We start from the raw sequence: 226,017 nt of genomic DNA on the forward strand, positions 1-226,017 counted from the left end.
CGCGACGCAGGGCCTCGAGCGCGGGCTGGATGATGTCGATTTCCTCGCGCCCCAGGTGGCCGCTTTCTCCGGCATGGGGGTTCAGCCCCAGCACCAGGATGCGCGGCGCGTGGATGGCAAAGCGCTGCTGCAGGTCGTGGTGCAGGATGCGCAGGGTGGTGGTCAGTTCGGCGCCGCTGATGGCATCGGCCACCTGACGCAGGGGCAGGTGGGTGGTGGCCAGCGCCACGCGCAAGGTGCCTGCGGCCAGCATCATCACCACGCGGGGCGTATTGCTGCGTGCGGCCAGGTACTCGGTATGCCCGGTGAAGGCAGGGTCGGCACCGTCGCAGATCACGGATTTGGCCAGTGGCGCGGTCACCATGGCGGCATAGGTGCCGTCCAGGCAACCGTCGATAGCGCGATCCAGCAAGGTCAGGGTGCCGATGGCGGTGCGCGGATCGGCATGGCCGGGGCGCACATGGACGCCGGCCGGGCAGTCGCACACTGCCAGGCCTTCGTCAGGCAGCGGCTGCCCGGGGAGCCATGGCACCAGCCTGACCGCCAGGCCAAGCTGCTGTCGGCGTGCTGCAAGCACCTGAAGGTCGCCCAGGGCCACCAGTGGCGCCCCGGGCAGATGGGCGGGCAGGCTCAGGACCAGGTCGGGGCCGATACCGGCAGGGTCGCCGCAGCTGATGGCAATCGGCGCCTGGGCCATATCAGATGCGGACGTCCACGTAGGCTTCTGCGCGGGATTCCCGCAGCCACTGCTGCAGTTCTTCCTCGAAGCGACGCTGGTGCAGGGCCTGACGAGCCCGCAAGCGGCGGAATTCATCGCTCATGTCGGCGGTGCGAACGTCATCCACGCGCAGGAAGTGCCAGCCGAATTCGGTCTGGAAGATCGGCGACAGTTCGCCCTGCGGGGTGTTGCGGAAGGTCTGTTCGAACTGCCCCACCATCTCGCCCGGAGAGACCCAGCCCAGGTCACCGCCATTACGCGCGCTGCCGGGGTCATCGGAAAACTCCCGTGCCAGCGCCGAGAAGCTTTCGCCGTTCTCGATGCGCTGATGCAGCTGCACGATCAGCCGCTCGGCCTGGGCCTGGCTGCGTACGGCCGTGCTGCGGATCAGGATATGCCGCACCCGGTGCTGCTCGACGATCTGGGTGGCGCCACCGCGGCGGTCGATCATCAGCAGGATGTGGAAGCCGTTACCGGCGCGGATCGGCTCTGACACCTGCCCGGCCTGCATGTCGACGGCCTGCTCGGAAAACAGCGACGGCAATTGTGCGGCTTCGCGCCAGCCCAGGTCGCCGCCCTCCAGCGCCTGTGGGCCATCGGAGTAGCTCACTGCCATTTCATGGAAGCTGGCGCCCGCGCGGATGCGCGCCACCAGGTCCTGGGCGCGGGCCAGGGCTTCATCCACCTGGTCGGGATTGGCGCCGTCGGGCAGGCCGACCAGGATATGCCCGAGGCGGAACTCGGCCTCGAACAGCTGGCGGCCCATCTCCGACTCCAGAAAGCGGTCCACTTCGCGGTCGGTGATGCGCACACGGCGCCCCACCTGGCGCTGATGCAGCTGGTTGATCACCATCTCGTTGCGGATCTGTTCGCGAAAATCGGCCCAGTTGTAGCCGTCTTCGCGCAGGGCCGCCACGAACTCGTCCAGGGTCATGCCGTTTTGCCGGGCCACCCCGGACAGGGTCTGGTTCAGGGAGCTGTCATCGACGCGGATACCGGCACGTTCCGCCTGGTCCAGCTGCAGGCGCTCGACGATCATGCGCTCAAGCACCTGCGGGCGCAGGATATTGCGCGGCGGCAACTGCTGGCCATCGGCCATGAACTGCCGCGCCAGGTCGTCCACGCGCTGGTCCAGCTCGCTTTCCATGATGACGCTGTCGTTGACCACGGCCGCAATGCGATCCAGCACCTGAAGGGCCTGGGACACACCCGGGATCATCAGGGCCGCCAGCATGGCGGCGCCAAGGGTGCGTTTAATAGTTGGTACCATATTGTCTCCCGTAACCCGGAATGGTGCGTTCCAGCAGGCTTTCCACGCGGCCGCTGAATCCACCCAGTCCGAGCATCTGAATCTGCATCATGTAACGCTGATCCGCTTCCAGCAGGCCGTCGCCGGTGCGGTCGGTAAGCTCACGCAGGCCGATCAGGCGCAATTGCCAGCAGCAATCACGGTATTCCACCCCGACCAGGTTCTCCAGCGAGCGGTTGTCCTCGACATCATAGAGCCAGCGTCCGATCAGACTCCAGTTGCGATGGACCGGCCAGATGGCTGCCAGTTCCGTCTGCTTGATGTCGTCGCGGTCCCGATAGCGGTAGCCCAGGTGCGCCACACGTCGCTCGCCGTCGGCATAACCGATGCGCAGGCTGTTCTGTTCGCGGCGGTCATTCTCCCTGTCCCACTGGGTTTCGGCAAACAGCTGCCAGTAGCGGTTCAGGTACCAGGTGGTGTCGGCCACCACCGGTGACCAGGTGCGATCATCGATCGGGTCGCCGTCCAGCTGCACCTCGCGGTCACTGAAGAAGTAGGCCTGGCCCAGGCGCATCCGCAATGCTTCGCGGCCGGTAGCGTCGTCGAGGAAGCGTGAGGTCAGGCCAACGGCCAGTTTTTCTTCGTCGCCGATGCGGTCATAGCCGGTGAAGCGGTTTTCGCGGAACAGGCTGCTGTAGCCGAAGGTCAACTGGCCAGCATCGAAATTGGGCAGATCGTCCTGGTCCTCGAATTCGATGCGGCTGTAGAACAGACGGGGTTCCAGGGTCTGCTGCCAGGCCCGCTCGTTCAGCTCGAACGGGCGCTCCAGGAACAACCCGCTGTCCACGCTGATCCCCCACAGGTCGCGCTCCGGGCTGCTGCTCTGGCCGGGGGCCGTGCCCTCGAGGTCGTACCGGGTGTAATAAAGCCGTGCGCGCGGCTCGACATAGCCCCAGGCGCGGGTCAGCGGCAAGGACAGGGCGGGCTGCAGGTGCAGCCGATCGCCGGTGACATTCTGCGGAGCGAGGTCGGCGGTGCGATCAAAGCGGGTAAAGTCGCTGACCCACAGGCCATAGAGCGGGCCCGCGAGCTGCGGGCGGCCGCTGAGGGCGAACTGCGGCAGGCGCCGATAGGGCAGGTCTTCAGGCAGCAGGGTCGGGTCGATGGTCTGCCATGCCTGCACCCGGGTCAGGAACTGCCAGGTGCGCCCCCGGTAGAGTGCTTCCGCCTGGCGCGGCAGGTTGGTCTGGGAGCGTGCATCCAGGCCGGTATCCAGGTCCTTGAAATAGAAGTCATCAGAGACGTAGTTGACGTCGGAACTCAGGGTCCAGTCACCGACCTGGCCACGGTGTTGCCAGGTCGCCAGGACACGATCTTCGCCGTCAAAGCGTCGGTCGTTGCTGATCAGTCCGTAATTCAGCACGCCCTGGCCGAAGGTGGTGAGATAACGCCCCTGGCTGTCAAACCCGGTGCCGCGATTCTGGATGTGCCGGGGCGCCAGCATGGCATCGAACTGCGGGTGCAGGTTGAAGTAGATGGGCTGGGCGAAATCGACCCCGCCGTCATCGGTCAGGCTCAGGTTCGGAAACAGCAGGCCGGTCTTGCGCCGGTCATCAATCGGAAACGTCATCCAGGGCAGATACAGGGTGGGCACATCGCGCACCCGTAACACGATATGCCGGGCCGAGCCCCAGCCGGCCTCACGGTCCAGTTCGATACGACGGGCGTGAATGGCCCAGCCGCGCTGGTCCGGGGGGCAGGTGGTGTAGCTGCCATCCTCGATGAAGATGCGCTGGTCACGTTGCTCGACACGCTCGGCCCCACCCCGCGCATGGATATCGAACAGGGCATAGCGGACGCCGCTCAGGGTGGCTTCCTCGCGCCGTGTATTGCCGGTCATGCTGTCGGCACGGAAGCTGAACAGTCCGGAGTCAGCGTGGACGCTGCCTTCGAGGGAAAAGTCTCCACTGTCCTGATTCATGCGGGCACTGTCGGCACGCAGCTTCCGACCGGGCTGTTCGATCTGCACATCGCCCAGCAGCTCGGCCAGGCCGTCGGGGGTCAGACGCGAGCGGTCCGCCGTGATGACTGTGTCGGCACGCGGGTCTGGCTCTCCCAGGCCGGGGTTCAGGTAGGTGCCGTGGCACCAGGCCACCACCGGGCGCTGCTGGTCCGGGGGCAGGGCGGCGATCTCGTCACGGGTCATCCAGCCGAGCTGTTCAGCGCCCACCAGCGAAGGTGCCATCGCAGCGGCCAGTAACCAGGGGTAAAAACGCAGGCGCAGTGGCATTCGTTATCCGGAACAGGTAAAAAGCGCTGCAACAGTCAGGCACGGCCGTCGGGCAAGGCCTGCTGATCGCCGAAAGGCGCAAGGTTACCGTCCGGCGGCGCTGCTGTCAGTCCGGATATTGTGTAAGAAAATGTCACCGCCGCCGAGGCGGTGGGGCGCGGGAGGCACCGACGACATGACGGCAACGGGGCAGGGCGAGGCAGATACACGTTTTCAGGCGCTGTGCGCGTGGGCCGGCGCCGCGCTGGGCGAGCCGGTGGCGCCGGTGCCGGCGTCGGCCGATGCCAGCTTCCGCCGCTATTTCCGCTGTCAGGTCGCTGGCCGCAGTGTGATTCTGATGGATGCGCCACCCGCGCAGGAGGATTCGGCGCCCTTTGTGGATATCGCCGGGCGCCTGACGCGGGCCGGGGTGCCGGTACCGGAGATTCTGGCGCTGGACCTGTCCCGCGGTTTCATGGCGCTGAGTGATCTGGGGCGCGAGACCTGGCTGACCGCGCTGACGCCCGAAAACGCCGATGCCTGGTTCAGCCAGGCGCTGGATACCCTGATTACCCTGCAGCAGGCCGATACCGGGGGGCTGCCGGTTTACGACGATGCGCTGTTGCGCCGTGAACTGGCGCTGTTCCCCGACTGGTACCTGGGGCGTCATCTGCACGCGGCTGACGATCCCCGGCTGATGTCTGTGCTGACCACGTTGAATGATCAGTTGGTGGAGGCGGCGCTGGCTCAGCGGCAGGTGTTCGTGCACCGCGACTACATGCCCCGCAACCTGATGGTCAGCACGCCCAATCCCGGCGTGCTGGATTTCCAGGATGCGGTGCGCGGGCCGGTCAGCTATGACCCCGTATGCCTGTTCCGGGATGCCTTTATCAGTTGGCCCGAGTCCCGCGTGCTGGGCTGGCTGGCGGATTACCACGGGCGCGCCCTGTCGGCCGGGCTGCCGGTGCCGGCCGAACGGGACGCCTTTCTGCGCGATGCTGACCTGATGGGCGCCCAGCGCCATCTGAAAGTCATCGGCATCTTTGCCCGCATCCGCTATCGCGATGGCAAGCCGCGCTATCTGGACGATGCGCCGCGCTTTTTCGCCTACCTGCAGGCCGTCGCCACGCGCCACCCGGAGCTTGAGGCTCTGCGCCGGTTGTTGGCGTTGCTGGCCGAGCGGGAGGGCTGATGAAGGCGATGATTCTGGCGGCCGGTCTGGGTACACGCATGCGCCCGCTGACCGAGCACACGCCCAAGCCGTTGCTGCAGGTAGGCGGCAAGACGCTGATTGAGTACCACATTGCTGCTCTGGCGCGGGCGGGCATCCGCGATCTGGTCATCAACACGGCCTGGCTGGGTGAGCAGATCGAGGCCGCGCTGGGCGCCGGCGAGGGGCACGGTGTGCGCATTCAGTGGTCGCGGGAAGGGCAGCCGCTGGACACGGCGGGCGGCATTCGTCGTGCCCTGCCGTTACTGGGCGATGCGCCTTTTGTGGTGGTGAACGGGGATGTCTGGACCGATTTTGATTTTTCCACGCTGCCTCGGGCGCCGCGTGCCGAAGCGCATGTGCTGCTGGTAGATAACCCGCCGCAGCATCCGCAGGGCGATTTCTGGCTCGCGCCTGATGGTCGGGTGCAGGATGCCGCCCCGGACGCCGCCGCACGGCGCCTTACATTCTCGGGTATCGGCGTCTATCATCCGGCGCTGTTTGCCCGATGCCCCGGCGAAGCGCGTCTGGCGCCACTGTTGCGTGATGCCATGGCACACGATGCGGTCAGTGGCTCCGTGCATGATGGGCGCTGGTATGATATCGGCACCCCGGCGCGGCTGGCTGCGCTGGATCAGCAACTCAAGGAGACCCCATGACTGCATCCGAGAACCGTTACCTGATCGCGCCCTCCATTCTGGCGGCGGATTTTGCCCGCCTGGGAGAAGAGGCCGAGGCCGTGCTGGCTGCCGGGGCGGATGTCATCCATTTTGACGTCATGGACAACCACTACGTGCCCAACCTCACCATCGGCCCGATGGTGTGTGAGGCGCTGCGCAAGTACGGCATCACGGCACCGATTGATGTGCACCTGATGGTATCGCCGGTGGATGACCTGATCGGCAGCTTCGCCGATGCGGGCGCGAGCATGATCACCTTCCACCCTGAGGCCAGCCGTCACGTGGATCGCTCCCTGCAGCTGATCCGTGACCGGGGCTGCAAGGCGGGGCTGGTGCTGAATCCGGCCACCGGGCCCGACTGCCTGGAGTACGTCATGGACAAGCTGGACATGATCCTGCTGATGTCCGTGAACCCCGGCTTCGGCGGCCAGAAATTCATTCCCGGTACCTTGCGCAAGATCGAGCAGGTGCGGCGGTTGATCGACGACAGTGGTCTGGATATCCGTCTTGAGGTGGATGGCGGGATCAGCGAGAACAACATTGCCGAGGTGGCGGCGGCGGGCGCGGACATGTTCGTGGCCGGTTCTGCGATTTACGGCAAGTCCGATTATCGGGCGGTGATTGATGCCATGCGGCATCAGCTGGCGGCGCTCTGACCGAGCGCCGTCAATCGTCCCAACCCGCGCGCCGGAGGATCCCGGTGCCAGACTGGAGAAAGGCAAATGATCAGAAAGAACCCCAGTGGTGACCTGCCGGTAGTGGCGGAGTCGGCGTTTGTTGACCCCACCGCCATCATCTGCGGCAAGGTGTTTGTCGGCGAAAATGTATTCATCGGCCCCTACGCTGTGATTCGAGCCGACGAAGTGGATGCCGAGGGCGGCATGGAGCCGATCATCATTGGCGACAACTCGAACATCCAGGACGGTGTGGTCATTCACTCCAAGTCCGGGGCGCGGGTAGAGGTGGGGGCGCATACCTCGATTGCGCATCGCTCGATCGTGCATGGCCCCTGCAAGGTGGGTGCCCACGTCTTTATCGGCTTCAATTCCGTGCTGTTCAACTGTGAGGTCGGCGAGAGATCGGTGGTGCGGCATAACTCGGTGGTGGAAGGCGTGGTGGTCCCCGAAAACTTCCATATTCCCTCGACCAGTAATATCCGCAAGGAAAGCGACCTGGCCAACATCGAGCCGGTACCGGCGGACGCCTCCTCCTTCTCTGAGGACGTGGCGCAGACCAATGTGCGTCTGGTGCAAGGCTACAAGAAAATCCAGAACGAGTTGTAAGCAAGTCCTTGCACAGGCTGCCTTGCAGGCAAGGCAGCCTTTCCCGGTTCGGCGATAGCATTGTGCCACTATTTACAGCCGCCCCGGTTTGCACGAATGTTCCCCTTTTGGGTTGTCGAGTCCGACACTGTTTCTGGGGGGAAACCGTGAACCAAGCATCCTTGGCGGTGGAAACACCGCTTCATATCGCCCGTGACTGGGACGCCGAACAGGATGGTCGTCCTGATACGCTGCAAGTCTGTGACGAGGCCACCCTGCGCCGGGCGCTGGACGGCCCGCTGCTGACCCGCCCGTTGCCCGGGCATCTCGAGTCTGCATTTCGCCAGCATACCCGTGAGCGGGCGGCGCGCCTGCTGCGTTTGTCGGTGTACGGCATGATTGCCGTGTACACCGTGGTCTCCGGCGCCGCCGCCTTGTTCACGGATGAGCCGGGGTTGAATACCTGGTTGCTGGTGGCCGTCTTGCCAGTGGGCATTGTGCTGGCGCTGATCTGGCTGGCCACGCGACTCAATGACATGGAGTCCATCGTCGAACCCTTGCTGGTGGGCGGTGTGTTTGTCTCCATTCTCGGTTGTGGTGCGGCGGCGCTGTACCTGCGTGATGATCTGTTTGCACAGATTGCCGCCTACGAAACCATCTACGTGTTGATTATCGCCTTCTCGATCCTGCGCCTGCCGTTGATTCGGGTGGCGTTGGCGTCGTTGCTGGCGTTTGTCCTGGCGGCCGTCACCATGGTGGCGATGGACCACCCGGTGTTGTGGCTTGATAGCCTGCTCTATTTCCTGGTGCCCTGGACCCTGTGTGTGGTGGTCGGGGCGATGCTGGAGCATGCCGAGCGCAAGGAGTTCTTGCAGAATGAGTTGCTGACGCTGGAGTCGCTGCGCCTGCGGGACATGAACCAGCAGGCTGAGCAGGCGCTGGCACGGCGCACCCTGCAAGCGGACTACCTGTCACTGATTGCCGGTAACCCCGATGCGCAAGTGCTGTTCCAGCGCACGCTGGGGTTTCTGATCGAGCGCACCGGGGCGCAGGTGGGCGTCGCCTACCGCTGTGGTGAGGATGGCCTGCTGCACCCCATGGCCACCTGGGGCGCCAGCCTGGGGCGTGCCGTCCGCGAAGAGCCTCTGGACCCTGAGGGGACGCTGCTGCAGCCGGTTATTGCGCAACGCACGGCACGCCAGGTGCGCGATCTGCCGCCGGGTTACCTGCCCATCGTGACCGCCTCACAGCGGATGACACCGGGCGCCATTCTGGTGGTGCCGGTCTGCCAGGGGGATGACGTGGTGGCGGTGGTTGAACTGGGGCGGCTGTCTGCATTCAGCGCAGAGCAGGAAGCGGTAGCCGGGCTGGTGGTGACGCATTTTGCCTATGCGGTGCAGGCGGCCCTGCTGCGCCAGCAGCAACGGCGCCGCAAGGAGGCCACGCAAAGCGTCAGCTGATCACCAGCAGGAACAGGCCCAGCATGACCACCGCGCCGATGATGATGAAGCTGAAGGCGCGGTGGCTCACCTCGCCATTGAAGTCTGCCTCCAGGACATCAATGTCCTCCACCGGCAGCGGGTCGCGCACGGGGTGATCGGGATCATCCAGCAGGGCCAGTGCATCTTCGTATTGATGGTCCAGCACCACCCACAGACCGACATAGAACGCACCGGAAAAGATGGGCGCCGCCCGATAGGATTCCTTGCCGGCGATATGGGTGGCAATGCCGCGACTGCGCAGGTTCATGGCGACCTGCTGGGCGTCGAGCAATGAGTTGTACTTGCGCAGCAATTGCATCGGTATCCCTCCGCTGCGGGTAAAGGGTCACTCTACCGACTGGCGGTGCGGTATGTCATCGGGATGTTCAACCATGACCTGATGCAGGCGCAGCGGCTGCCCGTCGGCATCGAGCACTTCCACGGGGCGCACCGGGCGGCCGGTGCTGCGATCACGCATGGCCAGCGGCGGTTGATCCGTGAGCACCCACTTGTCGCCCCACTGGCGCAGGGCGGTCAGCACCACGAACAGATCACGGCCTTTCTCTGTCAGCCGGTATTCATGCCGCCGTCCCTGTTCTCCCACATCGACCTTGCGCAGTACCCCGGCTTCCACCAGGCGGCGCAGCCGGTCCACCAGGATATTGCGGGCGATGCCCAGCGCCTGCTGAAAATCGGTAAAGCGGCGCGTGCCTTGCATGGCCTCACGCACAATCAACAGCGACCACCAGTCACCGATCTGGCTCAGGGCACGGGTGATGGCGCAGCACTGTTCGTTGGCGGACAAGTCCTGTCGTGGGCTCATGGCTGCTCGCTTCGTGGGCTCATGGGGGCAGCTTACGCAAAGTGGTTGCAAATTGAAACCATTGAAATTAGGGTGTCGAAACAAGTTTTCAAATGAAACCATTTCTGGAGCGCTGCATGTCCACCCCTTCCCTTGAGCCGTTGCTGCGGCCGTTCGAGTGCAAGTCCCTGCGCCTGCGCAATCGTGTCGCCATGGCGCCCATGACGCGGACCTTCTCACCGGGGTATGTGCCCAACGACGAGGTGGTTGGCTACTACCGCCGTCGCGCTGAAGCGGGGGTCGGCCTGATCATTACCGAGGGCACCACGGTTGGCCACAAGGCGGCCAACGGTTATGAGCGGGTGCCGGCCTTCCACGGTGAGGCGGCCCTGGCTGGCTGGAAGAGGGTGGTGGATGCCGTCCATGAGGCGGGGGGCCAGATCATTCCCCAGTTGTGGCATGTCGGCGCGGTGCGCAAGCCGGGTATCGGGCCGGACCCGGACGTCCCGGGACACAGCCCGTCCGGGCTGTTCCGGCCAGGCAAGGAAAATGGCCATGCCATGACCCGCGAAGATATCGCCGAGGTGGTGGCGGCGTTTGCCGACGCAGCGGTGCAGGCACAGATGCTGGGGTTTGATGGCGTCGAGATCCACGGCGCCCACGGTTACCTGATCGACCAGTTTTTCTGGGAAGGGACCAACCAGCGTGATGATGAGTATGGCGGCTCGATGGCCAATCGTGGGCGCTTTGCCGAGGAAATCATTCGCGCCGTGCGTGAGGCCGTGGGCGAAGACTTCACCATTGTCCTGCGCTATTCGCAGTGGAAGCAGCAGGATTATGAAGCCCGGCTGGCACAGACGCCTGAAGAGCTGGCGGCATTTCTGGCCCCGCTGTCCGAGGCCGGTGTGGATATCTTCCACGCCAGCACCCGCCGCTTCTGGACGCCGGAGTTTGAAGGCTCTGACCTGAATCTGGCGGGCTGGACCCGCAAGCTGACCGGCAAACCGGCCATGACCGTCGGCAGTGTCGGCCTGGACGATGATTTTCTCAATGGCGGCAAGATGGGCATGGGCGGCGATGCCAGCCCTCAGGGCATTGATGAGCTGGTGCGGCGTATGGCCGCTGACGAGTTCGACCTGGTGGCGGTGGGTCGTGCGCTGCTGGTCGACCCGCAGTGGTTGCAGAAGCTGGTGGATGGCCGCAGCGACGAGATTCAGCCCTTTACCAAGGCGGCCCTGATGTCCCTGAGCTGACCCGCCCGGCGTTCACCCGGCGTATCATGGCCCTCTCACGCCTGACCAGGCGGGCCATGAGGGCGTTCAGATGACACAAGTGAAATACCGGGGCAAGGCGGCACTGGCGGTGTTGGTGGTGGCGGTGGCGGTCCTCACGGGTTGTATTCCCATGACGGCACGGCAGACGGATTCGCCGCCCGTGGCGGGCGAGGTGTTGAGGGCGTCCAGTGGCGTGCCCCTGGCGGCAGCGACCGTGAGCGCCATGCCCCGCGATCTGGCGCCGGGGCCGCATACCGTGACGGATGCGATGGGCCGCTTTGAGCTGCCGGAGCGCGACCGGCGCCGGGTCTTCCTGGCGATGCCAGGGATGGCGCTGGATCGTGTGCCGGTGCGTGCCCGCCACGATGCCGACACGTTGCAGGGTTATGGCCTGGCCGGGAAATGGCTGAGACAGCCGGCGCCCGCGCCACAGGTCGAGATGGTGATCCTGATGTTGCCGCGCGTCGATACCGTGTCGCTGAGCGATACGTGCCAGCTCGAAGGCATTCACGCCTACGCCGCGCAGTTGCTGACGGCGTTACCCTCCTTGCAGGAAGCGCCCTGGTTCCGGGCGCGTTTTCTTGATGATCGAGAATTCGCGCTGCGCTGGTATCAGGACCTGGACTGGTTCGCCGCCCTGGCGCGCCGCGCCTGCGGCGATGCGGAGGCCTTTGCGCCGCTGGAGGCCGCTCTGGACGCGTTCGCCAGCGTGGTGCTGGCGTCGCCGGATACAGTTCTGGTCGATTGAGGCGCCGTTACGGGTTGAGCGGTCGCTGATGCCATTCCCCGGCGCGATATTCGTACAACTGTCGTTCGTGGGGGCTGGCCGCCAGATCAAGGTAGTCCACCCGGAAGGGCTGTAAAACAAGCAGCCCGAAGCAGTCCGGCGGCGCTGTGGGGGCCGGGTGGGTGAAGGCGCTGGCCTGGCCCAGGCTGTGCCCGGGTGCCGGGCGGGTAAAGGTCTGCCTGCTGGCCTCTGACAGCCGCTCCCAGAGTTCGTCGCGCAGTGACGCGCTGCGCCCCGGTCCTTTCAATGTCACCTCGCCACGTAACCGGAACTGCTGCTGTCGCGCAGGCAGGTACCAGCAGGCCTCCGCCTGGCGGTGATGCTTCAGTCCCTTGACCTTGGTGCTGCGCAGGTCTGTGGTCATGACCAGGCTGGCGGTGGCGTCCAGCAGCGCTCGGCACACCAGGGTGCGGCAGGTCACCGCGCCGCTGTCATCCAGACTGGCCAGTTGCAGATACCGGGCCGACGGCTGCGGATTGGCGTGCAGGGCGTGTTGCAACAGTGGGAACCAGGCTGGCAGGACAGTCGACACGGCAACTCCGGCAGGGCAGGGGTGGGCGCTTCAGTGTGCCATCAGTGAGGCGCCGATCCTATCCATGGCGTAAGCCACCAGCGCTTCGGAACTGGCGGCATCCGGGACCTGATGCCCGGCCTCCTGGCGCGTCAGCATGATGATGCCGTGCAGGGTGCCGCGCAGGTACAGGGCAGTCTGGAACGGGTCGCGCACATGACGCGGGTCGAGGCTGCCGTCCTGGATGCCGCGCTTGAGGGTGTCGGCCATGATCTGCATGACCTCCCCGGAACAGGCTTCCATAGCGTCATCCTGCTCCGGTTCGCCAGTCTGGGGCCGGTCGCTGGCGGCCAGCGTCAGCAGGTCGAAATAGTCCGGCTCTTCCCGGGAGAACAGATAGTAAGCCTGACCCATCGCCTGGATCTGCTCGGCGCCGGTCAGTGGCCTGTCGGCTACTTCGCGAAAGCGGCTGCGCAGACATTCGCCCGCACGCAGGATCACGGCACCGAGAATGGCCGACTTGTCGCGGAAATAGACATACAGCAGGCCGCGGCTGAGCTGCGCGGCACGGGCAATATCGTCCATGGTGCTGCGCTCGAAGCCTTTGTCGAAGAATACCGTCTCGGCGGCATCCAGGATGGATGTCCGGCGCAGTTCCTTTTCCTGTGCGCGACGGGCGCGAACGCTCATGGGGCCACCCTTTCTGTTGCGATGTTGTATCGGCTGGTGATGGCATTTCGCCATCTTATTGACAAAATGTCAATTAGTGACAATATGTCAGCATCAATGATTTCAAGCAACCGGGTACTGTCGCTGAGGGGATGCCATGCGCAGCGTAGTGAGAGGAAAGTGGGGTTGGGCCGTGCTGCTGGCGGTGCCTGTCATATTGGTCGTGGCCTGCCGCGGGCCGGAGGTGGACAGCACCCCGGGGCCGGTCACCGTCCGTGTGGCGCCGGTGCTGGCGGGCGAGGATCAGGCACCGTTGCGGTTTGCCGGTGTGGTGCGCTCCCGACAGCGCGCCGAGTTGACCTTCCAGGTCAGCGGGACACTCCAGGAGCGCCCTGCAGAACTGGGGCAGGCGGTGCAGCCGGGTGATCTGCTGGCACGCCTGCAGAACCCGCAGCTGGTGCCGGCCCGCGATTCGGCACGCGCCCGCGTGCGCGAAACGGACGCCCAGTTGCGTCAGGCGGATCAGGAGTACCAGCGTGCCCAGACTCTGCGTGAGCGCGGTGTGCTGTCGGAACAGGATCTGGAACAACTGCAGGCCCGCCGTGACGCCCTCGAGGCGGCTCGCGGCACGGCCCGGGCGGCACTGGCTGAGGCGGAGCAGTTGCTGCGCGAGGGCGAACTGCGGGCGCCCTTTGTCGGTACGGTAGAGGCCGTGTTGGCCGAGCCGGGCGAGTTTGTTGCGGCCGGCCAGCCGGTACTGCGGGTGTCCTCGCCTCAAGGGCTGGAGGTGGAAGTGCGTATCCCCGAGAGCCTGCGCACGAGCCTGTCGCCGGGCGACGAGGTGCCGGTCTGGCGGGTCATGGAACGCAACAGTGAGTCGCTGACCGGGGTGGTAACGGAAGTCGGCCGGGGTTCGCGTCGCGGCGAGCTGTATCCGCTGGTGGTGAGCCTGTCCGAGTCGCCCTCGCTGGCGCCAGGGGTGTCTGTCGAGATCGGGGTGCGACGGGCGCGTTCGGATGCTCTCGCCGTGCCGGTGCTGGCGGTGCTCCGGTCCGCCGAGGGGCCTGCGGTGTTGCGCGTGCGCGATGGCGTGGCCCAGCGGGTGCCGGTGCTGGTGCAGCAGCTGGCGGGTGAGCAGGTGCTGGTCTATGCCGATGATCTGGAAGCCGGGGATCAGGTGGTCTACGCCGGTCTGAGCCGTGTGTTGTCAGGTGATCGCGTCGAGGTGCTGCCGTGATCGAGATCCTGATGCGCCGCAGGCGCCTGCTCGGCCTGGTGGTGGTGATGATGACCCTGGTGGGCATCGCCGCGTATTTCAACATGGCGCGACAGGAGGATCCGAGCTTTCCCTACCGTGCCGGGCTGATTACCGTTCAATACCCGGGGGCCACGGCGGAAACCGTAGAGCGGCTGATTATCCGACCGCTGGAAGATGAGCTGTTGCAGCTGGAAGAAATCAATTTCGTGGCCAGCACGTCGCGCTCCGGTGTCGGCCTGGTGAACATCATGCTGCGCGACCGGATCTATGCCACCACGGCGGCGTGGGACCGGGTTCGGCAGGCGATGGAGCGGGCCCGTGTCGAGTTTCCGGAAGGCGTCGGCCAGATGGCACTGGAGGACCGTCTGATCGACACCCCGGTGGTGGTGCTCGCGCTGAGCGGGTCGGCATCGATAGGTGAGTTGTCGCGCCGGGCAGAAGATCTCAAGGATGCTCTGATCGGCCTGCCTGCACTGTCCCGGATCGAGATCGAGGGTCAGGCGGATGAGCAGATCACCATTGCGGTAGATGACGCGGAACTGCACCGTGTCGGCCTGACACCGCAACAGCTGGCCGGGCTGATCGGTCAGCGCAATCAGGTGGTGCCGGGCGGTTTTGTGGTCGCTGGCGGCAAACGCCTCACCGTGTTGGCCAACAGCGAATTCGTTAGTCTGGATGACCTTCGCACCACGCAAATCCCTCTGCCGGATGGCAGTTTCGTGCCCCTGGCGGGTCTGGCCGATATCTGGCGTGGCCCGCGCGAGCCGCTGCAATCGGAAACCTGGCGCGACGGTGAACGGGTGGTGCTGCTCAATGTGCTGGCACAGCGTGGTCAGGTGGATGCTCTGGCCTTCGGCAAGGCCCTGCGTGAGCGCGTCGCCGAGGTCGCGCCGGAGTTTGCGCCGCTGCAGATTGATGAAATGTTCTTTCAGCCCGAGAAGGTGGCCGAGCGACTGGAAGAGCTGGAAGGCAGTCTCCTGATGGCGGTGCTGATCATTGTCGGCGTCGTGTTTGTGGGCATGGGATTGCGTATGGGGTTGCTGGTGGCGATCACCTTGCCGGTGGTGGCACTGATCAGCCTGGGCCTCTACAACCTCGGCGGTGGCGTACTGCACCAGATTGCCGTGATCGCGCTGGTCATTTCTCTGGGTATCCTGATCGACAACGCCATTGTCATGGTGGAAAACGTGCAGACGCGATTGTCCGAGGGGGCTGATCGGGTCATGGCCGTCACCGGCGCGGTGCGCGAACTGGCGGCCCCGCTGGGCGCTTCGACGGCAACGACGCTGGCGGCCTTTACGCCCCTGTTGCTGTCGCGCGGTGGGACGGCAGATTTTACCCGGGCCATCCCGATCATGATCATGCTCACCCTGTCGGTCAGCTATCTGCTGGCGGTGACCGTGGCGCCGATGATCGCGGCGCGTTTTCTCAGCCGCGAAACCGCCCCGCGCAGTGGCTGGGTGCTCAAGCTGGGTGAGCGGCTTGCCACCCTGAGCACCGGGCGTCCGAAGCTGGTGCTGGGGGTGGGCGCGCTGATGGTGGTGTTCAGTTTTCTGATTACGCCCTTGATGGCATTGCAGTTCTTCCCCAATGCGGATCGCCCGAAAGTCATTCTTGATCTGCATTTGCCCGAGGGCACCGACCAGTCCTATACCGCCATGGTGGCCGAGCGGATCGAACGTGAGGTGCGGCGTCACGAGACGGCGCACAGCGTGCATCGTTTTGTCGGCACCACCGGGCCGACGTTCTACTACAATCTGGTGCGTTTCCCGGAGGCGCCGAACCGTGCCCGGCTGGTCGTTACGGCCAGTGACCTGGACGCGACCCGGCAACTGATGCAGGACATGCGCGCCTTCGTGCGGGACACCCTGCCGGAGGTCGAGTTGAGTGCGTTCCAACTGGGTCAGGGGCCCCCGCGCGACTCGCCTGTTGAAGTGCGCGTGTTCCATCCGAATGACACCCAGCGCATGGTGGCGGCGGAGCAGATCTATGCCCACCTGCGGGCGGTGCGTGGCTCTGTGGACGTGCGCCATGATCTGGATTTCGGCACACCGGCTGTGCGTGTCGATGTGGATGATGCGGTGGCCCAGCGTTCCGGGCTGAATCGCGCGGATGTGGCCCGCACCCTGTTTGGCCAGAGCTATGGTCTGACGGCCGAACAGTATCGCCAGGAGCGTGATGCCATGCCCCTGGTGGTGCGTTCGGTCGAGGGTACGGCGCTGCCGCTGACGCGTCTGCTGTCGGTGAACGTCTATCCGGAGAACGGCGAGCCGGTACCGGTGATGCAGGTGGCGCGTGTGTATGCCGACTGGGAACCGGCGGGCATCAAGCGCCGCAATGGCGAACGTGTTTTCCGCATCAATGCGAATCTGGAAGACGGCTACAGCTTCAGCCAGGTGCTGGCGGCACTGGAACAGCGCCTGGCCGAGCAGCCGTTACCCCGGGGCACGCGCATCGAGTACGGCGGTGACAGCGAGGGCAGTGGCGACGCCAACCAGGCACTGGCGACGTCAGCCCCCATCGGCGTTCTGTTGCTGCTGTTTTTCCTGGTGTGGCAGTTCAACTCGTTCCGCCGCGTTGCCATTGTGCTGTTGACGGTCCCTATGGCCGCGGTGGGCATTATCCCGGGTCTGGTGATTTCCGGTGCGCCCTTCGGCTTCATGTCGATGCTCGGGGTGGTGGCGCTGGTCGGCATCGTGGTCAACAACGCCATTGTGCTGATCGATGTGATTGACCAGCGGCTGGCGGAAGGGTTTGCCGTGCGCGACGCCGTGTTCCAGGCCGTAGCCCGGCGCACGCGGCCGATCCTGCTGACCACGGCGACCACCGTGGCGGGCCTGTTGCCGCTGGCCTTTACCCAGTCCACGCTGTGGCCACCGATGGCCTGGGCGATTATCTCCGGCCTGCTGGCCTCCACCATGCTGACGCTGCTGGTGGTGCCGGCCCTGTGCCTGCTGACCTTCCGGGCGCCCGAGGCCACCCGCGCGGCCTGACGGCGTCTGTCGTCATTCACTGACACACCATGACCGTGATCACCGACAGTCCTTCGGGGCTGTCGGTGGCATGCTGTGGGTGACATCATTGACTTATTAAAACTTATGAAATACCGTGTCGACTGGTTGTTGAGGGCGGTCAAACAGGCCGCCCATCTGCCTGCCCGGGAGCGCGCTCGCATGGTCGAGGCCGTGGACCGGTTGGCGGGCTGGCCGCTGCCGGTGGCGGACATCAGACCGATTCGCGGCCAACCGGATCGTTATCGGCTTCGAGTGGGTCGGTACCGCGTATTGTTTGAGGTGGCCACAGCCATACAGGTCATCCGTGTGGAAGAGGTGAAAAAGCGTGATGAACGCACATATCAGCGCCGTTGAGACGGATATCGAGTACGAGGTGCGCGAAGAGCAGGGGCGCCATCTGGCCGTGCTGCCTCTCGGACAGTTCCTGAGCCTGGTGGAGCGCGCGGGCCAACTGGATGCCCTGACCCTGCCCCATGAGGTGGCCAGTCGCTACCTGCGTGATGGCGTGCCCCTGCCTCGTGGTTGGCGCGAGTATCTGGGCCTGACCCAGGCCGCCGTGGCGGAACGGCTCGGTGTGTCCCAGGCGCAGGTGGCGCAGTGGGAACATCCGGATGCGCGGCCGCGACGCACCAGCCTGAACAAGCTGGCGCGGGCGCTGGGCATCCATCCGGCCCAGTTGTCGCTGCGGGATTGATGGATGTGCCGGTTGATGTGCCGGGTACTCGCAGCGCGGCCCGTTGCCCGCTACAATCGGGGTTCGCGCGCTGGCCTGGCCAGCGCTGACTCGACACGATAAAAGGATCAATCCGGTGCGCCGGACAACTGACACCTTCGTTTCTGCCTGCCTGTTCGCGCCCGCCTGTTGGCGATGGTGATGCTCGTGTGCGCCTGACCGGTCTGCTGACGGGTCGGCCACGCTGATCCGGCAACGCCGAAGCCGGGTCTTGTCAGCACCCTCGGCATCACCTGATTGAAGCAAGACCAAGGACAGTGCATGTCACCGGAACAGTTTGATACCTATGCCCGCGCCGGCTATACCCGCATTCCTGTTGTACGCGAAGTGCTGGCGGACCTGGATACCCCCCTTTCTGCCTACCGCAAGCTGGCCGCGGCGCCTTATAGCTGCCTGTTCGAGTCGGTGCAGGGGGGCGAGCGCTGGGGCCGCTACTCGATTATCGGCCTGCCCGCGCGCGAGGTGCTGCGTATCCACGGTGACACCGTGCTGATCAGCGCCCCGGGGGAGCCGACACGCAGCGAGCAGGTGGCCGACCCGATTGCCTGGATCGATGCCTACCGGCAGCAGTATCGTGCACCGGAAGTGCCTGGCCTGCCGCGTTTCAATGGTGGCCTGGTGGGCTATTTCGGCTATGACAGCGTGCGGTACTTTGAGCCGCGCCTGGGCCCGGCCCGGGGCGAGGACACGCTCGGGGTGCCGGATATCCTGCTGATGCGCACCGAGGAAGTCGTGGTCTTCGATAATTTGCGCGGCAGCCTTTTTCTGGTGGTGCTGGCGGACCCGGCCGACGCTGATGCGCTGGCCCGCGCCCGCGCGCGCCTGGATGCCTTGCAGTTGCAGTTGCGGGCGCCCTTGCCGGAACCGGAGGATCGCCCGCATGGTGCGGCGCTGGACGAAAGCGACTTCGTTTCCGAGTATCCGCAGGCAGATTTCGAAGCAGGTGTCGAACGTATCCGTGAATATATCCTGGCCGGCGATGTCATGCAGGTGGTGCCGTCGCAGCGCATGTCGGTGCCGTTTGCGGCGCCGCCGCTGGATCTGTACCGGGCGCTGCGTTACCTGAACCCGTCGCCCTACATGTTCTATCTGGATCTCGAGGATTTCCATATCGCCGGCAGCTCGCCGGAGATCCTCACCCGGGTGGAGCAGGGGGTGGTCACGGTGCGGCCAATTGCCGGCACCCGCCGTCGAGGTGCCACCGAGGCCGAGGATCAGGCGCTGGAAGCCGATCTGCTGGCCGACCCGAAGGAGCTGGCCGAGCACCTGATGCTGATCGACCTGGGCCGTAACGATGTGGGCCGGATTGCCGAGGCGGGCAGCGTGCGGTTGACGGAAAAAATGGTGGTGGAGCGCTACTCGCATGTCATGCACATCGTCTCCAACGTGGACGGCAGTCTGCGCGAAGGCTGCGGGCCTCTGGACGTGCTGCGCGCCACCTTCCCGGCGGGCACGCTGAGTGGCGCGCCGAAAATCCGGGCGATGGAAATCATTGATGAACTGGAGCCGGTGAAGCGTGGCGTCTACGGCGGCGCTGTAGGCTACATCGGTTTCAACGGCGAGATGGATACGGCCATTGCGATCCGCACGGCGGTGATTCGCGACGGCCGTCTTTATATTCAGGCAGGCGCGGGCGTGGTGGCAGACTCGGTGCCACGTCTCGAATGGGAGGAAACCATGAACAAGGGCAGGGCGGTATTTACCGCCGTGAATATGGCCCTGGGCGGTTTGTCCCTGCATTCGGCACAGGAGGACGCAGAATGACTCGTGTGCTGATGATTGATAACTACGACAGTTTTACCTGGAATCTGGTGCAGTACCTGCAGGAACTGGGTGCTGAAGTGCTGGTACATCGCAATGACCAGATCAGCCTGGCACAGATGGAAGCGCTGGCGCCTGATCGGCTGATGATCTCGCCCGGGCCCTGCACGCCGAACGAGGCGGGGATCTCCATGGAGGCCATCCGGCATTTTGCGGGCAAGCTGCCGATTCTGGGTGTGTGCCTGGGGCATCAGAGCATCGGCCAGGTGTTCGGCGGTGAAGTGGTGCGTGCCCGCGAGGTGATGCACGGCAAGACCTCGCCGATCTACCACACCGGGCAAGGCGTGTTTCGCAACCTGCCTTCGCCCTACACGGCCACGCGTTATCACTCGCTGGTGGTGCGCCGCGAGAGCCTGCCGGAGTGTCTGGAGATCACGGCCTGGACCCGGCATGACGATGGCCGCATGGACGAGATCATGGGCATGCGCCATCGTGAGCTGGACATTGAAGGGGTGCAGTATCACCCGGAGTCGATTCTGACCGAGCACGGGCATGCCCTGCTGAAGAACTTTCTGGAGCGCTGAGATGGATATTCGTGAGGCCCTGGCCCAAGTGGTGGAACACATTGATCTGGACTTCGAGGCCATGCGGGCGGTGATGAACCAGATCATGACGGGGGGGGCCACCGATGCACAGATCGGCGCTTTCCTCGTGGCTCTGCGCATGAAAAGTGAATCTCTGGACGAGATCACGGCGGCAGCGCAGGTCATGCGTGAACTGGCGACGCCGGTGGATATCGGTGATCTGCGCTATGTGGTGGACATCGTCGGGACCGGCGGCGACGGTGCCAACCTGTTCAATGTGTCGTCGGCCTCATCGTTCGTGGCCGCCGCGGCAGGGTGCCACGTGGCAAAACACGGCAATCGTTCCGTCAGCTCGAAGAGCGGCGCGGCGGACTTGCTGGAGGCAGCGGGCGTGCGCCTGGATCTGAGCCCGGAAGAGGTGGCGCGGTGTATCCGTGAGGTGCGTGTCGGCTTCATGTTTGCACCGGCGCATCACGGTGCCATGAAGCATGCGATCGGTCCGCGTCGTGAGTTGGGTCTGCGCACCCTGTTCAATATTCTGGGCCCCATGACCAACCCGGCCGGTGTGCGTCGCCAGGTAGTGGGGGTGTTCTCCGACAAGCTGTGCCGGCCGATGGCTGAAGTGCTCGGTCGTCTGGGTGCCGAGCATGTCATGGTGGTGCATGGCCTCGACGGCCTGGATGAAATCAGCCTGGCAAGCAAGACCCATGTGGCCGAATTCCGGGATGGTGAGGTGCGTGAGTACGTGATTACGCCGGAAGCAGTGGGCATCAGTTCGGCCTCCCTGGTGGGGCTGGATGTCACCGATCCGGCGGCGTCGTTGGCCTTGATTCGTGACGCGTTCGGCAAACGCCAGGGCGAGCATGCTGGCAAGGCGGCCGATATGATTGCGTTGAATGCCGGTGCCGCCATTTATGTGGCGGGTGTCACCAGCTCGTTGAAGGACGGTGTGCGCATGGCGGACGATCTGATACACAACGGCGAAGCGGCGGAGCGCCTGCGCGAGCTGGCCCGGTTCACCGAAATGCTCAAGGGTGCCGAGGCATGAGTATCCAGAAAACCGGTACGGTGCTGGATCGCATCCTGGACCGCAAGCAGGAAGAAGTGGCAGCACTGCGTGCGCAGAGACCGCTTGCCGAGGTTCGTGCCCGGGCGCAAGAGGCGTCGCCGGTGCGTGGCTTTCGTGCCGCGTTGCAGCGGCGTATCGATGCCGGTCAGGACGCCGTGATTGCGGAGATCAAGAAGGCGTCACCCTCCAAAGGCGTGATCCGCGAAGACTTTGATCCGCAAGCCATTGCGCGCAGCTATGCGTCGGGTGGCGCAGCCTGCCTGTCGGTGTTGACGGATCGCGATTTCTTTCAGGGGGCTGACCTGTATCTGCAACAGGCCCGTGCGGCCTGCAGCCTGCCGGTCCTGCGCAAGGACTTCACGATTGATCCTTACCAGATATGGGAAGCGCGGGCGCTGGGCGCGGATTGTATTCTGCTGATCGCGGCGGCACTGGATGATGCATTGATGGCCTCTTTGAACGACACGGCCGTCGAAGCAGGGCTGGATGTATTGCTGGAAGTGCATACCCGCGAAGAGCTGGAGCGTGCGCTGGCGCTGGACGTTGCTCTGGTAGGTATCAACAATCGCGACTTGCACAGTTTCGAGGTGTCACTGGAGACCACGATAGCCCTGCGTGATGCGGTGCCGGATGACCGGCTGCTGGTGACAGAGAGTGGCATTGTGGCGGTGCAAGACGTGGAACGCATGCGCGCGAATGGCGTGCATGCGTTCCTGGTGGGCGAGACCTTCATGCGTGCCCCGTCTCCGGGGGATGCGCTGGCCAGCCTGTTCCGCGTCCAGCCTGTTGCGGATGGTGTGACAAGTGCCGGGGCGGCGTCAGGGGGCGCGTCGTCCGGTGATCAGTGAGATCACCAGCAGTATCAGAAAGATAAAGAAAAGAATCTGAGCGATACCGGTGGCTGCGCCAGCGATGCCGGTGAAGCCGGCGACACCCGCAATAATGGCAACAATGAAAAAAAGCAGTGCCCAACTCAACATGATGTGTTCCTCCTTGTTTGGCGTCGCTTTCACCATTGCGCGTTGCAGGCAGCGGGTCCATGAAAAAAGCGTAAAAGTCCGTTGAGTGCCTGTCTTAATCGCGCTCCACGCGGGTGACCTCGCCGGTGTCGTCCGCGATGTAAAGCCCCAGGTCGCGGCCCTCACGGTCTTCGCCTTCCACCTCAATGCGTCCGCGGCGATCAACCTTGATGTCTTCGAAGGTGACCATGCCCTGTGCTTCGGCGGTGTCGATGGCCGCATGCACCTGATCCAGGGTCATCCCCCAGCTCCCGCCTTCGTGGCGACTGCGCTCTTCCCGGCGGCGGTCACCGCTGGTGGACAGCTTGATCTCGGCACGCCAGGTTTCATCAAGCCAACCTTCGATCTCGATGTTGCGCTCATCATGATCCGCGTCGATTTCGATGTACCGGATAAAACCGTAGTCATCGGCGTGACTCAGGGCGTCGCGAATATCGTCGGCCGGAAGTCCGCCAGACAGGGCAGGGCTGGCCGCAGCGCAGAGCAGTGCAGCGATAAGGGTGTGCAGGGCGCGGATACGCATGATCGTTATCCTCTATCGATGGTCTTTCGATCTTCCGCCTGCGCCTGACGATGCGCAATCCGACCAGCGCAAAAATATGTAAAGCGTCGAGTCAGTTCTCTTCCAGATCGCGTTCGGATGCATGCTCAAGTACCCAGGCGCCGGAACCCTCGCTGGCCAGTTCATCCCAGGGGTTGCGTAGCGGGCAGCTTTCCACCGACAGGCAGCCGCAACCGATGCAGTCGCTCAGGTAATCGCGAAGCCGCTGCAGACGCAGGATGCGGTCATCCAGTGACTGGTGCCATTTGCGCGACAGGCGTTCCCAGTCGCGGGTATTGGGGGTGCGCCCCTCCGGCAAGGTCGCCAGTGCCTTGCCGATTTCGGCCAGGGGTATGCCGGTGCGCTGGGCGACCTTGATGATGGCGACGCGCCGCAGCACATCACGGCTGTAGCGGCGCTGGTTGCCATTGCTGCGCGAACTGCGAATAAGGCCTTTTTTCTCGTAGAAATGAATGGCGGAAACCGCTACGCCGCTGCGTTGGGCTACTTCGCCCACCGACAAGGCGCGTTCGAAGGCGGCTTTCCTGTCTATCGATGCCATAGCATTTTCCTCTCTGTTGTGCGCTTTACCTTAAGTAATGTTGAGGTTTTACACTGCCTTTCATGTCAGGGCAACCCCGCCGCAAGCGGACAAACAGGACAGCAAACAGGAGACATGCACATGAAACAGGCACATCGTATAGCAGTGATCTATGGCAGCACTCGCGAGGGGCGTCTGGCGGATCGGGTCGGCGCCTGGGTGCGGGGCCAGTTAGGTGAGCACGCAGGGCTTGAGATTGATGTCATTGATCCTCTGTCTGAAGCATTACCGGCGCATCATGAAGCGCAGGACAGCCCGGCCTTGCAGCGTGTACAGGCACGTCTTGCAGCGGCCGATGCTTTTCTGGTGTTGACGCCGGAGTACAATCACAGCTTTCCGGCAGCACTGAAGTTCCTGATTGATTCGGTCTACGATGCCTGGCAGGCCAAGCCGGTGGGCTTCGTGTCCTACGGCGGCCAGTCCGGCGGCTTGCGGGCCGTGGAGCAGCTGCGTCAGGTGTTTGCCGAGCTGCATGCCATGACCGTGCGCGACGCAGTAGCCTTCGTAAACGTCTGGGAGCAGTTTGCGGACGGGGGTGCCCTGTATGCGCCTGCGCGCAGCGCCCGTGCCTTCCATCGCATGCTGGATCAGCTGCTGTGGTGGAGCAAGGCCCTGAAAGACGCGCGAAATGACGACGATTACGCGCGGGTCGCCTGAGTGGGCGTGTCGAATTGCACTCGCGCGGCGCGATCAGAATCGTTACCGCAAGCAGCATTCTGCTGACACCGTGTGTCAGCAGAATGTTCCACACTAGCGCACCGTATCGCCTCTGGAGGGAATGTGACTGCCATTATCGAGATAAGTGGCCTGACCAAGACGTATGCGTCCGGGTTTCGGGCACTCAAGGGCGTCGATCTGACGATCCGGGAGGGGGAGATCTTCGCGTTGCTCGGACCCAACGGCGCAGGCAAGACGACCCTGATCAGCATTGTCTGCGCGCTGGTGCGTGCCTCGTCGGGTAACGTGAGGGTCGCCGGGCACGACATCGTGGAGGACTACCGTGCCGCCCGGAGCCTGATCGGGCTGGTGCCGCAGGAGCTGACCAATGACATGTTCGAGACGGTCTGGGCAACGGTATCCCTGAGTCGCGGCCTGTTCGGCAAGCCGCCCAACGATGCACTGCTGGAACGCATCCTTCGCGACCTGTCGCTGTGGGACAAGCGCCATGACAAGATCATGGCGCTCTCCGGCGGCATGAAGCGTCGGGTGCTGATTGCCAAGGCACTGGCCCATGAGCCGCGTGTCCTGTTCCTGGATGAGCCGACCGCCGGTGTCGATGTGTCGCTGCGGCGTGACATGTGGGCCATGGTGCGACGGCTGCGCGATGAGGGCGTCACGATCATCCTGACGACCCACTATATCGAGGAAGCCGAGGAGATGGCCGACCGCGTCGGTGTGATCAATCACGGTGAGATCATTCTGGTGGAAGACACCGCATCGCTGATGCGCAAGCTGGGTTCCCGGCAGCTGTCGGTGCACCTGACCCAACCGCTTTCGATACTGCCGCCGGGTCTGTCAGATCTGCCGCTGACTCTGGTGGATGACGGGCATACCTTGTCCTACACCTTCGATGCGCAGGATGAGCGCGGCGGCGTGGTGCCCTTGTTGCGCGCCCTGGAAAAGGAGGGGATCGAGTACCGGGATCTGCACTCCAGCCAGAGTTCACTGGAGGATATCTTCGTCGGGCTGGTGGAGGCCAGGACATGAACACCTACGCAATCCGTTCCATATACCGTTTTGAAATGGCGCGCATGTGGCGCACGCTGATGCAGAGCATTGCCTCGCCGGTGATATCCACCTCGCTTTACTTTGTTGTCTTCGGGGCGGCCATCGGGTCGCGCATGATGGAGATCGACGGAGTCAGTTATGGTGCTTTCATCATTCCTGGCCTGATCATGCTGATGCTGCTTAACGAAAGTATTTCCAATGCCTCGTTCGGCATCTATATGCCGCGCTTCACCGGAACCATTTATGAACTGCTGTCGGCGCCGGTGTCGCCGCTGGAGATCGTGATCGGCTATGTCGGCGCGGCAGCGACCAAGTCGGTGATCCTCGGGTTGCTGATCCTGGCGACCGCGCGACTGTTCGTGGATTATCAGGTCATGCACCCGGTCTGGATGATTGGCTTTCTGGTGCTCACGGCGGTGACGTTCAGCCTGTTCGGCTTCATCATCGGTATCTGGGCGGATGGCTTCGAGAAGCTGCAGATCATTCCGATGATGATCGTTACGCCGCTGACCTTCCTCGGAGGCAGCTTCTACTCCATCACCATGTTGCCGCCGGTCTGGCAGACCATCACCCTGTTCAATCCGGTGGTGTACCTGATCAGCGGCTTTCGCTGGAGTTTCTACGGCACCGCAGATGTGCATATCGCCGTGAGTGTGGGCATGACGCTGCTGTTCCTGTTGGCCTGTCTGGGCATCATTGCCTGGATGTTCCGTACCGGGTATCGCCTCAAACCCTGAGACTGTTTATGTTGCGCTGGTTCGAAAGACGTCTTGATCCCTTTCCGCCTGCGGAGCCGGATCAACCACCGGATTCGCTGGTGGCCTTCTGTCTGCATTACACCCGTGGTGCCTGGCCGTGGCTGCTGCTGACCACCTCGCTGATGGCCGCCATTGCGCTGATCGAGGTCTGGTTGTTCAGCTTTCTCGGCAGCATCGTCGACTGGCTGTCGGAGCAGGATCGCAGTACCTTCCTTGCTGACCAGGGTGGCCTGCTCACGGGTATGGCGCTGGTGGCCGTGGTGTTGTTGCCGCTGATGGTGATTCTGCATTCCACCATCAATCACCAGGTATTGATGGGCAATTTTCCCATGCGCATCCGCTGGCTGGCGCATCGCTATTTGCTGCGCCAGTCCCTGGCCTATTACCAGGACGAGTTTGCCGGTCGTATTGCCACCAAGGTCATGCAGACGGCGCTGGCCGTGCGCGAATGCGTGATCAAGCTGCTCGATGTGCTCAACTATGTGGTGGTGTATTTCATCGGCACCGTGCTGATCGTCGGGCTGGCCGATATTCGTCTGGCCTTGCCGTTGCTCGCGTGGCTGGTCTGTTATCTGTTGATGTTGCGCTACTTTGTGCCACGCATGGCGCGGGTGTCTCGCGAACAGGCCGATGCGCGCTCGATGATGACCGGCCGCATTGTGGACAGCTATACCAATATCCAGACGGTAAAGCTGTTTTCCCATGCCCGCCGCGAGTCCGATTATGCCCGCGATGCCATGCAGGGCTTCATGACCTCGGTGCACCGGCAGATGCGTCTGGTCACCGGCCTGAACGCCACCCTCTACCTGCTCAATGCAGGCTTGCTGTTTGCCACGGCGGCACTGGCGCTCTCGCTCTGGGTGAATGCGCTGATCTCGGTGGGGGCTGTCGCCATGGCGCTGGCACTGGTGCTGCGCCTGTCGGGCATGTCGCAATGGATCATGTGGGAAGTGGCCGCACTGTTCGAGAATATCGGTACCGTGCAGGACGGCATGGCGGCGATCTCGCAGCCACAGGTGGTCACCGATGCGCCGGACGCGCGCCCCCTGAACGTCTCTCGGGGGCGTATCGAGTTCGAGCGGGTGCGGTTTCATTACGGCAAGGGCAGTGGTGTCATCGAGGACCTGTCGCTGTCGATCCAGCCGGGTGAAAAAGTCGGCCTGGTCGGCCGCTCCGGTGCGGGCAAATCCACCCTGACGCATCTGCTGCTGCGTTTCCACGATCTGGAAGGTGGCCGCATTCTCATAGACGGTCAGGATATCGCCCGGGTCACCCAGGAATCGCTGCGTGCGAATATCGGCATGGTGACCCAGGACACCTCACTGCTGCATCGCAGCGTGCGCGACAACATTCTCTATGGGCGGCCCGCTGCCAGCGAAGCGGCACTGCAGCGTGCGGCGGGTCGGGCGGAGGCGCTGACCTTCATCGACGGCTTGCAGGACGCCCGCGGTCGCACCGGCCTTGATGCCCACGTCGGTGAGCGCGGGGTCAAACTCTCCGGCGGTCAGCGCCAGCGCATTGCCATTGCCCGGGTCATGCTCAAGGACGCGCCCATCCTGATTCTGGATGAGGCCACCTCGGCGCTGGATTCCGAGGTCGAAGCCGCCATTCAGGAAAACCTGTACCGGCTGATGGCGGGCAAGACGGTGATCGCCATCGCCCACCGCCTGTCCACCATCGCAGCCATGGATCGTCTGGTGGTCATGGATGAGGGGCAGATCGTCGAACAGGGCACCCATGACGAGCTGCTGGCACAGGAGGGCATCTATGCGCGCCTGTGGGCACGCCAGTCGGGTGGTTTTCTGGATCCGGGTGATACACTGGAGGCTGCCCGTTCCAATGCCTGAGGAGAGTCTCCTGCATGCAGCCGGTTCACCAGATTATGTTACTGGGTCGCAGTGTCGGCCAATGGTTGCGCCATCGACTGTTGCGCCCGCTGCGGCGCGACAGCGTGGAAGGTATCTACAATTATCTGCCGCTCGGGCCGGACCTGCTGACCAGCGGGCAACCCACGGAAGCGCAACTGGCGCGTCTGCGCGACAGCGGCGTACGCCGTGTCATCAATCTGGCGCCGGTGACGGCAGATAACGCGCTGGCGGATGAGGCGGGCACGGTGGCGACGCTGGGCATGGAGTACACGCATATTCCGGTGGACTTCAAGGCGCCCACCGAAGCGGACTTTCAGCGCTTCTGCGAGGCCATGGCCGCGCGTGAGGGCGAAAAAACGCTGGTGCATTGCGCCGCCAATATGCGTGTTTCCGCCTTCATCTACCGCTATCGCTGTGAGGTGCTGGGGGAGGTGCCGGCACGGGCGCAACGAGATCTGCACCGCATCTGGCACCCCCAGGGGGTGTGGCGCGATTTCGTGCGCCGGTCCTGAGCGCAGCCGGGCTGGCCGGCGGGTGTCCTAGCGGGTGCCGTAGACCACCATGGTCTTGCCCTTTACTGACACAAGTCCTTGATCTTCAAGGTTTTTCAGTACCCGGCCGACCATCTCGCGGGAGCAGCCGACGATGCGGCCGATTTCCTGGCGGGTGACCTTGATCTGCATGCCGTCCGGGTGGGTCATGGCGTCCGGCTGTTTGCACAGATCGAGCAGGGTGCCCGCCACACGTCCGGTAACGTCCAGGAACGCCAGATCGCCCACCTTGCGGGTGGTGGCGCGCAAACGCCCGGCGATCTGGGCGGACACGGTAAACAGGATGTCTGCGTCCTCGCGCGCCAGCTGCCTGAACTTGGCATAGCTGATCTCGGCCACTTCGCACTCGGTTTTCGCCTTGACCCAGGCGGAGCGGCTGGGCTCCTGTTCGAACAGGCCCATTTCGCCGAAGAAATCCCCCTCATTGAGGTAGGCCATGATCATTTCGCGGCCGTCGTCGTCCTCGATCATCACCGTGACCGAACCCTTCAGAATGTAATAAAGGGCATCGGACTCGTCGCCAGCGTAGATGATGGTGCTCTTGGCCGGGTACTTGCGGCGGTGACAATGGGCCAGGAAATTGTCCAGGTTGGGAATAATCTTGTTGCTGGAATCCGTCATGGCCTGCTGTTCATCGTTGTGTATAGGTAAAAAAGGTGACAAAACGGTCTGATATTGCCCTTTTTTGGCGGCGCTGCCAAGGCGACATTACAGCGTATGCGCACTGCTTGGCAGTGAGGGCTGACTTTCCTGCCTGATGGCATTCTGCCATGCCTCTCATCCCCGGGGCCGGCCGTTGCGGCATCCTTCACGTTGCCGGGGAGCATGGGCGCTTGCGGGCGACGTGTCAATTTCCGACAGGCGTGCCCCGGGCTGACAGACCGTGCTCTGGCGTAAAAAAACTCGCTGACAGCCCCCCGGCATACTGTGTCCGGGCCGACGGTATGATAATCTGCGCGCCCCCTGTCGATGCTGCGGTCATCGGGCGGGTGAGCGGCCACGGGTCATGCAACGGGCAACGGAAGACGGTAATGAAGGCAGTGATACGCTGGCAGGGCGCGGCCTGCTTCGAGGGTGAATCCGGCACCGGACATCGCGTGCTGATGGACGGCCCTGAGGACCATGGCGGTGAAAACCGCGGTCCGCGGCCCATGGAAACCCTGTTGCTGGGTCTGGGCGGCTGCTCGTCGTTCGATGTGGTGCATATCCTGCGCAAGGCTCGCCAGGACGTCACCGACTGCCGTTGCGAGATGGAGGCAGAAAGGGCAGAAGACGAAGTCCCTGCTGTTTTCACCCGCATCCACCTGCATTTCGTGGTCAGCGGCAATAACCTGAAGGAGAATCAGGTGCGTCGGGCGGTCGAACTGTCGGCGGAGAAATACTGCTCCGCGTCCATCATGCTGGCGCGCGGCGGGGTGGACATCAGCCACAGTTACGAGATTGACATGCAGGTGTAATGGCCCCGGTGGTACCACTGGCGGGGTTTAACAGACTGGCGCAGCGGGGTATGGTGTTCTCCAGACCTGCCGGCAGCGCCGGTTTCCGGTAATGACAGACTGCGTCACGCAGAGGAAAGGTAGACCGAGGTGAAAGATCCCAACCCGAAAATCCGGCTGCACGGCTTCAATAATCTGACCAAGTCGCTGAGCTTCAATATCTTCGATATCAGCTATGCGAAGACCGAGCAGCACCGCAAGGAGTACATCGAGTATATCGATGAGCTCTACAACGCCGAGCGTCTGACCGAAATCCTCACCAACGTCACCAAGATCGTTGGTGCCAACGTCCTGAATGTTGCTCGCGAAGACTATGAGCCGCAGGGCGCCAGTGTGACCATGCTGATCGCCGAGCATGAAAGCCCACCGACGGATCCCGACTTCGATGAAGAGGCACCGGGTCCGTTGCCGGATACCATCGTGGCGCACCTGGACAAGAGTCATGTGACGGTGCATACCTATCCGGAGTCGCATCCGGATAATGGTATTTCCACTTTCCGTGTGGATGTGGACGTCTCGACCTGTGGTGTGATTTCACCGCTGCGGGCGCTGAACTATCTGATTCACAGCTTCGACTCGGATATCGTCACGATCGATTACCGGGTGCGGGGCATGACCCGTGATGTGGATGGCACCAAGCACTATATCGATCACGATATCAATTCGATCCAGAACTTCCTGACGGAAGATACGCAGAATGCGTACCAGATGATTGATGTGAACGTGTATCAGGAGAATATCTTCCATACGAAGATGCTGCTGAAGGACTTTGATATCGAGAACTATCTGTTTGGTGCAGGCTCGGATGAGTTCAATGCTGATGAGCTGGAAGATATCAAGGCGCGGTTGCGCAAGGAAATGCTGGAGATTTTCTACAGCCGCAATATGGAATAATGGCCGTTGCGAGCTGGCTGTTCTTGAGAAAACCACCCGAAAGGGTGGTTTTTTCGTTACGGGTTTGGTGATCGTGCCCTCCGAGGGCCGTCACGTGCAGCCCGGTTAAAGGCTCCCTGCCAGCTTCCGGAGCAGCACGATATTGGTCGCGGGGAGCATTACGTCATAGCCATGTGTCTGGGCCCACCACTGGAAGGTCGCCGGTTTGTAGAAGCAGACGTGGGTCGGGTCGCGGCGGTAATGCCAGTGCGCGAAGGTGGCGTCGTTCATCAGCCAGCTGGTCATGATGCCCAGCACGCCGCCGGGGCGCAGCAGGCGATCCAGCAGGGCGAAGCTGTCCCCCGGGGTGTGGAAATGCTCGACGACTTCCGTGCAGGTAATGAAGTCGTACTGGCGCGTCAGTCGCGCCGGGTCGGGGGCATACAGGGGGTCGTAGTGGGCACAGGGAAAGCCGCGCTCTGTCAGCATCAGTGACAGGGTAGGGCCGGGCCCGCTGCCGAAATCCAGGCCCTCGGCACCGGCGGGTAATTCCGCCTGCATGGGGCCCGCCAGGCGATCCAGGAAAGTCCGGTAGCCGCTGTCGGCGGGATCGTTGCGGTGCAGGTCGTATTGCTCGCGCTCGGTGGCGAGGTCGGGCAGGGCGTCAGGGGTGAGGAAGGTGAGGCGGCAGCCGGGGCAGCGCAGGTAGTCGACCTGGCGCCCCATCAGTTCGGCCCTGGCGAAATGCGCCGGGGCCGGATGCTGACAGAGCGGGCAGGCCGTGGCCATCGCGGCTCAGCGGCGCAGGGCGTCGGTCAGGTGGGGCTGGAGCTTCTGTAGCAGCGCCTTGAATATCTTGGGATTGCCACCGACGATATGGCCGCTTTTCAGGTGCTTGTGGCCGCCGGTGAGATCACCCACCAGGCCGCCCGCCTCGGTAATCAGGAGGCTGCCAGCGGCCATGTCCCACTCCTGCAAACCGATTTCCCAGAAGCCGTCCATGCGCCCGGCGGCGACCCAGGCCAGATCCAGTGCGGCGGAGCCGGCGCGGCGCAGGCCGGCGGTATGACTCATGATGTCCTGGAGCATCTTCATATAGGCCTCGACGTGCTGGGCCTGGTCCTTGCGGAACGGGAAGCCGGTGCCGATCAGGGCGCCGTCCAGGGTGGCGCGTGGGGCGACACGCAGGCGGCGACCGTTTACGGCCGCGCCGCGGCCGCGGCTGGCGGTAAATTCTTCTTCGCGCAGGGGGTCATAGATCACGCCATGCTCGATCTTGCCGTCGCAGGCGAGGGCAATGGACACCGCGAACTGCGGGAAACCGTGCAGGAAGTTGGTGGTGCCGTCCAGCGGGTCGATGATCCACTGCCAGCGGGCGTCTTCGCCTTGGCCGGCGATCTCACCGCTTTCTTCGGCCAGGATGCCGTAGCGGGGGTAGGCCTTCTGCAACACGTCGATGATGCGCGCTTCGGCGGCGCGGTCCACCTCGCTGACATAGTCATTGAGGCCTTTTTTCTCCACCTTCAGGTGCTGGACATCTTCAGCAGCGCGGCGGATCAACTGGCCGGCCTGGCGGGCGGCGCGCAGGGCAATATTCACGTGCGGGGCGAGCATAGGCGTTGTGCATCTTTTAAAGAACGTGGGAGGTGCGCAGTGTAACAGAAGGCACCCGGCCATGGGCAGTGGCACGCGCAACGACTAGACTATGCGGCCTTCTGACCTGAACTGACTGATGGACCCACACGATCATGCCCGACTCGCTGCTCGACAAGATTCGTATCGTCATGGTGGAGACGACCCACCCCGGCAACATCGGGGCGGCGGCCCGGGCGATGCATACCATGGGGCTCAGTGATCTGCGCCTGATTCGGCCGCAGCAGTTTCCCCACGTGGAGGCCACGGCACGAGCCAGTGGCGCCGGCCATATTCTGGCCGGGGCGCAGGTCTGCCAGGACCTGGACGAGGCGTTGGCGGGCGCGACCCTGGTGGTGGGCACCAGCGCCCGGCAGCGGCGTATTCCCTGGCCGTGCCTGTCACCGCGCCCGTTTGCCGAACTGGTGGCGGCGCGGGCCGATGTGGAGCAGGTGGCGATCCTGTTCGGTCGCGAAGATCGGGGGCTGACCAACGAGGAGTTGCAGCGCTGCCACTACCATGTGGCGATTCCGGCCAACCCTGACTATGGTGTGTTGAATGTGGCCTCGGCGGTGCAGCTGTTGTGCTATGAACTGCGCTTGGCCCTGGAGGGGGATCCGGACACCGACCAGCCGGTGCGGCGGGCGCGTCGCCATCAACTGGAGCTGCCGCCGCTGGACTGGGATGCGCCGCCGGCGGACAGCGCCGAGCTGGAGCATTTTTTCGGGCACCTGGAGCGCATGATCATTGAAAGCGGCTTCCTGGACCCTGATAACCCGGCTCAGGTCATGACGCGATTGCGGCGGCTGTTCCTGCGTGCGCGGCCGGACAAGATGGAAATCAGCACCCTGCGTGGTGTGCTGGTGAGCCTGGAAAAGAAGCGAGATTGATATGTTCGACAGCATACGGGAAGACATCCGCTCGGTGTTCGATCGTGATCCGGCGGCCCGCAACAGCCTGGAGGTGCTGCTCACCTATCCCGGCCTGCATGCACTGCTGCTGCACCGGCTGGCGCACTGGTGCTGGCGTCGCGGCATGAAGCTGTTGGCACGACTGATATCGACCTTCAGCCGATGGGCCACGGGTATCGAGATTCATCCGGGGGCGCGTATCGGCCGGCGGTTCTTCATCGATCACGGCATGGGCGTGGTCATTGGTGAGACGGCAGAGGTGGGCGATGACGTGACGCTCTATCACAGTGTGACCCTGGGCGGCACCAGCTGGAACAAGGGCAAGCGCCACCCGACGCTGGAGGATGGCGTGGTGGTGGGTGCTGGCGCCAAGGTGCTGGGGCCGATCCGTGTCGGCAAGGGCGCTCGCATCGGCTCCAACTCGGTGGTGACCAAGGAGGTGCCTGCCGGGGCCACGGTCGTGGGTATTCCGGGCCGGGTGATTGCCAAGGCGAACACGGAAGAGGAGAAAAACCGGGAAGAAATGGCGCGCAAGATCGGCTTCGAGGCCTACGGCGTGACCAACGACATGCCCGACCCGGTGGCGCAGGCGATCCGCAGCCTGCTGGATCACATGCACGCTGTGGATACCAAGATCGACCGTATGTGCAGTGCGCTGCGCGAGCAGGGCATCCGGGGTTGCGACGAGAAGCTGCCAGAGCTGAACGATGCCGATTTCGACGCGGTGGATGGTGCGGATGCGGGGCCGGACATGGCGCACCCGCCGCGCCGGGACGGCACAGACAGTAATACTTGACCAAAATACTCGGGATTAGTAACCTCCCAAGGCTTGAGGTGATTGAGGTGCGGTGATGCGACTCACTACCAAGGGCCGTTATGCGGTCACGGCGATGCTGGATCTGGCACTGCATGCCCGTAGCGGGCCGGTTTCCCTGGCGGATATTTCAGAGCGCCAGGGCATTTCCATTTCCTATCTGGAGCAGCTGTTTGCCAAGCTGCGGCGGCGCAAACTGGTGTCCAGTGTGCGCGGGCCGGGTGGTGGCTATCAGTTGAGCGCCGAAAGCGCCTCCATCAGTGTGGCCAGTGTGATCGACGCGGTGGACGAGTCCGTGGACGCCACCCGTTGCGCGGGTCTGGGGGATTGTCAGGACGGCGAGACCTGCCTGACCCACTACCTGTGGTGTGATCTGTCCGATCAGCTGCACAGCTTCCTCAACGGCATTTCACTGGGGGACCTGGTGGACCGCGCCGATGTGCGCCAGGTGGCGGAGCGTCAGAAACGCCGCCAACGCCAGCATGAGCAGGAACGCGTGCCGCTTAGCGTTATTAACTGAACAAGCCATTGCTGAAGCCCGCATGAAACCTGTCTATCTGGATTATGCCGCCACCACCCCGGTGGACCCGGCCGTGATTGAAGTCATGGCCGGTTGCCTGGGTCAGGATGGTCTGTTCGCCAATCCAGCGTCCCGTTCCCATCTGTACGGCTGGCAGGCCGAGGACGCGGTCGAGAGGGCGCGCCGCCAGGTGGCTGATCTGATTCACGCTGACCCCCGCGAAATCGTCTGGACCAGTGGCGCCACCGAAGCCAACAACCTGGCCTTGAAAGGTGCGATGCAGGCACGCAGCAAACTGGGGCGGCATATCGTGTCGGTGGCCACCGAGCACAAGGCGGTGCTGGACACCCTCGCCTGGCTGGCGCGTCAGGGGTTCGAGGTGACCTTGCTCACGCCGTCGGCCGATGGACGGCTGGAACCTGCTGCATTGCGGGGTGCCCTGCGGGAGGACACCACGCTGGTGTCGTTCATGCATGCCAACAATGAAACCGGGGTGATCCATGATATCGCCGCCCTCGGCCAGATCTGCCGCGAGGCCAGTGCGGCGCGGGCGCGGGGTGAGGGCATCCTGGTGCATGTGGATGCCGCCCAGACCCTGGGCAAACTGCCGATAGATCTGTCGCAGCTGCCCGTCGACCTGATGTCCTTCTCCGCTCATAAACTGTATGGCCCCAAAGGTGTTGGCGCGCTCTATGTGCGCCGCGCGCCGGGCGTGGTGCTGGAAGCCCAGATACACGGCGGCGGGCACGAACGCGGCATGCGCTCCGGCACCCTGGCCACGCATCAGTTGGCGGGATTTGGCGCTGCCTGCGCCGTTGCCAGCGAGAAGATGGACAGCGACAACATCCGTATTCGTGCGTTGCGTGATCGACTTTGGGAGGGCCTGCAGGCGTTGGGCGGCGTGCACCTTAACGGCCATCCCGAGGCCCGGCTGCCGGGTCACCTCAACGTGGCGTTCGAAGGGCTGGATGGCGAGTTGCTGTTGACGGCCCTGTCCGAGATTGCCGTGTCGACCGGATCGGCCTGCACCTCGGCCTCCCTCGAGCCGTCTTATGTCCTCAAGGCCATGGGCGTCAGCGATGCCCTGGCCCACGCCTCGCTGCGTTTCTCCGTGGGGCGCTATACCTCCGAGGCGCAGATCAGCAGCGCCCTTGCCCACCTCACAGAAACCCTCGCCAGATTGCGGGGCTGATGTCCCTCTGGCCTTCACGACCGCCGGGCGCTTTCACCTTGACGGCCATGCCGGGAGAGGAAAATGATAGCGCTGTCACGTCCGTGACGGCGATGACGGCTGCGGGGCCGTGCTCTTCCGCAGGGTTTGGCAGCCTGTCAATGCAAATAACCTGATCAAACTTTCTGGGGTGGGGAAATGTCTATCGTAAAGCGGCCCAACGTGGCTGCCCTTCTTGTAGTGTTCATCAGTTTATCCCTGAGCGCCTGCGGCGGCTCTTCTTCGGCGAAGTCATCTGACCTCATCATTGCTGACGGGGCGACCTTGCGGGCATTGACGATCGAGGGGAGTGGTGAGAATACCACGCTTTCCCAGGTGCGTTCAGCGTCGGTGCCGGGTAATGATGGTTTTCCTGTGTCAGGTTTTCTTCCCGAGCACACGATCTTTGCAATGATTCCGCATCCCTCCAGGCCGTGGGTCTATGTCACATCGTTCAACGATTGTGGTGTGGCGGAACTGGGCTGCTGGGGCAACGCTCGCGTTGACTTGTTTGAAATCCAGCCGAAGCGCCTGCGTCATATCTCGCGGGTATTCACCTTTGACGAGTCGCAGCTGGACATCAGCTGTGCGCAGAATGATGTAGGGATCGAAGGGCAGCACGGCGCCTGTGCCATTGTCAGTGGTGTGATATCCCCGGACGGCTCCCGCCTTTACCTGCAGGATGATGACTTTGATCTGCTCATGATATTTGCCATTAATCCCCTCACCGGTGCGCTGACTTTCCTTTCCGAGGGGGACCAGAGTGACGTGCGGCTGCATGGTCTGGCAATGCATCCGCAGGCGGCGCTGGTGTACAACGGCAGCAACGTTCTTGATGTCAGCGACGACATTATCAGCTTTGAATTCAATGGTGCAGGTGGAAACGGGACCCAGGTGCTTGCCGGTGGTGAAGGCGCATCGGACCTGCTGCTGACGACGGAAGAAAACCGCCACGTTCGAATCTTCCATCTGGATGAGCCATTGGCGCCGGTGCTGGTGGATGGTTATGACGCAGGACAGCGAGGTGCGCGGGATGTTGCTATCAACAATGCACGGAACAGGCTGGTTGTAGTAGGTCGTAACCGTGTGACGACCCTGTCTTTTGACGGTAACGATATCACTGAGCTTGATGTATTCGATATGCAGGACCCGGATGGGCGTGATATCGAGTATCGCTCGGTTGTGCTGACCCGTCAGGGCGAGCAGCTGCAGGCCGCTGTGTCATGGTTTGTGAACGACGACAGCAATGATAGCGGCTTCTCCGGTGGTGTATCGCTGTTCGATGTGGATGCAGATGGCGTGATCACGCCAGCGGCAACGCGCCTGACGAGCCGTGCATCACGTACGTTGATGCGTCCGTGATACTCGACAGCAGCCCCTTGGTCACAAGGGGCTGCTGTGCTCAGGGCAATACATGATTGAACAGCGGCACGGTAATCAGTGACAGCACAATACCGATGCCGACAATGCGGCTGGCCAGTCCCGGCGCCAGCCCGTGCTGCTGGGCCAGGATGCCCGCGGTGATCATGGGGGCCATGGCACCCTGCAGTACAGCGATGGACAGCGCATCCCCGGTCACATTCAGACTTGTCGCCAGACCCCAGATCAGCAACGGGGCCAACAGCAGCTTCCAGCCCAGCCCCCAGGCCATGGGCTCGGCCTCATTGCCCGGCATGGTCAGTTTCAGCTGCATGCCCACCGAAAATAACGCCAAAGGCGTCAGTGTGGAGCCCAGGCGTGCAGCGACCTCAGCCAGGGGGGCCGGCAAGCCGCCCAGGCCGCGTAGTGCAAAAGCCGCCATCAGGGCGATAAAGGCCGGAAACAGCAGCACGCGTTTGGCCAGTTGCCGGGGAGCAATATGCTGGCCCGCATACAGCGCGGCGACCATCACGCCCAGCGAGGACAACACCAGAAACGAGCCGAGCTGATCGGCGATCACGGCGGTGCCCAGACTGTCTGTGCCGCGCAGGGCTTCCACTAGCGGGTAGCCGACAAAGGCGGTGTTGCCCAGGCCGCAGGTCAGCACCAGCGCGCCGATCTGGCCGCGCGTCCAGCCGCGCCAGCGGCCCACCAGCGCGATCAGCGCCCAGGCGCCGAGGAAGACCCCCCACATGGCGGCTGCCGGGAACAGCATGCTCGGTGACCAGGCCAGACGGGTGATCTGGTCCAGCACCAGTGCGGGCAGGGCGATATACAGCATCCACCAGTTGAGCGACAGCGACAGCCCTTCGGGATGCCTGAGCCGTGCGACGACAACGCCGGCGCCCAGGCAGATCAGAACCAGCCAGAGTGCGCTCATGCGTGGTCACGCAGAGGTGGGTGCCAGGTGTTGCGATGCGGGCCGGGCATGAAAGAGATTCCTTGCGGTGTCAATAAACGGGTAATGGCAAAACGCCATTATAGAGCGTCATGGCCGCCGTTAGAAATGGACTTTGGTCGCCAATGCGGGCGGCCTGAATATGATATCAGGCTGATATCACTTTTATTTTTTTGTTGAAAGAAAAAATATCCTCTGACACTGTCGGCATATTCCGGAAATGTGAAGCCGGAATAATACCTTTCAAAAAATGGATAATAATCATGACATGGGGGTCTCCAATGCCTGTTACCTTTTCGCGTCTCCGCGACGCTGCCTTGTGTGTTGCCGCTGCTCTGGCGCTGGCAGCCTGCACGGACGGCGCCGATAGCGACAAGCAAACCGTCTCTGAAAAACAGCCGCTGGCGCAACAGGCCAGCCTGTCGTTGCCGCCAGGTTCATGGCAGCTTTCCTGTAACAATGCCTCCCTCAGTAATGACGTGCTGACAGCGTCCTGCAAGACGCTTTCGGGCAACACGACCCAGGCATCCCTGTACGGTGTCAGCAACTGTCTTGGTCGTATTGTTCAGGGTGGTGATATCGGCAATATCGATGGCAGTCTGATCTGCATTCCTGATCTGCCGCGCGTCGATGCCTCGTTTGTGTTTCCTCAATCCGAGCGCACCATCAACAACTGGGTCTATGGCGGTGATGATGAGGCCATGTATCGGCATGGCTGGGGTATCTGGGCCGGGCTGACGCAGCAAGCCGGTGTGGTGGACGGTCAGCCGGTGCGCGCGTTCCAGACCTGGGCGACGCCCTCCAACATGAAGTACCGGATGAAGAACGAAACGGCGCCGCCGCAGCGCCATCTGGATCTGGAGCCTGCTCGCCAGTTCCGCAACAAGGCGCATCTGGCGAGCCAGGCGCAAGCACAGGGGGATGGCGACACGCATATTGCGGTATCCGTGGCCTATAACCCGCCAGCGGCCAATCATGCGATTCGCAATCGCCTGTTCCTGCAAAGCACGCTGGAGACTTTTCTCAAGGAAGGCTATGAGGAAATTCCCAACTTCCCCAGTAACGCCATTACCATCAAGCCGGTGTACAAGGTGATCAATGCCAGCAACACGCAAGATGGCATTTACACTATGCCGGGCTGGCCTGGCACACCCTCGCCGGCCAGAACTTTCGGCGAAGACACCTGGAATGCCTGCGTCTACATTGACGTCAACGGCAGCGGCAGCGGTGGCAGCGAGATAGATCAGGGCTGCTCGGGCCGTAACGCCAGCAACACCTTCTACCTGAGCAATTTCATCCATCATCCGGTCACGGCGGCCGATGCGGAATATCTGGCGGCACAGTTGAGCGTCAAGGTCAGCGAAGGGGATTACGTCATTCTGGTCGGCATGCACGTCGGCACGCGTGAGGTGAAGCGCTGGGCCTGGCAGACCTTCTGGTGGTCGGCCAATGCGGATCAGCCTGAGTTGCCCAGCAGTGAAAGGATCGCCAGCTTGCGGCCTGCAGTGCTGGATGAGGCGGCCCGTCACTATGCGATGAGCGTGGGTTATGCCATGGTCTCACCGGCACAGCCGATCATCGGCGGCAAGAATGAAGGTGAGCCGGTGATCTCCTATAACCCGCACCTGGAAGCCGGTTTCGATCCGGGTGTGTTCCAGATCAAGCGTCCGATCAACGGTGATCAGTTGATGGAGTATGGCGTGCAGACCAACTGCATGACGTGCCATGGGCTGGCGTTCTACGACCCGAAGGTGGATTACAGCGCGGATGGCGGTGCGAATCGGGAAAAGCCCTATGCCGCGGATTTCTACATGTCGCTGGACGACGCTGTGTTTGAAGGCAAGCTGAAACTGGATTTCGCCTGGTCCATTCTCGGTGTGCTGGAGCTGGACGCCGAGTAACGGAAACGCGACCTGACCGATCAGCCCGCGCCGTGTTACAGGCGGCGGCGGGCTTCTTCCTGAATGCGACTGACCATGGCGCGGACGCCGTTACCGCGTGTGGGGCTCAGATGCTTGAGCAGATCAATCGCGGTGAAGTAGGTGTTCATGTCGTAGTCGACAATCTGCTGCGGGGTCTTGTGGTTCAGGGCGGCCAGTACAATGGCGGCCAGCCCGCGCACGATCAGGGCGTCGCTGTCTACCGCCATATGCATGCGGTTCTCGCTGCTGTCGTGCTGGATTTCCAGCCATACCTGACTCTGGCAACCGCGAATGAAACGGTCATCCGTTTTCAGGGCATCAGGCAGGGGGGGCAACTGTTTGCCCAGATCGATGATGTAGCCGTAGCGCTCTTCCCAATCGTCAAAGAACGACAGGTTGTCCACCACGTCTTCGGCGGTGATGTCCTGGCCCAGTGCCAGCTGTTCCAGCGGTTGCAACGACTCATTCATCAAGGCTTACTCGTCAGAAGATACCCAGTTCGACCTGGGCCTCCTCGCTGATCATGTCGCGGCTCCAGGGCGGATCGAATACCAGCGCGACTTCTACTGCGTCCACATTCGGAACGCGCGCAAGACGATATTCCACGTCACTGACCAGTACCGGCCCCATGCCGCAGGTCGGGGCGGTGAGGGTCATGCGCACCTGCACGATGTTCTTGCCATCGCGCTGGATGACGTCCACACCATATACCAGACCCAGTGACTGGATGCTGACCGGGATTTCCGGATCGAAAATGGTATCGAGGGTGCGCTCCACATCGCTCATGCGCACACTGCCGTCGGTCTCGGCAGGTTCGAAGGTCAGTTCAAGGGGCTGTTGGCCGATGGCGTCGGCGTCGGTGCCGTCAATGCGCAGCATGTTGCCGTTCCAGGTGACGGTAAAGGTGCCACCCAGTGCCTGGCGCAGATTGACGAAACTGTTTTTCGGTATGGTCACCGGCGTGCCGGCGGGCACGCGGCGAGCCGCTACGTCGCGGTTGACGACGACGGTGCGCTGTTCCTGTTGGCTCATGGCGATCAGACGCTCACAGAGAAGCTTTCACCGCAGCCGCACTCGCCTTCGGCGTTCGGGTTGCGGAACTTGAAAAAGCGGTTCACGCCTTCGGTGACGTAGTCGATTTCGGTGCCGTTGACCAGTGGCAGACTCTTGTCGTCCACATAGACGCGCACGTCATCGGTGATGGTCACCTCATGATCGCCCGGCGCAGGGGCATGCACATACTCCAGCACATATTTGTAGCCGGAGCACCCGGACGGTTTGACACCCAGGCGCAGCCCGCGCGCTTTTTCGCGCAGCAGTTCACGACGGGCCTGCTGTTCGGCGCTGCTCGTCATGGCGATTCGGGGCGATCCGGGTACATAGGTCTGTACGGAAGTCATAGCCTGCTCTCTGTCACGCCTGCCTGGTTCATAGGAAGCGCCGGACTTTTTCCAGCGCCGCGAAAAGCTGATCTACCTCTGCGCGGGTGTTGTAGGGCGCAAAGGCCGCTCGCACCGTGCCGGGGATGCCCAGAGCGTTCATCAGCGGCATGGTGCAGTGGTGGCCGGTGCGCACGGCAACGCCCTGCTGGTCGAGCAGCGTGCCGACGTCATTCGGATGGCTGCCCTCCAGAAGAAAGGATAACACTGCTATCTTGGTCGGGGCGTCCCCGATGATTTTCAAGCCCGGAAAGGCGCGCGCCTGCTCGGTCGCATAGTGCAGCAGGTCCGCCTCGTGGGCCGCCATGGCAGCGCGGTCCTGCTGGTTGAGCCAGTCAATGGCCGCACCAAAGGCGATTACGCCACCAATATGCGGTGTGCCGGCCTCGAACTTGTAGGGCAACTGGTTCCAGGTGCTGGCCTCGAAGGTCACCGTCTCGATCATCTCGCCGCCGGTCTGCCACGGCGGCATGGCTTCCAGCAGGGCCTTGCGGCCGTAGAGCACGCCGACCCCGGTGGGGCCGAACAGCTTGTGTGCAGAGAAGGCATAAAAGTCACAGTCCAGCGCCTGCACATCTACCGGGAAATGCGATATCGCCTGCGCGCCGTCGAGCAGCACTTTTGCCCCCACCGCACGGGCCCGGGCAATCAGTGCCGCCACCGGATTGATGACGCCCAGCGCATTGGAGACCTGCACCAGCGCCAGTATGCGGGTGCGCTCGGTAATGATGTCCTCGAGACGGGACAGGTCGAGCTCACCGTTGTGCGAAGGATGCAGGGGAATGACTTTCAGCGTGGCGCCGGTGCGTGCACACACTTGCTGCCAGGGCACGATATTGGCGTGATGCTCCAGACTGGAGATAACCACCTCATCGCCTGGCTTGAGCGTGTCGCCACCATAGCTGTGCGCCACAAGATTGATAGCTTCCGTGGTGCCACGGGTCCAGATGACTTCCTCGCGGCTGGCATTGATCAGTGACGCGACTTTCTCACGCGCGTCCTCGAAAGCGGCCGTGGCGCGCTCCGCCAGGCAGTGCGCGCCACGATGCACGTTGCTGTTGTCGTGCTCATAGTAGGCGGCCAGCGCGTCGATGACGGCGCGCGGCTTCTGCGTGGTCGCAGCGTTGTCCAGATACACCAGCGGCTTGCCATACGGCCGCTCGGCCAGGATCGGGAACTCGGCGCGCAGGGTGGCCAGATCCAGAGTGCCTGTCATCCGAGTGCCTGTCATGGCTTCTCCGTGACCGTCAGCGCGCCTTCCAGCCAGGGGCGGGCCCACTCGGCCACGGCGGCGTCAGGCAGGGCGCTGAGCAATTCGTTGACAAAGCCGAAGGCCAGCATGCGTTTCGCTTCGTCACCAGGTATGCCGCGAGAGCGCAGATAGAACAGCGCCTGGGCATCCAGTTGCCCGCAGGTGGAGCCATGGCTGCACTTGACGTCGTCGTTGTAAATTTCCAGTTCCGGCTTGGTGTTGATTTCGGCGCCGTCGGTCAATAGCAGGTTCTTGTTGCTCAACTCGGCACGGGTGCCGCGCGCACCTTCGAAGATATGGATGCGGCCGTTGAAGACCAGCTTCGCCTGGTCGCCTGCCATCCCCTTGAACACCTGCTCGCTGCTGGCGTGGGGAGTACGGTGTTCGACGCAGATCTGGTTGTCGGTATGGGTCTTGCCCTGGCCGACAAAGATGCCATTCAGACCGACATGGGCGCCGCTGCCATCCAGCAGCACACGCACGTCATTGCGGCGCAATGCGCTGCCCTGCATCAGCTGGAAACTGTGGGCGCGGCTGTCGCGCCCCGGATTGATGACCAGCGTGCCGATATGCAGTGCCTCGGGGGCTTCAGCCTGCAGACGGTAATGCACCAGATCACCGCCGATACCGCTGAACAGCTCGGTGACGGCATTGGTAAGCACGGCGCCAGTACCGATATAGCGCTCGATCAGGGTGGCGCGACTGCCAGCGCCGACATGCAGGCGCAACCGGGGATGGCATACCGAGGGCGTATCGCCGCAGCTGACCAGCAGCACTTCGATGGGGGCATCCAGGGTAACGCCGTCGGGCACCGTGAGTACCAGGCCATCTTCCAGTGCGGCGCTGTTGAGCCAGGCAAAGGGTGTGCGCAGGCTGTCGTCGATGACGGTCAGAGGGGCATTTTCGCTGCCGTCCAGGCGGGTCAGGCGAAGGCCTTCCGCTGGCGGGTTGGACAGCCCGGGCTGGTAGCGCCCGTTTATCAGCACCAGACGATGGGGCGCCAGCGGCGCCGGCAGGTCAAACGGCAGATCCTTTTCGCTGGCCGCCGCTGCGCTGTGGGCCAGATGGCCGTTGTCCAGGGCGGTCAGACGCGTGTACTTCCACTGCTCGGTGCGCTTGTCCGGGAACACGTTATCGGCAAGCTGCTTGCGCGCCTGCTCGCGCCATGCCGCCAGCGCGTCGTCGCGCGCTGCCGCGTTGGCCAGCGCAATGGCCTGGGCTGCCAGGGTAACGGCGAGCGGTTCAGCGAGGGGCGCGGAGCGGGTTGCGGAAGCGCTCATGCGGTGGCGTCCTCCTGCTCTCCGGTGATCCAGCCGTAGCCTTTCTTTTCCAGCTCCAGCGCCAGCTCCTTGCCGCCGGATTTGACGATGCGGCCACCGGCCAGCACATGCACATGATCCGGCACGATATAGTCCAGCAGGCGCTGATAGTGGGTCACCAGCACGATGGCGCGTTCCGGACTGCGCAGGGAATTGACGCCGCGCGCCACCACCTGCAGGGCGTCGATATCCAGGCCGGAGTCGGTTTCGTCCAGCAGGGCGAGCTTGGGCTCCAGCAGCAGCATCTGCATGATTTCGTTGCGCTTCTTTTCGCCGCCGGAGAAGCCCTCGTTGACACCCCGCTTGAGGAATTGCGGGTCCAGATCCACCTGCTTGCTGACCTCGCGGGCTTTCTTCAACAGGGTCACGGCATCCCAGGGCTCCTTGCCCTGTGCCTTGCGGGTGGCCTCCAGCGAGGCCTTGAGGAATTCGAGGTTGCTGACGCCGGGAATTTCCACCGGGTACTGGAACGCCAGAAACAGGCCGGCATGGGCGCGCGCTTCCGGGTCCAGCTCGCTGATGTCGCGGCCGTCGACCAGCGCCTGGCCGCCGGTGATTTCATAGCCGTCACGGCCAGCCAGGACATTGGTCAGGGTGCTCTTGCCGGAGCCGTTGGGGCCCATGATGGCATGCACTTCGCCAGCCTTGACCGTCAGGTTGAGGCCCTTGAGGATGTCTTTGCCCGCCACACTGGCGTGCAGGTCCTTGATTTCCAGCATCAATATCTACGCCTTTCGGTTGGTAGGGGTTACCCGACAGCCCCTTCGAGACTGACTTCCAGCAGCTTGCCGGCTTCCACCGCAAACTCCATGGGCAATTCCTTGAACACTTCCTTGCAGAAGCCGTTGACGATCATCGATACCGCCTTCTCCGGGTCGATGCCCCGGTTGCGGCAGAGGAACAGCTGATCGTCGGACACCTTGGAGGTGGTGGCCTCGTGCTCGATGGTCGCCGAGCGGTTGCGGCTCTCTATATAAGGAAACGTGTGGGCGCCGCAGGCGTCGCCCAGCAGCAGGGAGTCACACTGGGTGAAGTTGCGGGCGTTTTCCGCGCGCGGGCTGATGCGCACCAGGCCACGGTAGCTGTTGCTGCTGCGACCGGCGGAAATGCCCTTGGAGATGATGGTGCTCTTCGTGTTCTTGCCCAGGTGGATCATCTTGGTGCCGGTGTCCGCCTGCTGCATGTGGCGGGTCAGGGCCACGGAATAGAATTCGCCGATGCTGTTGTCGCCGCGCAGGATCACGCTGGGGTACTTCCAGGTGATCGCGGAACCGGTCTCCACCTGGGTCCAGGAGATCTTGCTGTTCTCGTGGGCCACGCCGCGCTTGGTGACGAAGTTGTAGATGCCGCCCTTGCCGTTCTCGTCGCCGGGGTACCAGTTCTGCACCGTGGAGTACTTGATCTGGGCACCGGGCAGGGCCACCAGCTCGACCACCGCAGCATGCAGCTGGTTCTCGTCGCGCATCGGCGCCGTGCAGCCTTCCAGGTAGCTGACGTAGCTGCCTTCGTCGGCGACGATCAGGGTGCGCTCGAACTGGCCGGTCTTGGCTTCGTTGATACGGAAGTAGGTGGACAGCTCCATCGGGCAGCGCACGCCCTTGGGGATATAGACAAAAGAACCGTCGGAGAACACCGCCGAGTTGAGGGCGGCATAGAAGTTGTCGCCCTGGGGCACGACGCTGCCCAGATACTGCTTGATCAGCTCCGGGTACTCATGCACCGCCTCGGAGATGGAGCAGAAAATGACCCCGGCCTCCATCAGCTTGGCCCGGAAGGTGGTGCCCACGGATACCGAGTCGAATACGGCATCGACTGCCACGCCGGCGAGCATTTCCTGCTCGTGCAGGGGAATGCCCAGCTTCTCGTAGGTGCGCAGCAGCTCCGGGTCGACCTCGTCCAGGCTCTTGGGACGGTCTTCCATGCTCTTGGGGGCGGAATAGTAGGAGACCTCGTCGAAGTCCAGCGGCGGATGCTTCAGGTGTGCCCAGGTAGGCAGCGGCATGTTCAGCCACTTTTGGTAGGCCTGCAGGCGCCACTCCAGCAGCCATGCCGGCTCGCCTTTCTTGCCGGAGATGAAACGGATCACGTCCTCGCTCAACCCCGGGGGCAGCGTGTCCGATTCGATCGCGGAGACAAAACCTGCCGCGTAGTCGCTGCGGATCAGCTTGTCGAGTTCGGCTTGGCTCGTCATAGGCGTGACCTTTGCTGATGACCTGTGCTGGGGCGGCGGCGTGTGCCACCATGAATACCAGAGTAAAACGGTCGGGTATTATATGCCATCGCCGGAACGATTGAAAATCCCGATGGTCTCCACTGGGGTGGGGGTGGCGTGCTCCATGCTGGCTCCATGTGAGCGCCCGCTAACACCCTGTCGGGCGGCCCCGGTGGCGGCGCGGGCGAACGGTATCATATTTCGCCCCGCATGCGTATAATCCTGCGCCTCACGAACCACCCCGAAATCATGTGGAGTTAAGAGTCCGATGGCTGTTGAGCGTACCCTTTCCATCATCAAACCCGATGCCGTGGCCAAGAATGTGATTGGTCAGATCGAGTCCCGCTTCGAGAACGCCGGCCTGCGTCTGGTTGCCCTGAAAATGGTGCAACTGAGCCAGGAGCAGGCGGAAGGCTTCTACGCCGAGCACAAGGAGCGTCCCTTCTTTGGCGACCTGGTGGCCTTCATGACCAGTGGTCCGGTGGTGGTGCAGGTACTGGAAGGTGAAGACGCGATCAGCAAGAATCGTGAACTGATGGGCGCCACCAACCCGAAAGAAGCGGCGGCAGGCACTATTCGTGCCGACTTCGCTGTGAGCATTGACGAGAATGCCGTGCACGGTTCCGACTCGGCCGCTTCCGCCGAGCGCGAGATCGGCTATTTCTTCAAGCCGGAAGAAATCTGCGCGCGCATTCGCTGAGCAGACAGGGGTTTCCCTCATGAGCACTGAACAGAAGGTCAATCTGCTGGGTTATTCCTGGCCGGAAATGGAGGCGTTCTGCCTCGATATCGGCGAGAAGAAGTTCCGTGCCCAGCAGCTTCTGAAGTGGATTCATCACCACCAGGTCGATGATTTCGAGCAGATGACCGATCTGGGCAAGGCGTTGCGTGCGAAGCTGGCGGCCATCGCCGAGATTCGCGCGCCGGAAGTGCTCCATGAGGGGATTTCCCGTGACGGGACCCGCAAATGGGTGTTCAAGGTGGACGGCGGCGGTGCGGTGGAAACCGTGTTTATCCCCGACGGTCGCCGCGGCACCCTGTGTGTCTCGTCCCAGGTCGGCTGCGCCGTGGATTGCAGTTTCTGCTCCACCGGCAAGCAGGGCTTCCAGCGCGACCTGTCCAGTGCCGAGATCATCGGTCAGGTGTGGCTGGCCAGCCGCACCTTTGGCCCGCGCCGCAACCTGGGTGAGCACCCGGTCACCAATGTGGTGATGATGGGCATGGGCGAGCCGCTGCTGAACTATGACAATGTGGTGCGCGCCATGCGCATCATGAAGGACGATCTGGGATACGGCATCTCCAAGCGCCGTATTACCCTGTCCACCTCCGGCGTGGTGCCGATGATCGACCAGCTCGGCCAGGATATGGACGTGTCGCTGGCGATCTCGCTGCATGCACCCAATGATGAATTGCGTAACGTACTGGTGCCGCTGAACCGCAAGTACCCGCTGGACAAGCTGCTGGACGCCTGCCAGCGCTACAGCGAGGGCATCGAGCACCGGCACAAGTCGATCACCATGGAATACGTGATGCTCAAGGGGGTCAACGACCAGCCCGAGCATGCCCGGCAGCTGGTGAAGCTGCTGCGCAACCGTTTCCCGGTCAAGATCAACCTGATTCCGTTCAACCCGTTTCCGCATTCAGGGTATGAGCGCCCGGCCAAGCCGGACGTGCTGGCTTTCCATAAGTACCTGAATGACAATGGCCTGATGACGACCATTCGCACCACGCGCGGCGATGATATCGATGCCGCCTGCGGGCAGCTGGTCGGTGAGGTCATGGACCGTACGCGGCGCAGCGAGCGTTGGCAGCAGACGGTCTTTCTGCGCAGCCATCCACAAGGGCATGCACAAAGCGACGAGGCGACCCCGGCGCAATGATAATGATATCAAGGCACTCCATCTTGCTGGTCCCGATCGTGCTGGCCACGATTCTTTTTCTGGCGGGCTGTGTTACATCGGGCACTGGCGGCCACGAAGTCCGGATCGGCGAGGCGGTGCAGAACCGTATCGCAGCGGGTATGGAATACCTGCAGATGGGCAAGCCGAATGAGGCTCGCCAGCATTTTTCCCGTGCCCTGGAGCTGGAACCGCGCAGCCCGCAGGCGCACAACGCCATGGCGCTGATGTATCGCTACGAGGGTGACAGCGAGCGCGAGGAATTTCATTACCGTCGCGCCCTGCGTGCGGACAGGAATTTCTCCGTAGCGCGCAACAACTACGGCATCCTGTTGCACCAGCGCGGTGACTATCGTCAGGCGTTGCGCCAGTTCGAACGTGCCGCCAACGACCCCGGTTACAATTCCCGCGGGCTGGCTTTCGAGAACATGGCACGCAGTCACATGGCGCTGGGGCAGCGGGATGAGGGCATCGCCGCCTACAACCGCGCCCTGCGCCTGAACCCCAACGCCAGCAGTATCCTGCTGGATCTGGGCAATATTCATCTTGAGGATGGTGATGTGCGCATGGCGCGCCGTTACCTCGACCAGTACTACCGCGTGATCGAGCGTCCTCGCGCCGCCGCTGTCTGGCTGGACATCCGCCTCGCGGCGGCGGAGGGGGATACCAACCGCCAGATGGAGCTGGAGCGTCAACTCACGGAAGACTTCCCTAACGCCGCCGAGACGCGCGCCTGGCGCAGCTGGCGGGATGACATGGCCCGGGGGACTGCCGGATGAGTGATGAACTGAATCTGCCAGGTCAGCGCTTGCGGGCCGAACGTACCCGCCAGGGCTTGTCGGAGCAGGATGTCGCGGCACGCCTGCACCTGTCCATGAGCTACCTGCGCGCGCTGGAGGCCGACGATTACGATCGCCTGCCGGAAGCCGCGTTTGTGAAGGGCTATGTGCGCAACTATGCGCGCATGCTGGGGCTGCCGGGAGAAGAGCTGGTGGCCCAGTTCAAGGCACTGGTGCGTGAGGATCAACGCGATCAACTGGTCTCGCCGGTGCACACCATGGCACCGCCGCGCCGGGTTGTCTGGCTGGCGCCGCTGCTGGCCTTGCTGGTGGTACTGATTGTGGCGATGGGCTGGTGGCTGGTGGGTGCCGACCACGATGCAGGCACAGACGCCCGGCAGCCGGTTGCCCAGGAGCGCGAAGTGATCCCGCCCGATGAAGAGCCGGAAGTGCTCGCCGGAGGACAGGGTGATCTGCCCGAGGCGCAGGACAATCCTGCACCTGAACTGGCGCCAGGTACACCAGTGGGGGAGCCGGAACCGGTGGGCGAGCCACCGGAGGTCGTCAGCCCCAGTGAACCGGTTATCGACCAGCTTGCCATTTCATTTTCCCAGGAGTGCTGGGTGGAAGTCAGCGACGCCGCTGGCGAGCGCCTGTTCCAGGGGCAGCGCAACGCCGGCCAGAACCTGTCCCTGCGCGGCGAAGCGCCGTTCCGGGTGACGCTGGGCAACGCCGCTGCCGTCACCCGGATGCAATTCAACGGTGAGACGATGCCGCTGCCGCAGGGAAATCCCGGGCGGGTAGTGCGCATCTCTGTGCCGTAAACCGTTACAGGCCTGATCATGAACATGGAGCCGGAAATCCGCATCACGCGCCGCCCGACGCGGCAGATCATGGTGGGCAAGGTCCCCGTGGGGGGCGATGCGCCGATCGCGGTGCAGAGCATGACCAACACCGAGACCTGCGACGTTGACGCCACCGTGGCACAGATCCGGCGACTTGAAGATGCCGGTGCGGATATCGTGCGCGTATCGGTGCCGAGCATGGACGCCGCAGATGCCTTTGGCCGTATTCGGCAGCAGGTCAATGTGCCGCTGGTGGCGGACATCCATTACGACTACAAGATCGCCCTGCGTGTCGCCGAGCTGGGTGTGGATTGCCTGCGTATCAATCCGGGCAATATTGGCCGCGAGGACCGCATCAGGGCCGTGATCCAGGCGGCCCGTGATCACGGCATCCCGATCCGCATCGGCGTCAACGCCGGTTCGCTGGAGAAGGAGCTGCAACGCAAGTACGGCGAGCCCTGCAGCGATGCCCTGGTGGAGTCGGCCTTGCGCCACGTCGAGATTCTCGACCGTCACGACTTCCAGGACTTCAAGGTCAGTGTCAAGGCCTCCAACGTATTCATGACCGTACAGGCCTACCGCAAACTGTCGGCGCAGATCGAGCAGCCGCTGCATCTCGGCGTCACCGAGGCCGGCGTGTTCCGCTCTGGCACCGTCAAGTCATCGGTGGCCATGGGCATGCTGCTGATGGAAGGCATCGGTGACACCATCCGTGTATCGCTGGCGGCGGATCCGGTGGAAGAGGTGCGGGTGGGCTTCGACATTCTCAAGAGCCTCAACTTGCGCAAGAAAGGCGTCAACATCATCGCCTGCCCGAGCTGTTCGCGGCAGAATTTCGACGTGATCGCGACGGTCAATGCGCTGGAAGCCCGGCTTGAAGATATCAACGAATCGGTGGACCTGGCGGTGATCGGCTGCCTGGTCAACGGCCCGGGCGAAGCCCGGGAGGTGGATGTCGGCCTGACAGGCGGCACCCCGAATAACCTGTCCTACGTGGATGGCGAGAAAAGCCATCATATCCGCGCCGAGGAACTGGTGGACGAGCTTGAGCGCATGGTGCGTGACAAGGTCAAGCGCATGCGTGACGACGAGCAGGCCGGGGTGATCCTGCGCAGTCAGGATTAAGTCCGGTCCCGGTGTATCCCAGGAGTTTCAATTGAGCAGGAAAGTCGCCTCCATTCGGGGCATGAACGATATTCTGCCGACGCAGACGCCGCTGTGGCAGTGGCTGGAAGCGCGCGTGACCGACGTGCTGGCGGGCTATGGCTACAGCGAAATCCGCATGCCGATCGTGGAGCCGACGGAGCTGTTCAAGCGCTCCATCGGGGAAGTCACGGATATCGTTGAAAAGGAAATGTACACCTTCGACGACCGAAACGGCGATTCGATCACCCTGCGCCCTGAGGGCACGGCAGGTTGCGTACGCGCCTGCGAGCAGCACGGGCTGCTGTATAACCAGGTTCAGCGGCTCTGGTATCGCGGACCGATGTTCCGCTACGAGCGCCCGCAAGCGGGCCGTTATCGCCAGTTCCATCAGATTGGCGTGGAATCCTTTGGCATGTCCGGCCCGGATATCGATGCCGAAATGATTCTGATGACGGCGCGCCTCTGGCGCCAGCTGGGTCTGGCCGACAAGGTGCGTCTGGAACTGAACACGTTGGGACTGGCCGAAGACCGTGCGGCCTATCGGGACGCCCTGGTGGCCTGGCTGCGCGCCCGCGAAGAGCGGCTGGACGACGACAGCCGCCGTCGCCTGGAGCGCAACCCGCTGCGTATTCTGGACAGCAAGCACCCGGACACGCGGGCCTTGCTGGCGGATGCGCCCGCCCTGGCGGATTACCTGGGCGATGAAGCCCGCAGCCATTTCGAGGGCTTGCGCGCGCTGCTGGATGCCGCCGGGATTCCCTACGTGATCAATCCCTCGCTGGTGCGCGGGCTGGATTACTACGGCAAGACGGTATTCGAGTGGGTGACCGATGCGTTGGGCGCCCAGGGCACTGTCTGTGCCGGCGGCCGCTACGATGGCCTGGTGACGCAGCTGGGCGGCAAGCCGACGCCGGCGGTGGGCTTTGCCATGGGCGTGGAGCGGCTGATCCTGCTGCTGGAACAGCAGCCTCCGGAACTGCGTCCGGATGCGGAACTCTATATCGTCTCCAGCGATGCAGGCGCGGCCCTGCGGCTGGCGGAGGCATTGCGTGATACCCTGCCGGGTCAACGCATCCGCTGCCACTGTGGCGGCGGCAGTTTCAAGAGTCAGATGAAGAAGGCAGACCAGAGCGGGGCGCGTTATGCCCTGATTCTGGGCGAGACAGAGCTTGCCGAGGGGCTGGTCACAGTGAAGCCGCTGCGGCAGGATGGCGAACAGCAACAGGTAAGGCAGGCTGAGGTCGGCGCTTATCTGGCAACGTTGGATCACGATACACAGATCGGGTGAGGAGACGCAGGTGCGCAGCGAAGAAGAACAGGCAGAACTGCTGAGGGAGTGGTGGGAAAAGAACGGCCGGGTCCTGATTGTCGCCATTGTGGTGAGCGTCGTGGGTCTGCTGGGCTGGCGCCAGTGGAGCGCGACCCAGGACGCACGCGCCGAGAGCGCCTCCACGGTGTACAGCGCCCTGAGCCGCGCGCTGGAGCAGACCGGCGCGGGTGAGGATCAGAGCGCCATGGCGGCGGTGCGCGAGCACGCGGATCGGCTGCTGGAGGAATACCCGCGCACCACCTACGCTGCCCAGGCCCGTCTGGCCCTGGCGCGTCTTGCTGTGATGGACGAAGACTACGAAGAAGCCGCGTCACAGTTGCGTGCCGTGGTGGACCGCAGCCCGACCCGAGCCATCGAGCAGATGGCACGCCTGCGCCTGGCGCGGGTGCTGTTGCAGCAGGGTGATGCAGACGGCGCGCTGGCGCTGGTGCGCCATGACTACCCCGAAGCCTGGCGTGGCCAGGCCCTGGAGATCCGCGGCGACGCGCTGCGTGCCCAGGATCGCCGTGACGATGCCCGGGCCGCCTACAGCGCGGCCCTGGAGGCCATGGCCTCCGGTGAGCCGATCCGCGACCGGGTGCAAATGAAACTTGACGACATGACGCCTGCCTCGTGAAAAAACTTCTGGTCCTCGCCTGCAGCCTGCTGTTCATCGCCGGCTGCAGCAGCAATCCGCACGCTATCGAGCCCAATCCGCTGCCCGACTTTGATGCCCAGTATCAGGTCAAGTGCGATTGGTCACGCAATGCCGGCAAGGGTATCCACAAGGCGTATCTGCATCTTGCGCCGGCGGCCACCCACCGTGCTGTGTATGCGGCGGACCTGGAGGGCCGAGTCACGGCCTATAGCCACGACCGTGGCCGTCGTCAGTGGCGCGTCAACAACGACGATCGTATCAGCGGTGGCCTCTATGCCGGTTACGGCGTCGTCATGTACGGCACCCGCGAAGGCGATGCGGTGGCACTGTCGGAAGAGGATGGCAGTGAGCGGTGGCGGGTGCGCCTGAGCAGCGAAATTCTGGCGGCTCCGGCGGCCAATGCCGACGCCGCCGTCTTCAAGACACTGGACGGGCAGGTGATCGCCCTGGATATGGAGTCGGGTGACGAACTGTGGCGCTTTGATGATCCGGTGCCGATTCTGGTGCTGCGTGGTGCGGCGCGACCGACCATTGCGGGCGATCGTGTCTATGTCGGTTTCGCCAATGGCAAGGTGATTGCGCTGGATGTGCGCAATGGTGTGCCGGTATGGGAGCGCCGGGTAGCCGAACCGACCGGGCGTTCCGAACTGGAGCGGCTGGTGGATCTGGCCAACAACCTGATCGTGGAAGGGGGTGGCGTTTTCGCTGGCAGCTTCCAGGGGCGGGTGGCGGTGCTGGACCAGGACAACGGCCGCCCCTACTGGGGCAAGGACCTGTCCACCTACGGCATGATGGCCTCGCGCCTGGGGGTGCTGTTCGTCGCCGACAGCACCGGTCATGTCTCCGCCATCGATCAGCGTACCGGCAATGCCCTGTGGAAGCAGGACCTGCTGTACGGGCGCGGCTTGACCGGTGTGGCGGTGCAGGATGACCAGATCGTTGTCGGTGACAGTGAGGGCTATCTGCACTGGATGGATGCGTCAACGGGCCATATCACGGCGCGTCGCCGACACCATCGCAAGGGCTTTGCCGCCGCGCCGGTGGCCCATGATGACGTGATTTATGTACTCGGCCGTCGTGGCCGTCTGTCGGCGTACAGCATCACGCCACGTAACTGAGAAACGCTTCCATGAAACCCGTTCTGGCACTGGTGGGCCGCCCCAATGTGGGCAAGTCCACCCTGTTCAATCGCCTGACCCGCACGCGTGATGCGCTGGTGGCGGATTTCCCCGGGCTGACCCGTGACCGCAAGTACGGTATGGGTCAGGTGGGGGAGCGGCCCTATGTGGTGATTGATACCGGCGGCATCGGCGAAGGACTGGAAGGCGTTGAAGCCCCCATGACCGAACAGGCCAGCGCAGCATTGCAGGAAGCGGATGCGGTGCTGTTTCTGGTGGATGGCCGGGCCGGCCTGACAGCGGCGGATGAACAACTGGCACGCGATATGCGGGCGTTGAACAAGCCGGTGCATCTGGTGGTGAACAAGACCGATGGCCTGGACGAAGACACGGCCAGCGCCGAGTTCTACGCCCTGGGGCTGACCCAGGTGCATGCCATTGCGGCCGTGCACGGTCGTGGCGTGCGCCGCATGATGGACCAGATCCTGGCTGAATTTCCGGAAGCGCCGGAAGAGACTGACCGGGATGATGCCGAGAGCGGCATCAAGGTGGCCATTCTGGGCCGCCCGAATGTCGGCAAATCCACCCTGGTGAACCGCCTGCTGGGCGAGGAACGTGTGGTGGTGTATGACATGGCCGGCACGACCCGCGACACCATCTCCATTCCTTTCGAGCGTCAGGGGCGCCGTTACACCCTGATCGACACCGCCGGCATTCGCCGCCGCGGCAAGGTTTTTGAAGCGGTGGAAAAATTTTCTGCCATCAAGGCCATGCAGGCGGTTGACGATGCCCATGTGGTGTTGCTGGTGATTGATGCCCGCGAAGGGCTGACCGAGCAGGATCTGCATCTGCTGGGTTACATCATCGAGGCTGGCCGTTCGGTGGTGATGGCGGTGAACAAGTGGGATGGCCTGAGTGTGGACCACCGCGAACAGGTCAAGGCCGAGCTGGGTCGACGGTTGCAGTTTGCCCCCTGGATCCGCACGCATACCATCTCGGCCCTGCATGGCACCGGGGTGGGTGATCTGTACCCCTATATTCATCGCGCCTGGGACTCGGCTTATCCGAAGGTCAGCACGGCCCAGCTCACCCGCATGATGGAGGAAATAGTAGCCCGGCATCAGCCCCCCGTGGTGGGCCGCAACCGCATCAAGCTGCGCTATGCGCACATTGGTGGCGGCAACCCGCCGCGTATCATCATCCACGGCAGCAAGGCGGATGCGGTGCCAGCGGGTTACCGGCGCTATCTGGAAAATCGCTTCCGTGAGTTGCTCAAGCTCGAAGGCACGCCGGTGCGGGTCGAGTTCAAGAGCAGTGCCAACCCTTACGAGGGCAAGAAGAACGAGCTGTCCGAACGGCAGATTCGACGAAAGAAGCGCCTGATGAAGCACGTCAAACGCTGATATGCTTGCCTGAACGCAAGTTCGGGGCAAGACATGACATACCGGGGATGGGCCGTTCTGGGGCTGTTGCTGCTGAGCACGCCGCTGCGCGCGGATGAGCTGATCTGGCGTCCGGAGGGCGCCGCCGACATCCCCACTGTGCTGACCCCGGCGCGCCTGCGCCAGCCCCAGTCTGAAGTGCCCGCCAGTGTCACCGTGATCGACCGTACCCTGATTGACGCCAGTGGTGCCCGCGAGTTGTACCAGGTGCTGCGCCTGGTGCCGGGCATGGTGGCCGTCAAGGCCGACGGTAATGTGCCCACCGTGGCTTACCACGGCACCCTGGCCCGCGACACCCGGCGCATGCTGGTGCTGGTCGATGGCCGTTCGGTCTATCAGCCCGGCTTTTCCCGCGTCCTCTGGAACGATATTCCCGTTGATCTGAATGATGTCGAGCGCATTGAAGTGACGCGCGGCCCCAACGCGGCCGCCTATGGTGCCAACGCCTTCACCGGCATCGTCAACATCATCACCCGGCATCCCCAGGACATGCCCGGCGGCAGTGTCATGCTGCGTGGCGGCAACAACGGCGTGCGTGACGCCCGGCTGACAGATGTGCAGCACTGGGCGGGTGGTGGTGTGCGCACGACGGTCGCGCGCCGGGCGGATGACGGCTACGACAAGCCGTTTCGGGGCCGCGAGATACGTGACGGGAAAGTGGTGGAGACCCTGGACGTGCGGTTGTCCCATGACCTGAACCGGCGCGACAGCGTGGACGTCATGCTGGGCGGCGCTCGTTCGGACCTGGCGCGCCTGGAGGAAGGGGCGTTGCTGGATTTTGCCGAGGTCTATGGTGCGCCGGACGAAACCTCGCAAAGTGTGTTTGCCCAGGCCCGCTGGCAGCGCGTGTTTTCGCCGGACCATGCGCTGCGGCTACAGGTTTATGGCCAGCATACCGATGGCAACCAGCGTACCGAGTTGTGCCCGCGGGATATTCGTACGGGCGCCGTGGGACCTGGCGGGGCCTTGCTGTACAGCCGCGAGATGCGCGATCTGTTCGAGGCTACCGGCCGCGATACCCTGGCCACGGTGGTGGCCGCCGCGACGCCCGGGACGGATGCGGCCATCGATCAGCGTTACGCCGCCCTGGTCAACAGTGGTGCCGGTCCCTTCTGCCATCGCTTGCAGCAGGATGTCACGGAACGGCGGGTGGACATCGAGATCGAGGACACCGTGCGTTTGCATGAGCGGGTCCGCCTGGTGACCGGCGGCTCCCTGCGGCGCGACGAGGCGCGTTCGGATGCCTTGCTGGATGGCTCCGTCAGCAACCAGACCCGCGCCCTGTTCGGCAACCTGGAACTGATTCCCCTGAACAGCGTGCATGTGAATCTCGGCGGCTACTGGCAGTGGGACCAGATCAACAGCGGGCGCCTGAGCCCCCGGGCTGCCGTGATCTGGCGTCCGGCGCCGGGGCATGGCGTCAGGCTGGTCTATTCCGAAGCCGTGCGCAACGTGGATATCTATGAAGAGCGGGCCAACACCGCCCTGCGCCCGGCCTTGCTGCCAGCCACCTATGCCGCCGATACGGTCGGTCTGCTGGGCTGGGCAGACCCGCAGCTGTTCGTCACCCAGACCTCCCCCGGTGACTTGAAGCCGGAGCGTATCCGCTCGCGGGAGATCGGCTATTTTGGCCGTGCCGGGCAATTCGAGCTGGATGTGCGGGTGTTCGACGAAGCCTTGCGCGACCTGATCAGCCAGCCCACCAACCCGTTCCGGTTCGAGGCCAACAACGACACCCAGGTCACGCAGCGCGGCTGGGAGTCGCAACTCGCCTGGCGCCCTCATCCACGGCATCTGTTGCGCGGCACCTATGCGCGGCGTCACGGGGACGCCCCGATCGTCGCGGAAACCCGCTTGTTTGCGCGGCACATGAGTAGCATGCTCTGGCGGTACGATTTCAGGGACGGCTGGATGTTCTCCAGCAGCTATTACCTGGCGCGCCGATACGACGACTTCACCTATGAACAGCTGAGCGCCCAGTTGATGCGACGTCAGCGCCTGGGCCGCCACGAGTTGTCCCTGGCCGGGACGGTGGAACACAACGTTTCCGGTGACAGCATCGTGTTCCGGCGCAATGATTATCTGGACCGGAGTCGCTATTGGCTCAGTGCCACGCTGCACTTCTGAATCATGGCGTCGTGACGCAGGGACGACAGGCACGTGATGATGCATAGGACAACCCCACAGGCTGGACACTCCGCGCGGCGGCGCTGCTGGCGGTGGGGCGGGCTGCTGTCATGGTTCCTGGCATGGTCCCTGGCGTGGTCCCTGGTCTTGTTATGGCCGTTGCCGGTGTTGGCCGATGGCCCACGATTGGCCCTGCTCGGTGGTGATGAGGCCTTTCAGGCACGTTTCGGTGCCGCGCTGGCCGAGCAGCTGGTGGAACGCGGAGAGGGCGAGATCGGTTGGCAGGCGCCGCGGCGCAGCGATCTGATTGTTGCCCTGGGGGACGACGCCTTCACGCGGGCCCTCAGTTACCAGCGGCCCGTGATCGGGGTTTTCGTGAGCCGTGATGTGGCCCTGGAGGCCTACTCGGCGGGTTGTGCCTGCACCGCCTTCTTTGCCGAGGCCGATCCGGTGCGTCAGCTGCGTCTGGCGCGGTTGATGTTTCCTGCGGCCCAGCGTATCGGGCTGGTGACCGGGCCTCACTCCGCCTGGGCGGCTGGCCTGTTGCAGACCGATGCCGAGAGCGCGGGTCTGATCCTGGTGCATGAAGCGGTGGCCGGGCCCGCTGATATGGCGCGTCAGCTCCCGCGCCTGCTGTCGCGTGTGGACCTGTTGATTGCGGTGGGAGACTCGGCCCTGTACGGGCCCGATACGGCCCGCACGGTGCTGTTGACCAGCTACCGCCAGGGGCGCCCGGTGATCGGACCGGACGAATTCTTCGTTCAGGCGGGCAGTGTGGCGACCACCTATACCGGCGGCGCCGACATGGTTGAGCAGGTGGCGGACACCATCAGCCGTTTCCGTCGTCGCGGTGCCGCCCGGGGGCGCCTGCCGCCACCGGATTTTGGCAGTCGCTTCTCCGTGCGCGTCAACGAACATGTGGCGCGTACCTATGATGTGCCGGAGCGGGACGCGGACGCGCTGGCGGCAGACCTGGAGGCGGGGTGGTGACCGGAACACGCTCGATCAGACAGCAGTTGCAATGGCTTGGCATCCTGCCAGCGCTGATCCTGTTGTTGCTGTTGCTCGGTCTGCTCACCTGGCAGCGTTTCGGTGATGCGGAAGCCGAGTTGGGCGCCAAGGGCCAGTTCATGGTGCGCCAGCTGGCGATCAGCGCGGAATACGGTGTGCTGTCCGGCAACCACGAAGATCTGCGCCAGCAGGCGCAACTGGCCATGCAGGACCCGGAAGTGCGCTATGTGCTGTTCGCGGATGCTGACGGCAGTACCCTGCTGTATCAAGGCGTGGGCGATGCCGTCAGCCTGGCCGGAGCGGAAGCGTCATCGCTGCGGCATTTCCGGGCCCCCATCCATCGTCAGCCGTTGATGCTGCCTCCTGCCCGTGACACTGGGCTGTCGGCACAACCCGCACAGCCGGAGGTCATCGGTGAGGTCAGTCTGGGCCTGTCCGGCGGCTCCGTGGCACGACGCCAGCGGGAAATCCTGCTGGCCAGTCTGGCGCCCGCGCTGGCGGCCGTGATCGTGGCACTGTGGACAGCCGGGCGCATGGCACGCTCCCTGTCCGGCCCCATTTCCCGCTTGTCCCGTCTGGTGCGCGTCATTCGCGGAGGCGGCTATCATGTGCGTGGCGCCAGCCCGCTGCGCGGCGAGCTGGGTGCTCTGCAACAGGACATCAACGAACTGGCCTCGGCGCTGGAGCGTGCCCGGCGCGAGCAGGAAGCGGCCATGGATGACCTGCGCGATGCGCGTCAGCGCGCCGAGGCCGCAAGCCAGGCCAAAAGCGAATTCCTGGCCATGATGAGCCATGAATTACGCACCCCCATGAACGGTGTGCTTGGCATGCTGCAGTTGCTGGAAACCACGTCGCTGAGTCGCGAGCAGCAGGAGTATTCCAGTGCGGCGGTGGAATCCACCAACCATCTGCTGGAAGTCATCAACGACATTCTCGATTTCTCCCGTATCGAGTCGGGCCGCATGGAGATCGAGCAGCTGTTTTTCTCCCCCGCCGAGCTGCTGCAGAACTGTGTCGCGAACTTTCGTTATCTGGCTGAGCAGAAGCAACTGGCGTTGCGCCTGGAAGGGGTGGAGGCGGTCTCGGGTCTGGATATCTGTTCGGACCCGACCCGGCTGCGGCAGGTGCTGAGCAATCTGATTGCCAATGCCATCAAGTTTACCGAGCAAGGCAGTGTCACGGTGCAGGTGGAATGCGAGCCGCTGGAGGGTTCCAGCCGTGTGTCGCTGGTATGCAGTGTGACCGACACCGGCATGGGGATTGCGCCGGAGAAGCTGCCAACGTTGTTCGATGCGTTCTCGCAGGTGGATTCCTCCACATCGCGCCGCTTCGGCGGCGCCGGGCTCGGGCTGGCTATCTCACGGCGCCTGTGCCGCATGCTTGGCGGTCGCCTTGAGGTCAGCAGCACCCCGGGGCAGGGCACCTGCTTTACCGCCAGCTTTGTGCTCGACAGCCGCCGCAATGTCAGCCGCGCCCCGGCCGCCGCCGTCAGCGCGCCACCGCGCCTGGCGGGCCATGTGCTGCTGGTGGAGGACAACCCGGTGAATCGCATGGTGGCGGAACACATGTTGCGCGCCAGCGGCGTCACGGTGCATGCGGCGGAGCACGGCGGCCAGGCCCTCGATATCCTTCAGCGTGAGCGTTTTGATTGTGTGCTCATGGATGTGCAAATGCCGGTGATGGATGGTCTGGAGGCCACACGGCGCTGGCGGGCACAGGAACAGGCGCAGGGCAGCACGCGCCTGCCGATCGTGGCCCTGACGGCGAATGCATTGTCCGGCGAGCGCGAGCGCTGCATGGCCGCCGGGATGGACGATTACCTGGCCAAGCCTTTCCAGCGACAGGCGCTGCTGCTGATGATGAGCCGCTACCTGCCGCGCGAGGCATGACGCGCGCGGCTCAGTCCTGATTCGTGTCCCCCGGACGAATGGCCGTGACGGTTGCCGTGATGCTGCCGTCATTCAACCGGGTGCGCAGCGTATCCCCGGGGGTCACTGCCTGCACCGAGCGCACGGCGGTATCGCCCAGGAAGGTAATGCTGTAGCCCCGGCCCAGCGTGGCCAGCGGGCTGGCGGTGTGCAGGCGCTGGCCCAGCTGAGTCAGCGCGCGCTGGCTGTCTTGCAGGGCGCGTGGCGCGGGCAGCCGCAAGCGTCGCTGCAGGCCCTGCAATTGTTGCTGACGGCGCTGCAGCAGCGCGCTCGGGCTCTGGGCGCGCAGGCGCTGGCCCAGTTGCCGCAGCTGCTGGCCGTGCAGGGCCAGTTGATGGGTCAACTGGCGGCGCAAGCGGCCATCCAGCTCGTCAAGCTGCTGGGCGTATTGCTCCAGTTGCTGGCTCGGGTGGCGCAGGCGCCGCCGCAGGGCAGTAAAGCGCTCGCCATGGCGTGCCAGTTGCTGCTGCATCTGGCGCACCAGACGGCGCCGCGCCGCACGCAGCTGCTCTGCCGCCAGGCTCAGGTCTGGCCCCACCAGCTCGGCCGCTGCCGAGGGCGTGGGGGCGCGCAGGTCAGCGGCAAAATCGGTCAGCCCGACGTCGATTTCATGGCCCACCGCCGAGACCACCGGAATCGCGCTGGCCGCCACATCCCGGGCCAGTTGCTCATCATTGAAGGCCCACAGGTCTTCCAGTGAGCCGCCGCCCCGGGTCAGGATCAGCACGTCGCATTCGTTCCGGGCATTGGCCAGCGCCAGCGCGGCGCGCAGTTGCCCCGGTGCCTCGCGGCCCTGGACGGCGCTGGGATAGATCAGCACCGGGATCTGCGGGCAACGGCGGTTCAGCACCTGGAGAATATCGCGCACGGCGGCGCCGCTGGGTGAAGTGATCAGGCCAATCTGTCGGGGCAGGGGGGGCAGGGCGCGCTTGCGCTCGGCGGCAAACAGCCCCTCGGCCTGCAGCCGGGCCTTGAGCGCCTCGAACTGCTGCCGCAGCTGGCCCTCACCGGCTTCCTCCATGTGCTCCACCACCAACTGGAAGCTGCCGCGAGGCACGTACAGCGTGATCCGCGCCCGGACCAGTACCTGCTGTCCGTTGCGCGGCGTGAAGCGCAGCCGCTGGTTGCGGGCACGGAACATGGCGGCATTGACCTGGGCCCGGTCATCCTTGAGGCTGAAATAGAGGTGCCCGGAGCCGGGCCGGGACAGGTTCGACAGCTCGCCCTCGAGCCAGACCAGCGGGAAACTGCCCTCCAGCAGGCCCTGGGCCTCCAGATTCAGGCGGCTGACGCTGTATACGTGGCGTTCACCGCCGGGAATGTCTGATTTCATGTCAGGGATACTACTGACATTTACCCGAAAGACGCCAGCGCCTATAATTGCGCGCTTAACTTTCGTACACCCCCGTCCACCAGCTACGGTGCCTTATGCTCAGAATTGTGCAAGAAGCACTGACATTCGACGACGTTCTTCTGGTACCTGCCTACTCCGAAGTGCTGCCCAAGGATGTCTCACTCAAGACGCGCCTGACCCGCGACATCAGTCTGAATATCCCGCTGGTGTCGGCGGCCATGGATACTGTGACCGAACACCGGCTGGCCATTGGCATGGCGCAGGAAGGCGGTATCGGTATCCTGCACAAGAACATGGAAGTGGAAGACCAGGCGCGCCACGTGCGCATGGTGAAGAAATACGAGAGCGGCGTGGTCAAGGATCCGATCACCGTGTCCCCGGACACCACGGTCGCGGAGCTGCTGCGCATCACCGAGGCCCACAACATTTCCGGCGTGCCGGTGGTGCAGGGTGACAACGTGGTGGGCATTGTCACCAGTCGCGATACCCGTTTCGTGACCGAGTACAACCAGCCGGTGTCTGCCGTCATGACCGGCAAGGATCGCCTGGTGACCGTGCAGGAAGGCGCCAATGCCGACGAAGTGCAGCAACTGTTGCACCGGCATCGCATCGAGAAAGTACTGGTGGTGAATGAATCCGGTGCCCTGCGCGGCCTGATCACCGTCAAGGATATCGAGAAGTCGGCCAACTACCCGAATGCCTGCAAGGATTCCCAGGGCCGCTTGCGCGTGGGTGCTGCGGTCGGCACCGGTGCCGACACCGAAAGCCGCGTCATCGCCCTGGTGGAAGCCGGTGTGGACGTGATCGTCGTCGACACCGCTCACGGCCACTCGCGTGGCGTGATCGATCGCGTCGCCTGGATCAAGAAGCACTACCCGGAAATCCAGGTCATTGGCGGCAACATCGCCACCGCCGATGCGGCCCGTGCCCTGGCGGAAGCCGGTGCCGATGCGGTGAAAGTCGGTATCGGCCCCGGCTCCATCTGCACCACCCGTATCGTTGCCGGTATCGGTGTGCCGCAGATCACCGCGATCTCCGAAGTGGCGGATGCACTGTTGAAGTACGATATCCCGCTGATTGCAGATGGCGGTGTGCGTTTCTCCGGTGACGTGGCCAAGGCGGTTGCCGCTGGCGCCAGCGCCATCATGATCGGTTCCCTGCTGGCCGGCACCGAAGAGGCGCCGGGTGATGTGGAACTGTTCCAGGGCGGCTACTACAAGGCCTACCGCGGCATGGGGTCCCTGGGCGCCATGGCAGGCAAGACCGGCTCCAGCGACCGTTACTTCCAGGATGCGGCCGCTGGCGTGGAGAAACTGGTGCCGGAAGGCATTGAAGGTCGCGTGCCCTACAAGGGGCCGATGACCAATATCATTCACCAGTTGATCGGCGGGCTGCGTGCCGCCATGGGCTACACCGGCTGCACGGACGTCAACGAAATGCGTACCAAACCGCAGTTCGTGAAAGTCACCAATGCCGGAATGAAAGAATCCCATGTGCACGACGTGGCCATCACCAAGGAAGCGCCCAATTATCCTGTCGGGTAAGCGCTTGACGTATTCATGAAGACCTCAACGGCCGGCATCCACGCCGGCCTTTGTGTTTGACCCGGCCGACAGGCCCAGCGAGCGGACAACGCCATGAAAGACATTCACTCCCAGCGCATCCTGATTCTGGATTTCGGTTCACAGTACACGCAGCTGATTGCCCGCCGCGTGCGCGAAATCGGCGTCTATTGCGAAATCCGTGCGTTCGACATGGACGATGCCGAAATCCGCGCCTTCGACCCGGCGGGTGTGATCCTCTCCGGTGGCCCGGAAACCGTGACCATGAATGAGACGCCCCGTGCACCGCAGCGGGTGTTCGAACTTGGCGTGCCGGTGCTGGGGATCTGTTACGGCATGCAGACCATGGCCTCGCAGCTGGGCGGTACCGTGATTCATGGTGAGAAGCACGAATTCGGTTATGCCCGGGTGCAGAAAGTGGGCGCCTGCCGTTTGCTGGATGACATCGTGGACCACGAGGAAGACGGCCACAATTTCCTGGACGTCTGGATGAGCCACGGTGACCGTGTGGACACCGCGCCGGAAGGCTTTGTGGTCAGCGCCGCCACCGGCTCCTGCCCGGTGGCCGGCATGGCCGACGACGCGCGCCGCTTCTATGGCGTGCAGTTCCACCCCGAAGTCACCCACACGCTTCAGGGCGGCCGCCTGCTGGAGCGCTTCGTGCGCGATATCTGCGCCTGCGAAAAACTCTGGACCCCTGACAACATCATTGAAGATGCCATTGAGCAGATCCGTGAGCAGGTGCGCGACGAAGAAGTGATCCTCGGCCTGTCCGGCGGCGTGGATTCGTCGGTGGTCGCCGCCCTGCTGCACAAGGCTATCGGCGACCAACTGACCTGCGTGTTCGTGGACAACGGCCTGTTGCGCCATCGCGAAGGCGATCAGGTGATGGAGATGTTTGCCGAAAACATGGGCGTGAAAGTCATTCGCGTGGACGCGGAAGACAACTTCCTGGGCAAGCTGGCCGGTGTGGAAGACCCTGAGCAGAAGCGCAAGATCATCGGCAACACCTTTATCGAGATCTTCGATGCCGAAGCCGCAAAACTGAGAAATGCCAACTGGCTGGCCCAGGGCACCATCTATCCGGACGTGATTGAATCTGCTGCCAGCAAGACCGGCAAGGCCCACGTGATCAAGTCGCACCACAATGTGGGTGGCCTGCCGGAGCACATGAAGCTGAAACTCGTAGAGCCCCTGCGCGAACTGTTCAAGGATGAAGTGCGCAAGATCGGCCTGGAGCTGGGCCTGCCCTACGACATGGTCTACCGCCACCCCTTCCCGGGCCCCGGCCTGGGCGTGCGCATCCTCGGCGAAGTGAAAAAGGAATACGCCGATACCCTGCGCCTGGCGGATGACATCTTTATCACCGAACTGCGCGCTGCGGGTCTGTATCACAAGACCAGCCAGGCCTTCACCGTCTTCCTGCCGGTCAAGTCCGTGGGCGTGGTCGGCGACGCCCGCCGCTACGAATACGTGGTGGCCCTGCGCGCCGTGGAAACCATCGACTTCATGACCGCCCGCTGGGCGCACCTGCCGTATGACTTCCTGGAGCATGTTTCCGGCCGCATCATCAACGAAATCCCGGGCATCAGCCGGGTGACCTACGACATCTCGTCGAAGCCGCCGGCGACGATTGAGTGGGAGTGAACCGCATTCCGGATGCCGCCACCCATGCCCGGGTGGCGGGGAACGGCGGTGGCCAGGATGACGCGTTCAAGCGCCAGGAAGTAATCAAACGCCGGGCACTTGCGCCCGACCACGAATGAGTGATCTGCCTCGTCCTCTTCCGCAAGACGCACGATCAGCGCAGGAATGCCCTGGCGTGCGGCGAGCGTCGTGATCTGCTGCCCGAAGGGGTCAGCAGGATCCGTGACCACGATATCGGTGTGGCTGTCCTGCCAGGGCACGATCTCAATAGCCAGGCCGTGCTCGCGGAACAACGCAGCAACCAGCACCAGCTTCTGCACTGTTGCGTCATCGCAGCCCGCATGCGCTACGGTCAGATGCCTCATGGTATGCCCCCGGAACTGCCCGCTGTATTGAACGGTCTTGTGATGGCTGTGCCGTTTGTTCAGCGTCTCGATTATTGGCAGAGCGTGTGATCGGGACAACGCCTTTTTTTACGTATTTTTCTCCTGGTTCATGTTGCGATTATGGTTATTTCTGCCTGTTCATGCGGGGGGCGTTCGCGGCTTGCCGGGGATGTCATCTGTTCATGTTTCCGTAGCCTGAATAAATGACCTGTTCAGGTCTCGTGCGTCGGCAGTCAGGCGCGCCGAAAGCTGTTGTCGCAGCAGATCGCCCAGGCGCTGGGTCAATCCGGGACGGTCGGGCAGTCGAATATCCATCATGGCTTCCAGCAGGGCGACGACAGCCTCGGCGCTGCCCAGCAGATGGCGTTCGATGCGCCCATCGGCATGGCGTCGGGTATAGCGGTCATTGTGCAGGATATGGCGCACGGTGCCGTCCACGCGGCTGGCCATCAGTTGACTGACGAAAGGTGACGATGGATGGCAGGCAGTGTACCAGTTGGCCATCTCGTAATCGGCGGGCCATGCCGTGTGCAGGGCGAAGCGGTACATGGCGCGCCATTGTCCGTGTTCCAGTGCTTCCAGCGTACAGAGGTCATTATCGGTGCGCAGGCGAAAGGTCTCATGGCGTGTCAGTTGCAGAGCGGTGTCGTGCAGTCGCAGCGGGGCCACGCCGGTGAGGGCGCCGAAGGCGGTATCGACGAGATAGTCCTCTCCGGCCAGGGTGACACAGAGAAGCAGATGCGAGGCGGCAGTCCTGGCGTCTTCAGGTTGGCCCCAGAGCACGCGGGCCAGGAGCGGCCGCACTGAAAACCCCAACTGCCGCAGCACCTGGGCAAACAACAGGGCATGTTCATGGCAGTAGCCTCCGCGCTGCTGCATCACCAGCTTTTTTTCCAGATCGCGCAGCGCCAGTGAAACGGGCTGGCCCATCAGCGGGTTCAGGTTCTCGAACGGAATCCGGTTGACGTGCTGCCAGTGCAATGCGGCGAGCGTCTCCAACGAGGCATCCAGCGGGCCGGTATAGCCGATGCGGGCAAGGTAGGCAGAGAGGTTCACGGCGGTCATGCAAGGCTCCTTCTGTTCGGGTGATCGGGAGCAGGCTAGAGGCTGGACCTTGGTTGAGGTAAATCCTGCGGGGAGAGTAATTCGCCAATCGTTGCCATAGGCGAGAGCTATGGTGCGAGGTGATGGGTTTTATATTAAACCATATGGTTGAATTATGAGTGCGCCCATGCGATGCTGTCCGGGTCATGCCAAACCGGAGACAGATCATGCCTGCTCAACCCGCATTCGAGGGCGGCCGCAACATCGCCATGAAAGTGCCGGCCCATCACTATGACGCCACGGTGCAGTTCTACCGTGAGACCCTGCGCCTGCCGGTGCTGGCGCAGTATGCGCCGAATATCGTGTTCGCCTTCGGGGTCAACCAGTTGTGGATCGACCGGGTGCCCGGTGCCGGGCAAACGGAGCTGTGGCTGGAGATGGAGACGGCAGAGCCGGAGGCCGCGGCGGACTGGCTGGCGGAGCAGGGCCTGACCCGCTGCGACGAGGCGGAGCCGCTGCCGGAGGGCTTCCGGGGGCGCTGGATCAGCAGCCCGGCCGGGGTCATTCATCTGGTCCGGGTGGCGCAGTCGTGAGAGCGGCGGCGTCGGGGCTGGACCAGGTGTTTCATGCGTTGGCCGATCCGACACGGCGGGCCATGCTGGGCAGGCTGGCCGAGGGTGACTGCCGCATCGGCGAGCTGGCCGCGCCGTTTGCCATGTCGTTGGCGGCGGCGTCCAAGCATGTGCGGGTGCTGGAGCAGGCGGGCCTGGTGCGCCGCCGTGTCGAAGGCCGGGTGCATCACTGTGGTCTGGAAGCAGGCCCGCTGCGTGATGCCCAGGCCTGGCTGGCACATTATCAACGCTTCTGGACCGCCCGGCTGGATACGCTGGAAGCGCTACTGCGTGACGACGAGACATGAACAGGGGAGATGACCATGGATAGCACTGATTGGGGACAGTCGCTGGCCGCCGACACGCTACGCTTTGAACGCACGCTGCCGGGCACGCCGGAACGGCTCTGGCCCTGGCTTGCCGATGCCGGCAAACGTGCACGCTGGCTGGCGGCGGGTGTGTTGCCAGCGCAGCCCGGGGCGGCCTTTACCCTGACCTTCGAGTATGAGGGGACGCCGGTGCAGACCCGGCACACGGTGCGCCTTTATGAGCCGCCTTCGCGCCTGTGTATCACCTGGGATGAAGGTGAGGACTGGCATTCGGAAGTGACGTTCGAGTTGAGTGCCCTGACGGCCGATCAGGTGCGGCTGTGCATCACCCACCGACGTTTGCGGCAGGCAGACCGCGTGGATGTGGCCAGCGGCTGGCATGCGCATCTGGCGCTGTTGTCGTCCTTGCTGACGGGGAGTGCCGCGCCGGACTTCATGGCCTTGCACCGCGAACTGGAACGGGCCTATCAGCAGCGGCTTGAGGTTTGAGGCTTGACAGCGTCCGGGGCAGACGCCATAAGACCGGGGCGGTTTACATTATCGATCACAAGGACATCTCCCCATGCACAACCCGGATATCGGCAAACTGATCCTGCGTCTTACCGTTGGCATTCTGATGTTGTTCCACGGCGTCTCGAAACTCACCTCCGGCATTGCCGGTATCAAGGGCATGCTGGCGGCCAACGGCTTGCCGCAGTTTTTTGCCTACGGTGTCTTTGTCGGCGAGATCATTGCGCCGCTGATGCTGATCGTCGGCTTCTACAGCCGCATCGGTGCGGCGCTGATCGTGGTGAACATGCTGTTTGCCATCGGCCTGGCGCACATGGGCGATATCTTTGCGCTCTCCGGGCACGGTGGCTGGCGTCTGGAACTGCAGGCCTTCTTCCTGTTCACCGCGCTGGCGCTGATCTTTACCGGCCCGGGTAAATACAAGTTCCGCCACTGAGGCGCGACGGATCGGAGCATGCCCATATTCCCTGATGGAATATGGGCATGCTTTTTTATTCCTTTGCAGTCCTGCAGGTCCGGGGTACCTTGCGCCCCATTGACTGTGCAGGACGCCGCGTGTGATACCCGAAGCCTTCCAGCCCCTTGTTGTCGGCCTGATTCTGATTGGCCTGTTCGCGGCCTTTGTGCGCGAGTGGTTCAAGCCGGACGTGGTGGTGATGATTGCCGTCGCCCTGTTGCTGGGCCTGGGGCTGCTCTCCAGCGGCCAGGTACTCAGCGTGTTCAGCAACAGCGCGCCGATCACCATTGCCTGCCTGTTCGTGATCAGCGCTGCCCTGGAAAAGACCGGCTGCGTGGATCGACTGGGGGACTGGCTGGGCGTCATGGCCGGGCAGAGCGAGCGGCGCCTGCTGCTGGCCTTGTTGCTGGTTGGCATCGTCGTGTCGCCGTTCATCAATAACACCCCGGTGGTCATGGTGCTGATGCCGGCGGTGATTGCCATGGCGTCGCGTTATGGCATTGCGCCGTCGCGCATGCTGATCCCGCTGTCCTACGCGACCATCCTGGGCGGCATGATCACCATGGTGGGCACCTCCACCAATATTCTGGTGGACGGTGTGGCCCGTGACATGGGTCTGGCGCCGTTCAGCATGTTCGAAATTACCGCCCCGGCGATCCTGATGGCGCTGCTGGGCGGTGCCGTGATCTTCTTCCTGGCGCCGAAGTTGCTGCCCGCACGGGAAACCCTGGCCCAGCAGTTCACCGGCAGTGGTGATCGCACCTTCATGTCGGAACTGTTCGTGCCCGAGGGTTCACGGTTGGCGGGGCAAACCTTGCAGGCCGCGCGGCTCAGCAACGGCACCATCGCGGTACTGAAGCTGTTCCGGGGCGATGACGAAATGTCGTCGCCGTCACCGCAGACCCGTCTTGAGGTGGGTGACAAACTGGTTGTGCACAGCCAGAGCGCCGACATGGTGGAGCTGCGCAGCACCGATCTGGTCAGCCTGCAGGGCGGCGCCAGCCGCGACCTGGAGACGCTGCGCAGCCGTGGCGCGGTGATTGTGGAGGCCATCGTCGGACCGACCTCTCGCTACGTGCAGCGGCCGATTCGCGATCTGGATCTGGCTGCCCGTTATGGCATCCACCTGATTGCCGTGCACCGCAAGGACGCCAGCATTGGCGAAATCGTTGATGACTTTCAATTGCAGTTCGGTGATGTGTTGCTGGTGGAAGGCACCCCGGCCCAGATCAAGCGTTTCTGCGAGAACGGTGACCTGTTTGCCATCACCGACGGCAAGGCACCAACCAATCGCCAGAACAAGGCCCCCATCGCGCTGGGCACCATTATCGGCGTGATGGTACTGGCGGCGTTCAAGGTCATGCCCATCGAAGGGTTGGCCCTGATGGGCGCGGCCATTGTGATTGCCACGGGCTGCATTCGCTCCGACGAAGCCTACAAGGCCATTGAGTGGCCCATCATCATCCTGATTTTCGGCATGCTGGCCGTTAGCATCGCCATGCGTGAATCCGGCCTGGCAGACCTGCTGGCGGGTCTGCTGGTGGGCTGGGGCGACGGGCTGTCGCCGTGGATGATGCTGGCCATCGTTATCCTGATGACCTCCATTGCCACGGAGATGATCAGCAACAACGCCGTCGCGGTGCTGTTCACCCCCATTGTCATCGGTGTGGCCCAGCAGTTGGGGGTGGACCCGCGGCCGTTCGTGGTCGGGGTGATGTTTGCCGCCAGCGCCAGTTTCGCCACGCCCATCGGCTACCAGACCAACACCCTGGTCTATGGGGCGGGCAACTACCGCTTCACCGACTTTGCCCGCCTGGGCATCCCCATGAACCTGATTATCTGGCTCAGCGCCACGCTGCTGATCCCCTTCTTCTGGCCGCTTAATCCCGTCTGATGGGTTACTATGGGCGTCCTGACATGATCAAGGAGCCCGGGGGATGAAGACGGGGATGCTTTCAGTGCTGATGCTGACGGCCCTGCTGTGCGCCAGTATGGCGCAGGCCAGCGGTATCTATCGTTGGGTGGACGAACAGGGTGTGGTGCATTTTTCCGATGAACCGGGCGGCCCGGCGGCGGAGCAGATCACGGTCAATCCCATGGTGTTGCCGATGGTACCGGAGAATGCGCGCGGGCGTACCGGGGCCACCACGGGGGCAGCGGGCGGGCAACTGGTCATGTACAGTGCCGAGTGGTGCGGTTACTGCACCCGGGCGCGCAACTACTTCCGTCGTAACAATATTCCCTTTGTGGAAAAGGATATCGAGAAATCCACCCAGGCGCGTCGCGAGCATGAAGCCGCTGGCGGTCGGGGTGTGCCGTTGCTGGTGCGGGGGGATGCCCGTATGAGCGGTTTTTCCGAAGAACGTTTTGAGAGCTGGTATCGCCGCTGATGACTGATTTTTCTGCCCTGGGTTTGCACGAGCGCCTGCTGAGAGCGCTGACTGAAGCTGGCTATGAGGCGCCGACGCCGGTGCAGGCGGCGGCCATTGCGCCGGCGCTGGCAGGCCGGGACCTGCGAGTGACGGCCCAGACCGGCAGCGGCAAGACAGCGGCCTTTGTGCTGCCCATGCTGCAACGCCTGATGGACAAGCCGGATCATCAGGTGGGCACCCGCGCGTTGATCCTGTTGCCCACGCGTGAACTGGCCCGGCAGACCCTGGCCCAGGTGGAAAAGCTGGCGCGCTATACTTTTATCCGTGCCGAGCTGGTGACGGGGGGCGAAGACTTCAAGGTGCAGGCCGCGCGCATGCGCAAGAATCCGGACATCCTGATTGGCACGCCCGGGCGTTTCATCGAGCACCTGACAGCCAATAATCTGGATTTCAGCGGACTGTTGATGCTGGTGCTGGATGAAGCCGACCGCATGCTTGATCTGGGCCTCAGTGAGGACGTGCTGCGTCTGGCGGCGTTGTCCAATCCTGACGCCCGGCAGACCCTGCTGTTCTCGGCCACGCCGGGGCCGCGCAGCATGGCGGAGCTGATCGCCTCGGTGCTGCGTGAGCCGGAGGAACTGGCGGTCAACCGGGTGCAGGAGCTGAACGAGAACACCCGCCAGCAAATCATTACCGTGGATGATGTGCAGCACCGCGAACGTCTGGTGCAGTGGCTGCTGGCCAACGAGCAATACGACAAGGCGATTGTCTTCACCAATACCCGCGAGCAGGCGGATCGCCTGGGCGGCTATCTGACCAATCCCTCGCTGAAGCTGTATGTGCTGCACGGCGAGAAAGACCAGAAATTCCGCAAGCAGGCGCTGGACCGGCTGCGCAATGGCGACATCAGCGTGCTGGTGGCCACCGATGTGGCCGCTCGTGGCCTGGATATTTCCGGCCTGGATCTGGTCATCAATTTCGACATGCCGCGCAGTGGTGATGAGTACCTGCATCGTATTGGCCGCACCGGCCGCTTCGGTAATCATGGCCTGGCCATTTCGCTGGTGGCCGCGCACGAATGGAACCTGATGGCCAGCATCGAGCGCTACCTGAAACAGGCGTTCGAGATGCGCGTGGTGGCGGCGCACCCGGGCCACTACAAGGGGCCGAAAAAACTGAAAGCCTCCGGCAAGGCGGCGGGCAGCAAGAAGAAAAAGCTGAAGAAAAAGCTGGCGCGGACAGAGGGCAAGCGCGAGGCTGGCGCGCCACGCAAAGCGGCGGCGAAGCCGAAGCGCGCCGCCCCGACCGACCTGAAAGAGGGGTTTGCGACGCCGAAGCGCAAGAAGCCGTCCTGAAGGGCGGTACTTGCCCGACGAACCTTGTCCGGGCATGGTGAGCAGGACGTAGATGGAGGAGCAGAACCATGCGTCACTGCCTGCCCTGTTTCATCGCCTGCTGTGTGCTGCTGGGGGCCTGCGCAGCGCCCGGTGGCACCGCCGCTGTTTCCGACACCGTTCCGGACTCTCTCTCAGAGACGTCCGCCGCAGAGATCCATGTCATTCGCCATCGCTGGCACACCGGCATCGTGTTGCCGGCCGCCCTGATCCCGGAATCCCCGCTGGCGTTTCTGTTGCCCCTGTCGGAGGACGCCCCCTATTACGAGATCGGCTTTGGCGACGACCGCTATTACCCCTTGCCCCGTGAAGAGACCAGCCAGACGCGCCGCTCGATGACCGCTGCGCGGGCTATCCTCTGGCCCACCGGTGGTGTCATGCAGGTGATGGCGTTACCGCGACCGCCGGATCAGATGCCGCACACGGATCTGGTCACCGTGTCCCTGACGGAAAATCAGCTGCAGGTGCTGATCGCACACATTGCCGATCACTTTGCGCTGGCTGATGTGCGCACGGCCGTGGCGGGGGATATTACCGGTCAGTGGTTCCTGCCTGCCAGGCGGGCCTTCTGGGTCGGCCATACCTGCAATACCTGGACGGCACGCGCCTTGTCGGAAGCGGAGGCCGCGCAATGGGTAATTCTGCCCCGGCGGGCAGAGCCGGTGATGCGAGGGGTGCAGCGCTGAGGCCGCAGCGGCCCGTCATGGGCCGTCATGAGTAAGCCACGGCCTACGCCATCCATCAGGGATCACTGACAGCAGCTTCATCCCTGGCTGATAGTCGGAGGTGGGCTGCCGGGCCATCATGATTCCCGTCGGCTGCGGCCCGGTCGGGCGGCTCCCCGGTGGCCTGGCAGGGCTGTAGTCGACACCCCTCCTAGCCCTGTTTCCTTTCCCGGCTTGCTCTGGCCGGGAAAGGTTTTTTTCGCTCAGATCTCGAATTTGCCTTTCAGTTTCTTCGGCACGGGCACCGCTTTCAGGCGTGCATGGACCGGCATGCCGTTGCGGAACGGCGTTTCCGCCTCGCCCTGGATCAGGGGCAGCAGATAGTCGCGGGCCGCCTCAGTGATGCCGAAGCCATCGCGGGTGATAAAACTGCGCGGCATCATTTTTTCCACGTTGGCCACCTTGGCCAGCGGCGCTTCCTGAATGCTCCAGCTGTAGCGTTTGCCTTTGCCCCGAATGATGGCCGGCATCACGGCATTCTTCCCCGCTTCCGCCATTTCCACGGCGGCGCGGCCGACGGCATAGGCTTGTTCCAGATCCGTGGCCGAAGCCAGATGGCGACCCGAGCGTTGCAGATAGTCGGGCACCGCCCAGTGGTACTTGTAGCCCAGGGCGTCTTTCACTTTCTGCGCCAGCACGGGCGCCACGCCGCCGAGCTGCTTGTGGCCAAAGGCGTCGGTGGAGCCGGCGTCTGCCAGGAAGGTGCCGTCCTGGTAACGCGCGCCTTCCGACACGGCGATGACGCAGTAGCCGTGTTTCTTGACGGTCTGCTGGACTTTCTTCAGGAATTTTTCTTCGTTGAAGGCAATTTCCGGGAACAGGATGATATGCGGCGCATCGCCGTCCTGCTCCTGGGCCAGCCCGGCGGCAGCAGCAATCCAGCCCGCATGGCGACCCATCACTTCCATCACGAACACCTTGGTGGACGTGGAGCACATGGATTGCACGTCCAGCGCGGCTTCACGGATGGAGACGGCGGTGTATTTCGCCACCGAGCCAAAGCCGGGCGAGCAGTCGGTGATCGGCAGGTCGTTGTCCACGGTCTTGGGCACATGAATCGCCTGGATCGGGTAGCCCATGGTTTCCGCCAGCTGCGATACCTTCAGGCAGGTGTCGGCGGAATCACCGCCGCCGTTATAGAAGAAGTAGCCGATGTCGTGGGCCTTGAACACCTCGATCAGACGCTCGTACTGGCGTCGCGACGTCTCCAGATCCTTGAGCTTGTAGCGGCAGGAACCGAAGGCACCGCCGGGCGTATGACGCAGGGCGGCGATGGTGGCCTTGCTTTCCTTGCTGGTGTCGATCAGGTCTTCGGTGAGGGCGCCGAGGATACCGTTGCGGCCCGCATAGACCTTGCCGATCACCTTGCTGGCCCGGGCGGCTTCAATGACCCCGGCGGCGGAGGCATTGATGACGGCGGTGACACCACCGGACTGGGCGTAGAAAGCGTTTTTGCGGGCCATGATTGTCTCCGTGAATGCGGTGCGGCGCGGTTCAGTGCGGGCGCAGGGCCCGGCGAGGGCGCCATGATAAAGAGGATTGCCGGGCGCTGCCATAGCGGCGCCCGGAGCGGTCTGCGAGAATACGCCCCATGAACTCACTCTGGTCTCTGTATTTCCGCGCCAGCACCCTGCGTAGCGGCCCTGAAGACATGCCGTATTCGCCGGCCTTGCTGCGTTTCACGCTGGGTGCCTGGTTGCTGTTGCAACTGCTCGGCGCCGTGCTGCAGACCCGTTTCAGCACGCTGGACAGCTTGCTGGCCCAGGTCTGGCTGCTGGTGATCCTGCTGGGCAGTGTCTGGTTACTGCTGCATTCCAAGGGCCTTCGCGCCCGCACCGTGCAGACCTTCATGGCCTTGCTGGCGGTGGAGCTGGTGATTGGCGTAGTGGCCCTGCCGCTGGTCATCGCCGCCCGGCCCCTGGGGGACGAGGCGCTGCCGCTGTGGATGCAGACCGCCTATCTGGTGCTGTTATGCTGGAATCTGGGCGCGCGCGGCTACATCCTGCACCGGGCACTGAATATCGGACCCTTCCTGGCCATGGCGCTGGTGATGACACTGCTGGTGATCAGTTTTGTATGGCTGGCGCTGCTGATGCCGTCGCTGGCGGCGGGGGCCTGACGCCACCCGGATTAACCTGATAACGGAATCGTTCATGCACATTCATATCCTGGGTATCTGCGGCACCTTCATGGGCAGCCTGGCGCAACTGGCGCGGGCACTGGGCCATCAGGTGACCGGCTCTGATCAGCACGTCTATCCCCCCATGAGCGATCAGCTGGCGCAGGCCGGTATCGAGGTGCGAGAAGGCTATGATCCGGCGCACCTGGACCCGGCGCCGGACCTGGTGGTGATTGGCAACGCCATGAGGCGGGGCAATCCGGCGGTCGAGCAGGTGCTGGACAAGGGGTTGCCGTATACCTCTGGCCCGCAGTGGCTGGCCGAGCATGTGCTGCAGGGCCGCTGGGTGCTGGCGGTGTCCGGCACCCACGGCAAGACCACCACCGCCAGTCTGCTCGCCTGGATTCTGGAGCATAACGGCCTGGCGCCGGGTTACCTGATTGGCGGCGTGCCGGGCAATTTCGGTGTCTCTGCCCGGCTCGGGGAGACGCCCTTCTTTGTTGTCGAGGCCGATGAGTACGACACCGCCTTTTTCGACAAGCGTTCCAAATTCGTGCATTACCGCCCGCGCACGCTGGTCATGAACAACCTGGAATTCGATCACGCGGATATCTTTGCCGACCTGGCCGCCATTGAAACCCAGTTCCACCATCTGGTGCGCACCGTGCCCGGGCAGGGGCGCATCATCCTGCCGACCGGTGAAGACGCCCTGGAGCGGGTGCTGGAGCGGGGTTGCTGGAGTGAGGTGGAGCGCTTTGGCGACGGCAGCGAGATCGAGGTGACACGTCACAGCGATGATGCCTCGTCCTTCTCCGTGGTCGAGACCGGACGAGAACCGGCGCGGGTGGACTGGGACATGACCGGCGAGCACAACCTGCGCAATGCGGTGGCCGCCATGCTGGCCGCGCGTCATGTCGGTGTGACCCTGGCCGATGGCGCCGCAGCCCTGAACGCCTTCAGCGGCGTCAAGCGACGGATGGAGCTGGTGGGCGAGGTCGGCGGGGTGCAGGTGTTCGATGATTTTGCCCACCATCCCACCGCCATCGCCCTGACGCTGGAAGGGCTGCGCAAACGGGTCGGCCCGCAGGGCCGGATCATCGCGGTGATCGAGCCGCGCTCCAATACCATGCGCATGGGCCGTCATCGGGAACAGCTGGCGGCCAGCACGGCGGCGGCCAGCGAGGTGGTCTGGTATCAGCCGCCGGGCATGGACTGGTCGCTGGCGCCGGTGGCCGACGCTGGCCCCGTGCCCGCGCGCGTGGCTGGCGATCTGGAGGCCCTGATTGCCGAGCTGGCGGGGACGCGCGGGCCGGCGCATATCGTTATCATGAGCAATGGCGGCTTTGGGGGTATCCATCGCCGACTGGTCAACGCCCTACAACAGACAGGATAAAGCCATGACCGCAGCACTGATTGCAGCCATTCACTATCTCGGCGTGATGTTGATCGCGGCCACCTTGCTGGTGGAGTTCCTGACCTTGAAGGGAGGTCTCAGTCGTCCGTTGCTGGATCGACTGGTGCGTGTGGATGTGCTGTATGGCCTGGCGGCGCTGGCGGTGCTGATTACCGGCTTCCTGCGCATTACCGTGGCCTACGGCAAGGGCCCGGCCTTCTACATGCAGAGCATGGTGTTTCACACCAAGGTCGGTCTGTTTATTGTGATGGGGCTGATTTCCATTGTGCCGACGATCCGGTTTCTGCGCTGGCGCAAGGCGGCGGCCGCAGGCCAGCCGCTGCCCACCGCGCAGTCCATCGATGGCACCCGCAAGCTGGTGCTGGTGGAACTGCATATCCTGTTCGTATTGCCCTTCCTTGCCGCGATCATGGCGCGCGGGTTGATGTAATAACGGTTTTACCGGAGGTTGCATGAGCGACACATCATCACCCTGGTCCACCCGCGTCACGCTGGCGTTCACGGGCGCATCCGGTGCCCAGTATGGCTTGCGTCTGCTGCAATGCCTGCTGGCGGCCAACGCCGAAGTGTTCGTGATCCTGTCGAAAGCCGCGCGCGTGGTGATCGGCACGGAAACGGATCTGCGCCTGCCTGCGGGCACCGGCGCTGCGGAAACCGCATTGCGGGAATACGTGCAGGTCGATCAGGGCAGGCTGGTGGTGTGTGGTCTGGAACAATGGACCGCGCCGGTAGCGTCTGGCTCCGGTGCGCCAGCGGCAATGGTGGTGTGCCCGTGTTCCACCGGCACCCTGTCGGCGATCGCCACGGGCGCCAGCAACAACCTGATCGAGCGCGCCGCCGACGTCGCCATCAAGGAAGGCCGCAAGCTGATTCTGGTGCCGCGGGAATCGCCGTTTTCCGCCATCCATCTGGAAAACATGCTCAAGCTGGCGCGTCTGGGGGTGACCATCATGCCTGCTGCGCCCGGCTTTTATCACCAGCCGCAAAGCGTGAATGATCTGGTCGATTTCATGGCCGCGCGCCTGCTCGACCATCTCGGTGTGGCGCAGACGCTGGTACCGCGCTGGGGTGAGCACGGGGGCTGACGCCCCCGTGTGATTCAGAAGCGGTAACTGCCCCCCAGTGAAAGACCGGCGGGGCTGCCGCCCGGCACGGTGGCCAGTTCACCGCCGCCGCCTGTGGTACGGCCCTGCACATAAGGCCGCAGGGTGGCCGCGTCTTCGTTATCGATCCACGCGTAGCTGAAGTAGAACAGCATATTGCGGGCCAGCGTATAGTCCACGCCGACGGCATACAGATCCGCCCGCAGGTCATCGTCGTCAGCATCCAGCCGGTAGACCTGGGTTTTCAGGGCCCAGCGTTCGTCCAGGGTATATCGCGCGCCACCACCATAGGCCTTGTCATCCGGATTGTCGGCGTACTGGTACAGGGCGGCGAGCCGCAGCGGGCCGATGTCTTGCCAACCGGCTACGCGGGTGGCCTTGCGGCGGTACTGATCGTCGGTCAACAGACCGGCGCCGGGGTCGCCTGCTGGTATTGCTGCAACGTACTGCTGTTGCTCATGCGCGACGGCGACATAGGTGCGGCTGCCCTGCCAACTGACCGAGGCGCTCCAGGCGTTGGTGTCGGAGGTCGAGGTGCCATTGCCGTCAAGGCGGGTCGCATAGTGAAGATCACCCGTGACGCCATGCCAGACGGGGGTGCGGTAGGCGATGCCGTTGCGAAAACGCTCATCCCAACCTATCGGCCCCTGGCCCTCGGGGCCTGCAATCCGGTTGCGCAACACGTTCCGTGCATCGCCGACCTGATCGGCGAAAAAGTCCACCTGGCCACGCAGGTTCTTCAGCGGGGTGTTGAACTTGCCGAAACGCACCAGTCCCCAGTCGCCGCGTGCCCCGACAAAGGTATCGCGATCAATCCACTCGCCCCCCTGGTTGTCGATGCGCAAGGTGGTTTCCGCCTGCCACAGCAAGGTCAGATCATGGGCCTCGAAATAATGATCGCCCCGGAAGCCGATCCGGCTGTTGTTGCTGGACAGGTTCAGGGCCTCACCGTTGCCATCGGTATCCAGAAAATCCACAGAGGCATTCATGCGACCATAGATTTCCACGGGCTGGGCCGTGGCCAGCGGCGGGGCAGTCAGCAGCGGGGCGATCAGCAGGGGCAGGGCAAGCCGGGGGGCGTGGCGCATGAAATTCTCCTTGCGATGTCATTCTTGTGGAGGCGGTAACCCTTGTTCAGGCGGTAACAATAGTGTCATGTAACCGAAAAATGAAAGCATATAAAACTCTTTGAATATTGTTTTTTGTTATATGACACTGTGAAGTCTCGACATGCCACCGGCCCCCGCCATGACCCCGCACAGTGATGCCCCGGTACAAGAGATTCCGCTGCGTGAAGCTTTCCGTGTATGGCTGCGCATCGGCCTGCTCAGCTTTGGCGGGCCCGCCGGGCAGATCGCGCTGATGCAGCGCATCCTGATCGACGAGAAAGGCTGGATCAGTGAAAAGCGCTTCCTGCACGCGCTGAACTACTGCATGTTGCTGCCCGGACCCGAGGCCATCCAGCTGGCGATCTATATAGGCTGGCTGCTGCACCGCACTCGCGGTGGTCTCATGGCCGGGCTGCTTTTCCTGCTGCCCGGCGTGATCGCATTGATGGCTCTGAGCCTGCTGTACGCGCTGGCGGGTAACCTGGACTGGGTCGAGGCCCTGTTCTTCGGGCTCAAGGCGGCGGTGCTGGCCATCGTGGTCAGTGCCGTGGTGCGTCTGGCCGGGCGTGCGCTGGGAACGCCAGTGCGCTACCTGATCGCGGCAGGCGCCTTCGTTGCCCTGTTCGCCCTGGGGGCGCCGTTCCCCCTGGTGGTGCTGGGCGCAGGGTTGCTCGGTCTGGTCGGTGGGCTACGTGGCTGGCAGAGTTTTCAGCCCCCCGCGCCTGCAGAAGGCGGCAGTGATGATCGCCATCTGCACAGCGCGCCGCCGTCGCGCTGGCATGTGCCGCGCACGCTCGCCATCTGGCTGCCCTTGTGGCTGTTGCCCGTGGCGTTGCTGGCGCTGACCCTGGGCGGTGACAACGTCTTTACCCGTATCGGGTTGTTCTTCAGCCAACTGGCGGTGGTGACGTTCGGTGGGGCCTACGCGGTACTCAGCTACATGGCCCAGCAGGCGGTCGAGAATTACGGCTGGCTGTCCGCTGGCGAAATGCTCGACGGTCTCGGGCTGGCGGAAACCACCCCCGGGCCCCTGATTATGATCGTGCAGTTTGTCGGTTTTCTCGGCGGCCTGCGTGACAGCGGGCTGGACCCGATTCTCGGCGGCATCCTGGGTGGTCTGCTGGCCACCTGGGTCACCTTTGTGCCGTGCTTTCTGTGGATATTCATGGGCGCGCCTTACGTGGAAGGGCTGCGCCAGCGTCCGGCCATCAGTGGCGCGCTGGCCGCCATCACCGCGGCCGTGGTCGGTGTCATTCTCAATCTGGCACTCTGGTTTGCCGTGCATGTGCTGTTTGCACAGGTGGGCGAGTGGCGCGCCGGACTTCTGGCGCTGCCCCGACCGGAATGGGCAACGCTGGAGCCCTGGGCGCTGGTGCTGGTGCTGTTCGCACTGGCCTGCCAGTTCGTGTTCCGGCTGGGGCTGTTTTCGGTGCTGGGGCTGTGTGCCTCAGCAGGCCTGTTAATCGGCCTGCTATTCGCGTGAATATTAACCCGGCAAGGTTTTATTGCCGGGTTAATGCGGCACAGGGATGTGCCGCCGCTGAGCGGTAGCTCGGCGCGAGCCCATGAAATACAAGAAGATCCACGCATCTTCGCCAGTATTTCATGGGCGACAATCAAATGGTTCAGGACGAACTATTTGATTGTCAGGTTAATAGTGCGCGGTGACGCCGCGCATGAAGGCAATCATTTCGCCGGTATGTGCTCTGAACTCGGGGTCAACGCTGGTTTTTACGATCACGACATCGGCGTTCTCGTCGATCCAGATGGTCTGCCCCCAGACGCCATTGAAAAAATATTCGCCGTCGGGATTTTCCGGTGTCCACAGGTGGTAGCCGTAACCGCGCTCGGCGTAGCCGTGCCCGGCGGCCAGCCAGGGTTCCGGGCGTCGGGTGGCGTCGAACACCCAGTTGTCGGGCAACAGCGCTTCCCCGTCCCACACGCCCTGCTGCAGGTGCAGCTGGCCCAGTTTGGCGTAGTCGCGCAGCGTCGCATTCAGGCAACAGAACCCCAGCTCATCGCCGTGCTGATCCAGATTCCATAGCGCATCGTCCTCCATACCCAGCGGCTGCCACAGGCGTCGTGTGGCGTAATCACTCAAGCGTTCGCCGGTGGCGGCTTCCAGCACCCAGGCCAGCACCTGCGTGTTCGGGCTGATGTAGTGGAAGCGCTCGCCGGGCGGCCCGGCGGCGGGGCGGTTGGCCACCACCTCGCGGGCGGAGTGGCCGAACAGGAAAACACGATAGAACAGCTGATTGATATCGGAGAAATGATCGTGATAGGTCTCGTCAAAATCGATACCGGTGGCCATGCGCAACAGATCGTGCACGGTCACATCACCGTAGGCCTTGCCGTCGAGTTCGGGCACGTACTGACGCACCGGATCATCCAGTGAGTCGATCAGGCCATCCGCCCAGGCCATGGCGATCAGGGTGCTGACCACGGTTTTCGCCATCGACCAGGAGGTCAGGCGCGATGTGGGGTCGGTGCCCTGAAAGTATTCCTCCATCTGGATTTCGCCCGCCCGCAGGATCATCAGGCCGGTGGTTTCGGTGCGTTCCAGAAATTCCTGCGTGTCGACGGTTTCGCCCTGGTAGGTAAAGGTCTCTGGCAGCGAGCCGGGCTGCGCTGCCCGGGGGAAGGGGCGTGGCGTATCGCTGGCTTTCAGCGTCGTATAGGGAAACACACGCTCCATGGCGCGGAAGTTATCCAGCCGGTATTCCGGATGAAACAGGCGCGTCATGGCACTGGGGGAATAGGGAGACCAGGGGCGGAACCACCAGAGGGTGGCGGCAACAAGCAATGCCAGCAACGCCAGCAGAACAATGCGGGTACGCATGGGTGAGGCCTTTATTGGAATCATGACCCCAGAGTCTGCCAGCGTGTGGCGCCCGGCGCCATGCCGATGCGGATCAGTTCAGGGTATAGGCCACCGGCACGGTGATGCCGCCGGCGATGCGATCGGCAATGCTGTCCGGCGGTTCCGGCAGACGCAGGCGGCGCAACATGCGTTCGGTGGACATATCCAGAATGCGGCTGCCGGAACTGTTGAGCACTTCGATATTGTCCACGCGGCCGTTGCCGTTGACCTCGAAGCGCACTTCGACCACGCCTTCCTGGCTGCGCAGCCGGGCCTGGGCCGGGTATTCCTTGTGGCGCTCGATGGCGTCGCGAATCTTGCCCAGGTACAGGTTGTAGTCGTTCTCCACCTGCCCGGCCATGTCCGCACCCTCACCGATTTCACCGGCACGGGCGCGCTCGGCGGCATCCGCCTGTGCGCTGTCAGTGGTGGCCCGTTCCTGCGGTGTGTCGCGCGGGGTGTCCACAACCTGCGTGGGGGGCGTGGTGACCACGGGCTCCGGCTCAGGCTCTGGTTCGGGCTCAGGCTCAGGCTCAGGCTCGGGTTCCGGTTCCGGCTCAGGCTCCGGTTCGGGTTCTGGCTCCGGCTGCACCGGCGCTTCGGTGTCTTCAGCCTCCGGTGCGGGGGCTTCGCTGTATTCTGCCAGTGACAAGGTCATGGCCTGTTGCTGGCCGGGGCGTCCGCCGGCCAGCGTGTCCGGTTCGCGGCTCAGCAATACCACCGCGTGTACAGCCAGTGACACCAGCACCCACAGCCACAGGCGGCTACGCCGGGGTGTCAGATCGGTGGCTGTCATGGTGCGCTCCGCGACACCAGCCGTACCTCGCGTACCCCGGCCTGTTGCAAGGCGGTCAGTACCGGGCGCATGGCGTCCAGTCGGGTGTCGGCATCGGTGAGCAGCCGCACTGGCGGCATCTTGTCTGTGCCTTCTTCAGGCTGCGGCAGCAAGGCGGGCAGGTCTGCCAGCGTCAGCGCTTCGCCCTGTTGCGACAGGTTGCCGTCGCGGTCCAGAGTCAGCAGCAGCGAATCGGCTTCTTCGGCCAGTGGCATGCGTGTTTCCGGCGGCTGCACGTCGATGCGGTTGGGCGCGACCTGGCCGGCCACCATGAAAAACACCAGCAGCAGGAAGACCACATTGATCAGCGGCAGGGCCGGTTCCAGTGCCGGGCGGCGTGGCGGTTGTTCGGTCAGCAGGCCGCGTCTCATCGCATCAGCTCCAGCCGGGCTTCGGTCAGCCCGGCGTCCTGAAGGATGTCCACCACGCGCATGATGCTCTGCACCGAGGCGCCGTCGGCGCCGGTAACGCGGGTCGCGCGTTGCGGGTCACGGCGCAGGGCCTGTTCCAGCGCCTCCAGAGAAACGGTGTCACCATCCAGATCCACCTGGCCATCCTCGCGCACCTGCACCTGACGGACCGTGTCGTCGGCAACCACGGGGGTGGTGGAAGGGCTGCTGACGCGCACCGGCAAGTCCTGCCAGGCGCCAAAGCGGGTGGCGAGCATGAAGAACACCAGCAGGATGAACACCACGTCGATCAGGGGTGTCAGGCCGATGGTCGGCGTGCGGTGACTGTGCTCATTGATATGCATGGATCAACCGATCAGTAGGCGTGGGCCGGGTCGGCTTCGGTTTCCTGATGCCCTTCTTCAGCGCTGCTCAGGCGACCGTTGAGTTGCACCCGCAGGCGCGCCAGACGGTCTTCCATGGTGTGGCGGCATTGTTCGATGGTGCGGTCGCACCAGTGAAAGGCCGCCAGAGCAGGAATCGCCACGACCAGGCCGGCCGCAGTGGTCAGCAGGGCTTCCCAGATGCCGCCGGAAAGCAGGGCAGGGTCCACCTGGGAGCCGGCCATCTCCAGCTGCTGGAAGGCGCTGATCATGCCGAATACGGTGCCGAGCAGACCGATCAGGGGCGCCAGGGTGCCGACCACTTCCAGCAGTCGCAGGCCGCCGCGCAGGGCTTCCAGCTCGGCGCGCGCCTGGCGCAGGACTTCCTCCTGCCATTGCACGGCGGTGACGCCGGGGCGGGCCAAAGACAGGGCGCTGGCGATCACGCGGTCTGCCGGGGTGGCCGGGCTCGTGAGGGCTGCTTTGGCAGCGCCGCGATCGCCACGGGCCAGTGCGCCCAGGGCATCATCGGCGGCGGGTGTGGCCAGCGGTTTGACGCGCAGGAACTGCACCACCTTGCTCAGCAGTACGGCGAGGGAGATCACCGACAGCACCGCCAGCAGCCACATGGCAGGGCCACCGGCCAGGAACCAGGCGGGCAAGGCAGAGGATTCGACGGCGGAAACGGGCATGAGGCACTCCGTGTGAGGTCGGGGCCGGGGGCAAGAATGGATTCAGGTCTGAAAGCGCGCAAAGGGTAGCGCCAGGGAAGGATAAATGCAAGTCATTATCATTTGGCGCGGCAGAATGCCGCAGCCGTCATCTCGGCGCAGGGGCCATTCCGGCCTGCTGACCCCGCAAGCGGAGCACATCGGCGCGCGGTGGCGCGCCAAACAGGCGGCTGTACTCGCGGCTGAAGTGGGACGGGCTCTCGTAGCCGACCCGATAGCTGGCCGTGGCGGCTTCAAGGCCTTCGCTGAGCATCAGCCGCCGTGCTTCATGCAGACGCAACTGCTTCTGGAACTGCAACGGCGACATGCGGGTGACCTGTTTGAAGCTGTGATAGAGCGTCGACTCGCTCATATTGACCGTATCGGCCAGCTCGCGGATACGCAGTGGCTCGCTGAAGCGGTCCTTGAGGGTGGCAATGACGCGGGAGATGCGATGCGACTGGCTGTCCACGGCGGCGAACTTGCGCATGCGCGGCCCCATGTCGCTGACCAGGGCCCGATAGATGATCTCGCGTCGGGCGAGGGGCGCCAGCACGGGAATGTCCTGCGGGGTATCCAGCAAACTCATCAGTCGGGTCAGTGATGAGAGCATGCCTTCATCCATTTGTGACAAACACAGGCCGCAATTGATATCAGGGCACTCCACGTCTTCATGATGCGCGGCCTGATGACCGTTCTGCCCGAGTTCAACCACCAGTTCACTGACTTCCTGCGGATCGACGTTCAGTTTGGCGGCCAGATAAGGGTGATCCGGGCAGGCGTCGACCACGCGACCGGTTACCGGAAGATGAACGGAGTTCGCCATGAACGTCAGTGGTGCATAAATGATTTCCCGATCACCAAGCTGAACGGTTTTCGATCCCTGAATAATGAAACACAGCGACGGTTCATACACGGTGGACGCACAGCCGGTTTCGCCATCCGAGCGTAACAGGGTCACGCCATCAATCGCGGTGTCATGCTGGCCAGGTTCTGGCGCCCAGTCAGCAGCAATACGGGCAAGCTGTTGCTGAAACAATGCAGACCGGACCTCGATCGGGGTCGGGTTATTCGACGTCATGGTGTGTCCTCCCTCCGGTGGCAGTATTGGACAACCGCCGGCCTGCCGAAAGTGACGGGGTCGCGGTTTGCAGAATAAGGCAATCACTTCGCAGAAATGTGCAAGTTGGAGTTTTTCTGCAGCCTGCCATACGAGTGTGACGGAATCTGGCAGCAGGACGCCAGCCATATTAATCGGCATTAATGCGAGCAGAATCAGGCAATGACGCTGCAGTAATCCGATACCGTCTTGCCGCTCGTGCTGCCTAAAGTGCCGCTTCGATATCAGGGCTTGACCTTAACCTTGATTGAGGATCTAGAGTCGCCCCCGAACGAGTACACACTGCGGAGTGCATGGGCATGATGGTTTCCAATAAAGCAAAAGCGAGTGGCGCTGGCTGGATAGTGGGCGCCTTGATCGGTGTAGTGGTGGCGGCGCTGTCCGGCTGTGATGCCCGTAGCGATGCCATGATGTTACCGCCGCCGCCGGAAGTGGACGTGGCTCAGGTACTGGCCGAACCGGTGACGATCTGGGACGCCCTGATTGGTCGCGTTGCGGCGCCGGAAACGGTGGACCTGCGGCCGCGTGTCAGCGGTTATATCGACGAAGTCGCGTTTACAGAAGGGGCGCTGGTACACGAAGGGGATCTGCTGTTCCGCATTGATCCACGCCCGTATCAGGCGTTGTTGCAAACGGCGCGGGCCGAGCAAAGCCGGGCGCGTAGCCAGCTTGCCCAGGCAGAAAGCGAAGCCGGTCGGGCGACGCAATTGCTGGAAAGTCGTGCCATTTCCCGCGAGGAATATGATCAGCGACGCACGGCGTTGCTGGCAGCACAGGCCCAGCTTGAAGCCGCCAATGCGGCGGTGGAACGGGCGCAGCTTGATGTGACCTACACACGCATTACTGCGCCAGTCACGGGGCGAGTCGGGCGCGCCATGGTTACGCGCGGCAATCTGGCCAGCGCCGATCAGACCCTGCTCACTACCCTGGTGTCGGTCGATCCCGTGCATGTGTATTTCGACAGTGATGAACAGGCGGCATTGCAGCGTGCTGCATTGTTGACGGATACCGGGCCGGTGCCCGTGCGGATCGGGTTGGCCGGGGAAGACGGACTGCCCCATCGCGGCGAACTGGATTTCGTCGATAACCAGGTTAATGCCGGCACGGGCACCTTGCGTTACCGCGCGGTGTTGCCGAATCCGGATGGCGTGTTCCGCCCGGGGCAGTTTGCCCGCGTACAGATGCCGCTGGCGTATCTGGATAACGCCCTGCTGGTGCATCGGCGCGCCGTCATGACCGATCAGGATCGCCGTTTCGTCTATGTCGTCGATGACGACAACCTCACCGTACGGCGTCAGGTGGTGACCGGTCGTCCCGTGGACGAACTGCTGGTCATCCAGGAAGGCCTGGAACGCGGTGATCGCGTCATCGTCAGCGGGGCCATCAAGGTTTATGGCTCCGGCATGGAAGTGGTGCCGCGCCAGGTGGCAATGCGTGACGCTGGCGTGGAAAGCGATGTGGCCCTGAACGCCGCACAGCACTGAACTGGAATATTCCCATGAATTTTTCGCGATTTTTCGTGGACCGGCCGATCTTTGCGGCGGTGCTGTCCATCATCATGTTTGCCGCCGGCCTGATTGCCATTCCGAATCTGCCGATCAGTGAATACCCGGATGTCGTGCCGCCCTCCGTGGTGGTGCGCACGGTGTATCCCGGTGCCAACCCGAAAGTGATTGCCGAAACGGTGGCGACGCCGCTGGAAGAATCGATCAACGGCGTCGAGGACATGATGTACCTCAAGTCGGTGGCGGGTTCGGATGGCGTCTTGCAGATGACCGTTACCTTCCGTCCGGGCACCGATGCAGACGATGCCACGGTGCGCGTGCAGAACCGTGTCAGCCAGGCGCTGGCACGGCTGCCGGAAGATGTGCGGCGACAGGGGGTGACGACACAGAAGCAGTCACCGACGTTCCTCATGGTGGTGCACCTGACGTCACCGGACGGTCGTTATGACACGCTGTATCTGCGTAACCATGCGCGCCTTCATGTGCGTGATCGCCTGGCACGGGTGCCGGGAGTGGGCGATGCCCAGGTCTTTGGTGGAGGTGATTACGCGTTGCGCGCCTGGCTTGACCCGGACAAGGTGGCGGCTCGCGATCTGACCGCCAGTGACGTGGTGCGCGCGATGCGCGAGCAGAACGTGCAGGTGTCGGCCGGGCAGTTGGGGGCTGAACCCATTGCCAACAGTGATTTTCTGACGCTGATCAACGCGCAGGGGCGATTGCGCACGGTGGAGGAGTTCGGTGATATCGTGCTCAAGCGCGGAGCTCGGGGCGAGATTGTACGTCTGTCGGATGTGGCACGGCTGGAACTGGGCGCGGGGGACTACACCCTGCGGTCGCAGCTGAGCGGCAAGGAGGCTGTGGCCATCGGCATCTTCCAGGCACCTGGCGCCAATGCGCTGCGCATCCGTGATCAGGTGATCGAGATCATGGACGAGCTGTCGGCGGGTTTCCCCGATGGCGTGGAATACGAGGCCGTGTATGACACCACGATTTTTGTCAGCGACTCGATCCGCTCGGTCATCAAGACGTTGCTGGAAGCGGTGTTGCTGGTGGTGCTGGTGGTCACGCTTTTCCTGCAAACCTGGCGCGCCTCGATCATTCCCTTGCTGGCCGTGCCGGTGTCCGTAGTCGGTACCTTTGCCGTGCTGCTGTTACTCGGCTATTCGATCAATACCCTGACCCTGTTCGCGCTGGTGCTGGCTATCGGCATCGTGGTGGACGATGCCATCGTGGTGGTGGAAAACGTCGAGCGTAACATCGAGGAAGGGCTGGCGCCGCTGGCGGCGGCACATCAGGCGATGCGTGAGGTGTCCGGGCCCATTATCGCCATCGGCCTGGTGTTGTGCGCCGTCTTTGTGCCGATGGCGTTCCTGTCCGGGGTTACCGGGCAGTTCTATCGCCAGTTTGCGGTGACGATTGCCATCTCTACGGTGATCTCCACCATTAATTCGCTGACCCTGTCGCCCGCGCTGGCGGCCATGTTGCTGAAACCGCATGATGCGCCGAAGGATCGATTGACGCGCTGGATTGATGCGCTGTTCGGCTGGGTGTTTCGGCCCTTCAACCGCTTCTTCAATGCCAGCTCGGAGCGCTATCAGCGCACCGTCAGCGGTTCACTCATGCGTCGTGGCATGGTGTTCGGGATCTATGCCTTGCTGCTGGTCAGCACCGGCCTGATGTTCAAGGTGGTGCCGCCGGGTTTCATTCCGACCCAGGACAAGCAGTATCTCATTGCGGGGGTCATTCTGCCGGAAGGCGCGTCGCTGTCGCGCACGGATCAGCTCTTGCAACAGGTCACGGATATCGCGCTGGACACCGAAGGCGTGGCCGATGCCGTCGCCTTCCCCGGCCTGAACGCGCTGCAGTTTACCAACACGTCGAACACGGGCGTGGTGTTTTTCCCGCTCGACCCGTTCGACCAGCGGCGTCGCAGTGCGGCGGAAATCAACGCCGAGATCAACGAGCGTATTGCTGGCCTGACGGACGGCTTTGCCTTTTCCTTCATGCCGCCGCCGATTCTCGGGCTGGGTAACGGCAATGGCTACCAGATGTTTATCGAGGACCGGGCCGGACACGGCTACGGTGCCCTGCAGGAAGCCGTGGAGGCGTTGCAGTACGCCATCGCCGGCACGCCAGGCATGGGCTACCCGATCACCAGCTATCAGGCCAATGTGCCGCAGCTGGACGCTGAAGTGGATCGCTTGCGCGCCAAGGCCCAGGGCATTCCGTTGACCGAGTTGTTCGATACCCTGCAGACCTATCTGGGTTCGACCTACGTCAACGACTTCAACCTGTTCGGCCGCACCTGGCAGGTCATCGCCCAGGCCGACGCGCCGCATCGCGCCAGCGTGACCGATATCGCCCGGTTGCGCACGCGCAATGAGCAGGGCGAAATGGTCCCCATTGGTTCGGTGGTGTCCGTGCGCGAGACCTTCGGCCCGGATCCGGTGCTGCGTTACAACGGTTTCCCGGCCGCTGATCTGGCCGGCGAAACCGATCCGCGTGTCATGTCATCGGCCCAGGCCATGCAGCAGCTCACGGCGCTGGCAGAAAGTGTCTTGCCCGAGGGCATGGGCTTTTCCTGGACCGACCTGAGTTATCAGCAGGCCACCCAGGGGAATGCGGCGCTGGTGGTGTTCCCGTTATCCATCCTGCTGGTGTTCCTGGTGCTTGCTGCCCTGTACGAGAGCTGGACCTTGCCCCTGGCCATTATTCTCATTGTGCCGATGTGCATGTTGTCGGCGTTGATCGGCGTCTGGTTCGCCGGGGGTGACAACAACATCTTTGTTCAGGTGGGGCTGGTCGTGCTGATCGGGCTGGCGTGCAAGAACGCCATCCTGATTGTCGAGTTTGCCCGGGAGCTGGAAACCCAGGGGCGCGGCGTGGTCGAGGCGGCTCTGGAAGCCTGCCGCTTGCGTCTGCGGCCGATCATCATGACCTCAATCACCTTTACGGCTGCGGTCGTCCCGCTGCTGTTCAGCAGTGGCGCCGGGGCTGAAGTGCGCCAGGCACTGGGCACGGCGGTGTTTGCCGGCATGATCGGCGTCACCCTGTTCGGTCTGTTTCTGACGCCCGTGTTCTATGTGGCCTTGCGGAAACTGGCCCAGGCGATGGAGCGTCCATCGGGACCGGTAGCGGGAAATCTGGAGGAACGTCATGCGTAATGTCATGCATCTGATGGCTGGCGTGCTGTTGTTGGCGGGCTGTGCTTCCGGCAGACACCACGACGTGCCCGAGTACGGCATACCCGAGGCGCATATGCCGGCACGCTTCACGGCAGCAACGGAGCACGGCGGTGAGCAGGATGACCGGCACTTCTGGGCCGGTTTTGAAGACCCGTTGCTGGAACAGCTGCTGGCCCGCACGCTGCAGGCCAATCATGATTTGCTGGGTGCCCTGGCGCGCTACGACAGCGCCGCCGCACTGCTTTATGGTGCGCGACGGGAGCAGTGGCCGAGTATCACGGCCAGCGCCGCAGCCAGTGAGCAGCATCTTGCGGCGGTGGAGCAGATGCCCGGCGGCGACACGCGCGTGACGCGGTACCAGGCCGGGCTGGCGGCGAGTTGGGAGCTGGATCTGGCGGGCCGCCTGCGTCGTGCTACCCAGGCCCGGCGTGCAGACCTGGAGGCGGCGGGCGCTGACATCGCGGCCCTGCAGGTGGCACTGACCGGTGAGGTGGCGAGCACCTACTTCACCTTGCGCGGTTTGCAGCAGCAACATGAGGTGGCGCAGCAGAATGTCGCCCTGCAGCGTGCCACGCTGGAGATCGTCGAAGCGCGTGTGGCGGCCGGTCGGGGCACCGACTTCGATGTCGTGCGCGCCCGCAGTCAGCTTGAACGGACCCGCGCGGCCCTGCCGAGCCTGGAGGCGGCCATGCGTGCCCACATGCACCGCCTGGCCGTGCTGACTGGCGCCCCGCCTGCCACCTTGATCGACACCCTGGCGACGGCCGGTCCCCTGCCCGAGCAGAGGCCGGTGATTCCGGTGGAGACGCCCGGCGAAGTGTTGCGTCGGCGTCCGGACATTGCCGCCGCAGAACGTCGCCTGGCCGCCGCCACCGCGCGCATCGGTGTGGCATCAGCCGATCTGTTCCCGCGTTTCACCCTGAGCGGCCTGTTGGGGTCGGTGGCCAGCGACGGCAGCGACCTGTTCAGTGGCGCGGCCGAGTCACGCCGCGTGGCGTTGGGGGTGGACTGGACGTTCCTGGACCATGGCCGGGTGCGGGCGCGTATCGAGGCGGCTGATGCCGACAGTCGTGCGGCGCTGGCCCAGTACCAGCGAACGGTGCTGCAGGCGCTGGAAGAAACCGAAACCCGGCTGGTGAACTATCAGCAGGCCCAGACCCGTGCAGCGCGCCTGCAACAGGCCGCCGAGGATGCGGCGCAGGCCGCTGCACTGGCGCGCACCCGCTACGAACGTGGCTTTATCGGGTATTTCGAGGTGCTGGCGGCGGAGCAGGAACTGAGCGAGACCCGGGATGCTGCCGTGCGCAGCCGGACCGAGGTGACACTGGCGATGGTGGATCTGTACCGCGCGCTGGCCGGAGCGCCGTCAGCGGTCGATGTCCAGCAGCAGGTTGAAGGGTGACCAGAACTCGCGCTTGAACTCGTCCAGCAGCTTGATGCGATCATCATCCAGACGCAGGAAGTTGCGGGTGCTGCCCGGGCGGTCAAAGTCGAGCTGATAGATGACGGCGTCGGGGTCGGTGTCGTTGCCGGTCACGCGGCGCCACTGACCGACACTGCGCTGTGCGGTGTCGGGGGTGCCGTTTTCAGCAAGGCGGGTTTCTGTCACCCGGTAGATCTTTTCCTGATGGTCGAGCACCAGCTCCACATCCAGGCCGTCGCAGTCGGGGCAAGGCAGGATGCCACGGTAGGTCACGGTGGTGGCCGCCGCCGGTGTATCGGCCGGCGCGGTGGCGGTCGGGGTGTCCCTGGCAGGGCGAGTGCTGCAGGCGCTCAGCAAGGCGAAACACAACAAGCCCAGACAGGCCGAGCCGATGGCGTGCCGTTGCGGATGAATGGCGGTGGTGCCCATGCTTGCGTCCCCTTCGCTGGCGGATGGTGACCTCCTGATAGCACTCAATAGTACCGCAGAAGCACCCGCTGTCACGGTATGGTGACGCGTTCTGTCGTCGTGTCAGCCTGCCTGCCGACGGGCGGGCTGTGCTTCGGCTCGCACGCGCAGGGCGTGATTCATCCTGTTGAAGCCCGCGCGCGTCTCGCGGTCCAGCTTGCCACGCAGGAACGGCACCAGCAGACCCCGGAAGGTTTCACTGTGGCTCAGGCGCACGGTGCCATCTTCCAGCGGTGACAGGACGAAGGTGTGCTCACCATCAAACAGGCCGGGCATCAGGAAGCGCCCACGCCAGGCAAAGACCTGACCATGCTTGAGGGCGATCACTTCCGGGCGGAAGGTCATGCTGCGGCCTGGCCGGGTGGCGATGCTGAGGGTCAGCCGCTGACCGGGTCGGGGCACACCACGGGCCGCGATGATGAACGGATTCCACTCGCTGTAGTGTGCCAGATCAATCAGGATCGCCCAGATACGCTCGGGGCTGGCGTTGATGTCAATGGTGGTGTCCAGCGTAAACACGGTGCGCCCCGACAGATGAACAGGTCCAGAAGGGTATCAGAATCCGGCGGGCGTGACGCCCCGTATTCAGAGATGTGGCCCGTGTCAGCGTCATGGCAAGGTCACACTCAGTCCGGCGTAGATCATACGGTCGGGCGCCGGTTCGTAGTACTGGCCGTTACTGGCGTTGATGCGAATATTGCTGAAATAGTCGCGGTTGAACACATTGTTGATGCCCAGGTGGGTGTCCAGCCGTTGACCGCGCACGGCCCACTGGCGGCCGATGCGGGTGTTGACCACGGCATGACTGCCAGCCCGCTCGTCGTTGGCGTTGTTGGTCTCGATGTCGCTGGCGAAACGACTGTCCATGATGACAAAGTGCCCGCCCTCATGGCGCCAGGCGGCTTCGGTAAACAGGGTATGACGTGGCAGGCCCGGCAGCCGGCGGTGACTGAAATCGTTGCCGTTGCGGTCGAGAAAATCGTCAAAGCGGTAGCTGGCCCAGGTCCAGGCGGCGGTCAGTTGAAGGCGTGCAGTGGTGGCGTGGATCAGCGCCAGCTCAAGCCCCTGGCGTTCGGTACGGGCGGCGTTCTCGTAAAAGGTGCGACCGTCCTGTTCGAACGGCGTGATTTCATCCCGTACACGTATGGCGAACAGCGCCACATCGTAACGCAGGCGAGGCAGCAACATGCCCCGGGCGCCGGTTTCCGCGCTGCGCGTTTTCTGCGGGCTGATATCGGGGTTGAAGCCGCCGCTGCCGTCGGGGTTGGCGAACTCGGTAAAGGTCGGGGTTTCGAAGGCGGTGCCGACATTGGCATAAAGCTGGTGATCGACATGGGCATGCCAGAGCAGGCCAGCACCGTAGCTGTATTCATCGAAGGTGCGTGAACCGGAATCATCGCCGTTGGTGGTCAGTCGGTCATCGATCGCCAGCCTGACCCGGTCTGCCCGTGCGCCCAGCGTCAGGGTCAGGGTCTCCGTGAGCGCCGAGTCGCTTTGCAGAAAAAACCCGGTACTGGTGCCGGTCTGCAAGGCGTCGCCGCTGATGGCGGTGACTTCGCCTGCCGGATTGACGTTGCGGCGCAGCCGGTCGTCTTCCTGGCGTGCGATATCGGCACCGAGCACATAGCGATGGGCCAGGCCGAGCAGGCTGGCCTCGCGGGTGTAGTCGATACCTGCGCCGTAAAAGTTACGGTCATAGCTGACCAGACTGCTGCCGGGGAAGGGCAACTGCTGGACAAACTCGCGCCGGGTAAAAAAGGTATGGCCGCTCAGACTGCCACCGAGCAGGGCGCTGTCTTCGTAGCGCAGGCCCACCCGTTGTTGCCGGACTGCCTGACCGGCATCCAGATTGATTGCATTGGCCACCGCCTGGCGACGGTTGTCGCGCACCTGCTGCCGGGTCAGGCCGCCGGGGTCCTGCGCCGTGTCGGTGTCCAGCGCATTCAGCAGCAGTGTCAGCGAGCGCTGGTCCGTCAGCGCCAACCCGACACCGGCGTTCAGTCGCCGCTGGCGCACCGCGCTCTGCTGGCGGTAACCGTCATAGTCCAGTTCCGTCAGGCTGACCTGATGGTGGAAGGAGCCGTCGCTGCCCGCCAGCCGGGCGTTCAGCTTCCGATAACCGTACTCGCCCGCTTCGCCGCGTACGGTCGCCGTGTACGGGGCATCGCGACCGTCCACGCTGCGCACGTCGATGACACCGCCACTGGCGTTACCGTACTGCACAGAGGCCGGGCCGCGAATGACGTTGATCGACGCGGCCGAGTCGAGGTCCAGGGCGTCCACCTGGGACTGCCCGTCCGGCAGGGTTTCGGGAATGCCGTCATAGAGAATGCGCAGCCCACGGATACCGAAGGGCGCGCGGGCGCCGAAGCCGCGTGCCGAAATACGTTGGCCCTGGGCAAAGTTGTGACTGTTCTGCAAATAGAGTCCGGGCACGCGGCCGAGTGATTCAGCCAGCTGCAACTGAGGTTGGCCGTCAGCGATATCGGCGCGCTCGATACGGGTCACAGCCAGCGGCGTGTCATCCAGTGAGCGACTCAGGCGTGTGGTCTCGATCACCACCGGCGCCAGGGTGGCCCCGGGCGAGGACGCAGTGTCGGCGAACGTCATCGCCGTGACGCTGCACAGGAACAGGCCGGTAGCACCTGAAAAAAAAGAAACCGGAAGGCGACAGCTCATGGATCCACTTTCCCTCGCAGGGCTTTGGTCTTGCCGCGTTGTTTCTTGCCGTCCAGTCGTCGCTGCCTTGCCCCGGCGCCCGGCCGAGTGGCAATACGCTGGCGTGGCACCACCGTGGCAGCTCGGATCGTCTCGGCCAGGCGTTGCAGGGCATCTTCGCGATTTTTTTGCTGGCTGCGGAACTGCTGCGCCTTGATCACCAGCACACCATCACTGGTTATGCGCTGATCCGAGCGGGCCAGCAAACGTGCCTTGCAATCCTCCGGCAGCGACGAGGCGTGAATGTCGAAGCGCAGGTGTACGGCGCTCGATACCTTGTTGACGTTCTGGCCGCCAGCGCCCTGGGCACGCATGGCTTCCATCTCGATTTCGGCGAGCGGCAAGCTGATCTGGCTGGTGATGAAGAGTGTCTCGGACATGCTGCAGCATACCATTTTCAGGCTTTCACAATCTTTTCCCAATTATCGATGTTCCGTGAAGGCGGCCCGGAAAGAGCATGGGTTTCACTGATAACTATATGAAAACAGAACATAAATCGTAAGTCGGCGGTTTTACATTTTGTGCACATTTTCATGATGGACGCGCATGGCCTTGCGCAGTCCTGCGCACCGCCTTGAGGCACTGTGCCACCTGGAGGAGACTGAACGCCGATGTTCTCTGCCGAGGCCAGAGCCATGACACGTCACACTCTGTTTTTACGTCCCACCAGCCGCTGGCTGACTCTGTTGTTGAGCGGGCTGCTGCTGGCGTCGCTCTCTGCCTACCTGCGTGCCCAGGACGAGCTGTTCAGCCAGGCAGAGCTGGACCAGATGCTGGCTCCTGTCGCCCTGTTCCCGGATTCATTGCTCAGCCAGGTCCTGATTGCCGCCACCTATCCCCTGGAAGTGGTGGACGCCGCGCGCTGGTCGGCCGCCAACCCGGATCTGTCCGGAGGCGATGCGGTGCGGGCGGTCGAACGGCGTGACTGGGACCCGGCTGTCAAATCACTGGTCGCCTTTCCCGATCTGCTGGCGCGGATGGATCGTGATCTGGACTGGACGCGACGCCTCGGTGATGCCTGGCTGATGCAGGAAGCGGATGTCAGTGACAGCATCCAGGCCCTGCGTCGTCGCGCTGAGAGCGCCGGACACCTGCGCCAGGATGAACACATCCGTACCCGCCGCGAGCGTGACGTCATCATCATCGAACAGGCGCGCCCGCAAGTGGTGTATGTGCCTTACTACCGCACCACCGTGGTGTATGGCCCCTGGTGGCATCCGGCCTACCCGCCGGTGTACTGGCATCCGCCGGTGACCACCAGTGCTGTATTTTACTGGGGGAGCGGGGTACGGCTTTACAGTAACTTTTTCTTTACCCGCTTCGACTGGCCACGCCGCAATATCGTCATCATCAACGCGCACCAGCCGCCGCAATATCATGTCCATTATCATGGCGGCCGCCCGCCGCGCGGCGGCTATACCCGCTGGCGGCACAACCCGCAGCACCGTCGCGGCGTGACCTATCGCTCGCCAGCGCTGAACCGGGATTTCACTCGCCATACCGCCTCTATCGACGCTAACCGCCGTCCTGTCTGGCAGCGTGACCAGGCAGCACGAAACGAGACACGACGCGAGACACGGCCTGAACCCGGGCAGTGGCGCGGCAACCGTGATGGCGCGCGTCGTGACGGCGGACGCCGCGACGCCGCAGACAACACACGGCGTATGAGACCACCGGCCACCCCCGATACGGGGCGCGAGCAGCGTGCCGACCCCCAGCGGCCTGGTCGGGATGCCCGCCGCGAGGACGCCGGACGTCGCGACACGCGATCCGGGAACAGGCAGCGTCAGGAGGCCGCCGCGCCACAGCCGGAACGCCCCCGCCTGACGCGACCCGCGCCCTCGGCGGGGGGCGAGCGCACCACCACCGGCAGAGAGCAGCGGCAGCGCCGTGACGCCAGCCAGCCGCGGCAGAGCCTGACCGGCGACCGCAGCCCCGGATGGCAACGGGGGAACAGCCGTGGCAGGGAGCACAGCGTCCAGCCGCGTCAGCAATCTGATGGCGGCGCCGGGCGTGGTCCGCAGCGCAGTGGTCGGGATGGCGGCCAGCGTGGCGGGGGCAACTGGCAACGCGGCGAACGCTAGCGGAACGCCGGGGCTGCTATCTAGGGCAGTCGGTCGCGCAGGTAGCTGTCGTCACCGAAGTAGACATCGTCGAGCAGAAACCCGTCGTCCGTCAGCGCCATGATGGCGATATCCCGCCATTGCCGGTCGCCGTGGCTCAGGCCAATTTCCACACCGACATGGCGTGTGCTGATGGGCACGCGGCCGAGGACCACGAAGTGGTCGGGGTGCAGCGCGGGGCCGGTGAAGAGCGCCCCCTCTGCAAGCAGCGGCGGCCGGTCCGGGTGGTCCCGCTGCCAGGCGTCACGAGCCACCAGCGTGTTGTACAGCAGCGCATCCAGACTCTCGGTGATGAACGGATTGAGCACCTCCAGTGCCGTTTCCCCGGGCAGGCCCTCCGGCCGCAATGTCAGGTAGCGCCCATAGAACTGGCAGGCCACAAATTCCGGCGAGTGCGGCTCCCGGCAGGCAGGGTCTGCCTCGGGTTGCGCCAGCGGCTCGGTGACACAGGCGCTGATCAGGGTCAGCACAACCAGCGCCAGGGCAAGCAGGGCCGGGGGCAAACGATACAGAGGCAGGGTTCCAGTCATGCTGGCAAGGGTATACCGGAAGCGGTGCGCGTGTCAGGCCAGGTCGGCGCTGGCCAGGGACGTCGTGATGAGGCGCCGTGGCGCGCGCAACATGGACTGAAGGCGATGCCACACGTCTTCCGGGTGCAGGCCTGCCATGCAGGGTGCGGTGGCCCGGCTGTCACTGGCCAGCAGCCTGCAGTGGCGTTTGCGGCACGGTGCACAGGGCAGATCGCTGGCAAAGTTGGTAGCGTGTGGCCCATTCAGCCCCACCCGTTCCAGCGGCGTCGGGCCGAACAGGCCGATGACCGGGGTGTCCAGCGCGGCGGCCAGATGCGTCAGCCCGGTATCCGGGCCCACCACGGCCCGTGCTGCCGCCAGGGTGCCCGCGACATCGGTGAGCGAACGCCGCGCGGCCGCGACGCTCACGGTGGAGCGATTGCCGCAGGCCGCAGCGATGCGCAGGGCCCGATCGGCCTCCGCCTGGTTACCCCAGAGCAGCTCCACCGAGTGCCCCGCCCCGGAGGCCAGACGGGTGAGCGTGATCCAGTGTTCCTCCGGCCACAGCTTGCTGGGCCATGTCGTGCCCGGCAGAAAGACCAGCGGAGCGTCGCCATGCTGAGGCGGCAGCAGCGCCTCGCGCAGACCGAACTCCGCCTGCCCTGACAGCGGGTATTCCAGCGCAGCAGCCAGCAGCAGGCGATTGCGCTGGATGGCATGCAGTGACGGGCTGATGCGATGCCCCCGCCCGGTGAGCAGGCCCGCCAACGACTCACGGGCACTGTGGCGATCAAAGCCATGCAGTTGGTCGCGCCGCGCCTGACGGGCGACGAGCGCACTCTTGAGCAGCCCCTGGCTGTCCACCACCCGGTCGTAGTGCTCGGTGCGCAAGGCCTCGCGCCACTGGCGCAGGGCCCGCAGACTGGCAGGCCCGGGCTGGCGCAACCAGGCACGCAGATTGACGGGGATGACACGATCGACCGCCGGATGCCAGGCCGCCGCCTCGGCGAACGCCTCCTCCACCACCCAGTCAAGCCGGATGTCGGGGCGGGCCCGGCGCAGATCGGTCAGCGCCGGGAAGGTATGGAAAATGTCGCCCAGAGACGACATTCTTATCAGCAATATGCGCGTCATGGGCAAGCATCTAAGCACGGCGTTCCTGACCCCTTCAATATAGGTTCTGTTATGCGGCGCACGCTTTCATGTAATGCCAGCCGCCCGACGCTTGGGTATGATGAGCCCTTGTTACACAAGAGCTACCTGACCATGCTGTACCGTGCGCCCGCCCGCCGAAGCCCCCTGTTTCTGTTACCCGCTACGGTTGTGGCCCTGCTTTGCCTGACCCTGCTGCCCGGCCAGGCCGCGCAGAGCCAGCCCCTGCCAGACCCGGACCAACTGAAACTGGCATCGGCCACCGCTGCTGTGGCCCGGCTGGACGACCCCGAGCCCCTGTTCCAGAAGCATGCCGCCCAGCCGGTACCGATTGCCTCGGTGACCAAAGTGATGACCGCCATGGTCGTCCTTGACGCCAACGCTGACCTGGACGAATGGCTGGAGATTCTCGAACGGGACACCCCGGCCCCGGCCAACGCCTGGTCGCGCCTGCGCATCGGCTCCGAAGCCCGGCGCCGCGATCTGCTGCATATCTCACTGATGTCGTCGGAAAACCTGGCCTCCCATGTGTTGGCGCGCCACTACCCGGGCGGCACACCGGCGTTCGTGAAAGCCATGAACGACAAGGCGGAGGCGCTGGGCATGCACCAGACGCGCTTTGTCGATGCCACCGGTCTGTCATCTGCCAATGTCTCCACGGCGGCGGATCTGCTGAAAATGGTGCAGGCGGCGCATGACTATCCGCTGATCCGTGAGCTCTCCACCAGCGGTGGCTTCCATGTCACCTTCCGTAATCCGCGTTACACGCTGGGGTACGGCAACACCAACCGGCTGGTGCATGCCGACAGTTGGGGCGTTTCCCTGAGCAAGACGGGGTATCTGACGGAGGCGGGGCGTTGCCTGGTGATGGTGGCGGACATCGACGGTGAACCCACGGCGATGGTGTTCCTCGATTCTCTGGGCACTCGCACGCCACTGGGCGATGCCGGGCGTGTGCGGCGCTGGCTCACCACGGGGGATGGTGGCGCTGTCGCCGGGGCTGCATTGTCCTACGAGCAGGAGCGTACGGCGCGCTTTAATGGCACGGGTGTGGGTGGTGTGCGTCAGGTGGCTGAGCGCGAGTAGTGGTTTGAGTGGTTTTCCATTCTTTTTGTTGGGGGGTGTTGGCCCTCTGGGGGCGGGTAAGGGTTTTCTGGACACGCCGTGAACCCATCCATGGGGGCTCTCGTTCGGCATCCATGCCTCTCGAAGGTCCAGAAAACCCTTACCCGCCCCCAGAGGGCCGTCACGCGCAGCCCGCTTAAAAACTTCCAGCCAACCAAGAGTCTCGTTCTGGCGACTAGCTACGAAGTGGCGTTCGTGTCGTTGGCACTGAACCAAGGACTCGGGGAGGGGTGAGCCCATCCAGAAGTGTGTGAGGCAGGATGCCGAACGCAAGCCCCCATGGATGGGTTCACGGCGGCTTCTGGATGGGCTTACCCCTCACCGAGGCCGCGCTACGAAGTACCCAAGGCTCAGTCGGAATACTCAAGCCGGATGAGCAATCCCCACATCAATACCCTGATGCTGCAAGTCGGCATGATAGGAACTGCGCACCATCGGCCCCGAAGCCACCGACGTAAAACCGAGTTCGTCAGCAATGCGCGCATATTCCCGGAACTCATCCGGATGTACATAGCGATCCACCGGCGCATGGTGCTTGCTCGGCTGCAGATACTGGCCGATGGTCAGCATCGCAATATCGTAACGGCGCAGATCATGCAGCGTTTCCACCACCTGATCGAACGTCTCGCCCAGCCCCACCATGATGCCGGTCTTCGTCGGCACCTGCGGGTTGCGGCGGCCGAATTCCTGTAGCAGCGTCAGAGAGTGTTCATAGCGCGCGCCCGGACGAACCTGCTTGTACAGATGCGGCACGGTTTCGATGTTGTGATTGAACACGTCCGGCGGGGTGGCCGACAGCAAGTCCAGCGCCTCGTCCATGCAGCCCCGAAAGTCCGGCGTCAGGATTTCGATACGCGTGTCCGGTGTCATGTCGCGCACCGCACTGATGCACTCGACAAAATGCGCCGCGCCGCCGTCCTTCAGATCATCCCGGTCCACCGAAGTGATGACCACATAGCGCAGGCCCATGTCGCGCACGCTTTCCGCCAGGTGTTGCGGTTCCAGCGGGTCGAGGGCGTTGGGGCGGCCAAAGCCGACGTCGCAGAACGCGCAGCGGCGGGTGCAGATGTCGCCCATGATCATGAAGGTGGCGGTGCCGTTGCCGAAACATTCGGGCAGGTTCGGGCAGGCCGCTTCTTCGCACACGGTGTGCAGCTTCTGCTTGCGCAGCATGTCCTTGACCTGCTGGATGCGGCCGCTGGACGGCACGCGCACGCGAATCCAGTCCGGCTTGCGGCGATGCGTGTTCTCTTCATTGACCATCGGGATGGTGCGCACCTTGCGCTCGCCTCGCAGCTTTTCGCCAACGGCGACTTTCTGGCGGGCGGGGCGGGGGTCTGTCATGGGAACTCCTGTTGAGAACTCCTGTAACGAGGCGCCGTCTGTGGGGGCGGCCTCAGCCGGTATGAGGGAGCAGGCCGTTCAGGGGGATCCGGCCCCGTCTGCGGCGTCGGGCAGTATAGCAGTTGCCGGGACCTCGGGCAGCGTTGCCGGTGCGTTATGCAGAGCGCCCAGTTGCAGTGGCTGGCGCAGGGCGTCCAGCAGGGCCTGTTCGATGGCGTCGCGATCATGGGGCTTGCCCAGCAGGGCCAGGCTGGTCATCGGCTGGCCCGCGTAGCCGCAGGGGTTGATGCGTTGGAAGGGCTGCATGTCCATGTCGCGGTTCAGTGACAGGCCGTGGTAGCTGCGGCCGTGGCGGATGCGCAGGCCCAGGGAGGCGATCTTGGCGCCATCCACATAGACGCCGGGGGCGTCGGGGCGGCTGGCTGCGGCCAGCCCCAGTGTGGAGAGGGTGGTGACGATGGCTTCTTCGATGCCGTTGACCAGGGCGCGGGCGCCCATGCCCAGACGTTGCAGGTCCAGCATCAGGTAAATCACCGTCTGGCCGGGGCCATGGTAGGTGACCTGGCCGCCGCGATCGCATTTCACCACCGGGATATCGCCGGGATTGAGCAGGTGTTCGGGCTTGCCTGCCTGCCCCAGGGTGAACACGGGGGGGTGCTCGACCACCCAGAGTTCGTCCGGGGTGTCCGGGCCGCGCTGGTCGGTAAAGGCTTTCATGGCCTGCCAGCAGGGGGCGTAATCCACCTGGTCGAGGTGGCGCACCTGCACGGGGGGCAGGGGCTCGGGAGACGGGGCAGCGGCGATATCGGTCATGGGACCATTATCGCCGCTGCCCGGGGGCTTTGAAAGCCGACTCGGGTCTAATCTCGGCTCTGATCAGGCAGCATCAGAACAGCCCGCCGCCGCAGGACTCGCTGTTCGGGTAGGTGTCGTTGTTGCGTTCGATCACCTGGTTGATCCACTGGGTCACCAGCGTCACGCCTTCGTCGTGGGCCACGCTGCGGGCGATGGGTGGCATGCGCGCGTCGGCGCGGTCTTCGTTTTCCATGCGGAAGGTCATGATCGAGTCGTGGGCGCGGCGCGGCACGATATCGAAGCGGCGCCCGCCAGAGCCGTCACCGGCGGCAGTGGGACGCTTGCAGATGCCATAGCTGCCGTCGACGCGGCGCTGCACATCCAGGAACAGGCCGGTATTGGAAGCGCTGCCTGCCGGGTTGTGGCAGTGGGCGCAGTTCATTTCCAGGTAGCCGCGTGCGCGATGCTCGATATCGGCGGCCGACCCGGCCGCGTGGCCTGCGTCACCGGGCACATTGAAGCGGGCGACGCGCTCGACGTTGGTGGCCACCAGGCTGTCGTTGAGCTGCAACGCCGGCGCTTCGGCCAGCAGGCCGCGTTCGATCCAGTGGGCCAGCTGGTTGCGTGTGCCCAGGCCGGCGTAATCAAACGGCCGGTTCAGGTAGCGCACCATGGGGCCGATGGGCGCGGCGCCGCGCTCGCGGTCGTCGTTGGCGTGGCAGGTTATGCACTGGTTGGCGTGCGGAATGCTGTAATGATCGGTACGGCCGACGTAGGGGGTGCCGGTGTCGGGGTCGGTGTAATCCCAGGACACCGAGGCGCGACCACCGCCCAGGGACAACAGGGCACGGCGCTCGCCGTCGTCGCCGGTTTCCCAGACATAAGGCAGGCCTTGCCAGTTGAAGGAGCCATCGGCGTTGGCGCGTTTGATCAGCAAACGGGTTTCCACCACGTGCTCGTCGGCGCCGTTGGGGAAGGCGAAGGTTTTGCTGATGACGGTGCCCACCGGGAACAGCAGGGTCTCCTGGGTGCCGTCGTCCAGGTCACGCCAGCGTGCCTGGCCTTCCGGTGGCAGGAAGACGGTGCGGTATTTGACCGAGTAATCCGAGAACAGCGGGGTCGTCAGGTCGTAGGGCAGGGTGCGCTCGCCACGCGGCGTGCTGCGCGGGTCGCTGGCGTCGGTGAACAGGTTGTAGTGGGCCAGGTCGGGGCAATCGAACGCCAGTGCGGGCCAGTTGATGGCGTTGCCCGTATCGGCGCCGCACGCGGCGGCAATCTGTTCGTCAGAGGGCGGTGCGCTGCCGCCGTCCACGGGGGTGTAAGGTGCCAGGCTGACCGGTGGCAGGCTGGCCAGGGTGCGGCCCAGGGTGGCGCTGCACTGGTGCGGGGTCATGTCGTTGTCGCGCAGCAGGCGCGGGTCCAGCTCCAGGCCATGGAAGTTCAGGAAGCGTGCCGGCGAGACCAGTTCACCGATGGGTTTGAGCAGGCCGGAGATCGGCCCGAGCAGGTCTCCCAGGGCTTCAACCAGGGGCCCGGCGACGAACTCGTTGTCTTCGATGCAGATCCAGAATTCGGGCTTGATGCGTGCGCCGTCCGGTTCAAATTTGTGCGCGTTGTAACGGCATTCCGGGTTCGGATCGCCGGGGCGAAACTGCGGTTTGCCGAATTCATCGGCGGGCACCGGCTCGCCGTCGCTGCCCAGCGGGTAGGGGCAGTCGGCGTCCAGTTCATCGTAGAGGCCGTCCCAGACAATATGCGCGCCCAGCCCCAGGTTCTTGAGCCGCACCAGTGTTGGCAGCAGAAACTCCACTTCGCCTTCGGGCAGCCCTTGCAGGTTTTCCAGGGTCAGCTCCAGCGGCGGGTTGTAGCCGGCATTCTTCAGCACATTGTCGCGAATCAGAATGCCTTCGGGGTAGTAGTCCATGCGCCGGTCGCCGTCGCCGCCCAGCAGTTCATAGCTGGCGATGATGATGTTGGCGGTCTGATGGTCCTCGAACACGTTGTCGAAAATCTCGATGCGGTCATAGGACAGAATCAGTGCGCCGGTGCCCTTCGGTACGGCGCGCACGATGCCGCCTGCAGCGAAGTTGCTGAGGTTGTTCTTGCGCGAGACGTTGTTGAACAGCCGTGTGCCGTCGCCGAACTGCGACAGCCCGGGCAGATCGAAAATCAGAAAGCCGCCGGTGTTGCACTCGGCCAGGTTGTCGTACTGATCGGCGCGGTTGGTGTTCTCGATTTCAAAACCGGCCACGTTGAAGGCTGCGCGGCTGTTGCGCACGATCACATCGTCGGACTGACCGACGTAGATACCGGCATCCGAGGCGCCGATGGCCTCGATGCCGTCGACCAGAATATGGCGCGATTCCACGGGATAAATGGCGTAGCGGCCGTTCGATGAGGAAGGCTGGTAATCGTCCGGGCAGTCCCACTGCATGGAGGCGGGCACATTGTTGGCGGCCACCGGCAGATTGGCGCTGGACCAGAGCATGCGCAGGTCAACGAAATTGACGAAATCCGAGCCCTTCACCTTGATGCCGTCGCCAGGGGTGTCCACCACCGACATGTCGCGCAGGGTGACGCCCCGGGTGTTGGAGACCAGGATGCCCTCGGCGGTGTTGGAGCCGCGGAAATTGAGGACAGTGTCGTCGCGTCCGGCGCCGCGAATGGTGACGTTCTCGCCATTCTGCAGAACCAGCCCGGTGTCCATCTCGAAGTAGCCGCTGGCAAATTCGATCTCGTCGCCGGGGCCAGCGGCGATAAAGGCTTCCAGTGCATCGCGGGTGGCATCCGGGCCGGGCGTGATCAGCCAGTGGCGCGGGGTGTAGGGGGCACTGTTGCCCGGCGGTGGCGGTTCACCGCCGCTACCGGGCTGGCCGGGCGCATTGCCGGTGACGCTGGAGCTGCCGCCGCAGGCGCTCAGCAGCAGACAGGAAAACAGCGCCGCTGCACCAAGGTGCCGCGGGAAATGGGTGAGGCGTGGCATTGTTGTTATCCCCGATCAATAGCGTTATCAGCAGGCTATCCGGGGCGTGAAGGTACAAACAGGCGTGTTTGGTTAATCGGGGTGGTACCTTCGTATCAGATTGTGAAGGCCGTGCGAAGGCCGCTCAGAACACGACCTTTACATGGGGCGAGGCGTTCAGGGCGGCGTAGATGGCGCTGACCTGATCGCGATTCTCCATGACCACGCGGGCATTCACCGACACATAGGTGCCTTTGCTGCTCGGCGTGATGGCGATATCGGCGTCCGGGTCGAAGGTCTCGCCCAGATGCTCCACCAGAATGGCGACCACCGCCTGCTCCAGCGGTGCGTCAGCGCGGCCCATGACCTTGAGGGTCATGGGGTGCGGAAATTCCCAGAGGTGCTCGTTGATACTCATGCGTGGTCTGCCAGTGCGCGCTTGAAAGCAGTATACAACCCGGCCACCTGACGCCACACCGGGCCCGGGCGACCGCTGCCGACGGTGGCGCCGTCGAGCGTGACCACGGGCACAATCTCGCGGGTGGAGCTGGTCACCCAGATCTCATCGGCGCTGCGCAGGGCGGCCTCGCTGATGGGCTGTTCGGCGCAGGGCACGCCGTGCTGGCGGCACAACTCCAGAATCAGGTCGCGGGTGATGCCGCCCAGGATCAGCGGGCTTTTCGGGCAGGTGATGACGGTGCCGCCGGCAACGATGAACAGGTTGCTGGCGGAGCCTTCGGTGGCTTCGCCATCGCGCAGCAGTATCGCTTCTGCGGCGCCCTGGCTGACGGCCTGCTGGCGCATCAGGATGTTCGGCAGCAGCGATACCGACTTGATGTCACAGCGCAGCCAGCGGCAGTCCGGCAAGGTGATGGCGGTGACACCCGGTGTGGTGTCGGGCGTGTCCGCCGGCGCCGGCGCCATCGGGCTGACCATGGCAAATACCGTCGGGTCGGTGCCCGCAGGCGGGAAGGCATGGTCACGTTTGCTGGTGGCACCCCGGGTGACCTGCAGGTACAGGCTCAGGTTGCCGCCACCGTTGCGTTCGATCAGCTCGTTGATCAGGGACGTCCAGCCCGCGTCGTCCAGTGGCGTCACCAACTGGATCTGTGCCAGCGAGAAGGCCAGCCGGGCAAGGTGCTCGGCCAGCCGGAAGGGGGTGCCCGCATAGACGGGAATGACTTCATAAACGCCGTCGGCAAACAGGAAGCCCCGGTCCAGCGGCGAAATACGGGCATCTTCCAGTGGCTGCCAAGTGCCGTTCAGATAGGCCGTCGACATGGTCAGAACAGGCCCTTGAAGAACAGCACCAGGTGGTGCCACAGACGCCGGAAGATACCGGCGCGCTCGACGTCGGCCAGTGCCACAAGCGGCTGTTCCAGCAGCACCTCGTCATCCAGGCTGATGGTCACGGTGCCCACCTGCTGGCCTGCCGCGACGGGCGCACGCAGGTCGCTGCGCAGGGACATGGACGCATCCAGACGGTCGTGGGCGCCGCGCGGTATGGTCAGCGTCATGTCGTCGGCCAGGCCCAGATTGACCTCGCTCTGCTTGCCCATCCAGACACGCGCGGGCATCAGCACCTCGCCCGCTGCATAGGCTTCATAGGTCTCGAAGAAGCGGAAGCCATAGGTCAGCAGTTTCTGGGTCTCCCGTGCCCGGGCCTGTTCCGAACTGGTACCCATGACCACGGCAATCAGGCGCATGCCATCGCGCTCCGCCGAGGACACCAGGCAGTAGCCAGCGGCTTCGGTGTGGCCCGTCTTGATGCCGTCCACGCTCGGGTCGCGCCACAGCAGCAGATTGCGGTTCTGCTGGGTGATGTTGTTGTAGGTAAAGGACTTTTCCCGGTACAGCTCATAGTTCTCCGGGTAGTCGTTGATCAGGGCGCGGGCCAGGATGGCCATGTCCCGGGCGCTGGTGTACATGGCTTCATCCGGCCAGCCGGTGGCGTTGGTGAAGTAGCTGTTGGTCATGCCCAGACGCCGCGCATGCTGGTTCATCAGGTCGGCAAAGGCGGACTCGCTGCCCGCGATGTGCTCGGCGATGGCCACGGCGGCATCGTTGCCGGACTGGATGATGATGCCCTTGATCAGGTCCTCGACACTCACCTGGGTGCCCTCACGCACGAACATGCGCGAGCCGCCCATACGCCAGGCCTTGACGCTGATGGTGACCTTGTCATCCATGCGCAGGTTGCCGTGGGCAATCTCCCGCGCAGCGATGTAGTCGGTCATGATCTTGGTCAGGCTGGCCGGGGGCAGGGCTTCGTCGGCGTTGTGTTCGACGATCACCTGACCGCTGGCGGCGTCCATCAGGATGTAGCCGGAGGCCTCGACCTGGGGGGGGCGCGGGACCAGCGTGGCCTGTGCGCTGACGGTGGCCAGCGTGGGCAGCAGGCAGCACAGCAGGGTCAGCAGCTGGCGGGCGGAGAGCAGATGTTTGCGGGTCATGGTTCCTCGTTCCATTTTCTGCGCACCGGCGGCATGCCGGGGCGCGTCCTGTGAATAGATGCCGTGGGCGCGGCGGGGTTCATTCCGGTGGTCGGCCGGTGGTCGGGTCAGGGCATGACCCGCACCGCCTCGCCATAGCCTGCGCTATTGAGCTGGCCGTGGGCCCGCTCGCGGTCATTCTCGGTGGCAAACGGGCCTACCCATACGCGATAGGCCGGATTGCCCTGGATGTTGCCGGGCCGAATCGCCACGGGCCAGGCGAACTCGCCGAGCAGGCGGTTGACCAGGCTTTGGGCGGTTTCGGACTGACGGAAGGCGCCGATCTGCAGATACAGCTCCGCCGGCGGCGGCGGGCTGCTGGCGGCGGCCCGCATGGCCGGCTGATTGCTGCCCCCGGCGCGGGTGGCACTGGCCTGCTGCGGGCGGCTGTTTTCCGGTGTGATGACCTCGACCCGTACGCGGCCGGTGCCCGCCTGTTCGATGCCCAGCTTGCTGGCGGCGGCCCAGGACAGGTCGATTTCCCGGTCGGGGTGGAAGGGGCCGCGATCATTGATGCGCACGATCACCGACTTGCCGTTCTCCAGGCTGGTGACCCGGGCGAAGGTGGGCAGCGGCAGATAACGGTGTGCGGCGGTGAACTGGTACATGTCATAGGGTTCGCCGCTGGAGGTGCGATGGCCGTGGAACTTGGTGCCGTACCAGGAGGCAATGCCCTCGGCGGTGTAGCCTTCGGCGCTCTCCATCACATGATAGGTCTCGCCAAACACCGTGTAGGGCGAATGGTTGCCGTAGCGGCTGCGCGGCTCGTCGCGCGGCTCCGGCTGCGGGATGGTGGTGACGTCCGGCCGCTTGTCCGGTGCCGTATCGTGCTCCTGACTGTAGCGGTCACTGCCCGGAGTGACCGGCTGGGCCGGTGGTGCCGGTTCCGGCGGCTGGGTGGCGCAGGCGGTCAGCAGGAACAGCACCAGAGCAGAGGCCGCAATGACGGAACGGGACATGGCGTGAACCACCTGTGTAGAGAGTCTGTGTTGGCGCATAGGGTACCCTGTCCGCCCACCCGGCGGAAACTGGCATGGCATAAGGATTTCAGGGGATGGCCTGCATCCGTTCCGCCAGGATCTGGCTCAGTTGGAACACGGCCATCGCGTACAGATGGCTGTGATTGTACCGGGTGATGACATAGAAGTTATGGCCGGTGAGCCAGTATTCGTCCCCCGGATGGCCCTCCAGGCCCAGTGCGGCCACCCGCGTGCTGCCGGGCAGGTCGAAACAGTAGCGTTCGGCATCATTACAGGACACCGGGGTGATGCCGGCGGCGGCTGCCTTCTCCAGGGTCAGATCACGGAGCCGGTACTCGGTGCCGAACAGGGAGGTGTCGGCGTTCCCGGCCAGCCGGGCCCGGGCGGCCACTGGCTCGCCGGTGCGCCAGCGGTGGGCGCTGAAATAGTTGGCGACACTGCCCACCACATCGGCCACGTTGTCGATCAGATCAATCTTGCCGTCGCCATCAAAATCCACCGCGTAGGCGCGGTAGCTGGAAGAAATGAATTGCGGCATGCCCATGGCACCGGCGTAGGAACCGCGTACCGTGGCCGCGTCAATGCCAGCCTCTTTTTCCAGCCGGAACAGATGCGCCAGTTCGCGCCGGAAAAAATCCGCCCGTGGGGGGTAATCGAAGCCGAGCGTGGCCAGCGCATCGACGACACGCCAGTTGCCCTTGTTACGGCCGTAACTGGTTTCCACGCCAATAATGGCGACGATGATCTCTGCCGGCACACCGTATTGCTCTTCCGCCCTGGCCAGCAGATCACGATGCTCGGTCCAGAACTCGATGCCCTGGTCGATACGCGTATCGCGAATAAAGATTTGCCGGTAGTCGCCCCAGGTCAGCACCCTCTCTGCGGGCCGCGCAATGGCTTCGAGAATGGCCGGCTGGCGCTCCGCCGACGCCAGGACCTCACGGATACGCGCCACGTCCAGGCCTTCGTCCGCCAGTTCGCGGATCAGCGCCTGGCCATCGCTGCGGGTGGCGTAGTTGACGCGTTCATCCGCCTGCGCGGCCAGCGGCAGGGCCAGCAAGGCAACAAGGCAGGCAATCACGGGCGACCGCAGGTGTTGGCGCATCGGGCAATCCTTTTTCAATGGTGGCTCATCAGTTTTCGGTGTGTGTGAATCGACATCAGAATACCAAAGCCCGCCAGCAACGTGACGATGGAGGTGCCGCCATAGCTGATCAGGGGCAGCGGCACACCCACCACAGGCAGCAGGCCGGAGACCATGCCGATATTCACGAACACGTAAATGAAGAAAGTCAGTGCCAGAGAAGACGCCAGAAGGCGGCTGAAAGTTTCCTGCGCTTGCCAACTGATGAACAGACCGCGACCGATAACGGCCAGATACAGCCCCAGCAGCATCAGCACGCCAATCAGGCCACCCTCTTCGGCCAGCACCGCAAGAATGAAATCGGTGGAGGATTCCGGCAGAAAATCCAGGCGTGACTGGGTGCCGTTGAGCCAGCCCTTGCCACTGATGCCGCCGGAGCCGATGGCGGTTTTCGACTGGATGATGTTCCAGCCTGCACCCAGCGGATCGGCCTCGGGATTGAAGAAGGTGTCCACCCGGCGCCGCTGGTACGGGTGCAGCACAAAGAAATACATCAGCGGCGCCGCGATCGCCAGCAGACTGAGGGCCGCCAGGATCAGCCGCCAGGACAGACCGGCCACAAACAGCACCAGCAGCCCCGCCGCCGCCACCAGCAGCGAGGTGCCCAGATCCGGTTGCCGGGCAATCAGCAGCACCGGCACCAGAGTGATCAACAGCACCAGCAGCACATCGCGGAAACGCGCGGGCAGGCTGCGTTCACTGAAGTACCAGGCCACCATGGCAGGTACCGCCAGCTTCATGATCTCGGCGGGCTGGAAGCTGCCGACCCCCGGCACGGTCAGCCAGCGCTGGGCGCCTTTGGCCTCGGTGCCGATAAACAGCACCAGCACCAGCAGGAACAGCCCGCCGGCATAGACGGCCGGGGCCCAGAACCGGTAGGTGCGCGGCGGTACCTGAGCCAGAATCAGCAGCGCCATGAAACCGCCGCCCAGACGGATGGCCTGGCGTACCACCAGATCGGGGTTGCCGTCGCCCGCGCTGTACAGCACCAGCAGACCGGCGCCGCACAGCACCAGCAATGCGGCCAGCAGCGGGGAATCCAGATGCAGGCGCCAGAGCAGGCCGTTGCCACTGCCCGCAAAGCTGCGACTGCTCGGCATCTGCCGCAAGAATTCGGTGTTCATCGGTTGTCAGCCATCAGTGCAGGCACGGCGCCGGGGACGGCCACCGGAGGAATCTCCAGCTCACCGGCCCGGTTGAGCAGCCAGGCATCCATGACCTGACGCGCCACAGGCCCCGCCGAAGAGCCACCGCTGCCGCCATTTTCCACCAGTACCGCCACGGCAATGGCCGGGTTGTCGGCGGGCGCAAAACCGACGATCAGGGCATGATCGCGCAGCCGCTCGGCGATTTCCTCGGCGTTGTATTCCTCGTCCTTGCCCAGGGAGAACACCTGGGCCGTGCCGGTCTTGGCGGCGATCCGGTATTTCGCGCCCTGGCCCATGGCACGGGCCGTACCCCGGGCGCCGTGTACCACATCCACCATGGCGGCGGTCATCCGGTCCCAGTGACGGCTGTCCGGTGTCAGTGCCGGTTCGATGGGCGAGGCCGGCGGGTGCAGCTGGGCGACCCGAGGCACCACCGGCTCGCCGCGACGGGCGAAGACGGCGGTGGACACCGCCAACTGCAAGGGCGATGTAAGCATGTAACCCTGGCCGATGCTGGCGTTGATGGTATCGCCGTGGAACCAGGGTTCACCGCGTACCGCGCGCTTCCAGGCCCGCGACGGCATGATGCCCCGCGATTCACCGGGCAGATCTATACCGGTGCGGTCGCCCAGCCCGAAGCGCACCATGAAGTCATGCATGCGGTCGATGCCGAGCTTGAAGCCCATGTCATAGAAGTAGGTATCACAGGATTCGACGATGGACTTGTGCATGTCCACCCAGCCGTGACCCTGGCGGCGCCAGTCACGGAACACCCGGGTCTGGCCTTCCAGACGGTAATAGCCCGGGTCCCACATGGTGCGCTGCCAGTCGGTCACCCCGGCATCCAGCCCCGCCAGGCCCGCGATGGGCTTGAGGGTGGATCCGGGGGGATACTGCCCCTGCAAGGCCCGGTTGAACAGCGGCCGGTCCAGATCGTCCCGGTATTCGGAATAGTTGCGGTGTGAAATGCCGGTCACAAACAGATTGGGATCAAAGCCCGGGCGGCTGACAAAGGCCAGTATGCCGCCATCGCGGGGATCCATGGCCACCACGGCGCCCCGGCGCTCGCCCAGCGCATCCCAGGCGGCCTGCTGGACCCGGATATCCAGATGCAGGTGAACGTCCTCACCCGGCAGCGGCGGAATCTGCTCGAGCACCTCCAGTATTCGCCCCCGCGCATTGGTTTCCACCTTGCGGAAGCCCACCCGGCCGTGCAGCAGCCGTTCATAGTGTCGCTCTACACCCAGGCGCCCGTAGAAATGCGTGCCGCTGTAGTTGGCCTGCTCATCGGGCGTCATGCGCTCCAGGTCTTCGGCATTGATGCGATTCACATAGCCCAGGACATGGGAGAACAGCTCGTCATAGGGGTAATGGCGGATCGGGTTGGCATCGATGCGCACACCCGGCAGCTCATGCTGGATCACGGCGACGCGGGCAATTTCTTCCTCCGTCAGGCGCGCGCGCAGCGGCACCGGCTCCCACGGACGACGCGGGCTGCGCACCCGCCGCCAGAACCGCTCGATATCCGCCTCCTCCAGCGCCACCTTCTCTGCCACCAGCGCCAGGGTGTCATTGATATTCGGCACCTGCTCGACGATCAGCGCCAGAGAAAAGTCAGGCTGATTGTCTGCCAGCAGCTCGCCACGGCGGTCGTAGATCAGCCCGCGCGGCGGCGCAATCGCCTGGGTCTGCACCCGATTCTTGTCCGACAGGGTGGTGTAGCGGTCATGCTGAATGGCCTGCAACCAGAACATCCGCCCCGCCAACACCCCCATCAGCGCCAGCACGATGACGGCAGACCACAGCAGGCGCGTCGAGAAGATACGCCCCTCGTTGTGGTGGTCCCTGAATGTCATGGGTGAGCGCATGGCGGAGAAAGCCTCGGATATCGGTGCGGCGCGGATCAGCGCAAAGGGTAATGGGGTGGGGGCGGGGCGGCAAGGGGCATATGCCTGCCTGCCAGCGCTGGCAGGCGGTTGAGGGTGAGTAAGCGCTCTCTATGACACGGTTGCATCGGCTGCCAGTGAGGATGCGCCATACCATGGCTCTGGTAGGACTGCCGCTGCTTGCTTGAACAGGTGTGAAGTGGAGTGCGCATTGAGCTCGATTGGTGGGAGCCGCAATATTTGCTCATCTTGCCGGCCATATTGGCAAGTTCTCGGCATTGGTGCTTATTATTCATAGCATTCATGTTTGTTTTCTATGTGGTTTGGTCCCAGGGGGAGGTTTCGTAGTTTGGAGTGTGTGACTTTGGTCAATCGCTGCGGATTCCATTTTTATGAAAAGCCCAATTGCTGTTTGTGAAAGCGGGGATATCTCGATATTCAAGTCGGTGGCTGAAGCAGAGCGCTATCTGGAACCCATCGATGTGAGTAATCATGAGTATGTAGATACGGAGGATTGATGGGCAGAGATCTGGATAATTTCGGGGGTGAACCGCCTGAGCATGAAGATTATAAAGCTGGAGATGCCGATTGGTGGCTCGAAACTTTGAAGTTATGGCTGCCAGTCTTTGTCACCGTTGTGATTTTTATTTGGAAAATAGCTCAGCACGGCGCTCCGGACGATGAGGAGCGGGCCTTGATGGCAGCAGGTGATGCCTGGCTGGTCGTGCTGGATGAGAGTGGTGTCAGCGTAGCGTGCGGTGACAGGTTTATTGGGGACAATTTCTCGCGCGACAGATGCCTTTCTCTTGTGAGTGGCCTGTATGAAAGCATGCCCAGGCCGCGCAGGAAGCTGGAAAGCCGTTTGTTCCTTTCAAGAATGTTGCCTCAGCACACGGATGGCGCCAGAGCCTGGTTGAAGTACACGACAAGGTTTGGGCGGCAGCGTTATGAAGAAACATTGGTCATGGCCTATCAGCAGGGCTGGAAGGTAGATGGCTACATGATCAAGCCAATTGAATGAATCGATTCCCAGCTGGTTTTATCGCTCCCAAAGCCATCGAAGTGGCACAGCGTACAGGCCCTCACCAAAGCGGACGCACATTTCACCATCATAGAGCACGACGCCTGCGGCAAAGCGCTTGCCTGCGGCATCCTTGAGTTTCTGCAGGCCGCGAAAGTCTGCAGCGGTGACCGTGGCGGCAGCCTTGATCTCAACACCCGCGAGTGGGCCGTCGCCCCGTTCTATCACGACATCTACTTCCACCTTGTCTTTGTCCCGGAGATGGAAGAAGTCATGGTGCCGGGGATGCCAACTGGCAAGGCGACGTAGCTCCTGATACACAAAGGTTTCCAGTAGCGGCCCAAGTTGAGAGCGATTATTACTGAGCATATCGCTGCTGAGGCCGAGCAAGGCGCAAGCCAGGCCGGTATCTCCCATATGTAATTTCGGGGTTTTTATCAAACGACTTGTGTGATTGCTGTGCCAGGGGGGCAAGCGCTCCAGCAGAAAGATGTTTTCCAGCAAGGTGACATAGTCACCAATGGTTGTCCGGCTGAGCTGGAAGGCAGATCACCGAGCATTCTGGCAAGCGTGCTCTTGCCGCATTGGCGCGGCCCATGGACCAGGACCACGGGTGAATCTTCGAGGGCCTCGGCAAGCGTGGCCTCGGCAAATCGCTGGCTCAGGGGCATGCTTTTCATCGGCTAATTGCAAGTTTTTCGCCGTCCAATTGTCAGTTTATGGTCCGGCTGATTGTCAGGTTGGTGCCAGCTTGCAACCCTCACCCCCGATGATACGGATGCCCCGCCAGAATACTCCACGCCCGATAGACCTGCTCCGCCAGCAGAATCCGTACCAGCGGGTGGGGCAGGGTGAGGTCGGACAGCGACCAGCGCAGGTCGCAGCCGGCGGACAGTTCCGGGCACAGGCCGTCGGGGCCGCCGACCAGCAGGATCAGGTCCTGGCCCAGGTCGCGCAGGTGGCCCAGTTCGGTGGCGAGTTTTTCCGTGGTCAGGCGGCGCCCGGTGACTTCCAGGGCGACACTGCGGGCGCCGGGGTACCGGGCCATGCGTTTGCGCAGCAGCTCGGCTTCCTGGCGGATCAGGGTGGGTACCGGGGTGCTGCCGCGTTTCGGCAGGGGAATTTCCTCAATTTCCAGGCGGATATCACCGGCCAGTCGCTTGCTGTACTCGTCGGTGCCCGCTTGCACCCAGTCTGGCATGCGGGTACCCAGGGCCAGCAGGTGGACCCGCATGGTTATTCGCTATCGCCGTCGCGGCTTTCGCGGGCGATGCCGTCCGGGCGGGCGTCAGGTTTGCGCCAGAGGCGTTCCAGGTCATAGAACTCGCGGGTGGCGGGCTGCATCACATGGACAATGACATCGCCCAGATCCACCAGAATCCACTCGGCATTCTGCTGGCCTTCGGTGCCCACGGGCATGACGCCTGCTGCCTTGGCCTGCTCGACCACGTTGTTGGCCAGCGCCTTGACGTGGCGGCTGGAGGTGCCGGTGGCAATCACCATGTGGTCGGCGATGCTGGTGAGTTCGCGCACGTCCAGGTCCGTGACGTTGCGGGCCTTCAGTTCGTCGAGGGCCTCAAGGGCGATGTTCAGGATATCGGGTGTGTTCGCGGTCATGCGGTCCCTGGTCTGGTTGGGGGCTTGGAAGTGTTCGGCACATTATACAGGTGATGGCGCTGGATATATGCCTCTACGTCGCTGCTCAGGGCGGGGCAATGCCCGTTGCGCGCCAGGGCGTCGCGTACGGCGCTGGCCGAGACATTGAGGAACGGGCGCTTGAGCATCAGGCGCCGCCCGGCTGGTAGCTGGCACAGGGTGGCGGCATCGCCTTGCGGAAAGGCCTGAAGCACCGCGGGGTCGGCCTCGCCGGCCTCCGGGCGCGGCAAGACGGCCAGGTGGCACAGGGTGGGGTAATCCTGCCAGCGGTGCCAGGTGTGCAGTCCGGCCAGGCTGTCGGCGCCGATCAGCAGCACCAGTGGGCGCGGACCGGCCAGCGTGCGAAAGTGTTCCAGCGTATGCAGGCTGTAGGACGGGCCGCTCTGGCGCAACTCCCAGTCATCGGCGATCAGTTCGGGGTAGCGGGCCACGGCGGCTTCGAGCATGGCCAGCCGATGGGTGCCGTTGGCGCCAGGTTGTGGTCGGTGCGGGGGCACTGCATTGGGCAGCAGGTGCACCGGGGCATGCAGCGCCCGCGCGACCGCTCGGGCGCCGTTGATATGTGCCCGGTGCACTGGATCAAAGGTGCCACCGAACAGCACCAGCGGCGTCACTGGCGGATGTGTCCGTCGCCGAGCACCACCCACTTCTCGCTGGTCAGCCCTTCCAGACCCACCGGGCCACGGGCGTGCAGCTTGTCGGTGGAAATGCCGATCTCGGCGCCCAGGCCATACTCGAAGCCGTCGGCGAAACGGGTAGAGGCATTGACCATCACCGAGCTGGAATCCACCTCCGCCAGGAAACGGCGGGCGCGGGTGTAGTTCTCGGTGATAATGCTTTCTGTATGGGCGGAGCTGTAGTGATTGATATGCTCAATCGCTTCGTCCAGCCCGCTGACCACTTTCACGGCCAGCACCGGGGCCAGATACTCCTCATACCAGTCGGCGTCCACGGCCTGCTTCATGTCGCTGATGAGGGCGCGGGCACGCTCGCAGCCGCGCAGTTCCACGCCAGCCTCGGCGTAGGCGGCCGCCAGGGGCGGCAGGATGCGTTCGGCAATGCCTTCGGCTACCAGCAGGGTTTCCATGGTGTTGCAGGTGCCGTAGCGGTGCGTCTTGGCGTTGATCGCCACGCGCAGGGCCTTGTCCTCGTCAGCCTGGTCGTCGATGTAGACGTGGCAGTTGCCGTCCAGATGCTTGATCACCGGCACCCGGGCATCCCGGCTGATACGCTCGATCAGGCCCTTGCCGCCACGCGGCACGATCACGTCCACGTATTCGGGGTGGGTAATCAGCTCGCCCACGGCCGCGCGGTCGGTGGTCTCGATCACCTGCACGGCATCTTCCGGCAACCCGGCTGAGGCCAGCCCGGCGCGCACGCAGGCGGCAATGGCCTGATTGGCCCGAATCGCCTCGGAGCCGCCGCGCAGGATGGCCGCATTGCCGGATTTCAGGCACAGCGCCGCCGCGTCGATGGTCACGTTCGGGCGCGACTCATAGATGATGCCGATGACCCCCAGGGGCACGCGCATGCGACCCACCTGGATGCCTGTCGGGCGATAGTTCAGATCGGTGATGCCGCCCACCGGGTCCGGCAGGGCCGCGACCTGGGACAGGCCTTCGATCATGGCCTCGAAGCGCGCCGGGGTCAGTTCCAGACGGTCCAGCAAGGCCGCGTCCAGGCCGTTCTCGCGGCCGGCGGCCATGTCTTCCCGGTTGGCGGCCAGAATGGCCTCGCGCTGCTCGCGCAGGGCCGCTGCGATCCCCAGCAGGGCCGCATTCTTGGCGCCGGCGTCAGCCCGCGCCATCAGGCGCGATGCGGCCCGGGCGCGCTGGCCCAGGTCCTGCATGTACTGCTCTATGTTCATGGTGCTCCAGAGTGGCTGGTCAAGCGGACACACAGTATAGCGGTACTGTCTGGTGGCGGACACCGCGCGCTCGTCACCCGGTGGTTTACCTGTCCCCGGAAATACCACAGAATGGCATCTTGCCACTATGCACTGTCACCGACAGGGGGCGGGCCGGGGGCACAGAAGAACAACAACGACAAAAACCATAACAACAAGGTGGCCAGTACCGGAGGCCCGAACAATGCTCATCGATTATCAGGAATACAACCGGCAGGCCATCAAGGCCGTGCCGCGGCACTTCTGGGTGGGTCAGTGGCGTGTAGACTATCTGCCGTTTGCCAGCCCCGAGAATGCGCACAAGCCGCCGCTGGTGGTCATTGGCGGTGCCTTCCAGAATTTCACCTCGTACAAGTATTGCGTCGAGCGCATCTACGAAGATTTCCCCGTGATCCTGGTGGATCTGCCCTCGCTGGGCAGCAACGACCAGGTGGCCCCGCAACTGGGCATGGAAGATCTGGCCGACCTGCTGCATGAATTTGTCGCGCACATGGGGCTGGAAACGGTACACCTGATGGGCCTGTCGCTGGGGTCGGCCATCGCCAGCACCTTTGCCTACAAGTATCCCACCCTGACCGGCAAGATGATCGTGGCGGGCATCGTGGTACGGCCGCGCAAGAGCTGGCGCATGCTGGTGGAAGAATCCGTGCGCGTGCTGGATGAAGGGCGCATGGATGAATTCTCCCAGGCCGTGGTCCTGTATCTGGTGAACTATCACCGCATCAAGGAAACCGGCATCACGCCCACCGCCCGCCGCCTGTTCTACCGGCAGATGAAAGCGCTGAGCGAGAACGAGCGCGAGCGTTACAAGATCAATGGCCGCCGCCTGCTGACCGTGGAAGGCCTGCTCGGCTACCCGGAGTGCGAAACCCTGGTGACCACCGGCGAATACGACAGCTTTACCCTGCCGTGGGAAAACGCCCATTTCGCCAGCAAATGCCCGAATGCCACCTTCGCCCTGATCAAGGGCGCCGACCACCTGCCGCAGCTGGAAAAACGCGAAGTGTCGCTGGAGCTGTTTTCCAGCTTCCTGCGCGGTGACTCCCTGGAAAAGGTCGACGGCGTGGACGTATTGCCGCGCGGCACCTACGACCAGCTGGAGCGGCGCCGCAGCGAACGCCTGCTGCCCTGCAACAGTCGTGGCCGCGTCACCAGCGAATCCCGCATCGGCGACCAGTTCCGTTTCGATCAGGACGTCAAGGTGGTGGATATCAACTTCTTTGGCTGCCTGCTGAAACTCGAACGTCCCGGTTTCTCCACTGCCGAGCACGCCCGTGATTGCACCCTGCATCTGGCGTCACCGGATCTGCAACTGGAGCTGCTGGTGTTCGATTACGACGACAACGGTTACCTGCGTTGCCTGTTCAAGCACGGCAACATCGCCCAGGCAGAACGTTTCTCGGAATTGCTGCAGGACCGCAGCTACTTTATCGAACCGAAAGGCGAGCCGGCTAAAGTCCACAAGATTTACGGATAGCGACCTACAAGGACAGTGCTGGACGGTCACTCGGGGAGCGGCAACGCTCTCCAGGACTGTCGAGAGGCAGGATGCCGAACGCAAGCCCCCATGGATGGGTTCACGGCGTGTCCCGGAGAGCGTTGCCGCTCCCCGAGTGGCCATACCACCGTCCTTCCTACACCCGCCCTTCGATGACCCGCACAAACGGATTGCCCCGCGAACGCGGCATCGGCAACAGATCGTAGTAGTCCTTCGGGTTATGCACCGTCACCGGCGCAAACCCCTGCGCTTCAAAATGCGCCTGTGCTTCGGCATCGCTGCCAAAATGAAAACTTACCCGGCTGCGCGATACCGTACCCAGCATGCCCCGCAACACCTTCATGGTGCGATAGAACGGATGATCGTGCAGCAGCGGATAGTTGTCGGTCAGGTACATGCCGCCACCGTTGGCGGCCAGCGCCGCCCGCAAACGGACCCAGAAATGGTTGATGCTTTCCAGATCGAAGTAGTTGACCAGCCCCTCGGTGATCACCAGTAATGGCTTGTCTGCATCAAACGATTCACGGATGACCGACTCCAGCGACTCGGGGCCTTCTGTGGTAAACGCATTCAGCGCCACCGCCTGATGCAAAGGGCTCAGAGCATCCGCCTGCGCCAGCAGCTTCTGCTTGCGATCCGCCATGCCCGGCAGGTCAGCCTCGATATATTTCAACTGCGGATATTTTGCCGTGAAACGGCAACCGCGCGGCGACAACCCGCAGGCAATTTCCAGCACCTGCGTGACGCCCTCATCCTCGATGGCACGCGTGACCAGGTGATCGATCAGATGATGACGCTGCAACAGGAAGGTGCGGATATTGCCGCCGGCAATCTTGCCACCGATATATTCGAACGGCGCCAGCGCATGGTAATAGACGCTGCCCATGCGCGTGTGGAAGCTGGGCGCGGACAAACCGTTGGCGGCCCAGACATGGCCGGTATACAGCGCTGTGAAACTGATGGAAGAGGTATCAGGCGAGTTCTGCGAATCGTTGCTCATGGTTATGAGAGCCGGGCAGTGGAAAGTCCCGAAAGGGTAGCAGCCCCGTGCCAGTGACGCACGGCCTCGCAGCAGGCCGACGGGGCCAATCGCACCAGGCCGGCCTCTGCCTGTTAAACGGGACCGAGGGGGCGCCCGCACAGGCGCATGACCAGATTGGCCAGGTGCAGCCAGGGGTCTCCGGGCACCATCCCTTTCAGGGTCTGGTCTGCCAGGGCCGCCTCGGCCAGCCCGCGATGCAGACTGTCTGCGCCCAGCTTGCGCGCCAGGCCCTCCAGCTGGCGAATCCGCTGCGGCGGCATGCGGCCCGGGTCCTGCCCTGCGGTCATGGCGGCGAGCGCGCGGACATCGCGCGTCAGGGCCCACAGGATCACCGGCGCTTCGACGCCTTCGGTATGCAGCGTGTCGAGAATACGCAGCGCCCGCGGCAGGTCGCCGGCGGTAATGGCATCGCCCAGATCGAACGGGCTGAAGCGGCTGCTGTTGCCGACCGCTTCCTGTATCTGTCCGGGCTCCACCGTGGCGCCGGGAAACAGCAGCGCCAGTTTGTCGATTTCCTGGGCGCAGGCCAGCAGGTTGCCTTCGCTACGCTCGCACAACAGCGCCAGCGCATCCGGCGTGGCGCTCAGGCCAGCCTGGCGCAGGCGGCCCTCGACCCAGCGCGGCAACTGTGCGGCCGGTACGGGCCAGATTTCCAGCAACGCCCCGACACCGGTGACGGCCTTGACCCATTGGCTGTTCATGTCCTTGCGCCGGTCCAGCTTCGATGCCGTCAGCAGCAGCAGGGTGTCGGGGGCGGGGGTCTTGCACAATTGCACCAGGATTTCGCTGGCGGCCTTGTCCGGGCGTTTTTCGCCAAAGCGGATTTCGATCAGGCGTTGGCCACCAAACAGGCTCATGCTCTGTGCTTCGCTGTAGACACCGGGCCAGTCGATGCCGGTGTCACTGCTGAACAGGTGGCGCTCTTCGTAGCCTCGACCACGGGCGGTGCGGCGGATCAGATCAGCGCATTCGCCCTGCTGGAACGGCTCGTCCCCTGCCACCAGATAAACCGGCAGCAACGCCTGATCCAGATGGCGTTTGAGCTGTTCCGGCTTCAGTTGCATCAGAGCGCGTCCCCGGCCTGCGGCGTGCTGTCCGGGCGCGGGGCCGCGCCCCGGTCGCCATTGGGCAGGGCATTGGTGTCCAGCAGATCATGGTCGATCAACTGGCCGCTGACGGCATCCAGCTGCCGCAACAGTTGCCAGGTGGCATCCTCGAACATCTCCTGGCGGGTGGCGCGTTCTTCGTCACTGGCGGCCGTGGCGTTGGCGGCATCAAAGTTGAAATTGCGCACCAGGTTGATACGTCGGCTCGGTGTCCGGGTTTCGCCGTTACGGGAGCGCAGTTGCCAGTTGAAGCCGTAGCGCAGTTCGATTTCGGCCGCGCGGCCCTGGGCATCCACTGCCACCGTTCGCCGGTCCCAGCGTTCATTGAGAATCGCCAGGCGGCGCTCGGAATCTCCGTGCACGGCCACACCGCTTTCTTCCAGCGCCAGCTCGAGCCGCCGACGCAGTTCATAGCTGGGGCCGTCCAGCGTCAGGCTTTCCAGGGCCAGGTATTGCGGCGTGCCGCGCAACTGCCAGCCGCAAGCGGCCAGCAGCAGGGTGGCGGCGATCACCAGCAGCAGGCGCATCACGGACTCACCACGATATTGACCAGCTTGCCGGGCACCACGATTACCTTGCGGATGGTCATGCCTTCCAGGAAGCGCTGGGCGTTGGGCGCGCTTCTGGCCATGGCTTCCAGGGTGGCCTTGTCGGCCTCTGCCGGGGCGTCAATACGGGCGCGTACCTTGCCGTTGACCTGCACCACCAGTTCGATGGTGTCTTTCACCAGTGCGCTTTCATCATGGCGCGGCCAGGCAGCGTCCACCACCGCTTCGTCATGCCCCAGTGCCTGCCACAATGCGTGGCAGATATGCGGCACGATCGGCGCCAGCAGCAACACGGCGGCTTCCAGGGATTCCTGCATCACGGCGCGGTCGTTGTCACTGTCCACCGTAAAGCGTCCCATGTCGTTGCTCAGTTCCATTACCGCCGCAATGGCGGTATTGAAGGTCTGGCGACGGCCGTAATCATCACTGACCTTGGCAATGGTCTCATGGGTCTTGCGGCGCAGGTCACGGGCCGCCGCACTCAGGTTTTCGATATCCGGGCGGGCATCGGTGACCTGATGTTCCTGAGCCAGACGCCAGAGGCGCTTGAGGAAACGATGCGCACCTTCCACCCCGGCGTCATTCCATTCCAGCGACTGTTCCGGTGGTGCGGCGAACATCATGAACAGACGCACGGTATCGGCGCCGTACTGCTGGATCATCTCCTGCGGGTCCACGGTGTTGCCCTTGGACTTGGACATCTTGGCGCCGTCTTTCAGCACCATGCCCTGGCACAGCAGCCGCTTGAAGGGTTCGTCGGAGGCCACCAGTCCGGCATCGCGCAGCAGCTTGTGGAAAAAGCGCGAATACAGCAGATGCAAAATGGCGTGTTCGATGCCGCCGATATACTGGTCCACCGGCAACCAGTAGTTGGCCGCCTCCGGGTCGAGCATCGTCTGGTCATTGTTCGGGCAGCAATAGCGCGCGTAGTACCAGCTCGATTCCATGAAGGTGTCGAAGGTATCGGTTTCGCGCAGCGCGGGCTGGCCGTTGAATTCGGTGTTTGCCCAGGCCGGATCGGATTTGATCGGGCTGGTGACGCCGTCCATGACCACCTCTTCGGGCAGGCGTACTGGCAGGCTGTCGGCGGGGGCGGGTACCGTGTCACCGTTTTCCAGATTCAGCATCGGGATGGGCGCGCCCCAGTAACGCTGGCGCGATACGCCCCAGTCGCGCAGGCGGTAGTTGACCTTGCGCTCGCCCTTGCCCAGTGCCGCGAGCTTGTCGGCAATGGCGTTGAAGGCGTCGGCAGACGACAGGCCGTCGAAGTCGCCGGAGTTCACCAGCACGCCGTGGTCGGTAAAGGCGCCGGCCTCCATGTCCACCGGGCTGTTATCGCTGGCGGCAATCACCTGGCGAATCGGCAGGCCATACTTGCGGGCAAATTCCCAGTCACGCTGGTCATGCCCGGGTACCGCCATGACGGCGCCAGTGCCATAACCCATGAGCACGAAATTGGCGACCCACACCGGTACTTCCTCGCCGGTGATCGGGTGCAGGGCGCGCAGGCCGGTATCGACGCCGCGTTTTTCCATAGTGGCCAGTTCGGCTTCCGCCACCTTGCTGTGCTGGCATTCCTCGATAAAGGCGGCCACGTCGGCGCGTTGCGCGGCGGCCTGTTTCGCCAGCGGGTGACCGGCGGCCACGGCCACATAGCTGACCCCCATCAGGGTGTCCGGGCGCGTGGTGTAGACGCGCACCGGCGCGTTGCCGGGCACATCGAAATCCATCTCCACGCCTTCGGAGCGGCCAATCCAGTTGCGCTGCATGGTCTTGACCTGTTCCGGCCAGCCGTCCAGCTGGTCCAGGTCGTTGAGCAGTTCTTCCGCATAGTCGGTGATCTTGATGAACCACTGGGGAATGTCTTTCTGCTCCACCAGGGCACCGGAGCGCCAGCCCCGGCCATCAATGACCTGTTCGTTGGCCAGCACGGTCTGGTCCACCGGGTCCCAGTTCACTGTGGCCATCTTGCGGTACACCAGGCCCTTCTCGAACAGCTGCGTGAAAAACCACTGTTCCCAGCGGTAGTATTCCGGGCGGCAGGTGGCCAGTTCACGGTCCCAGTCGTAGCCGAAGCCCAGTTGCTGCAACTGGCCTTTCATGTACGCGATGTTCTCGTAGGTCCACTTGGCCGGCGGCACGCCATGCTTGAGGGCGGCGTTCTCGGCGGGCAGGCCGAAGGCATCCCAGCCCATGGGCTGCATCACGTTTTTGCCCTGCATGCGCTGGTAGCGGCTGACGACATCGCCCAGGGTATAGTTGCGCACGTGGCCCATGTGCAGGCGGCCGCTGGGGTAGGGGAACATGCTCAGGCAATAGAACTTTTCCCGGCGGGTATCCTCGGTTACCTTGAAGGTCCGGTTTTTTTCCCAGTACTGCTGGGCTTCCCGCTCAATCGTGTCGGGACGATACTGTGCTTCCATCGGGGCTCGTCGAATCCTGGTGGTGGTGATATGCAAAAAGAAGAACATAGGATACATGAGCGCACAGCAGTCAGACAGCCGTGACACCGGATGGGCCCCGTGGGGACCATGAGCTTCTTTGCCTTGCTGTTCGTGCTGGCCACCCTGCCCGGGGTGGTGCGCCGCTTCCTGCCTCCCATGCCGCAGGCGGATTTCCGTGAGGGGCCGCAGGCGGTGGTGGTGCTGGGGGCGGGGCTGAGCAAGCGCGATGGCCAGTACCAGGTGCCCGCCGCCGGGCTGCGGCGGGTCAACATGGCCATGCATGTGGCGGAAGAAATGCAGCTGCCGCTGCTGATCAGTGGCGGCGGCAAGCGTGCAGAGGGCGCGCCCGCGGAAGCGACCCTGATGGCCGCGGCGTTGCATGGCCAATGGCCTGGCGCGGTGCCCTGGCTGGAAACCGACAGCCGCAATACCTGGGAGAATGCGGCCTTCTCTGCCCGTTTTCTGCAACAGCGGGGCGTGCAGCGCATCGTGCTGGTCTCTGACCGGCCGCACCTGTGCCGGGCCACGCTGTGCTTCCAGCACCATGGCATTCAGGTGGTCCCCCTGGCGGCCAGCCGCTTGCCGTCGCCGGAATGGATGCCTTCGGCAGGCTCACTGTCGGTGTTGCCCGAGATCTATTACGAGTGGCTGGCGATCCTCTGGTACCACTTCAGGTACTTGCGCTAGCTCGTCCGCGCCGCAGTCCGGGCAGGCACAGCAGTGCCGCCAGCAGCCACACCGGCCAGCCCCCCGTGCGCATATAGGGCGTGCTGCCCGTCATCGGCACATAACCGCCCAACAGCAGATCACGCTCGAATTGCGGCAATCGCTCGCGCACCTGACCTTGTGGATCGACGATGGCGGTAATGCCGTTGTTGGTTGAGCGCAGCAGCCAGCGCCCGGTTTCCAGCGCCCGCAGGCGCGCCATCTGGAAATGCTGATGCGGCCCGGCAGAGGTGCCGAACCAGGCATCGTTGCTCACCGTAATCAGCACATTGCTGTCCCGGGCCCGGCGCGCCACCAGCTCCGGATAGAGCACTTCATAGCAAATGAAGGGGGAGATGACCTGACCCCTGGCCAGCAGATTGGGCTGATCCGGATGGCCACGGGTGAAGCTGGACATGGGCAGGTCAAAGAAAGGAATTATGCCGCGCAGCAGGGATTCCAGCGGCACATACTCACCGAAGGGCACCAGCTTCTGCTTGTGATAGGTGCCCTCGCCACCGTCGATCACCGCAATGCTGTTGAAGTAGCGCATGCCCGTGGGGCCGCCCGGCTCACGCATGGGAATGCCGGTGATCAGCGCGCCGCCCCGCTCTGCCAGCAAGGCCCCCTGTTCGCCAAGAAAGTCTGCGGCACTGTCGCGGAATTCCGTCAGGGCAGATTCTGGCCAGATCACCAGATGATCCGGCGGTATGCGTGCGCTCAGGTCGGCATAGATGTCACGGGTGGCGTGGCGCATGCTCAGTTGCCAGCGCAGGTCCTGGGGAATGTTGCCTTGCGGCATGGCCACCGACTGTGCCTCGCCCGCGGGCGTGACAAAGCGCCCCGGGTCTGTTGCCAGACCGACGCCCCAGGCCACCAGCGCCAGCAGACCGGGCGCCCACAGCGGGCGCAGCCCGTGGCGCCGGTACAGCGCCAGGGTGCCCAGGGCCACGCCACTGAGCACCGTGCCGAGGGTCAGCAGCCAGATGCCGCCCAGCGGCGCCAGTCCTGACAGCGGTGTGTCGATCATGGCATAACCGGCGTACAGCCACGGGAAGCCGGTCATCAGCCAGCCACGCAGGGCGTCCAGCAACACCCACAGCCCGGCGAACAACAAGGTGGCCGGGGCCTTGCCCAGGCGTGCGGTCAGCGCAAACAATATGGCGGGGAACAGCGCCAGGAAGGCGGCGAACAGGGCGGTCATGGGGACCGCCAGCCACATCGGGGTGTGGCCGTAGTCATGCATGCTTACATGCACCCAGGAGACGCCGTAACCAAACAGCCCGACGCCATAGAGCCAGCCACGCAGCAGGGCCTCGCGCACACGGGCCCCCTGCAGGGTGTACCAGGCCAGCGCAATGCTCACCAGCATCAGGGGCCAGAATTCGAAAGGCGAAAAGGCGAGGGGGTAGAGCAACCCGGCGACCAGGGCAAGACTTCGCATCAGCATCAGGACAGCTTCGCTGTTATAGTCGGTTTGGGGGGGATCATAATGAAACAGGTTTGCAAGTACCATCCAGGGGTGCGGGCTTACTGGTATTGCCCGCGTGACGGTATTCATTTCTGCGACGATTGCGTGGCGGGCGAACCCGGCAGCGGTGCGCGCAGTTTGCTGACCAACAAACCGCTCGAAGCCTTGCCTTCAGCGCTGGCGCCGATGCCGGCCTGGCAGTTGCTGCCCTGGTGCCTGCGCCAGGCGGTACAGCCACAGGCGCTGGCCTGGCTGTTGCCGCCGCTACTGGTGGCGGCGTTGGTTGCCGGTGAGCCGCTGTTCTGGCCGCTGGTGGCGCTCCTGTCCCTGGGCCTGGTGCATTACGGGGCCCAGCGGCTGAAGGCGCTGGCAGAAGGGCGTTACGCGCCCTTGCCGTGGTCCGCATTGAAAGACAATCCGGAATGGTCCCTGGCCTTCGTGCATGCCCTGCTGGCCTGGCCGCTGCTGGCGGCACCTGTGGGGCTGGGGGTCTGGTTGGGGTCTGCCGCCTTTCTGCCTGCACTGGCCGTGATCGGTGTGGGCCTGCTGATCATCATGCCGGTCCTGATCGAGTTGTTGCGGGGTGGCCATGCCGGGCGCGCCTTCAGCGGTGTGTTGCGGCCGCTGCTGGTGCCCGGGTCACAGGCCCTGATGGCCTGGCTGACCGTGCTGGGTGGCGCGGCACTGACGCTGGCACTGGGCTGGATGCTCGCGGACCTGTTGCCGCCCTGGCTCGCCGGGCCAGCGCTGGTCGCGCTTTGGGGGCTGACCTGGCTGGGCCTGACGGCGCTCGCCGGATGCCTGGCGGCGCAATGGCAGGATCTGCTGGAGTTGCCCACCCGCAGCCGTCAGCAACGCGAGTGGCGCCTGAAGGCGCGCCAGGACGAGACGCTGCGGCGTCAGCGCGTATTGCTGTGCGAAGGGCGCTACGAGAAGGTCCTGGCCAGTCTGCGCAGCCGCCTGGACAAACAGCCGACGTCGTGGCCACTGAACGACGATCTGCACCGCCTGCTCATGGCCATGGGGCGCCATGACGAGGTGCTGGCCCAGGCGGAGGAGTGGCTGGCGGCCGCTATCAAGGCGGGCGAGACGCAGCGCTTGCCGGGCATGATGAACACGTTGCGTGAGCTGGACAGCCGTTTCCGGCCGGAGGATCCGCATCTGTGCGCGACGGTGGCCAGTGCGCTGCGTGCGGCGGGCGATGCCAAGGGGGCGCTGTGGATGCTGCAGGATCTGCACAAGCGGGCGCCGGACTGGCCGGGATTGGCGGACGCTTATCTGCTGCTGGCGCGCGTGCTGGCGGCGGATCTTGATCTGCCTGCCAAGGCGGAATCTTTCCTCAAGTATGTCGAGAGTCGTTTTCGGTTGCCGCAGCAGCGGGAGCAGGTGCAGGCGTGTCGGGCTGAGCTTGGGCTGGGTGGGGTTTCCTGATTCTGTTTATTTTCCATGCTGTTTCGTTGGGTGGTTATGGCCCTCGGGGGGCGGGTAAAGGGTTTCTGGACACGCCGTGAATACATCCATGTAGGCTCTCGTTCGGCATCCATGCCTCTCGAAGGTCCAGAAACCCTTTACCCGCCCCCCGAGGGCCGTCACGCGCAGCCCGCTTAAAAACTTCCAGCCAACTAAGGGTCTCGTTCTGGCGACTAGCTACGAAGTGGCGTTCGTGTCGTTGGCACTGAACCAAGGACTCGGGGAGGGGTAAGCCCTTCCAGAAGTGTGTGAGGCAGGATGCCGAACGCAAGCCCCCATGGATGGGTTCACGGCGGCTTCTGGAAGGGCTTACCCCTCCCCGAGGCCGCACTACGGAGCACCCAGCGGTCAGCCTGCAGCGCTATAAGCCTTGGCCTTGCTGAGCTGCCCGCGTGCGGTGAAGGCATCGGCGAGGGCGCGCAGGGCCTGTTGGTGGGCGGCGCTGTCCTGTTCGTCTTCCGGTTCTGGTAGTCCCGACAACAGCGCTTCGGCGTCGCTCACGGCATCAATGGCGGCGAAACGGGCGGCGAGTTGGCGGGCAGCGGGTGCGGGCAGAGTCAGGGCGTCGCCCCATGCCTCACGGGCCTCGCGCCAGTAACGATGTTGCTGGCGGCGCTGGTCGCTGTCGTCCACGGTCAGGCTCAGTAGCTCGCAGGCGGTGTCGGGCGGGCCGTCGGCGTTCAGTTTGTCGAGTTGGAACAGGCCGCTCAGGGCATCGAATCGGGCGCGGGTCAGGGCGGCGGAAGGCGGGCTGTCGTCTTCAGCGTCGGTCCCGGTGTGCGTCAGTGCCCGGGTGAATTGCTGGCGGGCGTCGGCGAGGGCGAGCCTGCCCAGCGCCTCCCAGCCCAGCGTCAGGGCCTCGTTGACGTCAGCAGGCAGGCTGGCGGCCGGATCACCCTGTTCGGTCGCGCCGGGCAGGGCGTCCAGGCCGGGGAGGCGCACCAGTTGCACCAGCAGCAGCCCACTTGCCAGGCCGGTCAGCGGGCCGATCCAGTGTTGCCCGCTGGCCACCGTCGCGGCGGGCACCAGCAGCCAGGGCAGGGCGAAGACCGCAGCGGGCCACTGACGAGTGGCGCTGGCGGGAGATTTTCCGGGCATCAGCACCGGCACACGGCGCAGGCCAAAATAGCCCAGATACAGGCCGATGGCGGCGGAGACGAGAATCTGGCCGCCCGCCACCATGGTGTGATCCGGGCGCAGCAGCAGGGCGGTGAGCAACGCGGCCAGTATCCCGGCGGCGGGCCACAGGACCAGCATGCGGCGGCGACCCAGGGAGCCTTCCAGGGCCCAGGCCGGGAACAGCAGGGCCAGGGCGCAGACCAGCCACAACAAATAGTCAGGGCTGAGCAGATGCAGGGTCAGGAAGCTGGCCGGGCGGGGTTGTGCCGGGTTCAGGCCGGCCTGTTCGCGGGGCAGGGTGGCGGCCAGGTTGAGGAAGGCCGCCTTGTACTCGCGCCAGCGGCGTTTTTCTTCGGTGCTCCAGTAGCGACTGGTGTCTTCGTCGAGCATCGCATCGAAGGCGGGATCGAACGCCATGCGGTCAAACACGATGCGCGTGTCACCCGCAGCGCGCGCCTGTTCCAGATCATAGGCCCTGCGGATATCACCGTTCAGGCGCAGCCAGGACGCGTACACCGGCAGCTCTGCGTCGAGCAGGCCGCTGCCGACATAGTCTTTATGCAGCTGATCCAGGTGAGCGGGCTGGTCGCGCTGCCAGGTGAGCAGCAGGACAAGGCTGACCAGCAGCCAGAGATAGCAGAGCCACGGCAGGGATGCCGGGCCGGTATGGCGTTCCGGTAACGCAATCATGATGACTTCCCCCAGAGCGACCCCGTTCAGGGCCCACCGGCAGGAAGTCGGTCATTCAGCCGTCTTCTGCCGGGATTGTTTCTTGTTCCTCGGGCGTCACCCGCAACAGGCGGATGGTGCGCGCGTCGGCATTCAGTACAGTAAACCGGAAGCCGCCGAGAAGCACGGATTCGTTCCGTTCTGGCAGTCTGCCAAATTCCTGCATGACCAGACCGCCGACGGTGTCAAATTCTTCATCACTGAAGGTGCTGCCGAAGTGCTCGTTGAAGTCTTCGATGGGAATCAGGGCCTTGACGGTGTACTCGCTGTTGTCGAGGTCCTTGATCAGGTAATCGTCATCTTCGACATCGGTTTCGTCCTCGATCTCGCCGACAATCTGCTCCAGCACGTCCTCAATGGTGACCAGCCCGGCGACGCCGCCGTACTCGTTCACGACGATGGCCATATGGTTACGGTTGTTGCGGAAATCCCGCAGCAACGAGTCCAGTCGTTTGGATTCGGGAATGATGAACGCCTGGCGGATATGGTCCTTGATGTTGAAGCGGTCCATGCGGGCCGGGTCCAGCACCAGAGGCAGCAGGTCCTTGGCCAGCAGGACGCCGATGACCTCGTCCGGATCGTCTCCCAGTACCGGGAAACGGGAATGGGCACAGTCGATGATGACCGGGAGAAAATCCTTCGGCGGGGTATTGGCGCGAATCGAGATCATCTGGGCGCGGGGAATCATGATCTCCCGCACCTGCATTTCGGCCACCTGCAGGGCACCTTCGATGATGCCAAGCGTGTCCACATCGATGATGTCGCGATCGCGCAGATCGCGCATCTTCTCGATCAGGGCTTCCCGGTTCTCAGGCTCGCCGGAAAAGAATTGCGTGATCCGGTCGAGCCAACTTCGGCCAGGGGTGTCGGAATGATCTTCCGGCATGATTACTCCAGGTTCATCGGGGTCGGTGAGGATACCGGCTGGTAGGGATCAGGGATACCCAGCCCGGCCAGAATGGTCACTTCCAGTGCTTCCATGTCGGCGGCATCGTCGTCCGCCACGTGGTCATAGCCCAGCAGGTGCAGCATGCCGTGCACGACCATATGTGCCCAGTGATGGGCTGCCGGTTTGCCCTGCTCGGTGGCTTCCCGGGCAATAACCTCGGCACACAGGGCGATGTCGCCCAGAATCAGTTCGTCGCCGGGCAGATCCAGACCGTCCGGCATCTCGAAGGGGAACGACAGCACGTTTGTCGGGCTGTCCTTGCCCCGGTAGGCCAGATTCAGGGCCTGGCTTTCGTCGGCGTCGATCAGGCGCAGGGTCAGTTCTCCCAGCGCACCGCCTGCGCCGGTGGCAGCGGCCCGGGCCCAGGCGTTCAGCTGCGCGTCATCGGGCAGGTCGGCACCGCACAGGCCGTCGCCGGTCACGGCGCGCTGTATCTCAACGCTCGGGTGTGTTGTCGCGTTCATGGCGTTCGTAGGCTTCCACAATGCGCTGGACCAACGGGTGGCGCACCACATCGCGGCTGTCGAAACGGGTGATGCCGATGTCCTTTTCGCCGTCGAGCACGTCCAGCGCATGGACCAGGCCGGAGCGTTGATGGCGCGGCAGATCCACCTGGGTCATGTCGCCGGTGATTACCGCTTTGGAACCGAAGCCCATGCGGGTCAGGAACATCTTCATCTGTTCCATGGTGGTGTTCTGGCTTTCGTCCAGAATGATGAAGCTGCCGTTCAGTGTGCGGCCGCGCATATAGGCCAGTGGCGCCACTTCAATGATGTTGCGCTCCATCAGCTTGGTGACCTGTTCGAAGCCGAGCATTTCATACAGGGCGTCGTACAGGGGGCGCAGATAGGGGTCGATCTTTTCGGCCAGGTCGCCGGGCAGGAAGCCGAGTTTCTCGCCAGCTTCCACCGCCGGTCGCACCAGCATGATGCGCTGCACTTCACCGCGTTCCAGCGACTCCACGGCGCAGGCCACGGCCAGCCAGGTCTTGCCGGTGCCCGCCGGGCCGATACCGAAATTGATGTCGTGGCGGCGCACGCTGCGCACATAGTCTTTCTGGTGGGCGCCGCGCGGGCGCACGCGGACACGCCGGGTGCGAATCACCAGTTCATCGGTGGGGAACTCGACGGTGTTGTCTTCGGCCATGCCGGTGCCCTGCAGATGCAGATGCACCAGTTCCGGAGTGATGTCCTGACCTTCCCCGGCCTGGTCATACAACATGCTGACCACGTTCGACGCCGCCTCCACCGCAGCCAGGTCACCGGAAAAGGTAAACTCGTTGCCACGGTTGAAGATGTCGATGCCGAGACGTCGGGAAATATGCTGGATGTTTTCGTCCAGCCGGCCACAGAGGTTGGCCAGGCGACGGGAATCGTAAGGCTCGAGGGCGAGCTTGCGCGATGCGACTTCGGTACTCAAGACGGTGTCTCAGACCCCTGGGATAGTGATATTGAGTGCAGGATACCGCCAACCACCGGCCGCCGGAAGCCCGCCGCAGTGCTTGTCCGACATTCTGCCGCCTCGGTCCGGCCTGCGGTTACGGCGGTCCGGGTTCGATGACCGGGCCGAGGCCGCCATCGGCGGTGATCGACTGCAAACGTGTGGGCAGCAGGTAGAACGGCTGCCGACGCTGCACCTGCAGGGCCAGATAGTCATCGCGCGGCAGCTCCACTTCCAGTGCATCGGCCTGCCATCCTGTGGGCGCCAGCTCCACTTTTACCGTTGCACCAAATACGCTGACCTCCTCCACCTCCACCGGAAGGTGTGCCTCGGCACTGGGCCGATGAGCCAGGGTGGCCTCGTGCGGGCGCAGGTACAGGGTCAGGTTGCCCGCCGGGCACCCCAGCCCCGGGGGCAGGTTCAGCCAGGCCTGGCCGTTTTCCCAGCGCGGGCCATTGCAGGTGCCGGAGAGGGCATTGATGTGGCCGAGGAAGTCGAACACGAAGCGGCTGGCCGGTTCTTCATAGACGGTGCGGGGCGGGCCGATCTGCTCCACCTGGCCCTGACTCATCACCACCACCTGATCAGACACCTCCATGGCCTCTTCCTGATCGTGGGTCACGAAGACGCTGGTCACCGGAATCTGTTCATGCAGGCGCCGCAGCCAGCGGCGCAGTTCCTTGCGTACCTTGGCGTCCAGAGCCCCGAAGGGCTCATCCAGCAGCAGCACGGACGGGTTGACCGCCAGTGCCCGGGCCAGCGCCACGCGCTGACGCTGACCGCCGGAGAGCTGCGCCGGGTAGCGCCGGGCCAGGTGCTCCAGTTGCACCAGTTCCAGCAGTTCACGGATGCGCGCGTCGCGCTGGTTCCGGCCGGGGCGTTGGGCGCGCGGCAGCATGCGCAGGCCGAAGCCGACGTTGTCGGCCACCGTCATGTGCCGGAACAATGCGTACTGCTGGAACACAAAACCGACCTTGCGCTGCTGCACGGGCAGGCCGGTGACATCGCGGCCATCGAACAGCACGTGGCCGCTGTCGGCTTTTTCCAGCCCGGCGATAATACGCAGCAGCGTCGTTTTGCCGGAACCGGACGGCCCCAGCAGGCCCACCAGCTCGCCACCCGTGAGGTCCAGGGAAATCGATGACAGCGCCTGATAGCTGCCGAAGGATTTACTGATCTTGTCGAGGGTAATGCTCATGGGATCAGGCCTGTTCAGGTCGTGAAAGCGTATCGGTGTCCGCCAGCAGGCGGCGTTGGCGCCATTCCATAACGGATTTCAGCACCAGTGTGACCAGCGCCAGCAGGGCCAGCAGCCCGGCGGCGGTAAAGGCGCCCACGGTGTTGTAGTCCTGGTGCAACAGCTCCACATGCAGCGGCAGGGTGAGCGTTTGCCCCCGGATGGCGCCGGACACCACCGAGACGGCACCGAATTCCCCCACCGCCCGGGCATTGGTAATCACCACACCGTAGAGCAGCGCCCATTTGATGTTCGGCAGGGTGACATGGCGGAAGGTCTGCCAGCCACTGGCGCCCAGCAGCAGCGCGGCTTCTTCTTCCTCGCTGCCCTGGCTCTCCATCAGCGGAATCAGCACGCGGGCCACATAGGGGCAGGTCACGAAGATGGTGACCATGACAATGCCCGGCCAGGCGAACATCAACTGGATACCCTGATCGTAGAGCCAGCCACCGAAGCGACTCTCGATGCTGTAGACAATGAGATAGCACAGGCCCGCCACCACCGGCGACATGGCAAACGGAATATCGATAAAGGTGGTGAGCAGCTTGCGCCCGCGGAATTCGTAGCGGGTGACGCACCAGGCGAGCAGGATGCCGAACACCAGATTGACCGGCACGGTGATGACGGCCGCCAGCAAGGTCAGCCGGATGGCATGGCGCATGTCGGTGTCGGCCAGGTTGTGGGCCACCAGTTCCCAGCCCGCACCCAGTGCCTTGCTGAAGATCAGCACCAACGGCAGCACCATCAGCATGATGGTCAGCGCGGCGGCCAGCAGGATCAGGGCCCATTGGGCCAGGTTGCGGGGTGTCTGCATGGCTCAGCCTCCCCGTATCCGTTTCAGGAAACGCCCTTGCCACAGCTGCACCACGAACAGCAGCACCAGCGAAGCCAGCAGCACCACCGAGGCAATGGCCGTGGCCGCAGGCGTGTCGTATTCCTGGATGCGCACATAAATCATCAGCGAGGTCACTTCCGTTTCGAACGGAATGTTGCCGGCAATGAAAATGATGGCGCCGAATTCGCCGAGGCTGCGGATAAAGGCCAGTGAGGTGCCGGTAATCAGTGCGGGTCGCAGCTGTGGCAGCACCACATGCCAGAACGCCTGGCGGCTGCTGGCGCCGAGGGTGTGGGCGGCTTCTTCGTATTCGGGGCCGATATCTTCGAGTACCGGCTGCAGGGCGCGCACCACAAACGGCAGGCTGGTAAAGCTCATGGCAATAATGATGCCGGGAAAGGCATAGGCAATCTGGATACCCGCCATATCGAACCAGCGTCCGAGCCAGCCATTGGCGGCAAACAGGGTGGTCAGGGTGATGCCCGCCACTGCCGTGGGCAGGGCAAAGGGCAGGTCCATCAACGCATCCATCAGACTGCGGCCGGGAAAGCGATAACGCACCAGTACCCAGGCAAACAGCAGGCCGAGGACCGCATTGATCATCGACGCCCAGAAGGCGGCGATGACGGTAATGCGGTAGGTGGCCACCACCCGGTCATCCAGAATGATGCTGCGGTACTCGGCCCAGGACATGTCCGAAGCGTGCAGAAGCAGTGCGGTCAGCGGCAGCAGGATGACCAGTGATACGAACAGCACGCTCAGCCCGAAACTGAGCGTGAAACCCGGCAGGACGGGGTGACGCGTGAACAACAGGGCCCGCCCGGGCCGGGTAAGCTGCATCAGCGCCGGGCCTGCAACTGATCGAGGATGCCGTTACGGCCGAAGTGGGCGTCCTGAACTTCTTCCCAGGTGCCGAGAATGTCCTCGACGCGCAGCAGCTCTACGGGCGGGAACTGGTCGGCGGTGGCTTTCACCACGGCTTCGTCATGCACGCGATAGTTGAACTCGGTCAGCAGGGTCTGGATCGGCGTGCTGTACAGATAATTCAGGTAGGCGCTGGCCAGTTCGGCGGTGCCCTGTGCATTGGCCACGCGGTCCACCACGGCCACCGGGAATTCGGCCATGATGCTGACGGGCGGGACCACGACTTCGTAATCCCCTTCGCCGTATTCCTTGCGGATATTGTTCACTTCCGACTCGAAGCTGATCAGCACATCACCGATATTGCGCTCGGCAAACGTGACCGTGGCGCCGCGACCGCCGGTGTCGAACACGGCCACATTGCGCAGGAACTGGCGCACGTCCGCGCGGATTGCTGCGTCGTCGCCGTCATGGCGCTGATGGGCGGCCAGCCATGCGGCCAGATAGGTGTAGCGGCCGTTGCCTGAAGTGCGCGGATTGGGGAATACGATGCGCACATCCTCCCGGATCAGGTCGTCCCAGCTCTGGATGTTTTTCGGGTTGCCCTTGCGTACCAGGAAGGCCGTGGTGCTGTAGAAGGGCGATGCATTGTTGGGCAGGCGCTCCTGCCAGTCATCGGCCACAAAGCCACGCTGGCGCAGGGCGTCGATATCGGTGACCTGGTTGAAGGTCACCAGATCGGCGCGCAAACCCTGCATGATGGCCTGGGCCTGGCGCGAGGTGCCGCCATGGGACTGGTTGATGGTGACGCGCTCGCCGGTCTCTTCCAGCCAGTGCTGCTGGAATTTCGGGTTGATGGCGGCGAATAGCTCCCGGGCAATGTCATAGGACACATTCAGCAGGGTCTGCTGGGCCTGAGCGGCGCCGCTGAAGGCCAGTGCCAGCAAGCCAGCGGCCGCGAATGCAAAACGACGTTGGTTGAACACGATCATATCTCCTGCCCGATCAAGGGGAATGCGATGGCTGCACACCTTAGCAAGGGCGTTAAATACCCGGAAATACTGAAATGGCGCTTCGATATTCCTTATGGGTATAAGGCCCCTGCCCGGGGTTCAGGCCAGAGTTCAGACCAGAATGTCATCGCTGACCGGGTCGGTGCCGCGCAGCGAATTGGCGTACGCCTGGGCGATGGTCACGGTGACGAACTGGCCGATCAGGCCGGGATCGTCGCAGGTGAAATTGACGATCCGGTTGTTCTCGGTGCGGCCTTTCAGTTGCCCCGGGTCCTTCTTCGAGAAGCCGTCCACCAGTATCCGCTGGCGGCTGCCCACCATGCGGCGGCTGATCTCCTGCGCCTGCTGGATGATGCGCTGCTGGAGAATGGCCAGGCGCTGCTTCTTGACCTCCATCGGCACATCGTCTGGCAGGTCGGCAGCGGGGGTGCCGGGGCGGGCGCTGTAGATAAAGCTGAAGCTGCTGTCGAAACCGACCTCGTGAATCAGCTTCATGGTGGCTTCAAAGTCGGCGTCGGTTTCGCCCGGGAAGCCGATGATGAAATCGGACGACAGTGAGATATCCGGGCGAATCTTGCGTAACCGGCGGATCTTCGATTTGTACTCCAGCGCCGTGTGATTGCGCTTCATCATGGCCAGAATGCGATCCGAGCCGGATTGCACGGGCAGATGCAGATGGCTGACCAGTTCCGGTACCTCGGCATAGACGTCGATCAGCGCGTCGGAGAACTCCACCGGATGGCTGGTGGTGTAGCGAATGCGGTCGATGCCGTCGATATCGCGGATCAGCAGGATCAGGTCGGCCAGATCCAGCGTCTCGCCCCGGTGGCCCTGGCCCCGGTAGGCGTTCACGTTCTGCCCCAGCAGATTGACCTCGCGCACGCCCTGTTCGGCCAGGTGACGGATTTCGGCCAGCACCGGGGCCACCGGGCGGCTCACTTCCTCGCCACGGGTGTAGGGCACCACGCAGAAGGTGCAGTATTTGGAGCAGCCTTCCATGATCGATACGAAGGCTGAGGGACCGTCCACACTCGGCTCCGGCAGCCGGTCGAACTTCTCGATTTCCGGGAAGCTGATATCGATGGCCAGGTGACGGCTCTGGCTCGCCTGGGTAATCAGGGCGGGCAGCCGGTGCAGGGTCTGCGGGCCGAAGATCACGTCAACGTAGGGTGCGCGCTCGCGGATGGCCTCACCCTCCTGGCTGGCCACGCAGCCGCCGACCCCGATGATCAGGTTCGGGTTGGCGTCTTTCAGGCGTTTCCAGCGGCCCAGCTGGTGGAACACCTTGTCCTGGGCCTTCTCGCGGATCGAGCAGGTGTTGAGCAGCAGCACGTCCGCCTCGTCGGCGTTGTCTGTGGGCGTCAGGCCGTGGCTCTGCTCCAGCAGGTCCAGCATGCGCGAGGAGTCATACTCGTTCATCTGGCACCCATGGGTCTGGATGTACAGTTTGCGCGATGTGGAAGGCGTGGTGGCGGACATGGCGTCGGACTACGCTGGTGGCTCGAGAGGGCGGCGATTATACCCCGTAGCCCCGGGGGGATGCCATGTATCACGGGGGCTGCGACAATATGCCCCATTGGCCCCGGGGCCTGGCAGCGCTATGGTAGCGCCGTCCTGACAGGAGACAGACGTAATGAAGAAGCTTGTGCTGATGGCCGTAGCGGTGCTGCTGGTGCTGGCGGTGGTCGTGGCCTGGGAAACCACCCGTGAGCCGCCCCGTGAGCCGCTGCCGGTGAACACCCGCATGGGCGGGGACTTCACCATGGTGGACCAGAACGGTGAGACTTTCAGCAGCGACCAGCTGGCAGGCCAGGTGGTGCTGATGTTTTTCGGCTTTACCCATTGCCCGGATATCTGCCCGGCGACCATGGCGCGGATGGCGCAACTGTACAAGCAGCTGGAGGCCGGTGGCCATGGCGATGACGTGCAGGTGGTGTTTGTCACCTTTGATCCGGAGCGGGATACGCCCGAGCACTTGCGACAATATCTGGCCTGGTTCCACGAGGACTTTATCGGCCTGACCGGCTCCGACGAGCAGGTCGAAGAAATCGCCCGCCAGTACAGCGTGGTGTATATGCCGGTGGGTGAGGACAGCCAGGGCGGCACCGAGTTTGCCCACAGTGATTTTGTCTATCTGATTGATCGCGAGACGCGGGTGCGCAAGCTGTACCCGGTGGATGCCGATCTGGAGGAGATCAAAGATGACCTGCGCACGCTGCTTTAAGCGGGGGCTTTACCTGCTGCTGGTGTTGCCCTGGTTGGCTTTTGCGGGCGAAATCGATGAGCCCGAACTGTTTATCGACAACATGTGGGTACGCGCCGTGCCGCCGGTCAGCAGTACCACCGCGGGCTACTTTACGGTGACCAACACCAGTGAGGTGCCGGTGACGCTGCTCGGCTTCACCACCGAGATTGCCGGCGCCGGTGAGTTGCACACCATGGCAGCGCAGGAAGACGGCACCCGACGTATGCAGCGCCTGCGCAATGTGCCGATCCCCGCCGGTGAAACGGTGGAGTTTGCGCCGGGCGGCAATCACCTGATGCTGTTCCGGCTGGCCAGGCCATTGGAGGAAGGCGAACAGGTGGAGCTGTGTCTCGAGTTTGATGCCACGGCCCCCTATTGCCTGCCCTTCGAAGTGCGTCGCTGACAGCGATATACCTGCCGGGGTAGATTCGTGGTGCCTGTCGCCATGAGTCTGTCCCCATGTTCTTTTCGTTACGCCCCCTGATTTCCCCGCATCGTGCCTGGTCTGGTCTGTTACTGGTCGGGTGGCTGCTGTGCGCCCAGAGCCTGCACGCCGCCTGCCCGGTGGACGAGACGGTGCGGCCTTTGCCGGCACCCGCCGCCGACGAGTTGCTGGTGGCCAGCCAGAACCTGTGGAATGTCCTGGAGCCGGGTCGCAGCGGCCGTCATCGTCCGGACCCGGCGCAGCATGAAGCCCGGCTGGAGGCGCTCGCGGACTACGTGATCACGGTACTGTCTGCGCCCCATGTGCTGGCGGTGCAGGAGGTGGAAACCCTGGCGCTGCTTGAAGCGCTGGCAGAACGCATCGAGGCAGCAGGCGGGCCGCAGTACCGCGTCTGGCTGGAGGAAGGGCATGATCCCTCCGGTATCGATGTGGGGGTAATGGTCCGCGCGCCGGTGGACGGGGTCACGGTGCAGCAGGTTTTCAAGGGCGAGCGCAATCTGGGCCACTGGCTGTTTCACCGCCCGCCATTGCATGTGCGGATCGAGAAACCTTTCGCCTTCGAAGTGCTGATCGTGCATAACCGCAGCGGTCATGGTCTGGATGATGCGCGCCGCAGCAGCCAGGTCCAGGCGCGTCGCCTGGCCCAGGCCAGGGCATTGCGCGGCTGGGCGCTGGCGCGGATCAGCGAAGGGGTGCCGCTGATGCTGATCGGCGATTTCAATACCGCGCCCGACCCGGACGGCTCCGGCACCCGCCACTACCACGAACCTTTCGATTATCTGGATCGCCCGCCGCTACGCAGCCACTGGTCCCGCGTGGCAGAAGAAGACCGCTTCACCTACATCTTCCGCTGCCAGCGCCAGGCTATCGACCACGCCTTCCTGTCGCCGCGCCTGTATGCCCGCCTGCAGCGTGCGGCCGTGACGCGTGGCAATGCTGGCCGCTTCCGCACGCTGTATGACCATGGCGGCACACAGGTGGTGTCGGATCATGATGGCATTGGTGTGTATCTGAAAAAGTAGCCGGGGGGAGAGTAAGAATCGGCCCCGCGAGACGAGCTGCTTGCAGGTAACAGCGAGGACCAGGGAGATGTCCCGCGGGGCCGAAAGGGTGGGCATTCTACCTGTACGTGACGTGCTGTACAGAAGATTTTCTCGCCCTGGGCAGAGTCTGCCGAAATTCTGTGTTGCTTTCGTGACACATGCTGCCTGTCAAACGAAGCGGCCACCCGAAGGTGGCCGCCGTTTTCAGCTTAGAAGCTGAACTCGTAGCTGACCATGAAGGTCAGGTTGTCGTTAAGGTCGGTGTTCGCGTCCTTCTTGTCCACGATTTGCGAAGCAGTAAACACCAGACCGGGCAGAGCTTCGTAGCTCAAATCGAGGTGGGTGTACTGGCCGTCGCTGTCGTCGGTGTCGAAGTAACCTACCGCGATACCGAATTGCTCGTAGCCGTAGCTCAGGACGTAGTAGTTGTCCTTGTTTTTCTCTTTGCCGTCACCCCAGCCCAGATCGCCAACGCCGAAGAAGGCATCCAGACCGAAGCCCATATAGCCCAGAGACAGGTAGGCTTCCTGGAAGATGTTTTCACCCGGATCTACGGTGTACCAGTAGGACACGTAGCCGATGTCGAAGCTCAGGTCGCCGATTTCGCCAGCGTAACCGCCGTACAGATCGTATTCGATACCCAGATCCTCAGCTTCTGAGGACGTCCAGAAACCAGCGTAGAAGCCGGAATCATGCTCGTAATCCAGGCCACCAAACACGACCCCACCGCTGGTGAGTGTCTGACCACGCCACAAGTACTGGCTGGCAATACCCAGGTTTGCACTGACTTCGGCAGTGGCCGTGGTCGGCACGACAGATGCTGCGCCGGCGACGGCGACGGCGAGCAGGGATTTCTTCATGGCAGATACGTATTTGCTTTTCATCCGATACAACCCTCTTGGTCCGTTTTCTGTTCGTAGCTGAACGTGTCTCGTAGCTGAAAGTGCCGACGGCGTGCCGTTGACAGCTGCGATGGATAAAGCACAGACCGTGCCAGCCTTGAAATGCTTTTTAAAACAGTGACTTGTTTGATGCGGAGGACGTGAGGGTCAGGGAGGTGCGCCCCGCAATGGTGCGCTGCGCTATTGTGGTGCAAAAAGGAAGAATCATGATGGCGCCGTGACCGTTTCACGGCGCCGGGAAGGGCCTGGCGATCAGGGGCAGGACCAACCTACGCGCCGGGCGTCGTCTACGGGATCGCCGTCAGCGGTCGTCACGCCGATGCCGCATACGCCGCTGTCCAGCATGAAATGCACCTGGTAGTGCTCGCCTGCGCGGGGGGTGAACTGCAGGGCTTCACGGCAGCGGAAGTCCGTGGTGCCCCGCGTGCGCTTGCCGTGTCGCACGCCCAATGTCAGTGCATCACCAGCGGGCACGCTCACCGTCACGGCATCGTCCTTGCCGAGGGATTGATTGATTTCATGGAACACGCCGGCTTCAAACGGTACCGCTGCCAGCGCCCGGCGAGTGTTGCGCAGCTTGCCCTGGTCATCGCACACGGCGGGCTGGCCGGTCACGTTGTTGCTGGTAAACGTGACCTCGGCGGTGTCTGCGCCATAGGGGGCCTGATAATGGCTGCAGGCAGCCAGCAGGCACAGGCTGGCAAGGGCGGCGAAACGATGCATGGGGGTAACTCCGGAGACGTCATGGAATGCAGCAGAGTCTAGGCCGATTCTCTAGCGCGCGCCATGCTCGGCGGGCTCAGTGAACCATTCCTCGATGGCCTGGCGGGTGCGCTCGGCGCGTTGATGGGGCAGCGGAATCCAGTTCTGCCAGTTGTCGGTGGCGGCGAGCAGAAACTCGAACAGTGGCAGATGCTGGCGCAACACCCGGTGGTGGCGATGCGTGATCATGGGATTGAAGTAGCCAAAGAAATCGAGCATCTGTTTCGGGTTCTTGCGCACCCACAGCCATGAGCCCATTTCCAGTGTGAACGGCAGGAACGTGTGGTCAGGGTGGGTGTCGAGGGACTCGTCATAAAGAAAATCCCACAGATCGCCGTGCGTGGTGTAGTTCACCGATTGGGGTTCGATGAGGTAGGGATGATGGTAGGGGTAGGTCTGCTGTAACAGGCGTTTCAGCGTCAGCACCTCAGCGATGTGCGCGATCGGCCGGTGGCTGCGCGCATAGCAACACCACAAGCGGTCGCGCCGGCCGAAGCCGCTGTGGCAATCGACACTGAGTGAGAACGGGGCCGCCAACAGACGCTCGCGCACCACCCGGATCACGGCCTGCGCCTCGGGTTCCATCGGCGCGCCGCGTTTGCCCCGATACCAGGGCAAGTGGCGACTGATGCGATGACCGCCGACCAGAAAAGGCACCTTGCCCATGGCGTCGATGGGGGCGTTGCGCATCAGGTCCACGCCATTGGGATTACAGCGGGTGCGATGCCAGAGACCGCCGGGGTTGATCATCGGCATGAACACGATACGCACCCGGTCCAGCCGCTGGCGAAAGGCGGCATCCCATTGCAGGCGCTGCACCAGGGCATGCAGCCACGACAGCAACACCTGGCTGCCGATCCGTTCAACACCGTGCACGCCGCCGAAGAACCCGATCACCGGCACCCCCGGGGCACGGCTCCCCAGTTCGATGACATGCACAGGCAGAGGCTGCCCCTGCGTCTCCAGTGTCAAGGCAATATCGTGCCGTAACCAGCGAGCGCCGTCGTGCAGCAGACGCTGCAACTGGATCTCTTCGGGCAAATGGCGCTGTAACAGGTAAAGCCGTTCTTCCATGGCGCGGGCCGCAGGCGGGAAGGGTAGCCATATTGCGGCCGTGGCGTGACAGCGGCATGACAGTCCGGCCCGTCGCAGGCTTCATCATGCGGTGATAAAACCGTCACCGCAGCGTCATGTGATCTGCCTAGTCTCGCCCTTGATGCACAGCAGAGCGAGCTTCAGGTGATCAGGTTGCTGCCGCAACGTCCACCTCTGAATCAGGCCGACCCCGACGGCCTGGTGTCCCGCTTCCGCACTGGCGATCTGTTGCTGTTTGCCGGTCGCGGACTGCCCAGCGACACCATTCGCTTGTTTACCCGCAGCCACTGGAGCCATGTCGGCATGGTGGTGTGCCTGCCGGATTACGATCAGCCCCTGTTACTGGAAGCGACGGCTGGCGGTGATGCGCCGGATATTCGCACCGGCGCGCCTACGCCGGGGGTGGCGCTGGTGCCGGTGCGCGACAAGATCGAGGTTTATGGCGGGGATGTGGCCTGGCGGGCCCGTCAGGGCGCGCCCTTGAGTCCGGCCCGCGAACGTATGGTCGCGCGTCTGGTGCGGCAGTTCAGCCATCGCCCCTACAAGAACTTCATGCAGGCGCTGATGCGTGATCTGGTGACCGGCTTCCAGTTGCGCCCCGATCTGTCCGGCGTGTTCTGCAGTGAACTGGTGGCAGAGGTGTACCGGCGATTGGGATGGCTGCCACGGCATGATCGCAGCAGCGGCTATGTGCCCGGGCATTTCGGTTCGCAGCGGCTGCAATTACTGCACGGCAGCATGGCGCCGCCGGTGTTGCTCAAGACTGTGGCTCGCCTGGCGCCGGTCGCCGGTGCCGTTACAGCCAGCGCCGTGTCCGGGCGCGGAACGCCGTCCAGTCGGTCCCGAAACGGCGTGCATGGAACGCTTCCTCTGCTGCAATGACATGCCGGTCCATGACATACAGCACCGGTATCAGGGCAGCGAGCATGCCGCCGCTCTGCAGGCTGAAGGCGCAGGCGAGATGCAGCAGGGCAAAGCTCAGGTAAATCGGATTGCGGCTCAGGCGAAAGGGCCCGCCAGTAATCAGATGGCTGGCGGCCCGGTGCGGCATCAGTGTGGTGCGATGACGCAGGAACATCAGCAATGTCCACAGCAGCAGGCCCAGCGCCGGAAACACCAGTACCGTGGCCAGCAACGACCAGGGCGCGATATCCGGCAGGCCCAGGCCGAACACCTGATCCAGCGAGTAACCGATCAGCAGGCCGCCCAGGTGCAACAGGGGCGGCGGCGTCATCACCTGGGGGCGGTCGTCGGGCGACAGCCGTGGAGACGACTCATTTTCGGGCGGCTCTTTTTTTGACGACAAGGCAATGCACCAGATGGCCGGAACTGGCGCCTACCTTAGCGGAATGTCGCGGTGAGTTGTACCGCGCCGATAACCGGGTTATGTTTAGGGCAACTCCCGCCTTTGTGGGGGTGATCGCGATCAGCAATACCTTTACCGATCCGCCGAAACAGGGTTTCAACCGGCGGTAAGGGGGTCGCGTCACTTCTGCAGCCGCCTGCCGTCACCCACTTCATCATATGGTCTCATGGGGGACACACATGGAAGAGCGCGCGGTTGCAGTCCAGGCAGTTCAATCAGTCCGCAGCAGCACCCAACTGGAAAAAATCTACGTTCTTGATACCAACGTCCTGATCCACGACCCCAACTCGCTGATGAGCTTCGAGGAGCATCGCGTGGTCATTCCGATGACCGTGCTGGAGGAGCTCGACAAGCTCAAGTCGGGCAAGTCGCACATTGCCGCCGACTGTCGCGCGGCCATACGGCTGATCGACAGCGTGCTGGGTGCAGCGACCCCGGATGAAGTGGATGCGGGGGTGGCGATTCCGCGCGGCGGTGAGGCCCTGCTGGGCACCCTGTCGGTACTGATGCCACGGCCACGGGGCGAGGACGCCGGTTGCCTGCCGGAACACCTGAACGATAACCGCATCATCAATGATATTGCGGCCATGAAATCCCGTGATCCGAGTCGGCGTTATGTGCTGGTGACCAAGGACATCAACATGCGCCTGAAGGCGCGCGCCTGCGGCATCGAATCGGAGGACTACCACAACGACCAGATGGTGTCGGATATCCGTCAGCTGACGCGCGGCTATTTCGAGATGACGGGCTCCTTCTGGGATCGCATTCCCCAGGTGGAAACCGAACAACAGGGTGCCGAAACCCTGCATCATATTTCCCACGGGTTGCTGGTCAGTGAAGTGCTGGGAGAGGAGATCTATCCCAACCAGTTCATCATTGATGAGCAGGGATTTGTCGGGCGCGTATTGAAGGTGGAGCAGGGCGTTGTGACGCTCCGGCATATGCCCCGTGAGCAGCTGCTGGACCAGCAGGCCTGGGGACTGCAACCCATGAATATCCACCAGGCCATCGCGCTGAACCTGCTGCTGGACCCCGATGTTCACCTGGTCACGCTGACCGGCGCGGCCGGCTCCGGCAAGACCATTCTGGCGCTGGCGGCGGCCATCGAGATGACCATCGAGCATCGGCGCTACAACAAGATCATCGCGACGCGCTCGACGCCGCCGCTGGCCGAGGAACACGGGTTCCTGCCGGGCACGGAGGAGGAAAAGATGGACCCCTGGCTGGGCGCCATCAACGACAATATCGAGGCGCTGCACCTGAATGACGAGAACCCCAACGGCAGCATCAACTATGTGAAGGAGCGCGCGAATATCCAGTTCAAGGCGCTCAACTACATTCGCGGGCGCAGCTTCCAGAAGTCCCTGATCCTGATCGACGAGAGCCAGAACCTGACCCCGCATCAGATGAAAGCCATCGTCACCCGGGCCGGGGAGGGCAGCAAGGTCGTCTGTCTCGGCAATCTGGCGCAGATCGATACCCCTTACCTGAGCCCCACCAGCTCGGGGCTCACCTACATGACCGAGCGTTTCAAGGGCTTTGCCTTCGGCGGCTCGGTGCAGCTCAACGGTGTGCCGCGTTCTGTCCTGGCGGAATACGCCGAAACCCACCTCTGATTCTGTCCGACCCGCCGCTGTGGGCTTGCTCACAGCGGCGGAAGCGGGTCAACGTTGACAGGTCGGCTGTTTACGCTTCTAATTCGGACTGACGCGTCCGTCCGAATGGTGACAGCTTGAAAACCGATCCCTCCCCCGACGCTGTCGGGGACCCTCCCCGTCGTGCCCGCAAACCCGCCGAACAGCGCCGGGCCGAGATTCTGGCCGCTGCCGGCCCCATCTTTGCCGAGCACGGCTACCGTGCCACCGATGTGCAGCTGATCGCTGACCGCGCCGGGGTGGGCAAGGGTACGGTCTACCGTTTCTTCCCCACCAAGGAGGCGCTGTTTCTGGCCACCATGGCCGATCTGGTCGAGCGTCTGTCGAATGAGGTGGAAGCCCGGACGACAGGGATGGAAGACCCTTGGGAGGTGGCGTGTCTGTCGATTCGCAGCTATTTCGCGTTCTTCGAGCGGCACCCCGAGGCGGTGGAGCTGTTCGTGCACGAGCGGGCCGAGTTTCGTGATCGCTGCACGCCGGTCTATTTCGCCCACTCGGAAAGCCGCCGACAGCGCTGGGTCGATCTTCATCGGCAACTGGGTCTGACCGATGACACCTGGCCAACGCCCGAGCAGGCGGTCGACATGTTCGGGGACATGATGTTCGGCACCATTTTCGTCAATGCACTGGCGCCCCGGCGACCGCCGCTGACGGAGCGCGCCGAAGAAATGATTCGCCTTCTGGCCCGTATGCTGCGTCGTGATGACGCGCCGCCGGCCTGATATGCCAGCAGAGGACTGAGTTATGCAAAGAGTTCGTGTTCATACCGGGGCTGCCCTGGCGCTTTCATCCCTGCTACTGGTGGCCTGCGGCAGCGCCGACAACGGCCAGGGCGGTCAGCCGCCACCGCCCACGGTGATGGTGGTTGAAGCCCGCAGCACCAGTGTTGACGTGGAGCGTGACTATGCCGGCCGTGCCCGTGGCGCGCGCGAGGTACAGGTGCGCGCTCGTGTAGAAGGCATCCTGGAACGGCGGCGCTTCACCGAAGGGCAGGTTGTGGAGGCTGGCGAGGTGTTGTTCGAGATCGACCCCCAGCCGTTCGAGATTGCTCTCAAGCGGGCCGAGGCCGAGCGACAGGATGCCCGGGCCTCGCTCAATCAGGCGGAGCGCGAGTGGCGCCGTATCAACCGGTTGTTCGAGCAGAATGCCGTCAGTGAGCGCGAGCGTGACCAGGCCTTGTCCCAGCGCGAGCTGGCGCAGGCGCGGCTGGCGTTGACCGAAGCCAGTGTGGCCGATGCGCAACGCAATCTGGGCTATGCCGAAGTGAAGGCGCCGCTGGCCGGAGTGACCGGGCTGGAGCTGCTGCCGGAGGGTAGCCTGGTGGCGCCGGGCGATCTGCTTGTCACCGTGACTGAGCGTGACCCGATGCATGTGCGCTTTGCGTTGCCGGAGCGGGATGCCGCGCTGCAACGTCAGGGCAACGGCGATCACGCGCGCCGGGCGACGCTGATCTTGCCGGGTGGCGATGAATATGAGCGAACCGGTGAGGTGAACTTTACCGACAGCACCATTGATGCCCGCACCGGCAGTGTCATGGCGCGCGCGGTTTTCCCGAATCCGGACGGCGTTATGGTGCCCGGCCAGTTCGTCCGCGTGCGTGTGGCCTTGCACTCGCTGGATGAGGTGGTGCTGGTGCCGGAGACCGCCATAGGCCAGGGCCGCGAAGGGGTGCAGGTGTTCGTGGTGCGCGAGGGACAGGCCAGCGCCACCCCGGTGGCCGTCGGCCCGGTGATTCGTGGCCAGCAGGTCGTGCTGTCCGGGCTGGAGGCAGGCGATCTGGTGGTCGTCAATGGCCAGGTGATGTTGCAGGACGGCATGCCCGTGGAAACACAGAAGGTCGATACCGAGACGGCGCTTGATGAAGCCCGGCGCAGTGCCGTGGATGCGGAGCCGGATGATGCCGACGACAACGGGGAAGACTGATGCTCAGATTCTTCATTGACCGGCCGATCTTTGCATCGGTCATCTCGATCATCATCGTGCTTGCCGGGCTGGCCGCCTTGCGCGCCCTGCCGGTGGAGCAGTACCCGGATGTGGTGCCGCCGCAGGTGGTGGTGCAGGCGGCCTACCCCGGCGCCAGCGCCGAGGTGTTGGCGGAGTCGGTGGCGGCGCCGCTGGAGCAGGAAATCAACGGCGTGGACAACATGATCTACATGGAGTCCAGCGCCACCGACGCAGGCAGTCTGCAGATCAATGTGTCCTTCGAAATCGGCACCGACCCGGATCAGGCGGCCATCAACGTCAACAACCGTGTGCAGGCCGCCATGGCGCGGTTGCCGCAGCAGGTGCGTGACCAGGGTGTCCGGGTGGAAGCACGGTCCACCAATATCCTGATGGTGCCGGTGATGTACTCGCCGGATGGCAGCCAGGATACCCTGTTCATCAGCAACTACGCCTTGCTCAATGTACTCGACGAACTGGTGCGTATTCCCGGTGTGGGGGATGCCTCGCTGTTCGGTGCGCAGGATTATTCCATGCGTATCTGGCTGAGCCCGGACAAGCTGGCGCAGTTTGATCTGACGCCCTCGGACGTGGCGGCTGCGGTGCGCGAGCAGAATGCGCAGTTTGCAGCAGGGCGACTGGGGGCTGAGCCCGCGCCGGAAGATCAGGCGTTCACCTTTACCGTGACCACACGCGGCCAGTTGGCCGATCCCGGGGAATTCGAGCGCATCATCCTGCGCGCGGACGGTGACGGCAGCACCCTGCGCCTGGGTGATGTAGCCCGAGCGGAACTCGGCGCACAGGATTATTCCTTCTCGGCGACCTACAACGGGCAAGCGGCGGTGCCCATGGGGGTTTATCTGCAGCCCGGTGCCAATGCCCTGGACACGGCCACCGCCGTGCGCGAGACGCTGGATGGGCTTGCCGACCGGTTCCCGGAGGGGATTGCCTTTGCCATTCCTTACGACACCACCGAGTTTGTCGAAATTTCCATTCGCGAGGTGTTCATCACACTGATCGTTGCGGTGTTCCTGGTGGTTCTGGTGACCTTCCTGTTCCTGCAACACCTGCGGGCCACCCTGATTCCGGTGGCGGCCATTCCGGTGTCGCTGATCGGCACCTTCGCCGGCATGATGGCGTTCGGCTTTTCGGTCAACCTGTTGACGCTGTTCGGCCTGGTGCTGGCCATCGGTATCGTGGTGGACAACGCCATCATTGTGCTGGAAAACGTTGATCGCCTGATGCGGGAAAAGGGCATGCGTGCCCGCGAGGCATCAATCGAAACCATGCAGCAGGTGGCAGGGGCGGTGGTGGCGTCGACCCTGGTGCTGGTGGCGGTGTTTGCGCCGGTCACCTTCCTGGGCGGTCTGACCGGCGAGCTGTATCGTCAGTTTGCCGTGACCATCGCCATTTCCGTGGTGGTCTCGGGTATTGTGGCGCTGACCCTGACGCCAGCCATGTGCGCGCTGCTGCTGGACAAGCAACCGCATGACGAACCGGCGTTCTTTCGCTGGTTCAACCGCGCCTTCGAGCGCCTGACCAACGGCTTCAGTCGGGCTGTGGATTTTCTGCTGGCGCGGGTCGTAATCGGCTGTGCGCTGTTTGCTGTGGTGATGCTGGTGGCCCTGTTCCTGATGAACCGCATGCCTTCCGGGCTGGTGCCGCAGGAAGATCAGGGGGTGGCGCTGGCGGTGGTGCAGTTGCCGCCGGTATCGGCGTTGTCGCGCACTGCCAAGGCCCGTGATGACCTGTCTGAAATGCTGCTGCAGATGGATGAAGTGTCGGACTTCACCGCCTTTGCCGGTTTCGACATCATTGCCGGCTCCCTGCGCAGTAATGCCGGGGTCGGCTTCGTCAATCTGGCCGACTGGAGCGAGCGCACTGGGCCGGGCCAGGACGCCCAGTCGCTGGCGGGCCGGATTATGGGCATGGGCGGTCAGATTCCCGAGGCTTTCGTGATTTCCTTCATTCCACCGCCGATCATGGGGTTGTCCCTGACCGGCGGGGTCGAGGGCTATCTGGAGGTGCGCGGTGGCGCCACCCCGGCGGACATCGAACGCATCGGCCAGGAACTGATGGCTGCGGCCAACGACCGGCCGGAGCTGGTCAACGCGCGGATCACGCTGGACACCAACATTCCCCGTTTCACGGCGCAGGTGGATCGGGAAAAGGCGCGCGCCATTGGCGTTCCGATCAACCAGATCTTTGACACCATGCGCGCGACCTTCGGCTCGCTGTACGTGAATGATTTCACCCTGGCGGGGCGCAACTGGCAGGTCAATCTGCAATCCGATGGCGAGTTCCGCAGCAAGCCGGAAGATCTGAACCGGGTCTTCGTGCGCTCGGATTACGGCGAGATGATTCCGCTGAGTACGCTGGTGACGCTGGAGCGTGAACCGGGGCCGGACATCATCAACCGCTTCAATATCAACCCGGCGGCCAAGCTGCTGGCGGACCCGGCGCCCGGCTACACCTCTGGCGAAGCGAAGGCGGTCATGGACCGCCTGGCCCGCGAAATGCTGGACGGCAACAGCAGCATTGGCTGGGTGGGCGAAGCCTACCAGCTGGAAGCAGCAGCCGGAGCGGGCGGGCTGGCCTTTGGTCTCGGGCTGTTGATGGTATTCCTGATTCTGGCCGCTCAGTACGAACGCTGGACCCTGCCGCTGGCGGTGGCCTCGGCGGTGCCTTTCGGCGTGCTCGGCGCTGCGGTATTTTCCACGTTGCGCGGTTTCCCCAACGACATCTATTTTCAGGTGGGCCTGCTGGTGCTGATCGGCCTGGCGGCCAAGAATGCCATCCTGATCGTGGAATTTGCCGCCCAGAACCGGCGCGAAGGCATGTCCGGTTTCGAGGCCGCGTCCGCCGCCGCACGGCAGCGTTTCCGGGCCATCATCATGACCGCCATGACGTTCATCATCGGCTCCATGCCGTTGATGCTGGCCTCGGGCGCTGGCGCGGCCAGCCGCCAGGAAATCGGTACCGTGGTGGTCGGCGGCATGATCGCGGCCAGTACCCTGGCCCTGATTTTCGTGCCCATGTTCTACCTGCTGATGGATCGACTCAGTAGCCGCCATCAGGCGCGCAAGGAGGAGGCCGGTCATGCGTGAGTGGTCAGGATGGGTGGCCGCCGTGGCGGGCGCCTCGATGCTGTGGCTGGCCGGGTGCACGGTGGGGCCGGATTACGACGCTACCGGCATGGACCTGCCGGAAGCCTGGCCAGAGCATGCCTTGCTCTCGCCGGAAGAGACGGAGCACTGGCTCGACTGGTGGACGCACTTCGGTGATGCGGATCTGAACCATGTGGTGTCGCTGGCACTCGCCGATAATCCGGACGTGCAATTGCAGATCGCCCGGGTCAGCGAGGCTCGGGCGCGGCTGGGTTTCGCCCGGGCCGACAGGCTGCCCAGCCTCAGCGCCCAGGGCGATGCCGCACGCGAGCGGCAGTCGGGGGCATCGTTTCCGGTGCCCGGCTTCGGCGGGGTGCGTAATGCGTTCTCCGTCACCGGCGTACTCAGCTATGAACTGGATCTGTGGGGCCGGGTGGCACGCCAGCAGGAAGCGGCACGTGCGCTGCTGGCACAGACCACCTTCGGTCGCGATGCCGTGCGTCTGCAGGTGATCACGGATGTGGTCGCCACCTATGTGAATCTGCGTACGGCGCAACGTGAGCTGGATATCATGGCGCAGACGCTGGCCTCGCGGGAGCGCGCGGTGGAGATCGAACAGATGCGCCGTGATGCGGGGGAGTCCGATGAGTTGACCCTGCGCCAGGCCGAAGCAGAACTGGAAGGTCTGCGCGTGCGCCTGCCCATGCAGCGCCAGCTGGTGCATGAGCTGGAAGGTGCCCTGGCCGTCCTGCTGGGGCTGACCCCGGCGCAATTGATGTCGGCGCTGGACTTCGGTGACGGTGACCTGAGCGATATCCTGTTGCCGCAGGCGGTGCCCGCGGTGCTGCCGTCAGCGCTGTTACAGCGACGCCCTGACGTTCGCGCGGCGGAGGCGGAACTGATGGCGGCGACGGCACAGATCGGTGTCAGTCAGGCGGCCCGGTTGCCGCAGGTCAATCTGAGTGCCTTTATCGGCAGCGCGGCGATCGAGTCGAGTGACCTGTTTACCAGCGAGGCCGAAACCTGGGGTGTGGGGGCCTCTGTGGTGGCGCCGCTGGTGGACTTCGGTCGTCGCCGTGCCAATGTGGATGCGGCCCGCGCCGTGCGTGAACAGGCTGAAATCCAGTACCGGGCCACAGCGCTGGTGGCCTTCAACGAAGTACGCGATGCGCTGTCCCTGTACGACACCAGTCTGGAGCGCACGGCGGCAGCGGAACGCCAGGTGTCGGCACTGCGCCGTACCCGTGATGTGGCGCGCATGCGTTACGACGAAGGCTTCGTGGATTTCATCACCCTGCTGGATGCCGAGCGCGGACTGCTGGATGCGGAACTGGCCAGGGCCCAGGTGCGGCGTGACCAACTGGTGGCTACGGCCGGGCTGTTCAAGGCACTGGGCGGTGGCTGGAGCGATGACGCCAGTATGGAGGAAGTGATGGTGCCGCCGGGGGCCGCCGCAGGAGAGTGATCGCGGTTGGCGGCGGCAGGGGGCGGGCTGGCGTGAAACGGGGCGCCGCCTGGCGGCGCCCTGTGTTGCGTGCTCAGGACTGGGGCGGTGTCTTGTTGTCCTGCTCGGCCGTCTCGGGTTCTGCCGTATCTGCGGCCTGTTCCGGGGCGGCTTCCGGCGTAGCGTTACGCTCTGGCGTTTCTTGCTCAGATTTGCCCTGCTCGGCGTTCTCCTGTGCGGGTTCCCGTGCGGGCTTGCCCTGTCCCGGGTTGCCGGGGGGCTTTTCAGTGAGCAGTTCCTCGGGCGGGTACTCGCAGTCCAGCTTCATGCCGATGGCCTTCTCCAGCTCCGGCAGCAGGAACGCGTCGTCTTCGCAGGCGAAGCTGACCGAGGTGCCGCTGGCGCCAGCGCGACCGGTGCGGCCGATGCGGTGTACATAATCTTCCGGATCTTCCGGCAGGTTGTAGTTCACCACATGGGATATACCGTCGATATGGATGCCGCGTCCGGCGACGTCGGTGGCAATCAGCACCCGGACCTTGCCGTTACGGAACCGCTCCAGTGTCTTCAGACGCTGGTTCTGCGGCACATCGCCCGAGATCATGGCGGCATTCATGCCTTTCTTCTGCAAGCGTTCACAGACGCGCCGGGTGATATCGCGACGGTTGGCGAACACCATCACCTTGTCCAGGTTCTGTTCATTGATCAGGTTGTAGAGCAAGGCGAACTTCTGCGACGTCTCGGTGATATAGACTTTCTGGTCCACGGTTTCGGTGGTGACCTGGGCCGGTTCGATCTCGACCACTTCAGGGTCCTGGGTCCAGCGTCGTGCCAGGTTCATGACGTCCTGGTTGAAGGTGGCGGAGAACAGCAGCGTCTGTCGGTATTCCGAGGTGGGCGTATTGCGGACAATGCGCTTCACGTCGGGGATGAAACCCATGTCCAGCATGCGGTCGGCTTCGTCCAGCACCAGCACTTCCACGCGGTCCAGCCACAGATCGCGGCGGGTGCAGAAATCCAGCAGGCGGCCGGGGGTGGCCACCAGGATATCCACCAGCGAGCGCTGCAGGCGCTCCTGCTGACGGTTGAAGTTCATGCCGCCGACCACGCTCATGACGCGCAGGTCGGTGTACTTGCACAGCACGCGCGCGTCTTTCTCGATCTGCAATGCCAGCTCGCGGGTGGGGGCGACAATGAGTGCACGCGGCTCACCGGCATAGCGTTTCACCTCAATGGGGTGCTTGAGCAGGTCATTGATGATGGTGATCAGGAAGGCGGCGGTCTTGCCGGTGCCGGTCTGGGCACGGCCGATGGCATCGGCGCCAGCCAGGGTGTGAGTCAGCACCTGCGCCTGGATCGGCGTGGCGTACTGAAAACCCTGCTCGGCAATGCCGCGCATCAGCGGCAAGGCAAGGTCGAAATCATGAAAGCGGGTTTCCCCTTCTTTCGGTGCTACCGGGAATTGCTCCAGGCTCCAGCTCGTTTCGCTGTTAGGCATAAGGCTCTTCTGTTATTGCGTGGAAGCGCCATTGTAGAAAAAATGCGCAGTGCAGGGGAACCTTTATTGTGACATCCGTACCCGACGGCGGTGAGGGCAGGCCCTCATCCGCCGCGGAGGCCGACTCAGCTGCGCTTGCGCATCAGCTTCTGGCCGCTGATCATCAGCTTCTGGTACAGGGTCGGCATGGAGCGCTGCATCGTGTCGATGGCGTAGGCGTCACTGCCGATCAGCACCCGACGCTTGTTGTTGCGAACGCCGTTGATGATGGTACGGGCGGCGTCGTCAGCGGTGGTCCGGAACATCTTCTCGAAGTCGGCGATGGCCTTCTCCGAATCGCTGCCGGTGATGTGCGAGACGTCGTTCATGCGCGCATTGCGGGCGATGTTGGTCTTGATGCCGCCCGGATGTACCGAGGTGCAGGAGACCTGACCGCCTTCGATTTCCAGCTCCATGCGCAGCGATTCGGTAAAGCCCCGTACCGCGAACTTGGCCGCATTATAGGCCGACTGGGTGGGCACCCCGATCAGGCCGAAGACGCTGGAGATGTTGACGATGTGACCGGCATCGGCCTGCTTGAGGTAAGGCAGGAACGCCTTGGTGCCATGCACCACACCCCAGAAGTTGATGCCCATCAGCCAGTCGAAATCCTCGTAGCTCATGTCCTCGACCGTTGCGCCCAGCGCCACACCGGCATTGTTGATGACCAGATGGACTTCGCCGAAGTGGGCGTACACGCGATCTGCGTAGGCATGGAAGGCGGCCCGGTCGGCCACATCCAGACGCTCGCTATGCACATCGGCGCCCTGGGCGCGCAGCGCATCAGCGACCTCCTTGAGGCCGGTTTCGTTAACATCGGAAATGGCCAGGCGGCAGCCGGCGGCAGCCAGTTGCTGGGCCAGGGCGCGGCCAATGCCGGACGCCGCGCCGGTGATGACCGCTACGCGGTTATCCAGTACCTTCATGCGGAATTTCTCCTGAATGATGCGACAAGCTGCTGAGTATAGCGGGGTGTCTGATGCAGAGTGTGCCAAATGTGACATTATTCGATGTCACAATTGGCCGTCCGGCCCCGGAGGCCGGTTATTTGTGCCAAGGTCGCGTTTCAGGTGCGCGTCAGTGCGGGCAGGCGGTCAGTTCGCGTTGGCCGGTGGCTGTCGCAATACGTTCGTGGCTCTCCTGCAGCAAGGCCTCCACGGCCTGGTCGGACGCGTCGCGGGCGGTCAGCGGGGGCAGGATATTCATGCTGATGTGTGCGGGGGAGAAACGCAGGGTGTCCGGGGGGAGCGCCGCGCGGGTGCCGGTCAGGCTGACCGGTAACACCGGCAGGTCCAGATCAGCGGCCATCCGGAAGGCTCCTTTCTTGAACGGGTGCAGGGTGCCGTCACGGCTGCGCGTGCCTTCGGGGAAGAAGAGGATGCTGGTGCCGCCGGCAATCTGCCGCTTGGCGGCATTGAGGCTGGCGATGGCCCGGTCAGGGTGTGACCGGTCGATAAAGATATGGCCCAGCGCCACGCAGGAAATGCCGACCACGGGGATGCGCCGTACTTCCTGCTTGGCTACCCAGCGGATATCCATGCCGAGGTACCCGTAGAGCACCCAGATATCGATATGGCTCAGGTGGTTGGCCACAACCACATAGCTTTGCCCGGGGCGGATGTGGTGGCTGCCCTCGATACGCACGGACACCCCGCAGAGGGCCAGGCCGATGCGTGACCAGGGCACGGCATACAGACGCCCGGCGCGGCGCGGGCCTATCAGCGGCGCCGTGGCCAGGCAGGCGATGCCCAGGATCAGCGTCACCAGCATCATGATCGGCATGAAGGCCAGCCAGATATACAGTGTGTAGACAAGTCTCGGCATTGCGCAGCTCCCCGGTCCTGCTCTCACCGTGCCTGAGGAGCATGATAACGCAGTGCTTCTGGCCACGCAGCGCGACGCACAGAATTGTTACAGACGTATTATTCCACCGGGTCGGCAGGTCGGCCGGGGCCGCGCAGGTCCAGATAGTCGTAATACTGCCCCTGGTATTCGGGCCGCAGCACGATGCGCCGCAGCCGATCCAGAGTGAAGTAGGGGGCGTCGCGCAGCAGGATGTTGGACAGCCAGGCCGGGATATAACCACCGGCATCCATGATCAGCTGATAGGTCAGTTCGATCTCGTCGCCGCCGAGGAATTCCACTGCCAGCAAACCGTCCATTTCAGGGAAGCGCACATAGCGATCCGTGGGCGGCAGCAGTTCCGGGCGGTTGCGCAGGTGAATGGCCACGCCACCTTCAGGGCCGCCGGGCGCCTGAACCACATCGGCTTGCAAGACCGCTTCGCGGTTGGCCAGGGGCCACGGCAGATGGGTGGTGAAGCGCAGATAACGCAACAGGGGGGACTGCCGGTCGAATTCCTCGGCGCCGTCGACAAAGTGCAACCAGCGCGGGTAGCTGGCGTAATCTTCCAGCACAGCCACCATGGCGTACTGATCGCGCAACGTCATGCGCGTGACGCCGCGAAAGGTCTTCAGCCGCGAATCGTCGCGATGACGCATATAGACCTGGATATCGTTGCGGTCACTGACCAGACGCCAGCTGTCATCCAGATCACCCATGGCCGCAGGCGGATCGCCTGCGTGGGCAAGGCCAAGGCCGCAGACCAGACAGAGCAGCGCGCACAGCACCGCATTCAGCGGTCGGCGCGGCGCGATCGATGGCCCAAGGTGTGGCGGTTTCATGCAAGAGGCTCCTGATTGCCCCGGCACGGTTTGCTTGCCGCGCCGTCAATTCCGTTTGAGTCTGCGGTCGGGAAATGATTCCCGGCCCCGGACCGGCGCCGATTATACGCGCTGGAGTGCAGACGGCGCAGACCGTTGGTCAGCCGGTGGGTGGCGGGGTCGGTGCCGGGCCCCGGCGCAGCGGTGCGGGTCTGCCCAGGTGGTAGCCCTGGGCGTAATCCACGCCCAGTTCGGCCAGCATGGCGAGTACGGCGGCATCCTCCACGCACTCGGCCACGGTCAGCAGGCGGAAGGCGCGAGCCACATCCACCAGCGCCCGGATCAGCACCCGGTGTTCGGCGTTGTCTTCCAGATGGCGAATGAAGGAGCCATCGATCTTGACGAAATCCACCGGCAGTTTTTTCAGGTAATACAGGGACGAGAAGCCGACGCCGAAGTCGTCCAGAGCAAACCGGCAGCCCTGCGCACGCAGGGCCTCCATGACCTTGACCGTGTTATCGATATCCGTCAGCGCTGCGGTCTCGGTAATCTCGAAAATCAGGGCGCCCGGGGCGACGCCGTGCCGCAGCATCGCCTGACGCACATGCTCGACCAGGTCCGGATTATGGAAAGACAGCCCGGAAAGGTTGACGGCCAGTGTCGACGCGGGCGTGGCGCTGCTGCCAATCAACCGGCAGGCCTGGTCGATGACGCGCTCGTCGAGCTGCTGGATCATGCCGCCCTGTTCGGCGGCGTTGATCAGGTTCTGCGTCGGTAACCAGCCGCCATGCCCGTCGCTGACCCGCAGCAGGGCTTCGTGGTGGCTGGTTTTTCCCGTGGTGACGTTGACGATAGGTTGGCCGTGCAGGGTCAGCGGCTCGCCAGCAATCAGATCGCGGACATGCTGTTCCCAGAAGACCCGCTCATGAATCCGGGCGCGGTGCAGATCGTCACCGTCGAACAGGCACCAGGCATTGCGGCCGATGCTCTTGGCCTGGTACATGGCGATATCGGCATTGGCCAGCAGGGCTTCGATCGTATCGCCGTGTTGGGGAAAGCGGCTGATGCCGATACTGGTGGTGACCGGCAGGCGTGTCAGCCCCCGGCCGATCGAGTGTGTCACGGTGAGACTGGCGAGGGCATTGCAGCACCGTTCGGCGGTGTCGCGGATGCGCGACATGCGGGTGGTGTCGAGCAGAATGCCGAATTCGTCGCCGCCGAGCCGGGCGATCACGTCTGACTGACGCAGATCAGCCCTTAATGCCTGAGCGACCTGCTGCAGCAGGCGGTCGCCGTGGTGGTGGCCGCCCAGGTCGTTGATGTCCCGGAACTGGTCCAGATCCAGCAACATCAGTGCGAAGCCGGTGCGTTCCCCAGCGAGTACGGCCTGTTGCCAGCGGCGGCCTTCTTCCAGGAAGCGGCGCCGGTTGAACAGGCCGGTGAGCGGGTCGTGGCTGGCAAGCCAGCCGATATGCGCCTCGGCGATGCGCTGATCGGAGATATCGAGGCCGATGGAGACGACACGGGACTTGCCGCCCGCGCCGGAACGCCACAGGGTGTGCCACCAGGACAGCAGCAAGGTGTCTCCGCCTGGGCGGCGCAGTGCACTCTCATGGCGACACGCATGCTGCGTGCCCGCGGCGACACGCGCGAGTTCGGTGACGAGGGTGGCGGGCGGATCTTCCAGCAGGCTGGCAAAGGCGCGCCGCCGCAGACGCGTGGCCGGCAGGCCGCACAGCCAGCGGCCGTAGCGGTTCACCGACAGCAAGCGACCCTGGGCATCCTGGATCAGCACCACGATGTCTGCCGTGTCCTGCAGCAGGCGGCTGAAATCCTCCTGATCGGCAAGGCGGCGCGCCATGCGCATCGGGTCCTGAAGGACATCAGGATCGGAGCCCGCAGCTGCAAGCGCGGCCAGTTTCAGAGAGAAAGGCACGGAGTACCCCGCTATTGTTGTTGTTGCTGTTTTTGTTATGGGTCAGGGCGGGCTTTTTTTGAACTGGTTCAAATTATCAGCGGGCCGGTGCCAGCACAAGTCCTTGCGTCGGCGCGGTCGGCTTGGAACACTCAGCGCCGCATTGCAACGGGATGAGAGGGGTGATGAGAGGGAGTATGCGTAACAGGATCGTCCATCTCGGTATCGGCGCCTTGCTGGTATTGGGCTATTTTGCCGGTTTGCCGGGGTTCCTGTGGACCCCGGGAAGCGGCCTGGCGATCGCGCCAGTCATGGTCACGGGCGATGCCGAGACGCCGCCCGCCTTGCCGCCGCAAACAGGGCAGCATGCTGCCTGGGTCACCGCTGACGACGGCATCACGCTGCTGTGGGCGCGGGGTGACGGGTTGTACGCCGCCCGCTGGGCGCCGGGTGAGGCGGCCTGGTCGCCGCCCGAGCCATGGCTGGATGCCGGGCTGGCCGGGGAGGGCTGGCTTGACGGGGGCTTTGTGCCCCAGCGTCTGGCGGACGACAGCCTGGCGATTCACTTCATTCAGCCGGGGCCCTTCCCCGCACTTGCCCGGCTTGAGCGGGGGGGCGACGGTCACTGGCGGCGCCACCGGGCCGGGCAGGTCCTGCCGTTGCCCGGGGGCGAGCCGACCCTGCGCGCGCCCGGATTGCCGCTGCGTGACGGCGGTCTCTGGATGACGGTGCAGGTGGGGGATCGCGAAAGCCTGTACGCCGTGTCGGCAGACGGGCGCCTGCAAGGGCGGCAGTTCCTGTCGGCACCTGGCGAGCAGATCAGCCTGCTGGCGGAGAGCGAAGCAGAGCTCCTGGCGCTGCTGGCGCCTGCGCAGCCGGGCCTGGCGCGCTGGCGTGCCAGTGCTGATCTGGGCCACCGCTGGACCCTGGCTGCGCCGCTGCAGGCCTTGGCCGAGGTCGCACCGGTGCCGTTGGCCGCAGTGCGTCTGGACGCACGTGATTGGGGGCTGGTGCGCAGTGATCCTTCAGGGCAATTGTTCTGGCATCGCAGCCGTGACGGCGGGCAGCAGTGGCTGGCACCGCAGGCGCTGGTGCGCAGTAGCGTCGCCTGCCTGCAACAGCAACCGCCAGCCTTGCACGGTGGGCGGGATGGCTTGCTGCATCTGGTCTATCCGCAGCACGACGGGACCCGGGAGGGAGATTGCCGACTGCATTATCTGCCATTCCGCGTGGATGGCCGCGTGCTCAACCGGGAGTCGAACCATGAATGAACTGGCGCCTGTTGTCATCGCTGGCCTGGTCTGGGCCGCTCTGGCGGCTGCGCTGCTGCGCCAGCGCACAGCGCTTGGGCAGCAACGCCGCGCGCTGGCGCACCTGCTGCTGGTGGCGGTCGGGCTGTCGCTGGCAGCCCTGCTGCAGGGCTGGTCCGGGAGTGTCTGGCTCGGACTGGGGGGGCTCAGCCTGACCAGCGGGCTGCTGGCGCTGGGTTTCCTGCTCATGCCCTGGTGGCCCGTGTCGGTGCCCCTGTTGCCGATGCAGGATCGGCGTATGCTGATTCTGGCCCTGCCGCCGCTGGCGGCCTTGCTCTGGTGGCCGCCGTTGGCGGGCATCAGCGGGGACCTCTGGGCGTTGGGCTTCGGTGACTTCCGGGTATCCACCGTGCTGCTGTGCGTGGGCCTGGGGCTGTGGGTGCTGCGTGCCTATGCGCTGTGCCTGTTGCTGGTGGCGGCGCAGTGCGGTTTTGCAGTGGGGCTGTTGCCGTCAGGCAATCTCTGGCACTACCTGCTGGACCCCTGGCTGGGCGTGGCCGCCCTGTTGTGGTGGGGCTGGCGGCTGTATCGGCCGGGTGGCCCGGCGGCACCGCCGCTGGCCTCCTGAGCGGTTTGCATGGTGACCTATCCGTTCCTGACCGAGGCCTTTCTGGGCGCGCTGGCAGACACTGGGGCGATTGGCCTTGGTACGGGCTGGCGTGATCTGAGCTGGCGCGAGGACGGCGCGTTTTTGCCGTTGTACGCGCGCAGTGATTCCCGCGGCGAGTTCGTGTTCGATCAACGTTGGGCCATGGCCTACAGCCAGCATGGCCTGCGCTACTACCCGCGCCTGCTGACGGCCATTCCCTTTACCCCTGTGACGGGACCCCGCTGGCGGTTGCCCGAGGGGCGTGAGGCGGCAGACTGGCTGTGGCCGCGTCTGCAGGAGCAGGTCGCGGCCCAGCAGGCCAGCAGCTGGCATCTGCTGTTTCCCGATGACGCGACCCGCGCCGCCCTGTCGTCCCTGCCTCTGGCGGCGCGCCGGGCCTGCCATTTCCGCTGGTTCAATCGTGACTACTCGAGTTTCGATGACTTTCTGGCGGCGCTGATGTCACGCAAACGCAAGACGTTGCGCAAGGAGCGGGCACGGATTGCCGAGCAGGGGCTGACAGTGCAGCGGGCGGTGGGGCAGGCCATCCCGGCGCATTGGTGGGAGGCGTTCTACGAGTGCTATGCCCGTACTTATCTGGTGCGCGGGCAGCGGCCCTATCTGAGCCCGGCATTCTTTCGGGCGCTGGCCCTGCGCCTGGGGGATCAGTTGATGCTGGCTGCCGCGCTGCCGGGGACGTCGTCCGATGCGCCGCCGCTGGCCATGGCCCTGTACCTGTTTGATGACGATTGCCTGTACGGGCGCTACTGGGGCGCACGCCAGGACCTGGACGGCCTGCATTTCGAGCTGTGCTATTACCAGGGCATCGAGTTTGCCATCGAGCGTGGGCTGGCGGCCTTCGATCCCGGCGTCCAGGGCGAGCACAAGCTGCTGCGCGGTTTCGAGCCGGTCATCACCTGGTCGTTGCACTGGCATGCGGACCCGCGGTTCCACGATGCCATAGAGCGCTTCTGTGCCGCCGAGGGCGAGGCGGTCATGGCGTACCGCGACGAAGCGCTCAACTACCTGCCATACCGGCGCGGCTGAGGCGCATCGGGCCGCTTGCCGTGCCCCCGGCAAAGCCCGCTATACTGATGCGGCTGCTGTACGCATCCGGGCAGTGGCTGCCTGCTGGCGGTCGAGATGCGTGGTGACACTTTCGACATGGACATGTGGGAGGTAACCATGCCGCGTGATACCGCGAGTTCGATCACCAGTCGCCGGCGCCAGAATGCGCTGGCGTTGCCCACCGGGTCCGGTGGCAGCAAGGGTGCTGCCCTGGCGCTGGAACGAAAATTACTGGTCTGGCTGCTGCGTATGGCCGGATCGCCCCCCGTTCGTCTTTGCCTGTGGGATGGCAGCACCGTAGGCCCTGCGCAGGCTGCACATACGCTGACCCTGCGGGATCGTGCCGCCTTTTACGCCTTGCTGCGTAACCCCAATATGGCTTTTGGTGATCTCTACGCCTGCGGCCGCCTTCAGGTCAGTGGTCGCCTGGATGACTTCCTGACCCTGCTTTACCCCTGCCTGGAAGCGGGGCGCCAGGCGCAACCCGCCTGGCTGTCGGCGCTGTGGCGCGACAGGGCGCCGCGCGGTGCCAGTGAGCAGGATGCCCGCCTCAACATTCATCACCATTATGACCTGGGCAATGCCTTCTACCGGCTGTGGCTGGACAGCGCCGCGATGCAATATACCTGCGCCTACTTCGAGCAGCCGGACTTCACGCTGGAGCAGGCCCAGCTGGCCAAGCTGGAGCATGTCTGCCGCAAGTTGCGCCTGCGTCCCGGGCAGACGGTGATCGAGGCCGGCTGTGGCTGGGGTGGTCTGGCCCGCTACATGGCGCGCCATTACGGTGTGCGGGTGCAGGCCTTCAATATTTCCAGTGAGCAGATCGCCTGGGCGCGCGAACAGGCCAGGCGGGAAGGCCTGGACGACCGCGTGACCTATATCGAGGACGACTACCGCAATATCGGCGCGGGCGGGACCGTGTCGCCGCCTTGTGATGCCTTCGTTTCGGTGGGCATGCTCGAGCATGTGGGGCCGGAAAACTATGCGGCGCTGGCGACCGCGATTCGTCGCGTGCTCGCGCCGACGGGCATCGGGCTGATTCATACCATCGGCCGCAACCGGCCGGCACCGATCAATGGCTGGATCGAGCGCCGTATCTTCCCCGGCAGCTATGTGCCCAGTCCGGTGGAACTGATGCGCCTGTTCGAGGACGGTCACTTTTCGGTGCTGGATATGGAGAACCTGCGTCTGCATTACGCCACGACCCTGCGTCACTGGCATGACCGCTTCCAGGCCCATCGCGAGCAGATACGGGCGGAGTATGACGACACCTTTGTGCGCGCCTGGGAACTGTACCTCGCCGGTTCCACGGCGGCCTTCCAGACCGGCACGCTGCAGTTGTTCCAGGTGGTGTTCTCGCCCGCTGAATCGAATGCGGTACCCCGGCACCGTCGGGACCTGTATGCCGGTTCGGCACTGGATTCAGGAGGGGCGCCTCATGACTGAGTCTGTGCAGGATCTGCTGATTATCGGTGGCGGGCCGGCTGGCAGTACCCTGGCCCGCGAGATGGCATCGCACGGCTGGCAGGTGCGCGTGCTGGACAAGGCGTCGTTCCCGCGCGACAAGACCTGTGCTGGCTGGGTGACCCCGGCGGTGCTGGAGGTGCTGGGTATCACCCCGGCGGAGTACGCCCGCGAGGGCAGGGTGCTGCAACCCATTCACGCGTTCAGCATTGGCCTCATGGGGCAGTCGGCCTGCACCAATGACCATGGCGCAGAGCCGGTCAGCTATGGCATCCGCCGCTTTGAATTCGATGATTACCTGCTCGCCCGGGCGCCGGTGGACAAGGTGCTCGGTGAGCCGGTGCGGGATATCCGCCGGGAGGGTGATCTGTGGTCGGTGAACGGTCGTCATCGGGCGCGCTGGCTGGTGGGGGCGGGCGGGCATTTCTGCCCGGTGGCGCGCTGGCTGGGTGACGGGCCTGGCGGCCACGAATGTGTGGTGGCTGCCCGGGAGGCGGAGTTTCGCATGACGCCGGAACAGGCGGCGCGCTGCCCGATCCGGGGCGAGTGCCCGGAGCTATGGTTCTGCCGTGACCTGAAGGGCTATGCCTGGGTGTTCCGCAAGGGGGATTACCTGAATGTGGGCCTGGGACGCGAGGACAATCATCGGCTGGGCGAGCATCTGGAGGCGTTCGTGACCGCGATGCAGGCCGAGGGGCGTTTGCCGGAGACGGACGCCCGGCACATCCGCTACAAAGGGCACGCTTACCTGCTTTACGGTCACGCCCAGCGTCCGCTGGTGGCGCCCGGCGTCTGTCTGATTGGTGATGCGGCGGGGCTGGCCTATACGCAGAGCGGGGAAGGTATCCGGCCAGCGGTGGAATCTGCCCTGATGGCGGCGGAAGCCTTGAAGCAGGCGACCACCGGCGCGGTGCTGTCCGGTTATGAGGCGGCCTTGCGGGCACGCTTCGGTCGGCGTGGCGATGAGGCGCAGGGGAGTGTGTCCGAGTGGTTTGTGGCCGATTGGTTGAAGGCCAGGCTGGCAGGACCGCTGATGCGCAGCCCCTGGTTTACCCGGCGGGTCGTGACGGAACGCTGGTTCCTGCACAGCGACACACCGCCACTGGCCCTGCGCAGTGCCTGACGGTGGCGAGTGTGGCCGTCAGGCCGCGCGTTCCCGGTGCCGGTCGAAATAGACCAGCGCCATGGTGATCAGATCGCGTACATCGCTGTCCGGGTGCGCGGGGTCCTTGGGGCCCAGTTCATCCGTGACATCCTCGAAGTCACCGTCCTGCGGGTCTGTCAGGTCAACAAAGTACTCGAATACGCGGCGATCCTGGGACACCAGGGTGCCGGAAAACACATCCTTGTCGAACAGGCCGATGCACGGGAACACCGCCCGGGCGATATCAACACCTTTCTCTTGCAGCCACTGCAGCAGGTCACTGCGGGCAATGTGATTGCGACGCACGGACTCCGTGGCCTGGGCGACGGCCTGCCAGGCGTTGCGTTCGCTGTCTTTCTGGAACTCCATACTGGTTCCCCCTCGTTTCGCTTCCCTGTGTACTGTCTACATCCCGGCTTGTCTTGTGGTAGTGCACATCAAGCCCCTGCCTGTCCGACTACCGGGAGGTATTTCCGGATAAGCGGTAGTTTGTCAGATCATGACGTGGCCGGAATTAGGACAATCGCCATGATTCGTGTAAGCCATGACGTACAAGTCAGTCTACATCTGTAAACAGTGGCGGCATCGGGCAATCCAGCAGCGTGCATACGGCTCGCAGCAGTTCTGCCTCGCCGACCTGCACCCGCTTGTCCGCTAGGACGATATCGGCGCAGGCGTCCACCACAGAGGCTTTCAGCAAGGGCATCAAGCCAGCCAGTTCCTCCAGTGCAGGTGCCAGGCGGGCCAGATTGCACGACGCCCGCGGCAGCAAGGTGCTTCCGGGTGGCAGCATCACGGCGCCCACCGCCGCAAACAGGGCGCTGGCCTGCTCATCACGCTGACCGCTGGCATGCACCATCGCCGAGAGCAGCACGCGCAGCGGCTCACCCACCGCACGCAGGCTGCGGTGACGCACAGGCTGGTTACGGGCCGCTCTGCGGTGCAGATGATCGCGCAGCAGATGCAGGAGCAGGAATTCAAACAGGGTCATGCGCTGATCGGCGCGGATCAGCGCCTCCAGCCGGCGCAACAAGGCATCCTGCTCCGCCTGGGGTCGACGCTTGAGGACCGGAATGGCCATATCCACAAGCGGCAGACGCAGGCGTGTCCCCAGGGCCTGGATGGCGGGCACCAGGGCGGCCACTGCGGAGGCCTCGTTGTCCGGCAGCCCGAGTGCAGGGATCAGGCTGCCCGGATCGCTGTGACTGACGCTGGCGGCCAACGCGTAAATGATTCGCTCGGCCCCCTGGCCGTCGTGGACAACGTCCTTGAGCGCGTCCGGTACCGACTCCAGAATCCGGCGGGCGTAGCCCATGTGGGCGGGCGCCACGGTGCCGACCTGGCTGGACAGTTTGCTGCCGGGCGCCAGCGCCGGGGCTGCGGCCTGTCCCGCATGTGCGGGGGCAAACCCGACAGGGGCCACGGTTTTGCTGCCAAAGGCGTCGTCGCTGAACAGGTCTCCCGCCGGGGTGGCGTTGGCCGCACGCACCTGGTCGGCAGCCCGGACCCGGGCCCGGGCGGGCCATTCCGGGCCGATGGCCGCCAGACGGGCGTCGATATCCGGGTGGGTGGCAAGCCACTGACGTAGCGAGAAACGCAGTGTCGGGGCGAAGCACATGTGGCTCATGTCTTCTGCCTGCGGGCTGTCGAGAAACGATCCCTCGCTGTTGCGGATACGAATCAGGGCATTGGCGATGCCGGCCGGATTGCGCGTGAATTGCACGGACGAGGCATCGGCCAGCAACTCGCGCTGGCGCGAGATGGCGGCCTTGATCAAACGGCCGAAGAAGAGCCCGATATAGCCAATGGCGGTCAGAGCCAGACCAAACGCCATGAGGGCCGCTATGCCGCCGCCATTGCGGCTGTTGCTGCGCACATACAGGCCGCGCCGGGCATTGCTGCGCAGCAGTATCTCGCCCACCTTGCCGATGGCGAGGATGCCGGTCAGCACCGCCATCAGACGCAGGTTCAGGCGCATGTCGGCATTGAAGATGTGGCTGAACTCATGGGCAATCACCCCCTGCAGTTCATCCCGGTTCAGTTGTGTCAGCGTGCCGCGCGTGACCATGACGCTGGATTCGGTGGGCCGAAAACCGGCGACAAAGGCGTTGATGGCCTCTTCCTTGTCGAGCACGAACAGCTGCGGTACCGGGATGCCCGAGGCGATCGCCATTTCTTCCACGACATTGATCAGGCGGCGCTCGTCGGCATCGTGGCTGGCCGGGTCGATCTGCCGGGCGCCCAGCAGGTTGGCCAATGCGGGGCCGCCGCCGCGCAGTTGCCAGAGCCGCACCAGGCTGCCGCCGACGACAACAAGCAGGGTGATGGCAGTGATCCAGGCGCTGGCCGGGGACAGCAGCCAGCCTGTCAGCGGAACCGGGGCGCCCAGCCACATCAGCCCGGCATAGATCACCAGGTTGACGGCGGCAGCCGTGAGGAGCACCGCGAGGGCGAAATAGAGCACGAGCAGACCGGTGCGGCGCCTGGCGCGGGCCTGCTGTTCAAAGAAGTTCATGGTGGCTCAGCCCGGGCTCAGAAGCTGACCTTGGGTGCCTGTCGCGCCTCAGGGTTCTCGATATCCAGCAGGCGTGCGGCGGTGAAGCTGCCGAACAGGCCGGCGATGAAATTGTTCGGGAATTGCTCGCGATAGGTGTTGTATTCCATGACCATGTCATTGAACGCCTGGCGGGCGAAGCTGATACGGTTTTCCGTCGAGGTCAGCTCTTCCATCAACTGGCTCATGGTCTGGTTGGCCTTGAGGTCGGGGTAGTTCTCTGACACCGCAAAAAAGTTGGCCAGCGAGCCGGACAGCATGGTCTCCGCCTGCCCCAGCGCACTGATGGCGCCCGCATCGTCGGGTTTGGCACGGGCTGCCTGGCGGGCACCCGCAGCGCGGTTGCGCGCTTCGGTCACCTGGGTCAGCGTCTCGCGCTCGTGGCTCATGTAAGCGCGGGCGGTTTCCACCAGATTGGGCACCAGATCGTGCCGACGTTGCAGCTGCACATCAATTTGCGCAAAGGCGTTCTTGAAGCGGTTCTTGAGGGCCACCAGGCGATTGTAGATGGCGATGATGAACACCACGATCAACGCCAGTATCCCCAGAAAGATCAGCGTGCCAGTCATTGTGTGCCTTCCCCGTATATTTTTATCGGATCAAGACTAGCGCAAGTTGGCCGGGCTGCACAGTGCGCGGTGCGCAGGTTTCAACTGCCCGAGATCACCCCGATGGGCAGGTAGTGATCCACCAGCAGCGCGCCGAACAGCACGAACAGATAGGTGATCGAGTAGCCGAAGGTTTTCATCGGTGTGCGCGGGTCATCGCCGAACCGTAACTGCATGGCGTGGAACAGGAAAATGGCACCCAGCACCACGGCAGTCGCCAGATAGATCAGACCGCTCATGCCGGTGAGGTAAGGCAGCAGTGACGTGATTACCAGCAGGATGGTGTAGTACAACACGCTGCTGCGGGTGAAAGGGATGCCGTGGGTGACCGGCAGCATGGGGATTTCGGCCTTGGCATATTCGTCGCGGCGATGGATGGCCAGTGCCCAGAAATGCGGCGGCGTCCAGACGAAAATGATCAGCACCAGCAGCCAGGCATAGGGATGCAGTTCCCCGGCGACCGCGGTCCAGCCCAACAGCGGCGGAATGGCGCCAGCCAGACCGCCGATAACAATGTTCTGCGGCGTGGCGCGTTTCAGGTACAGCGTATAGATGAAGGCATAGCCGACAAAGCCGAACAGGGTCAGCAGCGCGGTCAGGCGATTGACCAGTTGATCCAGCACCAGCATGGACAGCGCTGCCAGCACGATCGCGAAGGCAATGGCAGAACGGGTATTGATGCGGCCGGTGACGATGGGGCGCTTCTCGGTGCGCGCCATCATGGCGTCGATCTTCTGGTCCATGATCTGGTTGATGGCGGCTGACGCCATCATCGCCAGGGCCAGCCCGAGGGTGGCCGGCACGAGTATCGACACCGGCACCATGCCGGGCGGGTCCGTGGCCAGGAACATGCCCGCGACGGCCGTGACCATCAGCAGCACCACCACGCCGGGCTTGGTCAGGGCCAGATAATCGCGCCAACCTGCCGATTCAGGCATCTGTCTGTCTCCGTTCCGGTTTGACGTTCACGGCTCTGAGGAACAGCACCACGGCCACCAACAGCGCAATGGCGCCGAAGTTATGCGCCACAGCGACCTTGAGCGGCACCATGAACACGATATTGCTGACGCCCAGCGCGAACTGTACCAGTAGCAGCCCCCCTATCACGAGGCCGAAATTGCGGAACAGGGTGCTGCGAGCCCGTCGTAGTACCAGCAGCGCCAGCAGTCCCACCACCAGCAGGGTGACGATGGCGCCGAAGCGGTGCATGACATGAATGGTGGTGCGGGCATCGTTCTCCAGCACGCCGAACTCGTAATCCTCACCGTCATGGTCATGGCCAAAGAAGGTAAAGGCATCACTGAAGTTGAGATGGTCGCGCCACCCCTGCTCACAAATCGGCAGCTCGGTGCAGACCACAGCGGCGTAGTTGGCGGTGGTCCAGCCGCCGAGCGCACTCTGCAGCATGACGACGGCCAGAGCGGCGATGCCCAGCGGTTTCAGCACGCGCACATCGCAGTCATTGCGGAACTGGGGCCAGTCATACAGGCGAGCCGTGTGCCAGCACAACAGGATGGCCGTGGTGAAACCGCCCATCAGATGCAGCATCACGATGGTGGGTTGCAAGCCCATGGTGACCGTCCATTTGCCCAGGATCCCCTGGGCGATGACCAGCACCAGCAGCACAGTGGGCAGGCCGGTACGCTGCTGCGGGTGAGCACGATTGCGCCAGGCCAGCACCGTCATGATCAGGATCAGCAACCCCAGCGCGCTGGCAAAGTAGCGATGCACCATTTCAGGAATGGTCTTGAACGCGTCGCGATAGGTGCCGGGTTCCACCTCATTGGTGCCCGCCACGTAAGCGTGCGCCTTGCGCACATCCATATGGCCGTAGCAGCCTGGCCAGTCCGGACAGCCCAGACCGGCATCGGTCAGGCGAGTCCATGCGCCCAGGATAATGACGGTGGCGACCATCAGTACGGAAGCCACGGCGAGACGGCGTTGCCAGATCAACGAACGATTCACAGTCGACATACAGGGTTACCCTACCAGTGAGCCTTTCAGGGTGCGCTTGAGATCATCACGGATCTTGTCCGCCTCCAGCAGCACGGCATCCATGTCTTCATGGGTGGGGTACCACATGAAGATCATGCCGTCCGGGCTGATCAGGAAGATATGATGACTGGCGCTGTCGGAACTGCTTTCCATCGCGGGGGGCAGCAGGGTGTCGATCTTGTCGGCGGGGCCGTCGATCTCCACCATGCCGGCGACATTCTCGTCCAGGAATGCGCGCAACTCGGCGTTCGGGGGGGCGGTATGAATGATGAGGCGGCTGACGCGTGAGGCGTCGCGATCCAGCGATCGCTCCAACTGACGCATCAGGTAGAAAAGACCGTTCTTGCAGGCGGTATCGCAGGTGCCATCCGCGATGTAACCCAGCCACCACTGACCACGGGTGTCCTTGTTCGTGTACGGCGCGCCGTCACGGGTCAGCCCCAGATCATCGATGTCGACGTGGGGCACGATCAGGGTGCCCTGGTTCAGTTTGGGCAGCTCATCGACATTGATCAGGAAGCGCCCTGTCACGAAAAAGGCGATGAAAACGCCGAAGATCAGCCCCAGTATTATGAAGTTCTTGGTCCGTTCCTGCATGATTGACTCAGGCATCGATGTGCGGGTTGTCAGTTTCGCGACGGCGGAAACTGATGGCGACGAAAAAGATCACCACGGCGGCGGCCATGGCAAACCATTGCACGGCATAAGCGTGGTGACGCTCTGGCCCCATTACCGGGTCATGCCAGACCCGGGGCAGCTGTTCACCCTGCTCAAGCGTGGCGCCGGGGGCCACCCTGAGCTCGAACGGCGCCAATTCTACCCCAAGCAGCGGGGAAAGCACGTCCATTTCCACTTTCTGCAGCCGAAGCGGCCATGACGGGTCGGTCAGGTCGTCTTCGGCCAGCACGAAGGTGCGCGGACTATAGACATAGCTTTGCCCCTGCACCGTGACGTGGCCGTCGATGGCAGGTATCTCGGGCAGCAATGCGCGATCCCGGCCGCGGGGCAACCAGCCGCGATTCACCAGCAGCCAGTCGCCTTCATCGGTGTGTAATGGTGTCAGCAGGTGGTAGCCCGCGATGCCGTCGAGCATGCGATTATCCAGCAGGATGTTGTGCCGGTTATCAAAGCGACCCCGGACTTCGAGCGGGTAGTTATGGGGATCGGCTTTCACGGCCAGGGAGGCCATCGACTGATACCCTTGCTGTATACGTGTGGCCAGGTCGCTCGCCAGCGTGCGTTTTTCTTCTGCACGGGAAAGCTGCCAGAAGGCGGCTTGCAGGCATACGGCAGCGACCACAAGCGTGGCAAGCAAGCCGATCCAGCTTGGACGAAACCTGCGTGCAGTCATGATCCCTGGCCCTTAAAATAGGGCGCTCATTGTACACAAGGTAGGCGTTATGTGGTGGTTAAAGGTCCTGATCCTGCTTCTGGTCGCTGCGGCGGTGGTGTCGCTGTTCCGGGGGCTGGCGGCGCTGATGCGCAGTGATGGCCGTGACAAGGGCACAGCACGGGCGCTCACCTGGCGAGTGGTGTTCTCTGCGGCGGTGTTCCTGCTGCTGGTGGTCTCGACCTGGATGGGCTGGATCGCGCCCCATGACGTGAATCCTACCCTGCGCGATGGCGTTCCTATCGAGCAGCCGGCCGGAGGTGGGGAGTAGGTGGCTGGACGGGGCGCTTCGTAGCGCGGCCTCGGTGCGGGGTAAGCCCTTCCAGAAGCCGCCGTGAACCCATCCCTGGGGGCTTGCGTTCGGCATCCTGCCTCACACACTTCTGGAAGGGCTTACCCCGCACCAAGGCCTCAGTTCAGTAGCCACTGCAAGCTCAGCGCTTCGTAGCTCGACGCACGAACCAGACTTTCGGTTGGCTGGAACTGTTTAACCGGGCTGCGCGTGACGGCCCTCGGGGGGCGGGTAAGGGTTTTCTGGACCTTCGAGAGGCATGGATGCCGAACGAGAGCTTACAGGGACGTACTTGCAGCGTGTCCAGAAAACCCTTACCCGCCCCCCGAGGGCCATAACCACCAGAATCCGAAGAATGGCAGAAACAAAAAAGGCGCCTCGAAGGCGCCTTTTTCAGATCGGTGCAGAGGCCTTACAGCCAGTACACCGTGATGAAGAGGAACAACCACACCACGTCAACGAAGTGCCAGTACCAGGCCGCCGCTTCCCAGGCAAAGTTGTTGCCGTCCAGATGGTGACGCTTCACCACACGGAAGAAGGTGACGATCAGGAAGATACTGCCGATGATCACGTGGATACCGTGGAAGCCCGTCATCAGGAAGAACAGCGAACCGTAGATGCCAGCGTCCAGCGTCAGGCCCAGGTCGCGATACGCGTGAACGTACTCGTAACCCTGCACACCGGTAAAGATCAGCGCCAGAATGATGGTGGCACCCTGGAAGATCAGCGTCTTGCTGCGATCGCCCGCCAGCAGCGCATGGTGCGCAATGCTCAGCGTAATGGAGCTGGTGATCAGGATAGCGGTATTGATCATCGGCAGACCCCAGGCGCCCATGGCCTGAGTGGTACGACCGTCCGGCGTGGTCGTCACCGGCCACATGGCCTGGAAGTCCGGCCACAGCAGCTCATGCGTCATTGCTCCGATGCCTTCGCCACCGAGCCACGGCACGATCAGCCAGCGAGCGTAGAACATGGCACCGAAGAACGCGCCGAAGAACATGACTTCCGAAAAGATGAACCACAGCATGCCCTGGCGGTACGAGCGATCGAGCTGATCGCTGTGCAGGCCACCGATGGACTCCTTGATGGTGTCACGCCACCAGCCGAACAGGCAGGCGATGATCCACAGCACGCCGATGGTCAGCACGATGCCGCCCATGCTCCCCTCGTTGCCGCCCACCCCGGTGCTCTGCTGGATGAAGTTCCCGCCGCCGATAGCGATCAGGAACAGGCCCACCGAGGAAAGCAGCGGCCAGGGGCTGCTCTCGGGCACGTAATATTGCGTTGTTTTCTCTGCCATGCCGGATTCTCCTGAAACCTGTTTTTAAGGCGCCTGGCGAGCGGCAACCTCGCCTGCACTTGCCCTTTCGGTAATATCGTAAAGCGTATAGGACAGGGTAATGGTATTGACGCTGCGCGGGATAGCCGGATCCAGATAGAAGATCATCGGCATCACTTCTTCGGCGTTGGCCTGCAGAGGCTGCTGATCAAAGCAGAAGCACTGGGTCTTCTTGAAATGAGTCGCAGCCTGGCCCGGTACCAGCGAGGGAATCGCCTGGCCCACCATGTCCTCACCGGTGCGGTTGCGTACCCGGAAATTGACTGCCTTGATTTCGCCCGGATGGACGCGCACGGAGCGTTCCATCGGTTCGAAATCCCAGGGCATGCCCTGGGCAGAGCGGGTGACGAACTGTACCAGCACGCTTCTGTCCTCATCCTTCTGCATGCCCTCAGGGACTTCGACGATGGGCACACTGTTGGTGCGCCCACCGATCCCCAGAGCCTCGCAAACGGCGTAATAGAGGGGCGCCAGTGCGTAGGCGAAACCGAACATGCACACCACGGCTATCATCAGTTTGGTGATGGAGCGACGGTTCACTTTGCTCAGTCTGTCTTCGGCCATGTTGCCCTCCTGTTACGTCGAGGATGTCTTGAAAAATTACTTCACTACCGGCGGTGTATCGAAGGTGTGGAACGGTGCCGGGGACGGTACCGTCCACTCCAGGCCGTCCGCGCCTTCCCACACTTCGTCGGTGGCTTTCTCGCCCTTCTTGAGGAAGCACGCCTTGATCAGCACCCACAGCAGGAACAGCTGGGAAATGCCGAACCAGAAGGCACCGATACTGATCCACCAGTTGTAGTCGGCAAACTGCAGGGCATAGTCCGCATAGCGGCGCGGCATACCGGCCAGGCCGACAAAGTGCATCGGGAAGAACAGCAGGTTCACAGAGATCAGCGAGCTCCAGAAGTGCACTTCACCCCAGAACTTGTCGTACATCACGCCGGTCCATTTCGGCAGCCAGTAGTAGACCGCAGCGAACATGGAGAAGATGGCGCCCGATACCAGTACATAGTGGAAGTGGGCTACAACAAAGTAGGAGTCGTGATACTGGAAGTCGACCGGGGTGATGGACAGCATCAGACCCGAGAGGCCACCGATGGTGAACAGGATGACGAAGGCAATCGCCCATTTCATCGGCAGTTCAAAGGTCAGTGAGCCGCGCCACATGGTGGCCACCCAGTTGAACACCTTCACGCCGGTCGGTACCGAGATCAGCATGGTCATGTACATGAAGAACAGCATCCCGGCCAGCGGCATGCCCACGGTGAACATGTGGTGCGCCCAGACGACGAACGACAGCAACGCAATGGAGGCGGTCGCGTACACCATGGAGGCGTAGCCGAACAGCGGCTTGCGGGCGAAGGTCGGGATGATCGCGGAGACCACGCCGAACGCCGGCAGGATCATGATGTACACCTCGGGGTGCCCGAAGAACCAGAAAATATGCTGGAACAGGACCGGGTCACCGCCACCGGCGGCATCAAAGAAGCTGGTGCCGAAGTGGCGATCGGTCAGCATCATGGTGACTGCACCAGCCAGTACCGGCATGACGGCAATCAGCAGGAAAGCAGTGATCAGCCAGGTCCAGACGAACAGCGGCATCTTCATCATGGTCATGCCCGGGGCGCGCATGTTCATCACCGTCACGATGACGTTGATGGCGCCCATGATGGAGGAGATACCCATCAGGTGGACCGAGAGAATGAAGAAGTCGGTGGACGCCGGGCCATAGGTGGTGGACAGCGGCGCATAGAAGGTCCAGCCGAAGTTCGGTGCCGGCGGATTGCCCGGGCCGAAGGCGCTCATCAGGACCGAGCCGATCAGGATCGCGAAGGCGAACGGCAGGATCCAGAAGGACCAGTTGTTCATGCGCGGCAAGGCCATGTCTGGCGCGCCGATCATCAGCGGAATCATCCAGTTGGCCAGGCCCACAAAGGCCGGCATCACGGCGCCGAACACCATGATCAGACCGTGGGTGGTGGTCATCTGGTTGAAGAAGTCAGGGTCTACGACCTGCATGCCGGGGTACATCAGCTCTGCGCGGATGACCATGGCCAGAAGGCCGCCGACCAGGAACATGGCGAAGCTGAACCAGAGGTACAGCGAGCCGATGTCCTTGTGGTTGGTGCTCAAAAGCCAGCGGCGCCAGCCGGTCGGGGCGTGATGCTCGTGATGGTCTGCCATGTTGCGCGCCTCCGTCAGTTCTGCACGTCGTCAGGTTGGATCAGATCGCCTGTTTCGTTACCGAACGCATTACGCTGGTAAGTGACCACGGCGGCGATCTCCTTGGGTGACAGCTGCGCCCGGAAGGCTGGCATGGCGCCACGGCCCCGGAGCAGGATGTCGATATTTTCTTGCTTGCGGTCGGCGTCCACCATCAGGGCGGACTGCTGGAAGCTCGGGAACATGCCCTGGCCCTGGCCCTGAGCGCCGTGGCACATGGCGCAGGCGCGATCATAGATCGGCTTGCCCATTTCCATCGCCTCGTCGACGCTGGCGAACGGGGTCATGTCCGGACCGTCGGCAGCCGCAGCCTGTTGTTCGGCCAGCCACTCGGCAAAGTCTTCCTGCGACTTCACTTCCACCTCGATGGGCATGAAGGCATGCAGACGGCCACACAGCTCGGCGCACTGGCCACGGAATATGCGGCCAGCCTGCTCTTCCGGTACCAGGGTCCAGGCTTCGTTGACGAAACCGGGAATGGCGTCCTTCTTCCAGCCGAAGTCCGGTACCCAGAAGGAGTGGATGACGTCATCGGCGGTGATCAGGAAGCGGACTTTCTGGCCTGCAGGGATGACCAGGCGGTTGTCTACTTCGATCATGTAGTTGAAGACGTCTTCGTTATCCCGGGTCAGGGGCACACGCTCCTGGCCGACGCGCTCCTGATAGGAGCCCACCGGGAACAGGCCGCCGCTGAGGATCGGGCGCTGCCAGACTTCCGGGGGCGTGGCCAGGTCACTGAAGAAGCCGACATTGATGTCGTTGTCGTCTTCATAGGCCAGGTACTCGTAATGCCAGCGCCACTGGGAGCCGGTGACCTTGACGGTCAACGCGGAGTCGCTGGTGTCCTCCATATTGATCAGCACGCGAGTGGCCGGAATGGCCATGCCGATCAGGATGAAGAACGGAATCACCGTCCAGACCACTTCCAGTACCACATTCTCGTGGAATTTGGCGGGTACCGGATTTTTCTCTTTGCGGTGGGCAAAGACGGACCACATGATCAGGGCGAACACCAGCACGCCGATAAGGGTCACGATGCCGAGGATGATCATGTGCAGGTCGTAGACGTCCTGACTGACCGCCGTGACCCCGGGGCGCAGGTTGAGGTCGGATCGTTCGGTCCAGTCAGCAGCCGCCACGCCACTGAGCATCAGTGTCGTGAGCAGCGTGGCTGCACGGTGGAACAGTGTAGACTGCATTACGTAGGCTCCCTGTTTTCCCCAGCGGCTGCCTGGGCGGGCAGACGCATGTTATCGCCGGTTTAGGTGCGGCACCTGGAAAGCGTTTCAGGATGATGCGCGTGGGGCCCTTGCCGGCCCGTGAAGAGGTCCCCGTACCCCTCGGCGTGCTGCAGATCAGGGGATGATCATTTTTTCGCCAAGGTGGGCAAGTGCAATAAAATCAACCACCTGGGGCACCAGAGGTCATCACAGCACTGCCCGGGGTGCGGCAAATTGCCCCACGGTGCATTGTGGGCGCTAACTCTAGTCATTCGAGGTGGCAAAGTCCAGCCGAAGTGCAGGGTTTTCAGTCACCTGCGCGCAATGCCTATGCTATGCTTGCCGCCCCCTGACACAGACGTTCTTGAGATCACAGTAATGTCCAGCTCGCGCCAGATCTATCGGGTCATCTTCCACAATCAGGGTCAGATCTACGAGATCTATGCCACCCATATCTACCAGAGCGATCTGCATGGGTTCATAGAGGTCGAGGAGTTCCTGTTCGGGGAGCGGGCCAGCATGGTGGTTGACCCCTCGGAAGAGCGGCTGAAGAGCGAATTCGCCGGGGTGCAGCGTTCCTTCATTCCCATGCATGCGGTGATCCGCATCGATGAAGTGGAGAAAGAGGGCGTGGGGAAGATCACCGAGGCGGGCCAGACGGGCAACATCCATGCGTTCCCGCTGCCCATCGGGCCGGGCCCGAAAAGCGGCCGCTGAGCGGTCCGGCCATCAGGTCAGGGCGTCAGGATGTCGATGACCACCCAGCTGTCCAGCACCAGTCGCACCACGCAACCATCCAGATAGATATCCCGTGTGCCCCGGGCAGGCTGACTCAGGCTGTTGGCCAGCCGCAACGGTACATGACGACCGCGTGCCAGCAGAGGTCTGGACAGGGGTTGTCTGAAGCGCACCTGCTGCAGCCATTCCGGCGGCTGGAAGCGTACGGCCAGATAGTTGCGGAAGACGAGTTTGTCTTCTGGTGTGAATGCCATCAGCTGCAGGCCATCCTGTAGCAACTGTCGGCGAAGAGGCTGTGCATTCATGATCGACACTCCCTGCGACCTCTGGCCACGGCTGGCCAATTCACATTATGAGCGGGTGGGCGCTTGCCGGGTTCCGGTTCTGCAGGTAAAAGCCGCGAAATGAGAGGTGGGTCATGTCGGCCATGTGCGGGGCGTCATGCGGTCAGCCCAGCGTCAGGACATCCAGCACCTGGCGGGTCGGCACCGCCAGGCGCACGACCTGATGGCCGATCAGCAGGTCTCGCTGGTCCGGGCTGTCGTGGCCGAGCGCCGTTTGCAGGGTGGCAGGCAGGGTGCGCGCGGAAAGCAGATCCTCAGGCGACAGGCGGTCGCCGGGTTGCAGGGGTGTCCGCCGATGCGCGTCGGCAAACACAGCGCCGGTGCGCGGCGTTTCGCGCAGGCCGCTGCTCAGCAGGGCCCGTTCCCCGGCGCTGAAGCGCGAGATTTCCGGTGCGCTGCCACCGTCCGCCGCGATGGTGACGGTGCCGTGCTGGCTGGCGCCATCGGTACGCTTGCCATCGGCGACCACGGGCTGGCCAAGCCAGGCCATGGCGGTAATGGCGAGAAGACTGTTGCGGGCCAGCTTTTTCATGGCGAATCATCCACGGCTGCGAGGAATGCGGTTATCGTGAAGACCACAATGTCGGCCAGCAGTTCATCTGCGGGTATCAGACCAGGGCGATCATGCGTAGCACCAGCAGACTGATCAGCACCGTAAGCAGCGTCGAGGCGAGGGTGCCGATCAGGACGTATTCGGCAAAGGCCCGCTGGTCCATCTGGCGGAAGCGGGCGAACCCCTTGGCAGCGAGCACGAAGGCAATGACGTTGTAATTCTGTGCGGCGACCAGAATGGCGTACATCAGCCAGCGCTCCATCAACCCGATCATGCGACCGGCATTGTATTCCTGCTGGTCAATAACGGTGTCGCCGGGCGGGTCCGCATCGTCATGACGTGGTGCCAGCCCGGACCAGCGCAGCAGACTGCGAATCGGCAGGTTGGCTTCGTGGGCCACCAGCAGAAAGCCCAGCAGCACCCAGCCCAGTTTATAGAGGGTGTCCGGGTGGAGCCCGGTCAGGGCCAGCAGCCACGCCAGGACGGGCCCGGTCGGTGCCGCAGATTGCAGCCCGATGGCTGGCAGTAGCACGACAAACAGGCCGAGCAGGCGCCATTCATTGAGGCCGCGCTCTGGCAGCAGTCGTTCGGCACCCCAGAGCCCCAGCAAGGCGAGCGGCAGCATGCCAAGCAGCATGGCCAGCGACGGCGAACACACCAGCGCCGTGACACAGAGCAGCACGGACAACAGCAGCAGCGGCAGTGTCGGCAGGCGGCCATCGTGACGCAGATGCGTCAGTCGGCACAGCAGGTAGATGATCAGGAAGCTGAAAACAGCCATTTACAACCGTCGGTTGATGAGGGTGGTCAGTGTCCGGAACAGCGTGATGACATGTTCCAGTTCGCCGGCTCGCATATTCTTGTACACGGCCTGCTCACTCATGCCAAGCCGGGTGGCAATGGTCGTCACGCTGTCACCGTGCAGTCGCGCGGTCAGCACGGACAGGCGTGACGGTTTCCATTTACCGAGGTGGTGGCCAAGCAGGCCCACGGTGCCAGTCACCAGCGTGTCGAGCTGGGGGTCGGGTGATTCGCCGGTATGCACGATCGCCAACCGTTCATCGGCCGCCTTGAGATGCTCGATGGCTTCGCGGGCAGCATGAAAGGCAGGGCCGTCCATGCCAATGGCCTGGTCCGGGTTCACCGGGGTGTCGAGCGCGCCGGTGGCCAGTGCAAAGCGCAGTTGCACCGGATGCAGCGCGCCCATCACCGTGATGATATCGGCGAGCGCCCTGTCGGCACGGGTCATGACGGCCTGGAATTCATCGCCGAGCGTGATGGTGTAGGGGGAGACCAGCAGATCCGGGGGGGCGGCAGCGTTCAGGGTGGTCAGGGTATCCTGCAGTCGCGTCTGCACAGCCTGCCGGTCAGGCAGGTGTCGCGAGTCCTGGATGTCGGCAATCAGGACCAGGTACCGGGTGTGGTCTGGCGAGGTCATGACTAAACCATAGTGGTTTAATTATTGGAAGTAAACCGATATGGTTTATTTGCGCTGCGACGTGGCGTTCGGCAGGGCGGGCCGGTTCGATCAGGCGGGTTTGATATGGTGGCTACGGGTGGACTTGAACCACCGACCCCAGCATTATGAGTGCTGTGCTCTAACCAGCTGAGCTACGTAGCCATTTTGGAGAGCGCGAATTCTCCGGCAGGGGCGTGGCCCTGTCAAGCCCTGCCAGAGACGCGTTGTCAGACGTTGAAACGGAAGTGGATGACGTCGCCATCCTTGACCACATATTCCTTGCCTTCCAGGCGCCATTTCCCGGCATCCTTGGCACCTTGCTCGCCATGACAGGCCACATAGTCGTCGAACGCCGTGACCTCGGCGCGGATGAATCCTTTCTCGAAATCGGTGTGGATCACCCCTGCAGCCTTCGGGGCTGTGGCGCCGACGGGCAGCGTCCAGGCGCGCACTTCCTTCTTGCCGGCGGTGAAGTAGTTGTGCAGTCCGAGAAGGCTGTAACCCCCGCGGATGACACGATTCAGACCAGGCTCTTCCATGCCCAGATCGGCCATGAATTCCTGCTTCTCGTCGTCATCCAGTTCGGCGATTTCGGATTCGATCTTGGCGCAGATCGGCACTACCACGGCCTGCTCGCTGTCGGCCAGCTCACGCACGGCGTCAAGCAGCGGGTTATTGTCGAAGCCGTCCTCGTTGACGTTGGCGATATACATGGTGGGCTTCAGCGTCAGCAGGTTATAGGAGCGCAGACGTTTCAGTTCATCGTCGTCCAGCGCGACGCTGCGGGCGGGGTGGCCTTCGTTCAGCGCGGGCAGCACCTTCTCCAGCACGACGACCAGCGCGGCGGCATCCTTGTCCTGGCCCTTGGCGGCTTTCTGCGCGCGTAGCAGTGCCTTTTCCACGGTTTCCATGTCCGCCAGCGCCAGCTCGGTATTGATGGTGGCGATATCGTCCAGCGGTGCCACCCGGCCCGCCACGTGGACAATATTGTCGTCCTCGAAGCAGCGCACCACGTGGGCGATGGCTTCGGTCTCGCGGATATTGGCGAGAAACTTGTTGCCCAGCCCCTCGCCCTGGGAGGCGCCGGCTACCAGGCCGGCGATATCGACAAACTCCATGGTGGCAGGCAGTACCCGCTCAGGATTGACGATGGCGGCCAACTGGTCCAGTCGCGGGTCCGGTACCGGGACAACGCCGGTGTTGGGCTCGATGGTGCAGAACGGGAAATTCTGGGCTTCGATGCCGGCCTTGGTGAGCGCATTGAACAGGGTGGACTTGCCCACATTGGGCAGGCCGACAATACCGCATTTGAAACCCATGAAACTGCTCCCCGTAGGTCGGGCCGGTTGGTCAAGGGGCGCAATGCTACTGAAAGTCGCCGGACGGCGCCACCGGCGCGGGTGTGGATTGGCCCTGATGACGATTGACCGTGGCGCCCTTGCCGTGGCGGTGTGGCGTGGCGCTTCTAGACTGCACCCATATCAGTCAGGAGAGCTCCATGCCGGCGACACGCGTGCTGTACCAGTTTCCGATTTCCCATTATTGCGAGAAGGCGCGCTGGCTGCTGGATCACAAGGGGCTCGCCTACACCGAGCGTAACCTGCTGCCGGGTCCGCACCGTCTGTTTACCCGTGCCCGGGCGGGCGTCAACACCTTGCCGGTCTTGCGGGACGGCAAGCGCCTGGTGGGGGATTCAACGCGGATCGCCTATTACCTGGACAAGTACTACCCGAACAATCCGCTGGTCCCGGACGATCCGGAGCAGCGTCAGCAGGTGATTGAGCTGGAGCAGCAGTTCGACCGCTATGGCGTGCATGTGCGCCGCTGGCTGTACGGCCAGCTGCTGGGGCGGCCCGAAGTCATGCAGGCGATGTTCGGCCCCTATCGCCTGCCCGGCATGGTGCAGCGGCTGCTGGTGCCGGTCACGGAAAAAGGTGTGGCGCGCCTGTACCGCATCAGCGCCGAGCCGGTGGCGCATTCTTTCCAGCGCCTGCAGGAAGGGCTGGCGCTGATCGAGAAGCGTATCCGGGGAAATGCATCACGTTATCTGGTGGGGCAGCGTCTCACGCTGGCGGATATCACGGCGGCGTCACTGTACGCGCCCTTGTTCATGCCGCCGGGCACGCCCTGGGCGTTCATGCCGGAAGCACGCATGCCGGCCGTGTTTCGCGAGCAGTCTGCCGTGCTGCGATCGCAACCGGCGGGGCAGTGGGTGATGCAGCGTTACGAGCGGGACCGTCAGGCGGCAGCGGTGTTGCCTGACGAAGCCATGGTCATGTAGCGCGAAAGCCGTTCAGCTGGTTCATCGCCTGATCAATCTCGCCACGCACGATCTCACCGGTATAGCGTAGCGCCTCATCAATGGCGCGTTCGATCCGTTCCCGGTCAGCGGGGGCGGGTTTGCCCAGCACATGGGGCGTTACCAGGTCGGCGCTGCCAGGATGGCTGATGCCGATCCGCAGGCGCACGAAATCCCGCTGGTTGCCGTGTTTGCTGATCATGTCGCGCAATCCGTTGTGGCCGCCATGGCCGCCACCTTTCTTCAGGCGCACGACGCCTGGCGGCAGGTCCAGTTCATCATGGGCCACGAGAATCTGTGTGATCGGAATACGGAAGAAATTGGCGAGTGCGGCGGTGGCCTGGCCACTGCGGTTCATATAGGTGGTGGGGATCAGCAGGCGGACGGTGTCGCCGCCAGAGGTGAAGTGGCCGGTGAGGCCGAAATACTTCTTTTCTTCGGAAAGTGAAACGCCCTGGCTTCTCGCCAGGGCGTCCACATACCAGGCACCGGCATTGTGGCGGGTGTCCGCATACTGTGCGCCCGGATTGCCCAGGCCAACGATCAGTCGTATCGGATCCGCCACAGTCCTGCCTGTCAGTCTTCTTTGCTTTCTTCGCCGTCTTCGCCGTCTTCAGCGTCATCCACAGCGCCGCCTTTCGGAGCGTGTACGGCGGCTACCGGCAGGTCATGGTCGTCGCCATGGCTCAGGGCTACCAGCTCAACGCCTTTCGGCAGTTTCAGGTCAGACAGGTGTACCACCTGATCCAGGGCCACGTTGGCCATATCGACCTCGATGAACTCGGGCAGGTGCTGCGGCAGGCAGCTGACTTCCACTTCGGAAGCATTGTGGTTGATCTTGCCGCCCTGCTGCTTGACGCCCACGCACTTGTCTTCGTTCAGGAAGTGCAGCGGAACCTGCATGGTGATCTTGTGGGTCTTGTCCACGCGCAGGAAATCGCAATGCATCGGCGTGCCTTTGGCCGGATGGCGCTGCAGGTCACGCAGCACAGCCTGCTGCTTCTTGCCGTCAACATCCAGCGTCAGGACGTGGCTGTAGAAGGCTTCGTTTTCCAGCGCCTTGACCAGTTCACGCAGTTCCAGGGTGACCATCTGCGGGGCAGTGCTGCCGCCGTAGATGATGCCCGGGATGCGGGCTTCCAGACGACGCAGGCGGCGGCTCGCACCTTTCCCCACATCGCTGCGGCCCTCTGCATGCAGCAAAAAATCATTGCTCATGGGTGAATCTCCGGTATGTCCCTGACGGGCCCTGCGACCAGGCCTGCCGGGAGGTTTGGTTAAAAAGGGGGCGCATTATCTATCGGCGCACTGCAAAAAGCCAGTGCTGGCGGGGCTGCAGCCCCGCCGGGTCCGGGCTTGCGTCTGATGAGCCGGGGTCAGACCAGCTCCAGCCGGTCGAACATGGCGGACAGGGATTCCTCGTTGTTCACCCGGCGGATGGTTTCCGCCAGCATCGGCGCCAGCGACAGCACCCGGATGCGGCCCGAGTCACGCGCGGCGGTGGACAGCGGGATGGTGTCGGTGACCACCAGCTGGTCGAGTTCGGAATCCTTGATGTTGCTGATGGCGGCCCCGGAAAGCACCGGGTGGGTGCAGTAGGCCACGACCTGTCTGGCGCCGTGTTCCTTGAGGGCCTTGGCGGCCTTGCACAGGGTGCCGGCGGTATCCACCATGTCGTCCACCAGAATGCAGGTCCGGCCTTCCACTTCACCGATGATGTGCATGACTTGCGACTCATTGGCCTTGGGGCGGCGCTTGTCGATGATGGCCAGGTCGGCGTCGTTGAGCTGTTTGGCCAGGGCGCGGGCGCGCACTACACCGCCCACATCCGGGGATACCACCATCATGTCTTCGTAGTTCTGGCGCTCGATGTCCGCCACGATCAGCGGCGTGGCGTAGACGTTGTCCACAGGAATATCGAAGAAACCCTGGATCTGATCGGCATGCAGGTCAACGGTCACGACCCGGTCGATGCCGACGGTAGTGATCATGTCGGCCACCACCTTGGCGGTGATCGGCACCCGGGCCGAGCGTACCCGGCGATCCTGGCGGGCGTAGCCGAAGTAGGGCATGACCGCCGTGATCCGGCCTGCGGAGGAGCGCCGCAGGGCGTCCGCCATGACCAGGATTTCCATCAGGTTGTTATTGGTGGGGTTGCAGGTGGACTGGACAATGAAGACGTCCTTGCCGCGCACATTCTCATGAATGTCGATGGCCACTTCGCCGTCACTGAAGGTGCCCACATCGGCGGCGCCCAGCGGAATGTTCAGCTGGCGAACCATGGCCTGGGCCAGTTCGGGATTGGCATTGCCGGTAAAGATAACGAGTTTGGACACTGGCGCTCCCCGGGGATCGTGTCGATGTTGTCAGTTTCTTAACGGGGACAACGCAGGGGATGACGCTGATGCAGGTAGCGGCGGGCCGGCGCTGTCGTTTCCTGATCTGCCAGCGGGCGCCTGGGGCAGCCGTCACCGGCATGATCAATCACGTGACTGTGAATTAGTGGCTGGGGTACCAGGACTCGAACCTGGGAATGACGGGATCAAAACCCGCTGCCTTACCAACTTGGCTATACCCCAACGCTAACCGTTGTCGCAGTGCGAAGCGGTGGCCGCATCCAGTGCATCAAGCAAGGGTGAGCGGTTGCAGCTCCGCGCGACGAAACCTGTCCAGCGCGGCGGCAGATTCGCGAGCACCGAAGTGCCGATCTGCCGACTCGGCACGGGCGCAAAAATGCAGGCTCCGGTGCCGGTCAGATGGCTTTCGCCAACTGCTTTCTCGAGCCAGTCCAGTGCCTCGGCTACCGGCCTGAAAAGCCGCCGTGCAACGGGTTCGCAGTCGTTGCGAAAGTGCTTCCGGGTGCCCGGCTCAAGAAAGGCCGCTACTGTACTGACGGGGGTATGCCTTGTCAATTCCCGGTCATTGAAAATATGCGCTGTCGCGACACTGATTCCCGGGTGAATCACCACATAGTCACGAGGCGGCAAAGACACCGGTGTGAGCTGCTCGCCGATGCCTTCGGCGAAGGCGCTATGGCCCTGCACGAAGACCGGCACATCGGCGCCCAGTTGCAGCGCCAGCCCTGCCAGCGTCGACGGGCTCAGCCCCAGCTGCCAGAGGTGATTAAGCCCCAGCAGGGCGGTGGCGGCATCACTGGAGCCGCCGCCGACGCCACCGCCTGCGGGCAGGCGTTTCTCCAGGGTCAGGTGCGCGCCCCGGGTGCAACCGGTGTGGGTCTGCAGCAGGCGTGCGGCCCGCCAGACCAGATTGTCCTCGACCGGGCCAGGCACGTCGGGCGCATCCAGCCGCAGCGTATCCGCCGGGCGCAGCGTCAGGGTGTCACCGTGATCGAGCAGCATGAACAGGGTTTGCAGGGTGTGGTAGCCGTCAGGGCGGCGGCCGGTGATGTGCAGGAACAGGTTCAGCTTGGCGGGTGCGGGCAGCACCAGCGCCGGGTGGCCCGACGTCACGGTTGCGGCACCCAGTGCTGGACGATCAGGGTAAAGCTGTCGCCGTTCAGGTTGGCGCGCACGCGGTGTGGCAATTCCAGGCCCGCTACCCGTTCGTGACGGTCAAAACGCAGCGACCAGCCGAGTTGATCCAGGGTGACCAGGCGCCCCTGATCGTCATAGTGCGGTGTGCCTTCGGCCCACGGCCAGGGCAGGCCACGTACCCAGTAGTAGAGGGCGTCCACCGGAATCATCAGGCCCGTCAGGTGCCAGGCCAGTGCGGCCGGGGAACTGGCGGTCAGTTGCTCGCGCCCGGTATCGAGCATGGCGCTGGTGTCGTCCCAGCGCAGCTCGGCACTGCCGAAGCCCAGCGGGCCGGAGAAATGGATCCGGCCGCCCTCGCGCCGCTGGCGCCAGTCAAGGCTGGCGTTGCCGCCGTCGTTGGCCGTGCGATAACCCAGTCGGCCGGTGATGTTCCAGTGTTGCAGGTCCTCGGCACGCTCGAAATCATCCACGGTCACGACCGGGCGGGTCTGACAGGCACTGAGCAGCAGCACCAGCAACAGTAATACGGCATGGCGAATCATGAATTCTGCCCGGTCAGTCGTTCCAGGGTGTCGCGCACATGGCGTCCGTCCGGCTCGCGCTGGCGGGCGTCTTCCCAGACGGCACGCGCCTCGTCCTGTCGGCCCAGGCTCCAGAGCACCTCGCCCAGGTGCGCGGCCACCTCGTCGTCCGGATACATTTCATAGGCACGTTTCAGATAGGGCAGGGCCTCTTCTGCGCGCCCCAGGTTGAACAGTACCCAGCCCATACTGTCGAGAATGGCCGGATTGTCAGGCTTTTGGTCGAGCGCACGGCGAATATAACCGTAAGCCTCTTCATGGCGATCCGTGCGGTCCGTCAGGGTATAGCCCAGCGCATTCAGGGCGTCCGGATCGTCCGGGCGTTGCGCAAGGATAAAGCGCAGGTCAGCTTCGGTCTGGGCCAGCTGGTCGATGCGCTCGGCGGCCAGGGCGCGGGCATAGCGCAGTTCGATATTCTCCGGCAAATCCTCCACCGCCTGATCCAGCAGGGCATGGGCGGCATGGGGATCGTCGCCGGCGATCAGTTCGGCTTCGGCGGCGTAAAGCGTCGGCAGGTGCACCGGGTAGTGGTCGCGCAAGCGCGCCATCAACGCCTGGCGCTCATTGCTGCGGCCGGTTTCCTGATACAGGCGGGCGGCCTGCACGCGGGCGCGCAGGGCCACCTCGGGGTCGCGGATCGCCAGATAGTGGTCAATGGCGCCATCGATGTCGCCGTCCTGCTCGGCGATCTGGGCCAGGAAGCTGCGAATCTCGTCCTCGCGATAACCGTCCCGCATCAGTGATTCCAGCACCTCGCGGGCGCGCTCGCGGGCGCCATGCTCCATGCCATACAGGGCCAGTGAGTAGCGCAGGTCGGGGTCGTCCGGGTGCTGCTCGGCCAGCACTTCCAGCTGGCGGAAGGCGGCATCGGTCTGGCCGTCCTGCAACAGCAGGCGCACATACAGCACCCGCGCACGGCGTGCCTCCGGGTAGCGTCGCACCAGCCGCTGCATGTGCCGCAGGGCCTGATCGCGGTGCCCCAGTTCAAACAACAGGCGGCCTTTCAGCAGCAGGGCCTCTTCATGGTCGCTCTGTCTTTTCAGTGCCTGCTCGGTGGCGTCCAGGGCTGCCTCAGGGTTGTCCTGCAACTGCAGATGCAGGGCGCGGGCGTACCACAGTGGCGCCTGCTCCGGGTAGCGGTCAGTCAGGCCGGACAGCGCCGCCAGCAGGCGCGTATTGCCGGCGGCATCCAGGCCCCGGGCCTGGGTGACCAGACGCACCAGTGCGCCCTGTGGATCACGGGAAAGCAGCGTGTCGATATAGGTGGCAGCCGCCTCGGTATCGCCCAGGCTGATATGCGACAGCGCCGCAATTTCCAGGGCGGTCGTGTCGTTCGGGCTCATGCTCAGCCAGCGCTCTGACAACTCCAGCGCCAGTTCGGGTTCTTCCATATAAGCGGCCAGCCGGGCTGCCTGGCCGGTCACCTCCGGGCTGCGAGTGCGCCGCGCCGCCTGGGCGTAGTAGGCCAGGCTGACATCCAGGCGGTTGCGCTGGGCAGCCAGTTCGGCGGCCAGCAGATCTGCCAGGATGGCGGTATCGTAGGGGGCGTACACGGGCGTTGGCGCGGGTTCCGGTGCTGGCGCGGTGGTGTCCGGTGTATGCCGGGCGCAGCCGGTCAGGGCAAGCATCAAGGCCAGAGTGACAGGCAGGGCGTATGACATTGTCGGCATTGCGGTGGATGATCCGCTGGCAGAGAAAGAGGGCCAATCATGGCATACCGGGGCGCTGCTGCCCACTGTGCCTATTGGCGTTATAGTTGCTATGACATTGTTTTGCCGGGATAAATCCCGCAAAATGCGCCACCCAGACACCGTCCATTTCGGCACCGAGCGGGCATATCGGGCATGAAGCTACTCGCCACAGGCGTCAATCACACCACTGCCGAACTGGGCTTGCGCGAACGTCTGACGTTCCCCGAGGCGCAGATTCCAGCAGCACTGGCGGATCTGCGTCGGCAACCCGGTGTGCGCGAGGCGGCGCTACTGTCCACCTGCAATCGCACCGAAATCTACTGTCTGATCGATGCCGACACGGCCGCAGGCACCGGCCCGGATCTGGCCCAGTGGCTGGCCCGCTGGCATGGCCTGGAGGCCGCGCGTCTGCGTGAAGCGCTGTACCTGCATCAGGATGACAAGGCCCTGCGTCATATGATGCGCGTCGCTGGCGGACTGGATTCCCTGGTGCTGGGTGAGCCGCAGATTCTTGGCCAGATGCGTGATGCCTATGCCCGGGCCCACGAGAGCGGCGCGCTGGAAGCCAGCCTGGCGCGCACGTTCCAGCAAGTCTTCAGCGTGGCCAAACGTATCCGCACGGATACCGGTATTGGTGCGCACCCCGTTTCCGTGGCCTATGCTGCCGTGTCGTTTGCACGGCATATCTTTGCCGACTTGCGGCAGAGCCGGGCCTTGCTGATCGGGGCCGGTGACATGATCGAACTGGTGGCGCGGCACTTGCGTGATCAGGGCGTGGCGGATATCACCATCGCCAACCGCACGCTCAATCGCGCCGATGTGCTGGCCCGCGAAGTGAACGGCCGGGCCATTACGCTGGAAGAAATCCCGGTGGTTCTGGAGCGCACCGACATCGTCATTTCCTGCACGGCGGCGCCCGTGCCCGTGCTCGGCAAGGGGATGGTCGAAAGAGCCCTGAAAAAGCGCCGTCACCGGCCGATCTTCATGGTGGATATTGCCGTGCCCCGGGATATCGAGCCGGAAGTGGGCGCGTTGCAGGATATCTATCTGTACACCGTGGATGACCTGCACGAAGCCATTGAAGAGAATGTACGGCAACGGCAGGATGCTGCGGCCGAAGCGGAGCGCATCATCGACCAGGCACTGTCGCGCTATGCTCGCGAGCAACGTGAGCTGACCGCTGTGGATACCCTGCGCCGTTATCGCGAACAGGTGGCGGCACTGGGCGATGAAGAATTGCAGAAAGCGCTGTCGCAGCTGGAGGCGGGCGGTGACCCGGCGGACGTACTGCGCCGCTTCCAGCATGCATTGCTGAACAAGGTGATGCACCAGCCGAGCGTGCAGCTGCGCCGTTTTGCGGCGGAAAATCGCACCGAATCCCTGTCCATTGCCCGCGAACTGCTGCTGCGTGACGAATGACCATGAAAGATTCCCTGCGCACCAAGCTTGAACGCCTTTGCGATCGCCACGAAGAGCTGTCGGCCTTGCTGTCCGATCCTGGTGTGATCAGCCAGCAGGGCCGTTTTCGCGATTTGTCGCGGGAATATGCCGAGCTTGAAGATGTGGTGCAGTGTTTTGCCGCCTACCGGAACGCGGACACCACGCTGGCCGAAGCCGAAGCAATGCAACAGGACAGTGATCCGGACATGCGTGCCATGGGGGCAGAAGAAGCCCGGCTGGCACTGACCCGTCGCGAAGCGCTGGAAGCGGAACTGCAGCGCCTGATGCTGCCGCGCGATCCGCGCGACAACAGCAATGTTTTTCTGGAAATTCGTGCCGGCACAGGCGGCGATGAAGCGGCGCTGTTTGCCGGTGATCTGCTGCGCATGTACAGCCGCTATGCCGACAGCCAGGGCTGGCGTGTTGAGCAGATCAGCGCCAGTGAAGGTGAAATGGGCGGCTTCAAGGAAGTGATCTGCCGCGTTACCGGCAATGGTGTCTACTCACGCCTGAAGTTCGAGTCCGGCGCGCATCGCGTGCAGCGGGTACCGGCAACCGAATCCCAGGGCCGTATTCATACCTCGGCCTGCACCGTAGCGGTGATGGCAGAGGCTGACGAACTGGAAGTGGTGACGATTCGCACGGAAGACCTGCGTGTCGATACCTACCGCTCCTCGGGCGCTGGTGGCCAGCATGTCAACACCACGGATTCCGCCGTCCGCCTGACGCATCTGCCCACCGGCATCGTGGTCGAATGCCAGGACGAACGCAGCCAGCACAAGAACAAGGCCAAGGCCATGTCGTTGTTGCAGGCGCGCATCTATGACGCCCAGCAACAGAAACAGCAACAGGAGATGGCGGCCACCCGCAAGTCGCTGGTCGGTTCCGGCGACCGCTCCGAACGCATTCGCACCTACAATTTCCCCCAGGGACGGCTGACAGATCACCGCATCAACCTGACCCTGTACAAGCTGGCAGAAGTGATGGAAGGCAGTCTGGACGATGTCCTCGATGCCCTGCAGGCGGAACACCAGGCGGAGCAGCTGGCCGCGCTCTCCGGGCAGGCGTAATGAGCGCCAGCGTCGGCGAACTGCTGCGCGCCGCCCGGCAACGGCTGGACGGTCACAGCCCCACGGCCGACATCGATGCCCGCGTGCTGATGGCCCACTGCCTGCGCAAGCCCGCCAGTTTCCTGTTCACCTGGCCCGAACATATCCCCACCGACAGTGAAGCGCGCCAGTTCCAGGAGTGGGTGGCCCGCCGCGTTGTCGGCGAGCCCGTCGCCTACCTCATTGGCCGTCGCGAATTTTACGGGCATGAGTTTCTGGTTTCGCCAGACACCCTGATTCCGCGCCCGGATACCGAACTGCTGGTGGATACCGTGCTGGAAGGCCTGGCGGCAGACGCGCCGCTGCGCGTGGCTGACCTCGGCACCGGCACCGGCGCGATTGCCATCAGCCTGGCGCTGGCACGCCCGGCCTGGCAACTGGTGGCGGTGGACACGAGCACGGCGATTCTGGATCTGGTGGAGCGCAACCGGCAACGCCTGGGGGCCGGCAATGTGCAGCCGCTGCAATCCAACTGGTGCAGCCAGCTGCCGGGTCCACTGGATGCCGTGGTGAGCAACCCACCTTATATTCCTGATGACGACCCGCATCTGGGCGAGGGCGATGTGCGCTATGAACCGCGTACCGCGCTGGCGGCGGGCAGTGACGGCCTGGCTGATATTCGTGTCATCACGGTGCAGAGCCGCCAGCGTTTGCGCCCCGGCGGCTTGCTGGCGCTGGAACACGGCTACGACCAGGGGGAAGCCGTTCAGCAGATACTGCGTGATGCCGGGTTTGTCCGCATTGAAACCCGCCGCGACCTGGCCGGGCATGACCGCGTTACACTGGGCATCACACCGCCGGGAGACGCCGATGCTCAGTGATGACCAACTGCTGCGTTACAGCCGCCAGATACTGCTGCCAGCTTTCGATATCGAGGGTCAGGAAAATGTGTCGGCGGCGCGCGTCATGATCATCGGTGCGGGCGGGCTGGGATGTCCGGCAGCGTTGTATCTGGCTGGCGCCGGGGTGGGCGAGATCGTGCTGGTTGATCCGGACACGGTCGAGGCCAGCAACCTGCACCGGCAGATTGCCTACCGCGAAAGCGATATCGGCCAGCCCAAGGCCCAGGCGCTGGCGGCACAACTGATGGCGCTCAACAGCGGCATTCGCGTTGCCGCCTGGCCGCGCGCCGCCGACCCGGACTGGCTGGCGAAGCAGTTGCCCGGCGTCACCCTGGTGCTGGATTGCACCGACAACTTCCGCAGTCGTGACCAGATCAACCGGGCCTGCCATGCCGCCGGTATTCCGCTGATCAGCGCTGCAGCCATCCGCCTGGAGGGCCAGCTGGCGGCGTTCGATTTCCGCCGCCCGGACAGCCCCTGCTACGCCTGCGTCTACGGCGACGGCGACGGCGCCGCCCCTGATACCCTGTGCAGCGAATCCGGCATCCTCGGTCCAGTGGTCGGCACCCTGGGCACCTTGCAAGCGCACCTCGCCCTGCGTCTGCTGACCGGCGCCGAGGTCGGCGGCACCCTGCACCTGCTGGACGCCACCACCCTGAGCTGGCGCACCTTGCGCCTGAAACGCGACCCTGCCTGCCCCGTATGCGGGACTCATGGATAGCGTGTAGGCTAGGCTGAACGCTGCGAATCGGACTGGCGCACCAGCCCGGAATCGTTGCGACCTGCCGACCCCGTCAGCCATCTTCGAGAGTCTCCAATATGCCTGCCTGGATCCCCCTGCTGAAGATTTCCCTGCCGTATGTCACCCAGATCGTGACATCGGCAATCCCCGCATTTACCGCTGCCCGGATCGGCAAGCAGGACCCGTTGCTGGCACAGCAAATCGAGGAATTGCAGCAGGCCGCCACCCATAACGCCGAGGCGATCCAGGCGCTGGCGACTTCGCTGCAGGAAACGGTCGCCCGTATCAATGCGGCCGCCGAAGTCCAGCGTCAGTACATCCAGCGCCTGCAGCGCCAGTTGCACCTGGCCACCGGCCTGGCCGCTGGCGCCCTGTTGCTGGCGGGCATTGCCTTCTTTACCTGAGCGCGCGGTCCTCGGCGATCACCGCCGCCAGCGCTTCATCGAAGTCCCGGTTGCGGAAGCCCAGATCGCGACCGGCCTTGCTGTTGTCCGTCCTGATTCGGGCGGGCAACGGCACAGAGAGAATGGCCGGGCCTTTTTTTCGCGCCCTGACGACGGCGCGCAGGAAACTCGACAACTGATGCCCCTCACCGCCGACGTTGTAGGCCTCGTTGATGGCGGCATCATTGGCCAGCGCCTGCGCCGTGGCGTCTGCGACATCCCCCGCATACACCAGCGGAAAGCCGATGCTGGGCAGCACCAGCACAGGCAATTTCAGCGCCTTGTAGACCATGGCCATGGTATTCGGGTCACGGGCGCCGTAGACGCCGCTGGGCCGCACGGTGGTCAACTGCAGATCCAGCTCCCGCGCCAGTTGCCAGGCGATGTCCTCGCTGATCTGCTTGCTGGCGCGGTAGGTCCCGCCCTTGCGCCGCTGACCGTCCAGTTGCGGCCACTGCTCGTCCATCGGTTTGCGCAGCGACCAGCGGTAGATGCCGAAGGTGCTGACATGCACGATCCGTTTCACTCCCGCGCGGTGCGCCGCCTCGAACACATTGCGCGTGCCCTCGACGTTGGCCGTCAGATGCGCTTCCCAGGCGCCGAAGCCCTTGCTGGCCACATACATGGCCGCATTGGAGATGACCGCATCGCAGCCCCGGAAGGCGGCTTCCAGCGCCGCCGGATCGGTCAGGTCCGCCTTGCGGAATTCGACCCCCTCATCCGCCAGAAACGCCGCCTTGGCCGGATTACGCACCACGCCGACGACCCGCGCGCCCGCCGCCATCAGACTGCGGCAAAGATAGACCCCGATCATGCCACTGGCGCCGGTGACGGCGACGGTCTTGCCCTGTAATGCGGTATTCGATGATGCCATGGCACTGCTCCCTGGCGGTTGGCTATTGACGATGCCGACTACTCTGCGTGCAAAGCGGCAAGCAGGCAATGACCGGGGTGAAGGCTGGTGACAAGATATGCGCAAGCGCTGTGGTCAGATGTCGAAACGGGTCGCCTGCGGGCGACCATTATTGCCTTTCAACCTGACAAGGACTCGCTGACATGAAAATGGCCAATCCCTATCTCAACTTCAAGGGCACCACTGAGGCCGCTTTTGAACATTACCGCCGCATCTTCGGTGGCGAATTTACCGCGGTGTTGCGTTACGGCGATTTCCCCGGCAACCCGATGGGCGCGCCTGAGGACAAGCTGGACGCCATCGCCCATATCGGATTACCGCTGGGCGGCGACAACGTGCTGATGGGCACGGATGTGATCAGTGCCGAACACACCGGGGGCTTTGTTGCGGGCAACAACTTCTTCATTGCGCTGGAAGCCGATTCCGAGGATGAGGCGCGTCGCGTTCATGCTGCGCTGGCGGAGGGCGGCGAGGTCACCATGCCGTTGCAGAGCACCGAGTGGGCACAGTTGTTCGGCATCTGCGTGGATGCGTTCGGTATTCAGTGGATGGTGAGCTTTACGGGTGATGTGGGTTGAGCCCCGGAGCCCCGGAGCTCCGTAGCCCGGCCTCGGTGAGGGGCAAGCCCTTCCAGAAGCCGCCGTGAATACGTCCCTGTAGGCTTGCGTTCGGCTTCCTGCCTCACACACTTCTGGAAGGGCTTGCCCCTCACCGAGGCCTCAGTTCAGTGCCAACGACACGAACACCACTTCGTAGCGTGTCGCCAGAACCAGACTTTCGGTTGGCTGGAGGTTCTTGACCGGGCTGCGCGTGACGGCCCCCCGAGGGCCATGCCACCACAACCAGAAAGAATGGCCCCCAACCGGCAACAAAGGTCAGAGCGCGCGAATCTCACCACTGAGGTGCGGCTTGACGCCATCTGCGGCCAGCAGGCGAAAATCCAGCCCCGAGCCCTGTTTCTCTTGCGCGAACTTTACCGTCGCCGGAATGAACATCGGCAACTTGAACTGCACGTCCACACTGAAACCGTTCTCCGGCAACTGATCGTTGACCTCCGCCAGGCAGCGCGCCTTGGACCACATGCCGTGCACGATCTGGCGCTTGAAGCCGAACAGCTTCGCGGTCAGCGGGTACAGATGAATCGGATTGCGATCACCGGATACCGCGCCGTACTGCCGGCCCATGCTGCCCGGGACCTTCCATTCGGTGGCATTTGTCACCGGCTCGGCGGCCGCCGGCTTCTTGCCGCCCTTGTCCTCACCCGTGCCGCCGCCCCGGCGGAACATGGTGGATTCGCTTTCCCAGACCAGCTCGCCGCCGGTGCTGATGTGCGTCAGGATCGAGAATTCGTAGCCCTTGGCCACCCGCGTGAGCTCGCCGAAACGGCATTCCACATCCAGCTGCTCGCGCTCCTGGATTCGGCGGTACTGAGTGATACGGTTGCGCACATGGACCAGACCCATGGCCGCGAACGGGAAGTCCTTGTCCAGCAGCAGACTCATGAACAGCGGGTGCGCATGCAGGTGCGGATAGGTCACCGGCAGGTAGCCGTCGGCCTTGAAACCGCATACCTTGCGATAGGTGGCCAGATGTTTCGCGTCGAGCATGATATCGCTCAGGCGTACGCCCTTGTTCGGCAGTACCGGGTTCTTGCCGGGTTTGACGCCGGCACGCACGACGGCCTTGGCAAACAGGGGCAGCATGGCAGGTGCGTTGCGCAGTTCGCGAATTTCTGTGGCACTCATGGTGGCATCCTTGATGACGTCAGCAGGGTGAATTCAATGCAGGGCAGTATAGGCAACCAGAGGGGGAGGGTGGATTGGCCGAAGTGACGACCGACACGCGGCGCCTGCCGCGCTGGCACTGGGTGGACCAGGGACTGTGGTTACTGGTGCCGGTGGCGTTGATGCTGGGGCTGCATCTGGCTGGCCGCCAGTGGAGCCATGGCGCGCTGGTGCTGGCCTGGCTGTTGCTGGCGGCGGTGATGCAGGCGGGGCTGTGGCGGCGGGCGCTGAGTCGGCGGCAGGCGTTTCTGGCGGCGTATCTGCATGCGGACAGTCGTTGGCGCTGGCGTCTGCGGGGCGGCCTGTTGCTGTGGCTGCGGCAGGCGCTGCAAGCCTTGTTGTTGGCGCTGGTGCTGGGCGTGGCGGTGGTGCGTACCCAGCAGGAGGTGCTCTGGTGGCTGCTGGCGGCCACGCTGCCTGCGATAGTGGTAGTGCAGGCGGTATGTGAGCGCCTGCTTGCACGGCATGCGGCGCCGCGTTATCTGCCCGAACTCGCCATGCGGGTCACGCTGGCAGCACTCTTCCTGTTGCTGTTTGCCGTCGTGACGCTGCTGGCCTTGCACGCCCCCTACCCGGATTACGGCGAGGTGGGTCTGCGTCAGGCGCTGTGGCATGCCATGCAGGCGCAGCAGGCGCACAGCCCGTGGCTGGAGGCGTTGTTGCAAGGCGCTGCCGCCAAGGACGCGCTGGTGAACTGGCTGGGTCAGCAGCATCTGCCGGGCAGTGGCAGCCCAATGTTGCGAATCGGCGGCTGGCTGGTACTGCTTGCCGCAAATGGGCTGTTTGTGTGGTCATACCTGGTAGCGTGCGCCGGGGCCCTGACGCTGGCGCGGCGCCGTATTGATCCTGTGACCCGGAGCGCCTGATGACGACCACGGCTTCGCCACCTGTCACCGCCGTGCCGGTGATTCGCCTGCTCGGCCTGATGGTCGGGGTGGCGGCGTTGTGCCTGGTGCTGGTACAGCGCGAGGCGTGGCAGGCGGCACGGGATCCGGGGGCGCCGGTGGTGGTGCGGGTGGGTGATGATCACTATCAGGTGTCGCCACGGCGGGCGGAGGAACTGGCGCTGCTCTCGGCGCTGCGGTTCGCCGAAGGCGAGGAGGCGGCCCGGGAGGCGATCGCCAGTCATCTGGATCAGTCGCTGGATCGCCTGTTTGCGGACCTGTCGGCCCGGTTGCCGGCGTTTGCGGACTGGTACTACTCCCTGGGCGGTGAGTATGCGCGGCTGTCCATGTGGGCGCTGGAAAAGGCCAGCCTGGCGGACGAGGGTTTTGTGGCCCGGCGTGCCGAGGCGTTGATCTTCGAGGCTGCCGACTTTGAAAACCGGCTGGAGATATTGCGTGTCCAGGCGGACGCGCGCCTGCTGCGAGCGGCTCGGGAAACGCGGGAACACTGGCTGGCGGAGATGCTCGACCTGCTGGACGCCGACCGGATGCCGGTGGCGCCGCTACCGGATACCGAGACCCTGGCGCTGGATGAGCTGACACAACAACTGACCGGGTACGGCAGCCCGGAATTCATTGCCCGGATGTCACTCAGCAGCGCGGCGGCGGTGGGTATCGCCGCCGGGCCGCTCATCTGGCGTGCTGCCAGCCGCCGTGCAGCGGCCACTTCAGGCCGGGCTGTGGCTGCACGGGGGGCGGGCCGCGGCGCAGCCCGGGCCGGTACGGCAGCGGCGGGTGGCGCCACCCTGTGTGCGCCCAGCGGCCCCGGTGCGCTGGCCTGCGCGCTGGTGGCGGGCGCTGCAGGCTGGCTGGCCACCGACTGGGCCCTGCTGCGGCTGGACGAAGCGCTGAATCGCGATGAACTGGAAGCCGCCCTGCAACAGAGCCTGGACGACATGCGTGAGGAACTGGGTAAAAGCCTTCTGGCGGCCTACGACCGGGTGCTGGACGAGCAGTACGGCGCCATGCAGACCGATATCCAGCGCACCTTCCGCCCCCTGGCCCAGCGTTAGATGGGGGCGACTAGGGCTGGCTGCGCCACCCGGCGGCACCGAGGAAGATCAGGCGCAGCTGCTTTTCGGCCACGCGGGCCAGGAAGGCCTCTTCGGCCCGGTCGTCCACCGGGATATCCAGAATCTGCTCGGTCAGGGAGGTCATGTTGTTGACCACCAGGGACGCCATCATCTGCAGATCTTCGGCGCTGACCTTGGCCAGGAAGGGGATGCGGGACAGGTCGGTGGCCAGTTCACTTGTGAACAGTCGTATTTCCTGGCGGATGGCGGTGCGGATAGGCTGGCTGCCGCTGAAGCGTTCCTTGGCCACGAACTGGAAATGTCGTGCGTTATCACGCACATAGCGCACATACGTCTGCACGGAGGTGCTGATAACCTGTTTCTGCGGCAGGCCCACGGCGCGCACATCGCGCATCAACTGGCGTAGCGTGCGGAAGGATTCATCCACCAGGGCCAGCCCCAGCGCGTCCATATCCGGGAAATGTCTGTAGAAGGCGGTGGGCACCACGCCTGCCTTGCGGGCCACCAGTCTCAGCGACAGGGCCGTAAAATTGTCTTTCTTTTCAACAAGTTCAAGTGCCGAATCCAGCAACGCCCGGCGTGTACGCCCGCGCCGCGGGTCGCGTCGGGTGTCCCCTGTCTGCTCCATGTGCCGTCCGCTGTTTGCCCTCGTCTGTGCACGATATTGTCCTCGGTCTGCCCACCGAATAAAAGCATTCCATGGTGTTCACTTTATAACTTCATGAAAAATAACAATAATAAATAACTTTGTGTACAGGTGTTGACATCCATGCGGGTCAGAAAATAAAGTGCACGCATGTTCACAACGCAGATTGCAGATTGAGGAACCTTCCCATGCGTCGCACAGGATGGAAACTGCTGGATAACCCGATTACCCGCGCCATGGCGTCACCGCTGTCCGTGGATGATTACCTGACCCAGTTCAACCCGCTGTGGTCGGTGGGTGACGTGCGGGGCCGCATTGAGCGCATCGAGCGCGAAACGGCCGACGCGGTGACCCTGCACATCACCCCCAACAGTCACTGGCAGGGCCATCGTGCCGGCCAGCATCTGGTGCTGGGCGTGGAGATCGAGGGGGTGCGGTATCAGCGCTGCTTCTCCATTTCTTCGGCGCCCGCGGATGCGGGTATCACCGTCTCGGTAAAGCGCAACGGCCAGGGTCTGGTCAGCAACTATCTGGTGGATCAGGCCCGTGCGGGTGACATCCTGCACCTGAGTCAGGCGCGCGGCGACTTCCTGTTGCCCGAGGGGGATGGCCCATTGCTCATGATCAGTGGCGGCAGCGGTATCACCCCGTTGATGGCCATGCTGCGCCAGTGCGTGCGTGAGGGGCAGCAGCGTGATGTGGTGTTCCTGCACTACAGCAACAGCTACGTCGACACCCTGTTTCGCGCCGAACTGCGTGCCCTGGCCGAGCGGTTCGAGTGGTTGACCCTGATTCAGGTGGTTAATGAGGGAGCGCCCATGGCGGGGGACCGCCGTGGCCTGTTCAGCGCGGAACAGCTGGTTGAGCTGGTGCCGGATTATGCCGCGCGCACGCCGTTGCTGTGCGGCCCGCCCGCCCTGATGGAGCGCGTCAACGCTGCCTTTGAAACTGCCGGGCTGGCCCGCCCCGCCCAGGAGCAGTTTCAGGTCAAGGTCAGCAACGCAGCGGGCGAAGGCATGGTCCTGTTCAGCAAAAGCGGTCGCGAGGCCGCTGGCGACAGCGCGGGCAGCTTGCTCGAACTGGCCGAACAGCAGGGCCTGAACCCGGAGTCCGGTTGCCGCATGGGCATCTGCTACGCCTGTAAATGTCACGTCAGCGAAGGCCGGGTGCGCGATCTGCGCAACGGCGAAGTGCGCGACGTGAAAGACGAAGACATCCAGCTTTGTGTGCACGCCGCCGCTGGCGCCGTGCAGGTCGAGCTTTGATACGAACCCACTGACCAGGAGGCTCATTATGAATGCCGCCGTCAATGCAATGCCGCAAAACATCACCCCGAAACGTGGCTGGCGCCACCTGAGTGCCGAGCAGGTCGAGGCCTTCGGTGCCGAGCTGGATGCCCTGCGCAAGGAAGTCATGGCTGATCTGGGCGAGCGCGATGCGCGCTACATCCGCCGCATCCTCAAGACCCAGCGCTATTCCGAAGTAGCAGGCCGGGCGCTGTTGTTCGCCGGTTTCCTGCCGCCGGCCTGGATTGCCGGGACCGCACTGCTGTCGCTGTCCAAGATCCTGGAGAACATGGAAATCGGCCACAACGTGATGCACGGCCAGTGGGACTGGCTCAAGGATCCGGCGCTGAACTCCATGACCTATGACTGGGACAACACCTGCCCGGGCGACCAGTGGAAGCACTCGCACAACTACATGCACCACACCTTTACCAACATCGTTGGCAAGGACCGGGATGTGGGTTACGGGATCATGCGCCTGTCGGATGACCAGCCGTGGCGGCCGCAGTACCTGTTCCAGCCAGCTTACAACTGGATTCTGGCGGCGTTCTTCCAGTGGGGCGTGGCCCTGCACGATGTCGAGTTCGAGCGCATCGGCCGTGGCAAATCGTTTGCCGAGGCCCGCGCCCAGCTGCGCGGCATCTGGAAGAAAGCCCGCAAGCAGGTGTTCAAGGATTACCTGCTGTTCCCGGCCCTGGCGGGTCCTGGCTTCGTGTTTACCCTGGCCGGTAACGTGACCGCCAACCTGATCCGCAACCTGTGGGCCTATGCGGTGATCTTCTGCGGCCACTTCACCGAGGGCGTGGAAATGTTCTCCGAAGAAGAGGTCGAGGGCGAGACCCGCTCCGAGTGGTACCTGCGCCAGCTGCTGGGCTCCAGCAACCTGGAAGGTGGCCGTGCGTTTCATATCCTTACCGGCCACCTGAGCCACCAGATCGAGCATCACCTGTTCCCCGACATGCCGGCGCACCGTTATGCGGAAATCGGCCCGCGGGTGCAGGAGATCTGCCAGCGCTATGGCCTGCAGTACAACACCGGCACCCTGCCGCGCCAGTTCGCTACGGTGCTCAAGCGCATCAATCGCCTGGCACTGCCGGGGCGTCGCCGGAAGACGGTGGCGGCCTGACGGGTAAAACGCCTGCCCGGTGCCGGTTCCGGCGCCGGGCATGGCTGTGCTAATCTGCCTGTTGATACTGAACCGTCAGGATAACCAAGCAGGATGGCAGAACTTACCGACTCCGGGGTATTGCTGCGCATGGCCTACAAGGGCATGCAGTCCGCCGGTATAGATGCCGATGCGGTGCTACAGAAGGTCGGTCTGAATGCCTCGGTAATGGGCCAGCCAGACCTGCGCACCCCCCATGACGCCCAGGAATGGTTCTGGCAGGCCGCCGAAGAAGTCTCCGGTGACCCCCATGTCGGCCTGCACCTCGGCGACCACATCCCTATCTTCAAGGGCCAGGTGCTCGAATACCTGTTCCTCAGCAGCCCCACCTTTGGCGATGGCCTGAAGCGGGCCCTCAACTATCAGCGATTGCTCTCCGATGCCGCCCAGGGCGAGCTTGAGGAAGACGAGGACACGGTGCTGCTCAAGCAGATGTTCTGGAGCCGTCGACTGCACCACTTCAATGAGTGCGGCATGGTCGGGGTCATCAAGTTCTTCCGCTTCGTCACCGATGGCGCGTTCGAGCCCTTGCAGATCAGCTTCAAGCATTCCGCCCACGCAGACATGCAGGAATACCAGCGAGTGTTCGGCTGCCCGATCCTGTTCGACCAGGCGCATACGGGGCTGCGTTTCGCCAAAGAGGTCATGACGTTGCCCTCGGCGCACCATGAGCCGGAGCTGCTGCGTCTGCATGAGCAGTTGGCGATCGAGCAGGTGGCGCGGCTGGAGAAACAGGATCTGGTGGCGCAGGTCAATCGTCTGATCGCGGAGCTGCTGGAATCCGGGCATGCCAATCTGGAGGACGTGGCAGCGCGTCTGGGCATCAAGCCGCGGCAGCTGCGTACGCGCCTGGCGGATGCGGGGACCAACTTCAATCAACTGGTGGCGGATTACCGGTGCCGTCTGGCGAAGCGCCTGCTCGGCGGTACGGACGAGTCCATCGACGAGATTGTCTATCTGACCGGCTTTTCGGAGCCGAGTACCTTCTATCGTGCGTTCAAGCGTTGGGTGGGGATGACGCCCATCGAGTATCGCAAGGCCAAAAGCGACGAGTGATGATTGTCCGGGTAGGGGACTGCCTGGGTGGTAATGGCCCTCGGGGGAGCGGGTAAAGGGTTTCAGGACACGCCGTGAACCCGTCCCTGGGGGCTTGCGTTCGGCATCCATGCCTCTCGACAGTCCTGAAACCCTTTACCCGCTCCCCCGAGGGCCGTCACGTTTAGTGCTTTTTCCGGCGGAACAGCAATACCATCCCGAATAACCCGAAGACAAAGCCGATGCTGCCTGTAGAGCGGTTCAGCGGGCCTGTGGGCGGCACAAAAGGTGCCTCTACGCGGGTGTAAGTGGCGCTGCGTACTGCGGACTCGGCGTCATCGAGTACGGCGATGGCGCGCACTTCCGTGGTGTCGGTGAGGGTGATGGTGTCGCCGGGCAGCAGTGACAGGCTGGTCTGGTCCGGGTTGCTGCCGTCCAGGGTGTAGAACAGGGTGCTGCCTTCAGGTCCGTTCAGGGTGATCACCAGCTGGGCGCTGGAGAACTCCTGGGAGGGTGGGTTGAAGGTGGGTGCCGGGACGGTGGCCACCAGGTTGACGTCATCCAGATACAGGGTGCGGGCGAAAGGACCGGGGACGTTGCCTTCGGGGCTGCTGCGGTCGCGCGCGCGCAGGCTCAGGCGGGCGGAGCCGATACCGGCGAGCGCGGCGGCTTCGCGGCTGTCGTTCGTGGTGAAGGTCAGCCATTGGCCGCTGTCGCCGTTGACGCTGAAGTCCTGCTCCAGATTCAGGGCGCTGTCGGCGGCGTCGGTGCAGGCGTTGTCGGTGAAAAACGCCAGATTGACACGCAGGTTGAGGTCGTCATCGGGGGTCAGGCTCATGGCGCGGACGCTGGGGCGCAGGGTGTCATCGCCGGTGACGGGGACGCACTGGTCCAGGCGACTGGCGCCGAAGTTGCCGGTCAGGCTTTCGAAGTAAAAGACATTATTGCCGCTTTGCGCAAAGCTGACAGCGCCCGCCGCAGCACGCAGACCCGCATCACGCTCGACATACCAGCCGCTGCCGGCGTTCAGGAAATCGCCGTCCACAACATCCAGATGCTCGAAGCTGCCGTTGCGAATCAGGTTGGCCTGACTCTCGCCCTGGGTGGCACGCACGTTGTCGAAAAAGACCCCGGCGTTCTGGCCACTGCGATCGCGTGCACGCAGGGAGATACGCAGTACGCGTGCCTCTTCGGGCAGGTCGCTGGCGGCGAAGACCACCGGGGTGGTATCGACCCAGGTATTGGCGTCGATGCTGAGTTGCAGGTCGATGTCTTCGTTGGAACGCGCAAAGCTGAGGCGATTGCTGTTGGCGTCTGCTTGCAGGTTTTCCTCGCAGGCGACCATGTCCGGATAGAAGTTCGGATTCAGGCGGCTGCGGACGTCGCTGCTTGAGACGCTGGTGCGTACGGCATAACGCAAACTCAGGGACTGGTCCGGATCGATGGGCAGACACTGCTCCAGTTTGTTGCTGCCGAAGCCATCGTCGAGCGTGTTAAAGCCGAAAGCGCTGTCGCCCTGGGCGCCAAAGCCGGCGCCGGTGCGAATCAGGCCACCGGTGGGGGTCAGCAGGGTCCAGGAGGGCAGGAAGCCGATGCCGCCGTCAGTGGCGTAATCGATGTCACCGATACCGCGTTGGTCGAGATCGGAAAAGTCACCGTTGTCGAGGGCCTGAGCCGTCCAGGGCAACAGCAGGGCGGCCACGGCCGCCATCGTGATGGATGCTTTCATGGTCGTCTCCTCAGAATTCGTATTGCAGTCGGGCGGCGATGACTCGGCCGGTGGTGTCGGTGCCGTCGCGTTCGGCGTCGAACTGCATCAGGTTCAGTTTCACGATCAGGTCGGGATTCATGTACCAGTTCAGGCCCAGGGTGTAGTGGTCCATTTTCTGGCCACGGCCAACGCGTGAGTGTTCTTCGGAGTCGATGGTGGAATAACGCGCGGCTACTTCGAAGGCGCCCCAGGTGCCGTTGGCGGGATCGAAGTTGCGTTGCGGGGTCACGCGGCCGAAATCACCGCTGCTTGGTCGGTAGTTGCGGTGCTCGCCGGTCAGGAAGTGGCTGGCCTGCACATAGAAACCATCCAGCGTGAGGGCGTTGGACGGATTGGCGTCGGTGCCGTGGGCGATCAGCTTGGCGGTTTCATCCAGGTTCAGGTCAACCCGGTTGTATTCGGCTTGCAGGGAGAAAGAGCCAATACCCCAGGCTGCTTCCAGGCCAAAGCGGTTGAAGTCTTCAACGGCTTCGATGTCGTCACGGCCGACCAGGCGCAGGTCAATGGCACGTGCACCTTCGCGGGTCCGCAAACGCACCGGCACCCAGGCATCGGTTTCCTTGTTGAAGGCGTTCTGCCGATGGCTGGCGCTGCCGCCGAAGTGCAGGAAGTTGCCACCGTCGGCCCAGGGCGCGATGGAGAGACGACCCGACAGGGCATAGCCTTCTTCCACGGTGCGATCAATGCTCACGCCCTGGCCGCCGAACAGACCGATGGCGCCGAACCAGTTGGGGCGCAGGGTTTCATACATGACGCCCATTTCCCGGTCCGGGCGGAGCGCATCTACGGACGCAGACCGTTCCATGAATGTAATGCGACGCGAGCTGGTGTTGCTCTCCATGGAGTAGGGCTCCTTGAAGTGCCCCACGGCCAGTCGGCCGGTCGGCATCAGATACGCGACATAGGCATTGGCAAAGCCGACTTCCTCATCGCGGAAGTCCACTTCCATCTGCCATTCCCAGTTACTGTACATGTAACCCAGTACACCGAGGCGGGCGCGCCGAATCACGCTGCCGTAGGCGGGCGGTTCATGGGACTGGCGGGCGACGAAGGCAATGTCGTCATCGAAGGAACCGCGCTCGGCATCGAACTGCACGCGACCGCGCACACGGAAGCGATGCTGTCCATCGGCGCTGTCCACGGTAAAGCGACGCACCGCCACGGCGGGTTCATCGTCCTTCACCGGTTCAGTCGGTTCATATTTCATGCCGCTGCGTTGCACGGCGGGCGCAGCAGGACGAGAAGGCTGACGCAAGGTGTCGGCTTCTTCCTGGGTCAGGATGCCTTTTTCCAGCAGGGTATCGATCAGATCGGGGGCATCGGCTGTCGCAACAAGCGGCAGGGTCAGCCCGACAGCCAGCGCCAGAGACGCGGCCCGGAAGCGGTTGGTTTTCACAGTCATATCCTGTATCGCAATGGCGGCTACGAACTCCGTCGCTCCCGAGGCGGACTGTTGGCAAGCTGTTTCGCTCTGACAGACGGCCGGGTTCCATCCTTGAAACACGCGTTGAAAGAATGGCTTTCAAGCCGCATTCATTGTTTCGTCATGAAATGACACCGGGGTTCTTGTTTTATGACGGTTTCATGAAGATTTCCCGGTTCGCGTGAAAATTGGTTGAAGTGCAGGGAACAGAGTGAGTAGGCTCGCTTTCCAACGTATAAGAACGATTTGTCTGCACGTATTTCTTTATGAAAACCTTTCTTCGTCGCCCTTCACAGGCTGCCTTTGTCGAGGATGCCCTGACGATCTACAGCGCGGGTCCGGGTGCGCTGGCACGTCATCTTGTGGCGGATTTCCGCTCGGCGGCGGGGTGTCAGGTCAACCTGTTGCAGGACACCACAGGTCGTTTGCTGGCGCGACTGGAAGCAGAAGCGGCTTCACCCGTGGCGGACGTGGTGATGCTGGCCTCCTGGGACGCAGCTCGCGAAATGGAGCAGGCAGGGCAATTGCAGCCGGTGGCGCTGCCCGACCCCATAGTATTGCCAACCCGTTATCGCACGAGTTGCCTGCTGGCTCAGGGGGTCTCGGTACTGGGGATGGCCTGGCGGCAGGCGAGCGGGCGCCCGCCGCCCCCGGACTGGCAGGCGCTGGCCGCCGCGGAGTTCAAAGGTCGCCTGTGCATGCCTGATCCGGCGTTGTCCGGGGCCACGCTGGACTTGCTGCTGGGGCTGGAGCGTGCCTGGGGAGAAGGGCTCTGGGCGCTGTTGGCGCAGTTGCGGGATGGCGGCCTGGTGGTGCCGGGGGCGAACAGTCAGGCGTTGTTGCCGGTGATACGTGGCGAGCGTGATCTGGTGTTCGGCTGTGTGGACTATCTGGCCAGTTCGATGCAGGCCCGTGAAGCAGGATTGCGCTTTATCCTGCCGCAAAGCGGTACCGTGTCGGCGGCTCGGCCGATGATGGTGTTGCGAGGTGCCCGCCACGCCGATCTGGCGTGGTCGTTCATTGCCCATGTGTTGTCGGCGGAGGGCCAGCAGCGTGTCCAGGCTGCGGGCCTGACGCCTGTTATCGGTCAGGATCAGGCCTCCCCGTTGGCGCCAGCACTGCTGTCGTTGCCCGCCAGTCCGGACAGTGCCCGGCTTGCCCTGCTGACTCGGTTTGCTGATCTGTTCGGGGGCGAGTTTGCCGGTGTGGATCGCCGTGCCGTGCCACTGGGTTGGGCCTGAGGAGGCGTGCCCCGTGCGCCCCGGGCGGGCTCAGTGGTGGCGTCGTCGCTGCACCACGGCCATGACCGCCATGCTCAGCATGATGGTCAGCGTCGCCATGGCCATGGCCAGCCCGATATCGCCCTGCTCGAACTGATTGAAGATAAAGGTGGCCGACGTATCCACGCCCGGTGGCAACAGCAGGATAGAGGCGACCAGTTCGCGCATGCAGACGATAAAGGTCGTCAGCCAGGCGGCGAGCAGTGCCGGTTTCAGTTGTGGTAGCACGATGCGGACGAAGATGGTCCATCGTGACGCCCCCATCAGCGCCGCAGCGCGCTCAAGATTGCTGCCGATACCGGCGAGTTGCGCATTGGCGTAATTCAGCGCGTCGGTAATGTAGATCGCGACGTAAGCGAGCAGCAGCATCCACACGGTGTTGTACACGTTCACCGGAATCCAGGGGGCGTTCCAGGCCAGAATCAACGCCACCGCCATCACGATCTTCGGAATGACCCTTGGCAGCATGGCCAGGCCATCCATCACCTGTCGTGCGCGGCCTTCGCTGCGTGCGCTGACATAGGCGATGTAGCCCCCCACGGCGACGCACACGGAGGCCGCCGCAATGCTCAGCCAGAGACTGGTGAGCAGGGCAGACAGGCCGCGGCTGCCGGGCGCCAGCAGGTTGCCATAGTGGCTCAGCGTCAGGCTGGGCAGGCCGTCTTGCCAGCGGTCTGCGATGCTGGTCAGCAGCATGGCCGCATAGGGCAGCCCTGTGCTGAGCAGGAACAGGCCGCCGAACCAGCCCCAGGCGAGCCATTGCCCCTGACGCGCCAGAGGACGCAGGGGGTGCTGACCGGGGCGGCTGCCACCGGCGGAGAACAGCGCGGCGATCCAGCGCCCGCCATAAAGCGCTGCCAGGGCAAACAGGCAGAGCAGGCTCGACAGTGACGTTGCTAACGCCAGATCCACCGGCCAACTGGTCACCAGATAAAAGATTTCAGCGGGCAACAGTGGCAGGTTGGCGCGTGTGCCGAGCACCGCAGGGACACCGAAATTGGACAGCGACTCCAGAAATACCAGCAGACCGGAGTTGATGACCGCAGGCAGCAACAACGGCAGCATGATTCGCACCGCCACACGAGTGCGGCTGGCGCCGAGTTGCAGGGCGGCATCTTCAAGACGACGTGGCAAACCGGACAGGGTGGCTTCCACGGCCAGGGCGACGTAGCCAAACGACGACAATGCCATTACCAGTGTGACGCCCCAGAACGAGAAGAACGCGGCACGCAACGCTTCCGGCATGGTGCCCAGCAGACTGTCGGCGAAGCCACCGTCTTGCATGACCAGTATGTAGCTCAACGCCGCGATATACGGCGGCGTCATGATCGGCATCAGCAAGGACAGACGTGCCCAACCCTTGCCTGCCATGTGGGTGCGCGCCAGCAGATAACCGCAGGGAATGCCGAACACCCAGCTCGCCAGTGTGACGGCGCCCGCCCAACTGAGTGAATTCCATAACAGGGTACCGATTTCCGGAGTGTCACCGATGGCGCGGTAGGCGGACAGGAAGCCGTCGAGGCTGCCGCCCAGCAACTCGGGGAACAGGCTCTGCAGGAACAGCAGCAGCAGCGGATAACCAGCCGTGATGCCGAGAAACAACATGCACAGCATCACCGGCCAGGGCAGAAGGCGCGCAGCACGGATCATTGTCGGGCCGCCATGGGGGCGATCTGTGCACGCTCGATCTGATACTGGAAGCGTCGCAGGATGGTGCCCTGCTGGGCCAGTGCCGCGGTCACATCACCGCGCAGGATCTGTGGTGGTGCCGGGGTGGCCTGCCGCGCCGCGCTCGGCGCAATATCGGTTCTGGCAGGCAACAGATGTGCATCGGCAATGTGCTGCTGTGCGCTGGCGCTGAACAGATGCGCCACAAACAGACGAGCACTGTCCTGCCGAGGGCTGCTGGCCAGAATCCCCACCGGGCGTGTCATCAGTGGCACGCCGCCAGCGGGATAATGCATCACCAGCGGCGCGCCCTGATCAATCTGCCGGAATACCAGATAATCCACCGCGCCAAGCACGGCCTGGTAGTTGCCGATCATCAACGAGGTCAGGGCCTGGCTGTTGGCGGCCGGAAACTCCATTCCGGCAGCGCGGGCGCGGGTGAAATCCAGCCAGGCGCTATCGGCATCCGCCAGCACACGACTGACCACAAAGTCCCCGGCGGTGCCGGAGCGCGAGGGCGAGGGCATGGCGATGCGCCCGGGGAACGCTCCGCTGAACAACAAGGGCCAGTCCGGTGCCATATCCGCATGGGTGCTTGCCAGGGCAACGCCCACCAGCGCGGCGCTTGTCGCCAGATAATAACGTTGTGGATCGTGCCAGTCGGCAGAGGTGTCGGGGAGCGGCAGGTCGTCAAGGGCCATGAGTCGGTCGGCGCTGCGCAATGCTTCGGCGGCGACATCGCTGGCGAAGATGACGATATCGGCTTGCGGCCGGAAGCGCTCTGCTTCCAGTTTCGCCATCAGTTGTCCGGTGGTGGCGACAAAAAGACGTACCGGGATGCCGTGCTCGGCGCTGAAATCCGCACTGATCTGTTCAATCAGCGGGCGTGGCCCCGCAGAATAGATCACCAGCGCGGCATCATCCTGACGCCCGCAACCGCCCAGCAGCAACACGATGCCCAGTACACAGACACGAACGTTCATTCACCCACCGCATGCAACGCGTCAGTGCTGATGCGCACGGACACCTGAGCGCCGGGGTGGAAAGGCTGATCAGCAAAGCCGCGCAGCGTCAGGCCGGGATGGATCTCTGCAACGACTTCCTGGCGGTCACCCAGAAAGTGACGACGGGTGCAGACACCGGTCAACATGATGCGCTGGCTGCAGGGCGCCGTGTCCGGCGCCACCATGTGTACGGCTTCACGACGGATCACCAGATGGCCTCGCTCCGGCAGGTCGGGGAGCCGGGCGCTGTGGCCGTTCACGTCCAGGCGCTCGTCCAGTTGCAGCCCGCCAGCCATGCGACGATAGGGCACAAGATTGGCGCTGCCGATGAATTCGGCAGCAAACCGGGTGCGCGGCCGCAGGTAGATGTTCTCCGGTACATCCATCTGTTCAATACGGCCCTTGTGCATCAGTGCAATACGATCGCCGAGGGAAAACGCTTCCGACTGGTCATGGGTGACATAGACCGCCGTCAGGCCGGTATCGCGTAGCAGGAGCGCAAGCTCTGCCTTCAGGTCTTCACGCAGTCGCGCGTCAAGGGCCGACAAGGGCTCATCCATCAGCAGCACTCGCGGGTTTACGGCGATGGCGCGGGCAATGGAGACCCGTTGTTGCTGGCCACCAGAGAGCTGTGCCGGTTTGCGGTCAGCCAGATGCGCCATCTGCACCCGTTCCAGCGCCTCGAGGGTAAGGCGCTCAACCTCGGCGCGTGGCCGATCCTGAAGCTTCAGGCCGAAGGCCACATTCTGGGCCACGCTCATGTGCGGCCACAGGCTGAAGTCCTGGAACACCATGGAAAAACGGCGCTCGCGCATGGGCACACACAGGCCACGCGCCGGGGCGTCCAGGGTCTGTCCGGCGCAGGTCAACTCGCCCGCGTCAGCCTGAATCAGGCCGGCAATGATATTGAGGAGGGTCGTCTTGCCACATCCGGAGGGGCCGAGCAGTACCAGGCACTCACCTTGCTGCAGGCTGAAATCCACCCCGTCGAGCACGCGTGTTCCGCCAAACTGTTTGGCAAGGCGGCTGGCGCTGAGGTAGCCGTCCATATGTCATCTCCCTGCCATACGATTGAAACCGGATCGTCGTATAGAGTAGAGAGCAAATATGACAGCCAGATGACCTGGCTGGCGTAGCCACCGCAACAAAAAAGGCGAGCACGAGGCTCGCCTTTTCTGCGCTGAAGGACAGCACCCCGTGTCAGGCGCCGATCAGGCTCTGCCCGCAGACGCGCACGACATTGCCGCTGACGCCCTGGGACGCCGGGCTGGAGAAGAACGAGATGGTCTCCGCCACATCCACCGGCTGGCCGCCCTGGTTCATGGAGTTCATGCGACGGCCCGCTTCGCGAATGGCGAACGGAATGGCGGCTGTCATCTGTGTTTCGATAAAGCCGGGTGCCACCGCATTGATGGTGATGTGGCGCTCCGCGAGTTCTGGCGCCATGCCCTGCACCATACCGATCACCGCCGCCTTGGAGGTGGCATAGTTGGTCTGGCCCATGTTGCCGGCGATGCCGGAAATCGAGCTGACGCAGACAATGCGACCACCCTCGTTGAGCGTCTTGTCGTCCAGCAACTGCTGGTTGATACGTTCCTCGGAGGCGATATTGATATCGATCACCATGTCCCAGAACTTGTCCGGCATGCCCGCCAGCGTCTTGTCGCGGGTCACGCCCGCGTTGTGGACGATGATGTCCAGGCCGCCTTCGGCCCTGGCTGCATCGCTGATGAGCTTCGGTGCCTCAGCCGCCGTGATGTCGGCTTCCAGCGCGATGCCGTTGATCTGCTCGGCGACCTGTTTCAGGTCTTCCGCCATCGGCGGGATATCCAGCACGATCACCTTGGCGCCGTCACGGGCCAGCACCTGGGCGATGGCCGCGCCGATGCCGCGCGCCGCGCCGGTCACCAGCGCGGTCTTGCCTGCCAGCGGCTGCTGCCAGTTGAAGCCAGCGGCGTCAAAGGTCGCTGCGCCGACATGGACTTTCTGGCCGGACACATAAGCGGCTTTCGGCGACAGGAAGAATTGCAGCGGGCTGGCCAGCTGGCTCTCAGCGCCCTGATCCACATAGACCAGGTTGGCGATGGTGCCTTTCTTCACTTCCTTGCCGAGGCTCTTGACCAGACCCACCAGGCCGCGCTGGGCGATGCGCTGGGCCAGATCGCAGGTTTCCGGGGTACGACCGATCACCACGATACGACCGCACTTGTCCATCTTGCGGATCACCGGGTTGAAGAAATCCCAGATGGCGCGCAGCTCGCTGGTGTTGCGGATGCCGGTGGCGTCAAAGATCAGCCCCTTGAACTTCTCGCCGTCGTCGCGCTCCGGTGCGTAGCTGCTGACGCTCTCGCCGCTGGCGTTGGCAGCGGCCTGAACGTCCGCTTCTGCGGCGGCCCCGGACAGGGTGTGCACGCTGGCCTGGGGAGCACCCTTGAGGGTGCTCAGCACGGCTTCAAAGGCACTGCCGCCAGCGGCGCCGCCGAGCACGACCTTGCCCTTGATAAAGGAGACTTCGCCCGGCTGATGGCGCTCGAGCATCACCGGGATCGGCAGATTCAGGGTGCTGAAGACCTTCTTGCCCACTGCGGAGTTGGCAATAGCCTGATAGACGTCGCTCATTATCCTCACCTTGACTGTAAGTTCGGGATGTACCTGATGGGCCGCACCATAGCATATCTGGCCGGGCGCCCGGGAAAAGTGGCGCTATTGAAGCACCCCGGAGCCGCATGGGTATTGACCGGCCACAGAGGCGTGAAGGGCGGTGCAGCCAATGAGCGGCGCTGGCTTGCCGCTAGACTGCCGCCAGTCTTTTGTATAGCTTGACCGCTTCACGCGCCCATCTACGGAGGAATCACGATGCTGGCAGGAAAGAGTGTACGCAAGGTCGCCATTGTCGGTGGCAACCGGATCCCGTTCGCACGCAGCAATACCGCGTATTTTGGCGTTTCCAACCAGGAAATGCTGACCGCCGCCCTGCAAGGGCTGGTGCAGCGCTTCAACCTGAAGGGCGAGCGCCTGGGGGAAGTGGCTGCGGGCGCCGTGATGAAGCACTCGCGCGATTTCAACCTGGTGCGCGAAGCCGTGCTGGATTCCGGCCTGGCGCCGGAAACGCCCGCTTATGACCTGCAGCAGGCCTGCGGTACGGGTCTGGAAGCCGCGATCCTGGTGGCCAACAAGATTGCCCTGGGGCAGATCGAGGCGGGTATCGCTGGCGGTGTGGACACCACCTCTGACGCCCCGCTGGGCGTCAACGACGACAAGCGCAAGGTGTTCATGGCGCTGAACAAGGCCAAGACCACCGGCGAGAAAGCCAAGCTGGCGGTCAAGCTGCTGAATCCGAAGTGGATCATGCCGGACATCCCCAAGAACGCTGAACCGCGCACCGGCCTGTCCATGGGCGAGCACGCGGCCGTTACGGCGAAAGAGTGGAGCATCCCGCGCGACGAGCAGGACCAGCTGGCCCTGGCCTCCCACCACAATCTGGCCAAATCCTACGACGACGGCTGGCAGAAAGACCTGATCTCGCCGTTCAAGGGTCTGGAGCGTGACAACAACCTGCGTGGCAACTCCACCCTGGAAAAGCTGGCCTCTCTGAAGCCGGTGTTCGGTGGCGAAGACGGCACCATGACGGCCGCCAACTCCACCCCGCTGACCGATGGCGCCTCGGCAGTGCTGTTGGCGTCGGAAGAGTGGGCCAAAGCGCGCGGCCTGCCGGTGCTGGCGTACCTGACCCTGGGCGAAGCCGCCTCGGTGGATTTCGTGCAGAAGAAAGAAGGCCTGCTGATGGCCCCGGCCTATGCCGTGCCGCGTATGCTGGAAAAACTGGATCTGACGCTGCAGGACTTCGACTTCTATGAAATCCACGAAGCCTTTGCCTCGCAGGTGCTGGCGACCCTGAAAGCCTGGGAAGATCCGAAGTTCTGCAAGGATCGTCTGGGTCTGGACAAGCCGCTGGGCGCTATCGACCGCAGCAAGCTGAACGTCAAGGGCAGTTCGCTGGCCGCCGGTCACCCGTTCGCCGCCACCGGTGCGCGGATCGTGGCCAATGCCGCCAAGCTGCTGAACGAGAAGGGCAGCGGTCGCTGCCTGATCTCCGTCTGCGCCGCAGGCGGCCAGGGCGTCGTGGCGATCCTGGAAAAGTAAGTCGAGAAGCACGTGTCGTGAAAAGCATGCCCCGGGTCGGCCACGCCGCCCCGGGGCATTCTCAGAACAGGCCGAAGACCCCGTCCGGCGTAATGCCGAGAAACCGGAACCAGGTTTCCCCCAGCACCACAATCGATATCCATCCCGCCAGCATCATGGTGATGCCGTACCGGAAGCCGTCGCCCAGACTGTAGTGGTCGGTCTCATACAGTAATGCCGCCGGCTTGCTGTTGAAGGGCAGCACATACACGTGCTCGATCAGGAAGGCCACCGGCAGGGCCAGGCTGATGACGCTGTAGCCCAGTGTTTCCGCTGCGCCAATGGCAATCGGCACAAACAGCATGGCGCGCATGGTCTTGGCTTGTGACACCAGTGCGCTGAGCGCCATGATGCCCGTCAGCAACAGGTAGACCGTCCAGAAAGGCGTGTCGCTGTCGATCCCGGCGTAACTGAAGAAAGCGCTGACACTGATTTCCGGCAGGCCGGTCTGGGCAAACCCGGCGCCCAGGCAATAGGCGCCCGCAGAGAACAGCATCAGGTGCCAGGGGATATCCACATCGTTCCATTCCACGATGCCGATCCGTGGCAGCAGGGCCACGATGCCCCCCAGCAGAGCGACCGCAGTGGCGCTGACGCCATGCCAGCGGTCTGTGATCCAGAGCACCAGGATGGCCAGAAAAAGCACCGCAGCGCGTACCTCGGTCCACGACAGCGGCCCCATTTTCTCGTACTCGGCCTGCAAGCGCTGCAAGCCGCCCTCGACCTGGGGAATGCGCTCTTCCTCTGCCAGCGGAAAGAACACCCGGGCGCCCAGGATATATCCCAGCAGCATCAGGCCGATCATGGTCGGCAGCATGGCGATCATCCAGTCGCTGAAGTAGATGCTGCCGGAGATAGCGCCCGTGATCAGCGCCACGGCCAGCAAGTTCGCGCCGGAGCCGGTCATGAAAGCGCCTGCGCCCAGATTGATGCAGAGCAGGTTCTGCAGAACGATATTGCGTCCGAAATTGTTTTTGCCGTCACCGGGCCGGGCGCCATACATGGCCGCGATCACCATGAACACCGGCAGCAGGATGGCCGCCTTGGCAGTGGTGGCCGAGATAAAGGCCGACATGACCGTATTGATGACGATAAAACTCAGGAAGACACCGGAAGCCTTGTGTCCGAAGCGCAGTACCAGCCAGACCGCGAAGCGTCGTGCCAGGCCGGTCTTGACCAGCATGCTGGCAAGAATGAAAGACATGATGTTCAGCCACATCACCGGATGACCCAGCTGTGCATAGGCTTCGCGCTCACTCAGGATGCCGGTAGCGATCAGCGCGAATATAACGATCAGGGAGACCAGATAATTGGGCAAGGCGGCGGTGGTCCACAGGATCATGGCGGCAGCAAAGACCGCCAGCATCAACTGATTCTGACGGATCAGGTCGGCAAGCGCGGTGTCTGCGAGGCGTGCAGCTGCAGAGCCCGACAGGCTGGCCGGGTCGAGGCTCAGCAGGAAATCGGGCGCCCAGACGTACCCCAGCATGATGAAGGCGAGCACGGCCAGAGGTATGCCCAGGCGGGCGAGCCACAGCTCGACGCCAGAGCGGCTACGCTTTGGCAAGCGGTCAATACGGTAGTGATCCATCTCGAGTGGATCGAAATCGGAGCGTTGTGTCGTCAACGTAGCAAAGGCTCCTGCGGGATCAGGCCCATGGTTTCGCGCAGCGCGGTTACATAGCTGCGGTTGCGCCAGGCTTCCAGACCAATCAGTGCAGCGGCGCTCTCGACATGCTCCGCGTGCACCGACTCCAGACATACCGATTGCAGGCTGGCGCCGTTGATGTCCAGCTCCACCCACTCACCAAGGCATTCGTTCAGCGCATAGCGGATACGTCTTTTTCTCAGCGCCACGGCCACCATGTCCGGCAGGCCGTAAAAGAAGCGGGTGTTGAGGTCATGCTCATCCAGCAACGTCTGCGTGTTGTCCATGCAGGCGTCGGGCGGAGTAATGCCCAGCGGCACCAGTGCCTGCTGGGCAAACGTCTGTGCCGTCAGCGGCAGCGGCGTGGACGCGGACGGCGCCCATTGTTCAAGCTCGCCGCAGGTGTGCACGAGCGTCTTGGTGTCCAGCTTGCCGGCGCGAATCTTGATGTTCCGATCGCTGTTATGCCGCGATATCAGATACCACTCCTGGCTGACCTTGATGTCGATGACACGGCCATGCTGTATCAGGCGGTATTCCAGTGCACCGAAGTGCCTTGCAAAGGCCCGCCATTCAAATCGGTTTCCTGTATCCACCACGCTAACCCCCGCTTGCCCGGAGATGACCAGCTTACATGGTCCGTGCCGGGGTGCGTGCCCGGGAAGGGGGCGCGATGGCGTGATCGTGAGCTTTGTTGATCTGCATCAACGTTGCGCGGGGCCGGGCCCGCCTTTCTTGACCTGGCTCAAGAGCTGCCGGGCGCGCGCATGCGCGAATGGGGTGGCATCCAGTGAGCTGGCGGAGACCAGTACACGCCACAGACAAAAGAGGGCTATACCATGAAAGCACCAACACCGCTTTTTTCCGGGCTGCTGCTGCTCCTGTCGGCCATGCCGGCAGTGCCACTGGCAGATACCACGGATGATCTGATTCGCACCTTGCTGGAGAAAGGAATTCTGAGCGAGGAAGACGCCGCCGCTCTGCGTGCCGAGCCGCCGGTTGTCGATCGCCACCCGGGCATGAATTACGAGCCCACCACGCGTATAGAAGACGAGCTTACGCGGATGCGCGTTAACAAGTTCCGGGTAGAAACAGCAGACGGCGCCCATCGTTTCGGTGTGCGCGGTCGCGTGATGGTGGATCATGCGCGCGTGCAGGACCCGTTCAAGAGCACCGACGACGACCGGCTGGATCGCGGCGATCTGGGGCGATCCGGCACCATCATCCGGCGCGCACGACTGGCGCTTCTCGGGCTGGCGTATGACCGGTGGGAATGGCAGATGGAAGTGGATTTCCGGGACCCAGTCACCTACGACATTGAGGAAGGTGACGATATAGAGGGCATCCGTTTCGCCAACACCTATCTGGCGTACCTGTTTGACGAAGGGCGTCTTGCTGTCGGTTACTTCAAGGAACCTTTCAGCCTTGAGAGTTCTACCAGTTCCCGCCGTATCTCGTTTATCGAGCGCGCCTCACCCGTCGACGCCTACCGTCCGGACCGGCAGCTTGGTGTGATGTACGAAACCCTGAGACCTGACTGGTACGCGGCGCTCGGGCTGTTCGGTACAGATGTGTCGCGGCGTCGGGAGGTCAATGAAGGCTGGTCGGTGGCGGGCCGCAGTTCCTTTGCACCGTATATGGACGTCAATCGAGGCATCTGGAGTCACCTGGGGGTATCTGCCAACTACCGCAGTAATTCCTACGTTCACGAGAAAAGCCGTGGTCGTGAAAGGGATTACGACAGCGTCCGCATGCGCAGCCGGCTGGGCACACGGGCCATTGATGGCCGTGTTATCGGGCGGCGCGATTTCCAGGACGTGAAGTACTTTGCGACCTATGCCCTTGAAGCCGCCTATGGCGTCGGGCCGCTGTCTTTCCAGGGCGAATATCTGCTGCAGGACCTGCGTCGGGACGCGAATGCGCAGGGCTTTACGGGCGACCCGACGACGGACCCCTTGTCGTTGTCCAACGGGGGGTACTATGTGCAGAGCAGCTACTTCCTGACCGGGGAGCGGCGCCATTATCGGGCGTTTAGCGGTGATTTCGGCCAGACCCGGGTGCTGCAACCGATCAACCAGGGTGGTTGGGGGGCGTGGGAGCTGCTGGCCCGTTACGCCTATGCCGACCAGACGGATCACCATGATGAGCGTGGCGCTCAGGAGCTGGATCACTACACGCTGGGCGTTAACTGGTACCCCGTGGATGACATTGTGGTGAAGTTCAATGCCATGTATGTGGATGCGTCCACGTCCAGCCGCGACCTGCCGGCAGGCGAGACCAAGGACTGGACCAGCATGGTGTACGCATTGCGCGTCCAGTTCGAGTTCTGAACCGACGCGCCTCGCAGCGGGAGGGCTGGCCTCGCCTCCCGCTGCTTTTTTCTAGCGCAGCGCCGCCAGCATCAAGCGCACCGCCTCTTCGCTGACTTCTTCCATGTCCTGCCGATCCACATAAATGCCGTCATTCAGCAGCTTGCACAAGCCGTGCAGGGTGGCCCAGCTGGCCTGCGCCAGGCGCAGTGGCTTGCTGCCCTGTGGCAGGGTGCCATGTTGCAACAAACCGGCGATGCGGTCGGCATAATGCCGAAAAGCCGCGAAGGCGGTCTCGCGCAGCGCATCCGTGGGCTGGCCGCTCTTCCACAAGGGGCGCCCGAACATCAGCTCATAGCGTTCCGGGTGATCGGTGGCAAAGCGCAGGTAATCGCGGACAAAGTCTCGCAGGCCCTCGGCGGGGTCATTGCCGCTACCCAGGCGCGCGTTGTCGATCATGGTTTTCAGATCACGGAAGCCTTCCTCGGCCAGCGCACTGAGCAGGGCGTTCTTGTCGCGGAAATGGTGGTAGGGCGCCATGCGCGACACGCCGATGCGCTCCGCCAGCTTGCGCAGGCTCATGCCGCCGATACCGTCTTCACGCAGCAGCTGGTCCGCCTCGCGCAGCAGGGTGGCGCGCAGATCGCCGTGGTGGTAGCCGGGCTTGTCCTGGTGGGTGGCCATGGCGTGTCCCTTGTCTGTCCCGTTGAGTCGTGTGGCTGCTGAGTCTTGACACCGTCAAGATAGCCTCTTATCTTGACGGTGTCCAGTTACCCCATTGACGAGGTCCGCCATGAGCGCTGCCGCCAATACCGTAAGCTCCCCCTACCCGCATATGCTGGCCCCGCTTGATCTGGGCTTCACCACTCTGAAGAACCGGGTGGTGATGGGCTCCATGCACACCGGGCTGGAAGACCGCATCTGGCATCGCCGCAAGCTGGCGGAATACTTTGCCGAGCGTGCCCGGGGCGGCGTTGGCCTGATCATTACCGGCGGCTTCAACCCGAATCGCAAGGGCTGGTTCTATCCGTTTTCCGGCGGCATGTTCAACATCGCCGACGCGCTCAGTCATCGCGGCGTGACCAGAGCGGTGCACGAGGCTGGCGGCAAGATCTGTCTGCAACTGCTGCATGCCGGTCGCTACAGCTACCATCCGCTGTCCCGTTCGGCTTCTGCCATCAAGTCGCCGATCAATCCGTTCAAACCCAAGGCCATGTCCACCCGCGAGGTGAAGCAGACGGTCAAGGATTTTGCCCAGGCGGCAAAGCTGGCCAAACGTGCCGGGTACGATGGTGTGGAGATCATGGGTAGCGAAGGCTACCTGATCAATCAGTTCTTCGCGCCGCGTACCAACCAGCGCACCGACGAATATGGTGGCAGTGCCGAAAACCGTCGCCGTTTTCCGCTGGAGATTGTCGAGGCCACGCGCAAGGCCTGCGGCAAGGATTTCATTATCATTTTCCGTTTGTCCGTGATGGAACTGGTGCCCGGTGGCGCCACCAGCGAGGAAATCCTGGCGTTGGCCCGGGAACTGGAAACGGCGGGCGTAAACCTGATCAACAGCGGCGTGGGCTGGCATGAGGCGCGGGTGCCGACCATCGTGACCTCGGTGCCGCGCGCGGCATTTGCCGAAGCCACTCGGCGGGTCAAGGACGTGGTCTCGGTGCCGGTGATTGCCTCCAACCGCATCAACACGCCGGACGTGGCAGAGCAGATCATTGAAAGTGGCCAGGCCGATATGGTGTCCATGGCGCGGCCGATGCTGGCGGATGCGCATTTCGTCAACAAGGCCGCCGAGAATCGCGCCGACGACATCAACACCTGCATCGCCTGCAACCAGGCCTGCCTGGATCACACCTTCCAGCTCAAGCGCGCCTCGTGCCTGGTCAACCCGCAGGCCTGTTATGAAACGGAACTGGTTTATCTGAAAACGAAAAAACCGAAAAAAGTGGCCGTGATCGGCGCAGGCCCGGCGGGGCTGTCGGCGGCCACGGTGGCAGCGGAGCGCGGCCATGATGTGACCCTGTTTGATGCGTCTGACCGCATTGGCGGCCAGTTCAATATGGCAGCGCGCATTCCCGGCAAGGAAGAGTTCTGGGAAACGATTCGCTATTTCAGCAAACGCATTGAACGTACGGGCGTCAAGCTCGTGCTGAATCGTCGCATTGCCGACGGTGAACTCGAACAGGAGGGCTTCGAAGAGATTATCGTGGCCACCGGTGTCACGCCGCGTCGTCCGGCCATTGAGGGCATCGATCATCCCATGGTGCTGTCGTATGTCGATGTGCTGCTGGGCAAGGCCACCGTGGGCCCGCGTGTGGCGCTGATCGGTGCCGGGGGGATCGGCTTCGATGTGGCGGAGTTCCTGGCGCATGACCATGGTGCGCCACAGCCGCAGCCGTTGCAGGACTGGGCGCGTGAGTGGGGCATAGACTTTCATTCCGATGCGCCGGGCAATCTGGAAACGCCGCGGCCGGTGCCGTCGGCGCGCCGCCTCTATCTGCTGCAGCGCAAGGCGTCCTCGCTGGGCAAGGATCTGGGCAAGACGTCCGGGTGGGTACACCGTGCCACCCTGAAAATGAAAGGTGTGGAGATGATTGGCGGTGCTAGCTATGACCGCATTGACGATCAGGGGCTGCACATTACTGTGGGCGATGAATCACATTTGCTGGAAGTGGATAACGTTGTTATCTGTGCCGGGCAGGAATCGCTGCGCGCGCTGTATCATGAACAGGCTGCGGTGAAACACCATCTGATTGGTGGCGCCAATGTGGCGGCGGAACTGGATGCCAAGCGTGCGATTCGGGAAGGGGCCGAGCTGGCGGCGCGCTTGTGAGCTGAGCCCTGTCAGTTGCAGTACTGCCCGTAGCGCCCCAGCGCGCGGTTGCTTGAGCGATCCACCATATCCACCCAGACCGTCAGTGGCTCCTGGGTGCGTCGATTGGTCAGGTCTGCAAAATCGCTGGTCGGCAAGGGGCCGCTGGCCTCCAGCCGGTCGCCGGGCTTGGGGGCTTCGCCGCGAATCAGTTTCAGCAGCACCTGGCCTTGCCCGGTGTTCAGCATGATGTAGCCGCATTCCTGGCCGCTCAGGATGACGGTGCCAGCGCGGCTGGCATGCGCGGCGGTGCCGGCAAACAGCAGCAGCAAGGTGAGGGCGCCAGCGAGCAGGGCAGAGGGCATGCGGGTGAATCTCCTTGTTTTTATAGTGCCGTCTTTCATGAGGCTATTGTGACGTGAACCGGTGAGCACGCCAAGCGCCGGTCAGCGGCGCAGGGGCAGCAGCCAGTACAAGACGGCCAGCACGTAAACCAGCACCAGCGTCCATTTTCCCAGTGAACAGAGCCAGCTCAGCCGGGCCAGGCCATCGGTAATCAGCAGGGGTTCGGCAAGAAACACGCGCTGCACGCTGTTTTCCAGCACATCCAGTAAACCGGACAGCATCGGCAGCGGCAATAGCCGATCCCAGGCTGCGCCGGCGCCGCGCCACGAAAAGACCACGGCCAGGGCACAGGTGCCGAATATCGCGTACCAGAACGGGTGCAGCGCATCGAGCATGAAATGCGCCTGATAGACCCCCAGCAGGCCGGCCTCCTCCCAGGCCTGGAACTGTGCCACGTAGGCGTCGGCGCTTGTAAAGCCCAGCTGCATTCGCAGCAGGGTATCCGGGCCGCCCAGCGGCGCGAACGCCAGCCCGAGCAAGGTCTGTGACAGCAGGAACACCAGGCCGGAGAGGCATAGCAGCCAGGGCAGGTTGAACGCGGTGCGCAAGCGCCCGGTGGTCATCGGAACGGTCATGGTTTCAGCCTGTGGTCAGTGGGACATCTGCAGGCAGACGTAGGTGTCGTCTGCGGCACTCAGCAGCGCCTCGCTGCCTTTGCTGTGCCAGGTCAGGTCGGCGTTGGCATAGCGCACCCCGGAGGCGCTGGGAGCCTGGGCCAGTGAGGCGTCACGGGGCAGCACTTCCAGCACCTGGGTTTCGCCCTGCAGATGCAGGGTGACGCTGTCCTGGGCATAGCTGGCCTGCACCTGCAGTGCTTCGGCGCACTGGTAGCGCACTTCGCTGATGATGCCGGTGTCGGGCGTGTGAGCGTCCTGCGCGGTAGCGTGGGCCGCGTCTTCCCTGTCGATTTCAGGTTGTGGCGGCTCTGGCTCACCGCAGCCGCTGAGCAGAAAAGAGAAGGTACCTGCAAGCAAGAACGTGACGGCGATCCTGGTCATGACGGGCTCCCTGGGTTTCCTTACGCGCTACCCGATTATGCGACGGCAGTGACCGACTGGCCAGCATGACGCGCTGCCCCCCCCCGGAGGGGAGGTGGCGCGTCATGCTGGCGTCGGTGCCGTGATACCTCGCCTTTTACTTCAGCTCTTTCGAGGTCAGGCCGAGCAGACGCCGGGCGATGATCAGCAGCTGGATTTGCTGGGTGCCTTCGAAAATATCCAGAATCTTCGAATCCCGCGCCCATTTCTCCAGCAGTTCGTCTTCGGTGTAACCCAGCGCACCGCACAGCTCCACACAACGCAGTGTGATGGTGTTCCCCACACGCCCGGCCTTGGCCTTGGAGATGGAGGCTTCCACCGAGTTGGGCTTGCGATTATCCGCCATCCAGGCCGCCTTGACGGTCAGCCAGTAGGCGGCTTCCCATTCGGCCTCCATGGTGTACAGCTCGGCTTCCATGGCACTGACATTGCTGATCGGGGCGTCATAGTCCAGGCGCGTATGTTCGGCCATCAACTCGCGGGTACGGTCCAGGGCCGCCTTGGCGCAGCCCAGGGCGAAGCAGGCTACCAGGGGACGGGTGTTGTCGAAGGTCTCCATCACGCCCGCGAAACCCTTGGCGACATCCACTTCCGGATTGCCCAGCAGGTTTTCCTTCGGCACGCGGCAATCGGTGAAGGTGATCGCGGCGGTGTCCGAGGCGCGGATGCCGAGTTTCTTCTCCAGTCGCACCAGTTCCATGCCGGGCGTGCCCCACTCGACCACGAACGACTTGATGGCCGCGCGACCCAGTGCCAGATCCAGGCTGGCCCACACCACCACACAGTCGGCGCGCTCGCCGGAGGTCACATAGATTTTCTCGCCGTTCAGCACATAGTGGTCGCCATCTTCTTTCGCGGTGGTACGAATGGCGGCGGAGTCGGAACCGGCGCCGGGCTCGGTGATCGCCATCGCCGCCCACTTGCCCTTGAAGCGCTCCAGTTGCTCGTCGTTGGCCACCGCGGCAATGGCAGCGTTACCCAGGCCCTGACGCGGCATCGACAACAGCAGGCCCACGTCGCCGTAACACAGCTCCAGTGCGCCCAGGCAGGTGGTCATGTTGGCGCCATTCTTGACCGTGTTGTCGTCACGCTTGTCACGGCCCTTGCCGGTCTGGCTGGCACCGGCGCTGGAGGTGGGGTCGCCGTCGTTCATGCCATCCAGCACCGAGGCCAGCATATCCAGTTCTTTGGGGTATTCGTGTTCGGCGCGGTCATATTTGCGCGAGATCGGCCGGAACACACTCAGGGCCACCTGATGTGCATTGTTGATCAGCGGCTTCATTTTTTTAGGCAGATCAAAATTCATGATGCAGTCCTCCGCTGATTAAAGGTGCAGGCCGCCGAACAGGACACCGACGGCCCGAAGGTCGCGGTACCAGCGTTCAACCGGATATTCGTGAGTGAAGCCATGGCCGCCGAGCAGTTGCACACCGTCGGTGCCGATCTTCATGGCTTTTTCTTTTACCAGAATGCGCGCCAGGTAGGCTTCGCGCTGGAAGTCCTTGCCTTGTTCGGCGCGGCTGACCGCGCGCCAGGTCAGCATGCGCATGGCATCCACCTCAATGGCCATATCGGCAATCAGGAAGGCCACGGCCTGACGATGGCTGATGGGCTCGCCGAAGGCCTTGCGCTCGTTGCAGTAGGGAATCACATAATCCAGCACGGCCTGGGCATTGCCGACCGCCAGGGCGCACCAGGCAAGGGTGCCCAGATCGATGAACTTGCGATAATCGAAGTCGTCACTGCCCAGACGCTGCGCGGCGCTGACCTTGACGTTTTCCAGGATCAGCGGGCGCTGGCCGCTGGCGCGGATACCCATCGACGGATCCTCGCCGGCGCTGAGCCCTTCGCTGCCGCCTTCAACGATAAACACGGCGGGGCCACTGTCAGTCTGTGCGGCCACCAGGAACAGCTCGGCTTCCGCTGCCAGCGGCACCAGCGCCTTGGTGCCGTTGAGCACATAGTGATCGCCCTCGCGGGTGGCGCGGGTCTTGAGTTTCATCGGGTCGAACATCAGGTGCGGTTCGGTCACGGCGATGGCCGCTTTCGGCGGCTGCTCGCCGGCGAAGGCGGGCAGGTAACGCGCCTGCTGATCGGCAGAGCCCCAGTGCGTCAGCGCATTGGCCACGCTCATGGGCGAGAGGATGGCGACCGCCTGGCCCATGTCGCCCCAGGCCAGATCTTCGGCGATCAGCATGGTGGTCACGGGGGAGCGCTCGCTGGCCGCGCCGCCGAGGGATTCCGGTACGGCAAAGAAATTCAGCCCCAGCTCCAGCGCGGCGGCCAGCGTTTCGTCGCTGGTGGCCTGGGCGGCGTCGGCCTCTTCGCCGCGCGGGCGCAGCACTTCACTGGCAAAGGATTTCACCGAGTCACGCATCATCTGCTGTTCTTCGGTAATGTTCAGGTCGAACAGACCCTGGGCGTGTCCCGGCGCATTCAGACGCTCTGGCTTGTCCAGCTTGTTAGCGCTGCTGAAGGTGCGTGCCGAGGTGGTGATGACACGAAAGCCGGTGCGGGTGAGCGAGTAGGCTACCCGTTCGATGACCCGGCGCAGGCCGAGTTTGTCCAGCAGGCTGGAGCTGGCCATCTTGTTCAGTGCGGTCAGGGCGTAGCCGACGGCATCTTTGGCCATGACGGAATCCTCTGTCGGTTGTCGGAGAGGCTTCCGATTATGCGGTGAGGGCGCAGACTCACAATGACTGCGTCGCCCTGTGAAGAAGGCCGCGCGGCAACCTTCGGTGAAAGGCAGGTGAAAAAAAGGGCGCCTCTGAGGGGAGAGGCGCCCGAAGCCGCATGAACTATGCGGGAGTCAAATCAATTTCTGCAAAGCAGACGAATGGTGCAAAGGATGTCGGACAGCGGATCAAGGATCGGCGCCAGGGCATCCACCAGACCGCCGCTGAGGTCGACCAGGTTGCCGGTCTCCAGATCCAGCACGCTGATGGCCAGCAGGCCGCCGACTTCGGCATCCAGCAGGGCGCCATTGAGCAGGCTGGCCTGCACCAGGGCTTCAACACTGAAGTTCTCGAACAGGGTGTTCAGTACCGGCACCTGTTCCAGGGCGCCTTGCAGTTCACCCAGTACGGTATTCAGCGCGTCTTCCAGCGGATCGGGCAGCAGGCCCAGGCCATTGGGGTCCAGGATCGACAGGTCGATGCCCAGTACGCCACCGTCGCCGATCAGGGCTTCGGCCAGCAGGCCCGGGATTTCTGCCGGGTCGCCGCCGGTGAAGGCATCGGCCAGCTGTTGCAGGGCCAGCGGGTCCAGACCGATATCCAGTGCCAGCGTGCAGTTCTCGCCGGGGGTGGACGGGTCGCAGATCGCCACCAGGGTGTTTTCCAGGGCGAAGTTGTCGAAGTCGAAATCACCGAAGTCTTCCGGGCTCGGCAGGTTCGACAGCGGCAGCTTGACGATCAGCAGGTTGTCCAGGTTGCTCAGGCCATCGTCGCCATCACCCAACTGCAGGTTTTCCAGCAGGGTGCCGCCGATAAAGTTCAGGGCGTCGCCCAGGCCCGGAATCTGGCTGATCAGTTCGTCGTTGAGCAGCACCACCACGCCGCCGGTGCGGAAGTCGCTGGAGAAGGGGGCTTCCAGCGAGTTACCGGCCAGATCGCGGATGTTGGTGTTGATGCTGAGGTCGTAGTACTCCTGCATGACCAGATCGCTGGCGGGTGTAAAGGTGGCGACCTCGCCATTGACGTCAAAGGTGCCGGTGACCACGTTGCCGTTGTCGCGGCGGGTCAGCACGATGTTGGTGCTGTTGACGGTATCCGGCAGGACCGGCTCGCTGAAGGTGATGACGACATTGGTGCTGGTGGCCACGAGTGTCGCGCCATCGGCCGGATTGACCGCCTCGACGCGCGGCTGCTCGCCGTCGATCACGCCGCCGGTGGTGAAGGTGCGATCGCCGGCCTCGCCCTCGGCCAGGAATTTCGGCGGGAACGGATCGACACACTCGGCGGCACGCAGCTCAGGCCCGATGGTCAGGGTGTGCAGCGTGTTGGAGGCCAGGTTCATCTGCGGCGTCATGGTCACGGTGCGGCCATTGACCGAGTAATTCACCGCCACCGGCGCGCCATTGGCGGTCAGGAACAGTGTCGTTTCATTCACCGAATCTTCGGCGACCGGCTCGTTGAAGCGCACCACCAGCGAGATGTTCTGCGGCACGTTGGTGGCGCCGTCGGCGGGCACCAGGCCATCGAGTTCGAACAGCTGGGTCGGATCTTCGCAGAAGCTTTCTTCACGCGGATCTTCCGGCCCGCCAGTACCCGGGGGCAACTCGATGCGCGGGTCGCTGGGGCGGTTGCTGCCACCGCAGGCCGCCAGGCTGACCGCCAGCAGGCCGGTCAGAAACAGGGTGTACCATTGTACGTTTTTCATCGTCTTTCTCCCAAAAGCGGGCCGCTCAGCGGCGCTTCATCTCTTCGCGGGTGGCCTGGACTACCGCTTCCACGCGGCGGTTTCGGGCGCGGCCCTCTGCGGTACTGTTGTCGGCAATCGGTTGCGTCAGACCCATGCCCGAGGTGCGGATACGGCTGGAATCAATACCGAACTCGGAGATCAGCACGCGCATTACAGCGTCGGCCCGGCTCAATGACAGGTTCTGGTTGTAAGAGGCCGTGCCGGTAGAGTCGGTGTGGCCTTCCAGCAGCACTTCGCTGTCCGGATACTGGATCAGCACTTCAGCGATCTGGCCGATGTCCTCGAAGAATTCCGGCCGTACGGTGGTGCTGTCGTGCTCGAATTCCACATACAGGGTGATGTTGACGCTCTCGGTGAGCATGATCGGGCAGCCGACTTCGTCCACCAGGGCGCCAGCCGGGGTATCCGGGCACTGGTCCAGATGGTCCGGTACGCCGTCGCCGTCGGAATCCATCCAGATCTCGGCACGCGGGGTCGGGGTGGCAGCGGCATAGCGCTTGCCGAACAGGAAGTTCAGCGCCACGAACGGCTGGGTGTCGACAAAGCCGTCGTCCAGCTCGATCAGACCGCGCAGGCCACCGTCGAGCATGAAGCGGTGGTTCTGACCCAGCAGGCGTTGCAGACCGGCTTCCAGGACAATGGCGTCTTCGCGCTTGGTGCCCAGGCCGTCCACCTTCAGGCGGTTGTAGCCGTAACCGGCGCCGCCATAGGGCACAAAGCCGATCAGTGACATTTCATGCCAGTGGACCCGGCCGGTCAGATTGATCAGGCGAGCGTCGACATCGATGTCTGTCTGGCGGGTCTCGGTGCTGCCATCGCCATACTGCAACTGCGCCGAGAAGCGCGGGTTGAAGCGATAGCCCAGATGAATGGCGGGTTGCCAGAAGTTGTGGATGTTGTCGAGGTTGTCCCGGCCTTTGCCTGCGTCGTAATAGGACCCCTGAATACCCACATACCCGAAAGAATCCGGCCAACGCTGTTCGGCGATTGCCGGAGCGCCCGCCAGCAGGGCGGTCAGCCCGGCGACCAGCGCGGATCGTGAAATGAATGTCTTCATGTTGCTTCCCTCTTTGTGACTCCCGGAAAAATTCAAGACTCAGCGCGTAATCCGGGTAGCCCGGATCACGGCGTCATGATCGGATATCGGTGTCCAGAGAGGGGGGCGAGCAAGGAGACTTGGCGCGGGAGGGGTCGAAACGGCGTCTGGAAAGGCCGCCATGCACCAAGTAAAAATTCATTTAATTCAGTGCCTTGCGAATGATATCACAGTGATATCACAAGGCCTGCCGGGCCAGCCACTGTTGTATTTTTGTCATGGATTGTAGTTGAGCTTTGCGTGGCGAGGCGGGGAGTACCGGGGGATTACAATGGGGAGGTGAGAAAGGTGATAGGTAAGGGATAAGTTGTCTATCTGCCCGGCTTTTCATGTAGTGGCATTGTTACGCCCGGGTAAAGATTTTCATACAGGCTCATTTGTAAGAGATATCTTACAAGAAAGATAGCGAATGTCTTACAAGGATAGTAGCGAATGTCTTACACGGGCCTGCGCACGGACGGACCTCGGGGACTCGCCGCGTCAGCAGTATCAGGGAAAACAGGGAAGAAGACGTGAAACGTGGCCCGGCAAGCGCCGGGCCAGGAGTGTAGCGGGAGGGCGGGTCGGGGTTACTGGAGAATGGCTTCCACGCGGCGGTTTCTGGCGCGGCCCTCGGCGCTGTGGTTGTCCGCGATCGGCTGGGCCGGGCCGACGCCTACGGCATCAATGCGCGCCGGGTCCACGTCGTAGTGCAGAACCAGCGCGTCGCGCACCGCTTCCGCCCGTTGCGCTGACAGGCGCGTGTTGCGCTCGGCCGAGCCGCTGTTGTCAGTGTGCCCTTCCAGACGCAGGCGACCTTCCGGGTACTGCTGCATCATGTGGGCGACCACGGCCAGACGGGGAATGTCCTGCTGGCGCAGGACCGCCTGGTTGAGCTCGAACTCCACGTACAGGGTTTCGCGAAGGCTCTGTTCAAGGCTGACCGGGCAGCCGTGCTCGTCCACCTGCGCTCCGGTGGGCGTGTCCGGGCAGCGGTCCAGATAATCGGGTACGCCGTCGCCGTCACTGTCAAGCGGGCAGCCGCGGCTGTCCACGGGAACGTCCGCCGGGGTGTCCGGGCAGGCGCTGTGCGGCGTGGCGGGTGCGGTGTCTGCCGTGACGGGCGGTGCGGGGCGGCGGCGCTCGCCGATGACGAAATTGAGCGCGGCGTAGATTTCGCCTTCGATGGCGTTGTCGCGCGACGCCGCGCGCATCGGCCGGGCGCCCAGGTCGAGCACCCAGTGGTCGGTCAGGCGACGCTGGACACCGGCCTCAATGCCGATCAGTTCCTGCTCATGGCGCTGGTTGCTGCCGGACCGGTCGAAGCGGATCTGGCCGCCGGTAATGCCCGCATAGGGTTCGAAGCCGAGCAGCGAGGTGTCGTGGAAATGATGTCGCAGAGACAGCAGGGTGACGGTCGCATAGGTGCGCGGCCCAGGGGTATCACGGACCACATTGTTGCGCTCCCACCACAGCTGGGCGGACCAGTTTTCATGAAAGCGCAGGCCGGCCTGCAGGCCGGGCAGGGTGACTTCACGGAACGAAATCTTGTCGGTGTCGAACCAGTACTGGCTGAGATGCCCGCCGACATAGCCGTAACGATCGGGCATGTCGCGGTGCAGGCCAGCGTCCCGCGCATGATCGTGGGCATGGGCGGTGCAGGCGAGTGCGGCAAGTGAGCAACTGATCAAGGCAAGCAAACGATTCTTCATGGATCTCCGTCCTGGATGAATTATTGTGACAGGCAGCGAATGGCACCGTGTCCGGGCATTCCCTGCCGGATGACCTGCGCGATGTTAGGCAGTTGCCGCGGTGGGTGCAATGCCGGGTGGCCGCTGGCGTGACCGGTTTGGCGATTCAGGTGTCGTGATGGTTGCGCGCGCTGTACAGCGCATAGTCAGCGTCGTTGAGCAGGCTTTGCAAGGCGCGGCTGCTGGTCTCGGTGGAGGCGACGCCACAGCAGGCACGCAGAGTGATGCTGAGGTCATTGCCCTGGACCTGTTGTTGCGCCAGCCGTTCGCGCAGGTTGTTACTGATACGCAGCGCATCGCGCAGGCTGGTGTGTGGCAGCACCAGTATGAACTGGGCCCCCTCGAAACG

At 63.6% G+C, this 226,017-nt stretch carries 214 protein-coding genes, 2 tRNA genes and 1 pseudogene (2 of these 217 only partly in view); 96 read left to right on the plus strand and 121 right to left on the minus strand.

Annotated features, from left to right (window positions below):
- The 3 genes in view from pdxA to DKW65_RS02585 are tightly spaced (at most 1 nt apart) and all read right to left on the minus strand, a layout consistent with a single transcriptional unit that may run on beyond the window.
- Nucleotides 1-697, minus strand: partial view of a 4-hydroxythreonine-4-phosphate dehydrogenase PdxA gene (gene pdxA / locus DKW65_RS02575; RefSeq protein WP_111655789.1) — the 5' portion only. 281 nt of this gene lie to the left of the window's left edge; only the first 697 of its 978 coding nucleotides appear in the window; the start codon lies at nt 695-697; its stop codon lies off the left edge, out of view.
- A 1-nt stretch (nt 698) separates the two neighbouring features.
- Nucleotides 699-1,988 carry a peptidylprolyl isomerase gene (locus tag DKW65_RS02580; protein WP_111655790.1) on the minus strand — a complete coding sequence of 430 codons (1,290 nt, stop codon included), beginning with the start codon at nt 1,986-1,988 and terminating at the stop codon, nt 699-701.
- On the minus strand, nt 1,972-4,257 hold the full coding sequence (locus DKW65_RS02585; protein ID WP_111655791.1) for an LPS-assembly protein LptD: 2,286 nt from the start codon (nt 4,255-4,257) through the stop codon (nt 1,972-1,974). Before DKW65_RS02585 ends, DKW65_RS02580 begins: the two co-directional genes overlap by 17 nt.
- Nucleotides 4,258-4,432: 175 nt before the next feature.
- Between DKW65_RS02585 and DKW65_RS02590 the strand changes: the two genes are divergently transcribed.
- The 5 genes from DKW65_RS02590 to DKW65_RS02610 all read left to right on the plus strand — a co-directional run bounded on the left by DKW65_RS02590 (nt 4,433) and on the right by DKW65_RS02610 (nt 8,848).
- The gene (locus DKW65_RS02590; RefSeq protein WP_111655792.1) at nt 4,433-5,428 is read left to right on the plus strand and encodes an aminoglycoside phosphotransferase family protein; all 996 of its coding nucleotides are present in this window, start codon (nt 4,433-4,435) and stop codon (nt 5,426-5,428) included.
- Nucleotides 5,428-6,105: an N-acetylmuramate alpha-1-phosphate uridylyltransferase MurU gene (gene murU / locus DKW65_RS02595; RefSeq protein ID WP_111655793.1), complete on the plus strand. Its 678-nt coding sequence runs from the start codon at nt 5,428-5,430 to the stop codon at nt 6,103-6,105. The genes DKW65_RS02590 and murU overlap by 1 nt, the downstream gene beginning before the upstream one ends.
- Complete coding sequence (gene rpe / locus DKW65_RS02600; protein ID WP_111655794.1) at nt 6,102-6,782, plus strand: ribulose-phosphate 3-epimerase; 681 nt, start codon at nt 6,102-6,104, stop codon at nt 6,780-6,782. Before murU ends, rpe begins: the two co-directional genes overlap by 4 nt.
- A gap of 66 nt (nt 6,783-6,848) precedes the next feature.
- The gene (locus tag DKW65_RS02605; RefSeq protein ID WP_111655795.1) at nt 6,849-7,409 is read left to right on the plus strand and encodes an LbetaH domain-containing protein; all 561 of its coding nucleotides are present in this window, start codon (nt 6,849-6,851) and stop codon (nt 7,407-7,409) included.
- A gap of 146 nt (nt 7,410-7,555) precedes the next feature.
- Nucleotides 7,556-8,848, plus strand: a complete 1,293-nt coding sequence (locus DKW65_RS02610) for a GAF domain-containing protein (protein WP_111655796.1) — start codon at nt 7,556-7,558, stop codon at nt 8,846-8,848.
- On the opposite strand, the gene DKW65_RS02615 is transcribed toward DKW65_RS02610, so the two are convergent.
- Together DKW65_RS02615 and DKW65_RS02620 are read right to left on the minus strand one after the other, a co-directional pair.
- Complete coding sequence (locus tag DKW65_RS02615) at nt 8,841-9,188, minus strand: hypothetical protein (RefSeq protein WP_111655797.1); 348 nt, start codon at nt 9,186-9,188, stop codon at nt 8,841-8,843. The genes DKW65_RS02610 and DKW65_RS02615 overlap by 8 nt on opposite strands.
- Before the next feature lie 27 nt (nt 9,189-9,215).
- Nucleotides 9,216-9,692, minus strand: coding sequence for a winged helix-turn-helix transcriptional regulator (locus DKW65_RS02620; RefSeq protein ID WP_111655798.1), 477 nt, complete (start codon nt 9,690-9,692; stop codon nt 9,216-9,218).
- Nucleotides 9,693-9,808: 116 nt separating this feature from the next.
- On the opposite strand from DKW65_RS02620, the gene DKW65_RS02625 reads away from it, so the two are divergent.
- Both DKW65_RS02625 and DKW65_RS02630 read left to right on the plus strand, forming a co-directional pair.
- The gene (locus DKW65_RS02625) at nt 9,809-10,924 is read left to right on the plus strand and encodes an NADH:flavin oxidoreductase (protein WP_111655799.1); all 1,116 of its coding nucleotides are present in this window, start codon (nt 9,809-9,811) and stop codon (nt 10,922-10,924) included.
- A 70-nt stretch (nt 10,925-10,994) separates the two neighbouring features.
- On the plus strand, nt 10,995-11,693 hold the full coding sequence (locus DKW65_RS02630) for a hypothetical protein (RefSeq protein WP_111655800.1): 699 nt from the start codon (nt 10,995-10,997) through the stop codon (nt 11,691-11,693).
- Between the two features lie 7 nt (nt 11,694-11,700).
- On the opposite strand, the gene DKW65_RS02635 is transcribed toward DKW65_RS02630, so the two are convergent.
- Entirely contained in the window at nt 11,701-12,264 is a 564-nt protein-coding gene (locus tag DKW65_RS02635) for a pyridoxamine 5'-phosphate oxidase family protein (protein ID WP_111655801.1), read from the minus strand.
- A gap of 30 nt (nt 12,265-12,294) precedes the next feature.
- Complete coding sequence (locus tag DKW65_RS02640) at nt 12,295-12,933, minus strand: TetR/AcrR family transcriptional regulator (protein WP_162925661.1); 639 nt, start codon at nt 12,931-12,933, stop codon at nt 12,295-12,297.
- Nucleotides 12,934-13,069: 136 nt separating this feature from the next.
- Here DKW65_RS02640 and DKW65_RS02645 point away from each other — a divergent pair, with 136 nt between their 5' ends.
- The 8 genes from DKW65_RS02645 (at nt 13,070) to trpC (ending at nt 22,179) form a co-directional block, all read left to right on the plus strand.
- A complete protein-coding gene (locus DKW65_RS02645; protein ID WP_111655803.1) occupies nt 13,070-14,149 on the plus strand; it encodes an efflux RND transporter periplasmic adaptor subunit in 1,080 nt (359 codons plus the stop codon).
- The gene (locus tag DKW65_RS02650; RefSeq protein ID WP_111655804.1) at nt 14,146-17,163 is read left to right on the plus strand and encodes an efflux RND transporter permease subunit; all 3,018 of its coding nucleotides are present in this window, start codon (nt 14,146-14,148) and stop codon (nt 17,161-17,163) included. The genes DKW65_RS02645 and DKW65_RS02650 overlap by 4 nt, the downstream gene beginning before the upstream one ends.
- A gap of 105 nt (nt 17,164-17,268) precedes the next feature.
- The gene (locus tag DKW65_RS02655) at nt 17,269-17,538 is read left to right on the plus strand and encodes a type II toxin-antitoxin system RelE family toxin (protein WP_111655805.1); all 270 of its coding nucleotides are present in this window, start codon (nt 17,269-17,271) and stop codon (nt 17,536-17,538) included.
- Entirely contained in the window at nt 17,513-17,878 is a 366-nt protein-coding gene (locus tag DKW65_RS02660) for a helix-turn-helix domain-containing protein (RefSeq protein WP_111655806.1), read from the plus strand. Before DKW65_RS02655 ends, DKW65_RS02660 begins: the two co-directional genes overlap by 26 nt.
- Nucleotides 17,879-18,178: 300 nt before the next feature.
- Nucleotides 18,179-19,681, plus strand: coding sequence for an anthranilate synthase component I (trpE, locus tag DKW65_RS02665; RefSeq protein ID WP_111655807.1), 1,503 nt, complete (start codon nt 18,179-18,181; stop codon nt 19,679-19,681).
- Nucleotides 19,678-20,262, plus strand: coding sequence for an anthranilate synthase component II (locus tag DKW65_RS02670; RefSeq protein WP_111655808.1), 585 nt, complete (start codon nt 19,678-19,680; stop codon nt 20,260-20,262). The genes trpE and DKW65_RS02670 overlap by 4 nt, the downstream gene beginning before the upstream one ends.
- 1 nt (nt 20,263) lies before the next feature.
- Nucleotides 20,264-21,310 (plus strand): anthranilate phosphoribosyltransferase, encoded by a 1,047-nt coding sequence (trpD, locus tag DKW65_RS02675; RefSeq protein ID WP_111655809.1) that lies wholly within the window; start codon nt 20,264-20,266, stop codon nt 21,308-21,310.
- On the plus strand, nt 21,307-22,179 hold the full coding sequence (gene trpC, locus DKW65_RS02680) for an indole-3-glycerol phosphate synthase TrpC (protein ID WP_111655810.1): 873 nt from the start codon (nt 21,307-21,309) through the stop codon (nt 22,177-22,179). Before trpD ends, trpC begins: the two co-directional genes overlap by 4 nt.
- Here the strand turns inward: trpC and DKW65_RS02685 are convergent.
- The 3 genes from DKW65_RS02685 to soxR all read right to left on the minus strand — a co-directional run bounded on the left by DKW65_RS02685 (nt 22,150) and on the right by soxR (nt 23,453).
- Nucleotides 22,150-22,311 (minus strand): DUF1328 domain-containing protein, encoded by a 162-nt coding sequence (locus DKW65_RS02685; protein ID WP_111655811.1) that lies wholly within the window; start codon nt 22,309-22,311, stop codon nt 22,150-22,152. The two genes, trpC and DKW65_RS02685, sit on opposite strands and share 30 nt — an antisense overlap.
- Before the next feature lie 94 nt (nt 22,312-22,405).
- Nucleotides 22,406-22,873 carry a PepSY domain-containing protein gene (locus DKW65_RS02690; protein ID WP_111655812.1) on the minus strand — a complete coding sequence of 156 codons (468 nt, stop codon included), beginning with the start codon at nt 22,871-22,873 and terminating at the stop codon, nt 22,406-22,408.
- Nucleotides 22,874-22,964: 91 nt separating this feature from the next.
- Nucleotides 22,965-23,453 carry a redox-sensitive transcriptional activator SoxR gene (gene soxR, locus DKW65_RS02695; RefSeq protein WP_281271648.1) on the minus strand — a complete coding sequence of 163 codons (489 nt, stop codon included), beginning with the start codon at nt 23,451-23,453 and terminating at the stop codon, nt 22,965-22,967.
- Between the two features lie 120 nt (nt 23,454-23,573).
- Here soxR and DKW65_RS02700 point away from each other — a divergent pair, with 120 nt between their 5' ends.
- The 5 genes from DKW65_RS02700 to DKW65_RS02720 all read left to right on the plus strand — a co-directional run bounded on the left by DKW65_RS02700 (nt 23,574) and on the right by DKW65_RS02720 (nt 28,358).
- On the plus strand, nt 23,574-24,149 hold the full coding sequence (locus tag DKW65_RS02700) for an NADPH-dependent FMN reductase (RefSeq protein WP_111655813.1): 576 nt from the start codon (nt 23,574-23,576) through the stop codon (nt 24,147-24,149).
- Nucleotides 24,150-24,272: 123 nt separating this feature from the next.
- A complete protein-coding gene (locus DKW65_RS02705) occupies nt 24,273-25,199 on the plus strand; it encodes an ABC transporter ATP-binding protein (protein WP_111655814.1) in 927 nt (308 codons plus the stop codon).
- Nucleotides 25,196-25,957 carry an ABC transporter permease gene (locus tag DKW65_RS02710; protein WP_111655815.1) on the plus strand — a complete coding sequence of 254 codons (762 nt, stop codon included), beginning with the start codon at nt 25,196-25,198 and terminating at the stop codon, nt 25,955-25,957. The genes DKW65_RS02705 and DKW65_RS02710 overlap by 4 nt, the downstream gene beginning before the upstream one ends.
- An 8-nt stretch (nt 25,958-25,965) precedes the next feature.
- Nucleotides 25,966-27,825: an ABC transporter ATP-binding protein gene (locus tag DKW65_RS02715; protein WP_111655816.1), complete on the plus strand. Its 1,860-nt coding sequence runs from the start codon at nt 25,966-25,968 to the stop codon at nt 27,823-27,825.
- Between the two features lie 14 nt (nt 27,826-27,839).
- Nucleotides 27,840-28,358 carry a protein tyrosine phosphatase family protein gene (locus tag DKW65_RS02720; protein ID WP_211315727.1) on the plus strand — a complete coding sequence of 173 codons (519 nt, stop codon included), beginning with the start codon at nt 27,840-27,842 and terminating at the stop codon, nt 28,356-28,358.
- A 27-nt stretch (nt 28,359-28,385) separates the two neighbouring features.
- Here DKW65_RS02720 and crp read toward each other — a convergent pair whose 3' ends face one another.
- Entirely contained in the window at nt 28,386-29,018 is a 633-nt protein-coding gene (gene crp / locus DKW65_RS02725) for a cAMP-activated global transcriptional regulator CRP (RefSeq protein WP_111655817.1), read from the minus strand.
- 410 nt (nt 29,019-29,428) lie between these two features.
- Between crp and DKW65_RS02730 the strand changes: the two genes are divergently transcribed.
- Entirely contained in the window at nt 29,429-29,854 is a 426-nt protein-coding gene (locus tag DKW65_RS02730) for an OsmC family protein (protein WP_111655818.1), read from the plus strand.
- A 129-nt stretch (nt 29,855-29,983) separates the two neighbouring features.
- Nucleotides 29,984-30,787 carry an adenosylmethionine decarboxylase gene (gene speD / locus DKW65_RS02735; RefSeq protein ID WP_111655819.1) on the plus strand — a complete coding sequence of 268 codons (804 nt, stop codon included), beginning with the start codon at nt 29,984-29,986 and terminating at the stop codon, nt 30,785-30,787.
- Nucleotides 30,788-30,892: 105 nt separating this feature from the next.
- Here speD and DKW65_RS02740 read toward each other — a convergent pair whose 3' ends face one another.
- Nucleotides 30,893-31,555: a class I SAM-dependent methyltransferase gene (locus DKW65_RS02740; protein WP_111655820.1), complete on the minus strand. Its 663-nt coding sequence runs from the start codon at nt 31,553-31,555 to the stop codon at nt 30,893-30,895.
- Nucleotides 31,556-31,561: 6 nt separating this feature from the next.
- Nucleotides 31,562-32,380 (minus strand): inositol monophosphatase family protein, encoded by an 819-nt coding sequence (locus DKW65_RS02745; protein ID WP_111655821.1) that lies wholly within the window; start codon nt 32,378-32,380, stop codon nt 31,562-31,564.
- A gap of 146 nt (nt 32,381-32,526) precedes the next feature.
- Here DKW65_RS02745 and DKW65_RS02750 point away from each other — a divergent pair, with 146 nt between their 5' ends.
- The 5 genes from DKW65_RS02750 (at nt 32,527) to DKW65_RS02770 (ending at nt 37,215) form a co-directional block, all read left to right on the plus strand.
- Nucleotides 32,527-33,288 (plus strand): RNA methyltransferase, encoded by a 762-nt coding sequence (locus DKW65_RS02750; protein ID WP_111657489.1) that lies wholly within the window; start codon nt 32,527-32,529, stop codon nt 33,286-33,288.
- Nucleotide 33,289: 1 nt separating this feature from the next.
- Complete coding sequence (gene cysE, locus DKW65_RS02755) at nt 33,290-34,105, plus strand: serine O-acetyltransferase (protein ID WP_111655822.1); 816 nt, start codon at nt 33,290-33,292, stop codon at nt 34,103-34,105.
- Between the two features lie 55 nt (nt 34,106-34,160).
- The gene (iscR, locus tag DKW65_RS02760) at nt 34,161-34,643 is read left to right on the plus strand and encodes a Fe-S cluster assembly transcriptional regulator IscR (RefSeq protein ID WP_111655823.1); all 483 of its coding nucleotides are present in this window, start codon (nt 34,161-34,163) and stop codon (nt 34,641-34,643) included.
- A gap of 22 nt (nt 34,644-34,665) precedes the next feature.
- Nucleotides 34,666-35,835, plus strand: a complete 1,170-nt coding sequence (locus DKW65_RS02765) for an aminotransferase class V-fold PLP-dependent enzyme (RefSeq protein ID WP_111655824.1) — start codon at nt 34,666-34,668, stop codon at nt 35,833-35,835.
- 177 nt (nt 35,836-36,012) lie between these two features.
- Nucleotides 36,013-37,215: a lactonase family protein gene (locus tag DKW65_RS02770; RefSeq protein ID WP_162925662.1), complete on the plus strand. Its 1,203-nt coding sequence runs from the start codon at nt 36,013-36,015 to the stop codon at nt 37,213-37,215.
- A gap of 40 nt (nt 37,216-37,255) precedes the next feature.
- On the opposite strand, the gene DKW65_RS02775 is transcribed toward DKW65_RS02770, so the two are convergent.
- On the minus strand, nt 37,256-38,152 hold the full coding sequence (locus DKW65_RS02775) for an AEC family transporter (protein WP_111655826.1): 897 nt from the start codon (nt 38,150-38,152) through the stop codon (nt 37,256-37,258).
- A 299-nt stretch (nt 38,153-38,451) separates the two neighbouring features.
- On the opposite strand from DKW65_RS02775, the gene DKW65_RS02780 reads away from it, so the two are divergent.
- Nucleotides 38,452-40,071: a hypothetical protein gene (locus DKW65_RS02780; RefSeq protein ID WP_111655827.1), complete on the plus strand. Its 1,620-nt coding sequence runs from the start codon at nt 38,452-38,454 to the stop codon at nt 40,069-40,071.
- Between the two features lie 35 nt (nt 40,072-40,106).
- Here the strand turns inward: DKW65_RS02780 and DKW65_RS02785 are convergent, their stop codons facing one another.
- Genes DKW65_RS02785 through sufB form a run of 7 tightly spaced genes read right to left on the minus strand, consistent with a single transcriptional unit; the run spans nt 40,107 to nt 46,293 of the window.
- A complete protein-coding gene (locus tag DKW65_RS02785) occupies nt 40,107-40,562 on the minus strand; it encodes a SufE family protein (protein WP_111655828.1) in 456 nt (151 codons plus the stop codon).
- Nucleotides 40,563-40,575: 13 nt separating this feature from the next.
- The gene (gene sufT / locus DKW65_RS02790; RefSeq protein ID WP_111655829.1) at nt 40,576-41,124 is read right to left on the minus strand and encodes a putative Fe-S cluster assembly protein SufT; all 549 of its coding nucleotides are present in this window, start codon (nt 41,122-41,124) and stop codon (nt 40,576-40,578) included.
- 5 nt (nt 41,125-41,129) lie between these two features.
- Nucleotides 41,130-41,492 carry a HesB/IscA family protein gene (locus tag DKW65_RS02795; protein WP_162925663.1) on the minus strand — a complete coding sequence of 121 codons (363 nt, stop codon included), beginning with the start codon at nt 41,490-41,492 and terminating at the stop codon, nt 41,130-41,132.
- Between the two features lie 28 nt (nt 41,493-41,520).
- A complete protein-coding gene (locus tag DKW65_RS02800; protein ID WP_281271649.1) occupies nt 41,521-42,762 on the minus strand; it encodes an aminotransferase class V-fold PLP-dependent enzyme in 1,242 nt (413 codons plus the stop codon).
- Nucleotides 42,759-44,063: a Fe-S cluster assembly protein SufD gene (gene sufD / locus DKW65_RS02805; protein ID WP_111655832.1), complete on the minus strand. Its 1,305-nt coding sequence runs from the start codon at nt 44,061-44,063 to the stop codon at nt 42,759-42,761. The genes DKW65_RS02800 and sufD overlap by 4 nt, the downstream gene beginning before the upstream one ends.
- Nucleotides 44,060-44,821 carry a Fe-S cluster assembly ATPase SufC gene (gene sufC, locus DKW65_RS02810; RefSeq protein WP_111655833.1) on the minus strand — a complete coding sequence of 254 codons (762 nt, stop codon included), beginning with the start codon at nt 44,819-44,821 and terminating at the stop codon, nt 44,060-44,062. The genes sufD and sufC overlap by 4 nt, the downstream gene beginning before the upstream one ends.
- Nucleotides 44,822-44,850: 29 nt before the next feature.
- Nucleotides 44,851-46,293 carry a Fe-S cluster assembly protein SufB gene (sufB, locus tag DKW65_RS02815; protein ID WP_111655834.1) on the minus strand — a complete coding sequence of 481 codons (1,443 nt, stop codon included), beginning with the start codon at nt 46,291-46,293 and terminating at the stop codon, nt 44,851-44,853.
- Nucleotides 46,294-46,582: 289 nt separating this feature from the next.
- Between sufB and ndk the strand changes: the two genes are divergently transcribed.
- From ndk to DKW65_RS02875, 12 genes are all read left to right on the plus strand, one after another.
- On the plus strand, nt 46,583-47,014 hold the full coding sequence (ndk, locus tag DKW65_RS02820; RefSeq protein ID WP_111655835.1) for a nucleoside-diphosphate kinase: 432 nt from the start codon (nt 46,583-46,585) through the stop codon (nt 47,012-47,014).
- Nucleotides 47,015-47,033: 19 nt separating this feature from the next.
- Nucleotides 47,034-48,194: a dual-specificity RNA methyltransferase RlmN gene (gene rlmN, locus DKW65_RS02825; protein ID WP_111655836.1), complete on the plus strand. Its 1,161-nt coding sequence runs from the start codon at nt 47,034-47,036 to the stop codon at nt 48,192-48,194.
- 23 nt (nt 48,195-48,217) lie between these two features.
- Nucleotides 48,218-48,991 carry a type IV pilus biogenesis/stability protein PilW gene (gene pilW / locus DKW65_RS02830; protein WP_245932379.1) on the plus strand — a complete coding sequence of 258 codons (774 nt, stop codon included), beginning with the start codon at nt 48,218-48,220 and terminating at the stop codon, nt 48,989-48,991.
- Entirely contained in the window at nt 48,988-49,815 is an 828-nt protein-coding gene (locus tag DKW65_RS02835; protein WP_111655838.1) for a RodZ domain-containing protein, read from the plus strand. The genes pilW and DKW65_RS02835 overlap by 4 nt, the downstream gene beginning before the upstream one ends.
- Before the next feature lie 24 nt (nt 49,816-49,839).
- Nucleotides 49,840-50,961 (plus strand): flavodoxin-dependent (E)-4-hydroxy-3-methylbut-2-enyl-diphosphate synthase, encoded by a 1,122-nt coding sequence (gene ispG / locus DKW65_RS02840; RefSeq protein WP_111655839.1) that lies wholly within the window; start codon nt 49,840-49,842, stop codon nt 50,959-50,961.
- A gap of 31 nt (nt 50,962-50,992) precedes the next feature.
- Nucleotides 50,993-52,270, plus strand: a complete 1,278-nt coding sequence (gene hisS, locus DKW65_RS02845) for a histidine--tRNA ligase (RefSeq protein WP_111655840.1) — start codon at nt 50,993-50,995, stop codon at nt 52,268-52,270.
- Nucleotides 52,271-52,280: 10 nt separating this feature from the next.
- The gene (locus DKW65_RS02850) at nt 52,281-52,928 is read left to right on the plus strand and encodes a YfgM family protein (protein ID WP_162925664.1); all 648 of its coding nucleotides are present in this window, start codon (nt 52,281-52,283) and stop codon (nt 52,926-52,928) included.
- On the plus strand, nt 52,925-54,067 hold the full coding sequence (bamB, locus tag DKW65_RS02855) for an outer membrane protein assembly factor BamB (RefSeq protein WP_111655842.1): 1,143 nt from the start codon (nt 52,925-52,927) through the stop codon (nt 54,065-54,067). The genes DKW65_RS02850 and bamB overlap by 4 nt, the downstream gene beginning before the upstream one ends.
- Before the next feature lie 11 nt (nt 54,068-54,078).
- Entirely contained in the window at nt 54,079-55,470 is a 1,392-nt protein-coding gene (gene der, locus DKW65_RS02860) for a ribosome biogenesis GTPase Der (protein ID WP_111655843.1), read from the plus strand.
- Nucleotides 55,471-55,503: 33 nt separating this feature from the next.
- The gene (locus tag DKW65_RS16105; RefSeq protein ID WP_111655844.1) at nt 55,504-57,636 is read left to right on the plus strand and encodes a TonB-dependent receptor plug domain-containing protein; all 2,133 of its coding nucleotides are present in this window, start codon (nt 55,504-55,506) and stop codon (nt 57,634-57,636) included.
- Nucleotides 57,637-57,783: 147 nt separating this feature from the next.
- On the plus strand, nt 57,784-58,626 hold the full coding sequence (locus DKW65_RS02870; RefSeq protein WP_162925665.1) for a hypothetical protein: 843 nt from the start codon (nt 57,784-57,786) through the stop codon (nt 58,624-58,626).
- Nucleotides 58,623-60,536: an ATP-binding protein gene (locus tag DKW65_RS02875; RefSeq protein WP_111657490.1), complete on the plus strand. Its 1,914-nt coding sequence runs from the start codon at nt 58,623-58,625 to the stop codon at nt 60,534-60,536. The genes DKW65_RS02870 and DKW65_RS02875 overlap by 4 nt, the downstream gene beginning before the upstream one ends.
- 10 nt (nt 60,537-60,546) lie before the next feature.
- On the opposite strand, the gene xseA is transcribed toward DKW65_RS02875, so the two are convergent.
- Nucleotides 60,547-61,908, minus strand: coding sequence for an exodeoxyribonuclease VII large subunit (gene xseA, locus DKW65_RS02880; protein ID WP_111655846.1), 1,362 nt, complete (start codon nt 61,906-61,908; stop codon nt 60,547-60,549).
- A 95-nt stretch (nt 61,909-62,003) separates the two neighbouring features.
- On the opposite strand from xseA, the gene guaB reads away from it, so the two are divergent.
- Both guaB and guaA read left to right on the plus strand, forming a co-directional pair.
- Complete coding sequence (gene guaB / locus DKW65_RS02885; RefSeq protein WP_111655847.1) at nt 62,004-63,473, plus strand: IMP dehydrogenase; 1,470 nt, start codon at nt 62,004-62,006, stop codon at nt 63,471-63,473.
- 93 nt (nt 63,474-63,566) lie between these two features.
- Nucleotides 63,567-65,138: a glutamine-hydrolyzing GMP synthase gene (guaA, locus tag DKW65_RS02890; RefSeq protein WP_111655848.1), complete on the plus strand. Its 1,572-nt coding sequence runs from the start codon at nt 63,567-63,569 to the stop codon at nt 65,136-65,138.
- Here the strand turns inward: guaA and DKW65_RS02895 are convergent.
- Together DKW65_RS02895 and DKW65_RS02900 are read right to left on the minus strand one after the other, a co-directional pair.
- Nucleotides 65,093-65,503: a hypothetical protein gene (locus tag DKW65_RS02895; RefSeq protein WP_111655849.1), complete on the minus strand. Its 411-nt coding sequence runs from the start codon at nt 65,501-65,503 to the stop codon at nt 65,093-65,095. The genes guaA and DKW65_RS02895 overlap by 46 nt on opposite strands.
- 201 nt (nt 65,504-65,704) lie before the next feature.
- Nucleotides 65,705-66,589: an arylamine N-acetyltransferase family protein gene (locus tag DKW65_RS02900; RefSeq protein ID WP_111655850.1), complete on the minus strand. Its 885-nt coding sequence runs from the start codon at nt 66,587-66,589 to the stop codon at nt 65,705-65,707.
- 206 nt (nt 66,590-66,795) lie between these two features.
- Between DKW65_RS02900 and DKW65_RS02905 the strand changes: the two genes are divergently transcribed.
- The 8 genes from DKW65_RS02905 to DKW65_RS02940 all read left to right on the plus strand — a co-directional run bounded on the left by DKW65_RS02905 (nt 66,796) and on the right by DKW65_RS02940 (nt 72,927).
- Nucleotides 66,796-67,161 (plus strand): VOC family protein, encoded by a 366-nt coding sequence (locus tag DKW65_RS02905; protein ID WP_111655851.1) that lies wholly within the window; start codon nt 66,796-66,798, stop codon nt 67,159-67,161.
- The gene (locus tag DKW65_RS02910; RefSeq protein WP_245932380.1) at nt 67,158-67,487 is read left to right on the plus strand and encodes an ArsR/SmtB family transcription factor; all 330 of its coding nucleotides are present in this window, start codon (nt 67,158-67,160) and stop codon (nt 67,485-67,487) included. The genes DKW65_RS02905 and DKW65_RS02910 overlap by 4 nt, the downstream gene beginning before the upstream one ends.
- Before the next feature lie 15 nt (nt 67,488-67,502).
- The gene (locus DKW65_RS02915; protein WP_211315728.1) at nt 67,503-67,997 is read left to right on the plus strand and encodes an SRPBCC domain-containing protein; all 495 of its coding nucleotides are present in this window, start codon (nt 67,503-67,505) and stop codon (nt 67,995-67,997) included.
- A 73-nt stretch (nt 67,998-68,070) separates the two neighbouring features.
- Nucleotides 68,071-68,454: a DoxX family protein gene (locus DKW65_RS02920; protein ID WP_111655853.1), complete on the plus strand. Its 384-nt coding sequence runs from the start codon at nt 68,071-68,073 to the stop codon at nt 68,452-68,454.
- A 121-nt stretch (nt 68,455-68,575) separates the two neighbouring features.
- Nucleotides 68,576-70,369 (plus strand): SLC13 family permease, encoded by a 1,794-nt coding sequence (locus DKW65_RS02925; RefSeq protein WP_111655854.1) that lies wholly within the window; start codon nt 68,576-68,578, stop codon nt 70,367-70,369.
- 43 nt (nt 70,370-70,412) lie between these two features.
- Entirely contained in the window at nt 70,413-70,865 is a 453-nt protein-coding gene (locus DKW65_RS02930; RefSeq protein ID WP_111655855.1) for a glutaredoxin family protein, read from the plus strand.
- The gene (locus tag DKW65_RS02935) at nt 70,865-72,202 is read left to right on the plus strand and encodes a DEAD/DEAH box helicase (RefSeq protein WP_111655856.1); all 1,338 of its coding nucleotides are present in this window, start codon (nt 70,865-70,867) and stop codon (nt 72,200-72,202) included. Before DKW65_RS02930 ends, DKW65_RS02935 begins: the two co-directional genes overlap by 1 nt.
- A gap of 68 nt (nt 72,203-72,270) precedes the next feature.
- Nucleotides 72,271-72,927: a DUF2459 domain-containing protein gene (locus DKW65_RS02940; RefSeq protein ID WP_111655857.1), complete on the plus strand. Its 657-nt coding sequence runs from the start codon at nt 72,271-72,273 to the stop codon at nt 72,925-72,927.
- A gap of 242 nt (nt 72,928-73,169) precedes the next feature.
- Here DKW65_RS02940 and DKW65_RS02945 read toward each other — a convergent pair whose 3' ends face one another.
- Nucleotides 73,170-74,429 (minus strand): 6-phosphofructokinase, encoded by a 1,260-nt coding sequence (locus DKW65_RS02945; protein WP_111655858.1) that lies wholly within the window; start codon nt 74,427-74,429, stop codon nt 73,170-73,172.
- Between the two features lie 128 nt (nt 74,430-74,557).
- Between DKW65_RS02945 and DKW65_RS02950 the strand changes: the two genes are divergently transcribed.
- The 4 genes from DKW65_RS02950 to DKW65_RS02965 are packed head-to-tail and all read left to right on the plus strand — an operon-like array spanning nt 74,558 to nt 77,584.
- The gene (locus DKW65_RS02950) at nt 74,558-75,085 is read left to right on the plus strand and encodes a hypothetical protein (protein ID WP_111655859.1); all 528 of its coding nucleotides are present in this window, start codon (nt 74,558-74,560) and stop codon (nt 75,083-75,085) included.
- A gap of 34 nt (nt 75,086-75,119) precedes the next feature.
- Nucleotides 75,120-76,478, plus strand: a complete 1,359-nt coding sequence (gene mpl, locus DKW65_RS02955) for a UDP-N-acetylmuramate:L-alanyl-gamma-D-glutamyl-meso-diaminopimelate ligase (protein WP_111655860.1) — start codon at nt 75,120-75,122, stop codon at nt 76,476-76,478.
- A gap of 4 nt (nt 76,479-76,482) precedes the next feature.
- Complete coding sequence (locus DKW65_RS02960) at nt 76,483-76,929, plus strand: DUF2214 family protein (RefSeq protein ID WP_162925666.1); 447 nt, start codon at nt 76,483-76,485, stop codon at nt 76,927-76,929.
- 22 nt (nt 76,930-76,951) lie between these two features.
- Nucleotides 76,952-77,584 carry a flavin prenyltransferase UbiX gene (locus DKW65_RS02965; RefSeq protein WP_111655862.1) on the plus strand — a complete coding sequence of 211 codons (633 nt, stop codon included), beginning with the start codon at nt 76,952-76,954 and terminating at the stop codon, nt 77,582-77,584.
- 14 nt (nt 77,585-77,598) lie between these two features.
- Here DKW65_RS02965 and DKW65_RS02970 read toward each other — a convergent pair whose 3' ends face one another.
- A complete protein-coding gene (locus DKW65_RS02970) occupies nt 77,599-78,690 on the minus strand; it encodes a porin (protein ID WP_111655863.1) in 1,092 nt (363 codons plus the stop codon).
- Between the two features lie 142 nt (nt 78,691-78,832).
- Between DKW65_RS02970 and chrA the strand changes: the two genes are divergently transcribed.
- Entirely contained in the window at nt 78,833-80,194 is a 1,362-nt protein-coding gene (chrA, locus tag DKW65_RS02975; RefSeq protein ID WP_245932381.1) for a chromate efflux transporter, read from the plus strand.
- Between the two features lie 168 nt (nt 80,195-80,362).
- Here chrA and DKW65_RS02980 read toward each other — a convergent pair whose 3' ends face one another.
- The 6 genes from DKW65_RS02980 to DKW65_RS03010 all read right to left on the minus strand — a co-directional run bounded on the left by DKW65_RS02980 (nt 80,363) and on the right by DKW65_RS03010 (nt 84,969).
- Nucleotides 80,363-81,550, minus strand: a complete 1,188-nt coding sequence (locus DKW65_RS02980; protein WP_162925667.1) for a serine hydrolase domain-containing protein — start codon at nt 81,548-81,550, stop codon at nt 80,363-80,365.
- A 73-nt stretch (nt 81,551-81,623) separates the two neighbouring features.
- The gene (locus DKW65_RS16010) at nt 81,624-82,367 is read right to left on the minus strand and encodes an energy transducer TonB (protein WP_211315729.1); all 744 of its coding nucleotides are present in this window, start codon (nt 82,365-82,367) and stop codon (nt 81,624-81,626) included.
- Complete coding sequence (locus DKW65_RS02995; RefSeq protein ID WP_111655867.1) at nt 82,364-82,777, minus strand: ExbD/TolR family protein; 414 nt, start codon at nt 82,775-82,777, stop codon at nt 82,364-82,366. The genes DKW65_RS16010 and DKW65_RS02995 overlap by 4 nt, the downstream gene beginning before the upstream one ends.
- The gene (locus DKW65_RS03000) at nt 82,774-83,160 is read right to left on the minus strand and encodes an ExbD/TolR family protein (protein ID WP_111655868.1); all 387 of its coding nucleotides are present in this window, start codon (nt 83,158-83,160) and stop codon (nt 82,774-82,776) included. Before DKW65_RS03000 ends, DKW65_RS02995 begins: the two co-directional genes overlap by 4 nt.
- An 11-nt stretch (nt 83,161-83,171) precedes the next feature.
- Complete coding sequence (locus tag DKW65_RS03005) at nt 83,172-83,870, minus strand: MotA/TolQ/ExbB proton channel family protein (RefSeq protein ID WP_111655869.1); 699 nt, start codon at nt 83,868-83,870, stop codon at nt 83,172-83,174.
- A gap of 127 nt (nt 83,871-83,997) precedes the next feature.
- On the minus strand, nt 83,998-84,969 hold the full coding sequence (locus DKW65_RS03010) for an AraC family transcriptional regulator (protein WP_245932382.1): 972 nt from the start codon (nt 84,967-84,969) through the stop codon (nt 83,998-84,000).
- Between the two features lie 338 nt (nt 84,970-85,307).
- Here DKW65_RS03010 and DKW65_RS03015 point away from each other — a divergent pair, with 338 nt between their 5' ends.
- From DKW65_RS03015 to DKW65_RS03025, 3 genes are read left to right on the plus strand one after another with little or no spacing between them, the layout of a single operon-like run.
- Nucleotides 85,308-86,492, plus strand: coding sequence for an efflux RND transporter periplasmic adaptor subunit (locus DKW65_RS03015; RefSeq protein ID WP_342767582.1), 1,185 nt, complete (start codon nt 85,308-85,310; stop codon nt 86,490-86,492).
- 14 nt (nt 86,493-86,506) lie between these two features.
- Nucleotides 86,507-89,677 (plus strand): efflux RND transporter permease subunit, encoded by a 3,171-nt coding sequence (locus DKW65_RS03020; protein WP_111655870.1) that lies wholly within the window; start codon nt 86,507-86,509, stop codon nt 89,675-89,677.
- Nucleotides 89,670-91,100: an efflux transporter outer membrane subunit gene (locus DKW65_RS03025; RefSeq protein WP_111655871.1), complete on the plus strand. Its 1,431-nt coding sequence runs from the start codon at nt 89,670-89,672 to the stop codon at nt 91,098-91,100. The genes DKW65_RS03020 and DKW65_RS03025 overlap by 8 nt, the downstream gene beginning before the upstream one ends.
- Here the strand turns inward: DKW65_RS03025 and DKW65_RS03030 are convergent.
- From DKW65_RS03030 to arfB, 4 genes are all read right to left on the minus strand, one after another.
- Complete coding sequence (locus DKW65_RS03030; protein ID WP_111655872.1) at nt 91,065-91,550, minus strand: copper resistance protein NlpE N-terminal domain-containing protein; 486 nt, start codon at nt 91,548-91,550, stop codon at nt 91,065-91,067. The two genes, DKW65_RS03025 and DKW65_RS03030, sit on opposite strands and share 36 nt — an antisense overlap.
- A gap of 102 nt (nt 91,551-91,652) precedes the next feature.
- Nucleotides 91,653-92,108: an SRPBCC domain-containing protein gene (locus DKW65_RS03035; RefSeq protein WP_111655873.1), complete on the minus strand. Its 456-nt coding sequence runs from the start codon at nt 92,106-92,108 to the stop codon at nt 91,653-91,655.
- A 90-nt stretch (nt 92,109-92,198) separates the two neighbouring features.
- Nucleotides 92,199-94,268 (minus strand): TonB-dependent receptor family protein, encoded by a 2,070-nt coding sequence (locus tag DKW65_RS03040; protein ID WP_245932383.1) that lies wholly within the window; start codon nt 94,266-94,268, stop codon nt 92,199-92,201.
- The gene (gene arfB / locus DKW65_RS03045; protein WP_111655874.1) at nt 94,265-94,687 is read right to left on the minus strand and encodes an alternative ribosome rescue aminoacyl-tRNA hydrolase ArfB; all 423 of its coding nucleotides are present in this window, start codon (nt 94,685-94,687) and stop codon (nt 94,265-94,267) included. Before arfB ends, DKW65_RS03040 begins: the two co-directional genes overlap by 4 nt.
- A 255-nt stretch (nt 94,688-94,942) precedes the next feature.
- Here arfB and DKW65_RS03050 point away from each other — a divergent pair, with 255 nt between their 5' ends.
- Complete coding sequence (locus DKW65_RS03050; protein ID WP_162925668.1) at nt 94,943-96,391, plus strand: DUF3300 domain-containing protein; 1,449 nt, start codon at nt 94,943-94,945, stop codon at nt 96,389-96,391.
- Between the two features lie 20 nt (nt 96,392-96,411).
- Here the strand turns inward: DKW65_RS03050 and DKW65_RS03055 are convergent, their stop codons facing one another.
- On the minus strand, nt 96,412-96,960 hold the full coding sequence (locus tag DKW65_RS03055) for a hypothetical protein (RefSeq protein WP_111655876.1): 549 nt from the start codon (nt 96,958-96,960) through the stop codon (nt 96,412-96,414).
- A gap of 33 nt (nt 96,961-96,993) precedes the next feature.
- Nucleotides 96,994-98,073: a lipopolysaccharide heptosyltransferase I gene (gene waaC, locus DKW65_RS03060; RefSeq protein ID WP_111655877.1), complete on the minus strand. Its 1,080-nt coding sequence runs from the start codon at nt 98,071-98,073 to the stop codon at nt 96,994-96,996.
- A gap of 132 nt (nt 98,074-98,205) precedes the next feature.
- Here waaC and pbpG point away from each other — a divergent pair, with 132 nt between their 5' ends.
- The gene (gene pbpG, locus DKW65_RS03065) at nt 98,206-99,177 is read left to right on the plus strand and encodes a D-alanyl-D-alanine endopeptidase (RefSeq protein WP_111655878.1); all 972 of its coding nucleotides are present in this window, start codon (nt 98,206-98,208) and stop codon (nt 99,175-99,177) included.
- Nucleotides 99,178-99,579: 402 nt separating this feature from the next.
- Here the strand turns inward: pbpG and lipA are convergent, their stop codons facing one another.
- From lipA to mrdA, 10 genes are all read right to left on the minus strand, one after another.
- Nucleotides 99,580-100,560 (minus strand): lipoyl synthase, encoded by a 981-nt coding sequence (gene lipA, locus DKW65_RS03075; RefSeq protein WP_111655880.1) that lies wholly within the window; start codon nt 100,558-100,560, stop codon nt 99,580-99,582.
- A 78-nt stretch (nt 100,561-100,638) separates the two neighbouring features.
- Nucleotides 100,639-101,373 carry a lipoyl(octanoyl) transferase LipB gene (lipB, locus tag DKW65_RS03080; RefSeq protein WP_111655881.1) on the minus strand — a complete coding sequence of 245 codons (735 nt, stop codon included), beginning with the start codon at nt 101,371-101,373 and terminating at the stop codon, nt 100,639-100,641.
- A 73-nt stretch (nt 101,374-101,446) separates the two neighbouring features.
- On the minus strand, nt 101,447-104,338 hold the full coding sequence (locus DKW65_RS03085) for a parallel beta-helix domain-containing protein (protein WP_111655882.1): 2,892 nt from the start codon (nt 104,336-104,338) through the stop codon (nt 101,447-101,449).
- A 124-nt stretch (nt 104,339-104,462) separates the two neighbouring features.
- Entirely contained in the window at nt 104,463-104,735 is a 273-nt protein-coding gene (locus DKW65_RS03090; RefSeq protein ID WP_111655883.1) for a YbeD family protein, read from the minus strand.
- Complete coding sequence (locus tag DKW65_RS03095; protein WP_111655884.1) at nt 104,732-105,598, minus strand: D-amino acid aminotransferase; 867 nt, start codon at nt 105,596-105,598, stop codon at nt 104,732-104,734. The genes DKW65_RS03090 and DKW65_RS03095 overlap by 4 nt, the downstream gene beginning before the upstream one ends.
- Before the next feature lie 2 nt (nt 105,599-105,600).
- Nucleotides 105,601-106,770, minus strand: a complete 1,170-nt coding sequence (locus tag DKW65_RS03100; RefSeq protein ID WP_111655885.1) for a D-alanyl-D-alanine carboxypeptidase family protein — start codon at nt 106,768-106,770, stop codon at nt 105,601-105,603.
- 107 nt (nt 106,771-106,877) lie between these two features.
- Nucleotides 106,878-107,768: a septal ring lytic transglycosylase RlpA family protein gene (locus DKW65_RS03105; protein ID WP_111655886.1), complete on the minus strand. Its 891-nt coding sequence runs from the start codon at nt 107,766-107,768 to the stop codon at nt 106,878-106,880.
- A gap of 88 nt (nt 107,769-107,856) precedes the next feature.
- Nucleotides 107,857-108,894, minus strand: coding sequence for a lytic murein transglycosylase B (gene mltB / locus DKW65_RS03110; protein WP_111655887.1), 1,038 nt, complete (start codon nt 108,892-108,894; stop codon nt 107,857-107,859).
- 14 nt (nt 108,895-108,908) lie between these two features.
- Complete coding sequence (gene rodA, locus DKW65_RS03115; RefSeq protein ID WP_111655888.1) at nt 108,909-110,057, minus strand: rod shape-determining protein RodA; 1,149 nt, start codon at nt 110,055-110,057, stop codon at nt 108,909-108,911.
- Entirely contained in the window at nt 110,054-111,937 is a 1,884-nt protein-coding gene (gene mrdA / locus DKW65_RS03120; protein ID WP_245932384.1) for a penicillin-binding protein 2, read from the minus strand. The genes rodA and mrdA overlap by 4 nt, the downstream gene beginning before the upstream one ends.
- A gap of 547 nt (nt 111,938-112,484) precedes the next feature.
- Here mrdA and DKW65_RS03125 point away from each other — a divergent pair.
- The gene (locus DKW65_RS03125) at nt 112,485-112,988 is read left to right on the plus strand and encodes a hypothetical protein (RefSeq protein WP_111655890.1); all 504 of its coding nucleotides are present in this window, start codon (nt 112,485-112,487) and stop codon (nt 112,986-112,988) included.
- 18 nt (nt 112,989-113,006) lie between these two features.
- On the opposite strand, the pseudogene DKW65_RS03130 reads toward DKW65_RS03125, so the two are convergent.
- From DKW65_RS03130 to DKW65_RS03150, 5 genes and pseudogenes are all read right to left on the minus strand, one after another.
- Nucleotides 113,007-113,519, minus strand: a pseudogene (locus DKW65_RS03130) (ATP-binding protein); the annotation flags it as partial.
- 229 nt (nt 113,520-113,748) lie between these two features.
- Nucleotides 113,749-114,222, minus strand: coding sequence for a 23S rRNA (pseudouridine(1915)-N(3))-methyltransferase RlmH (gene rlmH / locus DKW65_RS03135; RefSeq protein ID WP_111655892.1), 474 nt, complete (start codon nt 114,220-114,222; stop codon nt 113,749-113,751).
- Nucleotides 114,223-114,224: 2 nt separating this feature from the next.
- A complete protein-coding gene (gene rsfS / locus DKW65_RS03140) occupies nt 114,225-114,605 on the minus strand; it encodes a ribosome silencing factor (RefSeq protein ID WP_111655893.1) in 381 nt (126 codons plus the stop codon).
- Complete coding sequence (gene nadD / locus DKW65_RS03145) at nt 114,602-115,258, minus strand: nicotinate-nucleotide adenylyltransferase (protein ID WP_111655894.1); 657 nt, start codon at nt 115,256-115,258, stop codon at nt 114,602-114,604. Before nadD ends, rsfS begins: the two co-directional genes overlap by 4 nt.
- Nucleotides 115,255-116,511 (minus strand): glutamate-5-semialdehyde dehydrogenase, encoded by a 1,257-nt coding sequence (locus DKW65_RS03150; protein WP_111655895.1) that lies wholly within the window; start codon nt 116,509-116,511, stop codon nt 115,255-115,257. Before DKW65_RS03150 ends, nadD begins: the two co-directional genes overlap by 4 nt.
- Nucleotides 116,512-116,734: 223 nt before the next feature.
- On the opposite strand from DKW65_RS03150, the gene DKW65_RS03155 reads away from it, so the two are divergent.
- The gene (locus tag DKW65_RS03155) at nt 116,735-118,027 is read left to right on the plus strand and encodes an alpha/beta fold hydrolase (protein ID WP_111655896.1); all 1,293 of its coding nucleotides are present in this window, start codon (nt 116,735-116,737) and stop codon (nt 118,025-118,027) included.
- 157 nt (nt 118,028-118,184) lie between these two features.
- On the opposite strand, the gene DKW65_RS03160 is transcribed toward DKW65_RS03155, so the two are convergent.
- The 4 genes from DKW65_RS03160 to leuS all read right to left on the minus strand — a co-directional run bounded on the left by DKW65_RS03160 (nt 118,185) and on the right by leuS (nt 123,167).
- Nucleotides 118,185-119,048 (minus strand): class I SAM-dependent methyltransferase, encoded by an 864-nt coding sequence (locus DKW65_RS03160; RefSeq protein WP_111655897.1) that lies wholly within the window; start codon nt 119,046-119,048, stop codon nt 118,185-118,187.
- A 113-nt stretch (nt 119,049-119,161) separates the two neighbouring features.
- Nucleotides 119,162-120,154 (minus strand): DNA polymerase III subunit delta, encoded by a 993-nt coding sequence (holA, locus tag DKW65_RS03165; protein ID WP_111655898.1) that lies wholly within the window; start codon nt 120,152-120,154, stop codon nt 119,162-119,164.
- Nucleotides 120,154-120,723, minus strand: coding sequence for an LPS-assembly lipoprotein LptE (locus tag DKW65_RS03170; RefSeq protein WP_111655899.1), 570 nt, complete (start codon nt 120,721-120,723; stop codon nt 120,154-120,156). The genes holA and DKW65_RS03170 overlap by 1 nt, the downstream gene beginning before the upstream one ends.
- Nucleotides 120,723-123,167: a leucine--tRNA ligase gene (gene leuS, locus DKW65_RS03175; protein ID WP_111655900.1), complete on the minus strand. Its 2,445-nt coding sequence runs from the start codon at nt 123,165-123,167 to the stop codon at nt 120,723-120,725. Before leuS ends, DKW65_RS03170 begins: the two co-directional genes overlap by 1 nt.
- A gap of 108 nt (nt 123,168-123,275) precedes the next feature.
- Between leuS and DKW65_RS03180 the strand changes: the two genes are divergently transcribed.
- Nucleotides 123,276-123,875: a YdcF family protein gene (locus tag DKW65_RS03180; RefSeq protein WP_111657495.1), complete on the plus strand. Its 600-nt coding sequence runs from the start codon at nt 123,276-123,278 to the stop codon at nt 123,873-123,875.
- Here the strand turns inward: DKW65_RS03180 and lnt are convergent.
- Entirely contained in the window at nt 123,859-125,343 is a 1,485-nt protein-coding gene (gene lnt / locus DKW65_RS03185) for an apolipoprotein N-acyltransferase (RefSeq protein ID WP_111657496.1), read from the minus strand. The genes DKW65_RS03180 and lnt overlap by 17 nt on opposite strands.
- Before the next feature lie 42 nt (nt 125,344-125,385).
- Between lnt and DKW65_RS03190 the strand changes: the two genes are divergently transcribed.
- Nucleotides 125,386-126,795: a B-box zinc finger protein gene (locus DKW65_RS03190; RefSeq protein WP_162925670.1), complete on the plus strand. Its 1,410-nt coding sequence runs from the start codon at nt 125,386-125,388 to the stop codon at nt 126,793-126,795.
- A 387-nt stretch (nt 126,796-127,182) separates the two neighbouring features.
- Here the strand turns inward: DKW65_RS03190 and DKW65_RS03195 are convergent, their stop codons facing one another.
- The 9 genes from DKW65_RS03195 to miaB all read right to left on the minus strand — a co-directional run bounded on the left by DKW65_RS03195 (nt 127,183) and on the right by miaB (nt 136,496).
- A complete protein-coding gene (locus tag DKW65_RS03195; protein WP_111655902.1) occupies nt 127,183-128,643 on the minus strand; it encodes a rhomboid family intramembrane serine protease in 1,461 nt (486 codons plus the stop codon).
- Nucleotides 128,644-128,698: 55 nt separating this feature from the next.
- On the minus strand, nt 128,699-129,568 hold the full coding sequence (locus DKW65_RS03200) for a CorC family transporter (protein WP_111655903.1): 870 nt from the start codon (nt 129,566-129,568) through the stop codon (nt 128,699-128,701).
- A 2-nt stretch (nt 129,569-129,570) separates the two neighbouring features.
- A complete protein-coding gene (ybeY, locus tag DKW65_RS03205) occupies nt 129,571-130,095 on the minus strand; it encodes an rRNA maturation RNase YbeY (protein WP_111655904.1) in 525 nt (174 codons plus the stop codon).
- A complete protein-coding gene (locus tag DKW65_RS03210; RefSeq protein WP_111655905.1) occupies nt 130,067-131,050 on the minus strand; it encodes a PhoH family protein in 984 nt (327 codons plus the stop codon). The genes ybeY and DKW65_RS03210 overlap by 29 nt, the downstream gene beginning before the upstream one ends.
- 118 nt (nt 131,051-131,168) lie before the next feature.
- The gene (locus DKW65_RS03215) at nt 131,169-132,269 is read right to left on the minus strand and encodes a sulfate/molybdate ABC transporter ATP-binding protein (RefSeq protein WP_111655906.1); all 1,101 of its coding nucleotides are present in this window, start codon (nt 132,267-132,269) and stop codon (nt 131,169-131,171) included.
- Between the two features lie 4 nt (nt 132,270-132,273).
- Nucleotides 132,274-133,122 carry a sulfate ABC transporter permease subunit CysW gene (gene cysW / locus DKW65_RS03220; protein WP_111655907.1) on the minus strand — a complete coding sequence of 283 codons (849 nt, stop codon included), beginning with the start codon at nt 133,120-133,122 and terminating at the stop codon, nt 132,274-132,276.
- A gap of 3 nt (nt 133,123-133,125) precedes the next feature.
- Entirely contained in the window at nt 133,126-133,983 is an 858-nt protein-coding gene (gene cysT, locus DKW65_RS03225; RefSeq protein WP_111655908.1) for a sulfate ABC transporter permease subunit CysT, read from the minus strand.
- Nucleotides 133,983-134,990 carry a thiosulfate ABC transporter substrate-binding protein CysP gene (cysP, locus tag DKW65_RS03230; protein ID WP_425451911.1) on the minus strand — a complete coding sequence of 336 codons (1,008 nt, stop codon included), beginning with the start codon at nt 134,988-134,990 and terminating at the stop codon, nt 133,983-133,985. Before cysP ends, cysT begins: the two co-directional genes overlap by 1 nt.
- Before the next feature lie 138 nt (nt 134,991-135,128).
- Nucleotides 135,129-136,496, minus strand: coding sequence for a tRNA (N6-isopentenyl adenosine(37)-C2)-methylthiotransferase MiaB (gene miaB / locus DKW65_RS03235; protein WP_111655910.1), 1,368 nt, complete (start codon nt 136,494-136,496; stop codon nt 135,129-135,131).
- 154 nt (nt 136,497-136,650) lie between these two features.
- On the opposite strand from miaB, the gene DKW65_RS03240 reads away from it, so the two are divergent.
- Genes DKW65_RS03240 through DKW65_RS03250 form a run of 3 tightly spaced genes read left to right on the plus strand, consistent with a single transcriptional unit; the run spans nt 136,651 to nt 138,729 of the window.
- Nucleotides 136,651-137,241 (plus strand): SCO family protein, encoded by a 591-nt coding sequence (locus tag DKW65_RS03240; RefSeq protein ID WP_111655911.1) that lies wholly within the window; start codon nt 136,651-136,653, stop codon nt 137,239-137,241.
- Complete coding sequence (locus DKW65_RS03245) at nt 137,219-137,665, plus strand: copper chaperone PCu(A)C (RefSeq protein WP_162925671.1); 447 nt, start codon at nt 137,219-137,221, stop codon at nt 137,663-137,665. Before DKW65_RS03240 ends, DKW65_RS03245 begins: the two co-directional genes overlap by 23 nt.
- A gap of 56 nt (nt 137,666-137,721) precedes the next feature.
- On the plus strand, nt 137,722-138,729 hold the full coding sequence (locus DKW65_RS03250; protein WP_111655913.1) for an endonuclease/exonuclease/phosphatase family protein: 1,008 nt from the start codon (nt 137,722-137,724) through the stop codon (nt 138,727-138,729).
- Nucleotides 138,730-138,959: 230 nt separating this feature from the next.
- On the opposite strand, the gene DKW65_RS03255 is transcribed toward DKW65_RS03250, so the two are convergent.
- From DKW65_RS03255 to DKW65_RS03265, 3 genes are all read right to left on the minus strand, one after another.
- Nucleotides 138,960-139,634 carry a TorF family putative porin gene (locus DKW65_RS03255; protein WP_111655914.1) on the minus strand — a complete coding sequence of 225 codons (675 nt, stop codon included), beginning with the start codon at nt 139,632-139,634 and terminating at the stop codon, nt 138,960-138,962.
- A 270-nt stretch (nt 139,635-139,904) separates the two neighbouring features.
- The gene (locus DKW65_RS03260) at nt 139,905-140,375 is read right to left on the minus strand and encodes a hypothetical protein (protein ID WP_111655915.1); all 471 of its coding nucleotides are present in this window, start codon (nt 140,373-140,375) and stop codon (nt 139,905-139,907) included.
- A gap of 51 nt (nt 140,376-140,426) precedes the next feature.
- On the minus strand, nt 140,427-141,488 hold the full coding sequence (locus DKW65_RS03265) for a DUF2817 domain-containing protein (protein ID WP_111655916.1): 1,062 nt from the start codon (nt 141,486-141,488) through the stop codon (nt 140,427-140,429).
- Between the two features lie 165 nt (nt 141,489-141,653).
- On the opposite strand from DKW65_RS03265, the gene DKW65_RS03270 reads away from it, so the two are divergent.
- Nucleotides 141,654-142,391, plus strand: coding sequence for a C40 family peptidase (locus DKW65_RS03270; RefSeq protein ID WP_162925672.1), 738 nt, complete (start codon nt 141,654-141,656; stop codon nt 142,389-142,391).
- Here DKW65_RS03270 and DKW65_RS03275 read toward each other — a convergent pair.
- The gene (locus DKW65_RS03275) at nt 142,306-142,815 is read right to left on the minus strand and encodes a methyltransferase family protein (protein WP_245932386.1); all 510 of its coding nucleotides are present in this window, start codon (nt 142,813-142,815) and stop codon (nt 142,306-142,308) included. The genes DKW65_RS03270 and DKW65_RS03275 overlap by 86 nt on opposite strands.
- Nucleotides 142,816-143,054: 239 nt before the next feature.
- Between DKW65_RS03275 and DKW65_RS03280 the strand changes: the two genes are divergently transcribed.
- The 5 genes from DKW65_RS03280 to DKW65_RS03300 all read left to right on the plus strand — a co-directional run bounded on the left by DKW65_RS03280 (nt 143,055) and on the right by DKW65_RS03300 (nt 151,043).
- Entirely contained in the window at nt 143,055-144,491 is a 1,437-nt protein-coding gene (locus tag DKW65_RS03280) for a PhoH family protein (protein WP_111655918.1), read from the plus strand.
- Nucleotides 144,492-144,607: 116 nt separating this feature from the next.
- On the plus strand, nt 144,608-145,252 hold the full coding sequence (locus DKW65_RS03285; RefSeq protein ID WP_111655919.1) for a TetR/AcrR family transcriptional regulator: 645 nt from the start codon (nt 144,608-144,610) through the stop codon (nt 145,250-145,252).
- A gap of 22 nt (nt 145,253-145,274) precedes the next feature.
- On the plus strand, nt 145,275-146,453 hold the full coding sequence (locus tag DKW65_RS03290; protein WP_111655920.1) for an efflux RND transporter periplasmic adaptor subunit: 1,179 nt from the start codon (nt 145,275-145,277) through the stop codon (nt 146,451-146,453).
- Entirely contained in the window at nt 146,453-149,578 is a 3,126-nt protein-coding gene (locus DKW65_RS03295) for an efflux RND transporter permease subunit (protein WP_111655921.1), read from the plus strand. The genes DKW65_RS03290 and DKW65_RS03295 overlap by 1 nt, the downstream gene beginning before the upstream one ends.
- Nucleotides 149,571-151,043, plus strand: coding sequence for an efflux transporter outer membrane subunit (locus DKW65_RS03300; protein ID WP_111655922.1), 1,473 nt, complete (start codon nt 149,571-149,573; stop codon nt 151,041-151,043). The genes DKW65_RS03295 and DKW65_RS03300 overlap by 8 nt, the downstream gene beginning before the upstream one ends.
- 73 nt (nt 151,044-151,116) lie before the next feature.
- Here DKW65_RS03300 and rhlB read toward each other — a convergent pair whose 3' ends face one another.
- The 5 genes from rhlB to DKW65_RS03325 form a co-directional block, all read right to left on the minus strand.
- Entirely contained in the window at nt 151,117-152,520 is a 1,404-nt protein-coding gene (gene rhlB / locus DKW65_RS03305) for an ATP-dependent RNA helicase RhlB (RefSeq protein ID WP_111655923.1), read from the minus strand.
- 125 nt (nt 152,521-152,645) lie between these two features.
- Complete coding sequence (locus DKW65_RS03310; protein ID WP_111655924.1) at nt 152,646-153,485, minus strand: SDR family NAD(P)-dependent oxidoreductase; 840 nt, start codon at nt 153,483-153,485, stop codon at nt 152,646-152,648.
- Between the two features lie 151 nt (nt 153,486-153,636).
- Nucleotides 153,637-154,383 carry a lysophospholipid acyltransferase family protein gene (locus DKW65_RS03315; protein ID WP_111655925.1) on the minus strand — a complete coding sequence of 249 codons (747 nt, stop codon included), beginning with the start codon at nt 154,381-154,383 and terminating at the stop codon, nt 153,637-153,639.
- A gap of 98 nt (nt 154,384-154,481) precedes the next feature.
- Complete coding sequence (locus DKW65_RS03320; RefSeq protein ID WP_211315731.1) at nt 154,482-155,243, minus strand: START domain-containing protein; 762 nt, start codon at nt 155,241-155,243, stop codon at nt 154,482-154,484.
- 139 nt (nt 155,244-155,382) lie between these two features.
- On the minus strand, nt 155,383-157,083 hold the full coding sequence (locus DKW65_RS03325; RefSeq protein ID WP_162925673.1) for a putative bifunctional diguanylate cyclase/phosphodiesterase: 1,701 nt from the start codon (nt 157,081-157,083) through the stop codon (nt 155,383-155,385).
- 251 nt (nt 157,084-157,334) lie between these two features.
- On the opposite strand from DKW65_RS03325, the gene DKW65_RS03330 reads away from it, so the two are divergent.
- From DKW65_RS03330 to DKW65_RS03350, 5 genes are all read left to right on the plus strand, one after another.
- Entirely contained in the window at nt 157,335-158,408 is a 1,074-nt protein-coding gene (locus DKW65_RS03330) for a hypothetical protein (RefSeq protein WP_111655927.1), read from the plus strand.
- Nucleotides 158,401-159,015: a hypothetical protein gene (locus tag DKW65_RS03335; RefSeq protein ID WP_111655928.1), complete on the plus strand. Its 615-nt coding sequence runs from the start codon at nt 158,401-158,403 to the stop codon at nt 159,013-159,015. The genes DKW65_RS03330 and DKW65_RS03335 overlap by 8 nt, the downstream gene beginning before the upstream one ends.
- A 9-nt stretch (nt 159,016-159,024) precedes the next feature.
- The gene (locus tag DKW65_RS03340; protein ID WP_111655929.1) at nt 159,025-160,083 is read left to right on the plus strand and encodes a GNAT family N-acetyltransferase; all 1,059 of its coding nucleotides are present in this window, start codon (nt 159,025-159,027) and stop codon (nt 160,081-160,083) included.
- Nucleotides 160,084-160,221: 138 nt separating this feature from the next.
- Nucleotides 160,222-161,550: an SAM-dependent methyltransferase gene (locus DKW65_RS03345; RefSeq protein ID WP_245932387.1), complete on the plus strand. Its 1,329-nt coding sequence runs from the start codon at nt 160,222-160,224 to the stop codon at nt 161,548-161,550.
- Nucleotides 161,543-162,691: an NAD(P)/FAD-dependent oxidoreductase gene (locus DKW65_RS03350; protein WP_111655930.1), complete on the plus strand. Its 1,149-nt coding sequence runs from the start codon at nt 161,543-161,545 to the stop codon at nt 162,689-162,691. The genes DKW65_RS03345 and DKW65_RS03350 overlap by 8 nt, the downstream gene beginning before the upstream one ends.
- A gap of 18 nt (nt 162,692-162,709) precedes the next feature.
- Here DKW65_RS03350 and DKW65_RS03355 read toward each other — a convergent pair whose 3' ends face one another.
- From DKW65_RS03355 to DKW65_RS03385, 7 genes are all read right to left on the minus strand, one after another.
- Nucleotides 162,710-163,081 carry a hypothetical protein gene (locus tag DKW65_RS03355; RefSeq protein WP_111655931.1) on the minus strand — a complete coding sequence of 124 codons (372 nt, stop codon included), beginning with the start codon at nt 163,079-163,081 and terminating at the stop codon, nt 162,710-162,712.
- 187 nt (nt 163,082-163,268) lie between these two features.
- On the minus strand, nt 163,269-165,227 hold the full coding sequence (locus tag DKW65_RS03360) for a M48 family metallopeptidase (protein WP_111655932.1): 1,959 nt from the start codon (nt 165,225-165,227) through the stop codon (nt 163,269-163,271).
- Nucleotides 165,228-165,244: 17 nt separating this feature from the next.
- Nucleotides 165,245-165,835 (minus strand): LemA family protein, encoded by a 591-nt coding sequence (locus tag DKW65_RS03365; protein ID WP_111655933.1) that lies wholly within the window; start codon nt 165,833-165,835, stop codon nt 165,245-165,247.
- Between the two features lie 80 nt (nt 165,836-165,915).
- Entirely contained in the window at nt 165,916-166,812 is an 897-nt protein-coding gene (gene cyoE, locus DKW65_RS03370; RefSeq protein WP_111655934.1) for a heme o synthase, read from the minus strand.
- Complete coding sequence (locus tag DKW65_RS03375; RefSeq protein WP_111655935.1) at nt 166,805-167,848, minus strand: COX15/CtaA family protein; 1,044 nt, start codon at nt 167,846-167,848, stop codon at nt 166,805-166,807. Before DKW65_RS03375 ends, cyoE begins: the two co-directional genes overlap by 8 nt.
- A gap of 6 nt (nt 167,849-167,854) precedes the next feature.
- Entirely contained in the window at nt 167,855-168,466 is a 612-nt protein-coding gene (locus tag DKW65_RS03380; RefSeq protein WP_111655936.1) for a thioredoxin domain-containing protein, read from the minus strand.
- 7 nt (nt 168,467-168,473) lie between these two features.
- Nucleotides 168,474-169,220 carry an SURF1 family protein gene (locus DKW65_RS03385; RefSeq protein ID WP_111655937.1) on the minus strand — a complete coding sequence of 249 codons (747 nt, stop codon included), beginning with the start codon at nt 169,218-169,220 and terminating at the stop codon, nt 168,474-168,476.
- A gap of 49 nt (nt 169,221-169,269) precedes the next feature.
- Here DKW65_RS03385 and DKW65_RS03390 point away from each other — a divergent pair, with 49 nt between their 5' ends.
- Nucleotides 169,270-169,530, plus strand: a complete 261-nt coding sequence (locus tag DKW65_RS03390) for a twin transmembrane helix small protein (RefSeq protein WP_111655938.1) — start codon at nt 169,270-169,272, stop codon at nt 169,528-169,530.
- 433 nt (nt 169,531-169,963) lie between these two features.
- On the opposite strand, the gene DKW65_RS03395 is transcribed toward DKW65_RS03390, so the two are convergent.
- Genes DKW65_RS03395 through coxB form a run of 4 tightly spaced genes read right to left on the minus strand, consistent with a single transcriptional unit; the run spans nt 169,964 to nt 174,315 of the window.
- Nucleotides 169,964-170,851: a cytochrome c oxidase subunit 3 gene (locus DKW65_RS03395; protein ID WP_111655939.1), complete on the minus strand. Its 888-nt coding sequence runs from the start codon at nt 170,849-170,851 to the stop codon at nt 169,964-169,966.
- 24 nt (nt 170,852-170,875) lie between these two features.
- The gene (locus DKW65_RS03400) at nt 170,876-171,454 is read right to left on the minus strand and encodes a cytochrome c oxidase assembly protein (RefSeq protein WP_111655940.1); all 579 of its coding nucleotides are present in this window, start codon (nt 171,452-171,454) and stop codon (nt 170,876-170,878) included.
- Between the two features lie 36 nt (nt 171,455-171,490).
- Entirely contained in the window at nt 171,491-173,077 is a 1,587-nt protein-coding gene (gene ctaD / locus DKW65_RS03405; RefSeq protein ID WP_111655941.1) for a cytochrome c oxidase subunit I, read from the minus strand.
- Between the two features lie 14 nt (nt 173,078-173,091).
- Entirely contained in the window at nt 173,092-174,315 is a 1,224-nt protein-coding gene (gene coxB / locus DKW65_RS03410; RefSeq protein WP_111655942.1) for a cytochrome c oxidase subunit II, read from the minus strand.
- Nucleotides 174,316-174,714: 399 nt separating this feature from the next.
- On the opposite strand from coxB, the gene DKW65_RS03415 reads away from it, so the two are divergent.
- A complete protein-coding gene (locus tag DKW65_RS03415) occupies nt 174,715-175,053 on the plus strand; it encodes a DUF1820 family protein (RefSeq protein ID WP_111655943.1) in 339 nt (112 codons plus the stop codon).
- 17 nt (nt 175,054-175,070) lie between these two features.
- Here DKW65_RS03415 and DKW65_RS03420 read toward each other — a convergent pair whose 3' ends face one another.
- The 6 genes from DKW65_RS03420 to ychF all read right to left on the minus strand — a co-directional run bounded on the left by DKW65_RS03420 (nt 175,071) and on the right by ychF (nt 178,749).
- Complete coding sequence (locus DKW65_RS03420; protein WP_111655944.1) at nt 175,071-175,379, minus strand: hypothetical protein; 309 nt, start codon at nt 175,377-175,379, stop codon at nt 175,071-175,073.
- Nucleotides 175,380-175,521: 142 nt separating this feature from the next.
- Nucleotides 175,522-175,950 (minus strand): hypothetical protein, encoded by a 429-nt coding sequence (locus DKW65_RS03425; RefSeq protein ID WP_111655945.1) that lies wholly within the window; start codon nt 175,948-175,950, stop codon nt 175,522-175,524.
- Between the two features lie 76 nt (nt 175,951-176,026).
- On the minus strand, nt 176,027-176,752 hold the full coding sequence (locus DKW65_RS16015; protein ID WP_211315732.1) for a hypothetical protein: 726 nt from the start codon (nt 176,750-176,752) through the stop codon (nt 176,027-176,029).
- Entirely contained in the window at nt 176,753-177,409 is a 657-nt protein-coding gene (locus tag DKW65_RS03435) for a SatD family protein (protein ID WP_111655946.1), read from the minus strand. It abuts the gene before it with no gap.
- 106 nt (nt 177,410-177,515) lie between these two features.
- Nucleotides 177,516-177,592, minus strand: a tRNA-Met gene (locus DKW65_RS03440).
- A 65-nt stretch (nt 177,593-177,657) separates the two neighbouring features.
- A complete protein-coding gene (gene ychF / locus DKW65_RS03445) occupies nt 177,658-178,749 on the minus strand; it encodes a redox-regulated ATPase YchF (protein WP_111655947.1) in 1,092 nt (363 codons plus the stop codon).
- 179 nt (nt 178,750-178,928) lie between these two features.
- On the opposite strand from ychF, the gene DKW65_RS03450 reads away from it, so the two are divergent.
- Nucleotides 178,929-179,711 carry a glutathione S-transferase family protein gene (locus tag DKW65_RS03450; RefSeq protein ID WP_111655948.1) on the plus strand — a complete coding sequence of 261 codons (783 nt, stop codon included), beginning with the start codon at nt 178,929-178,931 and terminating at the stop codon, nt 179,709-179,711.
- Here DKW65_RS03450 and pth read toward each other — a convergent pair.
- The 7 genes from pth to DKW65_RS03485 all read right to left on the minus strand — a co-directional run bounded on the left by pth (nt 179,704) and on the right by DKW65_RS03485 (nt 185,474).
- Nucleotides 179,704-180,294, minus strand: a complete 591-nt coding sequence (pth, locus tag DKW65_RS03455) for an aminoacyl-tRNA hydrolase (RefSeq protein WP_111655949.1) — start codon at nt 180,292-180,294, stop codon at nt 179,704-179,706. The genes DKW65_RS03450 and pth overlap by 8 nt on opposite strands.
- Before the next feature lie 11 nt (nt 180,295-180,305).
- Nucleotides 180,306-180,947: a 50S ribosomal protein L25/general stress protein Ctc gene (locus tag DKW65_RS03460; protein WP_111655950.1), complete on the minus strand. Its 642-nt coding sequence runs from the start codon at nt 180,945-180,947 to the stop codon at nt 180,306-180,308.
- A gap of 158 nt (nt 180,948-181,105) precedes the next feature.
- Entirely contained in the window at nt 181,106-182,065 is a 960-nt protein-coding gene (locus DKW65_RS03465) for a ribose-phosphate pyrophosphokinase (RefSeq protein ID WP_111655951.1), read from the minus strand.
- Nucleotides 182,066-182,232: 167 nt separating this feature from the next.
- A tRNA-Gln gene (locus tag DKW65_RS03470) sits at nt 182,233-182,308 on the minus strand.
- A 3-nt stretch (nt 182,309-182,311) separates the two neighbouring features.
- Nucleotides 182,312-183,199 (minus strand): 4-(cytidine 5'-diphospho)-2-C-methyl-D-erythritol kinase, encoded by an 888-nt coding sequence (gene ispE, locus DKW65_RS03475; RefSeq protein ID WP_211315733.1) that lies wholly within the window; start codon nt 183,197-183,199, stop codon nt 182,312-182,314.
- A complete protein-coding gene (lolB, locus tag DKW65_RS03480) occupies nt 183,196-183,765 on the minus strand; it encodes a lipoprotein insertase outer membrane protein LolB (RefSeq protein ID WP_111655952.1) in 570 nt (189 codons plus the stop codon). The genes ispE and lolB overlap by 4 nt, the downstream gene beginning before the upstream one ends.
- A complete protein-coding gene (locus tag DKW65_RS03485; protein WP_111655953.1) occupies nt 183,762-185,474 on the minus strand; it encodes a tetratricopeptide repeat protein in 1,713 nt (570 codons plus the stop codon). The genes lolB and DKW65_RS03485 overlap by 4 nt, the downstream gene beginning before the upstream one ends.
- Nucleotides 185,475-185,648: 174 nt before the next feature.
- On the opposite strand from DKW65_RS03485, the gene hemA reads away from it, so the two are divergent.
- The 5 genes from hemA to DKW65_RS03510 all read left to right on the plus strand — a co-directional run bounded on the left by hemA (nt 185,649) and on the right by DKW65_RS03510 (nt 190,032).
- Entirely contained in the window at nt 185,649-186,914 is a 1,266-nt protein-coding gene (hemA, locus tag DKW65_RS03490) for a glutamyl-tRNA reductase (protein ID WP_111655954.1), read from the plus strand.
- 2 nt (nt 186,915-186,916) lie between these two features.
- Nucleotides 186,917-188,005 carry a peptide chain release factor 1 gene (prfA, locus tag DKW65_RS03495; protein ID WP_111655955.1) on the plus strand — a complete coding sequence of 363 codons (1,089 nt, stop codon included), beginning with the start codon at nt 186,917-186,919 and terminating at the stop codon, nt 188,003-188,005.
- A complete protein-coding gene (gene prmC / locus DKW65_RS03500; protein WP_111655956.1) occupies nt 188,005-188,865 on the plus strand; it encodes a peptide chain release factor N(5)-glutamine methyltransferase in 861 nt (286 codons plus the stop codon). Before prfA ends, prmC begins: the two co-directional genes overlap by 1 nt.
- A complete protein-coding gene (locus DKW65_RS03505) occupies nt 188,855-189,607 on the plus strand; it encodes a HesA/MoeB/ThiF family protein (RefSeq protein WP_111655957.1) in 753 nt (250 codons plus the stop codon). The genes prmC and DKW65_RS03505 overlap by 11 nt, the downstream gene beginning before the upstream one ends.
- Before the next feature lie 98 nt (nt 189,608-189,705).
- On the plus strand, nt 189,706-190,032 hold the full coding sequence (locus tag DKW65_RS03510; RefSeq protein ID WP_111655958.1) for a hypothetical protein: 327 nt from the start codon (nt 189,706-189,708) through the stop codon (nt 190,030-190,032).
- On the opposite strand, the gene DKW65_RS03515 is transcribed toward DKW65_RS03510, so the two are convergent.
- Nucleotides 190,025-190,945, minus strand: coding sequence for an NAD-dependent epimerase/dehydratase family protein (locus tag DKW65_RS03515; protein ID WP_111655959.1), 921 nt, complete (start codon nt 190,943-190,945; stop codon nt 190,025-190,027). The two genes, DKW65_RS03510 and DKW65_RS03515, sit on opposite strands and share 8 nt — an antisense overlap.
- Nucleotides 190,946-191,127: 182 nt before the next feature.
- Between DKW65_RS03515 and DKW65_RS03520 the strand changes: the two genes are divergently transcribed.
- Nucleotides 191,128-191,562 carry a VOC family protein gene (locus DKW65_RS03520; protein WP_111655960.1) on the plus strand — a complete coding sequence of 145 codons (435 nt, stop codon included), beginning with the start codon at nt 191,128-191,130 and terminating at the stop codon, nt 191,560-191,562.
- Nucleotides 191,563-191,859: 297 nt separating this feature from the next.
- Here DKW65_RS03520 and DKW65_RS03525 read toward each other — a convergent pair whose 3' ends face one another.
- Nucleotides 191,860-192,729, minus strand: a complete 870-nt coding sequence (locus tag DKW65_RS03525) for a MaoC family dehydratase (protein WP_111655961.1) — start codon at nt 192,727-192,729, stop codon at nt 191,860-191,862.
- A 74-nt stretch (nt 192,730-192,803) separates the two neighbouring features.
- On the opposite strand from DKW65_RS03525, the gene DKW65_RS03530 reads away from it, so the two are divergent.
- Together DKW65_RS03530 and DKW65_RS03535 are read left to right on the plus strand one after the other, a co-directional pair.
- Nucleotides 192,804-193,634 (plus strand): hypothetical protein, encoded by an 831-nt coding sequence (locus DKW65_RS03530; RefSeq protein ID WP_111655962.1) that lies wholly within the window; start codon nt 192,804-192,806, stop codon nt 193,632-193,634.
- Complete coding sequence (locus tag DKW65_RS03535; protein WP_111655963.1) at nt 193,634-194,725, plus strand: hypothetical protein; 1,092 nt, start codon at nt 193,634-193,636, stop codon at nt 194,723-194,725. Before DKW65_RS03530 ends, DKW65_RS03535 begins: the two co-directional genes overlap by 1 nt.
- Before the next feature lie 10 nt (nt 194,726-194,735).
- On the opposite strand, the gene DKW65_RS03540 is transcribed toward DKW65_RS03535, so the two are convergent.
- Nucleotides 194,736-195,374 (minus strand): TetR family transcriptional regulator, encoded by a 639-nt coding sequence (locus tag DKW65_RS03540; protein ID WP_111655964.1) that lies wholly within the window; start codon nt 195,372-195,374, stop codon nt 194,736-194,738.
- A 206-nt stretch (nt 195,375-195,580) separates the two neighbouring features.
- Between DKW65_RS03540 and DKW65_RS03545 the strand changes: the two genes are divergently transcribed.
- The 3 genes from DKW65_RS03545 (at nt 195,581) to DKW65_RS03555 (ending at nt 198,899) form a co-directional block, all read left to right on the plus strand.
- Nucleotides 195,581-196,657 carry a ferredoxin reductase gene (locus DKW65_RS03545; RefSeq protein ID WP_111655965.1) on the plus strand — a complete coding sequence of 359 codons (1,077 nt, stop codon included), beginning with the start codon at nt 195,581-195,583 and terminating at the stop codon, nt 196,655-196,657.
- Nucleotides 196,658-196,685: 28 nt separating this feature from the next.
- Nucleotides 196,686-197,804 carry a fatty acid desaturase family protein gene (locus tag DKW65_RS03550; protein ID WP_111655966.1) on the plus strand — a complete coding sequence of 373 codons (1,119 nt, stop codon included), beginning with the start codon at nt 196,686-196,688 and terminating at the stop codon, nt 197,802-197,804.
- A gap of 93 nt (nt 197,805-197,897) precedes the next feature.
- Nucleotides 197,898-198,899, plus strand: coding sequence for an AraC family transcriptional regulator (locus DKW65_RS03555; RefSeq protein ID WP_111655967.1), 1,002 nt, complete (start codon nt 197,898-197,900; stop codon nt 198,897-198,899).
- Nucleotides 198,900-199,062: 163 nt separating this feature from the next.
- On the opposite strand, the gene DKW65_RS03560 is transcribed toward DKW65_RS03555, so the two are convergent.
- Nucleotides 199,063-200,607, minus strand: coding sequence for a chitobiase/beta-hexosaminidase C-terminal domain-containing protein (locus DKW65_RS03560; RefSeq protein WP_111655968.1), 1,545 nt, complete (start codon nt 200,605-200,607; stop codon nt 199,063-199,065).
- 10 nt (nt 200,608-200,617) lie between these two features.
- A complete protein-coding gene (locus DKW65_RS03565) occupies nt 200,618-202,045 on the minus strand; it encodes an OprO/OprP family phosphate-selective porin (RefSeq protein WP_162925674.1) in 1,428 nt (475 codons plus the stop codon).
- Between the two features lie 293 nt (nt 202,046-202,338).
- Between DKW65_RS03565 and DKW65_RS03570 the strand changes: the two genes are divergently transcribed.
- Nucleotides 202,339-203,313 (plus strand): extracellular solute-binding protein, encoded by a 975-nt coding sequence (locus DKW65_RS03570; protein WP_111655970.1) that lies wholly within the window; start codon nt 202,339-202,341, stop codon nt 203,311-203,313.
- 30 nt (nt 203,314-203,343) lie between these two features.
- On the opposite strand, the gene DKW65_RS03575 is transcribed toward DKW65_RS03570, so the two are convergent.
- From DKW65_RS03575 to DKW65_RS03590, 4 genes are all read right to left on the minus strand, one after another.
- Entirely contained in the window at nt 203,344-205,002 is a 1,659-nt protein-coding gene (locus DKW65_RS03575; RefSeq protein ID WP_111655971.1) for an ABC transporter permease, read from the minus strand.
- The gene (locus tag DKW65_RS03580) at nt 204,999-206,003 is read right to left on the minus strand and encodes an extracellular solute-binding protein (RefSeq protein WP_111655972.1); all 1,005 of its coding nucleotides are present in this window, start codon (nt 206,001-206,003) and stop codon (nt 204,999-205,001) included. The genes DKW65_RS03575 and DKW65_RS03580 overlap by 4 nt, the downstream gene beginning before the upstream one ends.
- On the minus strand, nt 206,000-207,073 hold the full coding sequence (locus DKW65_RS03585; protein WP_111655973.1) for an ABC transporter ATP-binding protein: 1,074 nt from the start codon (nt 207,071-207,073) through the stop codon (nt 206,000-206,002). Before DKW65_RS03585 ends, DKW65_RS03580 begins: the two co-directional genes overlap by 4 nt.
- 151 nt (nt 207,074-207,224) lie before the next feature.
- On the minus strand, nt 207,225-208,643 hold the full coding sequence (locus DKW65_RS03590) for a 3-oxoacyl-ACP reductase (protein WP_111655974.1): 1,419 nt from the start codon (nt 208,641-208,643) through the stop codon (nt 207,225-207,227).
- Nucleotides 208,644-208,880: 237 nt separating this feature from the next.
- On the opposite strand from DKW65_RS03590, the gene DKW65_RS03595 reads away from it, so the two are divergent.
- Nucleotides 208,881-210,167, plus strand: coding sequence for an acetyl-CoA C-acetyltransferase (locus DKW65_RS03595; RefSeq protein WP_111655975.1), 1,287 nt, complete (start codon nt 208,881-208,883; stop codon nt 210,165-210,167).
- A gap of 61 nt (nt 210,168-210,228) precedes the next feature.
- Here DKW65_RS03595 and DKW65_RS03600 read toward each other — a convergent pair whose 3' ends face one another.
- Together DKW65_RS03600 and DKW65_RS03605 are read right to left on the minus strand one after the other, a co-directional pair.
- Nucleotides 210,229-211,833, minus strand: coding sequence for an SLC13 family permease (locus DKW65_RS03600; RefSeq protein ID WP_211315734.1), 1,605 nt, complete (start codon nt 211,831-211,833; stop codon nt 210,229-210,231).
- Nucleotides 211,830-212,450, minus strand: coding sequence for a hypothetical protein (locus DKW65_RS03605; RefSeq protein WP_162925675.1), 621 nt, complete (start codon nt 212,448-212,450; stop codon nt 211,830-211,832). Before DKW65_RS03605 ends, DKW65_RS03600 begins: the two co-directional genes overlap by 4 nt.
- A 243-nt stretch (nt 212,451-212,693) precedes the next feature.
- Between DKW65_RS03605 and DKW65_RS03610 the strand changes: the two genes are divergently transcribed.
- Nucleotides 212,694-214,184 carry an OprO/OprP family phosphate-selective porin gene (locus tag DKW65_RS03610; RefSeq protein ID WP_111655977.1) on the plus strand — a complete coding sequence of 497 codons (1,491 nt, stop codon included), beginning with the start codon at nt 212,694-212,696 and terminating at the stop codon, nt 214,182-214,184.
- A 51-nt stretch (nt 214,185-214,235) separates the two neighbouring features.
- Here the strand turns inward: DKW65_RS03610 and DKW65_RS03615 are convergent, their stop codons facing one another.
- A complete protein-coding gene (locus DKW65_RS03615) occupies nt 214,236-214,847 on the minus strand; it encodes a TetR/AcrR family transcriptional regulator (RefSeq protein WP_111655978.1) in 612 nt (203 codons plus the stop codon).
- Nucleotides 214,848-214,956: 109 nt separating this feature from the next.
- Between DKW65_RS03615 and DKW65_RS03620 the strand changes: the two genes are divergently transcribed.
- Complete coding sequence (locus tag DKW65_RS03620; RefSeq protein ID WP_111655979.1) at nt 214,957-216,999, plus strand: NADPH-dependent 2,4-dienoyl-CoA reductase; 2,043 nt, start codon at nt 214,957-214,959, stop codon at nt 216,997-216,999.
- An 11-nt stretch (nt 217,000-217,010) separates the two neighbouring features.
- On the opposite strand, the gene DKW65_RS03625 is transcribed toward DKW65_RS03620, so the two are convergent.
- The 9 genes from DKW65_RS03625 to DKW65_RS03665 all read right to left on the minus strand — a co-directional run.
- On the minus strand, nt 217,011-217,343 hold the full coding sequence (locus DKW65_RS03625; protein ID WP_111655980.1) for a hypothetical protein: 333 nt from the start codon (nt 217,341-217,343) through the stop codon (nt 217,011-217,013).
- A gap of 81 nt (nt 217,344-217,424) precedes the next feature.
- Nucleotides 217,425-217,958 carry a hypothetical protein gene (locus DKW65_RS03630; RefSeq protein ID WP_162925676.1) on the minus strand — a complete coding sequence of 178 codons (534 nt, stop codon included), beginning with the start codon at nt 217,956-217,958 and terminating at the stop codon, nt 217,425-217,427.
- A gap of 15 nt (nt 217,959-217,973) precedes the next feature.
- A complete protein-coding gene (locus tag DKW65_RS03635) occupies nt 217,974-218,381 on the minus strand; it encodes an MliC family protein (RefSeq protein ID WP_111655982.1) in 408 nt (135 codons plus the stop codon).
- Nucleotides 218,382-218,517: 136 nt separating this feature from the next.
- Complete coding sequence (locus DKW65_RS03640; RefSeq protein ID WP_111655983.1) at nt 218,518-219,726, minus strand: acyl-CoA dehydrogenase family protein; 1,209 nt, start codon at nt 219,724-219,726, stop codon at nt 218,518-218,520.
- Nucleotides 219,727-219,744: 18 nt separating this feature from the next.
- Nucleotides 219,745-221,052 (minus strand): acyl-CoA dehydrogenase family protein, encoded by a 1,308-nt coding sequence (locus DKW65_RS03645; protein WP_111655984.1) that lies wholly within the window; start codon nt 221,050-221,052, stop codon nt 219,745-219,747.
- A gap of 182 nt (nt 221,053-221,234) precedes the next feature.
- Complete coding sequence (locus DKW65_RS03650) at nt 221,235-222,800, minus strand: Ig-like domain-containing domain (RefSeq protein WP_111655985.1); 1,566 nt, start codon at nt 222,798-222,800, stop codon at nt 221,235-221,237.
- A gap of 25 nt (nt 222,801-222,825) precedes the next feature.
- Nucleotides 222,826-223,899, minus strand: coding sequence for an OmpA family protein (locus DKW65_RS03655; protein WP_111655986.1), 1,074 nt, complete (start codon nt 223,897-223,899; stop codon nt 222,826-222,828).
- 608 nt (nt 223,900-224,507) lie between these two features.
- Nucleotides 224,508-225,629 carry an OmpA family protein gene (locus DKW65_RS03660; RefSeq protein WP_111655987.1) on the minus strand — a complete coding sequence of 374 codons (1,122 nt, stop codon included), beginning with the start codon at nt 225,627-225,629 and terminating at the stop codon, nt 224,508-224,510.
- A 145-nt stretch (nt 225,630-225,774) separates the two neighbouring features.
- On the minus strand, nt 225,775-226,017 hold the 3' portion of the coding sequence (locus DKW65_RS03665) for a GGDEF domain-containing protein (RefSeq protein WP_111655988.1). The gene runs 525 nt beyond the window's last position; the window shows 243 of its 768 coding nt (coding positions 526-768); the start codon falls outside the window, past its right edge — the gene reads right to left on this strand; the stop codon is at nt 225,775-225,777.

It is taken from the genome of Isoalcanivorax indicus, from assembly GCF_003259185.1.
GTDB classification, from domain to species: domain Bacteria; phylum Pseudomonadota; class Gammaproteobacteria; order Pseudomonadales; family Alcanivoracaceae; genus Isoalcanivorax; species Isoalcanivorax indicus.

Coding starts and splice junctions, on each gene's coding strand:
- DKW65_RS02580 (WP_111655790.1), bottom strand. CDS start 1,988: ATGGTACCAACTATTAAACGCACCCTTGGCGCCGCCATGCTGGCGGCC.
- DKW65_RS02585 (WP_111655791.1), bottom strand. CDS start 4,257: ATGCCACTGCGCCTGCGTTTTTACCCCTGGTTACTGGCCGCTGCGATG.
- DKW65_RS02590 (WP_111655792.1), top strand. CDS start 4,433: ATGACGGCAACGGGGCAGGGCGAGGCAGATACACGTTTTCAGGCGCTG.
- murU (WP_111655793.1), top strand. CDS start 5,428: ATGAAGGCGATGATTCTGGCGGCCGGTCTGGGTACACGCATGCGCCCG.
- rpe (WP_111655794.1), top strand. CDS start 6,102: ATGACTGCATCCGAGAACCGTTACCTGATCGCGCCCTCCATTCTGGCG.
- DKW65_RS02605 (WP_111655795.1), top strand. CDS start 6,849: ATGATCAGAAAGAACCCCAGTGGTGACCTGCCGGTAGTGGCGGAGTCG.
- DKW65_RS02615 (WP_111655797.1), bottom strand. CDS start 9,188: ATGCAATTGCTGCGCAAGTACAACTCATTGCTCGACGCCCAGCAGGTC.
- DKW65_RS02620 (WP_111655798.1), bottom strand. CDS start 9,692: ATGAGCCCACGACAGGACTTGTCCGCCAACGAACAGTGCTGCGCCATC.
- DKW65_RS02625 (WP_111655799.1), top strand. CDS start 9,809: ATGTCCACCCCTTCCCTTGAGCCGTTGCTGCGGCCGTTCGAGTGCAAG.
- DKW65_RS02630 (WP_111655800.1), top strand. CDS start 10,995: ATGACACAAGTGAAATACCGGGGCAAGGCGGCACTGGCGGTGTTGGTG.
- DKW65_RS02640 (WP_162925661.1), bottom strand. CDS start 12,933: ATGAGCGTTCGCGCCCGTCGCGCACAGGAAAAGGAACTGCGCCGGACA.
- DKW65_RS02645 (WP_111655803.1), top strand. CDS start 13,070: ATGCGCAGCGTAGTGAGAGGAAAGTGGGGTTGGGCCGTGCTGCTGGCG.
- DKW65_RS02655 (WP_111655805.1), top strand. CDS start 17,269: ATGAAATACCGTGTCGACTGGTTGTTGAGGGCGGTCAAACAGGCCGCC.
- DKW65_RS02660 (WP_111655806.1), top strand. CDS start 17,513: ATGAACGCACATATCAGCGCCGTTGAGACGGATATCGAGTACGAGGTG.
- trpE (WP_111655807.1), top strand. CDS start 18,179: ATGTCACCGGAACAGTTTGATACCTATGCCCGCGCCGGCTATACCCGC.
- DKW65_RS02670 (WP_111655808.1), top strand. CDS start 19,678: ATGACTCGTGTGCTGATGATTGATAACTACGACAGTTTTACCTGGAAT.
- trpD (WP_111655809.1), top strand. CDS start 20,264: ATGGATATTCGTGAGGCCCTGGCCCAAGTGGTGGAACACATTGATCTG.
- trpC (WP_111655810.1), top strand. CDS start 21,307: ATGAGTATCCAGAAAACCGGTACGGTGCTGGATCGCATCCTGGACCGC.
- DKW65_RS02685 (WP_111655811.1), bottom strand. CDS start 22,311: ATGTTGAGTTGGGCACTGCTTTTTTTCATTGTTGCCATTATTGCGGGT.
- DKW65_RS02690 (WP_111655812.1), bottom strand. CDS start 22,873: ATGCGTATCCGCGCCCTGCACACCCTTATCGCTGCACTGCTCTGCGCT.
- soxR (WP_281271648.1), bottom strand. CDS start 23,453: ATGGCATCGATAGACAGGAAAGCCGCCTTCGAACGCGCCTTGTCGGTG.
- DKW65_RS02700 (WP_111655813.1), top strand. CDS start 23,574: ATGAAACAGGCACATCGTATAGCAGTGATCTATGGCAGCACTCGCGAG.
- DKW65_RS02710 (WP_111655815.1), top strand. CDS start 25,196: ATGAACACCTACGCAATCCGTTCCATATACCGTTTTGAAATGGCGCGC.
- DKW65_RS02715 (WP_111655816.1), top strand. CDS start 25,966: ATGTTGCGCTGGTTCGAAAGACGTCTTGATCCCTTTCCGCCTGCGGAG.
- DKW65_RS02720 (WP_211315727.1), top strand. CDS start 27,840: ATGCAGCCGGTTCACCAGATTATGTTACTGGGTCGCAGTGTCGGCCAA.
- crp (WP_111655817.1), bottom strand. CDS start 29,018: ATGACGGATTCCAGCAACAAGATTATTCCCAACCTGGACAATTTCCTG.
- DKW65_RS02730 (WP_111655818.1), top strand. CDS start 29,429: ATGAAGGCAGTGATACGCTGGCAGGGCGCGGCCTGCTTCGAGGGTGAA.
- DKW65_RS02740 (WP_111655820.1), bottom strand. CDS start 31,555: ATGGCCACGGCCTGCCCGCTCTGTCAGCATCCGGCCCCGGCGCATTTC.
- DKW65_RS02745 (WP_111655821.1), bottom strand. CDS start 32,380: ATGCTCGCCCCGCACGTGAATATTGCCCTGCGCGCCGCCCGCCAGGCC.
- cysE (WP_111655822.1), top strand. CDS start 33,290: ATGTTCGACAGCATACGGGAAGACATCCGCTCGGTGTTCGATCGTGAT.
- iscR (WP_111655823.1), top strand. CDS start 34,161: ATGCGACTCACTACCAAGGGCCGTTATGCGGTCACGGCGATGCTGGAT.
- DKW65_RS02765 (WP_111655824.1), top strand. CDS start 34,666: ATGAAACCTGTCTATCTGGATTATGCCGCCACCACCCCGGTGGACCCG.
- DKW65_RS02770 (WP_162925662.1), top strand. CDS start 36,013: ATGTCTATCGTAAAGCGGCCCAACGTGGCTGCCCTTCTTGTAGTGTTC.
- DKW65_RS02775 (WP_111655826.1), bottom strand. CDS start 38,152: ATGAGCGCACTCTGGCTGGTTCTGATCTGCCTGGGCGCCGGCGTTGTC.
- DKW65_RS02780 (WP_111655827.1), top strand. CDS start 38,452: ATGCCTGTTACCTTTTCGCGTCTCCGCGACGCTGCCTTGTGTGTTGCC.
- DKW65_RS02785 (WP_111655828.1), bottom strand. CDS start 40,562: ATGAATGAGTCGTTGCAACCGCTGGAACAGCTGGCACTGGGCCAGGAC.
- sufT (WP_111655829.1), bottom strand. CDS start 41,124: ATGAGCCAACAGGAACAGCGCACCGTCGTCGTCAACCGCGACGTAGCG.
- DKW65_RS02795 (WP_162925663.1), bottom strand. CDS start 41,492: ATGACTTCCGTACAGACCTATGTACCCGGATCGCCCCGAATCGCCATG.
- DKW65_RS02800 (WP_281271649.1), bottom strand. CDS start 42,762: ATGACAGGCACTCGGATGACAGGCACTCTGGATCTGGCCACCCTGCGC.
- sufD (WP_111655832.1), bottom strand. CDS start 44,063: ATGAGCGCTTCCGCAACCCGCTCCGCGCCCCTCGCTGAACCGCTCGCC.
- sufC (WP_111655833.1), bottom strand. CDS start 44,821: ATGCTGGAAATCAAGGACCTGCACGCCAGTGTGGCGGGCAAAGACATC.
- sufB (WP_111655834.1), bottom strand. CDS start 46,293: ATGACGAGCCAAGCCGAACTCGACAAGCTGATCCGCAGCGACTACGCG.
- ndk (WP_111655835.1), top strand. CDS start 46,583: ATGGCTGTTGAGCGTACCCTTTCCATCATCAAACCCGATGCCGTGGCC.
- rlmN (WP_111655836.1), top strand. CDS start 47,034: ATGAGCACTGAACAGAAGGTCAATCTGCTGGGTTATTCCTGGCCGGAA.
- DKW65_RS02835 (WP_111655838.1), top strand. CDS start 48,988: ATGAGTGATGAACTGAATCTGCCAGGTCAGCGCTTGCGGGCCGAACGT.
- ispG (WP_111655839.1), top strand. CDS start 49,840: ATGGAGCCGGAAATCCGCATCACGCGCCGCCCGACGCGGCAGATCATG.
- der (WP_111655843.1), top strand. CDS start 54,079: ATGAAACCCGTTCTGGCACTGGTGGGCCGCCCCAATGTGGGCAAGTCC.
- DKW65_RS16105 (WP_111655844.1), top strand. CDS start 55,504: ATGACATACCGGGGATGGGCCGTTCTGGGGCTGTTGCTGCTGAGCACG.
- xseA (WP_111655846.1), bottom strand. CDS start 61,908: ATGAAATCAGACATTCCCGGCGGTGAACGCCACGTATACAGCGTCAGC.
- guaB (WP_111655847.1), top strand. CDS start 62,004: ATGCTCAGAATTGTGCAAGAAGCACTGACATTCGACGACGTTCTTCTG.
- guaA (WP_111655848.1), top strand. CDS start 63,567: ATGAAAGACATTCACTCCCAGCGCATCCTGATTCTGGATTTCGGTTCA.
- DKW65_RS02895 (WP_111655849.1), bottom strand. CDS start 65,503: ATGAGGCATCTGACCGTAGCGCATGCGGGCTGCGATGACGCAACAGTG.
- DKW65_RS02900 (WP_111655850.1), bottom strand. CDS start 66,589: ATGACCGCCGTGAACCTCTCTGCCTACCTTGCCCGCATCGGCTATACC.
- DKW65_RS02905 (WP_111655851.1), top strand. CDS start 66,796: ATGCCTGCTCAACCCGCATTCGAGGGCGGCCGCAACATCGCCATGAAA.
- DKW65_RS02915 (WP_211315728.1), top strand. CDS start 67,503: ATGGATAGCACTGATTGGGGACAGTCGCTGGCCGCCGACACGCTACGC.
- DKW65_RS02920 (WP_111655853.1), top strand. CDS start 68,071: ATGCACAACCCGGATATCGGCAAACTGATCCTGCGTCTTACCGTTGGC.
- DKW65_RS02930 (WP_111655855.1), top strand. CDS start 70,413: ATGAAGACGGGGATGCTTTCAGTGCTGATGCTGACGGCCCTGCTGTGC.
- DKW65_RS02935 (WP_111655856.1), top strand. CDS start 70,865: ATGACTGATTTTTCTGCCCTGGGTTTGCACGAGCGCCTGCTGAGAGCG.
- DKW65_RS02940 (WP_111655857.1), top strand. CDS start 72,271: ATGCGTCACTGCCTGCCCTGTTTCATCGCCTGCTGTGTGCTGCTGGGG.
- DKW65_RS02945 (WP_111655858.1), bottom strand. CDS start 74,429: ATGGCCCGCAAAAACGCTTTCTACGCCCAGTCCGGTGGTGTCACCGCC.
- DKW65_RS02950 (WP_111655859.1), top strand. CDS start 74,558: ATGAACTCACTCTGGTCTCTGTATTTCCGCGCCAGCACCCTGCGTAGC.
- mpl (WP_111655860.1), top strand. CDS start 75,120: ATGCACATTCATATCCTGGGTATCTGCGGCACCTTCATGGGCAGCCTG.
- DKW65_RS02960 (WP_162925666.1), top strand. CDS start 76,483: ATGACCGCAGCACTGATTGCAGCCATTCACTATCTCGGCGTGATGTTG.
- DKW65_RS02965 (WP_111655862.1), top strand. CDS start 76,952: ATGAGCGACACATCATCACCCTGGTCCACCCGCGTCACGCTGGCGTTC.
- DKW65_RS02970 (WP_111655863.1), bottom strand. CDS start 78,690: ATGCGCCACGCCCCCCGGCTTGCCCTGCCCCTGCTGATCGCCCCGCTG.
- chrA (WP_245932381.1), top strand. CDS start 78,833: ATGCCACCGGCCCCCGCCATGACCCCGCACAGTGATGCCCCGGTACAA.
- DKW65_RS02980 (WP_162925667.1), bottom strand. CDS start 81,550: ATGCGTACCCGCATTGTTCTGCTGGCGTTGCTGGCATTGCTTGTTGCC.
- DKW65_RS16010 (WP_211315729.1), bottom strand. CDS start 82,367: ATGACAGCCACCGATCTGACACCCCGGCGTAGCCGCCTGTGGCTGTGG.
- DKW65_RS02995 (WP_111655867.1), bottom strand. CDS start 82,777: ATGAGACGCGGCCTGCTGACCGAACAACCGCCACGCCGCCCGGCACTG.
- DKW65_RS03000 (WP_111655868.1), bottom strand. CDS start 83,160: ATGCATATCAATGAGCACAGTCACCGCACGCCGACCATCGGCCTGACA.
- DKW65_RS03005 (WP_111655869.1), bottom strand. CDS start 83,870: ATGCCCGTTTCCGCCGTCGAATCCTCTGCCTTGCCCGCCTGGTTCCTG.
- DKW65_RS03010 (WP_245932382.1), bottom strand. CDS start 84,969: ATGACGTCGAATAACCCGACCCCGATCGAGGTCCGGTCTGCATTGTTT.
- DKW65_RS03015 (WP_342767582.1), top strand. CDS start 85,308: ATGATGGTTTCCAATAAAGCAAAAGCGAGTGGCGCTGGCTGGATAGTG.
- DKW65_RS03020 (WP_111655870.1), top strand. CDS start 86,507: ATGAATTTTTCGCGATTTTTCGTGGACCGGCCGATCTTTGCGGCGGTG.
- DKW65_RS03025 (WP_111655871.1), top strand. CDS start 89,670: ATGCGTAATGTCATGCATCTGATGGCTGGCGTGCTGTTGTTGGCGGGC.
- DKW65_RS03030 (WP_111655872.1), bottom strand. CDS start 91,550: ATGGGCACCACCGCCATTCATCCGCAACGGCACGCCATCGGCTCGGCC.
- DKW65_RS03040 (WP_245932383.1), bottom strand. CDS start 94,268: ATGAGCTGTCGCCTTCCGGTTTCTTTTTTTTCAGGTGCTACCGGCCTG.
- arfB (WP_111655874.1), bottom strand. CDS start 94,687: ATGTCCGAGACACTCTTCATCACCAGCCAGATCAGCTTGCCGCTCGCC.
- DKW65_RS03050 (WP_162925668.1), top strand. CDS start 94,943: ATGACACGTCACACTCTGTTTTTACGTCCCACCAGCCGCTGGCTGACT.
- DKW65_RS03055 (WP_111655876.1), bottom strand. CDS start 96,960: ATGACTGGAACCCTGCCTCTGTATCGTTTGCCCCCGGCCCTGCTTGCC.
- waaC (WP_111655877.1), bottom strand. CDS start 98,073: ATGACGCGCATATTGCTGATAAGAATGTCGTCTCTGGGCGACATTTTC.
- pbpG (WP_111655878.1), top strand. CDS start 98,206: ATGCTGTACCGTGCGCCCGCCCGCCGAAGCCCCCTGTTTCTGTTACCC.
- lipA (WP_111655880.1), bottom strand. CDS start 100,560: ATGACAGACCCCCGCCCCGCCCGCCAGAAAGTCGCCGTTGGCGAAAAG.
- lipB (WP_111655881.1), bottom strand. CDS start 101,373: ATGACCGATATCGCCGCTGCCCCGTCTCCCGAGCCCCTGCCCCCCGTG.
- DKW65_RS03085 (WP_111655882.1), bottom strand. CDS start 104,338: ATGCCACGCCTCACCCATTTCCCGCGGCACCTTGGTGCAGCGGCGCTG.
- DKW65_RS03090 (WP_111655883.1), bottom strand. CDS start 104,735: ATGAGTATCAACGAGCACCTCTGGGAATTTCCGCACCCCATGACCCTC.
- DKW65_RS03095 (WP_111655884.1), bottom strand. CDS start 105,598: ATGTCGACGGCCTATCTGAACGGCACTTGGCAGCCACTGGAAGATGCC.
- DKW65_RS03100 (WP_111655885.1), bottom strand. CDS start 106,770: ATGACCCGCAAACATCTGCTCTCCGCCCGCCAGCTGCTGACCCTGCTG.
- DKW65_RS03105 (WP_111655886.1), bottom strand. CDS start 107,768: ATGTCCCGTTCCGTCATTGCGGCCTCTGCTCTGGTGCTGTTCCTGCTG.
- mltB (WP_111655887.1), bottom strand. CDS start 108,894: ATGCGCCAACACCTGCGGTCGCCCGTGATTGCCTGCCTTGTTGCCTTG.
- rodA (WP_111655888.1), bottom strand. CDS start 110,057: ATGAACACCGAATTCTTGCGGCAGATGCCGAGCAGTCGCAGCTTTGCG.
- mrdA (WP_245932384.1), bottom strand. CDS start 111,937: ATGACATTCAGGGACCACCACAACGAGGGGCGTATCTTCTCGACGCGC.
- DKW65_RS03125 (WP_111655890.1), top strand. CDS start 112,485: ATGGGCAGAGATCTGGATAATTTCGGGGGTGAACCGCCTGAGCATGAA.
- rlmH (WP_111655892.1), bottom strand. CDS start 114,222: ATGCGGGTCCACCTGCTGGCCCTGGGTACCCGCATGCCAGACTGGGTG.
- rsfS (WP_111655893.1), bottom strand. CDS start 114,605: ATGACCGCGAACACACCCGATATCCTGAACATCGCCCTTGAGGCCCTC.
- DKW65_RS03150 (WP_111655895.1), bottom strand. CDS start 116,511: ATGAACATAGAGCAGTACATGCAGGACCTGGGCCAGCGCGCCCGGGCC.
- DKW65_RS03155 (WP_111655896.1), top strand. CDS start 116,735: ATGCTCATCGATTATCAGGAATACAACCGGCAGGCCATCAAGGCCGTG.
- DKW65_RS03160 (WP_111655897.1), bottom strand. CDS start 119,048: ATGAGCAACGATTCGCAGAACTCGCCTGATACCTCTTCCATCAGTTTC.
- holA (WP_111655898.1), bottom strand. CDS start 120,154: ATGCAACTGAAGCCGGAACAGCTCAAACGCCATCTGGATCAGGCGTTG.
- DKW65_RS03170 (WP_111655899.1), bottom strand. CDS start 120,723: ATGCGCCTGCTGCTGGTGATCGCCGCCACCCTGCTGCTGGCCGCTTGC.
- leuS (WP_111655900.1), bottom strand. CDS start 123,167: ATGGAAGCACAGTATCGTCCCGACACGATTGAGCGGGAAGCCCAGCAG.
- DKW65_RS03180 (WP_111657495.1), top strand. CDS start 123,276: ATGAGCTTCTTTGCCTTGCTGTTCGTGCTGGCCACCCTGCCCGGGGTG.
- lnt (WP_111657496.1), bottom strand. CDS start 125,343: ATGCTGATGCGAAGTCTTGCCCTGGTCGCCGGGTTGCTCTACCCCCTC.
- DKW65_RS03190 (WP_162925670.1), top strand. CDS start 125,386: ATGAAACAGGTTTGCAAGTACCATCCAGGGGTGCGGGCTTACTGGTAT.
- DKW65_RS03195 (WP_111655902.1), bottom strand. CDS start 128,643: ATGATTGCGTTACCGGAACGCCATACCGGCCCGGCATCCCTGCCGTGG.
- DKW65_RS03200 (WP_111655903.1), bottom strand. CDS start 129,568: ATGCCGGAAGATCATTCCGACACCCCTGGCCGAAGTTGGCTCGACCGG.
- ybeY (WP_111655904.1), bottom strand. CDS start 130,095: ATGAACGCGACAACACACCCGAGCGTTGAGATACAGCGCGCCGTGACC.
- DKW65_RS03215 (WP_111655906.1), bottom strand. CDS start 132,269: ATGAGCATTACCCTCGACAAGATCAGTAAATCCTTCGGCAGCTATCAG.
- cysW (WP_111655907.1), bottom strand. CDS start 133,122: ATGCAGACACCCCGCAACCTGGCCCAATGGGCCCTGATCCTGCTGGCC.
- cysT (WP_111655908.1), bottom strand. CDS start 133,983: ATGCAGCTTACCCGGCCCGGGCGGGCCCTGTTGTTCACGCGTCACCCC.
- miaB (WP_111655910.1), bottom strand. CDS start 136,496: ATGTCCGCCACCACGCCTTCCACATCGCGCAAACTGTACATCCAGACC.
- DKW65_RS03240 (WP_111655911.1), top strand. CDS start 136,651: ATGAAGAAGCTTGTGCTGATGGCCGTAGCGGTGCTGCTGGTGCTGGCG.
- DKW65_RS03245 (WP_162925671.1), top strand. CDS start 137,219: ATGACCTGCGCACGCTGCTTTAAGCGGGGGCTTTACCTGCTGCTGGTG.
- DKW65_RS03250 (WP_111655913.1), top strand. CDS start 137,722: ATGTTCTTTTCGTTACGCCCCCTGATTTCCCCGCATCGTGCCTGGTCT.
- DKW65_RS03255 (WP_111655914.1), bottom strand. CDS start 139,634: ATGAAAAGCAAATACGTATCTGCCATGAAGAAATCCCTGCTCGCCGTC.
- DKW65_RS03260 (WP_111655915.1), bottom strand. CDS start 140,375: ATGCATCGTTTCGCCGCCCTTGCCAGCCTGTGCCTGCTGGCTGCCTGC.
- DKW65_RS03265 (WP_111655916.1), bottom strand. CDS start 141,488: ATGGAAGAACGGCTTTACCTGTTACAGCGCCATTTGCCCGAAGAGATC.
- DKW65_RS03280 (WP_111655918.1), top strand. CDS start 143,055: ATGGAAGAGCGCGCGGTTGCAGTCCAGGCAGTTCAATCAGTCCGCAGC.
- DKW65_RS03290 (WP_111655920.1), top strand. CDS start 145,275: ATGCAAAGAGTTCGTGTTCATACCGGGGCTGCCCTGGCGCTTTCATCC.
- DKW65_RS03295 (WP_111655921.1), top strand. CDS start 146,453: ATGCTCAGATTCTTCATTGACCGGCCGATCTTTGCATCGGTCATCTCG.
- DKW65_RS03300 (WP_111655922.1), top strand. CDS start 149,571: ATGCGTGAGTGGTCAGGATGGGTGGCCGCCGTGGCGGGCGCCTCGATG.
- rhlB (WP_111655923.1), bottom strand. CDS start 152,520: ATGCCTAACAGCGAAACGAGCTGGAGCCTGGAGCAATTCCCGGTAGCA.
- DKW65_RS03310 (WP_111655924.1), bottom strand. CDS start 153,485: ATGAAGGTACTGGATAACCGCGTAGCGGTCATCACCGGCGCGGCGTCC.
- DKW65_RS03315 (WP_111655925.1), bottom strand. CDS start 154,383: ATGCCGAGACTTGTCTACACACTGTATATCTGGCTGGCCTTCATGCCG.
- DKW65_RS03320 (WP_211315731.1), bottom strand. CDS start 155,243: ATGAAACCGCCACACCTTGGGCCATCGATCGCGCCGCGCCGACCGCTG.
- DKW65_RS03325 (WP_162925673.1), bottom strand. CDS start 157,083: ATGGCGCGCCGCCTTGCCGATCAGGAGGATTTCAGCCGCCTGCTGCAG.
- DKW65_RS03330 (WP_111655927.1), top strand. CDS start 157,335: ATGCGTAACAGGATCGTCCATCTCGGTATCGGCGCCTTGCTGGTATTG.
- DKW65_RS03335 (WP_111655928.1), top strand. CDS start 158,401: ATGAATGAACTGGCGCCTGTTGTCATCGCTGGCCTGGTCTGGGCCGCT.
- DKW65_RS03340 (WP_111655929.1), top strand. CDS start 159,025: ATGGTGACCTATCCGTTCCTGACCGAGGCCTTTCTGGGCGCGCTGGCA.
- DKW65_RS03345 (WP_245932387.1), top strand. CDS start 160,222: ATGCCGCGTGATACCGCGAGTTCGATCACCAGTCGCCGGCGCCAGAAT.
- DKW65_RS03350 (WP_111655930.1), top strand. CDS start 161,543: ATGACTGAGTCTGTGCAGGATCTGCTGATTATCGGTGGCGGGCCGGCT.
- DKW65_RS03355 (WP_111655931.1), bottom strand. CDS start 163,081: ATGGAGTTCCAGAAAGACAGCGAACGCAACGCCTGGCAGGCCGTCGCC.
- DKW65_RS03360 (WP_111655932.1), bottom strand. CDS start 165,227: ATGAACTTCTTTGAACAGCAGGCCCGCGCCAGGCGCCGCACCGGTCTG.
- DKW65_RS03365 (WP_111655933.1), bottom strand. CDS start 165,835: ATGACTGGCACGCTGATCTTTCTGGGGATACTGGCGTTGATCGTGGTG.
- cyoE (WP_111655934.1), bottom strand. CDS start 166,812: ATGCCTGAATCGGCAGGTTGGCGCGATTATCTGGCCCTGACCAAGCCC.
- DKW65_RS03375 (WP_111655935.1), bottom strand. CDS start 167,848: ATGTCGACTGTGAATCGTTCGTTGATCTGGCAACGCCGTCTCGCCGTG.
- DKW65_RS03380 (WP_111655936.1), bottom strand. CDS start 168,466: ATGCAGGAACGGACCAAGAACTTCATAATACTGGGGCTGATCTTCGGC.
- DKW65_RS03385 (WP_111655937.1), bottom strand. CDS start 169,220: ATGACTGCACGCAGGTTTCGTCCAAGCTGGATCGGCTTGCTTGCCACG.
- DKW65_RS03390 (WP_111655938.1), top strand. CDS start 169,270: ATGTGGTGGTTAAAGGTCCTGATCCTGCTTCTGGTCGCTGCGGCGGTG.
- DKW65_RS03395 (WP_111655939.1), bottom strand. CDS start 170,851: ATGGCAGAGAAAACAACGCAATATTACGTGCCCGAGAGCAGCCCCTGG.
- DKW65_RS03400 (WP_111655940.1), bottom strand. CDS start 171,454: ATGGCCGAAGACAGACTGAGCAAAGTGAACCGTCGCTCCATCACCAAA.
- ctaD (WP_111655941.1), bottom strand. CDS start 173,077: ATGGCAGACCATCACGAGCATCACGCCCCGACCGGCTGGCGCCGCTGG.
- coxB (WP_111655942.1), bottom strand. CDS start 174,315: ATGCAGTCTACACTGTTCCACCGTGCAGCCACGCTGCTCACGACACTG.
- DKW65_RS03415 (WP_111655943.1), top strand. CDS start 174,715: ATGTCCAGCTCGCGCCAGATCTATCGGGTCATCTTCCACAATCAGGGT.
- DKW65_RS03420 (WP_111655944.1), bottom strand. CDS start 175,379: ATGAATGCACAGCCTCTTCGCCGACAGTTGCTACAGGATGGCCTGCAG.
- DKW65_RS03425 (WP_111655945.1), bottom strand. CDS start 175,950: ATGAAAAAGCTGGCCCGCAACAGTCTTCTCGCCATTACCGCCATGGCC.
- DKW65_RS16015 (WP_211315732.1), bottom strand. CDS start 176,752: ATGGCTGTTTTCAGCTTCCTGATCATCTACCTGCTGTGCCGACTGACG.
- DKW65_RS03435 (WP_111655946.1), bottom strand. CDS start 177,409: ATGACCTCGCCAGACCACACCCGGTACCTGGTCCTGATTGCCGACATC.
- ychF (WP_111655947.1), bottom strand. CDS start 178,749: ATGGGTTTCAAATGCGGTATTGTCGGCCTGCCCAATGTGGGCAAGTCC.
- DKW65_RS03450 (WP_111655948.1), top strand. CDS start 178,929: ATGCCGGCGACACGCGTGCTGTACCAGTTTCCGATTTCCCATTATTGC.
- DKW65_RS03460 (WP_111655950.1), bottom strand. CDS start 180,947: ATGAGCAATGATTTTTTGCTGCATGCAGAGGGCCGCAGCGATGTGGGG.
- lolB (WP_111655952.1), bottom strand. CDS start 183,765: ATGATTCGCCATGCCGTATTACTGTTGCTGGTGCTGCTGCTCAGTGCC.
- DKW65_RS03485 (WP_111655953.1), bottom strand. CDS start 185,474: ATGCCGACAATGTCATACGCCCTGCCTGTCACTCTGGCCTTGATGCTT.
- hemA (WP_111655954.1), top strand. CDS start 185,649: ATGAAGCTACTCGCCACAGGCGTCAATCACACCACTGCCGAACTGGGC.
- prfA (WP_111655955.1), top strand. CDS start 186,917: ATGAAAGATTCCCTGCGCACCAAGCTTGAACGCCTTTGCGATCGCCAC.
- prmC (WP_111655956.1), top strand. CDS start 188,005: ATGAGCGCCAGCGTCGGCGAACTGCTGCGCGCCGCCCGGCAACGGCTG.
- DKW65_RS03505 (WP_111655957.1), top strand. CDS start 188,855: ATGCTCAGTGATGACCAACTGCTGCGTTACAGCCGCCAGATACTGCTG.
- DKW65_RS03510 (WP_111655958.1), top strand. CDS start 189,706: ATGCCTGCCTGGATCCCCCTGCTGAAGATTTCCCTGCCGTATGTCACC.
- DKW65_RS03515 (WP_111655959.1), bottom strand. CDS start 190,945: ATGGCATCATCGAATACCGCATTACAGGGCAAGACCGTCGCCGTCACC.
- DKW65_RS03520 (WP_111655960.1), top strand. CDS start 191,128: ATGAAAATGGCCAATCCCTATCTCAACTTCAAGGGCACCACTGAGGCC.
- DKW65_RS03525 (WP_111655961.1), bottom strand. CDS start 192,729: ATGAGTGCCACAGAAATTCGCGAACTGCGCAACGCACCTGCCATGCTG.
- DKW65_RS03535 (WP_111655963.1), top strand. CDS start 193,634: ATGACGACCACGGCTTCGCCACCTGTCACCGCCGTGCCGGTGATTCGC.
- DKW65_RS03540 (WP_111655964.1), bottom strand. CDS start 195,374: ATGGAGCAGACAGGGGACACCCGACGCGACCCGCGGCGCGGGCGTACA.
- DKW65_RS03545 (WP_111655965.1), top strand. CDS start 195,581: ATGCGTCGCACAGGATGGAAACTGCTGGATAACCCGATTACCCGCGCC.
- DKW65_RS03550 (WP_111655966.1), top strand. CDS start 196,686: ATGAATGCCGCCGTCAATGCAATGCCGCAAAACATCACCCCGAAACGT.
- DKW65_RS03555 (WP_111655967.1), top strand. CDS start 197,898: ATGGCAGAACTTACCGACTCCGGGGTATTGCTGCGCATGGCCTACAAG.
- DKW65_RS03560 (WP_111655968.1), bottom strand. CDS start 200,607: ATGAAAGCATCCATCACGATGGCGGCCGTGGCCGCCCTGCTGTTGCCC.
- DKW65_RS03570 (WP_111655970.1), top strand. CDS start 202,339: ATGAAAACCTTTCTTCGTCGCCCTTCACAGGCTGCCTTTGTCGAGGAT.
- DKW65_RS03575 (WP_111655971.1), bottom strand. CDS start 205,002: ATGATCCGTGCTGCGCGCCTTCTGCCCTGGCCGGTGATGCTGTGCATG.
- DKW65_RS03580 (WP_111655972.1), bottom strand. CDS start 206,003: ATGAACGTTCGTGTCTGTGTACTGGGCATCGTGTTGCTGCTGGGCGGT.
- DKW65_RS03585 (WP_111655973.1), bottom strand. CDS start 207,073: ATGGACGGCTACCTCAGCGCCAGCCGCCTTGCCAAACAGTTTGGCGGA.
- DKW65_RS03590 (WP_111655974.1), bottom strand. CDS start 208,643: ATGAGCGACGTCTATCAGGCTATTGCCAACTCCGCAGTGGGCAAGAAG.
- DKW65_RS03595 (WP_111655975.1), top strand. CDS start 208,881: ATGCTGGCAGGAAAGAGTGTACGCAAGGTCGCCATTGTCGGTGGCAAC.
- DKW65_RS03610 (WP_111655977.1), top strand. CDS start 212,694: ATGAAAGCACCAACACCGCTTTTTTCCGGGCTGCTGCTGCTCCTGTCG.
- DKW65_RS03615 (WP_111655978.1), bottom strand. CDS start 214,847: ATGGCCACCCACCAGGACAAGCCCGGCTACCACCACGGCGATCTGCGC.
- DKW65_RS03620 (WP_111655979.1), top strand. CDS start 214,957: ATGAGCGCTGCCGCCAATACCGTAAGCTCCCCCTACCCGCATATGCTG.
- DKW65_RS03625 (WP_111655980.1), bottom strand. CDS start 217,343: ATGCCCTCTGCCCTGCTCGCTGGCGCCCTCACCTTGCTGCTGCTGTTT.
- DKW65_RS03630 (WP_162925676.1), bottom strand. CDS start 217,958: ATGACCGTTCCGATGACCACCGGGCGCTTGCGCACCGCGTTCAACCTG.
- DKW65_RS03635 (WP_111655982.1), bottom strand. CDS start 218,381: ATGACCAGGATCGCCGTCACGTTCTTGCTTGCAGGTACCTTCTCTTTT.
- DKW65_RS03640 (WP_111655983.1), bottom strand. CDS start 219,726: ATGAATTTTGATCTGCCTAAAAAAATGAAGCCGCTGATCAACAATGCA.
- DKW65_RS03645 (WP_111655984.1), bottom strand. CDS start 221,052: ATGGCCAAAGATGCCGTCGGCTACGCCCTGACCGCACTGAACAAGATG.
- DKW65_RS03650 (WP_111655985.1), bottom strand. CDS start 222,800: ATGAAAAACGTACAATGGTACACCCTGTTTCTGACCGGCCTGCTGGCG.
- DKW65_RS03655 (WP_111655986.1), bottom strand. CDS start 223,899: ATGAAGACATTCATTTCACGATCCGCGCTGGTCGCCGGGCTGACCGCC.
- DKW65_RS03660 (WP_111655987.1), bottom strand. CDS start 225,629: ATGAAGAATCGTTTGCTTGCCTTGATCAGTTGCTCACTTGCCGCACTC.